We start from the raw sequence: 195,775 nt of genomic DNA, 5'->3' as shown, positions 1-195,775 counted from the left end.
TGCGACCAACGGATTAAAAGTCCGCTGCTCTACCAACTGAGCTAACGACCCGAAGAAGGCACGCATTATAGCGGCCCGGACGCCGTTCGCTAAGCGTTTTCTTGCGAATACAACACATCTTGCGCCATCAGCCGACTTCGTCGTGGCTTCGTCGTCAGCGCTTCGGCGGACGAACGGACGGGGTCGCGGCGGAGATCGCCAGGCTGCTCAGGACGAAGGCGGCGGCAAACGTGGCGGCAAACAGGGTCGACAGAGTACGCATGATGGCTCCCGGCGGTGGCGGATGAGAAATCCAGTTCCCGCATTGATACGACCAAGTATAGGTAGCGAAGGAGCGTATTTCATTGCTGTGCGGCAACGATGAGTTCGCAATGGAACACAAAGCGTCGAGGAAGCGGCCGCCGCGGCCGGCGCCTTGCAGGAACAGGCGGCGCAACTGGCGACGGTGGTGGCGCGGTTCCGCCTGGCCGACATGCCGCGCCGGCGCGGGCTGCTGCAAGCGGCATGATCGGAAACCGGCCGCTCATCGCGGCCGGAAAACAAAAACGCCAGCCCGAAGGCTGGCGTTTTCGTTGAATCTNTGCGACCAACGGATTAAAAGTCCGCTGCTCTACCAACTGAGCTAACGACCCGAAGAAGGCACGTATTATAGCGGGCCGATTTGATTTGCGCCAGAGGTAACGTAAATCGGGTGAGCGCTACGCCGCGACAGCGCCTAATGCGCTACCGTGGATTTCAGCACTTCCTCGGCCGTCGTCACGCCCTCGGCGACCTTGTAGGCGCCGGCGATGCGCAGCGGTTTCATGCCGTCGGCCACGCTTTGCTGGCGCAGCGCGGCCAGGTCGGTCCGTTCCTGCAGGAGCTGGGAGAACGCCTCGGTCACGGTGACGAGTTCGTACAGGCCGGTGCGGCCGCGGAAGCCCGTCTGGCGGCATTCCGGGCAGCCGATGGGGCGGTAGACGGTGGCCGGCTTCGGCAGGTTCCAGGCGCCGCCCAGCGCGCTCCAGACTTCGTCGGAGAGCTCGCCGTCCGGCGATTTGCAGTGCGGGCACAGCGTGCGCACGAGGCGCTGGGCCATGATGCCGATCAGGGTCGCTTCCAGCAGATAATAGGGCACGCCCAGTTCCAGGAGGCGCATGACGGCCGACGGCGCGTCGTTCGTGTGCAGCGTGGACAGCACGAGGTGGCCGGTCAGCGCGGCCTGGATCGCCATTTCGGCCGTCTCCAGGTCGCGGATCTCGCCGACCATGATGATGTCCGGATCCTGGCGCATCAGCGCGCGCACGCCGTCGGCGAACGACAGGTCGATGCCGGGCTGCACCTGCATCTGGTTGAACGAGGCCTCGACCATCTCGATCGGGTCTTCCACCGTGCACACATTGACCTCGCTCGTGGCGAGCGCTTTCAGGGTGGTGTACAGCGTCGTCGTCTTGCCCGAGCCGGTCGGGCCGGTGACGAGGATGATGCCGTGCGCGCGCCGCGTCAGCGCATCCCAGCGCGCCGCGTCGTCGGTCGGAAAACCCAGTTCCGGCAAGGTTTTCACGACGACTTCGGGGTCGAAGATACGCATCACGAGCTTCTCGCCGAACGCCGTCGGCATCGTCGACAGGCGCAGCTCGACTTCCTGGCCGTCGTTGGTGCGGGTCTTGATGCGGCCGTCCTGCGGGCGGCGCTTTTCGATCACGTCCATGCGGCCCAGCAGCTTGATGCGCGCCGTCATGGCGATCATCACGACCGCCGGCACCTGGTACACCTGGTGCAGCACGCCGTCGATGCGGAAGCGGACGACGCCTGCGTCGCGCTTGGGTTCCAGGTGGATGTCGGACGCGCGCTGCTCGAATGCGTAGCCCCACAGCCAGTCGACGATGTTGACGATGTGCTGGTCGTTGGCGTCGACCTGCTTGTTCGTCTTGCCCAGTTCGACGAGTTGTTCGAAGTTGTTGCGCAGCGCGAGGTCCTGGCCGCTGGACTTGTTCGCGTCGCGGATGGATTTCGCAAGGCTGAAGAATTGCGAGATGTATTGCGCGATGTCGAGCGGATTCGCGATCACGAGCTCGATGCGCCGGCGCGAGATGCGCGCGATCTCGTCCTGCCATTCGGTGCGGAACGGATCGGCCGTGGCGACGACCAGGGTGCCCGGCCCCAGTTCCACCGGCAGGATATTGAAGCGCGCCGCATAGCTGGCCGACATCACGTCGGCGACCTTCGTGAAGTCGATCTTGAGCGGGTCGATGCGGAAGAAGGGCAGGCCGACCTTGCCGGCGCACCATTCGCTGAGCACGTCCAGCGTCAGCAGTTTATGGGGCGGCTTCGCCGAGACGATCTTGCACTGCGCGACCGCCGTGAGCGGATGCATCGACCCGACCGCCGTTTTGAGGATGCTTTGCGCCTGGGCGAAATGCGGCTTGACGGTCGACTTCTCGACGATGCCGTCGTTCAGCAGCCACGAAAAAATTGTCTGCAGGTCGAGTGCTTTCGGTTTCTGCATGGTCAGAGGACGCTAGTTTTTGCCGGCCGCCGCGATGCCCTTGACCCACGACTTGGCCGGCAGCCTGGTCGCCGCCACGATCTGCGCGGCGCGCGCGGCGAGGCGGTCCGGATCGAGGTCGGGCTTCGTCTTGAAGCACAGTGCGACGACGTTGCCCTCGTGGACTTCAGGCAGGCAGATCACGTGGGCAAACGCGAAGCGCATCGCCTTGATGTTTTTCGCGAAGCTCGGGTGGTCGCCGAACAGGTTGACCGTCATGATGCCGCGGTCCGTCAGGCAGGCGTCGCAGGCCTGGTAGAACTCGGGCGTGTCGAGCACGGGGCCGCGCGCCGTCGCGTCGTACAGGTCGCATTGCAGCACGTCGAGCGCGCCGTGGTTGGCCTCGTCGAGCACGAAGTCCAGCGCGTCCATCTCGAGCACGCGCAGGCGCCCGTCTTCCGGCGGCAGCTTGAACATCGAGGCGCAGATCGCGACGACGGACGGATTCAGTTCGACGGCCGTCACCCGCGCCTGCGGGAACTGGCGGTAGCAGAATTTGGTCAAAGTCGCTGCGCCGAGGCCGAGTTGGGCGATGGCCTGCGGCGCGTCGATGAAGAGCATCCAGGCCATCATCTGCTGGGCGTATTCCAGTTCCGGCCAGTCCGGCTTGCGGATGCGCATGGCGCCTTGCACCCATTCGGTACCGAAATGTAGGAAGCGCACACCGTCCTGCTCGGACAGGGTGACGGGCGCAAACCTGGGCTTGCGGGCGGGGCGGCGCGACGATTCGGCCTGTTCGATGGATTTACGTTTGATGAGCATAGGATGAGCGAAGGGAACATCCTATTATCGGGGGCGGGAATCCACAGCGCAAGAAGCGCTGTGGATGGCAGCAGACGCTGCGGAGGAAGCCGACGGCTCGGGGAAGGGGGGCGGTCCCCCGCGCCGGAAGAAGTGTTACTGGTACTGGTCCGGCTCGACCGACACGCGCAGGCGCACACGGTTGCCAGGGTCGCGGTTCATGACGGTCGTGTAGCTGTGGCCGCGGTAATCGTAGGTCACGTCGTAGCCGTTGGTGCGCTCCTGGACGGAGTCGACGGTGCGGCAGCGCTGCACGGCCTGTTCCTGCACTTGCGGCGCGTAATTGCGGCCGTTGTTGTCGACGTTGTCGCCGACCATGCCGCCGGCGATCGCGCCGGCCGCGGCGGCCGCCACCCTGCCGTTGCCGCCGCCGACCTGGCTACCCAGCAGGGCGCCGGCGATGCCGCCGATGACCGTGCCGGCCTGGCTGCGCTGCTGCTGGACCGGGGCCTGGACATAGTCGGTACGGCATTCCTGGCGCGGCGTACGCACCTGCTCGATGCGCGGCTGGACGCGCACCACGCGGCCGAAGTCTTCGAAATCGCCAGCCTGGGCTTGAGCCAGCGGCAGGGCGCACACGCCCAAGGCGGAAAGAATCAGTTTGGCTTTCAAGTTCATGTCATACCTCGTTCTGGTGGTGCTGCGGATCTGTTGGCATATTGGTCAAAGGCGATTCGCCACACTTGAATCTTAGCGCTACTTGGTCTTCTATTACGATCCGTGTGGCAACAAAATGTAACAGCAGGTAGTCGCGTTAAACCGCGCGTTCAGAGGAGAAAAGCGTGGAAAAAGCGCCAACAATGGATGAAAAAACTCGTCTTTTTTTACAAATATGGCCGGCTCGTCCATATTCGGGTTGATTCGATTACCACAAAACGTTACCCTTAGGAGACTTAGGGTTTTATTGGCGCGTGGAAACGAGACCAGGAGAAAGCGAACAAGCCCGCCGCTTCCACAAACCACCGCGCGCTGGAGCAACAGAACCAGACTGGGTGACTTGAGGAAAAAATGAGTTTGTTGATGAGAGTACCGCCGAATCTTGTGCAGTCCATCCGCGCTTACCGTGCCCCGGAGCTGCAGAAGGAGGCGGTGCGCCTGGGTCATCACTTTCTCTATGCGCTGTGCACGAACGCGCTGACGAAGCAGCAGGTCTGCGCCCGCATCGGCGAGCAATTCTTTTTCCCCAAACCGTGCAGCAAGAATTTCGACGCGCTGCGCAACTGCCTCACCGAAGTCATTGCCGAGGCCGGACCGCAACCCGGTTTCATCGCCGTGCTGGACCAATTGCCGAATACGCAAAAATTCGACAAGGAAGCGCGCGAAACCCTGCTCGACGTATTCCGCGACGCGGCCGAATTCTGGGCCGAGAAAAAAGTCCCGTTCCGCGTGTTTTATTCGTTCGAAGAGCCCCAATCGCTCCAATCCGTGGGTTGGGTGGGCGCGCGCCCGTTCGAATAACAAGCGTTGTTGGCGCGGCCTGCCGCCATTCCCTTTCCTTGGGCCCACCCACCGGCTCGGGTTACAATGCGCGCTTATGAAAAATATCGTGATCCTTATTTCTGGCCGCGGCAGCAACATGGAAGCCATCGTGCGCGCACAGCAGGCCGAAGCCTGGCCGGCCCGCATCGCCGCCGTGATCAGCAATAAGCCGGACGCCAAGGGCCTCGCATTTGCGCAGGCGCACGGCATTCCGACCGCCGTCGTCCCCAACAAGGAATTTTCGACCCGCGACGCGTTCGACGCCGCCCTGCAGGACACGATCGACCGGTTCGCACCGGACCTCGTCGTGCTGGCCGGCTTCATGCGCATCCTGACGGCACCGTTCGTCGAGCACTACGCGGGCCGCATGCTGAACATCCATCCGTCGCTGCTGCCGCTGTTCCCCGGACTGCACACGCACCGGCAGGCGCTGGACGCGGGCGTGGAAGAGCACGGCGCGACCGTGCACTTCGTCACCGCCGAGCTGGACCACGGTCCGGCCGTGATCCAGGCCCGCATTCCCGTGCTGCCGGGCGACACGGAGGACAGCCTGGCCGAACGCCTGCTGGCCGAGGAACACGTCATTTATCCGCAAGCGGTGCGCCTGTTCATCGAAGACAGGCTCAGCATCGAAGGCGGCGAGGTCCGGATCGCCGCGACCCCCTGACTTTATTCAAGGAACACCATGAGATTGCCACCCGCGATACTCGGCAATGCTGAAGAGGTATTGCGCGAGATCCTGCGCTTTATGTCCCCCGCCGACGTCACCCTGTCGCGCTACTTCAAGGACCATCCCCGCCTCGGCGGCCGTGAACGCGGCGCCATTGCCGAATGTGTCTATTCCGTCCTGCGCAACAAGTCCTTCTTTACCGATTTCGCCGGTACGGGCGCCACGATGCGCCGCCTCACCGTGCTGGGCATGGCGGAAGCGATCGGCGCCGACTCGCTGGGCGGCCTGACGGAAGACGAAACGGCCCTGCTGACGCGGATCAACGAGATCGACCGCAGCCTGCTGCCGCCGAAGAAACTGGCCAACCTGCCCGACTGGCTGTACGACAAGTTCGTCGCCCAGTACGGCGAGGAAGAGACGCAGGCCCTGGCCGCCGTGCTGAACACGCCGGCGCCGCTGGACCTGCGCGTGAATTCGCTGAAGTCCGACCGCGACAAGGTCATCGCCGAACTGGCGACGGCGCCGATCATCGCCGAGCCGACCCCGTATTCCGCACTGGGCCTGCGCATCAGGAAAAAGCCGACGCTGCAGAACCTGCCGCTGTTCAAGGAAGGCGCGATCGAAGTGCAGGACGAGGGCAGCCAGGTGCTGGCCCAGTTGCTGGGTGCGCGCCGCGGCGAGATGGTCGTCGACTTTTGCGCCGGCGCCGGCGGCAAGACGCTGGCCATCGGCGCGATCATGCGCAGCACCGGCCGCCTGTATGCCTTCGACGTGTCGGAAAAGCGCCTGACGAAGCTGAAGCCGCGCCTGGCGCGCAGCGGGCTGTCGAACGTGCATCCGGTCGTCATCGCGCACGAGCGCGACGCCAAGGTGAAGCGCCTGGCCGGCAAGATCGACCGCGTGCTCGTCGACGCGCCGTGCTCGGGCATGGGCACCCTGCGCCGCAATCCGGACGTCAAATGGCGCCAGCAGCCCGAGGGCATCGTCGAGCTGACGGAAAAGCAGGCGTCGATCCTGGACGGCGCCGCGCGCCTCGTGAAATTCGGCGGCCGCCTCGTCTATGCGACCTGCAGCCTGCTGGACGAAGAAAACGAGGGCATCGTGCAGGGTTTCCTCGCATCGCATCCGGATTTCGAACTGGTGCCGGTGAACAAGGTCCTGGCTGAACAGCGCATTCCGCTGGAGATGGGCGACTACCTCAAAATGCTGCCGCACAAGCATGGCACCGACGGCTTCTTTGCCGCCGTGCTGGAGCGCAAGGCTGCGCCGCCCAAGGCCGTTGCGGAGGAATCCGACGACGCTGCCTCGGACTCCGTTTCGGAATAACCGGGGCCCATGCCGCTGACCAGCCTGATCGACGATCTGTTCGACGACCTGACCCGCCCCGGCATGCCGTGGCAGATCGGGGCGATCGTCGCCTGCATCCTGTTCGGCTGGCTCAGCGCGCAACTGGTGCGCATGTGGTGGCGCCGCCGCCGCGGCGAGGACGGCAGCCTGCTGCACACGGGCGTGGAAAGTTTTACGCGCGTCGTGGCGCCGCTGCTCGTCGTGGGCCTGCTGTACCTGGCACAGCTGCTGCTGACTAAAAGCCACTTCCACACGAATATCGTCAAAGTGGCGATCCCCGTGTTCTGGTCGCTTGCCGCGATCCGCCTCGTGTTCTACCTGCTGCGCCGCGTGTTCGCGCGCCGCGGTCAGCTGGGGCAGGCGCTCGTCACGTTCGAGAAGATCTTCGCGCTCGTCGCCTGGCTGGCCGTCGTGCTGTACATCACGGGGCTGTGGCCGGACATCTTCGATTTCCTCGACAGCTACAAGATCCAGTTCGGCCCCAAGAAATCGAGCAGCGTGACGTTGGCGGATATCCTGCAGGCCATCGCCTCCGTCGTCGTGGCGCTGGTGCTCGCGCTGTGGGCCGGCGCCGCGCTGGAAGAGCGCCTGATGGGCGTGCATGCCCTGCACAGCTCGCTGCGGGTGGCGCTGGCGCGCCTGAGCCGCGCATTGTTGATCGTCTCCGCGGTGCTGCTGAGCCTGAATCTGGTGGGCATTGACCTTACCGTGCTGTCCGTGTTCGGCGGCGCGCTGGGCGTCGGCCTCGGTCTCGGTATGCAAAGGATCGCCAGCAACTACGTGTCCGGCTTCATCATCCTGCTCGAGCGCAGCCTCTCGATCGGCGACATGATCTCGGTCAGCACGTTCACCGGCAAAGTCACCCAGATCAACACGCGCTACACGGTGCTGCAGGGGCTGGACGGCGTGGAGACCGTGCTGCCGAACGAATTATTGATTTCCGGCCCGGTGCAGAACCAGTCGCTGACGACGCGGCGCGTGCGCGCCTCGACCAAGGTCACGCTCGCGTACGGCTCGGACCTGGACCAGGCGATGCCGCTGCTGGTCGCGCAGGCGGTCGGCACGCCGCGCGTGCTGGAGGACCCGGCGCCCGGCATATCGCTGTCGCGCTTCGGGCCGGACGGCTACGAGCTCGACCTCGGGTTCTGGATCGCCGATCCGGAGAACGGGCAGGGCGGTGTCGTTTCGGAAATAAATAAGAAGATCTATTGCCTGGTGCAGTCCGGTACCGTCAAATTGGGCTTTCCGTCCGTTGATACCCGGCTCCTTGATTCCCATATAGCATCCGTTGTGGCGCGAATCACGCAGCCGGCGCAGAATTCTTAGACGGGCGCGCTTTGATTGCGTCAATACGTGCCGTGCGGCATAGGTTCCACGTTAAAATGCGTGTTTGCGTCATGCACCATTGCGTGACACTCTTGTCATAGCGACTGTTCCATAGAAAGAACGGCACGACCCTAGTCATCCTTAGTGGAGTATCGATGAATTTTCTCAGCAACATCCTGCACACCGGCCTGTCCTTCCTGGACGGCGGTCTGTTCGACCTGTCGGTCTGGCAGATGGTCGTGTACACGCTGATCGTGACGCACATCACGATCGCCGGCGTGACGATTTACCTGCACCGCCACCAGGCGCACCGCGCGCTGGAACTGCATCCGATCGCGAGCCACTTCTTCCGCTTCTGGCTGTGGCTGACCACCGGCCAGGTAACCAAGGAATGGGCTGCCGTGCACCGCAAGCACCACGCCAAGTGCGAGACGGTGGAAGATCCGCACAGCCCGGTGACGCGCGGTATCAAGGAAGTGTTGCTGCGCGGCGCGGAGCTGTACCGTGTCGAAACGAAGAACCAGGAAACCCTCGACAAATACGGCCACGGTTGCCCGAACGACTGGATCGAGAACAAGCTGTACACGCGCTACAGCTGGCTCGGCGTGTCGATGCTGCTGCCGCTGAACGTCGCGATGTTCGGCGTGCTCGGCATCACGATCTGGGCCGTGCAGATGCTGTGGATCCCGATCACGGCGGCCGGCATCATCAACGGCATCGGCCACTATTGGGGCTACCGCAATTACGACTGCAACGATGCGGCCAGGAACATCGTGCCTTGGGGCATCATCATCGGCGGCGAAGAGCTGCACAACAATCACCACACCTTCGCGACGTCGGCCAAGCTGTCGAGCAAGTGGTACGAGTTCGACATCGGCTGGGCCTATATCCGCGCGATGGAAATGGTTGGCCTGGCCAAGGTCAAGAAGACCATTCCCAAGCCGAGACTGCAGAAGAACAAGCTGGAAGCCGACTTCGACACCTTGCAGTCCGTCATCGCCAACCGTTACGACGTGATGGCGAAGTACGCCAAGTCCGTCAAGCACGCGTTCCGCGAGGAAGTCGAGCACCTGAAGCACAAGGCGGAGCTGGAATCGCGCTTCCTCAAGAGCTCGCGCAAGCTGATGCAGCGCGAACCGGCCAAGCTGCAGGCGCCGCAACAGGCCCAGCTGGTTGAGCTGTTCCAGCACAGCAAGGTCCTGGAAACGATGCACGAGATGCGCGTAGAACTGGGCGCGATCTGGGAACGCTCGCACTCGACCCGCGACCAGCTGCTGCACCAGCTGCAGGACTGGTGCGCCCGCGCCGAAGCGTCGGGTATCAAGTCGTTGCAAGAGTTTTCGATGCGCCTGCGCAGCTACGCGTAAGCATCAGGACGAGGCCGGCACGGCCGGGCCATCACGGACACCCCTCGCGCAGGGGTGTTTTCTTTTTGGCAGGCCGCGGCGGCCTTTGTGCTAGGTGGTGTGCCGTCCGGCCTCGGGCGGCGGGACATCGTCGGCGCCTTCCTGGGCCGTGGCGTGTTCGGCTTCCATGCTGTCGTCGATCGATTGGCGCTCTTCGAAGGCCAGCTCGGGCGGGTCGAGCATGTCCGCCAGCATGGCCGCGAGTTCGGGCGTGTCCCACGGGATGCCGCTGCGTTCCTTGACGTGGATATAGTGCCGAATTTCACTGTCCTGTTCGGGCGTGAGCGGCAGGCCGCGGAAGGTATTGGTGGGGAGGGATTCTTTCATCATGCTCTCGATTCATCCGATTCATCCCGTTGCTGCACGTCGTCGCGATGGCATGGGATGGCACTGCCGGCCATTCGACTGTACGCGCATCCGTCGCCGGCAAGCGCACGGCAGCGTGTCGCGACGGTCAGCGGCATGCGCCCTCGGATGGGTAGCCGCAGGCGATCAACGTGCCCACGTCCGGATTCGCCAGATAGTCCAGGTGCGCCGTCATCGGATTCTCGATCAATCCCAGCCAGGTCTTGTCGTTCGACACGAGCACGTCCGCCACGGCCACGTCCGGCGCCGCGTAACGGGCCGGCAGCAGCCGGTAGGACAGCAGGTCGTTCGGATCGGTCAACGCGACGACTGCCAGGCGCTGCAGGGCTTCCGTGCGGCGGTTGGGCTGGCGCCGGCGCAACTCGAGGAAGTGCTGCAGCGCATCCTGCACGGGAATCGCCCGCTGGCCGGCCGACTGCTCGGCCAGGCCGAGGATGGGCAACTGGTTGCCGGCCATGAACAGGAGGCCGAGCCGGCGCGCCGCCTGCTGGCCCAGCGCCCGGGTCTGCGGCTGCCACGATTCCAGCATGGCGCTCAAGGCGTCGAACAGCATCTTGCTGCCCAGGCTTTCCGCCACGATGACGAGGGGCGCCTCGCTGTCCGGATCGTTGTCGATCACGTGCGCCAGTGTCTCGATCATCGCATCGCGGATCGCGACGTGGCTCGCGCCTTCGTAGATGACGGCGTCGGACAGGCAATCGTTCAGCAGGTTGTCCTTGACGTAGCCGTTCAGCCAGGCGCGTTTGGGCTTGCATTCGCCGGCGCCCGTGCAATCGGTCGGCGCGCCCGTCATGTCGAAGTCGAGCCGGTGCTTCAGCCCGGCCGTCAGCGGCGACCACACGAGGGCGTGGAAGCGGACCGTGCCGCCCGCCAGCCGGCGCGTGCGCTCGACGACGGCGATGCGCGCGGGCGCGGCGAGCGTGACATCGGCGACGGCCGGCGCCGGCGCGTGGGCCTCGACGATCCCGGCGATGCGGTCGATCTGGCGCTCGGCCCAGGCGGTATCGTGGGTACACATGCCGTGGACGAGGATCACGTCGACGGGCCGCGCGCCGGCGATCGCGACGATGCCCGCGATGCCGGGAAAGGTCGCGCTGTCGCGTACGACGACGGGCGGGCGGTAGGGCGAGGCGCAGGCGGCGAGGAGGCCGAGGACGGGCAGGAGCGACAGTCGAAAGCGCCACATCATGCGTTTCTCCAGCGTGGGTAGACGCTCGACTATAGCGACGCGGGCGAGCAGATCAACTGACCCCAATCAATGGCTTAGAAAAACAAAAAGCCGCGCACTGTGAAGTGGGCGGCTTTTCTTGTGCAAAGAACCAGATTATTTGATCTTGGTTTCTTTGTAGACCACGTGCTTGCGAGCCTTCGGGTCGAATTTGGTGATTTCCATCTTCGCCGGCATCGTGCGCTTGTTCTTGGTCGTGGTGTAGAAGTGACCGGTACCTGCGGTCGATTCCAGTTTGATCTTGTCGCGGCCAGTTTTTGCCATGATGACTCCCTAATTAGATTTTCTCGCCGCGGGCGCGCATGTCGGCCAGCACAGCGTCGATGCCGAGCTTGTCGATGACGCGCAGGCCGGCGTTCGAAATACGCAGGGAGACCCAGCGGTTTTCGGATTCTACGAAGATGCGGCGGTTCTGCAGGTTCGGCAGAAAACGACGCTTGGTTTTGTTGTTGGCGTGGGAGACGTTGTTGCCAACCATCGGACCCTTGCCAGTAACTTGGCAAACACGTGCCATAGCGCACTCCTTGAATAAACTTCCACAATCGGAAAAACGAGAGTATAGCTTGAAAACCGTCGCGTAATCAACAACTTGCGGAAAAAAATTGTTTCTCGATTAATCGCAGAAATTTAACAATCGTGAATTTTCGCAATGTTTGCGTCGTAAGCCCCTGTTTTCACACCGTTATTCTCCGGTTGCCTGGGCTGCGGCCGTGCGTCCGATATGCGCCACGAGTGCGCGCAGCGCGGCCGCGATGGGCGCCGCGAAGCGGGGAATGTCCGCGATCCGTGCCGGATCGGTGCCGGAACCGATGACGGGAACGCGCAGGCAGGCATCGAGGACGAGGTCGGCCGACATCGTGCGCAGCGTTTCCTTCAGCGCCTCGTCGGCGTGGAACGATTGATACGACGGATTGAGCACGGCGACCGGCTTGTGCGCGAACGGCGCGTGGCCGACCACCCAGTCGAGCGTGTTCTTGATGGTGCCCGTGACGCCGTGCGCATACTCGGGGCTGGCGATGAGGAGGGCGTCGGCCGCCGTGATCGCTTCCTGCAGGGCGAGCACGCCGGACGGCACGTCGGTGCGCTCGGGATTGAACAGCGGGAAATCCTTGTGCTGCTCGAAGAGGTCGATGGCGACGCCGGCCGGGGCGAGCTCGCGGCAGGCGCGCAGCACGCCGGCACTCATCGAATGGGCGCGCTGGCTGCCGCAGAGGGCAAGGATGCGTAGGGTCATTTGCTCAACTGTCATGATCAAAACGCCATCCTAGCAGTTCCTGCGCTGGCGCCGAACTCGGCGCTTTCCGTACTGGCCTGATGTTCTTGATACAGGAATTTGCGCGAACTCTATAACTTGGATTATGGGTTGAGGAATAGTGACGTGCCTGCAGCACGGCAGTATGTGGCCAGCTCGGCGCGCTCCATTCCGTAAACCTCGGCTTCGAATACCGGAGACAACCATGAAAGCGCTTATCGTCATCGGTGATAAAACGAATCATGGCGGCACCGTCATCACTTGCTCGCAACTCTCCTCGACGGAGGGGAAGGGCTGGGCGCGGGTCGGTGACATGGTTTCGTGCCCGCGCTGCAAGGGAATCTTTCCCATCGCTCAGGGCGACAACGGGTTTCGTACGGAAGGCCGTGCGGTGGCCTACGACGGATGCAAAACCGCCTGTGGTGCCGTACTCATCTCCAGTCAGACGCTTAGCCGGACAGGACCGGTCGATACCGCTGCGCCGGCAGCCGTGGGCGGCGGCTCATCCGCTCATCTGATGGCAGGGTTTGGGCTCATTTCCAGTACGCTTGCCGGCTGCTACCAGGATGAACCCGTGGGCACCGGAAAGGAACGCTTCCAAGGCCGGTTCCAGCTGGTCGACGCCACTACGGGCGAGCCGGTGCGTAGCCAGGCTGTGCGTGTACGCTCGACTGGTGGTCAGTCTCTCAAGGGCACGACCGACAAAAACGGCTACACCGAATGGGTGGTGCGGGACGTGCGCGAAGCCTTGGCATTTGACTTGTTGCAGGACGGCGATGCATGACGGGACCGGCGAATGGCCCGCCTTCAGGCAAGCCGCCGCTGGCCGTCGGCGACATGTCCCCGGGGGGCTCTACGACCGTCGTGCGCATCAACAAGCCCAGGCTCGATTACGCCGACAAGAAGGTCCTCTGCTCCGCGATGTGCCAGTGCCAAACCCAGCCCAATATCGGGAAGGATGGCCGCTCGCTGAAGCAGGAGTGCGTGTCCAGCCGGCTGAAGGCGCTCGACACCGCGCTCGGACACACGAGTCCGTACAAGGCCGAGTACACCTACGACATGACGAAGCGTCCCCCCGAACCCTTCCTGGACAAGGTCATCGAGACCAAGGGGCGTGACCTGTGGCCCGGTTGGACGAAGACACTTTGGCCGAAAGACCCGACCCGGCCGCAGCCGTACAAGGCCGGCCGGGGCTACACCCGTCGGCCGGACGTGGTCATCGTCAAGGACCCGGCCAGACCGCCCACGCAGGACAATATCAAGCAGGTGGTCGAGATGAAGTTTCCAGGCGATACGTATGGAGCTGGGCAGCTCGTGGACTATAGACTCATCGCCGGCGACCAACAGAAGCTGGTGCCGCTGGAACTCTGGGACTGCGATTGCAACAAGACCGAGCCGGAGAAGTCGAAAATACCGGTCGAACAGCTCGGCCCCGCAGCGGCAATTCTTGGAATAATCTACACGGCGGTGACAAAACGACCGCCACCTGGCGGTGTGCCGGCATATTAAGGACAGAACATGACAGATTTGCCGTTCGACCCGCTCGAGCTGATGCGGACCCATCCAGAAGCCTTGAACGTGCCGGGGGGCATGCTGACCACGCATGGGCCGCAGGACTATATCGGTTGCGTGCCGGCCATCGCGGGAACGCTGTTCTTCGCCGACGCCCATTTGCCTGCCGTCCGCGAAACCATCAGCGCATGCTTCGACGAGTACCAGCGGGTCGTCAGGCCGGCGCTGACCTGGCTCTTCCGGGAAGAGCCGCCCGAGGGACCCAGCAAACAGGCCGTCTCGAGGGCCAAACCGCTCATGGCCATGCTCGCCCGGATGGACGAGGACGACTTGGTGAGCTTTCACTACACCAGCGGCAAACAGGCGCACGACGCCGGCCCGTGGGAGTTTCAAGTTTCGGGCGTACAGGCCTGGCGGGTCAAGATGGGCGGCTGGGGCCTCTGCGCCCTGCGGTTCAGCGTACCGCTCCTGTTCGTCGAGCAGCACTCCGGGGCCTTCGTGCAGCTGTTCATCGATTGCGCCCGCCGCCTGCGTGCGGCACACGGGTACGCCGGGCACAGCCTCGTGCTATCGGCCTTGCGCTTTCTCGAGAACCAGGCGTTCGAAGCATTCCTGGCGACGAAACTGCGTGGGTTCGAGGCCGGCAATCTGGTTGCGGGCGCGGCCAATGCGCACATGGGCATCAAGACTGTCAGCTGGCTCACCGCCATCAACCGTGATTACCTGGAGAAGATCGGCGGCGAGCCAGTGGTGCGGTCGGAGTTGCCCATGGACTGGTTCCGTCTGTTCGACTACGAGGCGGGTGTCGTCATCCAGGCCGGGCCGCGGCCCGAGGCGGCGCCGGTGGACGAGCCGCTGCCGGCGCGGCTGGTGCTTCCGGATATGCTCCTGCGGCCCGTCCGGATGCCGACTGTCCACCTGCAGTACGCATCGGCCGGGAGCGAGCCCCGCCTGATTGGCGAAGCCGCGGCGCAATGGCTGACACGACTCGACGTCCCGCCCGACCAACTGATGGCATACAAGGCCAAGCTGCTGGATGAGCCGAAGCTGGATTCGCGATAGCACAGCCATCCGGGCAGCTCCGGCAACGGCCCGAATCAGAGCTGCCCGTGCTCCGCAAACGAATGGACGAGCGGCCCGGCGACGATGAAATGGTCGAGCACGCGGATGTCCACGAGGCCCAATGCCTGCACCAGCGCCTGCGTCAGGCGCAAATCGGCGTCGCTCGGTTCCGGCAGGCCGGACGGGTGGTTGTGCGCCAGGATCACGCTGGCGGCGTTGCGCGTCAGGGCCTCGATGACGACTTCGCGCGGGTAGACGCTCGTCTGCGTGAGCGTGCCGCGGAACAGTTCGCGGTCGGCGATCAGGCGGTTCTTGACGTCCAGGAACAGCACGACGAAGGATTCGTGGCGCTGGCCGCCCAGTTTGATGCGCAGATAGCGCTTGACGAGGTCGGGCGAGCCGAACGCTTCCCCGGTCTGCAATTGTTCGGCGATGGCGCGGCGGGCCAGTTCCATCACGGCCTGCAGTTGCGCATATTTCGCCATGCCGAGGCCGTGGACCTCGGACACATCGTCCAGGCTGGCGCCGAACAGGCCGTGCAGCGAGCCGAAATGCTGCAGGATGTCGCGGCCCAGTTCCACCGCGCTCTTGCCGCGCACGCCCACGCGCAGCAGCAGCGCCAGCAGTTCCGGATCGGACAGCGCTTGCGCCCCTTCGCGCACCAGCCGTTCGCGCGGCCGGGTCTGTGCCGGCCAGTCTTCGATACCCATCCGAGCCCTCCATGGTGAGACCGTGCATTATTCGCGCGACGGGACAGCGCCGGCTTGGGCATGCGCAATAATAGATGCATGAACGACCTCCGCGCCTTCGACCTGAACCTGCTCGTCACGCTCGACGCCCTGCTGACGGAAGCAAACGTCACCCGTGCCGCCCAGCGCCTGCACCTGAGCCAGTCGGCCGTGTCCGGCCAGCTCGCGCGCCTGCGCCAGCTGTTCGACGATCCATTGCTGCTGCCCGCCGACAACGGCCGCGGGATGACGCCGACGGCCCGCGCGCTCGACCTCGCCGCGCCCGTGCGCGCGGCCCTCGACCAACTGGCCGGCATCGTGCGCGGGCAGCCGGCGTTCGATCCCGTGGCCGCGCAACGCACGTTCCAGATCGCCGCCAGCGACTTGTCGACGGCCGTGCTGGGCCTGCCGTTGGCCGGCCTGCTGGCGCAGTGCGCGGGGCCGGGCGTGCGGCTCGCGTTCCGCATGGCCGATGGCGCCCGGATCGCGGCGCAACTGCAGGAAGGGGAGGTCGACCTGTTGATCGGTTCGGAACGCATGGTCCCCGCGAACATGCGTGCGCGGCTGTTGTTCGACGAACACTTCGTCATGGTGCAGCGCAAGGGTCATCCGCGCGGCGCGGCGCCGCTCGATCTCGACGCCTATTGCGGACTGCGCCACGTGCTCGTCTCGACGAGCGGCGGCAGCCTGCACGGCTTCATGGACGAGCATTTGCAGGCGCTGGGCCGCGCACGCAACGTCGTGCTGTCCGTGCAGTCGTTCGCGCTCGTGCCGGGCCTGCTGTGCCAATCCGATCACGTCGCCACCGTGCCGTCGCGGCTGGCGGCGCTGCATGCCGGCGTGCTCGACAGCTTTGCGCTGCCGTTCGACGGCCAGGGTTTTGCGTTGTACGCGGCCTGGCATCCGCGCTTTCATACCGATCCCGCGCTCGCCTGGCTGCGCGACCAGGTCATCCGCGTCGCCGCGTGATCGGCGGCCCCGATGGGTCGTATCGCCGGATACGATTTCCGCCGGCGCGCGGCCGCTCCTACACTGCCTGACATCCCGACCGTCATCGAAAGGCAGATCATGAAAGACCAGCGCATCATCGTCATCGGCGGCACCTCCGGCATCGGCCTGGAGAGCGCGCGCCGCTTCGCGCAACTGGGCGCCAGCGTGACCGTGACGGGGCGCGACGCCGCCAAAGGCGCCGCCCTCGACGTGCCCGGCGTACGCTTCGCCCAGCTCGACGCCGCCCGGCGCGCGCAGTGCGACGCGTTCTTTGCCGACCACGGGCCGTTCGATCACCTGGTCGTGTGCGCGTCCGGCGCGGCCGGTGCGGGCGCCTTCCGCGACCTCGCGCTGGACGATCTGCAAGCCGGCTTCGACGGCAAGTTCTGGCCCCAGCTGAACGCCTTGCAGGCCAGCCTGTCCGGCATCGCGGCCGGCGGTTCCGCGACGCTGGTCGGCGCCATCTCCGCCCGCGCCCAGCAGCCGGGAACGGCGGGCCTTGCCGCCATCAACGGGGCGCTGGAGGCGATGCTGCCCATCCTGGCGTCGGAATTGCGCCCGCTGCGCGTCAATATGGTGGCGCCGGGCGTGATCGATACCCCATGGTGGCACCGCGTGCCTGACGCGCAGCGCAGCCGCCTGTTCGAGGAAATGGGCGCTGCCGTGCCCGCCGGCCGCGTCGGCACGGCGGCGGACGTGGCCGACGTCATCGTCATGCTGGCCGGCAATACTTTTATCACCGGCAGCGTGATCGACGTCGACGGCGGCTGGAAGCTGCGCCGCTGAGCCCAATGCCCGACCGTTTCCCGCCCACGACAGAAATCGAGCCGGCTGAGGCGGGAGCGGCACGGGTGGCTTACAATAGCGGTTTGCACGTCAACCGAACACGCAACAATGTCCTCCACTAACGCTCCCGTCGCTCCCGTCGTCACCGATTCGTCGTACCTGACCCTGCATTATCGTCTTGCCACCGCCGATGGGACGGACCTCGTCACGACCTTCGGCAGCACCCCGGCGACCTTGCTGCTGGGCCAGGGCCAGCTCGCCCCGTTCCTGGAGCAGCGCCTGCTCGGCCTCGCTGAAGGCACGCACACGACGTTCGACCTGACCGCGCTCGAGGCGTTCGGCGAGCGCAACCCGGAGCTGATCCAGGTCGTGACGAAGAAGACCCTGGACGAGAACTCGGAACCGGACGCCGATTATCAGGTCGGCGACCTGGTCGACTTCCGCGCGCCGGGCGGCGGCCGCTTCGCCGGCGTGCTGCGCGAAATGCGCGCGGACGACGCCGTGTTCGACTTCAACCATCCGCTCGCTGGCCAGGCGCTCAGGTTCGAAGTCCAGCTGATTTCCGTGCTCTAACCACAGCCTTCACACCGAACCATGGAAAACGAGATCCTGTTAGCCCAGCCGCGCGGCTTCTGCGCCGGCGTCGACCGTGCGATCGAGATCGTCGAGCGCGCCCTGCAGCAGTTCGGCGCGCCGATCTACGTGCGCCACGAGATCGTGCACAATGCCTACGTCGTCAACGACCTGCGCAACAAGGGCGCCATCTTCATCGAAGACCTGGATGACGTCCCGGCCGGCAACACGCTCGTGTTTTCCGCGCACGGCGTGTCGAAGGCGGTGCGCGAGGAAGCCGAGTCGCGCGGCCTGAAAGTCTATGACGCCACCTGCCCGCTGGTGACCAAGGTGCACGTGGAAGTGGCCAAGATGCGCAAGCAGGGCGCGGAAATCGTCATGATCGGCCACGCCGGCCACCCGGAAGTCGAGGGGACCATGGGCCAGGCGGAACAGGGCATGCACCTCGTCGAGACGGTCGACGACGTGGCAACGCTGAACGTCGCCAATCCCGACCTGCTGGCCTATGTCTCGCAGACCACGCTGTCGGTCGACGACACGCTCGACATCATCGCGGCGCTGAAGGCACGTTTTCCGAACATCATCGAGCCGAAAAAGGGCGATATCTGCTACGCGACGACGAACCGCCAGGAAGCCGTGAAGTTCATGGCGCCGCAGGTGGAAGTCGTGGTCGTCGTCGGCAGCCCGAACAGCTCGAACTCGAACCGCCTGCGCGAAGTGGCGGAAAAGAAGGGCACGCCGGCTTATATGGTCGACAACGCCGCCGGCATCGACCCGGCCTGGATCGCCGGCAAGAAGCGCATCGGCGTCACGGCCGGCGCTTCGGCGCCGGAAGTGCTCGTGCAGGCCGTGATCGAGCGCCTGAAGGACCTCGGGGCCGCCAGCGTGCGTGCGCTCGAAGGCGTCGAGGAACACGTCACGTTCCCGCTGCCCAAGGGCCTGGACGGCGGCAAGGCGTCCGCTTCGGCCTGATCTGCCATTCCCCGCCCGCGGCCGGCGCCGCGGGCCTGCCGAACAATTCCTTTGTCCGACCCATGAACGTATTCGACCTGCGCCCGCGCTCGCCCTCCGCTTTCGACGCCATTCCGCTGGAATTCTTCCAGGACTACCCGGAGCCGGGCGTCAACTTCATCGACGTGGGCTGCGTCTTCGACAATCCGCACCACTGGCAGCTCGCCATCGACGCGCTGACGGAGCGCACGGCCCACCTGGACGTCGACTTCCTGCTCGCGATGGATGCGCGCGGCTTCATGCTCGCGGGCGCGCTCGCGTACCAGCGCGGCCTCGGCTTCGCGATGGCGCGCAAACCCGGCAAGCTGCCGGGCGACGCGATCGGCATCGACTACCGCCGCGAATACGGCAGCGCGACGATCGAGATCCAGCCGGAGCGCATCAAGGGCCGGCGCGTGCTGATCGTTGACGACGTGCTCGCGACGGGCGGCACGATCGAGGCGGCGGCGACGCTGCTGCGCCGGATCGGCAAGGATGTCGTGGGCGCGGCGGCCCTGTTCGACGTGGCGTTCTTCAAGGACAAGCGTGCGCTGAGCATGCCGGTGGTGACGCTGCGCGACGTGTAAGCTTGGCTTGGCGCCGTCGGTCGTCGTCCCTGCGAAGGCGGGGACCCAAGGTTCGCGGCCTGGCGAGAAAAATTGGGTTCCCGCCTGCGCGGGAACGACGAGTACGCTTGCGCTGAGAGAAAATTATTGTTCGCTGCCCCGACCATTTTTCGATGTCGGTTTTTCCAAAACATCGCTATGATGACGCTCGGAATTATGTTGCTTGAATGGCGGCACTCGTACCACGGGTGCCGTTTTTGTTAGTTCGAAAGGAAACCACACAAGCATGGAAACTTTTGTCCAACAGATCCTGAACGGGCTGGTGCTGGGCAGCATGTATGCGCTCATCGCGCTCGGCTACACGATGGTGTACGGCGTGCTCAACCTGATCAACTTTGCCCACGGCGACGTGCTGATGATCGGCGCCATGGTCGGCCTGACGATCCTGAAACTCCTGGACAGCGCGTTCCCCGGCTTGCCCGGCGGCGTGCAGTTGGCCATCGCCATCGTCGGCGCCATTCCGGTCACGATGCTGGTCAATATCCTCATCGAACGCATCGCCTACCGCCGCCTGCGCAACGCGCCGCGCCTGGCGCCGCTGATCACCGCCATCGGCGTCTCGATCCTGCTGCAGACCTTTGCCATGATGATCTGGGGCCGCAGCCCGCTGCCGTTCCCGCAACTGCTGTCGTCCGATCCGATCACGGTCGCCGGCGCCGTCATCTCGCACACGCAGGTGCTGCTGCTCGTGCTGGCCGCCGCGGCCATGGTCGGCCTCGTCTTCCTCGTCGAAAAGACCCGCATGGGCCGCGCGATGCGCGCCGTCGCCGAGAATCCGCGCGTGGCCGGCCTGATGGGCGTCGATTCGAACCGCGTCATCGTCGCCACGTTCGCCATCGGCGCCGCGCTGGCCGCCGTCGCCGGCGTGATGTGGGGCGCGAATTATGCGTCGATCCAGTTCGCGATGGGCACCGTGCCGGGCATGAAGGCGTTCTCGGCGGCCGTGCTGGGCGGTATCGGCAATATCTATGGCGCCATGATCGGCGGGATCGTCCTCGGCATCATCGAAAGCCTGGGCGCCGGCTATATCGGCGACCTCACCGGCGGCTTCCTGGGCAGTAATTACCAGGACATCTTCGCGTTCATCGTGCTGATCCTCGTGCTGACCGTGCGGCCGTCCGGCATCATGGGCGAGCGCGTGGCCGACCGCGCGTAAGGAGGCGTCACATGGCTCTCCTGACCTTCGACACCGCGCACAAACCGCGGCAATCGTATGCCAGCATGGCGCTGCTGCTGGCCGTGATGCTCGTGTTCCCGTTCGTCGCCGCGCAGTTCGGCAACTCGTGGGTACGCATCATCGACATGGCGCTGCTGTACATCATGCTGGCGCTGGGCCTGAACATCGTGGTCGGTTTCGCCGGCCTGCTCGACCTGGGCTATATCGCGTTCTTCGCCGTCGGCGCCTACCTCACCGGCCTGCTGGCGTCGCCGCAGTTCGCCGCGCTGCTGGAATCCGTCGTGAACTACCACCCCGAGCTGCAGGACGCCATCGTCCGCACCTTCGGCGAGGACGTGCGCACGAACGGCATCCACCTGTCCGTCTGGTTCGTCGTCCCGCTGGCGGGGCTCGTGGCCGCGCTGTTCGGCGCGCTGCTGGGCGCGCCGACGCTCAAATTGCGCGGCGACTATCTCGCCATCGTCACGCTGGGCTTCGGCGAGATCATCCGGATCTTCATGAACAACCTGAACGATCCGATCAATTTCACCAACGGCCCGCAAGGCGTGAACCTGATCGATCCGGTCCGGATCTTCGGCCTGTCGCTGGCCGGCGAACCGGGGTCGCGCGCGACCGTGTACATCGCCGGTTTCGGCATCCCGTCCGTCAACGCGTACTACTTCCTGTTCCTGCTGCTGTGCATCGTGACGATCTTCATGACGAGCCGCATGCAGCACTCGCGCCTGGGCCGCGCCTGGGTCGCGATCCGCGAGGACGAGATCGCGGCGAAGGCGATGGGCATCAACACCCGCAACGTGAAGCTGCTTGCGTTCTCGATGGGCGCGTCGTTCGGCGGCGTCGCGGGCGCCATGTTCGCGGCCTTCCAGGGTTTTGTTTCTCCGGAATCGTTCTCGCTGACGGAATCGATCGCCGTGCTGGCGATGGTCGTGCTGGGCGGCATCGGCCACATCCCCGGCGTCGTGATGGGCGGCGTGCTGCTGGCCGCGTTGCCGGAAGTGCTGCGCCACGTCGTCGAGCCCGCGCAGCAGGCGTTGTTCGGCAAGGTCGTCATCGAGGCCGAAGTGCTGCGCCAGTTGCTGTACGGCCTGGCCATGGTGTTGATCATGCTGAACCGTCCGGCCGGGCTGTGGCCGTCGCCCATCAAGGAAGACCGTCCGGCTGCCGCCATCGCCAAGGAAGACAAGGAAAGGGAAAACGAGGAGCGCGAGGCATGAGCGAGACCCTGCTGAACATCTCCGGCGTCAATAAACGCTTCGGCGGCCTGCAGGCCCTGACGGACGTCGGCATCAAGATCGCCCGGGGCCAGATCTACGGCCTGATCGGACCGAACGGCGCCGGCAAGACCACGTTCTTCAACGTGATCACGGGCCTGTACCAGCCGGACACGGGCACGTTCGAGCTGGACGGCAAGCCGTATTCGCCGTCCGCGCCGCACGCCGTCGCCAAGGCCGGCATCGCGCGGACGTTCCAGAACATCCGGCTGTTCGGCGAAATGTCGGCGCTGGAAAACGTGATGGTCGGGCGCCACGTGCGCACGCACCAGGGCGTGTTCGGCGCCATCTTCCGCCACGGCGCCGCGCGCCGGGAAGAGGCCGCGATCCGCGCCCGCGCGCAGGAGCTGCTGGACTTCGTCGGCATCGGGCAATTTGCCCAGCGCACGGCGCGCTTCCTGTCGTATGGCGACCAGCGCCGCCTGGAGATCGCGCGCGCGCTGGCGACGGAGCCGAAGCTGCTTGCGCTGGACGAGCCCGCGGCCGGCATGAATGCGACGGAAAAGGTCGCGCTGCGCGAACTGCTGGTCAAGATCCAGGACGCGGGCGTCACGATCCTGCTGATCGAACACGACGTGAAACTCATGATGGGGCTGTGCGACCGCATCTCGGTGCTGGAATACGGCAAGCTGATCGCGGAAGGGCTGCCGGCCGAGATCCAGAAGAATCCTGCCGTCATCGAAGCCTATCTCGGAGGTGCTGCTTGAAGCCCGACAACGTTCTTAAAATTGCCGGCCTGAAGGTGGCGTATGGCGGCATCAAGGCCGTCAAAGGGATCGACCTGGAAGTCAACCGCGGTGAACTCGTCACGCTGATCGGCGCCAACGGCGCGGGCAAGACGACGACCCTGAAAGCGATCACGGGCACGCTGCCGCCGTGCAAGGTCGAAGGCACGGTCAGCTATCTCGGCCAGCCGTTGAACGCCAACAAATCGTTCAAGCTGGTCGAGCAGAAGCTCGCGATGGTGCCGGAAGGCCGTGGCGTGTTCACGCGCATGACCATCCACGAAAACCTGTTGATGGGCGCTTACACGCGCAACGACAAGGCCGGCATCGACGCCGACATCGAGAAGTGGTACGCGGTGTTCCCGCGCCTGAAAGAGCGTGCCGGCCAGCTGGCCGGCACGCTGTCCGGCGGCGAGCAGCAGATGCTGGCGATGGCGCGCGCGCTGATGTGCCATCCGACCCTGCTGCTGCTGGACGAGCCGTCGATGGGCCTGGCGCCGATCATGGTCGAAAAGATCTTCGAGGTGATCCGCGACGTGTCGGGGCAGGGCATCACGGTCCTGCTCGTGGAGCAGAACGCGAAGCTGGCGCTGCAGGCCGCGCACCGTGCCTACGTGATGGAATCCGGCGCGATCACGATGACGGGCAATGCGCAGGACATGTTGCACGATCCGCGGGTGCAGGCGGCGTATCTGGGCGAATAGTCGGACGATTACCGTCGTCCCCGCGGAGGCGGGGACTCGAGTTGTTCGCGTTTCGATAACGCATACAAATTAGGTTCCCGCCTGCGCGGGAATGACGTTTTCAAGGCTTTGAGGAAATAAAACGAACGGCCCGGCACCGCTTGCGCGGTCCGGGCCGTTTGGCTTCCTGCGAGGAGGAAGCTGCGCGGTGATTCTTGCCGCTTAGGCAGCGGCAGCCGAGTTGGCGGCAGCGCCAGCCTTGCGGGTGGCTTGCGTGAACTGCGACACGGCCGCGTTCAGGTTCGACTCGATCGCCTCGACGGCCTGCTTGGTCGTCTTGGTGAACTGTTCGTAGCCGGCGTTGGCGTTGCTGATGGCGGTTTTCAGGGCCGAGACATAGGTCTCCGAACCGGCCGGGGCGTTCTTGGTCACTTCGTCGACCAGCGAGATTACCTTGCGGTTGACTTCGGCGAACTGGCCTTCGGCGGCTTTCGAGAACTCGGCGCCGGTGTCGGCGGCGATCGATGCCACCTGGCGGCTGTAGGCCAGGGCCTTTTCAGCGGCCGGCTGGGCTTGCGAAGCCGACACGGCGAAGAATTCCTGGGCATCCTTGACAGCCAGCAGCTGGCGCGTGGTTGCCGACGAGTCCTCGAGCGCGGCCTTGACGGTGTTGATGTTCAGGTCCACCAGCTTTTCCACGCCTTCGAAGGTCTTGGAGGTCAGGGCCGAAAACAGGGCGAACTGGGATTCGAGGTTGGCTTTGGTCGCGTTCGAAAACTGCTCAGGGAATGCAAACATATGGTTCTCCAGTAATGGATCGTTATGTGAACTTTGCTTTTGAGGTGCCTTGGGACACCTGCTTAGGGACCAGTGAAGCGGTGATACAGGGAAAAACTCAGGCGGCTACTTGATATAACTCAAAGATTGTGCGCCGCAACATGAAGCCATTTTTCACGCTTTTCGATTATGCGTCAAGCACTTTTGATGCGTCGCACAATTGGACCGCAATCTCTTGAGTAAGATCAATGGTTTCAATCGTTTGCGCCATATGTGTTTGCGCGGTTACAACACTTTAGTGCTTTGCAGCAAGGGCTAACGGCACCGGTCGCCCATGCTAGACTTGTTGTCCGATCTGCTTTCCGACGATGTCCGATATGACCGCAACGCCAGCCAGTCCGGCCATGCAGCAGGCACGCTGGCTGTCGCCGATGCCGCTGTTCTTCGTGTTTCTCTGGAGCACCGGTTTCATCGCCGCGAAATACGGGTTGCCGTATGCGCCGCCGTTGTCCTTCCTCATCCTGCGCTGCCTGGGCGCCGTGGCGATCCTGCTGCCCGTCGTGCTGCTGACGGGAGCCGCGTGGCCGCGCGGGCGCGTGGGGCACGTGGCGCTGGCCGGACTGCTGCTGCAGGCCGGCTATCTGGGCGGCGTGTGGAGCGCCATCAAGCTCGGCATGCCGGCCGGGCTGTCCGCGCTGATCGTGGGCATGCAGCCGATCCTGACGGCCATCGCCGCGCCGCTGATCGGCGAACGGGTCCGGCCGCGTCAATGGCTGGGGCTGATGCTGGGCCTGTGCGGCGTGGGCCTCGTGGTGGCGGCGAAAATCCACCTGAACGGCCTGGCGCCCGCGGCGATCGCGCTGTGCGTGCTGGCCCTGCTGTCGATCACGGCGGGGACGATGTACCAGAAGCGCTTCTGTCCGCAATTCGACCTGCGCACCGGCACCGTGATCCAGTACGCGACGACGGCGCTGGCCCTGCTGCCGTTCGCCGTGCTGCTGGAAGGCTTCGGCCCGCGCATGGACGCGATCCACTGGACGCCGCAGTTCGCGGGCGCGCTGCTGTGGTCGATCCTGGCGCTGTCGATCGGCGCCATCTTCCTGCTGTTCCGCCTCATCAGCCGCAGCGACGCGACCCGCGTGACGAGCCTCTTGTACCTGACCCCGCCGACGACGGCCGTGATGGCCTGGCTGCTGTTCGGCGAACGGTTGAGCAGCCTCGGCGTGGCCGGCATGGCCGTCGCGGTGCTGGGCGTCGCATTCGTCGTCAAAAAATAAGGAGACTACATGATCACGACCGAACAACAACGCGCGGTGGACGCCGCCATCACGTCGCGGCGTTCGATCCGCGCCTTCCTGCCGGCCCCGGTCGCGCGCGAGGACGTGGAAGCCATCCTGGAAGTGGCGGCGCGCGCGCCGTCCGGCACGAACACGCAGCCGTGGAAGGTCCACGTGCTGACGGGCGCCGCGAAGGAACGCCTCTCCGGCCGCATCCTGGCCGCCTACGCCGACCCGTCCGAGGCCAGGGCGCACGTCGAGGAATACGCGTACTACCCGCGCGAGTGGGTGTCGCCGTTCGTCGACCGGCGCCGCAAGGTCGGCTGGGACCTGTATGCGCTGCTGGGCCTCACGCGCGAGAACAAGGCCGGCATGGCGGCCCAGCACGGCCGCAACTACCGCTTCTTCGACGCGCCCGTCGGCATGATCTTCACCATCGACCGCGTGATGGAGAAGGGCTCCTGGCTCGACTATGGCATGTTCCTGCAGAACATCATGGTCGCCGCGCGCGGACGCGGTCTCGACACCTGTCCGCAGGCCGCGTTCACGCAGTTCCACCGCATCATTGCCGAGGAGCTCGGATTGTCCGATAAAGAGATGATCGTGTGCGGCATGGCGCTCGGCTACGCCGACCCGGACAAGGTCGAGAACACGCTCGTGACGGAACGCGAACCGGTGTCGGCGTTCACCCGTTTCCTCGACTAGCAGGTTCGGGGTGCGCCGGCAAGCTATTGAAAAATCAAGAGATTTCTGCAACGCACCGTTTTTTCCGTTGTAGAAAAAAGCGAGCGCAGGTGGTACATTCGATTGGTGCGCTCTTGCGCTCCAATCGTCTTCCGCTACACTGCATTTAGTGCTCTTCTGTTCGCGTTCAAGGATTTTCAGATGCTCAAGCTCGCGCTGGCCGCCGCCATTGCCATGATGTTCGTGCTGGAACCCGCCGCAGCCGCGACCAGGCACAAGGGACACGCGGCCGCGGCCAAGCGGGTCAAGGCCAAGCGCACCGACCTGGCCAAGGTGATCGCGGCCGACAACCGCCAGCGCATGGTGCGCCGGATCGAGATGGTGCACGGCAAGCGCCGCGTCGTGTACCAGCGCATCCGCCGCGCCGCGCCCGCCGTGGCCGTGCTCAGCGCCGGCGAAATCGCCGGCCTGAACCGCACGCACGACCCGCTCGACCTGCGCTCCAACGTCGCTTACGTGATGGACCAGACGAGCTCGGAAGTGCTGTTCGAAAAGAACGCCGCCGTCGCGCTGCCCATCGCGTCCATCACCAAGCTGATGACGGGTCTGCTCGTCGTGCAGGCCCAGCAGGACCTGAACGAGGTGCTGACGATTACCGAGGCCGACGTCGACCGCCACAAGTTCACCAGCTCGCGCCTGCCCGTCGGCGCCCGCATGACGCGCGGGAACCTGCTGCACATCGCCCTGATGAGCTCGGAAAACCGCGCCGCCGCGGCGCTGGGCCGCAACTATCCGGGCGGTATCGATGCCTTCGTCGAGGCGATGAACGCGAAGGCGCGCGAACTCGGCATGAGCGATACGCATTATGTGGATTCGAGCGGCCTGTCGAGCCAGAACGTGTCGAGCGCGCGCGACCTGGCCAAGCTGGTCAAGGTGGCGCACGAGGAACCGCTGCTGCGCCAGTACACGACGGATCCGGGTTACGTCGTCCAGGCGGGCGGCCGGGCGCTGCAGTACCACAACACCAACTACCTCGTCGCCTCGCCCGACTGGAACATCGGCCTGCAGAAGACGGGCTTCATCAACGAAGCGGGGCGCTGCCTCGTGATGCAGGCCATGATTCAGGGCCGCAACGTGATCATGGTGTTCCTCGACTCGAAGGGCAAGCAGTCGCGCACGGCGGACGCCGGACGCATGCGCCGCTGGCTCGAAGCGCTCAAGCCGGCCGGCATTCCCGCCACGGCGGCTGCAGGCGTGCCCGTGACCGTGTCGGCGACGGTGCCGGCGACCGTGTCTGCCGCCTCCGCGGCGCCCGTGGTGCAGTAGCGGCTAGCGGCAACCGTGGTGCAGCCGCGGCACCTGTCGTGTAGTAGCGGGACCGTCGTGCAGTCACGGCACCCGTCGTGCAGTAACGGCTCCCGTGGTGAAGTAACGGCACCCGTCGTGCGGCAATGTTCGATACGTCGTTCCCGCGGAGGCGGGAACCCAAGTACGTCGCGATACGCCAGCGTAACTTAGGTTCCCGCCTGCGCGGGAACGACGGCTTTCAGCTTGCGCCGCCCACCCGGTCTTTCAGCTTGCGCCGCCCACCCGGTCTTTCAGCTGGCGCCGCCCACCCGGTCTATCAGCTGGCGCCGCCCACCCGGTGGCCCAGCGTCGCGGAAATCTGCGCCGCCGTGGTCACCAGGTCTTCCAGCCAATCGTCCTGCAACCGGTCCGCCGGCGCCGAGATCGACAACCCCGCCACCAGCTTGCCGCTGTCGTCGTGGATGCCGGCCGCCATGCAGCGCACGCCCAGTTCCAGTTCCTCGTTGTCGCGCGCGTAACCGCGTGCGCGCACGAGCGACAGTTCGCGCTCCAGGCGCGTGAGGTCCGTGATCGAATTCTTGTTGTGGCCCGCGAGGCCCGTGCGCGTGGCGTAGGCGCGGATCGCCTTCGGTTCGTCGATCGACAGGAACAGCTTGCCGGTCGACGTCAGGTGCAGGGGGCCGCGGCCGCCGATCGCGCGAACGACCTGCATCCCGGAGCGCTCGGAGAAGGCGCGGTCGATGTAGACGATCTCGTCGCCCTGGCGGACCGACAGGTTGACGGTCTGCTTGGTCTTGTTGTGCAGCGCGCGCATCAGGTCGACGGCGGCTTCGCGCACGGACAGCCGGCTCTTGACCACGTTGCCCAGTTCGAGCAGGCGCATGCCGAGGCGGTAGGTGCCCGGTTCCACGCGGTCGACGAAGCGCGTCACGACCATGTCGTTCAGGATGCGGTGCGCCGTGGACGGGTGCAGGCCCGAGATCTTCGACAACTCTTTCAGGCTGACGGGATCGGGAAAACTGGCAAGTACGTCGAGCAGCGCCACCATGCGCTCGATCACCTGGATGGAAGTCTTGGCCGGTTCTGGGGTTTCCATTTTCATGATGTGGTTGGTGCAGTGCGGTATATTTCTCTACTTTATACCATAATGTGAAAAGAATTGGTAATCCTGTCAGTTTGGTGTTGCGCGGGGGCGGAGCTGTATGCGCATAATGGCGTTTCTGTACAGATTGTCGAAGATACATGGATCAACCGAGCAGCGAGTTCAAGAGTAAGGGCGGCCTGGGCCGCATCGTGGGTGCCTTCCGCTATTCGATGGCGGGATTCCGCGCGGCGTGGGAGCACGAACACGCGTTCCGCCAGGAGGTGATGGTGGCCGTGCCGGCCGCCGTCGTCGCGCTGCTGCTGAAGATTTCCGCGTTCGAGAAGCTGGCGCTGATCGGCGTGCTGGGCCTCGTGCTGCTCGTGGAATTGATCAATGCGGCCATCGAGGCCGTCGTCGACCGCGTATCGCTGGAGCGCCATCCGCTGTCCAAGGCCGCCAAGGACCTGGGCAGCGCGGCGGTGGCGCTGGCGATCACGATGGCGGCCGCCACCTGGGCCGTCGTGCTGTACAACCGCTTTTTTTGACGTATCGGCACGCCGCGCCGGCGCGGCGGGCCAACTCTCAACCAAAGGAGATCATTATGACTTTACGCCTGGGCGACACGGCTCCGGATTTCGAACAGGATTCCACCATCGGCCGACTCCGTTTCCACGAGTGGGCGGGCGATTCGTGGGTCGTGCTGTTCTCGCACCCGGCCGACTTCACGCCGGTGTGCACGACCGAACTGGGCCTGACCGCGAAACTCAAGCCGGAATTCGACAAGCGCAACGTCAAGGCGATCGCGCTGTCCGTCGACCCGGCCGACCAGCACAAGGCATGGATCAAGGATATCGAGGAAACCCAGCAGACCGTCGTCGGCTTCCCGATCATCGCCGACGCCGATAAATCGGTCTCGCAACTGTACGACATGATCCACCCGAACCAGTCGGCCACGGCGACCGTGCGCTCGCTGTTCGTGATCGATCCGGCCAAGAAGATCCGCCTGACCATCACCTACCCGATGAGCACCGGCCGCAACTTCGACGAGGTGCTGCGCGTGATCGACGCCCTGCAACTGACCGACGGCTACACCGTGGCGACGCCGGGCAACTGGAAGGATGGCGACGACGTGATCATCCCGATGACCATTCAGGATCCGGAGCAGCTCAAGCAGAAATATCCGAAAGGTTTCAGCGCGCCGAAGCCGTATCTGCGTCTGACGCCGCAGCCGAACAAATAATCGGCGTACACGGCATGCATCGTGGGCGGAGGCCGCCCACCCTACGGCCCGGATGAAACCTGGGGACCGAATTCGCCGCCGCATTCGATCGTAAGTCACGGCCACGTAGGGTGGGCTCCCCGAGCCCACGCGTAACGCCGGGATCACGCACGGCCCGCATAAGCAAATAAGGAACGTGTCGTTTGTTTTACGGTTGAGGACCATTACCCTTGGAGCCAACCTGGGGGTAAAGCATGTCCATTACATACATTTTGTCGGGATTCGCCGTTGGCGTCCTGGTCGGCATGACCGGCGTCGGCGGCGGTTCGCTGATGACGCCGCTGCTGACGCTGATGTTCGGCGTCGCGCCGTCCGTCGCCGTCGGCACCGACCTCGCCTTCGCCTCGATCACCAAGAGCGCCGGCACCGTCACCCACCGTTCGCGCGGCACCGTCCACTGGGATATCGTCGGCCGCCTGTGCCTGGGCGCGCTGCCCGCGGCACTCGTCGCCACCCTGGCGCTGCAGTACTTCGGCCCGCTCAATGCCGCGATCGGCAAGATCATCCGCTATTCGATCGCCGTGTCCGTGCTGCTGACCGTCGTCGCCATCCTGTTCCGCGGCAAGATGCTTGCCTGGGTCAACGCGAGCCCGTCGCGCCAGCTGCAGGGGCGCGGCCTGGTCGCGGCCACGGTCGCGTCCGGGGCGCTGCTGGGCACGCTGGTGACGATCTCGTCGATCGGCGCGGGCGCCATCGGGGCCACGTTGCTCGTCATGCTGTATCCGCGCCTGACACCGGCCGAGGTCGCCGGTACCGACATCGCCTATGCCGTGCCGCTGACCGCCATCGCCGCGGTCGGCCATTGGTGGCTGGGGTCGATCAACTGGGCCCTGCTGCTGACCCTGCTGATCGGCTCGTTGCCAGGGATCACACTCGGTTCCTGGGCGGCCCGGGCCGTACCGGAAAAGGTATTACGGGGCGTGCTGGCGATGACGCTGGCGGGAGTGGCGGTCAAGCTGCTCCACTGAACGAAAGGCGCCGCAAGGCGCCTTTCCTGCTTCTGGGATCGCTAATACGGGAATCGTCTATGCAAATGAGGAATGTTTCGTTTGTAATATTCGATTCCAGTGCGATGATCTCGTTCCGTTAGAAGAAATTGTAATAAGGCGTGCGATGACCAATTTACTATCCCGTAACAGCGCCAACCGGGTGATTCCCGGTTTCGGACTGTCGCTCGGGTTCACGATTTTCTATCTGGCGCTGCTGGTGCTGATCCCGCTGTCGGCGATCTTCCTCAAGACGTTCACGATGAGCTGGGATGCATTCGTCGGCGCCGTCACGTCCGACCGCGTGATGGCGTCGTACCGGCTGAGCTTCGGCGCCGCGCTGATCGGCGCCGCGATCAACGTCGTGTTCGGCGGCATCGTCGCGTGGGTGCTCGTGCGCTACCAGTTCCCCGGCAAGCGCTTCGTCGACGCCCTGGTCGACCTGCCGTTCGCGCTGCCGACGGCGGTCGCCGGCATCACGCTGACGGCGCTGTATTCGTCCAACGGCTGGATCGGGCAATACCTGGAAAAGGCCGGCATCAAGGTCGCGTTCACGCCGCTGGGCGTCGTCATCGCGCTGACCTTCATCGGCCTGCCGTTCGTCGTGCGCACGGTGCAGCCGGTGCTGGAAGACGCCGAACGCGAGCTGGAAGAGGCCGCCGCCAGCCTGGGCGCCGGCCCGTGGCAGACGTTTGTCCGCGTCATCCTGCCGAGCATCGTGCCCGCGCTGCTGACGGGCTTCGCCCTCGCGTTCGCGCGCGCCACCGGCGAATACGGCTCCGTGATCTTCATCGCGGGGAATATGCCGATGGTGTCCGAGATCACGCCGCTGTTCATCATCACCAAGCTGGAGCAGTACGACTACACGGGCGCCACGGCCATCGCCGTCGTGATGCTGCTCGTCTCGTTCCTGCTGCTGCTGACGATCAACCTGCTGCAGGCCTGGGCGCGCAAGCGTGCGGGGAAGTGACATGAGTGCCGTCCTCGACAATCAACTGAAAGACAAGGCCGCCGCCGCACCGGCGCCGCGCAAGGCGACCAATGCGCTGGAGCCGTCCTGGGTGCGCTACGCGCTGATCTTCGTGGCGCTGGCCTTCCTCACGCTGTTCCTGTTCGTGCCGCTCGTCGCCGTGTTCACGGAAGCGCTCAGGAAAGGCTGGGACACGTACAAGGAAGCCGTCCTCGATCCGGACGCGCTGTCCGCCATCAAACTGACGTTCATCGCGGCCGGCATCGCGGTGCCGCTGAACCTCGTGTTCGGCGTGGCCGCGGCCTGGACCATCGCCAAGTTCGACTTTCCCGGCAAGAGCATCCTGCTGTCGCTGATCGACCTGCCGTTCTCCGTCTCGCCCGTGATCGCGGGCCTGATCTACGTGCTGCTGTTCGGTTCGCAGGGCTGGTTCGGCCCCTGGCTGATGGACCACGACATCAAGATCCTGTTCGCCGTGCCCGGCATCGTGCTGGCGACCGTCTTCGTCACGTTCCCGTTCGTCGCGCGCGAACTGATCCCGCTGATGCAGGCGCAGGGCAGCGAGGAGGAAGAGGCGGCCCTCGTGCTGGGCGCGTCCGGCTGGAAGACCTTCTTCAAGGTCACGCTCCCGAACATCAAATGGGGCCTGCTGTACGGCGTGATCCTGTGTAACGCCCGCGCGATGGGCGAGTTCGGCGCCGTGTCCGTCGTCTCCGGCCACATCCGCGGCGAAACGAACACGATGCCGCTGCAGGTCGAGATCCTCTACAACGAATACAACTTCACGGCCGCGTTCGCGATCGCGTCGCTGCTGGCGCTGCTGGCCCTCGTGACCCTGGCCGTGAAAACCTTTATCGAATGGCGCATGCACCGGGCCCACAAGGCCAGCGTGCAGGGTCACACCACGGAGCATTGAACATGACGATCGAAGTCCAACATATCCGCAAGCAGTTCGGCCAGTTCACGGCCCTGGACGACGTCTCGCTGAAGTTCGCCGACGGCGAGCTGACGGCGCTGCTCGGCCCGTCCGGTTGCGGCAAGACCACGCTGCTGCGCATCATCGCCGGCCTCGAATTCCCGGACGCGGGCCGCGTGCTGCTCGACGGCGACGATGCGTCGGCACGCCACGTGCGCGAGCGCCAGGTCGGCTTCGTGTTCCAGCATTACGCGCTGTTCAAGCACATGACGGTGTTCGAGAACGTCGCGTTCGGCCTGCGCGTAAAACCGCGCAAGGAGCGCCCGTCCGAAGCGCAGATCCGCGAAAAAGTGAAAAAGCTGCTGGAGCTCGTGCAGCTGGACTGGATCGCCGACCGCTACCCGCCGCAGCTCTCGGGCGGCCAGCGCCAGCGCATCGCCCTCGCGCGCGCGCTCGCCGTGGAGCCGCGCGTGCTGCTGCTGGACGAACCGTTCGGCGCGCTCGACGCCAAGGTGCGCAAGGAGTTGCGGCGCTGGCTGCGCCAGCTGCACGACGAATTGCACGTGACGTCGATCTTCGTCACCCACGACCAGGAAGAAGCGCTCGAAGTGGCGGACCAGGTCGTGCTGATGAACAAGGGCCACGTCGAGCAGCTGGGCACGCCGGCCGACGTCTACAACCACCCCGCGTCGCCATTCGTCTACGGCTTCCTGGGCAACGTCAACCTGTTCCACGGCCGCGTGCACGAAGGCGTGCTGGCCAGCGGCGACGCCACGTTCCACGCGCCCCAGTACGCCAACGTGCAGAACGGTGAAGGCATCGCCTACGTCCGTCCGCACGACCTCGACGTCGAGCGTTACGTGCCCGGCGGCGAGGGCGTCGCGGTGAAACTGCGCCGCGCGCACGCGATCGGCCCGCTGGCCCAGCTCGACCTGGAGCGCGCCGACAATGCCCAGATCATCGAGGCGGTGATTCCCAACGAGCGCTACCGCGAACTCGGCCTGCGCGACGGCGAGACGCTGCTCGTCAAACCCAGGCGCATGCACGTATTCGTCGACCAGGGAGACGGCATATGAATTTCCAGCAGTTGCGCTCGGTGCGCGAAGCCGCGCGCCGCAATTTCAACCTGACCGACGTGGCCAATGCCCTGTTCACGTCGCAGCCGGGCGTGTCGCGCCAGATCCGCGAACTGGAGGACGAGCTGGGCGTCGTCATCTTCGAGCGCAACGGCAAGCGCCTGACCGGTCTCACGGACCCGGGCAAGGGCATCCTCAGGATCGTCGAGCGCCTGCTCGTCGAGGCCGAGAACCTGCAGCAGGCCAGCAGCGAATACGCCGCGCAGGACAGCGGCACGCTCACGGTCGCCGTCACCCACACGCAGGCGCGCTACGCGCTGCCGCAGGTCGTGCAGGCGTTCCGTACGGCGTTCCCGGGCGTGCGCATCGCCCTGCAGCAGAGTGCGCCGGAACACATCGCCGAATGGGTGCTGTCGGGCCGCGCCGACATCGGCATCGCGACCGAGGGCCTGTCCGCGTTCCCCGGCCTCGTGTCATTCCCGTGCTATCGCTGGAGCCACCTCGTCGTCGTGCCGGACGGCCATGCGCTGCTGTCGCAGTCGCCGATCAAGCTGTCCGACCTCGCCGAACATCCGTTGATCACGTACGACGTGGGTTTTACCGGCCGCAGCCACATCGATGCTGCGTTCGCCGCCGCCGGCGTGAGTCCCGACATCATGCTGACGGCGATGGATTCCGACGTCATCAAGCAATACGTGTCGCTGGGGATGGGCGTCGGCATCGTCGCCTCGATGGCGTTCGACCACGGCCGCGACCGCGGCCTGCGCGCGATCGAATCGTCGCATCTGTTCGCGCCGAACGTGACGCGGCTGGCGGTGCGCCGCGGCGCCTATCTGCGCGCGTATGCCTACGATTTCATCGAGCGTTTCGCCCAGGGTTTTACCAAGTCGGATATCGAGAAGGCGCTGCATCCGGTGGCGGCGGAGTAAAAGTCCTCGCACACTCAATCAACGTCATCCCCGCGCAGGCGGGGACCCAATTTTTGCGTATCGGCTGCGCGAACGAACTTGGGTCCCTGCCTTCGCAGGGACGACGTTTACACGTTAACGATCAGATCGAACGTTCAGCGCTTCTCGCGCAGCGCGTCCGCGCACTCGCGCACGAGGGCCGGCCCGCGGTAGATGAGGCCGCTGTACAACTGCACGAGCCGGGCGCCGGCCGCGATCTTGGCCTTCGCGTCCGCACCGCTCAGGATGCCGCCCACGCCGATGATCGGCACGGCGTCGCCGACTTCGGCCTTCAGCGCACGGATCACGATGGTCGACTGTTCGAACACGGGCGCGCCCGACAGGCCGCCCGTTTCGGCCGCGTGGCGCATGCCTTCCACGTCGCGGCGGGCCAAGGTCGTGTTGGTGGCGATCACGCCGTCGATGCCGTGGCGGACGAGGGCGCCGCCGATGTTGCGGATCTGGTCGCCATCGACGTCCGGCGCGATCTTGAGCGCCAGCGGCACGTAGTGGCCATATTTGTCGGCCAGGCGCGACTGCTCTTCCTTGAGCTGGGACAGCAGGGCATCCAGTTCGGACGCGCCCTGCAACTGGCGCAGGTTCTTCGTATTCGGCGACGAAATATTCACGGTGACATAGCTGGCGTACGGATACACCTTGCGCAGGCAGGCCACGTAATCGTCGGCGGCGCGTTCGATGGGCGTGTCGGCGTTCTTGCCGATGTTCAGGCCCAGCACGCCTTGCCGTTCCTGGTAGAAGCGCGAGGCCTGGACGTTGGCGACGAAGGCGTCGACGCCGCCGTTGTTGAAGCCCATGCGGTTGATGATGCCGCGCGCGGCCGGCAGGCGGAACATGCGCGGCCGCGGGTTGCCCGGCTGGGCGCGCGGCGTCACGGTGCCGATCTCGATGGAGCCGAAGCCGAGGGCGGCCAGGCCGTCGATGTACGCGCCGTCCTTGTCCAGGCCGGCGGCCAGGCCGACCGGGTTCGGGAACGTGATGCCCATCACCGTGCGCGGATCCGGCTTCGGCTTCCTGACGATGCCCGTCAGCCCCAGGGCCGCCGCGCGGCGCAGGGCGGGCAGGGTGACGTTGTGGGCCGTTTCGGGATCGAGGGAGAACAGCAGGGGGCGGGCGAGGGCGTACAGGAGTTTGTCGGACATGATGGCCTAATTCGGAATTCGCGACATTTTACCTTGTGTGGAGGCAATGCCGCAGTTTCGCCGCCGCCCGGGGCCCTTCACCGTTCCAGCACACCCCACACGCCGTCGATACGTGCCTCCAGCGGCCGGAAATTGATCTTGTACGCCATCTTGGGGCTCTGTTCGATCCAGTAGCCCAGGTAGACGTAGGACAGCCCCAGTTCGCGCGCCTGGCCGATCTGCCACATCACGTTGTACGTGCCGAACGAGGCGCCGGGCACGTCCGGGTCGAAGAAGGTGTAGACCGACGACAGGCCGTCCGACAGCACGTCGATGATCGACACCATGCGCAGCGTTCCGTCGGGCTCGCGGAACTCCACGAGGCGCGTGTTGACGCGGCTCTGCAGCAGGAATTGCGCGTACTGGTCGCGGCTGTCCTGGTCCATGCCGCCGCCCACATGGCGCGTCGTCTGGTAGCGCAGGTACAGCGCATAGTGCTCGTCGGAGAACGACAGGTTGGCCACCATCGCCGTCAGGTCGTCGTGGCGCGTCCAGGCGCGCCGCTGGCTGCGGTTGGGCGTGAAGCGCTCGGCCGCCACGCGCACGGGGATGCAGGCCCGGCAGCCGTCGCAATACGGGCGGTACGTGAAGATGCCGCTGCGGCGGAAGCCGTTGCGCACGAGTTCCGAATACACGTCCGCATTGATCAGGTGCGACGGGGTGGCGACCTGCGAACGGGCCTGGCGTGCATCGAGGTAGCTGCAAGGATACGGTGCAGTCGTATAGAACTGCAGCGTGGAAAATGGCAGATCATTCAGGTGCGTCATGCAAAGCTCTCGGAACGACGTGTGTGGAACCCATTGTAGCCAAAGACGGCGGCGCGCACCGTTAGGTGGTCAACGGTGGCGCGACTTCCCAGCGTTCGATGGCGGGCTCGTCGATCGCCTGGCGCAGGTGACGCAGGAAATCCCGGCGCGGGATCGGGGCGGCTCCCAGCGAGGCCAGGTGGCCCGTCTCCTGCTGGCAGTCGACCATCGTCACGCCCTGGCTGCGCAAGAAGGCGACCAGGTAGGCCAGTGCCGCCTTCGACGCGTCGGGCACGCGCGCGAACATCGATTCGCCATAGAACATGCGGCCGATGCACACGCCATAGGCGCCGCCGACCAGTTCGCCGTCCAGCCAGACTTCGGACGAGTGCGCGTAACCCATGCGATGCAGGCCCGTGTAGCCGGCGATGATGTCTTCCGAGATCCATGTGCCGGGCCCGTCCTTGCGCGGCGCGGCGCAGGCGCGCATCACGGCCTCGAAGGCGCCGTCGAAGCGCACGACCCAGGGCCCGCCGGCCTGGCGGCTGCGCTCGATGCGGCGCAGCGTCTTCCTGAGGCTGTCGCTGACCTTGAAGCGGTCGGTGTACAGCACCATGCGCGGGTCGGTGCTCCACCAGAGGATGGGCTGGCCCTCGGAAAACCAGGGAAAGATGCCGTGCCGGTACGCCTGCAGCAGGCGTTGCGGCGAGAGGTCCGCCCCGGCCGCCAGCAGGCCCGGCGCGTCGGTCGTCAACGCTTCGGACACGTCGGGGAACGGCGTATGGGCCTCGAGCCAGGGAATCATGGTCAGGCGGTCAATCGGGTTGGACGGGGGCGCGCATTGGACCCACGATGTCGTGGGTGTGGAATCCGTAGGTGCCGCCTGCGCGGACCTTGTGCTGGTCGGCGAAGAACAGTTCGAGCGTGGTGCGGATGGTGGGGAAGGCCAGGTCGCTCCACGGGATCTCGTTTTCGCTGAACAATTGCACGTCCAGGCTTTCGATGCCCGGCGCGAAATCGAGGTCGACGAGGCGCGCCAGGTAGAACAGGTGGACCTGGTGCACGTGCACGACGTTCAGCAGCGTGAACAGATTGCCCAGCTCGACGTTGGCGCCGGCTTCTTCCTCGGTCTCGCGCGCGGCGGCGGCGCTGGTGGTCTCGCCGTTTTCCATGAAGCCGGCCGGCAGCGTCCAGTAGCCGTAGCGCGGCTCGATGGCGCGCTTGCACAGCAGGACTTTGAGCTCGCCGTCCTGTTCCCACACGGGGATCGAGCCGATCACCATCTTCGGGTTCTGGTAGTGGATGGTGCCGCAATTGGTGCACACGAAACGCGGACGGTTGTCGCCTTCGGGGATGGCCACCGTGACCGGGTGGGCGCACTCGGAGCAGAATTTCATAGGGAACGGATGAATTGAATTGCCTTTACTTTACCACCGTATTGGTGTCGGCTGTACCGCAATCCGCCAGCGGTTCGCACCATGGCGGAGGCAACTTATGCTGCGATATTGGGGAGTCGGAGAACCGTGATTGCCTAAAGTGCCGAAGGTGCGTATAATGCAAAGCATCAGACGCGGGGTGGAGCAGTCTGGCAGCTCGTCGGGCTCATAACCCGAAGGTCACAGGTTCAAATCCTGTCCCCGCAACCAGATTCCAAAACCGCTGATCCTGTTCCGGATCAGCGGTTTTTTCGTTTTGGGCCGCCCGGATTCGCCCATTCGACCCGGCTCAAGCATTCCCACTCTCCCCGCAACGCGCCCCGCCCAGCCCGGTCGAAGACAGGGACTGCGTTGAAAGCGGAGCTAACGATGATTACTGTGGAAGACATCAACGACGCGTGGGGCTGGACCGGCCTGAACGCGGTGGAGGTGCTGGGCGAGAACGCCTTCGGCAATCTGATCGTCCGCGACGAGGACGGCATGTACTGGCGCCTGTCCCCGCAAGACCTCAGGTGCGAGCCGGTTGCCGAAGACCGCGCCGCCCTCGATGCCCTGTCGTACAACCAGGAATTCCTCGACGGCTGGTACATGCCCGACCAGGTGCGCCTGGCCGAGACGACGCTGGGCCCCCTGACGGCCGGGCGCAAGTATTGTCTGAAGATACCCAGTGCGCTGGGCGGGCACTACGGGCGCGACAACCTGGCCATGGTGCCCTTGCACGAGCTGATCCGTTTCGCCGGCGAAGGCGCCCAGCAGTTCGACGGGCTGCCGCGCTGGGAAGGGCACGGTTAGAGGCGGGTTAGAAGCGGCGCAGCAGGCCGATCTGGAACAGGTCGCGGTCGTTCGTCTTGCGGAAGGTCTTGATGCGGTTGAAGTTGACGATGGCCCGCGTGCGCGCGGACAGCGCACGTTCGGCCTGGAAGCTGATCAGGAGATTCGTGGCCGTCCGATTGCCGTCGCGCCGGTTCGCGGCGACATAAGGCCCGAGGCCGGCGCTCATCGACAAACGCGGCGTCACCGGCTGCACGTACCACAGCTGCCCCGCGAGCCCGCGCCGGTCGACGCGCGCGCCATCGTCGCCTTCGAACAGGAATTTGTAGCCGATGCCCCACCGCTCGGCATACTGCCTGGCCTCCAGCACGCCGGCGTGGGCGCCGTGGGTGCCCGCCATATTCGTGATCGACGTGCCGAACGTGCCGCCGAGCCATAGCCGGCCGTCCGGCACGACGTCGGGCGCGGGCTCTGCGGCGCCGAACTGGCGTCCGATGCCCAGCACCAGCGCGTCCGACCGGTGCACGGTGTGCATGGCCACGTGGTTGTAGCCGAGCCGCACGTGCGTGCCGGACGGCCCGGGCACGGCCAGGCGCAGGCCGGCACTGAGCAGGACGCCGAGACGCGCGTCGTCGATTTGCGTATTGCCCGTCGGCGTCGCGATTTCCGTCGTGTTCATGCTCAGGTAGGGACCGGCACCGAGCTCTCCCGTCCACATGGGGGAAAAACGGTGCACGGCCAGCCATTGCAGCGCGAAGCCGTCGCGGTGGTTGTTGTCCGGATGGCCTTCGTTGTAATGGACGAAGTCGACGCGCATGGTCCAGCCGGACGGCAGGGCGAGGCCGAACACCTCGTCCTGCTGGCGCCCGGCGCGGACTTCGAACGTGCGCCCGCGCATCCAGCGGTAGCCGCTCGCGTTGCCGCCGTAGATGCGGCCGTTGCCGAATGCGACCGACAGATACGCGCCGTGATCGTCGGGGGCGATGGTGTCGGCGGTCGTGTCCGCCTGGGCGACGGCGGCGTGGACCATCAGCACTGCCGCCATGCACGTTTTCGCTTTCATTGCTATCTCCACTCGAGTCCGGCTAGGAGCAGTCTGGACAAGCGGAGCAGCGATGCCTTGTGGCGGCACAAGTCATCGATTGCGTGCGTCAGCCGGCAGGCTGGCCCAGGCTGGCCCAGAGATAGGCCGCGGCCATCGTGCGGTGCGGGCGATAAGTTGCCAGGAACGCTTCCGCCGCGCGCATGTCGGGACGTTCCGTGCCGCGCAGCCGGCCGATGGCGTTGCGCACGGCCACGTCGCCGTGCAGCGAGCAGTCCGCATAGCCCCAGCCGCGCAGCAAGCCATAGTTGACGGTCCACGGACCGATGCCCTTGACCGCAAGCAGGCGCTCGCTCACGTCGGCGGCGTCGCTCGCGCGCGCCAGCGACAGCGCGCCGTCGGCGACGAGGCGGGCGAAGCGCAGCAGGGTCTCGGCCTTTGCGCCGGAGAATTTGCGGCTGGTCAGTTGCTCGATGTCGAGGCGGGCGACATCGGCCGCCTCCGGATAGCACCACAGGCCGCCCGAATGGGCACGCCCGGCCAGGCCGATGAACGTGCGGCGCAGCGCGATCGCGAACGGCAGGTTGATCTGCTGGCCGATGATGGCCCACGTCAGCGCCTCGAACACGGTGGCGGACTGGATCACGCGCAGGCCCGGCTGGCGCGCGACGACGGGCCCGAACAGCGGATCGTCCCGCATCGCCCGTTCGAACGGCGCGGGATCGATGCGCAGGCCCAGCATGTTCACGAGGGCGTCGTGCACGGCATCGTCCGCGACCGTGCCGTCGCTGGCGACGACGCACTCGGCGCGATCCGCATGCAGCGTGATGTCGAGCACGGCCGGCACGCCGTCCAGCAGCACGCCCTTGCGGATGCGGCCCGTGTGCGTGTCGACGCTTTCGGCCAGCGCATCGGCGTCGCGGCCGTGGAAGGTGAAGGCGTCCGCGTGGCGGTAGCCGGCCGGCAGCGCGATCGCGGCGTGGCGGCTCATTTGTGCGCTGCCGGCTGCGGCGCCGCGCGGCCGACGCGCAGGTTGACGCCGGTGACGAACGCGGTGCCGACCAGCACGATGCCGGAGCCTACGATCGTGTACCAGCCGATCGCCTCGCCCAGGAACAGCGCGCCCCACAGGATGCCGAATACGGGGCTCAGGAACGTGACGGTGAGGGCGGACGTGGTGCCGACCTGTTCGATCAGGCGGAAGTACAGGATGTAGGCGATGCCGCTGCACAGCACGCCCAGTGCGATCACGGCGCCGACGATGCCGGCGGTCGGCGCGCCGGCGGGCGGGAACAGGGTCAGGGCGGGCAGCACCATCAGCGCGGACGTCCACATGGTGCCGTGCGCGTTGGCGAACGGCTCGACGCTTTTCGCGGTGCGCGCGTACAGGCTCGCGACGCTGTAGCTGAACGAGGCCAGCAGCGCGGCCGCGACGGCGATGCCGGCGCCGGGGCGGCTGGCCGCGTGGTCGAAGCCGACCAGCAGCGCGACGCCGGCGGTCCCCAGCACGAGCCCGAGCGCCGTGCGCGAGCGGATCGGCTGGCGGCCCCACACGGCGCCGAGCAGCGCGCCCCACATCGGCGCGGTGGCGTTCAGGACGGCCAGCACGGACGCTGGCAGCGTGCGCGCCGCGAACGCGAACAGCAGGAACGGGAAGGCCGAGTTGAAGAAACCGAGGATGAAGTAGTGCTTCCAGTGGGCGCGCAGGTCGAGGCGTTTTTTGAGGACGACGCCGACGGCGGCGAGGAACAGGGCCGCGAACAGCACGCGGAATTCGATCAGCACGGCGGGCCCCAGTGTCGGTGCGCTGATGCGCATGAACAGGAAGGAGCCGCCCCAGATGGCGGCAAGCAGGATGAGGCGAAGAAGGTTGGCAGTGTTCATGGTTCCTGGGTCGGTATCAGGTCGGGCCGGCGCCGGATGATAGGGCGCGCCGCTTGCCCCGCCTTCCTGTTTCTTGCGCCCGAATCGGGCGGCGGAGGCGGGGAATCGGTCATGATACAAAAAGCGCGCGAGTGCTGCTGGCGGCCGGCAGGCGGATGATATGTCGCGCCATCCGGTGCAACGCAAATGAACAGGGCCGCGAACGCGGCCCCGTCGATCACGCCAATCCGCTGCCGCTCAAGGCAGCAACGGCCGCTTGCCCGACCGCTTGCTCTTGATTTCGGCGGTCGCTTTTTCCACCGCCGCCAGCCGCTGCGGCAACGCCGGATGATTGGCGCTGTAGCCGTTCAACACGGTCGGCGGATACGCTTCGGCCAGACGCTTCCAGAACGCGGGCGCTTCCTCGATGTCGTAGCCGGCCCGTGCGGCCAGGTAGATGCCGAGGCGATCCGCGGCGGCGTCGGCGTCGGCCGGCATGGCCTTGATGCCGCCGCTGCCGATCAGCATCGACGTATCGGGCACGATGCTCTTGAGGTTGTCGATGATGCTGCCGATCGTCGCGCTGTTGCGCTGCATGGCCGGGTGGCCCAGCATGTTGTGGGCCATCGTCTTGGCCAGCACGAAGGCCAGTTCATCGTCGTCGTGCGTGAAGTTGATCATGCCGCGCGTGACGAGCACGCGCGAACCGTCGCCGTAGGCGTTGACGTTGTCCGCGTTGCCCAGTTCGATCGCGAAGGCGCACGCGCGCGTGACGGGGATCGTCAGCTGGCGCTCGCTCCGGCGCCGCTCGACCGTCATCGGCAGGCTCGCCTGCGACGCGATGATCTTGCCGAAGATGGCGCCGGCCTGGGACAGCGCGTGTTCGCCGGCCGGCAGCGGTTTGCCGCCGGCGGCGAGCAGGACGTCGCCCGTCTGCAGGCCCGCGCGCGCGGCGCCGCTGCCGGCGAGCACGCCCGTCACCTGGAGGCGTTCGTCCATGCCGAAGGCGACGTGGGCGGCTTCGTTGTAGTCGCCCGGGTAGGACCAGCGGTTCTTCGCCGTGAAGCCCAGCAGGTTGCGGGCCTGGCCCTTGCACAACTCGGCATTCTGGATCAGCAGCGGCGCGGCGACCTTGTACAGGCGGTGCTGCAGGTCCGCCATCTTCGTCAGCGTGTCGGCCGCGGCGGCCATTTGCGGCGTCAGGCCCGGGGCCTCCACGGGACGTTCGACGATGCGCGGTGTGCCCGACGGTTGACGCGGTGCCTGCGTGGCGCAGGCCGACAGCAGCAAGGCTGCGGTGATGCCCAGCGCGGCAGTCCTGATGCCCGCGGGGCGCTGACGATGAATGCCGGTCATGTGCTCCTCATTTTAATGTTTGCCGGTGGAGCCGAATCCTCCAGCGCCCCGGTCGCTCGTTGCGAAATCCTCCACGACGTTGAAGCCCACCTGCATGACAGGCACCACGATCAGCTGCGCCAGGCGGTCCATCGGTTGCAGGTTGAACGCGGTCTGGCCGCGATTCCAGGTCGAGACCATCAACGGGCCCTGGTAATCGGAGTCGATCAAGCCTACCAGATTACCCAGAACGATGCCGTTCTTATGGCCGAGTCCGCTACGCGGCAGGATCATCGCCGCATAGCCCGGATCGCCGATGTGGATGGCGAGGCCGGTCGGCACGAGCACGGTCTGGCCGGGCTCGATGGTCATGGGCGCCTCGATGCATGCGCGCAGGTCGAGGCCCGCGCTGCCGGCGGTGGCGTAGGCCGGCAGGAAGTCCTTCATGCGCGGGTCGAGGATTTTCAGGTCGATGTTCTTCATGGATGCTTCAGTGTGTCGGATGCTTTGGATGGTGCGGGATGATTCAGGCCAGCAGCGAACGCCGTTCCAGGCGCTTGGCGATCTCGGAGATGAGCTGGCGCGCCAGTTCCAGCTTGGTCGCGCGCGGGAGCACCGTGTGGCCGCTTTCGTCGAACAGCACGATCGCATTCTCATCCTGCCCGAACGTCTGCGGGCCGATATTGCCCACGAGCAGAGGAATGCCTTTTTTCTCGCGCTTGACGGCGCCGTATTCGATCAGGTTCTCGGATTCGGCCGCGAAGCCGACGCAGTACGGCCAGCCGTTCAGCGACGTGGTCGAGGCGACGGTCGCGAGGATGTCCGGGTTTTCCGCGAACTGCAGGTGCGGGGCGTCGCCGCTGCCGTCCTTCTTGATCTTGCGATCGCTGGCATTGTCGACGCGCCAGTCGGCGACGGCAGCCACGCCCACGAACACGTGCTGGCCGGCGACGGCCCCCACGACGGCGTCCAGCATCTGGCGTGCGCTCTGCACGTCGATGCGGCGCACGCCGTGCGGCGTCGGCAGCGCGGTCGGGCCGGAGACGAGCGTGACGTCGGCGCCGGCCTCGCGCGCGGCGCGCGCGATCGCATAGCCCATCTTGCCCGACGAGAGATTGGTGATGCCGCGCACGGGGTCGATCGCTTCATAGGTCGGGCCGGCCGTGATCAGCACGCGTTTGCCGGCGAGGAGCTTGGGCTGGAACGAGGCGACCAGTTCGGCCAGCAGCTCGTCCGGTTCCAGCATGCGGCCCATGCCCGTCTCGCCGCAGGCCTGCGAGCCGGCGGCCGGACCGAGGATGCACAGGCCGTCCTCGCGCAGCTGCGCGACGTTGCGCTGCGTGGGCGCCTTTTCCCACATCTCGACGTTCATCGCGGGCGCCACCAGCAGCGGCACCCGGTGCGGACGCGCGAGGCACAAGGTCGACAGCAGGTCGTCGGTGGCGCCGTGCGCAAGCTTGAACAGGAAGTCGGCCGAGCAGGGCGCGACGAGGATGGCGTCGGCATCGCGCGTGAGGTCGATGTGCGCCATGTTGTTGTGGACGCGGCCGTCCCACTGGTCCGTGAAGACGGGCCGGCCGGACAGGGCCTGCATCGTCACGGTGCCGATGAAGTGGGTGGCCGCTTCGGTCATCACGACCTGCACGTGCGCGCCTTCCTTGGCGAGGGCGCGGCACAGTTCCGCGGCCTTGTAGCAGGCCACGCCGCCGGACAGGCCGAGGACGATCTTCTTGCCCTTCAGGTCCATGCTCATGAATCCTCCGTTCTTGCTCAGTGCTTGTTCAGTGCTTGTTCACGCGGCGCAGTTCGTCCACGATGAATAAAAACGCGCCGATCGTGATGCCCGTATCGGCGATATTGAAGGCCGGGAAGTGGCCGAGGCCGCGCCAGTAGAAATCGAGGAAGTCGATCACGTGGCCGTACGCGATGCGGTCGATCAGGTTGCCCAGCGCGCCGCCCATGATCAGCGCGAGGGCCCAGCAGAACAGGCGCTGGCCCGCGTGCTTGCGCAGCAGGTAGATGATGAAGCAGACGGCGGCGATGGCGATGCCCGCGAACAGGTAGCGCTGCCAGCCGCCCTGGGTCGACAGGAAGCTGAACGCCGCGCCCGGGTTATACGCGAGCACCAGGTTGAAGAAGCCCGTGACCGGCTTCTCTTCGCCATGCATGAAGGTGCGCGTGATGGTGATCTTGCTGATCTGGTCGAGCAGGATGACGATGAAGGCGATGCCGAGCCACGGGATGAGACTCCCGCCGGAACGCGACGGGACGGCGGAGAATGTTGGTTTTTTTTTGCTGGCCATGTCGATGGTGGTGAAGTGAAAACCCGGGCCGCGCGGCCCGGGACGTCCGTGCGTCAGGCGAAGCGGCGGCTTTCGCCGCTGCCGAACAGATTGCTCGTGCAGCGGCCGCACAGGCCCGGATGGGCATGGTCGTGGCCCACGTCGCGGCGGTAGTGCCAGCAGCGCTCGCACTTGGCGGCGTCGGACGGCGTCACGGCGACGGCTTCCGCGTCCGCGTCACGCACCTGTTCGACGGCGGCCTGCGACGTGATGAACACGAACTTCAGGTCGTCGTCCAGGCTTGCCAGCGCGGCGTACTTGTCGCCGGCGGCCTTGATGGCCAGTTCCGCCTGCAGCGACGAGCCGATCGCGCCGGACGCGCGCACTTCTTCCAGCTGCTTGGTGACGTCGGCGCGGACGGCGCGCAGCAGCGCGTACTTGTCCAGCAGGGCGGCGGCGTCCGGGATCGCCGGGAATTGCCACAGCGTCTGCGTGAAGATCGTTTCGTCGCTGTCCTTGTAGGCCTGCTCGCCCGCGAACACGGCCCAGGCTTCCTCGGCGGTGAACGACAGGATCGGCGCCATGATGCGCAGCAGCGCGTGCGCGACGTGCCACAGCGCGGTCTGCGCGGAGCGGCGCGCGTGCGAGTTCACGCCGGTCGTGTACAGGCGGTCCTTGAGGATGTCGAGGTAGAAGCCGCCCAGGTCTTCCGAGCAGAAGTTCTGCAGGCGGGAGACGACCGGGTGGAATTCGTAGCGCTCGAAATGCCTGGCCACGTCGTCCTGCAGGCGCGCCGTCTCGGCCAGCGCGTAGCGGTCGATCTCGAGCAGCTCGGCCACCGGCACGGCGTTCGTGGCCGGGTCGAAGTCCGACGTGTTCGCGAGCAGGAAGCGCAGCGTGTTGCGGATGCGGCGATATGCCTCCGTCACGCGCTTCAGGATTTCTTCGCTGATCGCCAGCTCGCCCGTGTAATCGGTCGACGCGACCCACAGGCGCAGGATGTCGGCGCCCAGCGTGTCGGAGATTTTTTGCGGCGCCAGCGTGTTGCCCAGCGACTTCGACATCTTCTTGCCATGCTCGTCGACCGTGAAGCCGTGCGTCAGCAGCGCCTTGTACGGCGGGCGGCCGTTCAGCATCGACGACGTCAGCAGCGACGAGTGGAACCAGCCGCGGTGCTGGTCCGAACCTTCCAGGTACAGGTCGGCCGGGAAGTGCGACTGCTGCGCGTGCGAGCCGCGCAGCACGGTCTGGTGCGTCGTGCCGGAGTCGAACCACACGTCCAGCGTGTCGCGGTTCTTTTCGTACAGCGACGCGTCATCGCCCAGCAGGTCGCGCGGGTCGAGCTTGTGCCAGGCGTCGATGCCGCCCTGTTCGATCAGTTTGGCCACCTGTTCCAGCAGTTCCGGCGTGCGCGGGTGCAGGTCGCCCGTTTCCTTGTGCAGGAAGAAGGCCATCGGGACGCCCCACTGGCGCTGGCGCGACAGGGTCCAGTCCGGACGGTTGGCGATCATGCCCTGCAGGCGCGCCTGGCCCCAGTCGGGGAAGAACTGCGTGTCGGCGATGCCGGCCAGCGCGGATTCGCGCAGGGTCGGGCCGCCGTCCTTCGGCGTGACGTCCATGCCGGCGAACCACTGCGACGTTGCGCGGTAGACGATCGGCGTCTTGTGGCGCCAGCAGTGCATGTAGCTGTGGTCGAACATCTTGAGTTCGAACAGCGCGCCCGCTTCGGTGAGCGCGTTGCAGATCGGCTTGGACGCTTCCCAGATCGTCATGCCGCCGAACAGCGGCAGCGTGCTCGCAAAGCGGCCGTCGCCCATCACGGGTTTCAGGATCTCGTCGTCCTTCATGCCGTGCGCCTTGCACGACTGGAAGTCTTCCAGGCCGTAGGCCGGTGCCGAGTGGACGACGCCGGTGCCGCTGTCGGTGGTCACGTAGTCGGCCAGGTAGACGGGCGACGTGCGGTCGTAGAACGGATCGGCCGCGTGCAGCGGGTGCTTGAAGCGGATGCCGGCGAGCTGCTCGCCGGTCGCCGTCGCGACGATGTCGCCTTCGAGCTTGTAGCGCTGCAGGACGGCTTCGGCCAGGTCCTGCGCGACGATCAGCAGCACCGGCTTGCCGTTGCGCTCGGCCCTGACCAATGCGTACGTCACTTCCGGATGCACGTTCAACGCCTGGTTCGACGGGATGGTCCACGGCGTCGTCGTCCAGATCACGATGAAGCCGTCGCCGGCGGGCAGCTTGTCGAGGCCGAACGCCTGCGCCAGCTTCTCCGGTTCCGCGAACGGGAAGCCGACGTCGATCGCCGGGTCGCGCTTGTCCTGGTATTCGACTTCCGCTTCGGCCAGCGCCGAGCCGCAGTCGAAGCACCAGTTCACGGGCTTCAGGCCGCGGTAGACATAACCCTTGTCGAGCATCGTGCCGAGGGCGCGCAGTTCGTCGGCCTCGTTACTGAAGTTCATGGTCAGGTACGGATTATCCCACTCGCCCAGCACACCCAGGCGGATGAAGCCGGTGCGCTGGCGGTCGACCTGTTCGAGCGCATAGGCGCGCGCCTTTTGCAACACCTCGGCCGTCGGTAGGTTCTTGCCGTACAGTTTTTCGATCTGGATCTCGATCGGCATGCCGTGGCAGTCCCAGCCCGGCACATAGGGCGCGTCGTAGCCGGCCATGGTGCGCGATTTCACGACCATGTCCTTGAGGATCTTATTGACGGAGTGGCCCAGGTGGATGTCGCCGTTCGCGTACGGCGGACCGTCGTGCAGGATGAATTTCGGCCGGCCGGCGGCCGCCTTGCGGATGCGCTGGTAGAGCTTCTTGTCCTGCCACTGCTTGACCCAGCCCGGTTCGCGCTTGGCGAGGTCGCCGCGCATCGGGAAGGGGGTGTCGGTCATGTTGACCGGGTATTTGCTCTCCGGCTTCTTATTGCCTTGTTGGCCTGCTTTTTGGCCCTGCTTGGTATCGGACATGGTGGTTTCTAAAGTGGACTGCTGTTGTTCGTGATGACGGGACGGCGCGCGGCCGTCGGGACAGGCGGGCGGTAAGACCGCCGACGTCCCGGTCAAATTCGGTCGGTGGCCGTGAGGGCGCCGGCGCGTCGGGCGAACCAGGCGCGCGCCTGCTCGGCGTCGCGCTCGATGGCGGCCGTGAGCGTCGGCAGGTCGATGTATTTTTCCTCGTCGCGCAGCTTGGTGAGGAATTCCACGCGCACGAGCTTGCCGTAGCACGGCGTGTTCCAGTCGAACACGTGGACTTCCAGCAGCATGCGGCCCGCGTCCTCGACGGTCGGACGGACGCCCAGGCTGGCGACGGCCGGCAGCGGCCGATCGGCCAGGCCATGCACCTGCACGACGAAGATGCCGGCCAGCGCGGGACGGTGGGCGACGCGCAGGTTCAAGGTGGGAAAGCCCAGCGTGCGGCCCAGTTTCTGGCCATGGATCACGTGGCCGGACATCGAATACGGGTGGCCGAGCAGGGCGCGGGTGGCGTCGAAATCGCCGGCCGCGAGCGCCGCGCGCACGGCCGAGGACGAGATGCGGGTGGAGTCGTGCAGCACGGCCGGCAGGCTGTGCACTTCGAAGCCATAATGCTTGCCGGCCTCGGCCAGCAGGGCGACGTTGCCGGCGCGGCGGGCGCCATAGCAGAAGTCGTCGCCGACCATCAGCCATTTCACGTGCAGGCCGTCGACGAGCACGCGTTGCGTGAATTCATCCGGCGACATCGACGCGAAATGCTCGTTGAAGTGTTCGACGATGACGCGGTCGACACCGGCATTTTCCAGCGATTCGAGCTTGTCGCGCAGGTTGGCGATGCGCGCCGGGGCCTTGGACATATCGCCGCTGCGGCCGGCGAAATATTCGCGCGGATGGGGCTCGAACGTCATCACGGCGGCTTCCAGTCCGAGCTTGCGGGCGCTCGCGGTCACGTGGGACAACAGCGCTTGATGGCCGCGGTGGACACCGTCGAAGTTGCCGATCGTGAGTGCGCAAGGCGCGCGTGCCCTGTCGTTGGGAAGTCCGCGAAATACCTTCATTGGATGGTTCGTGCTTCTAGGCGAAATACCAGATTATACGGCAAAGGTCATGTTGCACAGCGCAATGCCTTGGTTGGTAGGGTGGGCACCGGTGCCCACGCGTAACGTTTGCATCACGCTGGCGTTCTCGCGGGCAGAGTGGTGTCCGCCCTGGAGACCACAAGAAAAAAGCGCAGCCGGCATGGAGCGGGCTGCGCTTTGTCGGACCGCCCGCAGGCGGTCGTCATGCAGGGAGCACGGTGGCTCAGCCGGAGATCGGCTTGTTGATCGCCATGATGAAGTAACGGGCCAGGTCCGCGGCGCCATCGGTACCGCCGACGGCCTTGAACGTGTTGATGGCCTGCTGCTTCTTGCCGGCGACGGCATACGCTTCGCCCAGGTGCAGCTTGACGTCTTCCGGATGCTTCAGGTCCTTGGCCTTGGAAGCCTCGATCAGCATCTTCAGGCCCTTGTCGGCCTGGCCCGACTGGACCAGTGCGTAACCGAGCGCGGCCAGGCCGTCGTTGTCGCCGTCCTTGATCAGCTGCGCTTCGGTGGCGGCCAGGGTCTTGTTCTGGTCGGCCAGGGTCTTCTCGGCCAGGTCCTTCAGGCGCTGGTGACGGGCGGCGTCCGGACCGGTGCCCAGTGCGCCTGCCTTGTAGCCTTTGTCGATGACCTTGAGCGCTTCGGCCGGCGCGCCGGCCTGCAGCACGAGCTGGGCCATTTCCATGAACTCGCTCGGCTTCTTCATCAGGTTGTTGGCCAGCTTCAGACGGTAGACGTCCACGGCCAGGCGGCCCGAGAAGCCCGGCTTGCCCTGCACGCGGTTCAGCAGGTCGGTCCAGTACCGGGCATTCGGATAGTTGGCCGCCAGCTTCTCGATGGTGTTGACGTAGCCGGCCTTGTCGTTCTTCTTGAGCTGGATGTTGGCCAGCATGCCCAACTGGTCTTCGCTCAGGCGGCCGCTTTTCTCGGCCGTGCGCAGTTCGTTTTCCAGTGCCTGGATATTGCCCTGCTTGTAATAGTTCTGCATCAGGTAGGCGCGCAGCTTGGGATCGTCGTGCTCCTTCAGCTGGCGTTCGATGGCGGCGTTTGCCTTGCCCAGGTCGCCGGCACGCATGTAGATGCCGATCAGGCCTTCCGAGAACTGGGCTTTTTCAGTGGCCGACAGCTTGCCCGAACCGATCAGGTATTCGAAGGCCTTGGCGGCGGTGTCGTAATCGCCGGCAGCCGACGCGGCACCGGCACGGGTGCGTTCGATCAGGTACGTTTCGTTTGCCGACTTGCCGCCGACCTTGTCGAGCTCGCGCAGCTTGGCCAGGGCTTCCTTGTTTCTGCCCGACTTCATCATCTGCTGGGCTTCCTGCAGGGGCTTGCCGATTTCTGGACGAAGGACTTCGGCCGCGTAGGCGGGAGCCAGGCCAACGACCGGAGCTGCGGCGGTGAATCCGAGTGCGGCCAGAACGAGGCCGAGGTGTGCGAGGCGGAATTTGGACATTAGCGAAATTCTTTCATTCAAAATAGACACGGCAGGGAAACCCTGCCGTGTTCATTATAGCCAAAGCGATTTACTGGAACTGTTCGTTACCGACCATACCGATCTTGGTCACGCCAAGACGCTGGGCCGATGCCATCACGCCAGCGACAACCTTGTACTCGACCAGCTTGTTCGGACGGAGGTGCACTTCCGGCTGATCAGCCTGGGCTGCCACATTGGCCAGCTTTGCTTCGAGGGTGGCACGATCCGGGACCGGGGTGTTATCCCAGAGGATCGTACCGTCGAAGTCCACGTCGATCGTGATCACTACCGGTTCCTTGGTCGGCGGCGGCGGATTGCCAACCGGCATGTTCAAGTTGACCGAATGGTTTTGTTTTGGAATGGTAATGATCATCATGATGATCAGCACCAGCATGACGTCGATCAGCGGCGTCATGTTCATTTCCATCATCGGTTCCGGATCTGCCGATTTAGCACCGGACGAACCAACGTTCATACCCATGGTGTTTCCTTTCAAATCTTGGGAACCAGCGCGATAACGGCGGAGCCGCGAGGCTCGCCGCTATCACGCTGGCGGGTTGTGTCCTGAAGGATCAGCCCTTATCAGGCGGTTCGGTGATGAAACCGACCTTCTGAATCCCGGCACGCTGGGCCGTGTAGAGCACCTTGCCGATGGCTTCGTAGCGGGTTTCTTGGTCGCCACGGATTTTCACTTCCGGCTGCGGCACTTTCACCGATTCTTTGGCCAGGAATTCGAACAGTTCGTCGGTGTTGTTCAGGTGCCGCTGGTTCCAGTACATCTCGCCATCTTTGTTGACGACGATGTTCACGTCTTCCGGCGTGGTCTTGGCAGCCTGGTTGGTCTCGACTGGCAGCTTAATCTTCTGCAGGTGGAGGACAACCGGGCTGGTGATCAGGAAGATGATCAGAAGAACCAGCATCACGTCCACGAGGGGCGTGGTGTTGATCTCTGACATCACTGCATCTTCATCTCCGCTATCGGAGCCAACACTCATGCTCATGGTTTAGCCAACCTTTTTAGCGGCAGCGCCGGCGGCACGTGCAGCTTCCGAAGTGTGCATCGCGCCCGAGATCAGGACCGAGTGCACGTCAGCGCCGAACGAGCGGACGTCTTCCATTGCCGACTTGTTGCGACGGACCAGCCAGTTGTAGCCCAGAACGGCCGGAACTGCGACGAACAGACCGAAGGCGGTCATGATCAGTGCTTCACCCACCGGACCTGCGACCTTGTCGATCGATGCGTTACCGGTCATACCGATGTTGGTCAGTGCGTTGTAGATACCCCAGACGGTACCGAACAGACCGATGAACGGTGCGGTCGAGCCGACGGTTGCCAGGAACGACAGGCCATCTTGCAGACGCGACTGGACTTTGTCCACGGCGCGCTGGATCTGCATGGTCACCCAGGTCGACAGGTCGATCTGCTCGAGCAGGGCGCCGTCGTGGTGCTGGGTTGCCTTGGTGCCGGTTTCAGCGATGAAGCGGAACGGCGAGCCGTCGGTCAGTTGCGACGAACCAGCGGCGATCGACGGTGCTTTCCAGAACTTCTGGTTGGTTTCCTTCGACTGCTTGAAGATCTTCATCTGGTCGATCAGCTTGGTGATCATGATGTACCAGGAACCCATCGACATGATGGCCAGGATGATCAGGGTGCCGCGCGAGACGACGCCGCCTTCCCAGACAGCCGAGATACCGAACGGGTTCTCGACTTCTTCTTTCTTGGCTTCGCCGCCAGCTGCCGGAGCCGGAGCCGCTGCCGGAGCAGCAGCATCCGCTGCCGGTGCTGCTGCGTCAGCCGCCGGTGCCGCTGCCGGGGCGCTCGCTGCCGCCGAAGCCGGAGCGTCGGCGAAGGCCGGAGCGGACACCAGTGCCGATGCCGCAGTGACCGAGAACAGGAGAGCCGCTACGGTAGCGGACAAACGGGTATTCTTAAACATGCTTCCTCCAAAAATTTAAAATGAACAGTTCGCTGAACTTAATGACAACGAAAATCATGCGTTGAGACGATACGCTGCCTCTGGTTATTCCAGCGTCCAGACGTACTGTACCGGCTGCCAGGACTCGATGGCCTGGCCGTTCTCAGTCGCCGGTTTAAACCGGCACTTGCCCAGTGCCACCTGAGCAGCCTTATCCAGGTCGCGGAAGCCGCTGGACTTCGTGACCTTGGAATCCTTCACGCCGCCATCCGAACCAATCAGGAACGAGATCGTCGACACACCCGTTTCTTCGTTACGCAGCGACGATTTCGGATACTCCGGCTTCGAGCACGTATTGAAGTCCGCGACTGCCGGGGTCCGGGCCGGACCGGCCGGCTTGGCGACCGGAGCCGGAGGTGCCGGCGGCGCCTTGATGATTTCCGTCGTCGCCGGTTTCGTCTGGGTCGCGTTAGCGATCACATTCTGCTGCGGCGGCGGGGTTTGTACTTGCACTTCCACCGGCGGGATGAACGGCGGAGGCGGCGCCTTCATTTCCGGCGGCGGCGGCGGGGGCGGCGTCTCCGGAGGTGGCGGCGGTTTTACGTCTTCAATGATCTTGGTCTCCACTGCCTCGGCCATCTTGCTGACCATTCGTTTGCCGAGACCAGTCACGATCCCGTAAGCAACGATCAGGTGCAAGACGATGACAATGGCGATACCAGTCAAATTCTTCCCGGGGTTCTTCTCATGCGAAAAATTCATCCTGCTTTCTCCAATACCAACCTTTTTTTGTTGCTACTAAACCCACAAAACACGACAAAAAGCTAAGAGCCGCATCCGGGACATCGGCGAATTATACCTACGAATTCTTTTTTGCACATACATTTTTACACCCTCAAAGAGAGGCTATTTGTCTGTGAAAACAGGCAAAGAAAGTGATCAAGAAAGTACCGGCGCAGGCATGCCGATGGAGGTGGAAGTTAGTTGTTTTGCAATGTCGAGTGGACCCCTTTCGTAATGTGTGGAAGATAAGGCCGCGAACGCCGGAATGCCGAATTTTCGATGCCGATTTTGCAGCTCAGCAAATTTCATAAGAAAGCATCATGGCGTTTCTGCCAACTATATCGAAATTCCATGCGCGAGGGCGTACTGTTGAAACGGTTTTCCCCCTAGATCAGAGGGCTCGGCCATAACAAGATCTTATGTGGTTACAGGCGATTGATATGGCTCACTAACCACGTCCAAGGTTAGTTGAACTACATCACAAGGGGAGAAGGGTGTCAACAGGATGGAAGAAAAAATGCCCGCGCCGAGTAGCGCGGGCCGGGATGTCAGTAACGTGCGCGCTTCTCGCGACGGCACTCCAGGCTGCTGACGACGCGCCCGGATGGGTCAACGGTCTCGAGGCGTACATCGAAGCCCCACAGACGTGCAACGTGCTTCAGAACCTCATGGGCCTGCTGGTTCAGCGGGCGGCGCTGGAACTGGCTATGACGCAGCGTCAGCGCCCGGTCGTCCCGCGTATTGACCTGCCAGACCTGGATGTTCGGCTCGCGGTTGCCGATATTATATTGATCGGCCAGTTGCTGGCGAACGTAACGGTATCCGGCTTCGTCGTGGATGGCTGAAATCGTCAGCTTGTCGCTGCGGTCGTCGTCCAGCACGGCGAAGAAGTGGAATTCCCGGATCAGCTTGGGCGACAGGTACTGGGCGATGAAGCTCTCATCCTTGAAATTGCGCATGGCAAAATCGAGCGTTTTGAGCCAGTCGCTGCCCGCGATGTCGGGGAACCAGGCGCGGTCCTCGTCCGTCGGCTCTTCGCAGATCCGCTTGATGTCCGTCATCATCGCGAAACCGAGCGCATACGGATTAATGCCGTTGTAATAGGGGCTCGTGGCCGGCGGCTGGTAGACGACGTTCGTATGGCTCTGCAGGAATTCCAGCATGAAGCCGTCGCCGACGATCCCTTCCTTATAGAGCTCCTGCAGGATCGTGTAGTGCCAGAAGGTCGCCCAGCCTTCGTTCATGACCTGGGTCTGGCGCTGCGGATAGAAATATTGCGAGATCTTGCGCGTGATCCGTACGAGTTCGCGCTGCCACGGTTCGAGCAGGGGTGCGTACTTCTCTATAAAGTAGAGCAGGTTTTCCTCGGGCTCGAGCGGGAAGCGCGGCGGCGGCTGGTCGCGGATCTGTTCCTCGCGCCGCGGCAGGGTACGCCACAGCTCGTTGACCTGCGACTGCATGTACTCCTCGCGCTCCTTCTGGCGCGCCGCTTCCTGTGCCACCGACAACTTGGCGGGCCGCTTGTAGCGGTCGACGCCGTAGTTCTGGATCGCATGGCAGGAATCGAGCAGCTCTTCGACGGCGTCGATGCCGTGGCGCTGTTCGCACTCGGCAATATAGTTCTTCGCGAAGACCATATAGTCGACGATGGCGTCGGCATCGGTCCAGGTCCGGAACAGATAATTGCCCTTGAAGAAGGAATTATGGCCATAGGCCGCGTGGGCAATCACGAGGGCCTGCATCGTCAGGCTGTTTTCCTCCATCAGGTAGGCGATGCAGGGATTCGAGTTGATGACGATTTCATAGGCGAGGCCCATCTGGCCCCGCTTATAGCTCTTTTCCGTCGTCAGGAAATGCTTGCCGAACGACCAGTGGTTGTACGAGACGGGCATGCCGACGGACGTGTACGCGTCCATCATTTGCTCGGCCGTGATGATTTCGAGCTGGTTGGGGTAGGTATCCAGGCCGAACTTCCTGGCCACCCGGCGGATTTCCTCGTGCGCCTGTTCGATCAGGTCGAACGTCCACTCGGACTGCTCGGGCAGGGCGCGCGGGTTGTTGGGATCTCTTGGCATGAGCGGGCCTCGCTACTTTGGCTGCTTCTTGAACAATTCGCGGAACACCGGATAGATGTCGGCCGGCGTCACGATCTTCTGCATGGCGAAGTTCTGGTGCGTGGCCGCCACCTCCGCGTACTGCTCCCACAGGTTCTGGGGCGGTCCGTCGGTGATCTCGACATACGTGTAATACTGGACCCTGGGCATGATCGCGCTGCTCAGGATCTGCCTGCACAGCACGGAATCGTTGTCCCAGTTGTCGCCGTCCGAGGCCTGAGCGACATAGCTGTTCCAGTCGCCGCTGCTGTAGCGCTCGCTGATGACCTTGTTCAGCAGGTGCAGCGCGGACGACACGACGGTGCCGCCCGACTCGCGCGAGTGGAAGAACTCGTTTTCGTCGACCTCGGCCGCCGCCGTGTGGTGGCGGATGAAGACGACGTCGATCCGTTCGTAGACCCGCTTGAGGAACAGGTACAGCAGGATGAAGAAACGCTTGGCGGTGTCCTTGCGGCTTTCGTCCATCGATCCCGACACGTCCATGATGCAGAACATGACGGCCGCCGTCGACGGCTTCGGGATCTTGATCCGGTTGCTGTAGCGCAAGTCGATTGGATCGATGAACGGAATTGCCAGCAGGCGCGTATGAAGGTGATGGATCTTGTGCTTGAGCTCGATCACCTGCGGGTCGTCGTCTTCCACACCCTGTTCCTGCAGTTCGCGCAACTGGTGTTCGAGGGCCGTCAGCTGCTTGCGGGACGGACCGCCCACCGCGATGCGCCGGCCGAGCGCGCCGCGCAGGGAGCGCAGCACGTGGATGTTCGACGGCGTGCCGGAAATGTTGTAGCCGGCGCGCTGGTTCTTGTATTCGACGACCTGGGTGAGCTGCGTCTTCACCATGTTCGGCAGCTCGAGGTCTTCGAAGAAATAGTTCATGAATTCTTCGCGGCTGAGCTCGAAGATGAAATCGTCTTCGGTCGTCTGCTCGCTGTTGCCGGCCTTGCCACGTCCGGCGCCGCCGCCACCGCTGCGGGGACGGTTGATCGTGTCGCCTTTCTGGTATTCCGTATTGCCGGGGTTGACGGTCTCCCAGACGCCGCCATGGGCGTGTCCGAAATGCGGTTCGCTCACGTCCTTGACGGGAATCGAAACCTTTTCGCCATTTTCGACGTCGGTGATCGAGCGACCCTTGATCGCCCGGCCCACCGCATCCTTGATTTGCGCCTTATAGCGACGCAAGAATCGTTCGCGGTTGACCGCAGACTTGTTCTTGCTTTGCAAGCGTCGGTCGATGAGGTAAGTCAAAACAGGCCTCCTGCTGAAAGTCGCGGCGGGCCGGATTCCTTCCCGGTCCCTGTATATTAACGCGCCGCGTCGTAACGTGGTTGGCGTCGCGGATTTCGGTGGCCGGCCTTGTCAGTCTGCCACCGCTCCTGCCGGCGGGCGCTCCGGCGCCCGCCCCACGCTCCTGGTTTTGCGATGGCCTTTTACGAGGACTTCCTGACACGCAGATACCATTCGCACAGCAAACGGACCTGCTTGGGCGTATAGCCTTTCTCGACCATACGGGCAACGAAGTCGGCGTGCTTGGTGGCATCTTCGGCACTGGCCTTCGCGTTGAACGAAATTACCGGCAGCAATTCCTCGGTATTCGAGAACATCTTCTTCTCGATCACCGAACGGAACTTCTCATAGCTGGTCCACGCAGGATTCTTGCCGCCGTTCGTCGCCCGGGCGCGCAGCGCGAAGTTGACGATTTCGTTGCGGAAATCCTTCGGGTTCGAGATGCCGGCCGGCTTCTCGATCTTCTCGAGCTCGGCGTTCAGCGTCTCGCGGTCGAAGCTTTCGCCCGTGTCCGGATCGCGGAATTCCTGGTCCTGGATCCAGAAGTCGGCAAACGTGACGTAGCGGTCGAAGATGTTCTGGCCGTACTCGGAATAGCTTTCCAGGTAGGCCGTCTGGATCTCCTTGCCGATGAAGTCGACGTAGCGGTTCGCCAGGTGTTCCTTGATGTACGACATGTAGCGCTGCTCGGTCTCGCCCGGGAACTGCTCGCGCTCGATCTGCTGCTCCAGCACGTACAGCAGGTGCACGGGGTTCGCCGCCACTTCGGTGTTGTCGAAGTTGAAGACCTTGGACAGGATCTTGAAGGCGAAGCGGGTCGACAGGCCGTTCATGCCTTCGTCCACGCCGGCATAGTCGACGTATTCGTGCAGCGACTTGGCCTTCGGATCGGTGTCCTTGAGGTTTTCGCCGTCGTACACGAGCATCTTCGAATAGACGCTCGAGTTCTCCGGATCCTTCAGGCGCGACAGGATCGCGAACTGGGCCATCATGCGCAGCGTGCCCGGCGCGCAGGGCGCCTTGTCGAGCGAGGAATTGCGCAGCAGCTTGTCGTAGATCTTGACCTCGTCCGACACCCGCAGGCAGTAAGGCACCTTGACGATATAGATACGGTCGAGGAATGCCTCGTTGTTGCGGTTGTTGCGGAAGGTCTTCCACTCCGATTCGTTCGAGTGCGCCAGGATGATGCCTTCGAACGGGATCGCGCCGAAGCCCTCGGTGCCCTTGTAATTGCCTTCCTGCGTTGCCGTCAGCAGCGGGTGCAGCACTTTGATGGGCGCCTTGAACATCTCGACGAATTCCATCAGGCCCTGGTTCGCCAGGCACAGGCCGCCGGAATAGCTGTAGGCGTCCGGGTCGTCCTGCGCGTAGTCCTCGAGCTTGCGGATGTCGACCTTGCCGACCAGCGAAGAGATGTCCTGGTTGTTTTCGTCGCCCGGCTCCGTCTTCGAGATCGCGATCTGCTTGAGGATCGACGGATAGCGTTTGACGACGCGGAACTTGTTGATGTCGCCGCCGTACTCGTGCAGCCGCTTGACGGCCCACGGGCTCGGGATCGCGCGCAGGAAACGGCGCGGGATGCCGTAGTCTTCTTCAAGGATGGCGCCATCCTCTTCTTCGTTGAACAGGCCGAGCGGCGATTCGTTCACCGGCGAGCCTTTCAGCGCAAAGAACGGCACTTGCTCCATCAGGTGCTTGAGTTTTTCCGCGATGGACGATTTACCGCCGCCGACCGGCCCGAGCAGATAAAGAATCTGCTTGCGCTCTTCCAGGCCCTGGGCCGCGTGGCGGAAATAGGAAACGACCTGTTCGATCACTTCCTCCATGCCGTAGAACTCGCGGAAAGCGGGATAAACCTTGATGACCTTGTTGGCGAAGATGCGCGACAGGCGCGGGTCGAGGCGGGTGTCGACCAGGGTGGGTTCGCCGATTGCGGCCAGCATGCGCTCGGGAGCGCTGGCGTAAGTCAGGGGATCTTTTTTGCAAAGCTGAAGGTACTCAGACAGGGAGTATTCCTCTTCCCGGGTACGCTCGTAGCGGGCTGCGTAGTTATCAAAAATGGTCATGTGAATGTCCTCTAATGTGCTAACACTGAATCACTGTCCGGCGACCGATGAAGGTGGTCGCCCAAGCCCCGTTCCGGCAGATGGGACATTGAAAAACCCGACGGTTTTTCGAGGTCCCCAAGCGTTCTTGTTGGGGTCGCCGTCTGAATTTTGGAGGTCAGAAGATCTGACACAAAACGAAGGGCGATGTTCTTTTTTTCATCCGGTTTCACCGGGACCTCGTGGAGCCCGCTGGCGTGGATCCGCGCTGGTGGCGAGGTCCCTCGCCGGATTGTTAGCGCCCGCTGAGAGCGTCTTCTTACGCTTATGAAATTTATTATCTGCCTATTAGTTCTCGAAGTCAAAACAGTGTCGCGCACTTGTGCGTGGCCTTCCTAAGTCGTTGAAACGAATAAGGAAATAACCAATTTAAATAGGATTGTGAACCAGGTCTTTACACCAATTTGGTAATATCGACATGATTTCCAAACGGGACTTTTGATCCCGGCGGCTACAATCGTGTTTATTAATTGGTAAGTAAATAGTGCACTATCTTGCTAAGCAGTGGCGCACGCGTATGGCGCAGCGATATAGCCCGAATTCTCCAGTGAAATGAGAGGCTTGCAACCATGCGCTACACTGGCGCCCGAATCCATTCCATCGATCCATCGGAGAATCCATGCTGAACGACCAGCTGCGCCACATGTTGCAGGCGATGCCGAAAGCAGAATTGCACATCCACATCGAAGGCTCGCTCGAGCCCGAGCTGATTTTTGAGCTGGCGCAAAGGAATGGCGTGTCGCTCCCGTATGCATCCGTTGAAATGTTGCGACAAGCGTACGCTTTCACCGATCTACAGTCTTTCCTGGACATTTATTACGCTGGTGCAAGTGTTCTGTTGAAAGAGCAGGATTTCTACGACATGACGATGGCGTACCTGCGCCGCGCCGCCGCCGACAACGTCCGCCATGCCGAAATCTTCTTCGATCCGCAGACCCACACGGCGCGCGGCATACCGTTCAAGACCGTCATCGACGGCATCTGGCGCGCCTGCCAGGACGGCCCCATCAGTGCCACGCTGATCATGTGTTTCCTGCGCCACCTGTCCGAGGAAGAAGCCATTGCCACGCTGGAAGAAGCGCTGCCGTTCCGTGACAAGATCATCGGCGTCGGCCTCGATTCGTCCGAGGTCGGCCATCCGCCCGAGAAATTCGCGCGCGTGTTCGAGCGCGCCCGCAATCTCGGCCTGCACCTCGTCGCGCACGCCGGCGAGGAAGGGCCGCCGGCCTATATCGAAAGCGCGCTGGACGTGCTGAACGTCGACCGCATCGACCACGGCGTGCGCTGTCTCGAGGACCCGGTCCTGGTCGAGCGCCTGGCGCGCGAACAGGTGGCGCTGACCGTGTGTCCGCTGTCGAACCTGAAGCTGCGCGTGTTCGACGTGATGGGCGACAGCAACCTGCGCCGCCTGCTCGACGCGGGCCTCGCCGCCACCGTGAATTCGGACGACCCGGCCTATTTCGGCGGTTACGTCAACGCGAACTACCTTGCGGCGTTCGACGCGTTGCCGCTCGACGCCGGCCACGCGCGCCGCCTGGCCAGGAACAGTTTCAGCGCGGCCTTCCTCGAGCCCGAGCGCAAGCGCGCGTATCTGGCCGAAGTCGACGCGTTCTTCGCCGCGGCGCAGGCCGCATAACCCAGTAATCAGGCACGAGGACCGACGACGATGCTGATGCACTCCCTGCGCATGACCGCGCGCGACTGGCGCGCCGGCGAGTTGCGCTTCCTGCTGGTGGCGCTCGTCGTCGCGGTGGCGGCCCTGGCGGCGGTCGGCTTCTTCGTCGACCGCATGCGCGCGGGCCTGAACCGCGACGCCCGCCAGCTGCTCGGCGCCGACCTCCTCGTGAACGCCGACCAGCCGCTGCGCCAGGACTGGCGCGACGAGGCGACCCGGCGCGGCCTGCTGCTGGCCGACACGGTGACGTTTCCCAGCATGGCGCAGGCGGGACAGGGCGACGCGTCGCAGGCGCTGCTCGCCTCCGTGAAGGCCGTGTCGGCGGACTATCCGCTGCGCGGCGCGATGCGCGTCACGACGAGCCCGACCGACGCCAGCGAAGCCCTCGGCGACATCACGCACGACACGCCCGCCCCCGGCACGGTATGGGTCGACGTCAACCTGCTGCCGCCGCTGCGGGTGAAGGTCGGCTCGACGATCCAGCTGGGCGACAAGACGTTCAAAATTGCGCGCCTGATCGCATCGGAGCCCGACCGCGGCGCGTCGTTCGCCAACTTCGCGCCGCGCGTGATGCTGGCGCTCGCCGACCTCAAGGCGACGGGACTCGTGGACGCCTACGCGCGCGTCACGTACCGCATGCAGGTCGCGGCGAAATCGCCGAACGACCAGGCCGCGGTCGCGGATTACGAGCGCTGGCTGCGCGCCCGGATCGCGGAGGCCAACGTGCGCGGCGTGCGCATCGAGACGCTGGAAAACGGCCGGCCCGAGATGCGCTCGACGATCGACCGCGCCGAGCGTTTCCTGTCGCTCGTCGGCCTGTTGTCGGCGATGCTGGCCGCGGTGGCCGTCGCGATGGCCGCGCGCCGCTTCATGCAGCGCCACCTGGACGCCTGTGCCATGCTGCGCTGCCTCGGCATGACGCAGAGCGAGGTCGGGCTCCTGTTCCTCATCGAATTCGCCATCGTCGGCCTCGCGGGCAGCGTGCTCGGGGTGCTCGTCGGTTTCGGCGCCCACTTCGTGCTGCTCGAGATGGTCAAGAATCTCATTCCGGCCGAGTTGCCGCCCGTGTCGCTGCTGCCCGCGCTGCAGGGTGTCGCCACCGGCATGCTGCTGCTCGTGGGCTTCGCGCTGCCGCCCGTGCTCCAGCTGCGCAACGTGCCGCACAACCGCGTGATCCGGCGCGAACAGGCGGCGCCGAAGCCGCTCGCGCTGGCCACGTACGGCCTCGGCACGGCCGTCTTCGTCGGCCTGCTGCTGTGGCAGGCCGGCGACCTGCAGCTCGCGCTGCTCACTGCCGGCGGCTTCGTCGGCGCGTTCGGCCTGTTCGCGCTCGTCGGCTGGGGCGCGCTGCGCGGCCTGCGTCATCTGCGCGGCGTGTTCCGCCACCAGGCCTGGCGCTTCGCGATCACGTCGCTGCAGCGGCGGCCCGGCGCGACGGTCGTGCAGATCGTCGCGCTGTCGCTCGGCCTGATGGCGCTGCTCGTGCTGACCGTCGTGCGCGGCGATCTGATGTCCGCGTGGCGCATGGCCACGCCGCCCGATGCGCCGAACCGCTTCATCATCAATATCCAGCCCGACCAGCGCGACGGCGTCGCGCGCACGATCCGCGCTGCCGGGGTGCGCGACGTGACCTTGTATCCGATGATCCGCGGCCGCCTCGTCGCGGTGAACGGCAGCGCCGTCACGGCCGGCACGTACACGGACGAGCGCGCGAAAAGCCTCGCGGAGCGCGAGTTCAACCTCTCGAGCACGCGCGACCTGCCGGCGTCGAACGAGATCGCGGCGGGCCGCTGGTATCACGACGCGCCGGGCGTGGCCGAGGCGTCCGTCGAGCAGGGCCTCGCGCGCACGCTGCGCCTGAAGCTGGGCGACACGATGCGCTTCGACATGGGCGGCCAGATCGTCGAGGCCAGGATCACGAGCCTGCGCAAGCTGGAATGGGGATCGATGCGCGCCAACTTCTTCGTCATCATCAACCCGGCCGCGATGGAGAACGCGCCGACGACGTACATGACGGCGTTCCACATGCCGGCGCGCGGCATCGGCCTGGCCAACGCGCTGACGCGCGCGTGGCCGAATCTCACGGTCATCGACGTCAGCGGCATCATCCGCCAGTTGCAGGAGGTGCTCGACCAGGTCGTCGTCGCGGTGGAATTCCTGTTCCTGTTCACGCTCGCATCGGGTGTGCTCGTGCTGTACGCCGCGCTGATGGGATCGCAGGGCGAGCGTACGCGCGAAGCGGGCCTGCTGCGCGCGCTGGGCGCGACGCGCGGCCAGCTGGCGCAGGCGCAGCGCATCGAGTTCGTGCTGGTCGGCAGCCTGTCCGGCCTGCTGGCGGCGTCGGGCGCGGCGGCACTGGGCTGGGCGCTGGCCAGGTACCAGTTCAAGTTTCCGTGGACGTTCGATCCGCAGGTGTGGGTGGCGGGGCTGGTCGTGGGGATCGTGTGCGCGCTGGCGGGCGGCTGGTTCGGCCTGCGCAATGTGTTGCGGCAGCCGCCGCTACAAACCCTTCGTGAAGCGTGACGTCCTCCGTGGGCACGGGGTGCCCACCCTACGATGACCGGATCGCAGTAGGGTGGGCACCCTGTGCCCACCATCATCGCAAGACGTGTTGCATATCGCTGACCCGCGGCAAACCGCCTTCCCACGTGTTGCTTCCGCTGCGCTATCATGGATGGATGTCACAACCCCACGCACCCCAAGATTCCCAGGACGCGCAGGAGCAGCAGGAAGAGACCCGCACCCTGTACGAAGTCATCGGCGGCGAAACCCGCCTGCGCGAACTGGTCGACCGTTTCTACGACCTCATGCAACTGGAGCCGGATTTCGCCGGCATCCACGCGATGCACCCCGTCCCCAACGACAGTTCGCGCGACAAGCTGTTCATGTTCCTGTCCGGCTGGATGGGCGGGCCGAACCTCTTCATCGAGCGCTACGGCCATCCGATGCTGCGCGCGCGCCACCTGCCGTTCGCGATCGGCACGTCCGAGCGCGACCAGTGGCTGCGCTGCATGGCGATGGCGCTGGAAGATCTCGGCTACGACTACGATCTGCGCCTCAAGTTGATGCAATCGTTCTACCAGACGGCCGACTGGATGCGAAATCGGGCACACTGAGCGCGCGCACTGACATGTCGACTCTCGAATTCATCGTGCTCGCGCTGGCGCTGCTGGCCGTGCTCGGCCTGCAGGTCGTCCTCTTGAGCCGTGCGCGGCGCGGTGGCGACGAACGCCATGCCTTCGAACGCCTGGAGCGCGAGCTGCGCCAGGAACTGCAGACCAGCGCCCAGGCGACGCGCCAGGAACTGGCAGCGCATCTCGCGCAGAACCAGGCCGCCACCGTGCAGCAGCTGGACGGCATGCGCCAGCAGATCCAGTTGAATTCGCAGGGCGGCCGCGAAGAACAGGCGCGCGCGCTGAAGCGCTTTTCCGACACGCTGAACGGCGCGCTGGCGAACCTGACGGAGTCGAACGCACAGCGCATGCTGGAGGTGCGCGCGACGCTCGAGGCCAAGATCCGCGACCTGCAGAACGACAACGCGCAGCGCCTCGAAGAGATGCGCCAGACCGTCGACGAAAAGCTGCACGCGACGCTCGAGACACGCCTGACGGAATCGTTCCGCCAAGTGTCCGACCGCCTGGAAAAAGTGCACCAGGGCCTGGGCGAGATGCAGCAGCTGGCCGTGGGCGTGGGCGACCTGAAACGCGTGCTCGTCAACGTGAAGACGCGCGGCACGTGGGGCGAAGTACAGCTGGAGATGCTGCTCGAGCAGGTGCTGACCGTCGACCAGTACGCCAAGAACGTCGAGACGGTGCGGGGCTCGAACGCGCGCGTGGAATTCGCGATCAAGCTGCCGGGCTCAATCGACGGCGGCCCGCCGCTGTGGCTGCCCATCGACGCCAAGTTCCCGAAAGAGCAATACGAACGCCTGCTGGAAGCGGCCGAGCAGGGCGATGCCGACGGCGTCGCGCGCTCAGGCGCGGAGCTGGAACGCGCCGTGCGCGGCGAGGCGAAGACCATCTGCGACAAATACCTCGCGCCGCCGGCGACGACGGATTTCGCCATCCTGTTCCTGCCCACCGAGGGCCTGTACGCGGAAGTGATGCGCCGTCCGGGCCTCGCCGACGACCTGCAGCGCACCTTGCGCGTGACGATCGCGGGGCCGTCGACGTTGGCGGCGCTGCTCAGCAGCCTGCAGATGGGCTTCCGCACGCTGGCGCTGGAAAAGCGCTCGTCCGAAGTGTGGCAGGTGCTGGGCGCCGTGAAGACGGAGTTCGGCAAGTTCGGCGACGTGCTGGCGCAGACCAAGTTGACGCTGGAGCGCGCCGCCAAGAACATCGAGAATGCCGAGGTGCGCAGCCGCCAGATGGCGCGCAAGCTCAAGTCGGTGGAGGCGTTGCCGACCGAGGCGGCGCAGTTGATGTTGGGTGGGACCGCAACCGATACGGACGAATGAACGTTGCCGTTGGGTGGGCACCCCGTGCCCACGCGTACGCTTGACCGGCCTCCTGCTCGGTTGATGACCGCCGGCGTACGATCGCCGGATCATGACCTATTATCGTCGTGCCCGGACGGGCAATACATTCTTCTTCACACTCGTTTCCTTCCACCGGCGCCCCATCCTGTGTGATCCGGCGATCCGGCTGTCGTTACGGCGTGCGATCGATGATGTGCGAAAAACGCGTCCGTTCTCGATCGACGCCCGGGTATCGATGCCTGATCATCTGCACTGTATCTGGACTCTGCCCGATGGCGACTCCGATTTTTCCACGCGCTGGTCGCTGATCAAACGTTCCGTCTCGCGTTTTTCGCCGGATGCCGCGCTTAATCCAAATCTGCGTGGTGCGTCCGCACGCAAGCATCGCGAATCGACGATCTGGCAACGACGGTTTGGGAACATCTGATCCGTGACGACGTCGATTTCGAGCGGCATCTCGACTACATCCATTACAACCCGGTGCGGCATCGATACGTTGCGCGTGCGGTCGATTGGCCGTATTCCACGATCCATCGGTATGTGCGCGACGGCGTATATCCGGCCGATTGGGCAGGTGGGGCGGATCCGGCGTGGGGCGATTTTGAATAATGTAGAGTGGGCATTTGAGGCCGGGGGGCTTCAAATGAAACGAGCCCACACGAACGTCGGCATGACGCAAACGTCCCGCGTGGGCACGGGGTGCCCACCCAACGAGGCGAAGCGAACGTTAAATCAGGCCTTCGAACAGCAGCACGTCCACCATGTCGCCCGCCTGCACGGTGCCTTGCTCATCATGCAGCACCACCATGCAATTCGCCTCCGACATCGACCGCAGGATGCCCGACCCCTGCGCGCCCGTGATGGCGACCGTCGGCTGGCCGTCGGCGCCGCGCTCGAGCAGCCCGCGCTGGTATTCCGTGCGGCCCGGCTTCTTGCGGATCGTGCCGGCCGAGCGCGCGCGCATCAGTTCGAGCGGCGCTTCGGCGCCCATCATGCGCAGCAGCGCGTCGCGGGCGAAGAAGTAGAACGAGACCATCACGGCCACCGGATTGCCCGGCAGGCCGAATAGAAAGGCGCTCCGGCCGTTCGATGCAATGCGGCCGAAGGCCAGCGGGCGGCCCGGGCGCATGCCGATCTTCCAGAACGTGACGTCGCCCAGCCGCGCCATGATCTGCTTCGTGTAGTCGGCCGCGCCCACCGACACGCCGCCCGACGTGATGATGGCGTCGGCGTTCTCGCAGGCGTCGCGCAGGGCCTGTTCCAGCGCCTGCGGATCGTCGCGCACGACGCCCATGTCGATCAGGTCGCAGCCCAGGCGCTGCAGCATGCCGTAGATCGTGTAGCGGTTGCTGTCGTAGACGCAGCCTGCGTCGAGCGGCTGGCCGATCGAACGCAGTTCGTCGCCGGTCGAGAAGAAGGCCACGCGCAGGCGGCGCTGCACGGGCACTTCGGCCACGCCCAGCGACGCGAGCAGCCCGAGGTCGGCCGGGCGCACGATCCTGCCGCGGCGGAGGGCCGCGCTGCCGGCCTTGAGGTCTTCGCCGGCCAGGCGGCGGTTGTCGCCCGTGCGGATGGTGCCGGGGGCGATGGTCATCGTGTCGCCGTCGGCCGTGACGAATTCCTGCGGGACGACGCTGTCGCAGCCGGCGGGCATCACGGCGCCCGTCATGATGCGCACGCATTCGCCCGGCTCCGGGCTGCCGGCGAACGCGCGGCCCGCGTAGGCGGTGCCGATCACGCGCAGGCGCGCGGGCGCGCCGGCGGGCAGGTCGGCGCCGCGCAGGGCATAGCCGTCCATCGCGGAGTTGTCGTGCGACGGCACGTCGATCGGCGAGGTGATGTCGGCCGCCAGCACGCGGCCCAGCGCGGCACGCAGCGCCACCATCTCGGTCGCGCGCACGGGCGCGACGAATTCGCGGATGATGCGCTGGGCGTCGCGCACGGGCAGGGCGTCCGGATCGTAGGCCGACAGGCAGCTGACGACGTCCGCCAGCCGCGGGACGGCGGACGGCGCAATGTCCAGCTGGCGCAGCTCGTCCAGCGTGTTGATGTTGCGGAAGGCGTCGGCGTCGTCGAACAGCACTTCCGCCACCTTGATCTGCGGGTACCAGCCGTCCATGCGCCGTCCGCCGCCGTCCAGGTAGGCCGACAGTACCGGTTCCAGGCTCGCCTTGAGCAGGCAGAACACGGGGTGCACCTGGCGCCGGCCGTTTTCCTCGGTGACGGCGACGGCGAGGTCGGCGTCGTTCGCGCGCAGGCCGTCCTCCAGGCGTGCGCCCAGGTCCGCGGGCAGGAACGGCGAGTCGCATGGCGCCGTGAGCAGGTAAGTGGTCGCGCAGCGGCGCAGCCCCGCCTGCAGGCCGGCCAGCGGGCCCGCGTAGTCGGGCGTGTCGTCCGGCCAGACGGGCACGCCGTAGCCGGCGTACGCGTCCTGATTGCGGTTGGCGTTGATGGCGACGGTCGCGACCTGGGGCGCGAGGCGCGCCAGCACGTGTGCCGCCATCGTCGTGCCGCCGAAGGGCTGCAGTCCCTTGTCGACGTGGCCCATGCGCGTGCCGCGGCCGCCGGCGAGAATCAGGCCGCTGATGGATTCCTTGTTCATGTTGTTATCCGCCGATGTAGGACATTTCGATTTTTTGTGCGCTCTCCGCCCGCGGGGACAGGCCCGCCGTGTTGACGGTGCGGGTCTCGGAATAGCGGTCGTCGCGCGCGCGCCAGAGCCGGGCGATGGCGGTTTGCATCTCCAGGTCCGTGCGTCCGCCGCGCAGCAGCTCGCGCAGGTCGTGGCCGCGCGTCGCGAACAGGCAGGTGTACAGCTTGCCCTCGGTCGACAGGCGGATGCGCGAGCAGTCGTGGCAAAAGGCTTGCGTCACGCTGGAGATCATGCCGACTTCGCCGCCGCCGTCCACGTAGCGCCAGCGTGCCGCCGTCTCGCCCGCGTAGTTGGCGCCGACGGGTTCGAGCGGCATCTCGGCCGCGATGCGGCGCACGACTTCACTCGACGGGACCACTTCCGCCATGTTCCAGCCGTTCGACGCACCCACGTCCATGTATTCGATGAAGCGCAGGATCGCAGGCGTGCCCTTGAAGTGGCGCGCCATCGGCAGGATCTGGTCGTCGTTCATGCCGCCCTTGACGACCATGTTGACCTTGATGGGTCCGAGGCCGGCGGCATGGGCGGCGGCGATGCCGTCCAGGACGTCCGACACGGCGAAGTCGACGTCGTTCATGCGCTTGAACACGGCGTCGTCGATGGCGTCGAGCGAGACCGTCACGCGGTCCAGGCCCGCATCCTTCAGCGTCTGCGCCTTGCGCGCGAGCAGCGAGCCGTTCGTCGTCAGCGTCAGGTCGAGCGGGCGGCCGGACGGCGTCTCGATGGCGCGCAACTGTTCGACCAGGCGCTCCAGGTTCTTGCGCAGCAGCGGTTCGCCGCCCGTCAGGCGGATCTTTTCGACGCCGTGGGCGACGAACAGCCGCGCCACCCGCGCGATTTCCTCGAAGTTCAGCAGGGCGGCGTGGGGCAGGTACGCGTAGTCCTTGTCGAAGACTTCCTTCGGCATGCAGTACACGCAGCGGAAATTGCAGCGGTCGGTGACCGAGATGCGCAGGTCGTGCAGGGGGCGCCCGAGGGCGTCGGCGAGCAGGCCGTTCGGTGTCTCCAGCGTGTCGGGGACGGCCAGCGCGGGCGCACGCGCATCGGCCATCATGATGATTTTTTCAGCCATGCCAATAAGATAGCAGAAGGCCGGCCAGGGCGCAGGCAAGGATGGTCTTGATGGTCCCCGTTCTGTAGCGCAATAACGCCACTGCGGCGGCGGCGGCGATGGCGATCGCATCCCAGCGCGGCGCGCCGTGCGCGACGAAGACGTGGGCGCCGAAGAACACGGCCAGGCTCGCGATGACGCCGACGACGGCCGCCGAGATCGCGGTGAGCGGCGCCGTCAGCCGCACGTCCCCGCGCGTGGACTCGACGAGCGGCCCGCCCGCCAGGATGAACACGAACGACGGCAGGAACGTGAAGAAGGTCACCACGCCGGCCGCCGCCGCGCCGGCCAGGAAGCGCGCGCCCGGACCGAACAGCGCATGGCTCCAGCCGCCGACGAAGCCGACGAAGGCGACGATCATGATCAGGGGGCCGGGCGTCGTTTCGCCCAGCGCGAGGCCGTCGATCATCTGGCCGGCGTCGAGCCAGTGATACTGCTCCACGGCGTGCTGCACGACATACGGCAACACGGCGTAGGCGCCGCCGAACGTCATCAGGGCCATCCGGCCGAAGAAGGCGCCCATGCGCGGCAGTTCGCCGTCGGGACCGAAGACGAGCGCCAGCGCGCTCCAGCCGGCGAGGCCGATGGCGCAACCGGCCGCGCCGACCGTCGCGAGGCGGCGCCAGCTGAAGCGTGCGTGGGCCGGTGTCGGGGTCGTGTCGTCGATCAGCGCCGGCGGGTGTGGGGTGCCGTCCGGCGCGGTCGCGTGCGCGCTGCCCAGGTCGAACAACGCGGGCCGCACGCGGCCGCCGGCCAGCCCGACCGCCGCCGCGCCCAGCACGATCAGCGGAAACGGCACGCCGAGGACATCGATGGCGATGAAGGCGGCCAGCGCGACGCCGACCAGCAATCCGTTGCGCAGCGTGCGGCTGCCGATGCGCCAGGCCGCCGCCAGCACGATGGCGACGACGGCAGGCTTGATGCCGTCCATGATGCCGGCGATGGCGGGCAAGTGGCCCCACGCCATGTAGATCCACGACAGCGCGATCAGCACCAGCAGCGATGGCAGCACGAACAGCACGCCGGCCGCGATCCCGCCCGGCACGCGGTGCAGCAGCCAGCCGATGTAGATCGCGAGTTGCGTCGCTTCCGGCCCCGGCAGCAGCATGCAGTAGTTCAGCGCGTGCAGGAAACGCCGCTCGGAAATCCAGCGCCGGCGCTCGACCAGTTCGGCGTGCATCATGGCGATCTGCCCGGCCGGGCCGCCGAAGCTGATGAACCCCAGTTTGAGCCAAAAGCGGAGGGCGGTGCGGAAGGGAAGGGCGGACAAGGTGGATGGGCAAGCGTTGATCGGGTTGCCCATCTTACACGCATCAAACGGATGAGCGATGGCTCACTTCGACGAGGATGCCGCCCGGTGCGTGCACATAGAACAGCGTCGCGCCGCGCTGGAACGAGACGGGCGGCAGGCCGGACACGCCCGCTGCCTGCAGCCGCGCGTGGGCGGCGTGCACGGCCGCTTCGGATTCGACGAGGAAGCCGATGTGGAACGTGTCCGGGAAGTCCTGGACGCCTTCGGCGCGGCGCCGGGTGAGGACGAGCGCGAACCCGCCGATGCCTTGCAGCAGGGCGAAGCCGTTGTTGCCGCGCGTTTCGCACAGGCGGAAGCCGAAATGCGTCGTGAAGAAGGCGGCGGTGGCCGCGACGTCGGGGACGGGAAGGTCGAGATGGTTGAGTTGCATGGCATGCTCCGATGAGTGGGCCCGGGCGAACGAACCCGTTGGGCGCAAGGGCGCCGGACGGTTCGTCGGGGGTACTCATGCGCGCACGCACGGAACAGAGCTTCGCGGCAAAGCTGGCGCGAAGGGATCGGGCTTACCAAAACCGATCCTGCCTTTTTCGACGTCGTGATCTTAGCAAAAAAAAAGGAAGCCGAAGCTTCCTTTTTTACGTCAAGGCCGTGTCGCGCTGCTTATTGACGCGTATCGACCTGGATCAGCGGCTCGTTGACCGGCGGCGGGGCCGATTTGCGCGTGCGGCGCGGACGTGCCTGCGGTTCCGCCTGCGCGGCCGCTTCCTGGGCGGCGCGCAGCTTTTCGGGATCCGTCGAGGCCAGCGTCAGGCCGGCTTGTTCCAGCAGCTCGTTGAGGTCGGCCGCCGGGGCCGGCGTCGCCGCGACCGGCGCTTGCGCAACGGCAGGCTGCACGGTCTCGACCGGAGCGGGCGCCGGAGCGGGTGCCGGAGCCGGAGCCGGTGCCGGAGCGGGTGCCGGAGCGGGTGCCGGCGCGGTTGCCGCAACCGGCTCCTCGGTCGGCTGTGCGGCGGCATCGAGCTCAGCCTTGCGGACGACGGCGGCGGTGACCGACTCGGTGGTCGGGAACGGCCACGGCGTCTGGACGGCCGCGCTGGCTTCAACGGCGGGCTCGGCCTGCACGGCCGTTTCGACCGGCGCCGCTTCTGCTGCTGCCGCGGCGGCGGCCTGCTCGGCCTTCGCCTTCTCGGCGTGCACACGGGCAGCTTCGGCCTGCTCGGCCGCAGCGTGCTCGGCGGCGGCTTTCACGGCCGCGGCCTTGACCGATTCCGTGGTCGGGAACGGCCACGGGCCCAGTGCGACGGCCTTGGCCGGCTTGGTCGTCTTCGCGGCCTTGGCTTCGGCCTGGACCTTGGCGGCTTCCTCGTCGGCCACCGGCGTGAAGGCTGGAGCGGCCTCGCCTTCGACGGCGTCGTGTTCGGCGCCTTCGATCTGGTCGCGGTCGCGACGGTTACGGTTGCGGCCACCACGACGGCGACGGCGGCGCGGTTCGTCGCCTTGTGCGTCGGTATCGAGTTCGTCGCTGTCAGGGCCGGCGGTCGCCACCGCGCCGGTCGCCACCGCGGCTGTCGCCGCCGGGGTGGTCGCCACCGGCTTGAGCGCTTCGGGGATCTCCGGCTCGCCGGCCAGCGTGATCGCCGCCTGGGCCGCCACGGCCTGGGCCGCGTTCAGCTCTTCGCTCTTCGCCTCGGCGACCGGGACGCGCTCGGCACGTTCGGTACGCTCACCACCCTCGCGCGGCGGGCGCGGCTGGCGCGGTGCGCGTTCCGGGCGCTCGCCGCGCTCCGGACGTTCGCCACGTTCCGCACGCTCGGCGCGCGGGGCTTGCGGCTGGCCGTCCGCCGTGGCGGCGGCCTGTTCGCGCGGCTCGCGGGCTTCGCGCGGTTGACGCGGCTGGCGCGGCGGACGTGCCGGCTTGCCTTCGGCCTCGACCGGCTTGGCGCCGTCCTCGGCGCCAGCGGATTTCAGCTCGCGGTCTTCGCGTTCGGGGCGGTTTTTACCGGTGCCGGTGCCGTTGCGGCCGCCGCGGGCGCGCTGGCCGCGGCCATTGCGGTCGCCGCGTTCGCCGGCGGCCGGGGCCGCTTCAGCGGGCTTGGCCGGGGCTGCCGGCGCGGGCGGCGGTGCGATCGGGGCCGGACGGCCGAAGAAGAAATTGCGCAGCTTGGCAAAGAAACCGTCATCCGCGGCCGGTGCGACCGGAACGGCGGCGACCGGAGCAGGGGCGGGCGCCGGCGCTTCGACCGGCTTGGCCGGCTGGCGCTCGACCAGCGGCGCCGGCTGGGCCGGGGTGATGGTCTTGACGACGGCTTCCTGGCGCGGCTTGGCTTCTTCCTTCTGGCGCTTGGCGAAGGCCATGTCCGTGTCGGCCGATTCGGCCATCGTGTAACTGGCGGCGTCGTCGTCCAGGCGCGGATCGTCGTGCTTGATGCGCTCGAGCTTGTAGTGCGGGGTTTCCAGGTGCTTGTTCGGGACCAGGATGACCGTGATGCGGTGGCGCGTCTCGATCTTGAGCACTTCGCCGCGCTTTTCGTTCAGCAGGAAGGCGGCGACGTCGACCGGGACCTGGACGTGGATCGCGGCCGAGTTCTCCTTCATCGCCTCTTCCTGGATGATGCGCAGGACTTGCAGTGCCGAGGATTCCGTATCGCGGATGTGGCCGGTGCCCGAGCAACGCGGGCATGTCACGTGCGAACCTTCCGACAGCGACGGACGCAGGCGCTGGCGCGACAGTTCCATCAGGCCGAAGCGCGAGATCTTGCCCATCTGGACGCGTGCACGGTCATGGTGCAGGGCATCCTTCAGGCGCTGTTCCACTTCGCGCTGGTTCTTGGCGACTTCCATGTCGATGAAGTCGATGACGATCAGGCCGCCCAGGTCGCGCAGGCGCAACTGGCGGGCCACTTCGTCGGCCGCTTCGCAGTTGGTGTTGAAGGCGGTGGTCTCGATGTCCGAACCGCGCGTCGCGCGCGCCGAGTTGACGTCGATGGAGACGAGGGCTTCCGTGTGGTCGATCACGATCGCGCCGCCCGACGGCAGCGGGACGGTACGCGAATACGCGGTCTCGATCTGGTGTTCGATCTGGAAACGGGAGAACAGCGGCACGTCGTCCGTGTAGCGCTTCACGCGGTGCGCCATGTCGGGCATCACGTGGCTCATGAACTGCTGGGCCTGGTCGAAGATCTCGTCGGTGTCGATCAGGACTTCGCCGATGTCAGGCTGGAAATAGTCGCGGATGGCGCGGATGACCAGCGAGGACTCCTGGTAGATCAGGAACGGACCCGGCGCCGACTTGCCGGCGCCTTCGATCGCGCGCCACAGCTGCATCAGGTAGTTCAGGTCCCACTGGAGTTCTTCCACATTGCGGCCGATGCCGGCCGTGCGGGCGATGACGGACATGCCCTGCGGCAGGTCCAGCTTGTCCATCGTCTCGCGCAGTTCCTGGCGCTCTTCGCCCTCGACGCGGCGCGACACGCCGCCGCCGCGCGGATTGTTCGGCATCAGGACCAGGTAGCGGCCGGCCAGCGAAATGAACGAGGTCAGGGCCGCGCCCTTGTTGCCGCGCTCTTCCTTTTCCACCTGGACCATGATTTCCTGGCCTTCGCGCAGGGCTTCCTTGATGGTGCAATTCCGGACGTCGACGCCGTCGCGGAAATAGGTGCGCGCAACTTCTTTGAAGGGGAGGAAACCGTGGCGCTCTTCGCCGTAGCTGACGAAGCAGGCCTCGAGGGAGGGTTCGATGCGGGTGATGACGCCTTTGTAGATATTCGATTTTCGCTGCTCACGGCCGGCGGTCTCGATATCGATGTCGATCAGTTTCTGGCCGTCGACAATCGCTACGCGCAGCTCCTCTTGCTGCGTAGCGTTAAACAACATACGTTTCATTTTTATAAACTCCGCGACCCATGGGCCGTTTCATGCCGTCTTGTACAGAGGTACAGGGCGGCGCAAGTACAGGGATGTACGCGGGAAGGGAGTGTTGGCGGTGGTATGCCCGAGGTGTGGCACGGCATTGCCGGCCACAGGGCGCAGTGGCGTCGAACGTAATTGCCGCGCGCACGACGTCTTGCTCGGCCCGGGCGGCCCGATCGGGGCGGCGCAGGGGCAGGCAAGCGGTGCGACGCAGCCAGACTTTCAGTCGGCATGCATACCCGGTTGCGAATCAGGCGAATATCAGCCTTGATCCCAAGCCGGGCCTGCTGCCTGTGGAACCCTGGAACAGCCGGGCAATGCGATGCTGCCGGGGTGCGCGATCCGGACCTTGAAGATTGCGATGCGCACTGCGCACCCGCATGACCTTCCCGGATCACTGTCTCCAACAACACTGCTACCGCTCACGACGGTTTCGAGGTTCTAACTTCGGGTCGGGCGAAACGGCAAGCGTTATCGACACCATCACCCGGCGAGCCGACCCTGGGGCCGGCTTGCCGGTACTTATCCTTACAATTCCAAACAATCCAATCCTGCATCCTGTGCGGCTACCCGGTTGCAACTGCGGTGCAACCCAGGTTCGCACAGGAATGTGCGTACACGTCTAGAAATCCCGAGAAATCCGCCGCTGCGCGTTCGCATTGTCGCTGCGATGCCGCGACCGCTGCCGCTTGCGACGATTCTTTGAGATTCCGTTTTTTTCCATCGAATTTGCATTTTGGCGGGGCCGATGGAGACGCCCCTGTGTAAAATATCGTTTTAATTCTTACACCAGCAGAGGTTTGACCGCCGCCTGTCGATTATATATTCAAAATGAAGGACTTAGAGAGAATTTCTGGGAAGACAGAGCGAATGACCTTGCAAAACGATGTTGTTCCCCCTTCATCACAGACAGATAGCCGCCCCGCTGCTACCGCCAAGTTTGTCACAATTACCGAGGAAGAAGCAGGTCAGCGCATCGATAATTACCTGCTGCGCGTCTGCAAGGGTGTCCCGAAAAGCCACATTTACCGCATCCTTCGCTCCGGCGAAGTGCGCGTGAACAAAGGTCGTATCGATCAGTTGTACCGTCTGGCGACGGGCGACATCGTCCGCATCCCGCCCGTGCGCATGGCCGAGAAGCCTCCTGGCGCCGCCCCCGTTCCCGGGGCCGAGTTCCGCATCGTCCACGAAGACACCCACCTGCTCGTGATCGACAAGCCGTCCGGCGTGGCCGTGCACGGCGGCTCGGGCGTGTCGTACGGTGTCATCGAACAATTGCGCGCATCCCGGCCGGATGCGAAATTCCTGGAACTGGTGCACCGCCTGGACCGCGAAACGTCCGGACTACTATTGCTCGCAAAGAAACGTTCCGCGCTGACCAGCTTGCACGAGCAAATGCGCGACGGCAAGACCGACAAGCGCTACCTGACCATGGTCGCAGGCGACTGGCGTAATCCGCGCCAGCACGTCAAGCTGCCGCTGCATAAATACACGACGCCGGACGGCGAGCGCCGCGTCGTCGTGCAGGCCGGCGGCCAGGAATCGCATACCGTGTTCAATTTGCTGCGCAAGTGGCCGGACTACGCGTTGCTCGAGGCGGAACTCAAGACGGGGCGCACGCACCAGATCCGCGTGCACCTGGCGTCCTCCGGCTTTCCGATCCTCGGTGATGAGAAATACGGCGATTTTGCACTCAACAAGCAGCTTCAGAAGGCAACCGACACGCGCGGCGCATTGCGCCGGATGTTCCTGCATGCATACCAGATCACGTTCCAGCATCCGGATACGGGCAAGCCGATGACCTTGAAGGCCCCGTTGCCGGCGGAATGCGACCGTTTCTTGGTAAGCTTGGGGCCAGCGCAGGAAGCCAAAGCACGCATCACCAATCGATAACGCGCCAACCGGGAACCCGGTCCCGCCAGCGGCAGATCCTGCCGGCGGGCCTGGGTTCTTGCAGGCGGAAATGAGGAGCCGGCGCCACGAGCGCCGCAAGACATGGCAAGAAAGCAATTCGATCTGATTGTCTTCGACTGGGACGGAACGCTGATGGACAGCACCGCCACCATCGTCAAATGTATACAGTCCGCCGCCAAGGACCTGGGCCTGGCGGTACCGAGCGACGCCGCGGCTTCGCACGTGATCGGCCTCGGCCTGGGCGAAGCCATGCAAGCCGTCATGCCGGACATCGATCCGGCCATGCACCCGCGCATGATCGAGCGCTATCGCTACCACTTTCTGACGAAGGACCATGAACTGGTCCTGTTCAAGGGGGTGCGGACGATGCTCGACGAACTGTCTCAAGAGGGCTATTTCCTGGCGGTTGCGACGGGCAAAAGCCGGGTCGGCCTGAACCGCGCCCTGAATGCGGCTGGCCTGCTTTCCGTGTTCGATGCGACCCGTTGCGCGGACGAGACATTTTCTAAACCGCACCCCGCAATGTTGCAAGAATTGACAAGGGAACTCGGCCAGGACATGCGGCGTACCGTTATGATCGGCGACACGACGCATGACTTGCTTATGGCAAACAATGCCGGCGCCTCCGGCATTGCCGTCGAATACGGCGCCCATCCGGTCCAGCAATTGCAGGCATGTCATCCCGTCTTTACGGCAAAGAACGTGCCTGAGCTGCATCAGTGGCTGGTCGAGAACGCATGAGCGATACCGAAGACGTCTATATTTGCGAATCGGCCACCGTCGAGGATGGTGGCGAGGGCATCCGTTTTCCGGTGCGCGCATTTGGCGAGGACGCGACAGGTTTCGTCGTGCGCTTTCGGGGCAGGGTCTACGCATACCTGAACCGCTGCGCCCATGTACCCATCGAACTCGACTGGTCGAAAGGCGAGTTTTTCGAGTCGAGCAAGCTTTACCTCATGTGCTCGACGCACGGTGCCATCTACGCACCCGAAAGCGGCGCTTGCGCGGGTGGACCTTGCCGCGGCGGCAAGCTGCGGCCGATCGTCGTGCGCGAGGCCGACGACCGCGTCTACTGGCAGCCGGACCAGCACATCCGCCCGCCGGCGCCAGGGCAGATAAACGGCGTGACCGACAGCCAAACGGGGTAACCATCACCAGGCATTTATGAGCGACAACATCAGGAACGACAATCCGAACGACAACCGAGCGGCCGCTCCGGCGACCTTCAACAATTGGGAACGCGAGACCCTGGAGCGGCTCGTGTTCGCCACCGTGCGCGAACAGCGTGCCGCCCGCCGCTGGGGCATCTTCTTTAAACTGTCCTTTCTCTTGCTGGCATTTTTCGCGATCTGGGCCTATTTCGATTTCAACTTCGGCAGTTCGGACATCGAGGCACTGGGCCGCCACACGGCGTTGATCGAGATCGACGGCGCGATCGACGACGAGGGCAGCGGCGCGGCCGACACGGTGATCCCGTCACTGAACAAGGCATTTTCCGATCCGGGTTCGGCGGCCGTCGTGCTGCGTATCAACAGCCCGGGCGGCAGCCCGGTGCAGGCCGGCATCATCGTCGATGAAATCCAGCGTCTGAAGAAGGGCTATCCGAACAAGCCTCTGTACGTGGTCGTGGACGAGATCTGCGCATCGGGCGGCTATTACATCGCAGCCGCAGCCGACAAGATTTATGTCAACAAGGCCAGCATCGTCGGGTCGGTCGGCGTCCTGATGGATGGTTTCGGCTTCACGGGCCTGATGGACAAGCTCGGCATCGAGCGCCGCCTGTTGACGGCCGGCGAGAACAAGGGCTTCCTCGATCCGTTCAGCCCGCAGTCCGACAAGCAGAAGCAGCATGCACTCGAGATGCTTAACGAGATCCACGAGCAATTCATTGCCGTCGTGCGTGCCGGCCGCGGCAAGCGCCTCAAGGAGACCCCGGACATCTTTTCCGGTCTCTACTGGACCGGCGCAAAGGCGGTCGAGATGGGTCTGGCGGATGGTTTCGGTACGGTCGACACTGTCGCGCGCGACGTCGTGAAGGCGGAAGACATCATCGATTACACGGCACACGAAGGTTTGCCGGAACGGGTGTTGAAGAAATTTGGCGCGTCGGTGGGCGCTGGTGCGGTGCACTCGATCTACCGGGGGCCCGTGCCCAGCTTGCGCTGAGCACGAGCGTCGAACAAGGCCCAGTCTCAATATTTGGCTTGAAACTTACGGGCCGTAGTCTATAGTTGGTGTGTAGCTGTTTCGGCGCGAACGACAAGGAAACCAGCCTGTTCCTGTCGTTGTCGGAACCGCTTCAGACCCGCATCCGTGCGGTTTCGAGAGAATTCAATTCCTCAAGCTGGAGTCCCAATCGGGAAGGAAACGACGGCATACGCCGTCGTTTTCATTTTTGGGTGCCGCCGGATCCAGTTGAAAACGATTGCATGTCAGGGCGCGAAGGCGGCGTCATGCCGGACGTGTCCTGACGGTGATGCGTGTCGTCGCCTTCGAGTGCCGGGCCGTTCGTATCCGGGGCGGCATGCCGAGCGGGCGACGTGGATGGAAAGTCGCCGGACGATGTGTCCGACGGCCGCGAGGCCGAACGCGGACCGCCATGCACGACGAACTTCCTGCTGAGCACGGTGTTCTTGTTGGCTTCCTGCGGCGTGTCGGCGATAACGCTATCAAGCGAACCCGGTTCGGGCTCATGAAAGCCACCGGCCTCGAGCCACGCCTGGAAGCGGCGTTGTGCCTGCTCATACCAAGCGGCGCGCATCGGTAGCTGGTGTTCGAAACAATGTACATGCGGGATGTCGCCACCGCGCGTCCAGCGCGCCAGCGCAAGCCGGGTTGGGAAAGTTGCGGCATATTCCTGGGCCACCTTCGTTCCGCTGCTTTTGGCTGCAAACGAAGACGGGGTGCTGTGGTTCTGCTTTTTTTCGATCTGCACTTTTGCCTCGTGGTTGGGGGTTTTCGATCTGATGTGCCAGATGGTGCGGCCCACCTTTAGTCCTACACTCAGTAACTGTAGGTCGATTCCTAATCAGGTTTCAGTGTATCAACGGGACACAGTCAATTCTTGAGATGTGTCAAACGAGTTCTTGCTTCGAGTTGAAACGCTGAGATTACTGAACTTTGACGCTTGCAATCCTTCTGCTACAGTCTCGCCCCATGAGTAAATTATCCCTCGACCGCGTTCTCCAATCGCAAGGCTTTGGTACGCGCAAGTATTGCCGGGCCTTGATCGAGGACGGCGACGTCACGATCAACGGCGACGTCTACGACAACTACAAGACCCTGGTGGAAACGGATGGCCTCGTCCTGACCGTCTTCGACGAGGAGTGGACGTATCGCGAGCACGTCTATATTGCCTTGTACAAACCGTCCGACTTCGAGTGTTCGCGCAAGCCCAGCCACCATCCCGGCGTCCTGACCTTGTTGCCGGAACAGTTTACCTGGCGCGACGTCCAGCCCGTCGGCCGGCTCGATCACGACACGACAGGCCTCTTGCTGATGTCGGATGACGGTCCGTTCATTCATGCGCAGTCTTCACCGAAGCGCCATATTCCCAAGGTTTACCAGGCCACGACCCAGGAACCTGTTACTCAGGCGCTTGTCGATCAGCTGTTGTCGGGAGTGCAATTGCACGACGAGCCGGCGCCGCTGGCCGCCCAGTCGTGCGTGCAGCGGGGCGATCATCAGCTGGAGATTGTGCTAGAGCAGGGGAAATATCACCAGGTCAAGCGCATGCTGGCGGCGGCCGGCAACCATTGCGCCGCCTTGCATCGTTCGCAGGTCGGTGGCTTGACGCTCGAGGCGCTCGGGTTGCAGGAAGGAGAGTGGTGTTATCTGGAGCAGGCGCAGTTGGCGCTGCTGGTGCCGGGCTGATATTAAAAACACACGACAGTGCGCTGTCGTGCGACATGTATAGGAGATTTCCGAGACACTCGTCATTCGAATCTTGTCAATATTTTATTGACTTGGATCAGTTTAATATCAACGATGACGATGCTCGCAACAAATCTCCGTTTCCTGCCACTGGTTCTTTTTCTTGCGTTTAGTCCAGCAATCGCCCAGCAGCCCGATCCGGGCCTGGCCGGATGTGCGCGCATTGCCGATACCGGAAAGCGCCTCGGCTGTTATGACGCGTTGGCGGGGCGGCCCCCGACGCCTGCGTCGAATACGCCTGTCGTCGTGCCTGCGACAGTCCGGCCTGCCCCAGCGTCCGCCCCGGCTGTCGCTGTTGCCGCTGCACCAACCGCCGCCGACACGCCACCGGTGCCCGCCGCAGTTGACGCATCACCCGAGACGATGCGGGATTTCAGCCTCGCCGATCATTGGGAGCTGGACCAGGAACACAAGCGTGGCGTCTTCAATTTCCGTCCGCACCAAGTGAATTACCTGATGCTGACCCGCACGGCGCATCCCAACAACGAGCCCTACCGGCCGTTCCGTCGTCTCGACGTCCTGACGAGCGACCTCGCGCATTCGGAACTCGTGTTCCAGCTGGGATTCAAGATGAAGCTCGTCGAAAACGCCTTCGACAAGCCCATCGATTTGTGGTTCGGCTATACCCAGAACAGCTTTTGGCAAGCCGGCAATCACGAGGCGTCCAGCCCGTTCCGCGAGACGAACTATCAGCCCGAGCTGATGGCCGTCACTCCACTGCATTTCAGTGTACTGGGAATGAACGCGCGCTTTCTTAATCTCGGTCTGGTGCACCAATCGAACGGTCAGGCCTCGACGTTGTCGCGCAGCTGGAATCGAGTCTATGCGCAGGTCGGGCTCGAGCGGGCCGGGTGGACCGTGGTCGGACGCGTGTGGAAACGCGTCAACGAAGCGGCCGCCAACGACGACAACCGCGACATCGTCGATTACTTGGGACGCGGCGACGTCGTCGTCACCTATCGCAGCAATGGCAACGATTACTCGGCCCTGTTGCGGCGCAATTTCTCGACCGACCGCGGTGCCGTCCAGCTCAGCTGGGCGTTTCCGCTGGCCGGACACATCAAGGGATACGCTCACCTGTTCTCGGGCTACGGGCAAAGCCTGATCGACTACAACTATTACCAGAACACGTTAGGGGTCGGCCTGCTCGGCACATTCTGAATCGGGACGGGATGCCCGCGCTGCACTACAATAGCGGCCCGATCCCGAGCGTTCCCGCCATGAAACTCGCCACCCTCAACGACGGCACGCGCGACGGCCAGCTGGCCGTCGTCGCGCGCGACCTCAAGACCGCCCACATCGCGGACGGCATCGCGCCCACCCTGCAGGCGGCGCTGGACGACTGGCATTTCATCGCGCCGCAACTGGCCGCGCTGTATGCGGACCTGAACGCGGGCCGTGCCCGCCGTCCATTCGATTTCGAGCCTGGCCGCTGCATGGCGCCGTTGCCGCGTGCCTGCCAGCTGGCCGTCGGCGCGGCTTATGGCGATCAGGTCGACGACGGGCCGCGGATGGCGCAGTGCGCCAGCGACGATCTGCTCGGTCCGACCGACGATATCGTGGTGGTCCACGAGGAATGGGGCATCGATTTCGGCGCGGGCGTGGCGGCGGTGACGGGCGATGTCGCCATGGGTGCCACGCCGGACGACGCCCATCAGCAGATCCGCCTGGTAATGCTGGCCAACGAGGTGTCGCTGCGTAACCTCGGATTGCCGCAATCCCGGCCGGCGACCGGTTTTTCGCCCGTCGCCGTGACGCCGGACGAGTTGGGTGACGCCTGGCGCGACGCCAAGGTGCACCTGCCGCTGCGCGCGAGCTGGAACGGACATCTGGTCGGTCAGCCGGACGCCGGCGCGGACATGACATTCAATTTTGCGCAGCTGATCGCGCATCTGGCAAAAACGCGCAACGTGCGGGCCGGCAGTATCGTCGGGTCGGGCGTCGTGACGAACCGTGACCCGTCGCGAGGGTATGCGTCCATCGCGGAGCAACGCAGCCGGGAAATGGCTGAGCATGGGCAGGCGGTGACCCAGTTCATGCGTTTCGGGGATATGGTCCGGATCGAGATGCTGGATGAGAAGGGCAGGTCGGTGTTCGGGGCGATCGAACAGAAGGTTGTGAGGTTGGAGCGGTGAACCGACGCCTGTCCGGTTGGGCCCGTTTCTTACGCGGCGACACAATTCGGCGGGTGGCTGCGCATGCGAAGCCGGCATACGTTTATTGCTTTTTTGGGCAAAGTCAGGATGAAAGGCTGGCGAGTTCATGAAAAGGTTTCTTCTAATTATCACGAAAAACCACGCAATGATTGCACTCCTCAGGCAAGATATCTAACAAAAAGATAACTGTCGTTTCCTTTGATCAGCGTTTTTCTACTTCGACGTCCTTACTGTGGCAGATATGCCTCCCGTAACGATATTGCATAGCACAATTTATGGTCGCGAGCGCAACAAAAAATTCCCAGTCTTCGTTGCCCTCAGTTAAAATGCTGGATTGGTCCACAAGCATTCACGCCTCCTTTCCTAACGTCCCATGTTCAAGTTCAACAAGAGTTTCGCGGCCGTGGCCTTGGCCGTCGCTTCCATTGCAGCTTCCGCGCAGGATACGAGCAAGTCCGATCTCTTCAATCAAGAGTCCTCTGCCACGTCTATGTCTGCAACGCCGACTATGGGCGATGCAGCAGGGCTGACAGGGACTGCGCGCAAGACCCGCATCACCAATGGCCAGGTCGGTGATCTGGGGGCGGGCGGGCGTGGTGGTAACGGTCTCACCGACCGTGTCGGCGCGGTTACCGACCGCGACGCGCAACGTCGCCAGATCGCAGGCCTGCAGCAGAAGACGCAAAACGACGCGGACAAAGAGCCGAGCGAATTCCAGAAATTCATTGCTGACAACACCGGTAAGCTGCTTCCGATTTTCGGTTCCGAGTTTTTTGCCAATACGCCGTCCACATTTGCGCCAATCTCCAATGCCCCGGTCCCGTCCGATTATCCCCTGGGTCCGGGCGACGAACTGATGATTCGCGGCTGGGGTACGATCGATATCGATTATCGCGCCACCATCGACCGTAATGGCACGATCTCGATTCCGACCATCGGCAACGTGCCGCTGGCTGGCGTGAAAGCCGGCGACGCGGAGAATGTCATTCGCGCCGCCGTCGGCCGCTTGTACAAAGGCGTCACCGTCAACGTAACTTTCGGTCAGTTGCGTGCGATTACCGTGTACATGGTGGGCCAGGCAAATCATCCGGGCACCTACACCGTGTCGAGCCTGTCGACGTTGGTGACCGCGCTGTTCGCCAGCGGCGGTCCGAACGCGAACGGCAGCATGCGTCACGTGCAGGTCAAGCGCAGCGGCAAAGTCGTTGCAGAACTCGACCTGTACGCCTTCATCGCCAAGGGCGACAAGTCTGCGGATATCAAACTGCAGGATGGCGACACGATCTATATCCCGCCCGCAGGCGGCTTCGTTGCGCTGGTGGGCAAGGTCAACAGCCCTGCAGTTTATGAATTGAAAAACAACGGCGAAACTATCGCGTCCTTGTTGGACTTCGCCGGTGGTCTGCCTGTCGTAGCGGATCCGCGTCGCGCATTCCTCGAGCGTATTGACTCGAACAAGAACCGTCCGCGCAGTGTGGAAGAGTTTGCGTTGAATAGCGAAGGATTGAAACATTTGTTGAAGAATGGCGATGTTCTCAATATTACGTCGATCACGCCGGACTTCTCTAATGCAGTGGTGCTCCGCGGTAACGTTGACCAACCGGTTCGTGCGCCGTTCAAATCAGGTATGCGCGTTAGCGATCTGATTCCGAGCCGCGAATACCTGATGACTCGTAATTCGATCAAGCGCCAGAATAATGTGGTCGCGATCGGTGACGACAAGAAAGATACCACCGAAAATGCCAGTGGCATTGCCGCACGTATTGGCGGGTTGATCGACGAGATCAACTGGGATTATGCCGTCGTCGAACGTGTAAATCGTTCTGACCTGAGTGTCCAGTTGATCCCGTTTAATCTGGGCAATATGTTCAATAATCCTAACGGCGCCGACAACCTGCAGCTACAGCCCGGCGACACGGTAACGATCTTCTCTCAGAACGATGTGGCTGTCCCGATGGATAAACGCCAAGTATTCGTTCGGGTCGAAGGCGAGGTTAGAGTTCCTGGTGTATACCAGATGACCGCCGGCGACACATTGCAGACCTTGGTTGCGAAAGCCGGAGGTCTAACTTCTAATGCTTATCTGTTTGGTACCGCGTTTTATCGTGAAGAGGTACGCAAAGAGCAGTTGGACAATCTGCAGCGTGCAGCCGATCGTCTCGAAGCGCAGATTCGGAGCGAGGAATCCACGCAAGCGTCCAATCTACGTGCGATGAGTACGACAGATGCCGCTGCAGCCAGTGCGCAACTCGAAGCCGAGCGCAGGATTGCTCAAGAACGCATTGCCCGCTTCCGCAAGCTTCAGCCATCCGGTCGTATCGCATTCGGCCTGAATCCGGATGACCGCTCGTTTGCCCATCTGCCTCAGGTCACACTACAGAATGGCGATCGCTTGGTCGTGCCTTCGAAGCCGGCCTTCGTTCACGTGTTCGGCGCGGTCAATGTCGAGGCTTCGCCGTTATGGAAACCGAATACTCGCGTCAGCGACTACCTGAAAATGGCCGGCATCGCTGTCGACGCTGACGTCGATAACGTATTTGTACTGCGCGTCGATGGCACCGTCGTGTCGACAGATTCGCAAGGTTGGTTCTTCGGCAAAATTGGGGGAGTTGAAGTGATGCCGGGCGACACCATCGTCGTGCCTGAAAAATTCGACCGCCAGACGGCCTGGAGCAAGTTTACGCAGGGTGCGCGCGAGTGGACGCAAATCTTGGCTAATTTCGGCTTGGGCGCCGCGGCAGTCAAGACGCTACGCGATTAAATGTCTCATCATTCATTATTGTCTTGAGAGCGGAATGAGTATCACTGAACAAAGTGCTGAGACGAACGTCCTGCATCAATCGAAAGAGTCGTCGAGCGACAGCAAAGTGACGGATGCTCCAGAGCTGAGTGTCGTCAAAGGCTTGATCGTGCTGGCGAGACACAAGAGGAAGCTGCTCGGCGTTCCATTTGCATGTGCATTGGCCGGAGCCGCCATCGCTTTCGCTTTGCCTAATATGTATCAGGCTAGCGCAAAATTACTGCCGCCCCAGCAGCAGCAATCGAGTGCAGCCGCGCTATTGTCGCAACTCGGTGGCGTGGCAGGGGCGGTCGCAGGCGGTGCGGGCATCAAGAGCCCTAATGACATATACATCGGCATGCTTCACAGCCGGACTGTTGCCGACGCGATTATTGCAAAGTATGACTTGAAGAAGGTCTACGGTTTTAGCTCTCAGGAGCGTATCCGAAATAAACTCGAGGAAAATACCGCAGTGGCAGCGGGCAAGGACGGGATGATCACAATTACCGTTGCTGACAAAGACAAGACACTGGTCGCGAAGTTGGCAAACTCTTATGTTGATGAGTTAGTCAAACTCACGAATACCTTAGCGGTTACCGAGGCATCCCAGCGCCGCATGTTTTACGAGCGCCAACTGGAGCGCGCTAAAGACAATCTTGCAACTGCTGAACAGGCATTGAAATCAGCACTGGATGCTCGTGGAGTGGTTAGCGTCGATGTCGAAAGTCGGGCGATGCTGGAAAATATCGTCCGGCTCAGGGCGGAAATTTCTGCTAAGCAGATCGAGTTGAGTTCGATGAATGCATTTGTGACAAGCGTCAACCCGGAATACCGTCGTGCGCAGGAGGAGCTCACTAGTTTGCGTGCAGAACTCTCAAAGTTCGAAAACGGACGCCCTGAAATTAATGAAGGTACTGCTCAAAAATCGGTTGGCTTAGAAAATATTAAACTCTTGCGTGACGTAAAGTATAACCAGATGCTTTACGAATTGTTGGCCAAGCAATATGAAGTGGCGCGTTTGGACGAGGCGAAAGAGAGTGTGGTGGTCCAGGTGCTCGATCCCGCTATCGAGCCCGAGCGAAAAGCGTCGCCCAAGCGCGTGTTGATTACAATCGTTTCTGCAATGGGCGGATTATTTTTGACTTTACTTTGGATTTTCGGGGTCGAAGCCGTGCGCAGCCTGAGAAAACTGCCAGGAGGTGCGGCCAAATGGGACGAACTGAAGAATTTGCTCAAAAATTAATTGCAATTTGGTGTGTGCGGGATTTTCAAGTGTTTCTGTCGGAAAAGATGAGGCAGAGAGAAAATCATGCCTCGTCCTGCTGACTCCTTAATAACTTGAAAGAAGAGTGGAATACAATATGTCGAATAATTTGAATATTATTGGACCTGGAAAGGTGATCTTGGGAGAGCGTACCCGAGTAGCGCCAGACGTCCAATTTATATTTCACGAACCGTCTCAAGTTGTCATCGGGGACTATTGTGTCATAGGCAGTGGCGTAAAATTCGTATGTAACGGAGGGGACGTCGCTGTCGGTGATTGGACAAGTATTCATGATCGCTCGTTGGTGTTGTCGACCGTTGGTGTCCAGATTGGTCAGCATGGCTGGTTCGGTCAACACTGCATTCTTGACGGTTCTGGAGGTCTTACCATTGGGAATGGCGTTCGCGTCGGTATGTATTCGCAGATTTGGTCTCATGTGGCGGCCGGCGAACAGATCGAAGGGTGTACCCTGTACGGCGAACGTCCGGTCGTGCTTGAGGATGACGTTTGGCTCGTAGGGTCTTGCATCGTGGCTTCTGGTGTAACGCTCGGGAAAAAGCTGGTTGCTTTGATTGCGTCCAACATCACAAAATCTTGGCCCGCGAACACCGTTTTAGCGGGCTCACCCGCAGCGCCCAAGTCCAATCTTTCGTTCTATCGAGAAATTTCGTTAGATGAGAAATGGACGTTGTTGAATGGCTGGTTAAATGAAATTTCGCAAACAAATGGTTTTGATATCCGCCGTGACGAGTTTACGACGGTATTGAGTCGCTCGAACGGTATGAACGTCGAGCGCATCGGATTTGCGATTGATCAGAATTCCGCACAGGACTTGCTGAAAGAGATTCCGCAGGCTACCGTTTGCGACATCACAAATAAAACATATTCGAAACGACTATCGGATATCGAGGCAATTGTGCTGAAGAATCTCGCTGGAAACAAAGCCCGTTTTATTAATCTGTCTGAATAACTTATGATTCCATTAGTCAAAGTTGCCATGCCGCCGAGAAACGTTTTGATGCCGGCATTGGAAGATATCTTGTATAGCGGGATGATCGCTGAAGGAGAAGCCGTTTATCGTTTTGAAGCGGCCTTCGGCAATCACTTTGGACTGAAAAACGTGCTGGCGCTCAGTAGCGGCACTGCGGCTTTGCATGCCGCCTTGAAGTTGTCGGGCGTCGGCCCTGACGCGGAAGTCATCAGTACACCTATGACCGCAGAGCCGACTAATACCTCGCCATTATATCTAGGGGCTAAGGTTGTGTGGGCCGACGTTGATCCTGCAAGCGGCAATCTGGACCCTCAATCGGTGCGCGACTGCATCACTCCAAGAACTAAGGCCATCATTTGCGTTCATTATGCCGGCTATCCGGCGCGCCTCGCGGAACTGCGAGCCGTTGCGGATGAATACGGTATTGCGCTCATTGAGGATTGCGCGCATGCATTGGGATCTACATACGACGGTAATACTATCGGTAACGTCGGAGATTTCGCGATCTTTTCCTTCCAGGCCATTAAGCATATGACTACGGTCGATGGCGGCGTGCTCGCCATTAAGGATGAGAAGCACATGACCGCTGCAAAAAAATTTCGTTGGTTCGGCATGCTCAAAGGAGTGCCTCGGACCGAAGTCGATATCGACAGCGTCGGTTATAAATATAATATGAATAATGTTAGCGCGACGATCGGTTTGACGCAATTGGACTATGTGGATCGTGTTATTGAACGTCACATCGAAAATGGTCGCTATTATGACAACGAACTAATCAGCGCTCCGGGAGTCGATTTTGCGGTTTGCGATGCACACGGCCAAAGCAGTTATTGGTTATATACATTGTTGACTGACAGTTCGGCCGACCTGGAAAAAGCGCTTGTTGGTGCCGGTATTTCCGCTTCAAAGCTGCATCGGCCTAATAATCTGCATAGTATTTTCAAATCGTCCCACGTGGCCTTGCCGGGCCTGGCTCAGTTCTATAGCCGTCTGTTGCATATTCCATGCGGCTGGTGGGTCGACGACGCCGTGCGCGAACAGATCGTTTCGATCATCAAAAAAGGTTGAGGTAAGCTGTGAAACAGATCCCACTTTTCGGTGTCGTACGTACCGAGCAGATGGAGGCGGTCATGCTCGACGTTCTGCGGTCAGGGCGGGTCGCAAATGGCGAATATGTCACGAAATTCGAACAGGGGCTGGCTGCCTTGACCGGGCATTCGCATATGGTATCGACTGTCGACATGACAAGCTCAATGCTGCTCGCCCTTCGTTTGGCCGACGTCGGCCCTGGCGACGAAGTATTGACCACGGCATTTGCATGCTTGGCGACTAATTCCGCCATTGCACAATGTGGCGCCATGCCGCGTTGGGTTGACGTCAAACCGTACAGCGTCGAAATTGACATAGAGGACGTTGTGCGTAAGATCGGGCCGGCTACAAAGGCTCTTATTTTGTATCATTTGGCGGGTTACCCGGGACCGGCGCGGGAGCTGTCAAAGCTCTGCAAGGAACGCGGTATCGCATTAATCGAAGACTGTGACAACGCTCTTTGCGCCCGACGTGACGATGAGAACGTCGGTCTAGCCGGTGATTTCGCGGTTTACTCGTTTTATCCTAACCGTCAGATCAATTGTACCGAAGGCGGTGCATTAGCCTGTCGACGCCATGAAGATGCGCAACGCGCGCGCCGCTTGCGCCGCTTCGGGATTGATGCCGCTGATTTTCGCACGGATACAGGCGAAATTAACCCAGCTTCTGACGTGTCCGAAATAGGTTGGGCAGTCACCATGAACAACCTTTGTGCGGCAATCGGCACGGTGCAACTAGACAGCGTGCAGGCACGTGTCGACAAAGCGCGCGTCAACGCCATCGCATTGCGCGACCGCCTGTCTCATATCAATGGTGTACAGCACGTCGTGCCGGCATCCAATGCGCTTCCTGCGTACTGGGTTTTCCTGGTATTTGTGGAACACCGTGACGCTCTGCTCAAGGAATTGAAAAAACAGGGCGTGTCTTGTTCATCCTTGCACCAACGAAATGACATCTATACAGGTTTTGGCGTACCTGAGCTCGTTGAATTGCCAAACACGTCTTGTTTGCAACAGCATATTCTGGCATTGCCATGTGGCTGGTGGCTGACGAATGAAGATATTGATCTTATTGGAGATGCATTCGAATCAGCGATCAAAGCGCTCACGTTACAATGATTGTTAGTCAATTGACCGGCCATAAAAAAGCTGCCGGTAACATGTTAGTGTTGTTTTTGGGGAAGTCAGCAGGCTTATTTGTTGGACTGCTTTTTCTACCTATGTATCATCGGTACCTGGGCTCCGAGCAGTTTGGTATCGTAGCAGTTGTGCTGTCCCTGCAGGCACTGCTCACCATGATGGATCTGGGCATGTCGACCATAGTAGGCCGGGAGGCGTCGACATCTGCGACGGAAAGCACCTACAGATTGGTGTTGTCGGCTGAGACGGGACTGACGGGATTTTATGTGTGCTTGGCCGTTGCCAGCCTCGTAGCACAAGAAGTTGGCCTTTTGGGAAACATTGACGCTAAGGGTGTTTTTGCCAGTGTGATACTGTTCTGGGCCCTAGTGTTGCAGAATCTGTATTTCTCGGTGCTGCTGGCGAAGCGCTCATACGCAATCGCAAGTTCGACGCAAATCGTCGGCTCACTGATCCGTGCATGCGTTTCTGCCTATGTACTTGCTTTTGTATCAGCCACGCTTGACTCTTTTCTGTGCACTCAAGCTTTTTTTGCCATTATGCATGCCATGCTGACGCGCTATTACTGTAAAAAAGTATTGGTGCATCCAGGCATGTCGGACCATACCAAACCTGCGCCAAGTGAGGTGGCAAGTCTGATTCGTCATGGACTTGATCTAGTTGTATTTTCGGCAGCGGGTGCCGCTGTAACACAACTCGATAAACCGATTGTCTCGGCATTGGCCTCGGCGAATGATGTGGCGCCATATTTTCTGGCGATGACGGTGTGTATGGTGCCGATTTCATTATTGGCAAGTCCGATTAGTCAATTTTTTCAACCTCGCGTATTGGCGGAGGTTATCGATAATAAACATTTCGAGGCAGCGACAACAACTCGTCATTTTGTTTACGTAATTCTAACTGCAACTATCGCTCCGGCGATTGTATTATGGATTTGGCGATTGCCTCTGATTGAATTATGGCTGCGTCATGATCCAATCGCTGCAACGGTTGCGGACTACGTTGCGATTCTTTTACCGGGTTATGTGATCGGTTCGCTGGGATTTGTACCCTATGCGCTGCTAGTCGCGGCCAGGGAGTATCGATTTCAAGCATTGTCCTCAGTCGCGCTTACTGTGCTTACTCTCTGCGTAGCCGCGCTGGCAGCCAGCAAAGGAAACATTAAGGCGGTATGTTGGACATATGCTGCTTATCATTCGTTATCTACGACAGTATCGTGGATACGTGCAGCGATATCATCGACAGTCGGACCGGCTGCGAAAGTTTCACTGAAAATTGCTGCCAAGGTGCTGGTCGTAATAGCGATCGGCGGTTACGTCATAAATCAGCTTACGTAATAGTGTTAGAAGGGTAATTAAGTATGTTTGACAATAAAGTCCTGATGATTACCGGTGGGACGGGGTCGTTTGGCAATACTGTCCTGAACCGTTTCTTGAATACGGATGTGAAGGAAATTATTGTATTCAGCCGCGACGAGAAGAAGCAGGAAGATATGCGCATCGCGCTAAATAATCCAAAAGTCAAATTCTACATTGGCGATGTGCGTAATTACGACAGCATTAATCGCGCAATGGAAGGTGTGGACTTCGTGTTTCATGCAGCGGCATTAAAGCAAGTGCCATCGTGCGAGTTTTATCCGATGGAGGCTGTGCGGACCAATGTTCTCGGCACCGAGAACGTGATTAATGCCGCGATCGATAACAATGTCAGGCGCGTGGTCGTGCTGAGTACGGACAAAGCCGTGTACCCCATTAATGCAATGGGCATTTCGAAAGCAATGGCCGAAAAGGTAATGATCGCCCGTTCCCGCACTATCCGCGAGGGCGGCACCGTGTTGTGCGCGACCCGTTACGGAAATGTTATGGCTTCGCGAGGGTCGGTAATTCCACTTTTTGTCGAGAAAATCAAGGGAGGCACTCCGTTGACGGTGACCGATCCCAAAATGACGCGCTTCCTGATGTCGTTGGAGGACTCCGTTGATTTGGTGTTGCATGCGTTCGAGCACGGTCAGCAGGGAGATCTTTTTGTTCAGAAGGCCCCGGCTTCGACCATCGGCGACCTTGGACATGCTTTGAAGGAGCTCTTTGATCGCGACGTGCCATTCAAGATTATCGGTACGCGCCATGGTGAGAAACTTTATGAATCGCTCGTGTCGCGCGAAGAGATGGCGAAGGCTCATGACATGGGTAAGTATTACCGTATCCCCGCCGATAACCGTGATCTGAACTACGATAAATTTATTCTCGAAGGTCAGCCGGAAGCGAATGATGTTGACGATTACACTTCGCACAACACCGAGCAGCTTTCGATTCCAAAGATTCGCGAACTTCTAATGACGCTGCAGTACATTCGTGATGAATTAAAAGGTTGGTCCTGATTCGATGCGGCCCGATTTGTCGCTTTATTAGTATTGGCGAAAATATGCATAAAAGCGTGATTCCTATCGTTATTCTGCATCGAAACGAGTTCAAAAGTCTGTTTTCGATGCTCGATTCGATTAACGTGACGACAAAAATTCCATATCGGATTTTCGTGGTGGACAATGCGTCGAGTGTCGCCGATCGTGAGACGCATTTTCAGCGCCTCTCCCGTACGCCACATCTGACGCTTATCAGGTCTCGCAGAAACAATTGGGTTTTGGGCTTCAACGCGGCGTTGCATCATGCGGATTGGCCGAAAGATGCGCCATATTATGTTTTTTCGGACGCCGATATCGTACTTCCTGCGCAAGTCAAAGGAGCCGAGTGTTGGCTGAGTTATCTGGTTCAGCAGATGGGGCATCATGCCTGTATAGGTAAGTTGGGTATGTCTCTGCGCACCGACGATATCGACAATCCGGTGTTGAAGGAATCTGTCAACCGCCAAAAGCAGCGTTTCCTGGGAAATCCACGTATTGGCAGCAATATCATCGCTCCGGTCGACACTACGCTCGCGATTTATCGCACCGACTTCTTCCTCGGGCGAGCGTTCAGGTTTAGTGTCGGACATGCAAGTCTGACGCGTCCGCACTATTACACATGTCGTACGGACCCGGAAGTGGAGGCCGTGCATTTGGGCTGGTATCAGAATTCGAGCTTGCCCATCGATGGCGTGTTGTTGTCCGAGAAGATCCGTTGTTTTGCCAAATTCGGCGGATATATAGAACCTGATGTACTCCAGCGTTGTCGCAGTGTCGATCGTATTTTCTATAAGATAGTGCGTCCCCTGTCTCTTTTGTTTTGGGGCAGTAATGTCATATTTTCGAATCTGCGTTATCTGATTTCGAAGTTTCCGAGAAATGTTAACGTATTACAGGCAGCGTGCAGGTAACGATATGGCTTTAGTTTCAATTGTTATTCCGACTAAGAACCGCGCTCAGTATGCTCGTTGGACTATCAACGCTTGTGTGACGCTGGGAGACCAGTGCGAGGTCGTAGTCGCGGATAGTGCTGCCGACGACAGCCTGCTCAACACTTTGCGGGAGTGTGGTCTTTTTGACAAAATCGTCTACGTTCGTACGAGTCCTGATTTTTCCGTCGTCGATAATTTTAACGAAGCGATTCGTCATGCCAGCGGTCAATTTGTAACCTGTGTCGGCGATGACGATATCGTCACCTCTGCCGTCATGGATGTCGCGAATTATGCGCTGAAGGCCGGTGTTGAAGCAGTCACATTCTCGTTTCCTTTGACCTATTGGTGGCCCGATTTCGTGCACCGTCGTCGTGGCACCTTCGATGCGGCGACCATCGGGGCGAGCGCGTTTGCCGGTGCCATTAAACAGCTTGATCCGCGGCGCGAACTGAAGCGGGCTGCAGCGAAGCTTGGTACTGGGCCGCAAAATATGCCTCGTATTTATGCCGGTCTGATCAGACGCTCTCTGCTGGAAAGGATCGAACATAAATATGGAGCACTGTTTGGTGGTGTCAGCCCTGACGTCTATAGTTCCACCTTGTTGGCGTGTGAATGCCGAACGTTGATTCATGTGGACTACCCGGTGATTGTGCCTGGCCTGTCTGGCGGTAGTACTTCCGGCACAAGTTCCAATGGAACCCATCTCGGAAAGCTGAGAGAAAACAGTCATATTGCTCCGTTTCGCAATTTGATCTGGGATGAGCGCGTTCCGGAATACTATTCGGTTCCGACGGTTTGGTCGTTCTCTATGTTGAAAGCACTTGAGCGAACCGACAAGGTCGGTCTGGCGAATTTTTTCAATCTCTATCTTAAATGTGCACTTTATACACGGGGCTACGGAAAAGACATCAGAGTTCCTTTTAAAGCCTATATTCGCCGACGTAACTTTGGAATGATTGTCGATGTTGCGAAGTCGGCTTTAGCAGAAGCGGGCTATGTGTTCGGGGCCGTTTGGCGTCGCATCAGCGAGCGTATGTCGGGTTCGCAATTTCTCCGCTATGATTCTTTCGAAAACTCCAAAGAGGCTGCCGATCGGATCGAGAAAATCATTGCGGAGCGCCCATTCGCCGGCGCGGAAAGCGTGACTCGTATGTCCGCGGTTGACTCGAACGTTTGATCCATGGAAATCGTATCGGTCATTCTGTATCCCGTAATCCTGTTGTTGCCTTTTGCATTTTACGTGCTGGCACCTTGGGCTTGGGAGCGGCACAAGTTCCTTTTCTACCTCTCGGGATATCTACCTGTCGCGATCCTTGCAGCAATGCGCGGTAATGTAGGAACTGATACCGAAAACTACCGTCAGGCGTTCGATATATTCAACTTGACGGATTATAATCCGTTGTCGGTCGATCCGATTTTTGGCGTTCTGTTCGCGGTTACCAAAGTAATCGGACTTGGGTTTAATGGTTTCGCTTTTATCCATGCCTCGCTTTGTCTGCTACTTTATTCATTTGGTGCGTCCAAAATCGATCGTACGCTCCCGTTGTTCGGATTGCTGCTACTGCCAATCCTGTTCATCGACGCCACCTTCAATGGCTTGCGCTATGGACTTGCGTTTGCAATTGCAACGGTAGCAATGCATTATTTCGTAAATTCTTCCTCAAGATTTCGTGTGGGCTATTTGTTGCCGCCTATTTCAGCGCACAGCAGTCTGCTCGTACTGATTTTTCTCGCACCCAGTGTTATCGTTTTCGCGTTGCCTTTCTTGTTGCTGCTTAACGTTCAGGACCTGCTCTACTTTTCGTATTTTGCTGGGAAGTCCGAATCGTACTCGGACTTTGCTCGCCCCGGTGTTTTTTCGGGCGTCATGCCGTTGTTCCAGTTCATGATGCTGTTATTGATAAGTAGAATCAACCGCATTCCTTTTCGACTCGGCGTCAATTTGAGAACACTTGGCTTACTGGTTTTCGCCGCCGGCCTCGTTACCAGTGCGGTATCGTATGCCGGCTTGCGCGTCCTGCAATTGGGTGTGTTTATCATGACGATTTTTGTCGCACAAAATTTGACAACGTATAGACAGCGCACTATTACGACGTTGTTGATATTAACCGGATTGCTTAGCGTCGCCAATTTTCTGCGCCAGGTTTTTCTCGTCGGATCGGAGGGTGGTGTTGTGTTCTACCCTTACGAGTTTTTTTAAGAAATTTCAACCTTATAAAATTCATCCTGTGGACCGCGCCGCTTATTTAAATAAACAAATCGACGTCGAGCGTCATATCGTTTTCTCGATCGTTAGCCATGGGCAACTCCGGTTGATCAAGAACCTGCTGTGCGATCTCCGTAGGCTTAATTTCTTGAATCTCACAATCATTCTTACGATCAATATTCCCGAGGATGAGAGTTGTCTTGTTGAATTCACCGATTTGTCTCTTGTTACCATTAGGAATTCTCAGGCAAAGGGTTTTGGTGAAAACCATAATCAAGCTTTCGAAAAGGTGAACTGCGCATACTTCGTCATCGTCAATCCAGATATTCGGCTGCAGGACTTTTCGATGGACCTCATGTTTGCGCCTTTCGTAAGTCCGACGGTCGGCGCTGTGGCGCCGAAGGTATTGGCGCCGGGTGGCGGCACGGAGGACAGCGTCAGGCGTTATCCGACAATTGGCAGGCTACTGAAGCGCGTGGTATTGCGTCGACGAGAAGCGGACTATGCTATTCCGGATCAACTGTTGCAAGTTGACTGGGCTGCTGGAATGTTTGTCGTATTTCGCAGCAGAGCATTCGAGGCAGTTGGCGGCTTCGATACCCGTTATTTCATGTATATGGAAGATGCTGACGTGTGCCGACGCCTGAAGCTGAACGGTTGGCAAACGATCTTGCAACCTGCGACGTCCGTAATCCACGACGCCCAACGTGCAAGCCGGAAGAGCTTGCGACACCTTCGTTGGCACTTGGCTAGTGCGATTCGATTCCTCTGTTTTTCGCCTAAGCAGACTTCGTCCGCTGAACGCCCCGAAAGCGTATCCGTTTGATTGTTGCGGCTTGTATATCATACGCAATTATGCGCTGATATTTCAGCTTGTGTTGGCCGCTTGACCGATGAATTTTCAATACTTCGATTAAACATTTGATTAAGATATTAAAAAAATCTCTGCAAGTCAGCTGGGTTGCCCTGGGTGCGGCGAATTCTTTCGGTGCCACCCCAACTTTGCAGGGACAGTCGGGATATATCAACATGCCAAGCGCTTTTGTCGAGGCTGACGGTACCGTCAGCGTCGGGCTTGGTCATGATAAGCCATACGACAGCTTTTGGGTTACCGCGACGCTTTTGCCGTACCTGCAGATAACGGGCCGCTATGTTGGTATCAGCAATATTGCGGGATTCACCAATGTCGCCGGCGGCTATGGCAGTAATTACGGTCGCTACAAGGATAAGGTCATCGATGGCAAACTGATGCTTTGGCAGGAAGGCCGGTATTTGCCGTCGGTCGCTGTTGGTAAAACTGATATATTTGGAACGGAATTATTTGCGGGCAAGTACGTTGTCGCGACTAAAACGTTCGGTGCCGCGCGCAATGTCGAGGCCACCATCGGGCTGGGGAAGAATCGTCCAAGGGGTGCGTTTGCGGGCATTCGCTGGGCACCCGTTGCTGTACCTGGCTGGGCATTTGTTGGCGAGTATGACGCCACCGATTATAAAAACGACTTTCGAGCCAGTGAGTCAGGCGCCGACAGGCATAAAAAGGGGCCGGCGATCGCCGTGGAATATCGTTGGGGTTGGTTGGGCGCCCAAATCGCCCGCCAACGCGATCACTTCAGTGCGAACGCCTACCTCAGCATTCCGTTCGACCAACGCGAGTTCATCCCAAAACTGTATGAGCCGGCCCCGTTCGATCCCAAGAAGGCGCCTCCACAAGTCGGCGTCGACGAGTGGCAACTGCATGCCAGCCATGGCGCTGAATTGGTGCAGGCACTTGTCAAGCAGGATTTCAAGAATGTCCGCGTGACGTTCGAAGATAATACGCTCAAGCTGTCGCTGACCAATAGCCGCATCTCGAACATGGGCCGTGCGGTGGGCCGTGCCGTGCGCACAGCGCTCGCGTTTGCGCCGCGAGGTACGCGCGCGATCCAGGTGACATACACAAAGCTGGAGCAGTCCGTAGTAACTTATGAGTTTATCGACCTTCAACGGCTTACAGATTACTTCACCGGACTGGTCAATCGCGAGGACTTTCTGCAGACGGTTAATGTGCGCTACGCGCGGCCCAGCGATCAGATCGGCGAAGAACAGCAAGGCTTACTGGCAGCAATTGGAGACGAGGGTAGCCTGCATGTCCAGGTTGGTCAGGATGGCAACACGGTGCAGTTGGTCTCGGAGGATCGCGAGGCCAACCGGTTCAAAGTCATCCCCAAGGTATCATTCTTCTTCAATGATCCGAGCGGAGCGTTGCGCTACGAATTGTGGGCCGCAGCCAATTATGACCGACGCCTGGCGGAGGGCTTGTACCTGAACAGCGACCTCAAGCTGGACTTGTTTGAGAACGTCTCGGGTGTCACGCAGCCGTCCAACAGTCTGTTGCCGCATGTGCGCACTGACATTGCCGACTATAAGCGTGGTGGCCGCTTCAAGCTTAATCGTCTCATGCTTAATCAGTACATGATGCCAGCTGAGCGTGTCTATGCACGCGTGTCCGGGGGGCTATACGAGGAAATGTACCGAGGTGTCGGGGGGCAAATACTGTACCTGCCCAAGGACAGCCGCTGGGCGGCAGACATGTCCATCGACGCCCTGCAGCAGCGTGGTGTGAAGGGATGGTTCGACAAGCGCGACTACCAGACTGTGACCGGCTTCACGGCCTTGCATTACAAGCTTCCATACGATGTCACGGCGACGGCGCGAGCAGGTCGCTTCCTTGCAAAGGATAATGGTGTGCGCCTTGAGTTCAAGCGTCGCTTCCCATCCGGTGTGGAGATCGGTATTTGGTACACCAGGACCAACGGTCGCGATATCACCAATCCAGGCACACCGTCGAATCCCTACAACGACAAGGGCGTCTTCTTGTCGGTGCCGCTGAATGTCATGCTGCCACTTGACTCCCAGGCCTCGGCCAGCATCGGCCTCTCGCCCTGGACCCGCGACGTCGGCCAGATGGTCGCAAGCCCGGGCGACCTGTACGACCTCGTCGAGCAGCCGCGCCGCGACCTGAACACGTTCGACGGCCTCGGCAATTTCGCCGAGCGGCGCGACGAGCAGAACCTGCCCGCCGTGCATCCGCCCGTCGACGCCATGCCGAACCCGTGGCCTCTGTTCCGCATGCGCGTCGAGCAGTCCGTCAAGACGACGCCGACGCTGCCGCAATGGGCCAATGGTGCCGTGCTCGGCGGCGGCGCCATCCTCGCCGGTGCCTTGCTCGACAAGCCGGTCGACCGCTTCATGAAGAAGCATGAGGGATCGAGCGTCGCGCGTGCCTGGAACAATGTCGGCAAGGCGACGCCCGTCGTACTGGCTGGTGCGGCCGCGAGCGCGGTCGCGTTCGGCGATGCGCGCATGCAAAACATTGGTATCATCTCGCTGGAATCGATCGCCGGTGCCGCGGCCTTGTCGATCGCGACCAAGCATGTCGTCGGGCGGGCGCGGCCGAATGAAGGGCTGGGACAGTGGAGCAGGGCGACGGATCGTTCGAACGCATCGTTCCCGTCCAACCACGCCACCGTCGCGTTCGCTGCGGTGACGCCGTTCGCCCAGGAATACGATGCGCCGTGGCTGTATGGCCTGGCCGCCGCCGGTTCGTTGGGACGTACCGCAGGGCGCGAGCACTGGGTGTCCGACGTCGTCGCCGGCGGCGTGCTCGGCATGGCAGTCGGCGGCTGGTTGTGGCAGGCCCAGCGCACGGATACGCGTTCGAATTTTGCGGTGACGCCGGGTGAGAAATCAGTCGGCGTGGCTTGGTTCGGAACTTATTGATATTTGAAATCGGGATCGTGCGGCGCCGCCGGATTCTCGGGTCGGCCGGACAGGCACGGTCCGGCCGGTCCGTGCGTTTCCCGTCAACTGGAGAATGAATAGATGATTTTGACGACAGGCGGCGCCGGCTTTATCGGCAGTAATTTCGTGCTGGACTGGTGCGCCCTGGCCGACGAGCCGGTCATCAACCTCGACAAGCTGACCTATGCCGGCAACCTCGAGAACCTGGCGAGCCTGCGCGACAATCCGAGGCACGTCTTCGTGCACGGCGATATCGGCGACGTCGATCTCGTGCGTCGCCTGCTGCGTGAACACCAGCCGCGCGCCGTCGTGAACTTTGCGGCCGAGAGCCATGTGGACCGCAGCATCCACGGCCCGGGCGAATTCATCGAAACGAACATCGTCGGCACCTTCCACCTGCTCGAAGCCGTGCGCGAATACTGGGGTGCGCTGCCGGACGATCGCAAGGCCGCGTTCCGCTTCCTGCACGTGTCCACGGACGAAGTCTACGGCTCCCTCGGCAAGGACGACCCCGCTTTCCGCGAAACGAACCGCTACGAGCCGAACAGCCCGTATTCCGCCAGCAAGGCGGCCAGCGACCACCTCGTGCGCGCCTACCATCACACGTACGGTTTGCCGGTGCTGACCACCAATTGCTCCAACAACTATGGTCCGTATCACTTCCCGGAAAAGCTGATCCCGCTGTGCATCCACAATGCGCTGGCAGGCAAGCCGCTGCCGATCTATGGCGATGGCCAGCAGATCCGCGACTGGCTGTACGTGAAAGACCATTGTTCGGCCATCCGCCGCGTGCTCGAGGCGGGCCAGTTGGGCGAAGTCTACAACGTCGGCGGCTGGAACGAGAAGGCGAACCTCGACGTCGTGCGCACCCTGTGCGCGATCCTCGACGAATTGAGCCCGCGTGCGGACGGCCAGTCGTACGCGACCCAGATCACGTTCGTGACGGATCGTCCCGGCCATGACCGCCGCTATGCGATCGACGCAAGCAAGCTCGAGCGTGAATTGGGCTGGAAGCCGGCCGAGACCTTCGAGACGGGCATCCGCAAGACGGTGCAGTGGTATCTCGACAACCAGGAATGGGTCCAGCACGTGACGAGTGGCAGCTACCGCGCCTGGGTCGGCCAACAATACGGAGCCTGAATGAAGATTCTCCTGACCGGCAAGAACGGCCAGCTCGGCTTCGAACTGCAGCGCGCGCTGGCGCCGCTCGGCGAGGTCGTCGCCGTCGGCACGCAGGATTGCAACCTGGCGGACGCCGACGCGCTGCGCGCACTCGTGCGCCGCGTGGCGCCGGACGTGATCGTCAACCCGGCGGCCTACACGGCCGTCGACAAGGCCGAGTCCGACGAAGCGACGGCCCGTGCCGTCAACGCCGTCGCTCCCGCCATCCTGGGCGAGGAGGGCGCGAAGCTCGGCGCGCTCATGATCCATTATTCGACCGACTACGTGTTCGACGGCACGAAGCAGGGCGCCTACACGGAAAGCGACGCGCCGGCGCCGCAGAGCGTCTACGGCCGTACCAAGCTCGAAGGCGAGCAGGGTCTGGCGGCCGCCAATCCACGCCACCTGATCCTGCGCACGAGCTGGGTCGTGGGTGCGCACGGCGGCAATTTTGCCAAGACGATGCTGCGCCTGGCCGGCGAACGCGAGAAGCTCACGGTCGTCGCGGACCAGTTCGGCGCGCCGACCCCGGCCGCGCTGCTGGCCGACGTCAGCGCCCACCTCGTGCGCGAGCATGCGCGCGCGGGCGGCCCCGGCTTCCCCTACGGTACGTACCACGTGGCGGCCGGCGGCGAGACGAGCTGGCACGGCTATGCGCAATTCGTGATCGGCGAAGCGCTGGCGGCCGGCAAGGCCCTGAAGGCGACCGTCGATGCGGTCGCGCCGCTTGCCACCGAGCAGTATCCGACCCCTGCCAAGCGGCCCCTCAATTCGCGGCTCGACACGGCCCGCTTCCGCACGACGTTCGGGCTGCGCCTGCCGCCCTGGCAGGACGGCGTGCGCCACGTGCTCCAGCAAATTTTCTAAGAGACAGCCATGGCAAACAATCGCAAAGGCATCATCCTCGCCGGCGGCTCGGGAACCCGGTTGTACCCTGTCACCCAGGCCGTCAGCAAGCAGTTGATGCCGGTGTACGACAAGCCGATGATCTACTATCCGCTCAGCACGCTGATGCTGAGCGGCATCCGCGACGTGCTCATCATCAGCACGCCGCAGGACACCCCCCGCTTTGCCGAGTTGCTTGGCGACGGCAGCCGCTGGGGCATGAACATCCAGTATGCCGTCCAGCCCTCGCCCGATGGCCTGGCCCAGGCCTTCATCATCGGCAAGGATTTCGTCGGGAACGATCCGAGTGCGCTCGTCCTCGGCGACAATATTTTTTACGGCCATGACCTGGTCCGGCAACTGCATAGCGCCAACGAGCGCACGGACAGCGCCACCGTCTTCGCCTACCACGTGCACGATCCGGAACGCTATGGCGTCGTCGAGTTCGATGCGAATCAACGCGCACTGAGCATCGAAGAAAAGCCAAAAGCGCCCAAATCGTCGTACGCAGTGACCGGGCTGTATTTCTACGACAACGACGTCTGCAATGTGGCGGCCGACATCAAGCCGTCGGCACGCGGCGAACTGGAGATCACGGACGTCAACCGCTGCTATCTCGAACGCGGCAAGCTGAACGTCGAGATCATGGGCCGCGGCTTCGCCTGGCTCGACACCGGCACGCACGACAGCCTGCTCGATGCAGCGAGCTTCATCGCGACACTGCAGAAACGGCAGGGATTGCAGGTGGCGTGCCCGGAAGAGATCGCGTATCGCCAGGGCTGGATCAATGCGGCCAACCTGCAGAAACTTGCGGCGCCGCTGGCCAAGAACGGCTACGGCAGCTACCTTTTAAACCTGTTGAAATAATCCGAGTGCTATGCCTTTTACCGTTACCCCGACCGCTATTCCCGATGTGCTGGTGCTGGCACCAAAAGTCTTCGGCGACGCGCGCGGCTTCTTTTACGAAAGCTTCAATGCGCGCGATTTTGCGCAAGCCACCGGCGTCGATGTCCAGTTCGTGCAGGACAATCACAGCAAGTCGGCCAAGGGCGTCTTGCGCGGGTTGCATTACCAGATCCAGCACGCGCAGGGCAAGCTCGTGCGGGTGGTGCAGGGCAGTGTATTCGATGTGGCCGTCGACCTGCGCAAGTCGTCGCCGACCTTCGGACGGTGGGTGGGGGTTGAGTTGAGCGCGGAAAATTGTCTGCAACTGTGGGTTCCGCCCGGCTTCGCACATGGATTCGTGGTGCTGAGCGAATCGGCCGAGTTCCTCTACAAGACTACGGATTACTGGTATCCGGAGCATGAGCGCAGCTTGTCGTGGAACGATCCGGCCATCGGCATCGAGTGGCCCATCGATGCGCCGCCGCAGCTCGCAGCCAAGGACCAGGCCGGTAAGCTCCTCGCACAGGCCGAGGTGTTCGACTGATCGCCTGACCGCATTAACAAAAGAAAACGGCCGCTGATGATGCGGCCGTTTTCTTTGCAACTGTCTGCAACGGAACGCGCAAGCGTTCCGAGCGCGATCAGTGGTGCGTCGTGGTCGAGTGATCGGTGGTCGAGCCGTTGTCCGAAGCGGCGACAGCCACGGCGGCAACTGCTGCGCCGATCGCTACCACGGTGCCGACCGACAGACCGGCGATTGCGGTGGTAGCGGCGAAGCCGGTACCTGCAGCGGCGGTGCCCGCAGTGCCTGCGGCGGTGCCAGTGGCGGTGCCGGTGCTAGTCGCGGTGCCTGCGGTTTGGCCTGCGGTGGCGCCGGCTTCCTGGGCGAATGCCTGAGCCGACAGCATGCTCAGAATAGCGGTCGTGACGAGGAGTTTCTTCATTTCGTATCCTTTGTTCAATTAACGGGGCACCTGCACAGCGCAATGTTCCTAGCCAATTATATAGCAATTAAACATTGCTCTGATTCATCAAATGCCAACTTAAACTCAGCTCAGCCTAAAATGTGATCTTTTTTCGACATAAGCAATTTGCAATTTTGACAGATAGCGCACGACATTCCTACCAATTTTACCGGTTTTTGTTGCGTGTTCACATATGCATCGCGTCGAGAGAATGCGTCAGGAAGTGATATGCAGCCTGTTTCCCCTCCTTCTTCTTTCCTAGCCGCGCGGCAACATCTGGAATAATGCCAGCCTGAACAATCTAGCCGTCGTCAGGACGGCGGACACCGGAGCGCAGGAATGGCAGAAGACAGCGACGCAGAACGGACCGAACCAGCGTCAGAGAAACGGCTGAGGCAGGCGCGCGAAGACGGCGACATTCCCCGCTCGCGCGAAGTGGCCACGTTCACCGTGCTGATGACGGCGGGCGCCGGGCTGTGGATGCTGGGCGGCGGTATCGTCAACACGCTGTCGACCGTGCTGGAGCGCGGGCTGTCGCTCGACCGCGAGCAGATCTACGACCCCAACGTCCTCATCGAGCGCATCGCGGCGGACGTCGGCGGCGTGCTGCTGGCCTGCCTGCCGCTGGCGGGCGCCGTCATGCTGATGATGCTGGCGTCGCCCATGCTGATCGGCGGCTGGAATTTCAGCGCCAAGGCGTTTACGCCGAATTTCGGCAAGCTCAATCCGATGCGCGGCCTGGGCAATATGGTGTCGACGAATGCCCTCGTCGAGCTGCTGAAGGCCGTCGCCAAGACCTTGCTGGTCGGCGCGGTGGCGTGGTTCGTCGTGCTGAGCCAGAAGGATGCGGTGATCGGCCTCGTCACCGAACCGTTCGGCACGGCCGCGCCTCACCTGGGCGGCCTGCTCGCCAAGGCGTTCCTGACGATGGTCGGCGCACTTGGCGCCATCGCCATCCTCGACGGCCCGTACCAGATGTGGCATTACGCCGACAAGCTCAAGATGACGCGCCAGGAAGTCATCCAGGAATCGAAGGAATCGGACGGCAATCCCCAGATCAAGGGCAAGATCCGCCAATTGCAGCGCCAGATGGCGCAGAAACGCATGATGGCCAACGTCCCGACCGCCGACGTCGTCGTCACCAACCCGACCCACTTCGCCGTCGCGCTGAAGTATGGGGAAGGGCAGCGGGGCGCGCCGCGCGTCGTCGCCAAGGGTACCGACGAAGTCGCGGCCCGGATCCGCGAGATCGCCAAGGAAAACAAGGTCGCCATGCTGGAAGCCCCGGCGCTGGCGCGTGCGTTGTACAAGCACACCGATATCGACGACGAGATCCCGGAAGCGCTGTACTCGGCCGTGGCCGAAGTGCTGGCCTATGTCTACCAGCTGCGTGCCTACACCAAGGGTACCCTCGACCAGTATCCGGACCGTCCGACCAGGCTGCCGGTGCCGCCCGAGATGGACCCGTTCAACCCGGCGTCGCAAAAAGCCGGCAAGCCGCATTGACCGCAATGCCAGCATATTGCAGATATTCGCGTGGGCGCGTGCGCCCACCCCACGAAATACGCGGGTTTTTCCCGTCTACTTGCTGCATAGTTTCCGTCAGGCATCAGCAATAATGTCGTATCCCGGCCGGCTTGCCGCGCCTACGCATCGACACTGAATGACGGAGCATCAATGAACGGTTTCAAACTGCCGGCCTGGCTGAAGAAGATCGGTTCCCGCGGCAACGCGCTGGCCGCGCCGATCCTGATCATCCTGCTGCTGGCAATGATGATCCTGCCGCTGCCGGCATTCGCGCTCGACCTGTTCTTCAGCTTCAACATCGCGATGTCCGTGATCGTGCTGCTGACCGCGCTGTACACGATCAAGCCGCTCGATTTCATGGCCTTCCCGGCCGTGCTGCTGGTGACCACGATGCTGCGCCTGTCGCTGAACGTGGCGTCGACCCGCGTCGTGCTGACCGAGGGCCATACGGGCGGCGCCGCGGCGGGCAAGGTGATCGAAGCGTTTGGCCACTTCCTGATCGGCGGCAACTACACGGTCGGTCTCGTCGTCTTCATCATTCTCACCATCATCAACTTCACCGTCGTCACCAAGGGCGCGGGTCGTATTGCCGAGGTGGGCGCACGTTTCGCCCTGGACGCGATGCCGGGCAAGCAGATGGCGATCGACGCCGACCTGAACGCCGGCCTGATCGGCGAACAGGACGCCAAGGCCCGCCGTTCCGAAGTGGCGCAGGAAGCCGAGTTCTACGGCGCGATGGACGGTGCGTCGAAATACGTGCGCGGCGACGCGGTGGCCGGCATCCTGGTCACCGTGATCAACGTCGTCGGCGGCCTGATCGTGGGCATGGTCCAGCACGACATGGGGTTTGCGGACGCCATCAAGAACTACACGCTGCTGGCCATCGGTGACGGCCTCGTCGCGCAGATCCCGTCGCTGATCATCTCGATCGCGGCCGGTATGGTCGTCTCGCGCGTGGCCAGCGACAAGGATGTCGGCAGCCAGGTCGTCAGCCAGCTGTTCGCGAAACCGGAAGTGCTGTACATCACGGGCGGCATCCTGGGCGGCATGGGCCTGATCCCGGGCATGCCGAACCTCGTGTTCCTGCTGCTGGGCAGCTCGCTGTTCGGCGGCGCCTACCTGCTCGAAAAGCGTCGTAAAAACATGCCCCAGGAAGAATTGCAGGGCGCACCCGGTGGCGCGGGGCCGGCGGGTACGCCGGGCGGCGCCGGGGCCGCTACCACGCCGGCCGAGCAGGAAGAAGCGAGCTGGCAGGACGTCCTGCCGGTCGATACCCTCGGCCTGGAAGTGGGCTACCGCCTGATCCCGCTCGTCGACAAGGGGCAGAATGGCGAACTGCTGAAGCGCATCAAGGGCATCCGCAAGAAATTCGCACAGGAAGTCGGTTTCCTGGCGCCGCCCGTGCACATCCGCGACAACCTGGAGCTGAAGCCGTCGGCCTACCGCATCACCCTCAAGGGCGTGGAAGTGGGCAGCGGCGAGGCGATGAACGGCCAGTACCTGGCGATCAACCCGGGCATGGCGAGCGGCACGCTGCCGGGCCTCGTGACGACCGATCCCGCGTTCGGCCTGCCGGCCATCTGGATCGACGCCGGTCTCAAGGACGATGCGCAGAGCATGGGCTATACCGTCGTCGACGCCGGCACCGTCATCGCCACCCACCTGAACCACCTGATCACGACGCATGCGTCGGAACTGCTGGGCCGGATGGAAGTGCAGGCGCTGCTCGATCACCTGGCCAAGGACGCGCCCAAGCTGGTCGAGGACCTGGTGCCCAAGGTCGTGTCCCTGTCGACCCTGCAGAAAGTGTTGCAGAACCTGCTGCAGGAAGGCGTGCACATCCGCGACATGCGCACGATCATCGAGACGCTGTCCGAGCATGGCGGCGCGACCAATGATCCGAACGACCTGACGTCGCTGGTGCGCGTCGCACTGGGCCGTGCGATCGTGCAGCAATTGTTCCCGGGCACCAACGAACTGTCCGTGATGACCCTGGACAACCGTCTCGAACGCCTGCTCGTGCAGGCCCTGAACGCCGGCGGCGACGGCACGGGCATCGAGCCCGGCCTGGCCGACACCATCGTCCAGCAGGCCGCCAACGCGGCACAGCAGCAGGAAGCGATGGGGCTGACACCCGTGCTGCTCGTGCCGGGGCCGCTGCGCACCTTGCTGTCGCGCTTCCTGCGCCGGGCGCTGCCGCAGTTGAAGGTGTTGTCGCATTCCGAGATTCCGGAATCGAAGACGATCCGGGTGACGAGCCTCGTTGGTGCGGCTTGATACCGTCATCGGGCGATGAGGTCGATGACAGGCAGCTGCGGTAACGCTTGTTCAATTAATTGCCGAAAAGCAGCGGTGACGATTTGATCGCGCTGGCATATGTTATGGAGAGATTGCCTATCAGAAAGGTGCAAAACAAAGCTTTTGACCCACGCAACATACTGCTGGTTGTTGCGCCGCAACGGACCGACGCACTCTACGCTAAAAGTCAATTTGCAATATTGATTCGTGATAACATCATGCGTTCGAAAATCAGGGCCTCGCCCTGAATAGTACCGCGCCGCCCATCGTTTTGGGCGTCGAATCGGTAACACATCTTCATTTGCAAACACGCGCCGGGATCGTACGTACGCGCGTGAGGGAAACAGGACAATGTCGGAAATTCAGTTCTTTCAGCTCGCGTTGATCGCTTTCGCTGCAAGTCTCTTGGTCAGTATGCTCATCGTCCTGTCGCAAAAATGGCATGGCGGCCTGTCGCACGACCATGACCTGGATGGTGTGCAAAAAGTGCATACGACGGCAGTTCCTCGCATCGGAGGGCTGGGTGTCATCACCGGCATTCTGCTGGGGTGCATGGCATTTCGAAGCTTCTACCAGACGGGCCAAACATCGTCCATCAGCGCGGACATGCTGCTGTTGCTCGTCGCGAGCCTGCCTGCCTTCGTGGCCGGCCTGATCGAAGACTTCACGAAGCGGGTGTCGGTACGGATGCGTTTGACGGCAACCGCGTTGAGTGCTCTGGCTGCCAGCGCTTTATTGGGTGCGACCCTGAGCGACCTGGACCTCTGGGGCGTGGATGCACTGCTCGCCTTCGTGCCGTTCGCGCTCCTCGTGACAGCCGTCGTCGTGGCCGGCGGTTCGAATGCGATCAACATCATCGACGGATTCAATGGCCTGTCCAGCAGCACGATCGTCATCATGGCCGCCGGACTGGCTGCGGTTGCACTGCGGTGCGGCGACAACCTCGTGGCGAATCTGGGCGTACTGTGCATCGGCGCCACGCTCGGCTTCATGGCTTTGAACTATCCGCGCGGTAAACTCTTCCTGGGCGACGGCGGTGCTTATTTCCTCGGTTTCTGGGTCTCCGAAATGGCGGTGCTGCTGCTGGTACGTAACGCCAGCGTGAATGCATGGCAAGTGCTGTCCATCTGTGCGTATCCTGTCATCGAAGTGCTGTTCAGCATTTATCGTCGACGCTTCATCCAGAAAGTCAGCCCGGGCGCGCCGGACGCGCTGCACCTGCATACCCTCGTGTATCGCCGGATCGTGTTCAGATATGTTGACAAAAATTCCAGCAATCCTTGGAAGCGCAATGCCGCGGTAGCATGCATCATTCCTCCTGTCGTCGCTGTTTGCGTGGCGGTGAGCGTGGCGGTGGGGACCTCGATTGCGATGAGCATCCTGACCGTACTGGCCCAGGTAGTGATCTACGTCGCAGTGTATGGACGTCTGGTGCGTGGACGTTGGACTGCGGGCGAGGCGGCCAGGATGGGTGCCGATGTCACCGCGAACGCCAAGTTGCGGTGAAGCGTTTCAGAGCCAGGATATAAAAAAACGGACCCTCAGCGGGTCCGTTTTTGCATCCACCAGTGTTCGAACCATATCGCGAACTGAAGCAAGAGGCCGGTGACAAACAGGAAGTCGGAACATATGCCTGTGCGGGCTGCTGCCGCAATCACACCTGCCACGATGAAAAACGTCCGCAAAGTAGGAAGACTACGATCAAGCGACGCGCAGAAATGCACGAGCAAGGCTTCCATATTGGCAGCGGAATGACGCTTCGGTAGTCTCAGTTTCATCTGCTGGCCTTTCTATGTCGACCATCTCATCGTTTTTTAAATACAGTCTAGCATGAGCGTGGACGCCGGTCGTTACAATTGAATAGATTTGCCGTTATTTAAATTACCAGAGCCTTCAGAAATTTTGCGTTTCCTTACATTGTTTGCACAATTCGCTACATTGATCATGTCGAAATGACAACCAGTCGCGCAATTCTCGGCCGTACATGTGACAGGATGGCAGCGATCGCGGGCTGTGACCAGAATTATTCTTCGGAAATAATGTCCCGGCGTTTTGAGTTTGATTGAATAGGCGGATTTTCCCCCGCCTTTTCCTCCAATCGTTTCCTCCTGGCATCGTCAATAATCCTCTCCGTGAATGGGCCATTGTGCCCGCATGACCGGACAGCGAACCACCTTGAGCCACAGCCAGGAAGAGCGGAGAACAACGATGAACGTGAAGAAATTTACAGCGGCGACTTCCCGTGAAGCCCTGCGCAAAGTGCGCGAGGCATTGGGGCCGGACGCGGTCATCCTGTCGAACCGCCCGGTCGATGGCGTGGTCGAGATCCTGGCGCTGGACAACGACGACGTCGCGTCGCTGGCCTCGCCGGCGCCGGAATCCGAGATGGCGGCGCCGCGTCCGAACCTGCACATGCAGGAACCCTCGTTCGATGACTTCGAACCCGCACCGGCACCGGCACCGGCGCCGCGCCCGGCCGCACGCCCCGCGCGCGCTTTCCAGGAAGCCCCGCAGGCCCGTTCCTTCCAGGAAGCCCCGGCCCCGCGCCAATCGCTGAATTCGCTGTACGACCTGGACGAGCCGGCCGCGCCTGCCGTGCCGCCGACGTATGCCAACCGCCGCGCCCCGCAACCGGAAACGCCGGCCTTCGACATGGCTGCGATGACCGCGATGATGTCGGCCGCGATCGCCCAGGCGAAAGAGTCCGCCGCCGCCGAAATGAGCGGCATGATGAACGAAATCCGCGCCATGCGCGGCATGATGGAAACGCAACTGGCCGAACTGTCGTGGGGCAGCACCCAGCAGCGCGAGCCGCAGAAGGCCGCCGTGCTGCGCGAGATGCTGGCCGCCGGTTTTTCGGCGAGCCTGTCACGCTACCTGATCGACAAGCTGCCGGCCGGCAAGGATGCTGCCGAGTCGCTGCGCTGGATCAAGACTGTCCTGTCGCGCAACATCACGACGATGGCCGACGAGGATGCCATCCTCGACCGCGGCGGCGTGTTCGCGCTGGTCGGCCCGACCGGCGTCGGCAAGACGACCACCACCGCCAAGCTGGCGGCCCGCTGCGTGATGCGCCACGGTCCGGAAAAGCTGGCGCTGATCACGACGGACGCCTACCGTATCGGCGGCCACGAACAACTGCGCATCTACGGCAAGATCCTGGGCGTGATGGTGCACTCGGTGAAGGACGAGGCCGACCTGCGCATCGCCCTCAAGGAACTGCGCAACAAGCACACCGTGCTGATCGACACGATCGGCATGTCGCAGCGCGACCAGATGGTCACCGAACAGGTCGCCATGCTGACGGAGTCCGGCGCCGACGTGAAGCGCCTGCTGTGCCTGAACGCGACGTCGACCAACGAGACCCTCAACGAAGTCGTGCGCGCCTACCAGGGCACCGGCCTGGCCGGCTGCATCATGACCAAGCTGGACGAGGCCGCGTCGATCGGCAACGTGCTGGACGTGCTCGTGCGCCAGAAGCTGAACCTGTATTACATCTCCACCGGCCAGCGCGTGCCGGAAGACCTGCACCTGGCCGACCGCGCGATGCTCGTCGACCGCGCCTTCCGCAACAAGCGCGACGCCGCCGCGCAATTGCTTGACGCCGACCTGCCGCTGATGATGGCCGGCCTCGGCAACCTGAACAACGACCGTTCGCTGCGCGAGGTGTACGTTGGCTAGTTTCGACTTCGACCAGGCGGAGGGCCTGCGCCGGATGCTGGCGGGCCCCAAGCCGCGCATCGTGACCTTTCTTTCCGCCACGCCCGAGGACGACAAGGGCGCCATGCTCGTCAACCTGGGCGCCTCGCTGGCCCAGTCCGGCAACGACGTGATGATCGTGGACGCCTGCACGCGCGACTACGGCGTGGCCCAGCGCCTCGGCGTCGACCGCGGCCCCAGCCTGCTGCACGTGGCACGCCAGGAATGCGCGCTGAACCAGGTGATCCATGCGGTGCCGCAGGGGTTTTCGGTAGTCAAGATGGCGTATAAAAACGTCGTCACCGCGCAGGCGGTGACCCAGGTGTCTTCGAACAGCCGGGTACGCCAGCAAGATTGGGCTCCCGCCTTCGCGGGAGCGACGGGAGGTGCGGCTGACGAGATGCGGCGCCTCGCCAAAACCTTCGACGTCCTCGTCCAGCAATCGTCCGGCAGCATCATCATGGTCGACGGCGAGCTTTCCGAAGACGGCATGTTCCCCGTGCCGATCATGGCCACGTCCGAGATCGTCGTGCAGGTGTCGACGAGCGCGGCGTCGATCACGAACGCGTATGCGCTGATCAAGCGACTGTCGCAGCAGCTCGGCCGCCGTCCGTTCGGTATTCTTGTCACCGGCGCTACCGAAGCCGAGGCGAAGGTGGTATACGATAATATGTCATCTGCGGCAACTCGTTACTTGGCGGTAACGCTGAGCTCCATGGGCTCCGTGCCGGCGGACGAGTACCTGCACCGCGCCGCGCGCCTCGGGCGCGCCGTGGTCGACGCATTCCCGCTGGCCGGCGCTTCGGTGGCTTTCCGCCGCCTGGCGGGGCGCTTCGCGCGCACCGGCATGCAGCAGGGACGGGCCGCCTGAGCGGCGAAGAATAATTAATTACTGGAACCATGTACACGGTCAAAGGGAAAGCGGACAAGAACTCCTTGCTGACGGAGCACATGCCGCTGGTGAAGCGTCTCGCCCACCAGATGAAGGCCAAGCTCCCGCCGTCCGTCGAAGTCGATGACCTGGTACAGGCAGGCATGATCGGCCTGCTCGATGCGATCAACCGCTACGAGGAGAACCACGGCGCGCAGTTCGAGACCTATGCGGTGCTGCGCATCCGCGGCGCCATGCTGGACGAGCTGCGCAGCAGCGACTGGATGCCGCGCTCCACGCGCGCCAATATGCGCAAGGTCGAGCAGGCCATGGCTACGCTGCAGCAGCAGCTGGGCCGTCCGCCCAGCGAATCCGAGGTGGCGAAGTCGCTCAAGCTGTCGCTGGCCGATTATCAGGACCTGCTGGGCGATTCCGGCGGCCACCAGCTCGTGTACTACGAGGATTTCCATGACGAAGAGGGCAGCGACAGTTTCCTCGACCGCTATGCCGTGGACGACGACGACCCGCTCAAGAGCCTGCTCGACACGGACTTCCGCCAGACCGTCATCGACGCCATCGACGCGCTGCCGCCGCGCGAGAAGATGCTGATGGGCCTGTACTACGAAGAAGAACTCAACCTCAAGGAAATCGGCGCCGTGATGGGCGTGTCGGAATCGCGCGTGTCGCAGCTGCACACCCAGGCCGTGGCGCGCCTGCGTACCTATCTGCGGGAGCGTTCGTGGACCTGACCAGCCTGCTAGGCCTCGCACTGGCGCTCGCCGGGGTCTTCATCGGGCACACGCTCGACGGCGGCAAATTCTCCTCGCTGATCCAGCCGGCCGCGTTCGCCATCGTCGTGGTCGGCACGTTCGGCGCCGTGCTGCTGCAGACCAAATCGCAGGCGTTCGTGCGCGGCGTGCGCATGCTGCGCTGGGTGTTCATCACGCCGCCCGACCGCCGCCAGGCGCTCGCACGCGAGATCAACCTGTGGAGCCTGTCGGCACGGCGCGACGGGCTGCTGTCGCTCGAACAGTACGTCGCGAAGGCCGATCCGTTCATCCAGAAGGGCCTGCGCCTCGTCGTCGACGGCATCCAGCCGGACAAGCTGCGCAGCCTGCTCGACACGGAAATCAACACCTACGAATTCCGCGAACGCCAGGCCGCGCGCATCTGGGAATCGGCGGCCGGCTATGCGCCGACGGTCGGCATCCTCGGCGCCGTGCTGGGCCTGATCCACGTGATGGAAAACCTGTCCGACCCGTCGCGCCTTGGCGCCGGTATCGCCGTCGCGTTCGTCTCGACCGTGTACGGCGTCGGCCTCGCGAACCTGTTCTTTTACCCGGTCGGCAACAAGATCAAGGGCATCGTCGCCGAGCGCGTGGCCCAGTACGAAATCCTGACCGACGTCTTCCACGACATCGCCACCGGCGACTACACGCGTGTGATCGAAGAGCGCGTGGCGTGCCTGCTGGCGCAGCACTGACTTCGCTGCCATGGCGCGCCGCAAACGGTACGAACAGGACACCGAGAACCACGAGCGCTGGCTGATTTCCTACGCCGACTTCATCACCCTGCTGTTCGCGTTCTTCGTCGTCATGTATGCGGTGTCCGTGGTCAATATCGGCAAGTACACGGTGTTGTCGGAAGCGCTGGGCGATGCGTTCGGCGGCCGCGGCGCCGCGAACCGGACGAATACCATGGTCGAGGTCGACGCGCTGCCCCTGTCCAACATCCTCGCGCACAAGCGGGCGGAAGAGGCCAAGCGCGACCGCGCACGCCTCGACCTGCTGGCGAAGAAGCTGGACAGCATCCTGAAACCCCTCGTCAACAGCGGCAAGGTGCGCGTGACGCAGACCGCGCGCGGCGTCACGCTGGAGATCAATGCCAGCGTGCTGTTCGACGAAGGCGACGCCGCGCTGACGCCCCCGGCCCAGGAGACCCTGCGCACCGTCGCCGACCTGCTCAAGGACGATCCGCACGGGATCGAAGTCGAAGGCTTCACGGACAATACGCCGATCGGCAACCCGGCGTTCGCGTCGAACTGGGAATTGTCCGCGGTGCGCGCCACCACCGTCGTGCGCCTGTTCGCGGCGAACGGCGTGGCCGAGGAACGGCTGGCGGCCGTGGGGCGCGGCGCCAACCGGCCGATCGCATCGAACCTCGACCCCATCGGGCGGGCGCGCAACCGGCGCGTGGCCGTCACCATTCTCTCCGGCGCCGGCGCCTGACGCCGCGCCCGCGCGGTACAATCGTTCCCGCCCGACAGCAATGTCGAACGAACGAGGAGACCGGATGAATTTGCATGCGAGCCTGAGCGTCGACGCGAGGCATGACAAGGTATGGATCACCTTCAGGGCGGAGAACCGCGGCGAGCGCCGGGTGTGGCTGCCGCGCGCGCTGGATGCCGACGTGCGGCCCGCCGGCCGCCTGTTCGACGTGCGCGCGCATCCGGGCGGCGCGGTCGTCGCCTATGTCGGCGCCGGCGCCGCGCAGGGGGCATCCGGGTGGTTCGAACTGCCGCCGCACTCCGCCCACACGCACACCATCGACATCACGGCCGACTACGCCTTCCGTCCGGGCGACCACACCTACGAGCTGCGCTACGCCGGCCTGGCACTGGCCGACATCCACCAGCCCGACGCCACGACGCCGCTCGTCACCGAGCCCGTGATGTTCCGCCACGTCGCGCCTTAATTGCGCCGCACGGTCCGGTAGGGATTGTTTTCGCTGAAGTATTCGTGCGAATCGGCGTTGTCGATGGCACGGTCGGGATTGCTGCCCGCCAGCGCGGCCGCCGCGGCCTGGCCATACACCCAGTCGCCGGTTCCGGCCACGACGGTGAAATGGCTCATCTCGTGCACCAGCGTGCCGCCCCTGGAATCGGTGCCCGTCAGCGGCGCCGTCCAGAAGGCCTTGCAGACGTGGATCGTGTACGGCTCGTTCGGATAGACATAGGCGTACCACGGCTGGGTGCACGCGCAGTCGACCGTGGTCAAACGGGTGGCGAAGGCGTCGCGGATGGCCGCGACGTGGCGGGCGACGGTCGTCGCGCGGGCATTGTCCACCGGGCCGAACCAGTTCGTGTAGCGCACCGCCAGCGCCTGGCCCTGCAGGTAGGCGTCGGCATCCTGCGCCATCGCCAGGCCGGCCTGGACGGCGCCGGCGATGCCGTCCTGTTGCGCGTTCGAACAGTGTGAATAGGCGAGGCCGCTGCCGGCAGGAACAACCGCGGGTGGCGGTTCCGGCATCCCGCGCGGCAGGCGGCCATCGATCCAGACGGCGGCCGCCTGCGGCGACGCCTCGGCACGGCCTTGCGGCCGCAACGCGTCCGGCCGGCTGGCCACCTGCAGGCGCTCGGCGCGGTAGCGCACGCTGTACGCGCCCGTGATGTCCATGCGGTACAGCGCGGACAGTTCCACGCGCACGCTGCGCGCCGCGCCCGGCCTGAGCGCGACGAGATCGGCGGGCGCCGGCGCCGCGCGCTTCGCCTGGATGCCCAGGTAGGTGACGGGCAAGCCGTCGCGCGTGACGTCGAACAGCGGCGCCTGCACGCCGGCGAACGGCGTCTGCCAGGTCGGCACGTAGAGCGTCGTGGTCGACGTATTGCGGAGCGTCACCGTCACGACGACGTCGTCGCCGTGCGTCAGGCTTTGCCGCACCGGCGTGACGTCGACGGCGATGCCGCCCGGCGCCGCCGCCTGGCAGTCCGCCATCAGCAGCAGGGCGGCGAGCGTGCCGCCGGTCCAGCGCGCGTTACCGTTCATATGTGCCTCCAGAGGCGGTGCAAACCCTCGTTGTAGCGCGGCTTCCGGTCGTTGGTATTGCTATGACGCAATATTTGTCGTTGCGATACCTTCGTGATGACGGTCAAGTTGCTACATTGACGCAACATTTCGATGAGCAACGTAAGTATTGCTCGATCAATATTTAATAACTTGTTATCATATATTGATTCCCGGGATATATAAGTTGCCATAGGGAATCTCTTCCATTCACGCCGACACGGCATTGCCGACGGCGCCATTCGCTTCATCACATGAATATCGAGCACGACAGCCACGCCTCCTGCATGAGCGGACTTCGCACGACCGGCACCGGCGCCGCCATGGCGGCATGAGGCGGCGCGCGCGCAGGATGCCGTCCGCCGTGCGGCTGTCCGTCCTCACGGCGCTGCTGGCCGTGTTCATGGCCTGGCTCGCGCTGGGCCATGGCGCGCTGCTGCCGTGGGATCCGCGCTGGTACCTGACGGCGCACACGGCAATGGAAGTGTTTTCGGTGGTCGTGGCGATGCTCGTGTTTTCCACGGGCTGGCACGGCATCGGGCGCGAGATGCCGATCCGCGTGGCGCTGCTGTCGCCGACCGCGCTGGTGGTCGGCCTGCTCGACTTCGGCCACCTGATGTCGGTGCAGGGCATGCCCGGCGTCGCGGGGCCGGGCAGCGTCGGACGCGGCATCGAATTCTGGCTGCTGGCGCGCACCGTCAGTGCGTGCGCGCTGCTCATCGCCGCGTTTGCCCCGCGCGAGCGGGTCGTCGGGCGCCGCGTGCGCGGCTGGGCGCTGGCGGCGGCGCTGGGCATTGCCGCGCTCGGATTCTGGGTGGCCGTGGACAATCCGCTGGCGCTGCCGCCGACCTTCGTGCCGGGGCAGGGCCTGACGCCGTTCAAGATCGATGTCGAAGTCGTGCTGATCGCCCTGAATGCCGTCGCCGCGCTGTTCCTGCTGCGGCGCGCGCTGCTCACCCGCCTGCGCACCGACCGCTACCTGGCCGCGACGGCGGCCGTGATGGCGCTGGGCGGCGTCAGCTTCACGCTGTACGCGCGTCCGGACGACGTCATGAACATGGCCGGCCACGTGTACAAGGTGATCGCCTACCTGTGCCTGCACCGCGCGATCTGGGTGGCCGCCGTGCAGGCGCCCTACCTGCGCCTGCAGCGTTCGGAACGTTCGCTGGCCGAGAGCGAGGCCAGCTTCCGCAGCCTGATGGAATGCGCGCCGGACGCCATCCTGCTGGTCGGCGCGGAAGGGCGCATCACGATGATGAATGCGCGCGCGGAAAACCTGTTCGGGGTGGCGCGCGAGGCGGCCGCCGGCCTGCCGCTGGACATCCTGGTGCCGGCCGCCGCCGGCGACGCCGAGGTGGATTGCCGCAGCCGCGCCGGCGCCGCCTTCCCGGCCGAGGTGCGCCGCGCCGGCATGCCGAGCGGCCAGCAGGTGGCCATCGTGCGCGACGTGTCGGAGCGGCGCCGGCTCGAACGTGCCCTCGTCGAACAGCTCACCCACGACGCCCTGACGGGCCTGCCGAACCGCAACCGGATCCTCGAGACGCTGGACGAGGCGATCGCCGGCGCGCGCCAGGACGGCCGTATCCTGGCCGTGCTCGTGTTCGACCTGCACGAATTCCGCAAGATCAACAGCGGCTACGGCTACGGCGGCGGCGACGACGTGCTGCGCGAATGCGTCGTCCGCCTGTCGGGCCTGCTGGCGGGCGGCGACATGCTGGCGCGCCAGGGCGGCAACGAATTCATCGTCGTGCAGAAGCAATCGGGCCCGGAGGCCGCCGCGGCGCTGGCCGGACGGCTGCTGGACGCCATGCGCGAACCGTTCCCGATCGGCGGGCAGCACGTGTTCCTGGCCGCCAGCGTCGGCATCGCACTGCTGCCGGATGGGGGCTGCGGCGCGCACGAACTGCTGCAGATGGCGCAGGTGGCGATGGCCGCCGCGCGCGCCGACGGTCCGGCGCGCCACTGCTTCCACACGGACGCGATGGCGCAGGCGATCCGCGAGCGGGTCGACCTGGAAGCGCTGCTGCGCCATGCCATCGAGCGCAACCAGTTCGCGCTGCAATACCAGCCGCGCGTCGACCTGGCCAGCGGCGCCGTGCTCGGCGTGGAGGCCCTCGTGCGCTGGCGCCATCCGGTGCTCGGCCTCGTGGCGCCGGCGCGCTTCATTCCGCTGGCCGAGGAGACGGGCCTGATCGACGACCTCGACATGTGGGTGCTGGACGAGGCCTGCGCGCGCGCGGCCGCGTGGCGCGCGCAAGGGTTGCCGCCGCTGCAGGTGTCCGTCAACCTGTCGGCGCGCCAGTTCCAGCAGGCCGGCCTGGCCCAGCGGGTCCGGGCCGCGCTGGAACGCAGCAACCTGCCGCCGGCCTGCCTGGAGATCGAGATCACGGAAAGCACGGTGATGCGCGACACCGGCGAAGCGACGAGCGTGCTGCGCTCGCTGAAGGCGCTCGGCGTGGCGCTGTCGATCGACGACTTCGGCACCGGCTATTCGTCGCTCAGCTATCTCAAGCGCTTTCCGATCGACGTGCTCAAGATCGACCGTTCGTTCGTGAGCGACGTGACGGCCGACCCGAACGACGCCGCAATCGCGCGCGCCATCATCGCGCTGGCGCATACGCTGAACCTGGAGGCGGTGGCGGAAGGTGTCGAGACGGCCGAGCAGGTGGCCTTTTTACGCGAGAACGGGTGCGACGAAATCCAGGGCTATTATTTCAGCCCGCCCGTGTGGCCGGAGCAGATCGAGCAGATGTTGACCGAACGGACGTTGGACCTGCCCGTATCGACGTAGGGCGGAATCAGCCGACCGCAAACCGCCGCGACGGCCCCGTCGACATGGTCTGGCCGCCCGGCCCGTAGACGCCGGCCGCATTGCCGGCGGGGCCGCGCAATTCGTTCAGCGCCGCCTGGGCCTGGCCCAGCTGGCGGTTGACGAGCATGCCGTTGACGCGGTTGAGTTCCTTCGCTGCGCGGGTCAGGTCCAGCAGGCGGTTCCACTCGGCGCGCTGCTCGTCGTTGCCGCCCACGGCCAGCCAGGGCTCCATCCCGGCTTCGCCCGCTGGAAAGCCGGCGGCGGCGAGGGCCTTGTGGCGTACGCGCGACAGGGTCGCGGCGCGCTGCGCCAGTTGCAGCTTGTTGGGGGTGATGGTCGAGAGGCCATCCGCATCCGCACTGATCAGGAGCTGTTGCTCCGTCTTCATCAGTTCCACGATGGAACCGATCACTTGCTGTTCGTCGCGCAGGGTTGCGCCAGGGGATGCAATGGCCATGGGTTATCTACTGTTTGCGGGAATGCAGCAGATCGCGCACTGTATCCAACAGGCCGTCCGCCACTTTCTCCGAATTCACTTGAAAATGGCCATCCGCGATGGCCGCCTTGATGCGTTCAACCTTCTTGCTGTCGAACACTTGATTGGTGCCGCCGGCCGCGAGCGCCTGGCCTTGCGAGGACAGGCGTACGGTGTCGGTCGCTGCGGGCGAGACCGTCTTCGCGGCGGCCGCGTCGCTGCTCTTCGCGGTCGTGGCCGTGTTGTTGGCCTGCACGCCCGCGTTGTTCTTGAGTGTATCGTTGATTTTCACAGCATCATCCTTCTCAGGTCGGAGCCGAAAGCCCGGGATCTGCCTAAGTAACGGCGCTGTTGCCGAAAACTTTAGGGGACATCAAACAAAGTGCGGGCGCATGCCACACTTTTCAAAGTCCCCTCGACGATCCGTGATGTCAGTGTCTCCCGTGCTGCCTTAAAACGCCACCTCGACCATGCCGCCGGCCCGCGCCGTGCCGCTGACGACCGCGCCGCCCGGCGTGCGCACCTGCACGATCTGGCCGTCGCCGGCGTTGCCGATGGCCTTGCCTTCGGCCGATACTGAAAATCCATTGCCGTTAGAGACCAGGCGTACGGCCTGTCCCTGCTGCACGACGGGCCTGCTGCGCAGCGTGTCCAGGCGCAGCGGCGTGCCGGCCGCCAGCGACACCGTCGGCGTGCGGCCGAGCGCCTGCGCCATGTCCGTGATGATGCCGTTCGGCATGGAGGCGATGTCGCCTTTCACCAACACCAGCTGGCTTTGCTCGATCGGCTGGCCCTGCGCCAGCGGCAGCGCCGCGGCGACATAGTCCGCCTGCACGTTCACCTGCGCCTGCACGAAGAGCGTCCAGTTCGACGGCGCCGTGCAGCGCACGCCCACCGTCGTCTTGCCCCAGGCGCGTGCGCCCGGCTGCAGGAAGGCTTCCGGCGCCGGGCAGGCGGCGAGGGCGGTACGGGCGTCGATCGCGCCCACCTTCACCGTCACGGTGCCGGGCAGGCCCGCCGTCTGGGTGTGCAGGAATTGCTCGACGACGGTGCGCAGGGCATTGATGTTCTGGCGGCCGGCGGGCGTCGTCTGCGCGGAGGCCAGTGAGGCGGCGCCGACGAGCAGGGCGGTAAGGAGCGTGCGTTTCATGGATTGAGCGGTACGGGTTTTTGCGACGCTGCCATCTTAGGTCCGGCGCGCCGCCGTCGAACCGCCGAATAGCCGGGTTTTGGGTCTCTTTATTGCCCGATTGGAAGAGTCCACCGGTCCGTATGATCCATGCTGTCCACCACCAGATACCTGGAAAAAACGGAGCCACCATGATCGGCAAACTCGACGATTACCTGCGTTTCAATGAAACCGCGCTCAGCCTGCGCTCGCAGCGCCAGGAATTGCTCGCGTCGAACATCGCCAACGCGGACACGCCGAATTTCAAGGCGCGCGACATCGATTTTTCCAGCGCCCTGCAGGGCGCGCTGGCGCGTGCGACGAACAACGCGCCGCTGGCGACGACGTCCGGCGCGCATTATCCGAACGCCAGGGCAGCGGCCGACGGCAAGACGCTGGGGGACGGCGCCACGCCCGTGCTGTACCGCACCGTGACGCAGGGTGCCGTCGACGGCAACACGGTCGACATGGACACGGAACGCACCCAGTTCGCCGACAACGCGCTGCGCTACGAAGCCGGCATCACGATGCTCAACCAGCAGATCCGCAACATGCTCGCGGCCATCCAGGGAGGCCAGTAATCATGTCCTTATTTAATGTCTTCAACGTGGCCGGCTCGGCCATGAGCGCCCAGGCCCAGCGCCTGAACACGACGGCCAGCAACCTCGCCAACGCCGACAGCGCGACGAGCGCCACGGGCGAGGCCTACCGCGCCAAGCAGGTCGTGTTCGAAGCCGTCCCGATGGACCAGGGCACGGGCGTCAAGGTGCGCGAAGTGGTCGAGGACGCATCCCCGCTGAAGCAGGTGTACGACCCCAAGAATCCCCTCGCCGACGACAAGGGCTATGTCTCGATGCCCAACGTGAACGTAGTCGACGAAATGGTCAACATGCTGTCGGCCTCGCGCTCCTACCAGACGAATGTCGAGACCATGAACGCGGCCAAGACCATGCTGCTCAAGACACTGACCCTCGGCCAGTAATCCGGACTATCACCCTCTACTCACACTGACACGCTCCCATGGCGACCGTAACCGACACCACCAGCACGCCCATCACCGACCTGATGTCGACGATGAACGCGAAAAAGCCGACCAGCACGGACGGCGTTTCCGCCGACACCGACAAGTTCATGACCCTGCTGGTGACCCAGCTGCAGAACCAGGACCCGCTGAACCCGATGGACAACGCCCAGATGACGAGCCAGCTCGCGCAGCTGCAGACCGTGACCGGCGTGAACAAGCTGAACACGACCCTGGAATCGCTGCAGTCCAGCTACAAGAGCACGGAATCCATGCAGGCGACGAACCTCATCGGCCGCGGCGTGCTCGTCGACGGCAACAACGTCACCCTGGCGGGCAGCAAGGGCGTTCTCGGCGTGAACCTGGCCAGCGACGCCGACGACGTCAAGGTCGTCATCAGCGACGCGAAGGGCAACGAGGTCGAGACGATGGACCTGGGCGCGCAGAAGGCCGGCGTCACGCCGCTCGCGTGGGACGGCGTGCCCGATGCGACCAAGCTGGACAGCAGCGGCAAGCCGATCACGCTGGCCGACGGCAATTACACGTTCAAGGTCGTGGCGATGCGCGGCGGCGCCGCCCTGACCGACGCCGGCGGCCTGTCGCTCGACAGCGTCGCCAGCGTCACCACCAACAGTACCGATGGCGTCAAGGTGAACCTGTCCGGCAAGGGCGCGCTCACGCTGGCCGACATCAGGCAAGTCCTGTAAGCGCCGCTTACACAACGATCGAACGAATAACAGGAGCACAACATGTCCTTCCAACAAGGCCTGAGCGGCTTGAACAGCGCGGCGAAATCGCTGGACGTCATCGGCAACAACATCGCCAACTCGAGCACCGTGGGCTTCAAGGGTTCGACCACGGAATTCGCCGACGTGTATGCGCGCTCGCTGAACGGCGCCGGCGCCACCCAGGCGGGTATCGGCGTGAGCGTGGCGGGCATCGCCCAGCAGTTCACCCAGGGTAATATCGAGACGACCGCCAACCCGCTCGACATCGCCATCAACGGCGGCGGCTTCTTCCGTACCGAGATCGGCGGCGCCGTCCAGTACACCCGCAACGGCCAGTTTTCGCTCGACAAGAACGGCTACGTCGTGACGCCGCAGGGCGCCAACGTGACGGGCTACGGCGTCGCCGCGAACGGCCAGATCCTGGCCAGCACGCCGACCCCGCTGAAGATCAGCACGGCCGACATGAAGCCGGTCGCCACGACCAAGGTCGACACGTCGATCAACCTCGACTCGCGCGAGACCATCCCGACCAACTTCCCGTTCAACGCCAACGACGCGACCACGTACAACAAGCAGGTCCCGGTCAGCGTCTACGACACCCTGGGCAACGAGCACACGATGTCGATGTACTACGTGAAGACCGGCTCGGGCACGTGGGACGTGTACGCCGGCGCCGACGGCACCGAGATCACCAACGTCAACGTGGCCAAGGCCGGCGCCAGCGATCCGACGGCGATGACCGCGCGCGACGACTGGACCGCCGCCACGAAGGCGTCGCCGCAGGACCCGGCCGCCGTCGCCAAGGCGCTGTCCGACTACGCCGCCGCGGTCTCCGCCGCCGTCGGCACCGCCGCCGGCACGGCCGGCGCCACCGCGGCCACCGTCACCGCCATCCAGACGGCCGCCACCGATGCGGGCAACACGGTCGGCTATACCCCGGACGAGGTCGACAAGGACGTCGCCGCCGCCGTGTCGGTGCCGTCGATCCCGGTCGGCACGCTCAAGTTCGACTCGAACGGCGCGTTGTCGGCCGCGCTGATGTCGCCGCAGACCTTGCCGCTGAACGTGTCGTTCCCCGTCTACCCGGCGACGGGCGCCAAGGAAACGCTGTCGATCAAGGTCGGCTTCAACGGCAGCACGCAGTACGGCGCCGACACGAGCGAAAAACTGACCACCCAGGACGGCTACACGGCCGGCCACCTGCAGCGCTTCTCGGCCGCGGCCGACGGCACGCTGCTGGGCCAGTACAGCAACGGCCAGACCAAGCCGCTGGGCCAGATCGTGCTCGCCAACTTCACGAACTCGGGCGGCCTGGAACCGATCGGCAACAACTCCTGGGTCGAAACGTCGGCCTCGGGCACGCCGCTGCTGGGCACGGCGGGCACGGGCAGCTTCGGCGTGCTGCAGGCGTCCGCGACGGAAAGTTCGAACGTCGACCTGACGGCCGAGCTGGTCAACATGATCACGGCCCAGCGCGTCTACCAGGCCAACGCCCAGACCATCAAGACGCAGGACTCGGTGCTGCAGACGCTGGTGAACCTGCGCTGATGCACGCAAAACTCGGGTTCCCGCCTTCGCGGGAACGACGGCGCATGTTGGAGAGCAAAAGCATGCACGTCGCCCCTGCGCAGGCAGGGGCCCAAGTTCGCGTGCACGCGTGCAGAAATTGGGTTCCCGCGTACGCGGGAACGACGGAATCTTGATATTCGTTGTCGGGAAAAAGTAAATGGACCGCCTGATCTACACGGCCGCCACCGGCGCCAAGCACATCCTGGAGCAGCAGGCCACCACGTCGAACAACCTGGCCAACCTGAGCACGACGGGTTTCCGCGCGCAGCTGGATACGTTCCGCGCCGTGCCCGTCGTGAGCGAAGGCTTGCCGACGCGCGCGTTCGTTGTCGACAACACCATCGGCGCGGACTTCACGGCCGGTCCGATGCAGGTGACGGGGCGCGATCTCGACGTGGCCATCAAGGGCCCGGGCTGGATCGCCGTGCAGATGCAGGACGGCACCGAAGCCTATACGCGCAACGGCTCGCTGCAGATCAGCCCGAACGGCATCCTGCAGACGGCCAACGGCCAGACGGTGATGGGCGAGGGCGGTCCGATCGCGATTCCGCCGAACACGACCGTGTCCGTCGGCAAGGACGGCTCCATCTCGTCGCTGACGACGGACACCGTGCCCGCCACGTCCACCGTCGTCGGCCGTCTCAAGCTCGTCAATCCGGACCAGAAACAGCTCGTGCGCGGCGACGACGGCTTCTTCCGGATGCAGGACGGTTCCAGTGCCCAGGCCGACCCGGCCTTGACGGTGACGAGCGGCACGCTGGAAGGCAGCAACGTCTCGGCCGTCGACTCGATGGTGAACATGATCTCTTTGGCACGTTCTCTCGAGACCCAAATGAGCCTGTTGAAGAACGCGGAGAATAACGCGGCGAAAGCGACGCAGATCCTCGCTTTGACTTGATTTCTCCTGGGACATAATTTCATGGTGGGCGACGGGTTTGCCGTCGCCATAGGAGAACACCATGATCCGCTCGCTGTACATCGCCAAGACCGGCCTCGAAGCCCAGCAGACCAACCTCGACGTCATCACCAACAACCTCGCCAACGTCAGCACGAACGGCTTCAAGAAGTCGCGTGCGGTGTTCGAGGACTTGTTGTATCAAAACGTGCGCCAGCCCGGCGCGCAATCCTCGCAGCAGACCCAGCTGCCGTCGGGCCTGCAGATCGGTACCGGTGTGCGCACCGTCGCCACCGAGCGCATCCACACGCAGGGCAATCCCCAGCAGACCGGCAACTCGAAGGACGTGATGATCAACGGCTCGGGCTTCTTCCAGGTCCTGATGCCGGACGGTACGACGGCCTACACGCGTGACGGTTCGTTCCAGACCGATTCCAACGGCCAGCTCGTCACCTCCAGCGGCTATGTGCTGCAGCCGCCCATCACCGTGCCCAGCAATGCGCTGTCGATGACCGTCGGCCGCGACGGCACCGTCTCCGTCACGACGCCGGGCACCGTCGCGCCCACGCAGATCGGCTCGATCCAGGTGTCGAACTTCGTCAACCCGGCCGGCCTGGAATCGCTCGGCGAGAACCTGTATGCCGAGACGGGCGCGTCCGGCACCGCGCAGGCCACCACGCCGGGCACGAACGGCGCCGGCGTGCTGATGCAGGGCTATGTCGAGACGTCCAACGTGAACGTCGTCGAAGAGATGGTCAACATGATCCAGACGCAGCGCGCGTACGAGATCAACAGCAAGGCCATCACCACGTCCGACCAGATGCTGCAGAAGATTTCCCAGTTATGAAAATGGTAAGTAAAACTTGGGTCCCCGCCTGCGCGGGGACGACGTTCGCCGCTAGGATTTCCGCCTGCGCGGGGATGACGATTCTGCTGGCGCTGGCCGGTTGCGCATCCACGCCGACGTCGATCGTCAAGGGGCCGACCACGGTGCGGCCGATGCTGGCCGACGCCGGCACGCCGACGGAAGGCGCGATCTACAACGCGAACACGTTCCGTCCCATGTTCGAGGACCGGCGCGCGCGCCACATCGGCGACATCCTCACGATCAGCATCGTCGAGAAGACGGCCGCCAACAAGAGCGGCGCCAGCACGGGCAACAAGTCGGGCAGCGTCAACCTCGGCGTGCCGGGTCCGCTGCAGGGCCGCCTGGGCGCCAGCCTCGCCACGAGCAGCGGCACCAAGTACGCCGATGGCGACACGCAGACCGCGTCGAATGCCTTCACGGGCACGATCGGCGTGACGGTGTCGGAAGTCCTGCAGAACGGGAACCTGATCGTCGTCGGCGAAAAGCAGATCGCCATGGACAAGGGCGTCGAGTTCATCCGCTTCTCGGGCATGGTGAATCCTGACACGATCCAGCCGGGCAACATCGTGCAGTCGACCCTGGTCGCCGACGCCCGCGTCGAGTACCGCACCAACAGCCAGATCGACCGCGCCGAGATGACCTCGATGATGTCGCGCTTCTTCCAGTCATTGCTGCCATTTTAAGGACTCGGGGTCAGAGCCCGGTTAAACATGAACCTGAAAACCATCGCACTCTGCGCAGCACTGCTCGGTCCCCTGATGGCCACGACCGCCCATGCCGAGCGCCTGAAAGACCTCGCCAGCATCGGCGGCGTCCGCCAGAACCAGTTGTCCGGCTACGGTCTCGTCGTCGGTCTCGACGGCACGGGCGACCAGACCACGCAGACGCCGTTCACCGTGCAGTCGATCATGGCGATGCTGCAGCAGAAGGGCGTCAGCCTGCCGGCCGGCACCCAGCTGCAGCTGAAGAACGTGGCGGCCGTGATGGTCACGAGCTCGCTGCCGGCGTTCGCGCAGCCGGGCCAGACGATCGACGTGACCGTCTCGTCGATGGGCAACGCGAAGAGCCTGCGCGGCGGCACCTTGCTGATGACGCCGCTGCAGGGCGCGGACGGCCAGGTGTATGCGATGGCCCAGGGTAATGTGCTCGTCGGCGGCGCGGGTGCGTCGGGCGGCGGTGCGCAGGTGCAGGTGAATCAATTGTCCGTCGGTCGCATCTCGTCGGGCGGCACGGTCGAACGGGCCGTCGCGTCGAATCTCGGCGCCGACAACCAGGTCAAGCTGGAACTCAACACGACGGATTTCGCCACCGCCAGCCGCGTCGTGGAAGCCGTCAACGACAAGTTCGGCCCGGGCATCGCCACGGCGCTGGACGGCCGCGTGATCCGCGTGCGCGTGCCGTCGTCGAGCGACCAGCGCGTCAGCTTCCTCGGCATCCTGGAAGGCCTGGACGTCAGGCCGGCCGAGGCCGCCGCGAAAATCATCCTCAACGCGCGCACGGGTTCCGTCGTCATGAACCGCGCCGTCACGCTCGAGCCCTGCGCGATCGCGCACGGCAACCTGTCCGTCAGCATCGGTGCCGACATGCAGGTCAGCCAGCCGCCCGCGGGTTCGCTCGGCAGCACCGTCGTCACGAAGAATCCGCAGGTGTCCGTCAAGAAGGATACCGGCAAGGTCATCATGCTGAACGGCGGCGTGTCGCTGGCCGAAGTCGTCAAGGCCATGAACGCGATCGGCGCCACGCCGCAGGACCTGCTCGCGATCCTGCAGGCGCTCAAGGCGGCCGGTTCGCTGCGCGCCGAGCTCGAGATCATCTAACCGATAAACAGCGAGGCCACCATGCTCGGTTCCACTTCTGACCTGTCCGGCAAGTTCGCGCTCGACACCAACAGCCTCGGCGACCTCAAGCAGTCGGCGAAAGCCGGTTCGCCGGAGGCGCTCAAGGGCGCGGCCACGCAGTTCGAATCGATGTTCATCGGCATGATGATGAAGAGCATGCGCGACGCCACGCCGCAGGACGGCATGATGGACAGCCAGGAGTCGAAGACGTTCACGGGCATGCTGGACCAGCAGATGAGCCAGAAGCTGGCCAAGCGCGGCATCGGCCTGGCCGACGTGCTCGTGCGCCAGCTGACCGTGCAGCAGAAGGGCCAGCAGCTGATGCAGGACATGAACAAGCAGGCGCTGGGCATCGGCGGCGAGCAGCAGACGGGCAGCGCGGCAAGCAGCGCGGCACTGCGCATGCACGGCGACCTCGACACGATGCCGACCGACGGCGCGGCCGCCACGAGCGCTTCCGGCGTCACCGGCAGCGCGCGCGGCACGGACAACGCGAACAAGCCGGCGCACGTGCGCGCGTTCCAGGAAAAGCTGGCCGATGCCGCCGAGGAAGCGGAACAGACGACGGGCGTGCCCGCCAAGTTCATGCTGGGCCAGGCCGCGCTCGAGACTGGCTGGGGCAAGCGTGTGATCCGCAACGGCGACGGCACGTCGAGCAACAACCTGTTCGGCATCAAGGCCGGCCCGGGCTGGAAGGGCAAGGTCGCGACGGCCGTCACGACGGAATATATCCACGGCAAGGCGCACAGCCGGGTCGAGAAGTTCCGCGCCTACGATTCCTGCGCCGACGCGTTCAAGGACTACGCGAAGTTGCTGAGCAATAACCCGCGCTACGAAAAAGTGCTGGCGCACGGCGGCGACGCGTCCGCGTTCGCGCACGGCCTGCAGCGCGCCGGCTATGCGACCGACCCGCAGTACGCCGCCAAGCTGTCGCGCATCATCAAGCATTCGCTGGCGTGATGGGGTATTGACAGGACAACAAGAATAAAGTTTTGGCGGAACTTGCCGTCAATGACATAGCAGAAAGAAAACCATCATGTCCCTCCTCAGCATCGGCAAAACCGGTTTGTACGCGGCCCAGGCGGCCCTTGCAACGGCCGGCAACAACATCACCAACGCCAACGTCGCGGGCTACAGCCGCGAGGTGGTGGTGCAGTCGACGTCGATCTCGATGGGGGGCGCCAACGGCTATATCGGCACGGGCACGCAGGTCGCCCAGGTCAAGCGCTATTCGGACGACTTCCTGAACGCGCAGGTGCGCACGGCCCAGGCGTCGAGCAGCGGACTGGACGCCTACCAGGCCCAGGTCCAGCAGATCGACAACCTGCTGGCCGACACCACGTCCGGCCTGTCGCCGGCGCTGCAGGATTTCTTTTCGTCCGTGCAGAACCTGACCGGCGACGGCGCCGGCGTATCGTCGCGCGGTTCGTTCCTGTCGTCGGCCGACACGCTGGCCGCCCGGTTCCAGAGCATGACCGGCCGCATGGACGAGATCCGCAAGGGCGTCAATACCCAGATCACGGCCAGCGTCACGTCGATCAACACCTACGCCAAGCAGATCGCCCAGCTGAACGACCAGATCGGCAAGCTGACGGATGCCGCCGGCCTGAATCCGCCGAACGACCTGCTGGACAAGCGCGACCAGCTGATCATGGACCTGAACAAGCAGATCAAGGCGACTGTCGTGCCGGGCGATAACAACAGCCTGACCGTCTCGATCGGCAACGGCCAGCCGCTCGTCGTCGGCACGAACTCCTTCCAGCTGGCGGCGACGAATTCGCCGACCGACCAGACCCGTACCACGGTGGGCTACATCACCCAGGGCAAGATCACGCCGATGGCCGAGAGCGCGCTCACGGGCGGCGAACTGGGCGCCGCGCTGCAGTTCCGCACCCAGTCGCTGGACCTGGCGCAGAACTCGATGGGCCGCGTCGCGATCGCGCTGGCCACGACGATCAACGACCAGAACCATCTCGGCCTGGACGGCAACGGCAACCCGGGCGGCGACATCTTCACCGTCGCGCCGGCCGAGGTGACCAAGAACGTCAACAACAACCAGACGAGCACCACGGCCATCGCGGCCACGGTCGTCGACGCCACGCAGCTCACGACGAGCGACTACAAGGTCGACTTCGACGGCACCAACTTCAACGTGTACCGCCTGTCGGACAACAAGAAGACGGTGATCTCGCCGTTCCCGCAGAGCCAGCCGCAGGTCATCGACGGCCTCGCGTTCGACGTCTCGGGCGCAGCCGATACCGGCGACAACTTCCTCGTGCGCCCGACCCTGAACGCCGCCGCCAACTTCAAGCTGGCGCTGACGGACGGCGCGCAGATCGCGGCCGCCGCGCCGATCGCGACGAGCGTCCCGCTGACCAACAGCGGCTCGGGCAAGATCAGCGCGGGGTCGGTCGACAAGAACTACCTGGCCGCGCCGCTGGGCGCGTCCGTCTCGATCGCCTTCGACAAGGCATCGGGCACGCTGACCGGCTTTCCGGCCGACGTCGACGTGACGGTGAACGGCGCGACGACGACGTACCCGGCCGGCACCAACCCGCCGTTCCAGGACGGCGCCAGCTACACGGTGGCGGGGATGAGCTTCACGCTGAACGGCGCCCCGGCCGACGGCGACACCTTCACGATCGCGCCCAACACGGGCCTGGGCGACACCCGCAACGCCAGCCTGATGGGCGACCTGCAGTCGACCAACGTCATGGACGGCGGCAAGGCGACGTTCCAGTCGGCCTATGCCACGCTGGTCAGCACCATCGGCAACAAGACGCGCGAAGTGCAGGCCAACGCCGAAGCCGCGGCGGCCCAGCTGACGCAGGCGCAATCGGCCGCCAACAACGTCTCGGGCGTCAACCTGGACGAGGAGGCGGCCAACCTCCTCAAATACCAGCAGGCCTACCAGGCATCGGGCAAGGTGATGCAGATCGCCGACACGATTTTCAATGCCTTGCTGCAAATCGGCAGCTGAAGCGGAGCCACGCCATGACCCTACGTATCAGCACCAACGCGATCTTCCAGGCCGGGACCACGCAGATCAACACGCTGCAGAGCCAGATGGCGAAGACGCAGATGCAGCTGTCGACGAACAAGCGCATGCTGACGGCCGCCGACGATCCGATCGGTTCGGCCAAGGCGCTGGAACTGACCCAGTCGCAATCGATGAACACGCAGTTCGGCACCAACCGCACGAACGCCAGTTCGTCGCTGTCGATGGTCGACAAGACGCTGCAGGACGTCACGGGCCAGATCACGGACATCCAGTCCCTGATCATCACCGCCGGCAACGCCGGTTATTCGGACAGCGACCGCGCCGCGCTGGCCACCGAGCTGGAAGGACGCATGGCCGACCTGCTCGGCTCGGCGAACACGACGGACGGCACCGGCACCTATCTGTTTTCCGGCTACAAGACCACCACGCAGCCGTTCACGCAAACCCCGACCGGCGCCACCTACCAGGGCGACCAGGGCCAGCGCACCCTGCAGGTGGGATCGGCGCGCAAGATGGCCATCAGCGAAAGCGGCAGCGCCGTCTTCGAAGCCAATCTCACCGGCAACGGCACGTTCGTCACCCAGGCCACGACCGGCAACACCGGCTCGGGCATCATCGCCCCCGGCGCCGTGACGGACACCGGCCAGCTGACGGGCCACGACTATTCGATCGCCTTCACGGTCACGGGCTCGCCGGCCGCGACGACGTACACGGTGACCGACAACACGACGGGCACCGCCCTGCAGAGCGACCAGCCGTACACGGCGGGTGCCGCGATCGCCTTCGACGGCATCTCGTTCGACATCAAGGGCGCCCCGGCCGACGGCGACTCGTTCGGCGTCCAGCCGAGCCAGAAGCAGTCGGTGTTCACGACGATCACGAACCTGATCCAGACCCTGCGTTCCCCCGCCAGCGGCGACGCGGGCAAGGCCGCGCTGACCAACAACCTGAACACGGCCAGCCTGAACATGAAGAACGCGCTGGACAACGTGCTGACCGTGCAGGCGTCGGTGGGTTCGCGCATGAAGGAAGTGGATTCGCTGGACAGCACGGGCAGCGACCTCGACATCCAGTACCAGACCTCGCTGAGCGGGTTGCAGGACCTGGACATGGTCAAGGCGATTTCGCTGTACACCCAGCAGCAGCAGACGTTGCAGGCGGCCCAGGTGTCGTTCAAGACGATGTCGGGGCTGTCGCTGTTCAACTACATCTCCTGATCCGCGCGGTCGTCGGGTGGGCGGCGTCCGCCCACGCGGACGTTTGCGCGCCGCCTGCCGCCGCGTGGGCTCGGGGAGCCCACCCTACGAACGTCCCGGATGCCGTAGGGTGGGCACCCCGTGCCCGCCAGGCGCACGCATTACCGCGGTGGTGTCGGTATCTGCTGTGAGCCCGGCCGCTGCGCGCCGACGCGCGGAATCTTGCGGCCCGCCTCGATCCCCTGGTTGAACAGGTTCTGCAACGGCGTGCCGAGGTAGGGCAAGGTCAGGCTGATGACGAGGAACCCGGCGCCCAGGGTGATCGGGAAGCCGATGCCGAACAGGTTCAGTTGCGGCGCCGCGCGCGTCAGGATCGCCAGCGCGATGTTGGTGATGAGCATGGCGGCGATGATCGGCATCGCGATCTGCAGGCCGGCCGAGAACACGCGGCTGCCCCAGCGCACCATTTCCAGCGGCGCGGACAGCGACATCGGGGTGGCCGAGATCGGCAGCGTGAAAAAGCTTTCCGCCAGCGCCTCGATCAGCGCGAGGTGGGCGTTCATGGCGAGGAAGGCCATCGTCGCGACGAGCGCGAGGAACTGGCTGATGGCCGACGAGCGGCCGGCCGAGCTGGGATCGAAGAAGGTCGCGAACGAAAAGCCCATCGACGAGCTGGCGACCTCGCCGGCGAATTCGACGGCGGCGAACACGAGGCGCATGGCAAAGCCCATCGCCAGGCCGATCAGGAGTTCCTGCGCGACGATCAAGAGGCCCGCCCACGACCCCGGATCGACGGCCGGCACGGCCGGCAGGGTGGGCGCGATGATCGCCGCCAGCAGCACGCCGAGCGTCGTCTTGATGATGATCGGCACGGCCGTGTTGCCGAACACGGGCGCCACCGCGACCAGCCCGAGGATGCGCGTCAGCGGCCACAGGAGGCCGCCGATCCACGCATAGAGTTGGGTCGTGGTGAACGAAATCATCGGGGATGCGGGACGCGCACTGGCGCCATCACCCGATCATCTGCGGAATCCCGCTGAACAGGTTGCGCATGTAGTCGGTCATGACCGTGATCATCCACGGCCCGGCCAGCACGAGCGCGACGAACACGCCGATCAGCTTGGGGATGAAGGACAGGGTCTGCTCGTTGATCTGCGTGGCGGCCTGGAAGATGCTGACGACGAGGCCGATGACGAGCGCCACGAGCAGCAGCGGCGCCGACACCATCAGCGTGACTTCCATGGCCGTGCGGCCCATCGCGATGACGCTTTCCGGGGTCATGTCTTCTCCTCCTAGTAAAAACTCTGGGACAAGGAGCCCAGCAGCAACTGCCAGCCGTCGACGAGCACGAACAGCATCAGCTTGAACGGCAGCGAGATCACGGCCGGCGACATCATCATCATCCCCATCGACATCAGCACGGACGCGACGACCATGTCGATGATGAGGAACGGGATGAAGATGGCGAAGCCGATCTGGAACGCGGTCTTGAGTTCGCTCGTGATGAAGGCGGGGATCAGCACGCGCAGCGGCACGTCTTCCGGGCCCTGCAGCGCGGGCGTGCGCGAGATCTTGACGAACAGGGCGAGGTCGGACTGGCGCGTCTGCTTGAGCATGAAGCCCTTGATCGGCGCCGCCGCCTTGTCCATCGCCTCGCCCATCTGGATGCGGTTTTCCTGCAGCGGCACGTACGCTTCCGTGTAGATGCGGTCGAACGTCGGGCCCATCACGAACAGGGTCATGAACAGCGCGAGGCCGACCATCACCTGGTTCGGCGGCGCCGTCTGCGTGCCGAGCGCCTGGCGCAGCAGGGAGAGGACGATGATGATGCGCGTAAAACTCGTCATCATCAGGAGGGCGGCCGGGATGAAGGTCAGCGCCGTCATCAGGAGCAGCGTCTGCACCGGCAGGGAATACGCGGTGCCGCCGCCCGGGGCCGGGCTCGTCGTGAAAGCGGGGATGGCGGGCGCGGCGACCGCCGCCGCCAGCGGCAGGGCCAGCAGACCCGTCGCCAGCAGGAGTCGTTGAGTGTGTGTCACTTGCGTTTGTCGATCGTCTGTTTGAGCCAGTCGGCGAAGCTGTGCGCCGCGGGAGCCTCAGTTGCGTGCCGGGCGAGCGTGGCGTTGGCGGAGCCGGTATCGCCATTCTGCCCGTCCTGGCGCGGCATCGTCGCCAGCGCGTTGATGCGGCCGGGCGATGCGCCCACCACGATCCATTCATTGCCGACTTCGACCACCATGATGCGCTCGCGGCCGCCGAGGTTCAGCGACCCGACGACCCGCAGGTTGGCGTTGCCGCCGCCGACCTTGGGGCCGTAGCGCTTGAGGAACCAGGCGAGGGCGCCCAGCACGGCCAGCACGAGGATCAGCGCGAACAGCGTCTGCAGCAGGCTGCCCGTGGACGAGCCGGAGGGCATCGTGACGGGGGGGACGGCGACGCCCGGCGTAGCGACGCCCGGCGTAGCGACGCCCGGCGTGGCGACGCCCGGCGTGGCTGGGCGGGGTGCGGCAACGTCGGGCGCGGCGACGGCCGGTGCGGCCGGGCTGGCGGGTGCGGCCGCGGTATCGGGTTGGACGGCGGACGGCTGCGGCGTGGCGGTGTTGGATTGGACGGCGGGCGGCTGCGGGGCGGCCGACGGTGCGCCGGTGCCGGCCACGGCCCGTGGGTGCGTCGTGGCGGGCGCTGCGGAAGCGGCGCCTTGCTGGCCGGCCTGATGCGCCGGTGCGGCGGATGCGGCGGATGCGGTGTGTGCGGTGGGTGCGGCGGTTGCCGCGGCCGCGCTGGCGTCGTCCGCCGCGCGCGTCTCCTGTCCGGCCGCCGTGGCCGCCACCGCCGACGAACCGGACGCCTGCCCCGGCTGGGCCGCGCAGGCGGTCAGCGGGAGGGCGAGGGCCAGGAGGGTCAGCAGGCGCGCCGTCATTTGTTGAGCTTGCGGATGCGCTCGGACGGGGTGATGATGTCGGTGAGGCGGATACCGAACTTGTCGTTCACGACCACCACCTCGCCCTGGGCGATCAGGCAGCCATTGACGAGCACGTCCATCGGTTCGCCCGCCAGGCCGTCCAGTTCGACCACCGACCCCTGCGCCAGTTGCAGCAGGTTCTTGATGGCGATCTTGGTGCGGCCCAGTTCCACCGTCAGCTGGACGGGGATGTCGAGGATGAAGTCGATGTCGTTCGGCGTCTCCGGACGCGGGCCCTTGTTCGAGAAATCCTTGAACACGGCGGCCGAGGCCGCCTGCTGCTGGTTGGCCAGCGCAGCAGCTTCCGCGGCGGCCTGCTCGGCAATCGCGGCGCCCCAATCGTCGTCGAGGCTGTCTTGGTCGTCTTGGGTGTCGGACATGTTTCTCTCCTGTGTTGCCTGGTGCCGCGGTTGATCCGCCGGCGTATCGTATGAGGTGGTTTACTTGTTGAAGGTTTCGCTGTTCGCCAGCAGTTTTTCGACCTTCAGCGAATATTGTCCGTTGTACACGCCATAGCTGCAGTCCATGACGGGCACGCCGTCCACGGTAGCCTGGATCGTTTCCGGGACCGAGATCGGGATCACGTCGCCGACCTTCATGTTCAGGATTTCGTCGAAATTCGCCTTGCCGTGGCCCAGCACGGCCACCAGTTCCACTTCCGCCACCTGGATCTGCTGCGTCAGCAGGCGGATCCAGCGCTTGTCGACTTCCAGCGCTTCGCCCTGGATGCTCGACGTCAGCGCGTCGCGGATCGGTTCGATCATCGAATAGGGCATGCAGAAGTGGATCTGGCCCGACACCGAACCGAGCTCGATGGTGAACGTGGACGATACCACGACTTCGTTCGGGGTGGCGATGTTCGCGAACTGCGTGTTCATCTCCGAGCGGATGTATTCGAATTCGATCGGATACACCGGTTCCCACGACTTGGCGTATGCCTCGAACACGATGTCGAGGATGCGCATGATGATACGCTGCTCGGTCTGCGTGAAGTCGCGGCCTTCCACGCGCGTGTGGAAGCGGCCGTCGCCGCCGAAGAGGTTGTCCACGAGCAGGAACACGAGGCCCGGATCGAACACCATCAGCGCCGTGCCGCGCAGCGGCTTCATGTGGATCAGGTTCAGGTTCGTCGGCACGACGAGGTTGCGGATGAACTCGCTGTACTTCGACACGCGCACGGACCCCACCGACACCTCGGCGGACCGGCGCAGGAAGTTGAACAGGCCGACCCGCAGATACCTGGCGAAACGCTCGTTGATGATCTCGAGCGTCGGCATGCGGCCGCGGACGATCCGCTCCTGCGTTGCCAGGTTGTACGTGCGGACTCCCGAGGTGTCTTCAGGCGCCGCGACGTCGTCCTGATCGCCGTTGACCCCTTTTAGGAGGGCATCGACTTCTTCCTGTGAGAGAAAATTATCGGCCATGATGCGGCTTTACCGTAATGACTTCTGCTTTACTGGATGATAAAGGAAGTGAACAAAACGTCGGACACTTCCTGTTCGTCGCCATGTTCGACGAACGGTGCGTTGACCGCCGCGAGGATCTCGCCGGCCAACTGCTGCTTGCCTTCCACCGTGCTGATCTCGGACGCCTTCTTGCCCGACAACAGCAGCAGCACGCGGCTGCGCACCTTGGCCATGTTGGCCTTGATGAGCTCGACCTGCTCCGGGCTGTTGACCTGCAGGGTGAACGCCACCTGCAGGTACTGGTCGCCGTGCTCCGGCTGCAGATTCACCGTGAAGGGCTCGATGGCGACGTATTCCGGCGGTGCTTCATCCTTCTTTTTCTTGCTGTCCGCATGGTCTTTCTTGGCCGTCCCGGTTGCCGCTTCGCTGCTGCTGCCGTGCAGGAAGTACCAGCCGGCGCCGGCGCCAAGCGCCAGCACGAGCACGGCCGCGCCGATCATGATGAACAGCTTGCCTTTGCCGCTGGCCGCCGGTATGGCCGCATCCGCTTTCGGATCGGCTTTGATTTTTGGATTCGCTTTCAAGGGTATTCGGTCCCGCTGTTGGATCGTGCCGTCATTATGTCATTATCGGGAAAAATTGAGCAGCGGCAACGGTCGAAAAGAAGGAGGAACCTGGGCTATCTCGTTGTTTCTTGACGGATTGTTGGGTGGGCACCCCGTGCCCACGCGTGACGTATGCATGATTCGAACGTCCGCGTGGGCACGAGTGCCCACCCCATTGTCCTGTCGCCGATGCTGCCGGAATCGTTTACGCGAACGTATCGACCACGCCGCGGTCGCCGAGCATCGCCGTGCGCGTGGCCGGCCGGACCGTGGCTTCGCCCACGACCGTGCCCGTATCGTCGGCGCCGTTGCGGCGGCCATTGCCGCTGCCGTTGCCGCGTCCGAAGCCGCTCGACGCCATCGCCTGCTGCTGCGCCTGGCCGCCGTCCGACATGCCCGCGTTGACGGTGGCATTGCCCAGCGCGATGCCGCTCTCGCCCATCATCTCCTGCAGGCGGGGGAGGGCGTTTTCCAGCGCCTGGCGCACTTCCAGCTGGTTCGACGAGAACGTCACGTCGGCCTGGCCGTTGGAGACGGACAGCACGACCTGCAGCGGGCCCAGGTCCGGCGGGTTCAGCGTGAGTGACGCGGTCTGGTCTTCGCCGTCCAGCATGTAGACGACTTTCTGGCCGACCTGGTCGTTCCACGCATCCGTGCCCACGTGCGCCGTCAGGTGGTCGCTGGCGGCGGCCGCGGCTTCGGCGGCTTCCAGCGTGGCCGGCTGCAACTGCGCGGCCGCGGCGGCGGTGGCCGTCGGGACCTGTTCCTTTTGCGCGAGCAGGGCGGCGTCGCGCGCCTGCTGCAGGGTGAAGTCGGCGGCGTCCAGCTGCGGCTTGGCATCCGGCTTGGCGCTGACCGCCGTGCCGCGCAGGTCGGCCGCGGCCGTCGCGGCCTTGTCGGTGCCGAGGTCGGCGCCGGCGGCGGCCAGGGCCGGGTTCTTGATCGACGTGGCCGAGAACGTCTTGACGCCGGCCGCGTCCGTGCCGGCCTCTTTCGCCACCGACTTCATCGCGGCCTGCAGCGCGGCCAGCTGGCCGGCGTCCGTGCGCTTGCCCTTGCCGGTGAGCGCGTCGAAGGCCTGGGCGGTGGTCGTCTTGCCGGTGTCCACGCCCGGCTTGTGCAGGCTGGCCATCAGCGCGAGCATGGCGCTGGCCGGGTCGCCGGCCTTGGCGCCGTTGTCATCCTTGTCGTCCTTGTTGTCGTCGGACTTGTCGGCGACATCGTCGTTCGCATCGCTCGCGCCGGCCTTGTCCGCCGGCTTGGCGGCTGCCTGCGGCGCGGGGTCGTGCTCCGCGGGCTTGTCGGCCTCGGCCGGCTTGGCCGCGTCCTGTTTCGGGGCCGGAGCAGGCGCCGGAGCCGGCATGAACGCGAGCGCGGCGCTGTTGCGTTCCATCTCGCCGGACAGCATGGCGCTGAACTGGCTGCCGTCGCTGCCGCCCGAGCTGCCGTTGCGCTGGTTGACGGTGTTGACGCTGTTGACGCCATTGGTCGAGTTGAGCTGTTGGGTCATGGAGGTCGTGGTCATGTCGCTTGTCGCTTCGGTTGGTGTGGCGCCGGTCAGCGCTTGTGGCGGGCCGTCCGGGCCGCGTGGTCGTCCATCATCTTCTGGTCGCGCTTGCTTTCCAGCGCAAGGGCTTCAAGAGCCGCGCGCTCGTTCAGGGTCCGATAGGACAGGCGCTTGCGCTCGCTTTCCTGCCATCCCTTCTTTTCCATGTCGGCCTTGACGCGCGCGTGCTTGAGCACTTCGCGCTGGCCGTCGATCGCCTGTTCCAGCTTGCCGAGGAAGGCGACGAAATTCTGGTACGCGAACGGTGTGATGCCCGCCATCTGCGCCGCGTCGAGCTTGTTCGCGTAGTCGTCGCGGTAGCCGTGCAGCATCTGCAGCTTCTGCTCCCCGTCCTCGACGGCCTTCAGCGCGGCGCCGAGGCGCTTTGCGCAGGCGTCGGACTCGCGCTGGGCGAGGTCGATCAGGGTGTCGAGTGCGGATGCATTGGCCATGGTACGTCAAGTATACCGATGGGCCGCCCGGCCAATCAGCCGAACAGCGAGGTCAATTCCCCCAAGCTCTGCAGCATGCCGACGTTGTCGTGGATTTCCTGGCACAGGAAGGCTTCGATCCGTTCGTGCAAGGCGATGGCCTTGTCCAGCACCGGGTCCGTGCCCGGCGCATAGGCGCCCACGCTGATCAGGTCGCGCGAGCGCTCGTAGCGCGAATACAGCTGCTTCAGGGTGCGCGCGGCCTGCTGGTGCTCGCGCGACGTGATGCCGTGCATGGCACGCGAGATCGACTGCTCGATGTCGATCGCCGGATAGTGGCCCGCCTCGGCCAGTTTGCGGTTCAGCACGATGTGGCCGTCCAGGATACCGCGCGCCGCGTCGGCGATCGGGTCCTGCTGGTCGTCGCCCTCGGACAGCACGGTGTAGAACGCCGTGATCGAGCCGCCGCCGGCCTGGCCGTTGCCGGCGCGCTCCACCAGCACCGGCAGTTTTGCGAACACGGACGGCGGATAGCCCTTGGTCGCGGGCGGTTCGCCGATGGCGAGGGCGATCTCGCGCTGGGCCATCGCGTAACGCGTGAGCGAATCCATGATCAGGAGGACGTTGCGGCCCTCGTCGCGGAAGTGCTCGGCGATGGCGGTGGCGTAGGCGGCGCCCTGCAGGCGCATCAGCGGCGGCGAATCGGCCGGCGCGGCCACGACGGCCGAGCGGGCCAGGCCTTCTTCGCCGAGGATCTGTTCGATGAACTCCTTGACTTCGCGGCCCCGTTCGCCGATCAGGCCCACGACGATCACGTCGGCCGTCGTGTAGCGCGCGATCATCCCCAGCAGCACGGACTTGCCGACGCCGGTGCCGGCGAACAGGCCGAGACGCTGGCCGCGGCCCACGGTCAGCATCGAGTTGATGGCGCGCACGCCCACGTCCAGCGTGTCCGAGATCGGCGCGCGGTCGAGCGGGTTGATGGGGCGCGCGTTCAGCGGGCCCATGTCTTCGGTCACGACGGGGCCCTTGCCGTCCAGCGGGCGGCCGGCGCCGTCGACGACGCGGCCCAGCAAACCCCAGCCGACGGGCAGGTGGCGCGCGCGGTCCATCGGACGGCGGCGCGGATGCGGCACGCTGCCGGGCTTCGGCACGCTGGCTTCGACCGGGAACACGCGCGAACCGGGTACGACGCCTTCGACGTCCGACTGCGGCATCAGGAACAGGCGGTCGCCTTCGAAGCCGACGACCTCCGCTTCGATGCGCGCGCCCGACGCGACCGGGATCATGCACGCGCTGCCGACCGCCAGCTTCAGGCCGACGCACTCCATCACGAGGCCGGCCACGCGCGTGACGCGGCCCGAGACCTGCATCGGCTCGACGAAATCGAGCACGCTGCCGCAATCCTTCAGGTAGGACTTCCAGCGGCCCGTGTGCGCGTTCGTGGCCATTACGCCAGCCAGTCCAGGTTCTTGCCGAGCGCGTGCGTCAGGCGCTGCCAGCGCGCCCCGATCTGGGCGTCGATCTGGTTGCTGGCCGTGTCCACGCGGCAGCCGCCGCGCGCGATGCCGTCGTCCTCGACGATGCGCCAGCCGCTCTTGTCCAGGTCCTGGCCGATGCCGCTCTTGACGATCAGCGCGTCTTCCGGATGCAGCATCAGGAGGGCCGGCTGCTGCAGGTTCGGCAGGTAGTCGATGGCTTCGCGCACGACCGGGAGAATCAGGTCCGGCTTGACGTCGAACGCCGTGCGCACCATGCCGCGCGCCAGGTGCAGCGCGAGTTCCAGCACGTCGTTCGAGATGGCGTCGTCGGCCTGCGTGACGGCGTCGCCGAACGTCGTCGCCAGCTGGCGCAGGTGTTCGAGTTCCTCGGCCGCCTCGGCACGGCCCAGCGCCAGGCCTTCTTCGTAGCCGGCCGCATGGCCTTCGGCCTGGCCCGCGTCGAGGCCCTCGGCATAGCCTTCGTCACGTGCGGCGGCGCGGATCGCCTCGATCTCTTCCACGGTCGGCATCGGGACGGCCGGTTGCGGCGGCGGTTCGTACGCGCGCGCGGCAGCGGCCGCCGCGGCGACCTTTTCCGCTTCGGCGGCGCGCTGCGCCAGGGTGCTGGGCCGCTCGTCGCCGAACGACGTCATTTCCCAGCGTTGATATGCCGACTGGAATTCTTTCGAGATTGCCATCAGACGAACGAGTCCTCACCTTTGCCACCCAGTACGATCTGGCCTTCGTCGGCGAGGCGCCGGACGATTTGCAGGATCTGCTTCTGCTGGGTTTCCACTTCCGACAGGCGCACGGGACCTTTCGATTCCAGGTCTTCGCGCATCATTTCCGCCGCACGCTGCGACATGTTCTTGAAGATTTTATCGCGCAAATCCTGCGACGCGCCTTTCAGCGCGATGATCAGCATTTCCGACTGCACTTCGCGCAACAGCAACTGGATGCCGCGGTCGTCGATGTCGATGATGTTGTCGAACACGAACATCTCGTCCATGATCTTCTGCGCCATGTCGTTGTCGTAGTTCTTGATGTTTTCCATGACCGAGCTTTCCTGCTCGCCGCTCATGAAGTTCAGGATCTCGGCCGCCGTGCGCACGCCGCCCAGCGACGACTTCTTGATGTTCTCGTTGCCCGACAGGAGCTTGGTCAGCACGTCGTTCAGTTCGCGCAGGGCGGCCGGCTGCACGCCGTCCAGGGTGGCGATACGCAGCACGACGTCGTTGCGCAGGCGGTCCGTGAAGTGCGCCAGCACCTCGCAGGCCTGGTCGCGCTCGAGGTGGACGAGGATCGTGGCGATGATCTGCGGGTGTTCGTTGCGGATCAGTTCGGCGACGGACGGCGAGTCCATCCACTTCAGGCTTTCGATGCCGGACGCGTCCTTGCCGCCCAGGATGCGGTTCAGCAGCACGGCCGCCTTGTCGTCGCCCAGCGCCTTGGTCAAGACCTGGCGGATGTATTCGTCGGAGTCGAGGCCGACGGTCGACTGCAGGTCGACGCGCTCGCGGAATTCGCCCAGTACCGACAGGACTTCCTCGTGCTGGACGGCCTTCATCTGCGCCATCGCGGCACCCAGCTTGAGCACTTCGCGCGGGCCGAGGTACTTCATCACCTCGGCCGCTTCCGATTCGCCGAGGGCCAGCATCAGGATGGCCGCCTTGGTCGTGCTTTCCTTGTCCTTGTCGCTCATTATTCAGTTCCCAGCCATTCTTTGATCACGTTGGCCACGATGCGCGGATCGTGCTGCGCCAGGTCTTTTGCCATTTCCAGGTTGGTCTTGTAGACCTGGACCTTCTGGTGTTCTTCCGCTTCACGCATGATGCGGGCTTCCTCGTCCGGATCCGGATCCGGTTCCGGTTCCGGCTCTTCCGGTTCCGGCTCGGGCGGGATCGCCACGGCTTCGTCGAACTTCTTGATCGCCGGCTTGAGCAGCGGCCGCACGAAGCGGAACCACAGGAAGGCCAGCACCATGGCGATGAAGGCGTAACGCGCGATGTCCTTCGCCAGCGGCAGGTTGGCCGGGTCCTTGTACCATTCCGGCGCCTGCTCGTCCGGCTTGTCGACGCCCTCGAACGGGGCGTTGGTCACGTTCAGCGTGTCGCCGCGCGCCTGGCTGTAGCCCATGGCCTGCTTGACCAGTTCGTTGATCTGCGCGACTTCGGCGGCGGACAGCGGCTTGACGACCACCTTGCCCGTCTTCGGGTCGATGGTGCGGCGGTAGTTCACCACCACGCCCACGGTCAGGCGCTTGATGCCGCCCATCGGCTTCTGCTCGTAGCGCAAGGTCTTGTCGACTTCGTAATTCGTCGTCGAATCCTTGCGGCTCGGACCGGTCGTCGTCGTTTGCGCCTGGGCCGGCGCGTTGCCGTCGATCGGGGCCGTGGCCACGCCCGGCGGCTGGTTCGACAGCGCGCCCGGGATGCCGGACGGGTTGGTGCTGCCCGGCCCGGTCTGCTCGGACGTCTGCTGGCTGCGGATCGCCTGCGGTTCCGGCGGCGAGTTCGGCTTGTACAGCTCGGCCGCGGTGTCGGTCTGGGAAAAGTCGACGTCGGCCGTCGCCTCGGCGCGCACATTGGTCGGGCCGACGAGCGGGGCGATGATCGACTCGACCTGCTTGACGATGTTCTGCTGCAGCGCTTCGACGTATTTCAACTGGTTCGGATCGAGCTGCTTGCCGTTCTTGCCGGCGCTGTCCGACAGCAGGGTGCCGTTCTGGTCGACGACGGTCACGTTCGCCGGCGTCAGTTCCGGGATCGACGATGCGACCAGGTGCACGATGGCGCTGACCTGGGCCGGATCGAGCGAGCGGCCCGGCTGCAGGTTCAGCAGCACGGATGCCGTCGGCTTCTGCTGGTCGCGCACGAACACGGACGGTTTCGGCAGCGCCAGGTGCACGCGCGCCGTGCTGACGGCGGCCAGCGACTGGATCGAATTGGCCAGTTCGCCTTCCAGCGAGCGCTGGTAGTTGACCTGTTCGACGAATTGCGACGTGCCCAGCTTCTGGTTCTCGAGCAGCTCGAAGCCGACGTTGCCGGCGCGCGGCAGGCCTTGCGCCGCCAGCTTCAGGCGCAGGTCGTGGATGCGGTCGGCCGGCACGAGGATCGCGCTGCCGCTGTCCGAGAACTTGTACTTGACCCCCATCTGGTCGAGCGCGGCGGTGATCGCGCCGCCGTCCTTGTCGGTGTAGTTGGAGAACAGCACGCGGTAGTCCGGCGCCGACGTCCACAGCCACAGCGCGGCGACGACGGCCAGCACGCCGGCGATGACGCCACCGATGACGACGCGTTTGCCGATCGTCGTCTGCCAGAACTTGGGCTGTTGTTCGGCCGGTGGGGCGATATCGCTGTCGAGGAGTTCTTCCGCTGTCGTTGCCATGGTGGGGGTGAGGGATTGGGTTTATGAACGCCATTATGAAGCCGTGGGGCAACACTCAAACCCCGGAATAAGGCCATGTTTACGGCGCTGCTCGAAGGCAATAGTTGTCGCCGCGCTGATATTCTGACAGCCTGAATCGACATGCGCAGGAGAACGGACATGAACATCGGCGGCATCGACAGCAGCCGGATCGAAGCGATGATGGCGCAGCTGAAGGCGGCGGCGCAGAAGCCGGCCGCGTCCACGTCCGCCGCGGACGCGCTGGGCGGCGGCCTCGGCATCGGCGGCCTCGGCAAGACCTCGGGCACGGATGCGGCCGAGTCATCGTCGAAGGTCAGCTTCTCCGATGCATTGAAGGGGGCGCTGCAAAACGTCAGCGACACCCAGAACCAGGCCGACGACATGGGCAAGCGCTTCGCCGCGGGCGACGATTCCGTCAGCCTGTCCGATACGATGATCGCGATGCAGAAAGCCAACATCAGCTTCCAGTCCACCGTACAGGTGCGCAACAAGCTGGTGTCGGCTTATCACGACATCATGAATATGCAGGTGTAAGCCTAACCCTTGGCTCGTCGCCCCCCGCGCAGGCGTGGATGAATGCTTGACCCGTCGTTCCCGCGCAGGCGGGAACGACGGTGATTGCGCAGAGACGACGGATATCGCGCGCGAAAGCCGGTTATTGCGCGGGATACGGCGGCGACTCAGTGCGCCGCACGCCGCGGCGGCCCGGTCACGTCCACCCGTCCCTTCATCACCGGGTGCAAGGTGCAGAGATAGTCGAACGACGTTCCCGCCGGCACCACCCAGCGCCACGACTTGCCGGGCGCCAGGTCGCCCGAGCTCACCCTGGCCGCGGCCGCCGTCACGTTGTGGACGAACATGTCGTGGTTTTCCCAGACGATCGTATCTCCCGCCTTGACCTGGACGACCTGCGGCGAAAACTTCATGCCGTCGATGACGACATGGTGTTCCGCCGCGCCGGCAGCGATCGGCAGCCAGCACAATGCGGCGGCGAGGCGTTGCCTGAATTTCACTTGAGTTCAGCCTGGATGTGCTTCGCGTGCTCCAGGTGCGCCACGAAGGCCGGGCGGACCTTGACGAGCAGGGCTTTCAGCTCGGCATTGGAAGCGTTCGGGATCAGCGTCTTGTCGAGGGCGTCGAGCACGGTCTGGTGATACGTCACCTCGTTGTCGACATAGGCCTTGTCGAAGGCCTTGCCGGACAGGCCCGCGAGACGGGTGCGCGTCGCCGCGCCGCCCGACGTCAGGCTCTTGCTGGTGTCGTTGTCCTCGGGCGTCACGTGCAGCTTCTGCACCAGCGCCGTGGCCTGCTGGTTGACGCCCGAATGGTCGGCCACCATGCGCTCGGCAAAGGCGCGCACGTCCTTGTTCTTCGTTTTCGTCTCGGCCTGCTTGCCGGCGTCGATGTCGACCGCATTGGCGGCGACGACGATCGCGGCGATCTGCGCATCGTTCGGCCCGGCGGCGTGGGCGGGCGCGGCCAGGGCAAGGGCGAACAGCGAAGACAGCAGCAGCGGGGTGGATTTGTTCATGGCAGCATCCTTGGATTGGGTTGGAAAGGTGGAACAACCCATTGGATGCACGTCATTGCCCCCGCGTTCCCGCCATCCGTCAGCAGCCCCATTCCGCGTCCAGCCGGCGCCGCACGGCGTCGACGATCCGGTCGCAGCGCGCGCCGTCGAAGCCGAATGCGTCCTCGATCGCGAAATCGATCTCGCGCGCGAGCGCCTCGCGCAGCATGGCGCGGGCCCGGAAATAACGGCTGCGCACGGTGGCCTCGGGAATGTCCAGCGTGGCCGCCGTTTCCTCGACGCTCAGCTCTTCCACCGCGCGCAGCACGAACACCGTGCGGAAGACGGCGGGCAGCTTGTCGATGCCCGTTTCGATCAGGCGCCGTGTCTGGGCGCGCAGCGCGGCCAGTTCCGGCTGCTCGCGTTCGCCCTGGCTGGCGTCGGCGTAGTGCGGTCCGGCGGCATCGTCCGCGCCGAAATCCGCGCCCAGTTCGATGACCTCGGCCAGCCGCCCGGTCTTGCGCTGGCGCATCAGGGCGGCGTTGACGACGATCCGCGTCAGCCAGGTGCCGAGCGCGGCCTCGCCGCGGAATGCCGGCAGCGCGCGAAACGCTTGCAGGTAGGCATCCTGGAGCGCGTCCTCGGCTTCCGCATCGTCGCGCAGGACGCTGCGCGCCACGCGGTACAGCCGGCGGTTGTAGCGCCGCATGAGGAGGGAAAACGCGTCGCGGTCGCCGGCGCGGATGCGGCGCAGCAGCGCGTCGTCGTCGAGGGAAGAGGAGTTCGGTGTGGCGGCCTGCATGGGAGTCCTTCGTGTCGTATGCCTGACGATTGGATGCAGGGCCGCGGCCCGGCGTTCCCGCCGTCAGGATACGTCAGGCCGCTCCGTCACGCCAGGCCGGACAGGCGCGCGTTGCGCTCGCGTTCGAGCTTGGTGATGTAGCGCTGCACGGCGGCCAGGTTGGCGCGCGAGATGTCGACGAACTGGCAGCCGAGGCGGCGGCTCGTCTTGTTGTTCAGCAGCGTCATGTCCATCGAATTGCGGACTTGCAGCGAGCAGGTGACGGGGCCGATTTCCGGCAGGTCGATGCGGCAGTTGGCGTAGGTTTCGCCGATGGTCGTGCCGAGCTGCATCTTGTTGTCGTAGATCGCGATGCCGCCGCAGCTGATGTCGGCCAGCGGGAACACGGCGGCGTCGCCGCCCAGCTCGGCCGGCAGGGGAATCGTCGCCCGCACCGGGTTCGTCACCGGCGTCGGCATGCGGTAGAACTCGCGCCGCTGCAGGCGGATCAGGCTGGCCGGGATGGCGCAGCGCAGCGCCGAGCCCCCTTCGAATTCCACTTCGCTGAGGTTGTCCAGGCCGAACACGATGCGGATCTTGTCCAGCGACGTGTCGCAGCGCACCGTGCCGGCGGCCACGATGCGCTTGTTCTGCTCGGGGCTGACCGAGCGGTCGATGATGAGGGTGCCGGCGTCCGGATCGACGTGCAGCAGCGACGTGACGCAGACGTCGGCCTCGCCCTTGATCAGCATCCGGATCAGCTGGTTCTTTTCGGCGATCTGGCGCAGCAGGGCCACGATTTCCCTGGACGACTCGACTTCGTAGTCGTGCCAGGCTTCTAATTCGGCGTCAGTGATTGCTTGCATCTGTGTCAACCGGAGTGCTTTCTTGGGGTGGGAGGAGCGATATCGTGTCCGGTGCCGGCGGTGGTGTTTGGCCGGAAACTTGCGCGGATTCAATATAATAGAGCCAGGCCAATAGTTCGGCAATGGCGCGGTACAGGGCGGGCGGAATTTGGCGGTCGAGATCGACTTCCATCAGCAACGCCACCAGTTCTTTCGACTCGTGCACGAACACGCCGGCCTCTTTCGCGCGGCCGATGATCTGCTCGGCGACGAGTCCCATTCCCTTGGCGACGACTTTCGGCGCCGGGTCGCCGGCGCCATAGGCCAGCGCGACGGCGCTCTGGCGCCGCCGTGCGTTGGTATTCGCGTCCTTATCCTTGTCCATCGCCCGGTTCGCCTTTCGGTGCGGCGTCGTGGATCGCCAGCGTGGACAGCGGCGTCCCGGCCGCGTCCAGCGCCTGCGCCAGGCGCGCCTGGTACGCGTCCAGCAGGCCCTTGGTAGCGGCGTCCGGCGCGTCGAGGCGGATGTGCAACTGGTCGCCGGACAGCACGACGCGCGCGCCCACCTCGCCCAGCGCGCCGAAGCGCAGGCGCAGGTTGCTCTGCCATGTGGCGGCCCCTTCGCCATCGCCGCGGTCCTGGCGGCCGGCGGCCTCACGCTCGACGTCCCAGTGCATGTCGCGGCCCGGCCATAGCTGACCCTGCCACGCGACGCGTCCCTGTTCGTGTGCGTTCAGCTGCAGGTTGATGAACTGGGCCGTGTTCGGGTCGGTCGGCGGCGGCATGCCGCGCGCCTGCGGCTCCGCCGCCAGGTCGGTGCGGGGGCGGGCGCCTTCGGCCCATTCGGCCACGTGCGATTCGTAGAACAGGCCGCTTTTAGCGAGCCCATCCTGCAGCGCCCTGGCGATGGCGTCCGCGTCGCCCGACGGCGCACCCAGCAGCGGCGTGCGGCCGACGGCGGCGCTCGCCTGCGCATCGGCTTTCTGGGCGGCCGCGATGACGTCGCCCAGCGCCTTGCCGGCCGGGCTGATCGACGCGTTGGCGGTATCGAACGCGCCGCCGGGGAGTTGCGCGAGGCCGCGCGCGCCGGCCAGCAGAGCGGCCGTGCGCGTCAGTGCGGCGGCATCCTTGCCTTCCAGATAAGCGAGCGGTGCGGATTGCAGGCTGGCGCCTTCCGGCGGCGGGCCGGCCTCGGCGAAGGCCGGGGCGCCCTGGCCCGTCTGGAGCTGGAAGGTGGGGCGGGGCGTGAGCGCCACGAGGGTCAGGGGCACTTGCGTGCCGACCTCGGCGCCGGCGGGCAGCGGCATGCGCGCCGCCATGTCGTTGATGCGTACGACGAAGCTGCCGTCGGGCAGTTTCGTCATCACGTCGGCCGCCAGGGATTGCCCGACGAGGCCGGCGAGGGCGCGCGTAAAGGCTTGCTGGCGCGGGTCGCCGACCGGAAGGGTGGGACGGGCAGGCGCGACCGGGGTCAGCGAGACGGTATCGCGCGGCAGCATCGTTCAGGTCGGCGGGACGATCGTCCCGCTCAGATGCCGTAGGCGCGCGCGACGCGGCGTTCGACGGTCTTGTTGCCGATCATGGCCTGCAGCTTCGCCATCCACGGCTGGGTCAGGTCGCGGATCTTGCGGTCGGAATCGAGCATCTTGCGGATGGCGTTCACCTTGCGCATGCGTTCCTGGCCGGCCAGCGGGCTGTCGCCGTTGGCCTTGAGCTGGCGCACGCAGGCGGCGCACTGATGCTCGAGCTGGAGCAGGCGATCCCAGTCGCTCGCGGTGGCGGCGGCCAGCATCTGGTCGGTGATGCCCACCATGGCTTCGTACAGGGACGCGATTTCGGAATTGGTCATCATGGTCGCGTTCCCCGTTTATGCGCTCACCAGCGTCGCGGCCTTCGGCATGGCCGTGGGCGCCGGGACCGGCTGCTGCTGGACCTTCTCGCCGATCGCCACCCAGGCTTCGCGCAGGTCGGCCAGCAGGCGGTGCACCTCGTCGACGATGGCGACGTCGTTCTTGACGTTCGCGTGCAGCAGGCGGCGGCTCATGTAGTCGTACAGGGCGTCCAGGTTGGCGGCGATCTCGCCCCCGGCGCTCTTGTCGAGCGAGGCGCGCAGGCCGTTGTCGATGATCGAGATGGCCTTCGAGATGGCCGATCCCTTGGCGGCGATATTGCCGGCGGCGATGTTCGTCTTGGCGCTCAGCAGCGCGACGAGGGCGCCGTCGTACAGCATCACGATCAGCGTGTGCGGCGAGGCCGAGGCGATGCCGGTTTCGAGGCCCACGTTGGCGTAAGCGTTGACGCCGCGTTTCATGGTTCCAAACATCTTGTTTCTCCAATAAATCCAGTTATCGGTTGGCCGCGATGGCGGCCAGCTGCTGGGTCAGGTAACTTTGGGTGCTTTGCATCGACGAAATCATCGTGTCGAGCGAGGTAAATTGGGCGCGGTACATGGCTTCCACCTGGGTCAGGTGCTGGCTGAACCGGTCGCGCTGGTCGGCCACGTTCTTGATGCTGGCGTTCAGGCCGTCGGTCTTGCTGGCCAGCAGGCTGTCCTTGCCGGTAAAGCTCGTGGCCAGGTTCGTGAGCGCATAGGCATAGCCTTGCGAGAACGACACGGTGCCGCGGTCGCCCGCGACGCCGCTCTTGATCGTCAGCTGGATGCCGGCGGCCTTCGAACCGTCGGCCGCGGTCAGCACCTGGCCGTTGCCGGTCGCCGCGACGCCGCCGATGGTGCCTTCGACGTCGGTGCCCACGGCCGGCGCGGCGCCGCCGAAGATGTCGCTGACCTGGGTGCCGGTGACGCTGGCGATCGCGATGTTCGACGCCGCCCCGAACTTGCTCGACGAGATCGACAGGTGCCCGGTCGCGTCGAGCGATGTTTCGACGCTGTCGCCCGCCGAGGAAAACGTGCTGTTGCCGTTGATGGCGGCGCGCAGCATCGACGACAGCTGGTCGTTCGTGTACGTGCCGGCCGGGATCTGGATGTTCTGGACCTTGCTGTCGGTGACCGGATCGGTCTGGTTCAGCGTGAAGGTCCAGGTCGTGTTCGACGCGATCGTCGTCGAGCCGGACAGCGCGTTGGCGCTCGTCAGCGTGCCCTGCGTCGCCATGTGCGAGATGTTGATGGCGTATTCGCCCGGCTGGGTGGCGGTGCCCGACTTGTTGTACGTGACGCCGCCGTCGCTGGCCGAGCCGGCCGCCGCGAACAGGCCGGCGATGTCGTTGAAGTTGCTGGAGATCGCCGTGCCCAGCTTGGTCGAATCGACCGTCAGGCTGCCATCCTGCGCGAACGTGATGCCGACCTGGGTCAGGTTCGTCATATTGCTGTCCAGGCCCGCGACCGACGTGCTGAGCGCGCGCCGCAGCTGGGTCTGGACCGCGCGCACGGCCGAGTCGCCCTGCAGCACGCCGCCCGTCTTGGTCGTGGCGTCGTACGCGGTCAGTTTCGAGATCGTCGAGTTCAGGTCGTTGTAGGCCTTCACGAAACCATTGATCGCGGTCGACACGGTGCTCGTGTCCTGGGCGACCGTCAAGGTCGTGCTGCCCGTCGTGTTCAGGTCCATGGTGACGCCCTGCACGACGTCGTCCACCGTCGTGTCGGCGCTGGTGACGGCGATGCCGTTCATGGTCAGCTTGGTATCCTGCGCGCCGCTCGTCTGCGTGAGGTTTTGCGTGCCGTTCGGGTCGTAGCCCAGCAGGCTGGCGATGCCGGCGTTGACGGGGCCGCCGTCGGCACCGTCGGCGCTGATCTTCATCGACGACTTGGCGCCGGTCTTGTTCGACGTGACGACGAGGTGGTACGGACTGTCGCTGCCGTCCGACACGATGGTGGCCGTGACGCCGATATTGGCCTTGTTGATGGCGTCGCGGATGCCCTGCAGGGTCTGGTCCTTGGTATCGAGCGTGACGGTGCCGCTGGCCTGGCTGCCGTCCTGCACGAAGCCGGCGCCGAGGTAGCTGCCGGCGCTGCCCGCCGTCAGGCCGGCCGCGGCCGGGCTGTTGCCGCCGATGACGATCTGGCTGCCGTCCGCCGAGCTGAGCGTCACGCCGGCCGTCACGGTGGTGTCCGACCCCGTGTTGGCGGCGGTGCTCGCCAGGCCGATGCCGCCGGTGACGGTGCCGCTGACCGCTTCCTTGACGTTGATGTTGGAGCCGTCCGCCGCGAAGAACTGCAGGTCGCCGCCCGCGGCCGAGCCGGTCGTGGTGATGTTGGCGGCCGCCAGCGCGTCCTTGACGCCGGTGGTGCCGAGCGCGGTATCGAGCGACGCGGCCGTCACGGTCGTGGTGCCGTCCGACGACGCCAGGCTGACGCCGCCCACCGACAGGGCATAGCTGCCGCCGCTCGCGACGGTGACGTCGCCGAAGCCGCTGAACAAGGTGGCCGACGTCGTCGTCGTGCCGGCCTTGGCGGTGACGCCGGTGGTGTCGGTTTCGTCATTGATCACCTGCGCCAGGTCGCGCGCGCTGCGCGTCGTGCCGTTGGTGCTGATCGCGGTGCCGTTGATGGTCAGCGAGCCGCTCGCGATGCCGGACGCGGCCGTACCGGCGCCCAGTGCGTTGCCGGCCGTGCCGAACGTGCCGCCGCTGACGTTGCCGAACTGGAACGTCAGCGTGGTCTTGCTGCCGTCGCCGATCTGCGTGCTGGTGCTGGCCTGGCCGCCCGTCATCAGGCTCTGCGCCTGGGCCAGCTGGGTCACGTTGATCTTGTACTTGCCGGCCACCGCGCTCGAGCCGGCGCTGGCGGTCATGAGATCCGCGTTGCTGGACTTGGCGGTCAGCGCGCTGAACGTATTGGTCGAGTTCAGGGACGTGAGGGCACTCTGGAATGCGCCGACGGCCGAGCTGACCTGGCCGTATGCCGTCAGCTTGCCCTGGTACACCCCGGTCTTCATGTCGTAGTTGGAAAGCGGCTGCGACTCGGCCGCCATCAGCTTGCTGACGAGACCGTTGACGTCGAGACCGGATCCAATACCAGGTGAGCTGATTCCCACTTGTTTCTCCCGTGAAAGCGATAATGTAAGTCATTATCGACAGAAGCAAACCGTACTTGAGAGCAGGAAATGTGCGTTATTTCCGCTCCCAGCCTTATGGGCGGGAAAAACGCGGGTGAGGGAGGCGAAACGGGGCATCAAGCGCAGGTCATCGACCCGCGCTTGACGAAAAAGCAAACATCGGACGGTCAGGCCGTCTGATTGATGAGCAGGCCTTGCATCTTGTCGATCGACTTGTCGAGCGATTTGGCGATCTGCAGCGCTTCCTTGGAAGGAATCTGCCGTACGACTTCCTTGGTGCTCTGGTCGATGACCTTGACGACGATGTCCTTGCTGTCTTCATCGATCGAGAACTGCAGGCTCTGCGACGAGCCCAGCATCGCCTCGTTCATCTTGTCGACGGCGGCCGACACGTCCTCGTGCGACGGCTTGTCCCCGTCGGCGGTCTTGCTCTTGCCGCTCGNCTCTTGCCGCTCGCGTCCGCCTTCCCCGCCGGTGCCGCCGGCTGGGTCGGGCGTTCGTCCACGCGGGGAGAGGCGGGCGAACCCACTGGTTGAATGTTCATGATGATTCCCTAGCAAAAATTCCCCGGCTGAATTACTCCAGCCGAGGAATCACTTTACACCGCTATCGGGGGCTTATTACATTACTAATTAGCCACGCAGCAGCGACAGGACACCGTTCGGCAGCGAGTTCGCCTGGGCCAGCATCGACGTACCGGCCTGCTGCAGGATCTGGCCGCGGGTCATGTTCGCGGTTTCCGAAGCGAAGTCGGTGTCGACGATGCGGCTCTTCGATGCCGACAGGTTCTGGTTGGTCGACTGCAGGTTCGAGATCGTCGAGTCGAAACGCGACTGCAGTGCGCCCAGCTGCGAACGCTGGTCGTCGACCTTGGCCAGGGCGGCGTCGGCGATCTTGATGGCTTTCTGGGCGCCGTCGAAGGTGCTGACGTCGATGTCGGCGACCGCTTTCAGGTCCGAAGAACCCGTCATGCCCCAGCCGGTGGCGTCATTGGTCGAGAAGCTTGCCGACGAGTCCAGCGTGATCGTGCCCTTGGCGACGCCGTCGGCGGCTGCGCCAATCGTAAAGGGGGCGTTCGCCACGGTACCAGTGGTCGTGTAGGAGTCCAAAGTCGCGGAGGCGGCGACGTCGGTCGAGTTGTTGGTCAGCTTGATGTCGCTGCCGTTGGCGTTCGTCAGCTTCACGCCACCGCCCGTGGCGTCGTAGGACGCGGTCACGCCCGTCTTGGCGGTCTGCGCATTGAAGGCGCTGATTGCGGCGGCGTAGGCGTCGGCGTCACCGGCGGAACCAACCTGGAACGACACGTTGACCGGGCTCTTGGTCGGATCGTTATCCGAGACGACGGCGAACGTGAACGACACGGCGCTGCCGCCCGACAGGTCGGCCTTCAGCAGGGTGTTCGTCTGGGCCGAGGCGGTCACGCCCGTCGAGCCGTTCACGTCGTTGATCTTCTGAACGGCCGTCTTCGCCGAAATGTCGGCACCGAGGGTGACCGTTGCCGAACCCGACGAGCCGTTGATGACCAGGTCGCCGCCGGCGACCGCGCCGGTGGCGGCGGTCGCCAGGCCGTCCTTGACTTCCGTGTTGTTGCCGTAGGTCGACGTGGTGAAGTTCGAGCCGGTCATGGAGATCAGCTGGTTGGCGTTGGCGCCGACCTGGAAGTTCGCGGTGCCCATCGTACCGTCCAGCAGGTTCTGGCCGTTGAACTGGGTGGTGGTGGCGACGCGGTTCAGTTCCGACGTCAGCTGCGACACTTCGGTCTGCAGTGCCTTGCGGTCGCTGGACGAGTTCGATGCGTTCGAGGATTGCACCGCGAGTTCGCGGATACGCTGCAGCATGTCGCCCGAGCTGGACAGGGCGCCTTCGGCCGTCTGGGCCATCGACACGCCGTCGTTCGCGTTGCGGACTGCCTGGTCCATGCCCTTGATCTGCGAATTCATGCGGTCGGAAATCGCGAGGCCGGCGGCGTCGTCTTTGGCGCTGTTGATGCGCATGCCCGACGACAGGCGCTGGATCGAGGTGTTGAGCGAGTTTTGCGAAGCTGCGAGGTTACGCTGGGCGTTCAGGGATGCAACGTTGGTATTGATAACGGACGACATGGTGTCTCTCCAGACTGGTCTTACGGGGCGTGGCGACGTGCCACTCGTTTTACTTTGGTCTGTCACGCTGTTCCGTGACATTCAAACCGCTGTTGAAGCTGGTAACGGTGCTCTACGGAAAAAGTTTAGAGGGGTAGAGCGAAAAAAACCGAAATTTTTGTGTCATCGTGCGGGGCGGGCTTGTCTTGGCGGCGCTGAATTCGGGAACTTTAGGGCGAAAAAAATTATTTTTTTGGTGCCGGACAATAAAAAGCCGCCGACGCGTGGGCGTGGCGGCGTTCGCGTGGCGCCCGTTACTCGGCCACCACCACGCGGTTCTTCCCCGTTTGCTTGGCCTGGTACATGGCCCGGTCCGCGCGCGACATCAGGCTGGCCTGGTCCTCGTTCGGATGGCGCAGGGCCACGCCGCACGAGAACGTGATCAGCATCTTCTCGTTTTCGTGCAGGAAGAAATGCTTGGTCAGTTCGCGCTGCACCCGCACCATCGCGGCCGAGGCCGCCTCGACATTCGTTTCCGGCAACAGGATGAGGAACTCCTCGCCGCCGAAGCGGGCGATCACGTCCATCGAGCGCAATGTATCGCGGACAATCTTCACGAGGTGGCGCAGGGCGTTGTCGCCGGCCAGGTGGCCATAGGTGTCGTTGAGCTTCTTGAAATTGTCCAGGTCGAGCAGGGCCACGCACAGCGGCGTGCCGCGGCGGTCGGCGCGCGCGCTCTCGCGCTCGAACACGTCGTCCAGGCCGCGGCGGTTGAGGCTGCCCGTCAGCTGGTCTTCGCGCACCAGCTCGCTCATATGTTGCAGCTTCGCTTCCAGATCCTTGATGCGCGCCTCCGCTTCCTGCACTTCCTGGTGCGCGGCCACCATGCGGTCGCGCGATGCCATCGCCTCGGCCTGCACGAGCCTGGTCTCGCGCAGCACTTCTTCCAGCACCTCGTTGAGTTCTTCGATGTTGCCGGCGTGACGGATGCGCTCGGAAAAGCCGCCGATCTTTTCGTGGAAGTCGCCGGTCGACGCCGCCACCGAACCGAGCCGGTCGATGAACGTCATCATCATGTTCTTGACGGTCGCCTTGACGTCCGCGATGCCGTGTTTCAGCTGGCCCTGCTTGTAGATGACATCCTTGAGGCTGCGCGTCGCGTCTTCCAGCGCGCGGTGGTCGAGCGGGCCGGCGATGAGGTCCTGCACGGCGGCGATCTGGCCGCGCATCCAGCTGTCGTCGTCCAGCAGTTCGGACACGTTCTCCAGCAACAGCTTGAACAGGCGCAGCAGCAGCTCCTGCTGTTCGGCCGTGTCACCGCTCTTGAGTTCGATCTGGTAGCACAGGTCCTTCAAACGCCCGGCGATTTCCTGCAGCGCATCCTCGCCGTGGGCGGCCTTGACGGCGGCGCCCAGCGATTCCGCCTCGCCGGACAGGTTCGGCGTGCCCGCCAGCAGTGATGCGACGGCGAACGTCAGCGTGCGGCTGAGCAGGTCGCGCAGCAGCTTCGCTTCGCCGTTCTCGGCGCCCAGCGCAAGGGCGGGGTGGGTATGGCGGCGCAGGTGTTTCTCGGCCAGTTGCGAAAGCAGGCGCGCATAGCCGTCCCAGTCGCGCTGCTTGACGGCGCGGTTGAAGCGGACGCCGAACTCGGCCAGTTCGCCCGGGGTGTCGGCCAGCCGGTGCGCAAAGGCGGACAGGACGTTCTCCGCGCCCGGATCGGATGGCGGCGGCAGGACGTCGACGCCGGCGATCTCGTTATAGATCTCGCGGTAGGCGTCCGGCGTCGGCGCGATGCGCCGCGTGGCGAGCCGGCGGAACGCTTCGCGTGCGATTTCCGCTGGATTCTGGCCGGGATCCCCCGGCGGGCGTTGTGAGCTGGACATTTTGGACGTTGCAATATGGAATTCTTATTGTCACCATGGTATGCCGCTGACAAAAAATCAAACCGTTGAACAAGCGCGCAATTACCACGCAGTCTCACGGACTGTAATGACAGCGGCAGGTGGGCGGCCCTCCGCCCACGCGCAACGTTCGCGATGTGTTGGCGTAACGCGTGGGCACGTGCCCACCGGACAGTTTAATCGATCAGCTGATTGCGAATCGCGTAATGCGTGAGTTCGGCACTGGTCTTGAGTTTCATCTTGGCCAGCAGGCGCGAGCGGTATTCGCTGACCGTCTTCACCGACAGCGAGAGTTCGCGCGCGATCTCGCTGACGGTCTTGCCGGAGGCGATCATGGTGAGGGTCTGGTATTCGCGGTCGGACAGTCCTTCGTGCGCCGGCGCGTCGTGGTTTTCGCCGAGCTGGGCCGCCAGCACCTGGGCCAGTTGCGCGCTGACGTAGCGCTGGCCGTCCGCCACCTGGCGGATCGCGTTGACGAGTTCCTTCGGCGCGCTCTGCTTCGTCAGGTAGCCGGCGGCGCCCGCCTTCAGCGAGCGGATCGCGTACTGGTCTTCGCGGTGCATGGACAGCATCAGCACGGCCAGTTCCGGCTTCTCGCTCTTGATCTGCTTGAGCACTTCGATGCCGTTGCGGTCGGGCAGGGAGATGTCGAGCAGCAGCACGTTGCAGCGCGACTTGCGGAACAGCTTGACGGCGTCGAGACCGGTCTCGGCTTCGCCCGCCACGACGATGTCGCGCTGTTCGGCGAGGATCTGCTTCAGGCCTTCACGCACGATGGCGTGGTCGTCTGCAATAAAAACGCGGATGCTGGCTTTTTCTGTCATGCTCGGGTGGATTCGCTGCGTCCGGCCGCGGCGGCGGCCAGACTGATCTTGACGACGACCATCGTGCCACCTCCGGGCGCCTGCGACAAGGCGAGCGTGCCGCCCAGCGCGCGGGCGCGTTCGCTCATGCCGCGCAGGCCGAACGATTGCGGCTTGAGACGGTCGGCGGGCGTGATGCCGCGGCCATTATCGCAGATGCTGAGCGTCAGGTGCTGGCGCAGGCGGCGTAGGCTCACCGTCACGCGCGTGGCGCCGGCGTGCTTGGCGATATTCGTCAGCGCCTCCTGGACGATGCGGAACAGCGCGACCGCCTGGTCCGGGTCGAGGTCGATGTCCTTGTCGGCGCTGCGGAACACGCAGGCGATGCCCATCTGCTTTTCGAATTCGCGCGCCTGCCACTCGAGGGCGGCGACGAGCCCCAGGTCGAGCGTGCCGGGACGCAGGTCCAGCGAGATGCGATGCACGGCCTCGATCGTGCGGTCGACGAGGTCGTCCAGGTAATCGGCCTTGTCGCGCAGGGCGGGATCGTCGGGCAGGCGCGCGGACAGCATGGCGAGGGCCATCTTGATCGCCGTGAGGTTGCCGCCCAGGTCGTCGTGGATCTCGCGCGCGATGCGGGCCCGCTCCTGTTCCTTGACCTGCTGGATGTGGTCCGTCAGTTCGGCAAGGCGCGCGCGCGAACGCCGGGTTTCTTCCTGCTCCAGCTTGCTCGCGGTGATGTTGGTCATGATGCCGTCCCACTGCACGCCGCCGTCCATCAGCGGCAGCGGCGTCGCGCGCAGGCTGATCCATTTGACGTCGTTCCAGCCGCGGGCGCAGATGCGGCCTTCCCAGTTCCACGCGGCCAGCGTCGCCTTCGACGCCGCCATCGCCTCGCGCCAGCCTGCGCGGTCGTCGGGCAGGATCAGCCGCACGAAGCATTCCGGGTCCTGTTGCAGTTCGGACGCCGACACGCCCAGCAGCGCCGTGCAACCCTCGCTCAGGTGCGGGTAGGCCATGGTGCCGTCGGCGCGCAGCACGAACTGGTAGACGAGGCCGGGGGCGGGAGACTGCGCGGGCGGGGCCGCCTGCGTTTGCGCGGCGCGGGGGCTGCGGCTGCGGGTGTCTGGACTCATGTTCATATCGTTTGTCGGTTAGCGCCGGCGCGCGCGCCACTGGACCACGAAGCGGCGCAGCACCCGCATGGTGCGGCTGGCATGGCGGCCTTGCGCGTCGGCCCGGTGCGGATGCAGCCGCCGCAGCACGCGCCTGAGGCCGATCCGCAGTCCGCGCAGCGCGCGGCCGGCCAGGTGGTAGGCGTGGCTCGTGCGCAGGTAATCCAGGCAACGGGCCCTGGCCACCATGAACCAGCCGTGGCAGCGCGCGAACCATCCGACCGCGAGCAAGGTCGGCAACGTCAGCACGTACAGCCGGGCCACCACGGCCGCGCCACCGATCTTGGCCAGCACGATGGTCGCGATGCCGGACAGCGCGTGGCCATGGGCGATGGCGACGACCGCCAGGACCTTGACGGGCAGCAGCAGCAGGCCGGGGAGCACGAAGGCGCACAGGGCACCGTACGGCGGCAGCGTGCGCACGCGGACCTCCAGCGCCGCCAGCGCGGGCCAGCGCGCGAGGGCACGCGTCAGGCGCATGCCGGTATCCCAGCACCATTCCTCGACGAGCAGCACCACGGCCGCCAGATACACCAGTGGCGCGAACATCCGGCTGCGTGGAAGGGCGCGTGTCATGACCTCATGATACGGGAAACCGGCGCGGGACCGGCACGCCGCATGCGCGTGCGTGTTGTCGAAGGCGCTACAATACACGCATGAACAAGGCATTTGTAAAAGAGTCGGACAACGACGACGATGACGACGAGGCCCTGGCGCTGGCCCGGGCGATTCCCGCCGGGTCCAAGAACTACATCACGCCGGCCGGCCACCAGGCCATCAAGGACGAGCTGCTGCAGCTGATCGACGTCGACCGGCCGGAAGTCGTGCGCGTCGTGCACTGGGCCGCGTCCAACGGCGACCGCTCGGAGAACGGCGACTACATCTACGGCAAGCGCCGCCTGCGCGAGATCGACCGGCGCATCCGCTTCCTCACCAAGCGCCTGGATTCGGCCTTCGTCGTGGACCCGTCCGTCCATCACGGCAACGACCAGGTGTTCTTCGGCGCCACCGTCACCTACGTCAACAAGGCGGGCGAGGAACATACCGTCACCATCGTCGGCATCGACGAACTCGACCCGCTCAAGGGCAAGATCAGCTGGGTCTCGCCGGTGGCGCGTGCACTGACCAAGGCGCGCGAAGGCGACACCGTCGCGCTGCATACGCCGCAAGGCAATGACGAACTGGACATCCTGAGCGTCGAGTACCCGGCACCGGTCGCGGACTGACGGTGCCGCTCGCATGCCATGCGGCGCGGGATTGCCGCCGCTGATAAGATGCCCGGTTTCACCCTGTCCATCCCATGACCCGCTCTCTCGATGCCGCGCACGCCGCCGCGCACGCTGCCGATCCATTGGCCGCCCTGCGCGCAGCCACCGCCACGCGCCACGCGGCGCTCGACAGCGGCCTGCCCATCGGCGCCCCCGACGCCTCGCTGGACGACTACACGGCCCACCTGGCCCTGCTGCGCGCCTGGCTCGGTCCGCTGCACGCGTGGCTGGCCGGCTTTGCGGACGGCCCGGCTTTCGATCATGGCGCGTGGCTCGGCCTGATCGAGACCGATCTGGCCGAGGCGGGCGTACCGGTGCATGGCGCCAGGGACACGCTCACGGACGCGTGGCCAGCAGGGGCCAGCCCCGCCTACCGCTGGGGCGTGCACTACGTGATCGAAGGCTCGCAACTGGGCGGCGCCGTGCTGTACGGACGCTTGCGCGCGCGCCTGGCGCCGCACCGGCTGCGCTACCTGAAGGGCGACGCCGGCGGCCCCGGCCCCCGCTGGCGTGCCTTCATGCAGGCGCTGCGCGCCAATGTGCGCACGCCGGCCGAGATCGCGGACGCCTGCGCCGGCGCGTGCGCGGCATTCGACCGCATTCTCGAATTGCGGGCCGATCCGCATTCGGAAATCGTCTGAGCGGACCGTGCGCCCAATCGATGGTGTCGGGTATCGGCACGGGCATAAATAGAAAATAGAACATAGCCGATCAAAAACACCATCAGGTATCGGATCAATAAACCATTGTGGTGAAAAGTCGATGGTCGCATGCTCGGCCCCGTTGTTCAATTTGCGTATCCGCTTTTCTATTTTCCTAAACCAAGAATTCCGTCGTGCCATCCACCGCGCACTGCCGCAGCCCTGCGCAGAGCGTTCCAGTGCTGCGGGCAACCGCATAAATATGGGTGATCTTGCCGACGCCGATTTTGTGCGGCGCCAATGAAACGCAGTGCGGCGCATTTCGTTTCTGCGTTTAAATACTTTTCCAAAAATAATATATGAGAGGAAACGAATCCGTTATTTCATTGGGAATCGAGAATTTGAGGTTGCATAAAAATCCTCACAATCAAATAACGCATCATCATTTCGTCCGAAAAGACCACACGAGGAAATGATGAGGCAATTATACGAATACCACCCTGTCGTCGGCTATCGCTACATCCCCCGCCTGCGGGTGCGGATTCCGCATGAAGGCGGGGGATATCTCATGCAGGTCAACGAACAGGGGTTCCGCGCCGATCGGCCCTTCGTGCGGGCGCGCACGCCCGGGCACCGGCGGGTACTCGTGTTCGGCGATTCGTTCACGGCCGGCGACGCCGTGCCCAACCGCCAGCGCTATACGGATCTGCTGGAAACGCGGCTGCCCGACGCCGGCACGCCGCCCGTCGAGTTCTACAATTTCGGCCTGTCGTCGACGGGCACCGACCAGCAATATCTCATCTGGCGCGAATTCGCCCGCGACATCGAGCACGACCTCGTCGTGATCGCCGTCTTCGTCGAGAACATCCGGCGCGTCGCCGCGCAATTCCGTCCGCACCGCGACGAACATGGCATCGAGCGCATCTACGCCAAGCCGTACTTCCGGCTGGAGAACGACGCCTTGCGGCTGTGCCACGTGCCGCCGCGGCGCGAACCGTACGAGGAACACGAACTCGACGCCGCCCAGGCCGCGGCGGTGGACCAGGGCGGGCGCTTCCTCCTGCTGCGCAAGATGATCACCAGGCTTGGCATGCGCGACATGGTCCAGCACCTCACTCAATACCAGCCGCTGCCGCATTACGATTCGCCCGCCACGCCGGCCTGGCGCCTGATGCGCGCGATCCTGACGCAATGGGTGCGCGCGCTCGACCGGCCCGTGGTGCTGATGCCGCTGCCGTTGCCGCAGCATCTCGACGAGACCTGCGATGCCGCGCCGTACCAGGCCCGCTTTGCCGAACTGGCCGCCGAACTCGGCTGCCGCCTGCACGATCCGCTGCCCGACCTGCTGCGCATCGCGCCCGCGACGCGGCGCCGCCTGCGCTGGGAAACAGACATCCATTTCACGCCGGCCGGCCACGATGCCCTCGCGCGCTCGCTCGAACCCGTCGTCGCCGCGCTGCTGGGCGCGCAACTGGCCCGCGCGAGCTGAGGGGGCGCCATGGCCAAGACCATCCTGGGCATCGCCGGCTATTACCATGACGCGGCGGCGGCGCTGGTGCAGGGCGGCGCGATCGTCGCGGCCGCGCAAGAGGAGCGCTTCACGCGCCGCAAGCACGATCCGTCGTTTCCCGCCAACGCCATCAATTACTGTCTCGAGGAAGGCTTCGTCGACGCCGCCGACCTCGATGCGATCGTCTTCTACGACAATCCGCTGCTGACGTTCGACCGCGTCGTGCAGAACGCCTGCGCCGGCGCCGTCCGCGGCGATGCGCCCGGCGCGCGCGCCCTGTTCGCGCAGGCGGCGGGGGCCGTGCTGGGCGATAAGATCTGGGTGAACGAGCACGTCCGGCAGACGCTCGGCACGCCGGGCCGCGCCGGCCGCGTGCTGTTCGCCGAGCACCATATGGCGCACGCCGCCAGCGCCTTCTACCCGTCGCCGTTCGACAGCGCCGCCGTGCTGACCATCGACGGCGTGGGCGAATGGGCCACGACGACGCTCGGCGTCGGCCACGGCCGCAAGCTCGAGCTGTTCGCCGAGATCGACTACCCGCATTCGCTCGGCCTGCTGTACAGCGCCTTCACGAGCTTCTGCGGCTTCAAGGTCAATTCCGGCGAGTACAAGCTGATGGGCCTCGCGCCTTACGGCCGTCCGCGTTACGCCGGGCGCATCCGCGACCACCTGATCGACGTCCGCACCGACGGTTCGTACCGGCTGGATATGGCGTTCTTCGGCTGGCTGGACGGGATGGCGATGCCGGGCCCGCGCTTCGCCGACCTGTTCGACGGCCCGGCGCGCCAGCCCGAAACGCCCATCACGCGGCGCGAGATGGACCTCGCGGCCAGCATCCAGCAGGTGACCGAGGAGATCGTGCTCAAGACGGCGCGCCACCTGCGCCGCCTGAGCGGAGAAAGCCGGCTCGTGCTGGCCGGCGGCGTGGCGCTGAACTGCGTCGCCAACGGCAAGCTGGCCGCGGCCGGCATCTTCGACGGTATCTGGATCCAGCCGGCCGCCGGGGACGCCGGCGGCGCGCTCGGCGCGGCCCTGCTGGCGCATCACATGGCGTTCGAGGCCCCGCGCCGGCGCGCGCCCGGCGCCGGCGACGCCCAGCGCGGCAGCTATCTCGGACCACGCTATTCGAGCGAGGAAATTCTCGCCTTCCTCGACCGCAAGGGCTATCCGTACCGGCGCATTCCCGAGCGCGGCGAGCGCCTGGCCCTCGTGGCCGAGCAGCTTGCGGCCGGCAGGATCGTCGGCTGGCTGTCGGGACGGATGGAGTTCGGGCCGCGCGCGCTGGGCGCGCGTTCGATCCTCGGCGATCCGCGCAACCCGCGCACGCAGGCCACCATGAACCTCAAGATCAAGTTCCGCGAATCGTTCCGCCCATTCGCACCGGCCGTGCTGCGCGAGCGCTGCGTCGAGTACTTCGATCTTGACGGCGACAGTCCCTACATGCTGATGGTGGCGCCGGTGAACGACATGCGCCGGCTGCCGATGGATACAGGGGCGTTCGAGGCCGGCGACGACGACATGATGGCCGTCATCAACCAGCCCCGCAGCGACGTCCCGGCCATCACGCACGTCGACTACTCGGCGCGGATCCAGACCGTGGATCGCGACGGCCATCCGGAATTCCGCGCGCTGCTCGAAGCGTTCGAACGGCTGACCGGCTGCCCGCTGCTCGTGAACACGTCGTTCAACGTGCGCGGCGAGCCGATCGTGTGCAGTCCGCAGGATGCCTACCGCTGCTTCATGCGCACGGAGATGGATCTGCTGGTGCTGGAAGACGTCGTGTTGTGGCGCCGCGAACAGCCGCCGCTGGCGGATGACGAAGACTGGAGGAAGACCTATGAGCTCGATTGACGACGCGGCCGTGCGCGATCTTGCGGCGCCGCTGTTCGACGCCCTGACCGCCGGCTGCGTGCCCGGCCAGGTGCCGTTCCCGCTGGGCCCGAACCCGCGCCTGGCCAGCTATTACACGCAGCGCACGCGCACGACGATGGGCCTCGGCGATTTCCTGGCGCCGTCGTGCCTCGATGCCGACGAGTTCGGCGCGCGCCTCGCCGCGCACTGGCGCGCGCACGGGCATCCCGAGCTGGCAGCGCTCGCGCCGCGCGTGGCCGAGGCGGCGCGGGCGCTGCACGAACTGCACGTCGCGGCGCGACCGCGGGCGGCGCTGTCGCCCTATGTCTACCAGATGTTCTAGGTAGCGCATGGGCAATCTCGAGGTGGATATGGCCGTCGTGGCGAGCGCGCCGCTTCCGGCCGGACCTCGGCCGGCGGCGCCTCTCCCGGCCGGCTTCGTCGTCGTGCCGGCGACCACGCTGCCAAGCGGCGTCACCGTGCCTGCGTTCGCGGTGGCGCGCTGGCTGGCGGCGCGCGGACCGGACGGGCAGCTCCTGCTGAGCGCGACGGCGCCGCCGTGGGTGCGCATCGGCTATCACGCGGCGCGCGAAGCCTGCGCACGGGCCGGGGTCAGGCTGCTGACCGAATCGCAGGCGCTGGCCATCGCGCACGATCTCGCGGCCCAGGCCGCCAATTGGAGCGGCGGCGCCGTCGGGGCGGGCCGGCTGTTCCAGGGATTGCACCTGGGCCGGTTCGACGCGCCCCAGCCGGCCTGCGCGGCGTCGCCCGATCCGCGCGAGCGGCGCTGGCACGTGTTGTCGACCGGCGAGCGCATCCATGATGTTGCGGGCAATGCGTTCAGCTGGGTCTTCGACGATGTCCAGGGCGACATCGACGGCATCGTCGCGCACGGTTTCGCGCCCGATTCGCCCACCCTGGCGACGCCGCCGGGCGCACCGATGCAGCAGGGCCTCGGCTGGTGGCCGCGCGCCGGGCGCAGCTGGTGGGGCAGGGCGCTTGCGCGGGGCGGCAGCTGGTCGTCGCAGGAAGGGGCGGGGGTGTTTACCGTCGTCGACGAACGGCCGCAGGCGCGGCAGGCGTATGTCGGGTTCCGGTGTACGCTGGCGTTGTAAGGCTAAGACTAAGGCGCCGCCGCGGACGCGTCACGCCCGCTCGCGCTCCACGCGGTTGACGCCGGCCACCCGCCGCAGGTTCCGGATCAGATGCGCCAGGTGCACGCGATCCTTGATCTGGATCGTGAAGCGCAACTGGGTCATCATGTGTTCGTCGTCCTCGTCCATGCCGACATACGTGATGTTGGCATCGGACTCGCCGATCTCGGCGGCGACGCGGGCCAGGATGCCCTTTTCGTTGTTGATCAAGAGGCGGATGCGGCAGTCGAAGCGGCGATTCAGTTCGGTGCCCCACTGGGCCGGAATCCAGCGGTCCGGTTCCTTCAGGCGCAGGCGGTTGGCCTGCGAGCAGTCGGCCGTGTGCACGACGAGGCCCTGGTCGCGGCGCAGCTGGCCGATGATGTGGTCGCCCGGGATCGGCAGGCAGCACGGCGCCAGCTGGACCGCGACGCCTTCGCTGCCGTAGATCGTGACGGGGTCCAGTTCGCTGCCGTTGCTCGGCTGGGCCGGGACGGTGGCGACGTCGCCGCCCAGCAGGCTCACGATGTGGCGCGCCACGAGGGCCGGCATGCGCTTGCCGATGCCGATGTCGGCGTACACCTCGTCCATCGACTTGGCCGAGGATTCGGCCAGCAGCCGGTCGACGGTCGACGGCGCCAGCTCGGCCTTGATGCTCAGCTGGGCCAGCGCCTGGCGCAGCAGTTCCTGGCCGAGTTCGACGGATTCGTTCAGGTTGATGGTGCGCAGGTGGTGGCGGATCGCCGAGCGCGCCTTGCCCGTGCGTACAAACGACAGCCACGTGGGGCTGGGGCGCGAATCGGGGTCGGTCTCGATCTCGACGATGTCGCCGTTGCGCAGTTCCGTGCGCAGCGACGCGGGCTCGTGGTTGATCTTGACGGACACCGTGTGGTCGCCGATGCCGGTGTGGATGCTGTAGGCGAAGTCGAGCGGCGTGGCCCCGCGCGGCAGGGCGATGATCTTCGACTTCGGCGTGAACACGTAGACGGAGTCCGGGAACAGGTCGACCTTCACGTGCTCGAGGAATTCGGCGGAATCGCCCGTCTGCTGCTGGATGTCGAGCAGCGACTGCAGCCATGCGTGCGTGCGCTGCTGCAGGTCGGTCATGTTCTGGTCGCCCGTCTTGTACAGCCAGTGCGCCGCCACGCCGGATTCCGCCGTGCGGTGCATCTCCTGTGTGCGGATCTGGAATTCGACCGGGGTGCCGTACGGGCCGATCAGGGTGGTGTGCAGCGACTGGTAGCCGTTGATCTTGCGGATCGCGATGTAGTCCTTGAACTTGCCGGGCATGGGCTTGTACAGCGCATGCAGCGAGCCGAGCGCCACATAGCAGTTCGGGACGGTGTCGACGACGACGCGGAAACCGTACACGTCCAGCACCTGCGAGAACGACAGGTGCTTGCTGCGCATCTTTTTATAGATGCCGTACAGGGTCTTCTCGCGGCCGTAGACTTCGGCCGGCAGGCCGGCCGCGGCTAGCTGGTTCTTGACCGCGTCGAGGATCTTCTTGACCACTTCGCGGCGGTTGCCGCGCGCCGACTTGATCGCCTTCGACAGCGTGCGGTAGCGCAGCGGATACAGGTGCGAGAACGACAGGTCCTGCAGCTCGCGGTAGATGTCGTTCAGGCCGAGGCGATGCGCGATCGGCACGTAGACTTCCATCGTCTCGCCCGCGATGCGGCGCTTCTTGGCCGGGACCATCACGCCGAGCGTGCGCATATTGTGCAGGCGGTCGGCCAGCTTGATGAGGATGACGCGCACGTCCGACGCCATCGCCAGCAGCATCTTGCGGAAGTTTTCCGCCTGCGCCTCGACGACGCTCTGGAATTCGATTTTCTCCAGCTTCGACAGGCCGTCGACGAGGTCGGCGACCTGCGGGCCGAAGCGTTCCAGCAGCTCTTCCTTCTTGACGTCCTGGTCCTCGATCACGTCGTGCAGCAGCGCGGCCATGATGGCCTGGGCGTCCAGCTTCCAGTCGGCGCAGATTTCGGCGACGGCGATCGGGTGCGAGATATAGGGCTCGCCCGACTTGCGGACCTGGCCGAGGTGCATCTCGTCCGAGAAGCGGTAGGCTTCCTTGACGCGCTTGAGTTCGACGGGAGTGAGGTATTCGGCCAGCTTGGTGGCCAGATGGGTGATCGACGCGACGCCGGGCGCGGGGACCGGTTCGGTTTCCTGCGGTTTGTTGGCGGGCCGGCCGGGCCGGCTCGCCTTGGTGGTGTTGGTGCCCGAGTGGACGGAATCCGGTGAGGACAGGTTCATACGAAAAGACAATCAGCCGCAGTATGGAAACAGCATAACAGAATCACGGGCTGATTCATGGACCACCGTCGGCTCATATAAGCTCAGGCACCGCCCGAATTACATCGGGACTTTTTTCAGCATTTCCAGGCCAACCTTGCCGGCAGCGATTTCACGCAGCGCGACGACGGTTGGCTTGTCCTTGGCTTCGACTTTCGGGGTATGGCCTTGCAGCAGTTGGCGCGCGCGGTAGGTCGCGGCCAGGGTCAGCTGGAAACGGTTCGGAATGTTTTTCAGGCAGTCTTCGATGGTGATGCGGGCCATGGTAACTCCACAGATGAAATTGTTTCAGTGATAATTCTGTCACGCAAACGGCAGGTGGGCACGGGATGCCCACCCTACGAATCGCGGTAGGGTGGGCACACCGTGCCCACCAATGGTCAAGTTTGCGGTAGCTGCGCGTGGATTCCCAGTTGGGCAAACAGCGAGGCGTTGCGGGCTGCCTGTTGGGCGAAGCGCGAACGTGTCGCCCTGACAATCGCCTGCAGCTCGGACAGGGCGACGTTGAACTCTTCGTTGATGATAGCATACTCGAACTCGGGAGCGTGAGCGATCTCGCCCCCCGCGGCCAGCAGGCGCCGCGTGATGATGTGCGGCTCGTCGGTGCCGCGCTTGTGCAGGCGCTCTTCCAGCGCCGCGATCGACGGCGGCAGGATGAAGATGCCGGCCGCATCCGGGAACTGCTTCTTCACCTGGCGCGCACCCTGCCAGTCGATTTCCAGCAGGATGTCGATGCCCGTCTTCATTTCCTGTTCCACGGTCAGGCGGCTCGTGCCGTAGTAATTCCCATGCACTTCGGCCCATTCCAGGAATTCGCCGCGGTCGGCGCGGGCGACGAAATCCTCGGCGCTGGTGAAGTGGTATTCGCGGCCGTCCTCTTCGCCCGGGCGCGGCGGGCGCGTCGTGGTCGAGATCGACAGCTTGATGCCCGGTTCCAGCGCCAGCAGCGCATTGACCAGGGTCGACTTGCCGGCGCCGGACGGAGCGGCGACGACGAACAGGCTGCCTGAGAAAGCGGAGGTGAGCATGGTGGGTTCCTTTGTTACGTGTGATTCTTGATATATCGGTGATTCTAAATCCGCGTGGGCAGTGTTTCGGGCTAGATGCCCGAAACACGAAGTGCCCACCCTACGAATGTTGCGGTAGGGTGGGCACCCCGTGCCCACGCGTGACGCATGCGCGCCCTGCGGCGTGCCCGCGATTATTCGAGATTCTGTACCTGCTCGCGCATCTGTTCAATGAGCAGCTTGAGCTCCATCGACGCATCCGCAAGCTCCTTGACGGAAGCCTTGGCGCCCAGCGTATTCGCCTCGCGATTCAGTTCCTGCATCATGAAGTCGAGGCGCTTGCCGACCTGGCCGCCTTTCTTGAGGATGTGGCGGGTCTCGGTCAGGTGCGCCGTCAGGCGCGACAATTCTTCCGAGACGTCGATGCGGATGCCGTACAGCGTGACTTCCTGGCGGATCCGTTCGAATACTTCCTGGCGCGTGAGGACTTGCGGATTGCCGTGGCCGGCGAGGCCCAGGGCGTCCTGCATGCGCTCGATGGCCTTTTGCTGGAACTGGGCGATGACTTGCGGGATCAGCGGCGTGATGCGCTTGACGATGGCTTCCATCGCCTCGATGCGCGCGACCAGCATGGCTTCCAGCGCGGCGCCTTCGCGCTTGCGGCTGTCGACGAAGGCGGCAATCGTTTTCGCGGCGAGGGCGGCGACGTCGGCCTGGAGCGATTCCTGGCCGATCTGCGCTTCCTCGATCACGCCCGGCCAGCGCAGCAGTTCGGCCACCGTCATCAGGGGCGCGGATACGAAGTGGCGCGTGACCTCGGTCTGCAGCCGGGCGAGGTCGGCCAGCAGCGTGTGGTTGAGGGCCTGCGAGCCCGTCGTGGCCTTGCGGCCGAACGACAGACGGACCTCGACCTTGCCGCGCGTGATGGCTGCCATGATGGCGGAGCGCAGGTCCGGTTCAAGCGCGCGCAAATCGTCGTTGATGCGGAACTGCAGGTCGAGGAAGCGCGAATTGACGCTCTTGATCTCGATCGTCAGCGTGCCGGCAGCGCCTTCGCTTGTGGCGACCGCATAACCTGTCATGCTAGAAATGCTCAATGGAGTCCCCGATTTCCGGAATCTGCGCGACCCGCCCGGCGGCGCGGTGCGGGTGGCGCCGCGCGCTGTGGTTTTGCGAGATTCCCTTATTCTTTACAAAGCGGTGATTTATCCACACAATCCCCGTGTTTAGCAAGGAATACTTTCCCAAATGGCTGCCCAGAATAATGCTCCCTTGCCCGATGGCCTGGAAATTGGCGGATATCGCATTGTAAAGAAAATTGCGTCCGGCGGGTTCAGTATTGTTTATCTGGCATATGACGGCGACGGCAACGCCGTCGCGATCAAGGAATACCTGCCCAGCGCCCTGGCGCTGCGCCCGCCGGGCGCGCTCGCGCCCGTGATCGCCAAGACCAATCTGCCCGTCTTCCGCATCGGCCTGAAATGCTTTTTCGAGGAAGGGCGGGCGCTGGCGCGCATCGTCCATCCGAACGTCGTGCGTGTGTTAAATTTTTTCCGTGCCAACGACACGGTCTATATGGTGATGGCCTACGAAGCCGGCCACTCGCTGCAGGAATATGCCGCGCGGATCAATGCCAAGGGCAGCCGCGCCGGCGAACCGTTCATCCGGCAGGTCTTCAACGGCGTCTGCGCCGGGCTGCGCGAGGTCCACGCCAACAAGCTGCTGCACCTGGACCTGAAGCCGGCCAACATCTACCTCCGCACCGACGGCTCGCCCCTGCTGCTCGACTTCGGCGCGGCGCGCCAGACCATCCATACCGATTCGCCCACCCTGGCGCCCATGTACACGCCCGGCTTCGCCGCGCCCGAGCTGTATGCGAAAGGGGCCGCGCTCGGGCCGTGGACGGACATCTACAGCATCGGCGCGGCCATGTTCGCCTGCATGGCGGGCGCGCCGCCGCAGCCGGCCGACCAGCGCCGCGTGGCCGACACGATGATCGACCAGATCGCGCGGCTCGAAGGCGCGTACACGCCGGGCCTGGTGGCGATGGTGAGCGCCTGCCTCGCGCTCGATCCGCTGGCGCGGCCGCAGAGCGTGTTCGCGGTGCAGAAGGCGCTGCAGGCCGGGCTCCCCGCGGCGCGCACCGGGGCGCAGCAGGCGGCGACGGAGGCCGCCCCGGAATCCGGCTGGCGCGGCCTCGTGGGACGCATCGGCTTCGGCCGCGGCGGACGTAACTGAGGAACCGATATGCAATTCTCCGTCTACCAGCAAAGCCACATCGGCGGCCGCAAACTCAACCAGGACCGCATGGGCTATCTGTACACGCGCGAAGCGCTGCTGCTCGTGCTGGCGGACGGCATGGGCGGCCATCTGCGCGGCGAGGTTGCGGCCACGATCGCCCTGCAAAGCATCGCCGCGCGCTTCAAGGCGCAGGCCACGCCGTACGTGCGCAAGCCCGAACGCTTCCTCGAAGAGGCCTTGCAGCAGGCCCACGACGACATCCTGCGCTACACCCGCGAGCACGCCATGCCGGATTCCCCGCGCACGACGATCGTCGCCTGCCTGGTGCAGCACAACAGCGCCGTGTGGGCCCATTGCGGCGATTCGCGCCTGTACTGGCTGCGCCGCGGGCAGGTCCTCGGGCGCACGCGCGACCATTCGCACATCGAGTACCTGATCGCGAAAGGGCAGGCCGACGCGAGCGAGCGTGCCACGCACCCGGACCGCAACAAGCTGTACAACTGCCTGGGCGCGTCGACGCCGCCGAAGGTCGAGCTGACGCGCGGCGCGAGCCTGGAGTCGGGCGACATCCTGCTGCTGTGCTCAGACGGCCTGTGGTCGGTCCTGCCCGACACCGAGATCGCGCACCGCCTGTCCGCGCACGGCGTCGTGCAGGCCGTGCCGGAGATGGTCGCGATGGCCACTGCCATCGCCGGCAGCCGCGGCGACAACACGACGGCCCTCGCCATCCAGTGGCAGGGCGCGGGCACGCCGGCCCTTGCCGCCGATCCGGGCGTCGTCTCCACGCAGATGCTGCCCGAGGGCGAAGTCACGAGCCGCATCGATTCCCCGGCCGCCGCGCCCGGCCCCGACGATCCGTTCGACGAGGACGACATCGAAAAGGCGATCGCCGAGATCCGCGACGCGATCGAGAAGTCGTCGCAGATACTGAAATAAACCCGAACAACCACTCACAAGAAGGACATCCATGACCGAAACCCTCCGCCCCAGCGGCCGTGCCGTCGACCAGCTGCGCGCCATCCGCATCACCCGCCAGTACACGAAGCACGCCGAAGGTTCCGTGCTGATCGAGTGCGGCGACACGAAGGTGATCTGCACCGCCAGCATCGAAGAAAAAGTGCCGGGCTTTTTAAAGGGGAAGGGGCAGGGCTGGCTGACGGCGGAATACGGCATGCTGCCGCGCTCCACGCACACGCGCATGGACCGCGAGGCGGCGCGCGGCAAGCAGTCCGGCCGCACGCAGGAAATCCAGCGCCTGATCGGCCGCTCGCTGCGCGCCGCGTTCGACCTGGAAGCTTTCGGCGAACGCACCCTGCACCTGGACTGCGACGTGATCCAGGCCGACGGCGGCACGCGCACGGCGTCGATCACGGGCGCGATGGTGGCGGCCCATGACGCGTTTTCGCGGCTGGTGGCGGCGGGACTGATCCCGGCCGTGCCGGTGAAGCACTTCGTGGCCGCGATCTCGGTGGGCGTGGTGGCCGGCGTGCCCGTGCTGGACCTGGACTACATCGAGGATTCCGGCTGCGACACGGACATGAACGTCGTGATGACGGATGCCGGGCACTTCGTCGAGGTGCAGGGCACGGCCGAAGGCGAGGCCTTCGACCGGACGGGCATGAACCGCTTGCTCGACCTGGCGGAGCAGGGGATCCGCGAGCTGGTCGGCCTGCAGAAGCGGGCGCTCGGCTTGACAGCATGAATACCGTCGCCCCTGCGAAGGCAGGGGCCCCATTTTGTATGCGTTGCCGTGCTGCCGGCAAACTTGGGTCCCCGCCTGCGCGGGGATGACGTATCGGCGCTACGAGAGCAACCCCGTCAACCAGCTCGGGTGAAACGGCAGCCCGCACAACCCGGCCACGCCATAGAACACGCCGACCACCGTCGGCACCAGCGCCGCCAGGTACAGCCAGCGCTGCCGGGTCAAGGTGGTCACGGCCAGCAGCGACAAGGCCAGCGCCAGCGCCGCGTCGGACAGGTCGAACTGGTCGTCGCGGTAATTCAGCGCGTCGTACGTCGCCTGGTCCTGCCTGGCCTGCGCCACCACCTCGTCCTTCTTTTTCGCCTGGCCGCTCTCCAGTTTTTCCAGCTCCGCGATCGCGGCGGCGTAGCCTGCCTGCTCGCCGGCCGGGCGCGCCGCCGCGGCCAGGCGCAGCTGCAGCAAGGTCGTATGCGCCTGTTCCTGGCGCAGGTTGCGGGCCTGGTAGAACGCCCAGTGGTCGATCTTGTCGGCCTGCGCCTGCTGCATCGCCTGCACGATGTTGTCGTCCTTGATCTTGCAGACGCCCATGAACGACGCCAGCAGCGCGACGGTCAGCGCGACCTTGCGATCCAGCCTGGAGTCGCCGGTGATGTCCAATCCTTCCATGTCACTCCTTCGTGTTGCCGGTGCCCGGCAGTTTCAGCCGGCCCGTGTGATAGTCGTATTCGTACAATTCGCCGTAGCGGCCCCATTCGATCGCCACTTCCAGCATGCGCTTGGCCTGGTCCGCTTCCAGCGTGTCTTCCAGAAGGTCGATGAACGGATCTTCCGGCAGCGCGCCGCCCGGCTCGTCCTCCAGCTGGCGCCGGATGCGCGCGGCCAGCGGCACGTTCTTCGACAGCTGCTGGCCGAACAGGGTCTGGCGCAGCGCCTGGTCGGCCTGGGCATAGCGCAGGCCAAGGCCGGTCAGGGCGATGTCGCCGCGCTCGACGTGCGCGAGGCCCAGCAGGCCCAGTGCCTCGTAGGTCGGGAACAGTTCCTCGTCCGGCAGCTCGGTGTCTTCCGACAGCTGCGGCAGGTCGGCGCGGCCGTCGTACGGCGCGCCGGCCAGCAGGTCCAGCACGCTCTCCATGCGGCCCACGTCCGTGTCCGGCACGCGGTAGTCGATGGCGGCCGGGCGCGCGGCGCCCAGCGCCGGCGCGGCGGCGGGACGCATCGTCATCAGGCCGTAGACTTCGTCGACGAGGGCGCGCACCTCCGGCGTGTCGGCGTTGCGCGGGCGCGGCAGGTCGATGCGGATCTCGTGGCGCACGCGGCCCGGATCGCTGGACAGGATGATGATGCGGTCGGCCATCATGACGGCTTCCTCGATGTTGTGCGAGACGATCAGGATGCCGCGCGTGGGAATCCGCTTGCCGTCCCACAGGTCGAGGATGTCGCCCCGCAGCGTCTCGCCCGTCAGCACGTCGAGGGCGGAAAAGGCTTCGTCCATCAGCAGCACGTCCGGGTGCGTGACGAGCGCGCGCGCGATGCCCACGCGCTGGCGCATGCCGCCCGAGAGCTCGCGCGGCAGCGCGCTGCCGAAGCCGGAGAGGCCGATCAGGTCGAGCATCGCGTCGGCCCGCTCGCGCCGCGCGGCGGGCGCGACGCCCTGCGCTTCCAGGCCGAGTTCCACGTTCTGCTGCACCGTCAGCCACGGGAACAGGGCGAAGGACTGGAACACCATCGCCACGCCGGACAGCGGCCCGCGGATGGGCCGTCCGCGGTATTCGACCTTGCCCGCGTCGGCCGGCACGAGGCCCGCGACGATGCGCAGCAGCGTCGATTTGCCGGAGCCGGATTTGCCGAGCAGCGCGACGATCTCGCCGTCGGCCAGCGTGAAGTCGACGCCTTCGAGCACGGTGCGCGGGGCGCCGTCGGCGCTGCGGAAGGCCTTTTTCACGCCATTCAGTTCAACCAGTTTTTCCATGGTGGTTCCAATGAGTTCGGTGGGCACGGGGTGCCCACCCTACGGTCGGTATTCGGTAGGGTGGGCACCCTGTGCCCACCATGCGCATCACCTGCTGCGGTCCTCGGCCAGCAAATACAGCCGGCGCCAGAAGAAGCGGTTCAACAACATGACGAACACGCACATCACGCCGATGCCGAGGGCGATGCGGTGGAAGTCGCCGGCGTCCGTCATCTGCTTGATGTAGCTGCCCAGGCCATCGGCCACGAGCGAGGTCTTGCCCCATGTGACGTACTCCGCCACGATGCTCGCGTTCCACGAGCCGCCGCTCGCGGTGATCGCGCCGGTCACGAAACTCGGGAACACGGCCGGCAGGTACACGCGCTTCCATTTCAGCCAGCCCGTCAGGCCCAGGTTGTCGGCCGCGAGGCGCAGCTCGTTCGGCAGGGTCGATGCGCCCGCGACCACGTTGAACAGGATGTACCACTGCGTGCCGAACACCATCAATGGACTGAGCCAGATATTCGGGTTCAGGCGCAGGTGCACCAGCGCGTAGACGACGATCGGGAACATCAGGTTGACGGGGAACGCGGCCAGGAATTGCGCGAGCGCCTGCACGGCCTGGGCGTAGCGCGGGCGCAGGCCGATCCACACGGCGACCGGCACCCACACGAGCGAGGCGAGGCCGATCAGGAGCATCACCCGCACGAGCGTGATGCAGCCGAGGCCCACGACGCGCAGCGCCTCGCCCCAGCCGACCTGCGCGTGGATGAACAGCAGGAAGCGCCACGCGCCCAGCAGCGCGAGCACGAGGACGATCCGGTCGATCGCGCGCGTGGACAGCGTGAAGCGCGACGGGCGCGGCGCCGCGTCGACGACGTCGCGCGTGCCGAACCAGCCGAGCGTGCGGGCGAGCATCGCCCACATGCGGTCGGTGAGGGCGCGGATCCACACGCTGCGGCGGCCCCAGTCCAGCACCCATGATTGCTGGGCGTATTCGCCCTGCGATTCCTCGAAGCGGAATTTGTCGGCCCACGCCAGCAGCGGGCGGAAGAACAGCTGGTCGTACAGCAGGATGCCGGCGAACATGGCGGCGATGGCCCAGGCGATGGCGGCGCCCTGTTTCTGTTCGATGGCGACCGCGATGTAGGCGCCGATGCCGGGCAGCTTGATGTCCTGGCCCGCCACCGAGATCGCCTCGGCCGCGACGAGGAAGAACCAGCCGCCGGACATCGACATCATCATGTTCCACAGCAGCGCCGGCATCGCGTACGGCAGTTCCAGGCGCCAGAAGCGCTGCCACGGCGACAGCCGGAACACGCGCGCCGCTTCCGCCAGTTCGGGCGGGATCGTCTTCATCGACTGGTACAGGCTGAACGCCATGTTCCAGGCCTGCGACGTGAAAATCGCGAACACGGCGGCGCATTCCACGCCCAGCAGGTTGCCGGGGAAGAGGGCGATGAACGGCGCGATGGCGATAGCCTGGAAGCCCAGGATCGGCACCGACTGCAGCACGTCCAGCAGCGGCACCATGATCTTTTCAGCGCTCTTCCAGCGCGTGGCGACGACCGCGAACGTGAACGTGAACAGCAGCGCGGCGCCGAGGGCGCTGAACATGCGCAGGATTGTGCGCAGCAGGTAGTACGGCAGGAAGGCCGGGTCGAGCGAGATCGGCGTCGGCTGGCCCAGCACGAACGGGCGCGCCATCTGCATGGCGCCATAGGCGGCCAGCGCCAGCACGACGAGGACGAGCGGCAGCAGCGCCCAGTCCCAGCGGTTCGGGGTGGTCGTGAGGAACGAGCGGCCGGTGCGGCCCGGGGTGAACAGTTCGAACATGTCTCGTCTCCGTCAGTATTGCCCGTGCAGGCGCAGGCCGACCACATTCACCGGTCCGCGCGCGCCGTCGTAGGCCGGGTTGGCGATGTGCTGCCAGTCCAGCGACAGGGCGGCGTACCGGCTTAGCCCGATTTTGTAGTACGTTTCGACGATCTGCTCCGGATGATAATCCAGCCGGCCGTCGCCGATGAACGCGCCCACGCCGCCGGCCGCCAGGTAGTCGCGGTGGGCCTGCGCCAGGCCGTTGGCGACGGCGGCGATGCCCAGCGTGTCGCCGGTGCGGTGCCATGCCGCGCCCTGCAAGGTCGCGCCGATGGAGACCGAACGTTCGATCTCGGCGAACGCATACGTTTCCGACTGCCCGTCGTTGCGGCTGGCGCGCACGAACACTGCGGCATTCGCGCCGACCGCCTGGTCCAGGCTTACGCCGAAGCCCGTCTTGCCGCGCTCGCGCCGCACGCTGCCCACATCGGGCACCGCGCCCGGCGCGCTCGCCGCCAGCGCGTCGCGGAACGATCCCATGCGCGCGCGGTCGCGGAACGCCAGCAGGCGCACCGCGCCCGCCTGCCCCAGCCAGGTGTGGCGATGCTCCAGCTCGACCTGGTCGCCATGGTGCCGGGAGATGCGCTTGTCGAGCGCGAGCCCGTTCGATTCGGCGGGCAGCATGAAGCGCCCCGCGCGCACGGCCCAGTCGCTATCGTCGTATTCGAGCGCCGCGCCCCACGTATAGCCGCGCGCGTCGGCGGCGAAGTCCCAGGCGCCGTGCGCGACGAGGGCCCAGTTGAGGAACTGGCTGCGGGCGTCGTGGGCCTGGCTGTTGGCGTCGAAGATGTCGGACGCGGCCAGGTTGCCGGCCGTCAGGACGACGCGGCGGCTTGCCACGCTGCCCGCCAGCTGGTTCATGTCGGATTCGACCGCCTGCATGTCGCCGCCCAGGTTCCAGGTCTGGCGCAGGAACAGCCGGGCACGATAGAACGTCGGGCTCGTGCCGCTCGTCTTCTGCTGCTCGCCATTGGTCATGCCGCCCAGGCCGTGCAGGCCGGACATGGCCTTGCCCTGCACGACTTCCGGATCGAAGTACAGTTCGGCGCCCTGCCACGGACGCATGCCGAAGGCGGCCGTGGCGCTGAACGAATAGGCCGTCTCGCGCCACGGGGCGAGGCTGGCGGGGCCGGTGTAGGCGGCGCCGAACGCGGGTTTGGCTTGCCACACGTACGTGGCCTGGACGTGCGCGTTCCAGGCCTCCGCCGTGGGGAGGTCGTCGGCACGTACACCGGGCGCCGCGGCCAGCAGCCAGGCGGCACAGTACAACATCGAACAACGAAACATCGGTATCTCCGTCGGTGAACGGCATACCTTTCATTCGCGCTTGGTGACGCCGTGCGCGTCCCTCGTTAGAAGGCGTGCAGCACGATTCGTTTGTCGTGGAATGCGATGTCCCGGATGCAAAGGGACGCGGATACCATCATTCGCCCGGGGCGAGATGACGGCAGGAGGAAGGACCTGCGTTATCTTGCCGGGGCCGGACCGGCCTCGGGCCGGCAACAACTGCCACTCGAACAAGTGCCCATGAAAGGGACTCCATGAAATGAAAACGGTCGGATTCTACGTGGCCGTCCTTTCTAGCGTCAAGGAAATATCCTGCGCTTTGGAGCGCTATCCTGGGCACTGAATATTGCACCGCAATGACATGCGCAACGGCAGGGCGGCGCCGCTCGCGCGCGCGAACGAAACGGCTGGGCGGACGTGGAGGCCGCTGCGAATGATAGCGGCGTATTTGTCTTTACGATATTACCGTTTGTTAATGTGAGTGACATTACCTGATCGTAATTTTTACGCTCCCGCCGCTCGCCTATACTGCATCGCAGCGCCATTTCCATGCCAATCCGGCAGCGCGTCCATTTCCGACACTGCCCCCAAACATGCACGACCTCGCCGACATTGCAGACTGGCTGCAAACCCACGCCATTCACCACGAGACGCCCGTCCACGACACGTTGCCGGACCCGGTGTTCCGCGTGAACGGCGAGGCTGCCGTGTCGTTCAGCACCAACAATTACCTGGCGCTGGCGAACCATCCCCGTCTCGTGGAGGCCGCGAAGGCGGGCCTGGAACGCTACGGCGTCGGCAATTGCGAATCGCGGCTGTTGGGCGGCGACCTGCCCGTGTACCGCGCGCTGGAGCGCCGGCTGGGTGAACTCAAGCACAAGACCGACGCCGTGCTGTTCGTCACCGGCTACATGACGAACATCGGCGTGCTGTCCACGCTCGTCAAGGTCGGCCTGCTGGCGCGCATCCACGGCTATCGCGCCAAGAAGCGCCGCAAGTACGCGTATTTCACGGACGAGTACAACCACATCAGCATCCGCGAAGGCATCCTGATGTCGGGCGCCGACAAGCACACGTACCGCCATGCCGACATGGACCACCTGGAGTCGCTGCTGAAAGCGGCCGATGGCGTCAGCCCGATCATCGTCAGCGACGGCGTGTTCAGCATGGAAGGCACGATCGCGCCGCTGCCCGAGCTGACGCAACTCGCCGAGAAATACGGCGCGATCCTGTACGTCGACGACGCCCACGCCACCGGCATCCTGGGCGAAAACGGCGGCGGCACGTCGGAGCACTACGGCTGCTACAGCCCCACCATCATGCAGATGGGGACCCTGTCCAAGGCGCTGGGCGCCATCGGCGGCTTCGTGGCGCTGGAGCGCGAGATGGCCGACGTGCTGCGCCTGACGAGTTCCGCCTACGGCTTCACCTGTCCGCCGCCGCCGGACCAGGCCAACGCCCTGCTGGCCGCGCTGGACCTGCTGCGGGAAGAGCCGGACCGGCGCGTGCGCCTGTGGGACAACCAGCGCTACTTCGTCGAGCGCATGCGCCCGTTGGGCTACACGCTCACGTCGACGCAGACGCCGATCGTGCCGGTGCTTGTCAAGGACGCCGAGCGCTGCCAGCGGTTCCAGCGCGCGCTGCGCGCCGAGGGCATCCACGTCGACGCGATCCAGTTCCCGGCCGTTCCCGTGGGCCAGGCGCGCCTGCGCTTCATGCTCAACGCGGGGCATACGCGCGCCCAGATCGACCACGTCGTGGCCGTGATGGCGCGCCTGGCCTCCATGCTATAGTCAACCCGAGAAAGACCAAGAGCCGAACCATGCCGAACTGCCTCGTGATCGAAGACGACACCGAAACGCGCGACTACCTTTGCAGCGGATTGCGCGCGGCCGGCTATGCCGTGCAGGCGGAGACGAACGGCGAGGCGGGCAACCGCCGCCTGCAGGAGACGCGCTGGGACGTCGTCGTGCTCGACCGCATGCTGCCCGGCCAGGTCGACGGCCTCGGCATCCTCGAACAGATGCGCGCCCGCGGCGACGGCACGCCGGTGCTGATCCTGTCCGCCCTGAACAGCGTCGACGAGCGCGTGCGCGGCCTGCGCGCCGGCAGCGACGACTATCTCACCAAGCCCTTCGTCATGTCGGAGCTGCTGGCCCGGGTGGAAAACCTCAGCCGGCGCAACGCCTGGTCGCGCGACGCCACCGTGCTGCAGGTGGCCGACCTGCAGCTCGACGTGCGCACGATGCGCGTGACGCGGCAGGGCACGACGATCACCCTGCAGCCGCGCGAATTCCGCCTGCTCGAATACCTCATGCGCCACGAAGGCCAGATCGTCACCCGCACGATGCTGCTGGAAGGCGTGTGGGAATACCATTTCGATCCGCAGACGAACGTGATCGACGTCCAGATCAGCCGCCTGCGCAGCAAGATCGACAAGGATTTCACCCCGGCCCTGATCCACACGGTGCGCGGCGCCGGCTATGTGCTGAGCGCCGCCCCGACGTATGGTCCGTCCTCGCGCTAGACCGGGCCCCGGCGCGGGCGTCGGCCTGCGCGGCTCCATCGCGTTCCGGCTGGCGGTCGGCTACGGCCTGCTGCTGGCCGCGTCGATGGCCACGCTGTCGGGCATCGTCTATTTCGGCACGGTGGGCGTGTTCGAGCGCTCGATCGACAGCAAGATCATGAGCGTGGAGGAGCGCCTGGCCGACGCCTGGACCAGCGACGGCCGCCGCGGCCTCGTACGCGAGATCGACGCCCAGCTGCACGACCTGATCGACACCGATACGGAGGTGGTGGGCGTCGTCGACACCCAGGGCCGCGTCCTGGCCGGCAACCTGGGGCGCTGGTACGGCGACCTGCCGGCGTCCGGCGAGCTCGGATTCGGACAGATGCAGCGCAACGGCGCGCCCGTTTCCGTGCGCCTCATCGCGACGCGGCTCGACGACGGCAGCCGGCTCATCGTCGGCCGCGACCTGATCGAACTCGACGCCATCCGCAGCGTCGTCGAGCGCGCGCTCCTCGTCAGCGCCGCCGTGTCGATCGTGCTCGCGTTCTTCGGCGCCCAGATCTTCCGTTCGCGCCTGGAAGCGCGCATCGGGCGCATCCGCCGCACGACGGCGCGCATCGCGGCCGGCGAACTGTCCAGCCGCATCGTCGTGATGGGCAACGACGAATTCGCGCGCCTGGGCGACGACATCAACCGCATGCTCGACCGCATCGAAGCCCTGATGGAGGGCGTGCGCCACGTGTCGAACTCGATCGCGCACGACCTGCGCACGCCGCTGTCGCGCGTGCGCTCGCGCCTCGACCGCGCGCTGCAGGCGTCGGCCGATCCGCACGCGCTCGTGGCGGACGCGCGCCTGGCCATCGAGGACATCGACAGCGTGATCTCGCTGTTCGACAAGCTGCTGCAGATCGCCGCGCTGGAATCCGGCGTGCGCGCGGGCACCTTCGAAAAGCTCGACCTGGCCGCCATCGCGCACGACATGGCGGAATTGTACGAAGCGGCCGCCGAAGAGCAGGGCGTGCTGCTGCGCTTCGCCGGCCGGCCGACGATCATCCGCGGCGACCGCGACCTGCTGGCCAGCGCCCTCGCGAGCCTGATCGACAACGCCATCAAGTACGGCCGCAGCGGCGGCCGGGTCGACGTCGGGGTCGACACGGTGGACGGCGCGCCGGTACTGACGGTCCGCGATTACGGCTCGGGCGTGCCGGCCGACGACATGGACAAGATCACGCGGCGCTTCTACCGCGTGGACCAGAGCCGCCACCTGCCGGGCAACGGCCTGGGCCTGTCGATCGTCACCGCCATCACCCAGCTGCACGAGGGCACGCTCGCGCTGCGCCGCGCCGACCCCGGGTTCGAAGCGCGCATGGTGTTCCCGCACGCCTAGCGCGTCCGGCCTGCTGCGCGTATGGCGGGATGAGCGGTAAAATACGCAGTTCTTCGTCCAGACCGAGACAGCAATGACCCAACGCCTCATCCTTGCCTCCAACAACGCGGGCAAGCTCAAGGAATTCGCCGAATTACTCGGCCCGATCGGTTTCGAACTGCATCCGCAGGGCGAATTCGGCGTCCCCGAAGCGGAAGAGCCGTTCGGCACCTTCGTCGAGAACGCCCTGCAGAAGGCCCGCCACGCCGCGCGCCTGACCGGCCTGCCGGCCCTCGCCGACGATTCCGGCGTGTGCGTGAACGCCCTCGGCGGCGCGCCCGGCGTGTATTCCGCGCGCTTTGCGGGCGAGCCGAAATCGGACGTGCGCAACAACGCCAGACTGGTCGCCGACCTCGCGGCCCACGCCGACAAATCGGCGTACTACTACTGCGTGCTCGTGTACGTGCGCCACGCGGACGACCCGCAACCCGTGATCGCGGACGGCGTGTGGCGCGGGCAGGTCATCGACACGCCGCGTGGCGCCAACGGCTTCGGCTACGATCCGTACTTCCTGGTGCCGGATTTCGGCCGCACGGCCGCCGAACTGGCGCCGGCGGAAAAGAACGCCGTGTCGCACCGCGGCCAGGCGCTGCGCGCGCTCGTCGACAAGCTCGGGAAGCTGGCATGATTCCGATCAAGCCCGCCGGCTCGGCGGCCGTGCCCACCACGCCCGCCGCCACGCCCCGCGACGCGGCGACTGCAGCCCTGCAATACCTGCAACCGGGGGCGCTGAACCTGGCGGCGCTGCCGCCGCTGTCGCTGTACATCCACTGGCCGTGGTGCGTGCGCAAATGCCCGTACTGCGACTTCAATTCGCACGAGTCGAAAGACCCGATCCCGGAACAGGCCTACCTGGACGCGCTGCGCGCCGACCTGGAACAGTCGCTGCCGCTGATCTGGGGCCGCAAGATCCACACGGTGTTCATCGGCGGCGGCACGCCCAGCCTGATGTCGGCGGCGGGGCTGGAGCGGCTGATGTCGGACCTGCGCACCTTGCTGCCGCTCGATCTCGATGCCGAGATCACGATGGAGGCGAATCCCGGCACGTTCGAAGCCGACAAATTCAAATCGTTCCGCGCCAGCGGCATCAACCGCCTGTCGATCGGCATCCAGAGCTTCGACAGCCGGCATCTGCAGGCGCTGGGCCGCATCCACGACGCCGGCGAGGCGATCAAGGCCGTGGAGATCGCGCAGGCGAATTTCGACAATTTCAACCTCGACCTGATGTACGCGCTGCCGGGCCAGACGCTTTCCGAGGCGCAGGCCGACATCGACATGGCGCTGGGATTCGCGCCGCCGCACCTGTCGCTGTACCACCTGACGATGGAACCGAACACGGTGTTCGCCAAGTATCCGCCGGTGGTGCCGGACGACGACGCGACCGCCGACATCCAGGACATGATCGCCGCGCGCACGGCCGCCGCCGGCTACGACCATTACGAAGTCTCGGCCTATGCGCGGCCGGGCCACCGCGCGCGCCATAACCTGAACTACTGGCAGTTCGGCGATTACCTCGGCATCGGCGCCGGCGCCCATTCGAAGCTGTCGTTCCCGCACCGCGTGCTGCGCCAGGCCCGCTACAAGCAGCCGGCATCGTTCATGGAAGCGGCGGCGAAGGGCAATGCCGTGGCCGAGGAACACGAGATCGTGCGCGCCGACATGGGTTTCGAATTCATGCTCAACGGACTGCGGCTGACGGAAGGCTTCGACCCGAACCTGTTCGGCGAGCGTACCGGCATGCCGCTCAACGCCATCGAAAAGGCGTTGAACGAGGCCGAGGCGAAGGGACTCATCTATCGCGACTTCCGCGTGATCCGGCCGACGGAACTGGGTCAGCGCTTCCTCAACGATCTGCAGGAAATCTTCCTGGCCGAAGGGTAAAGCCATGCAACGCTATCTTGCCGCAAGCACGTACATTGACGTCGACACGCCCGCCATTCAAGCCGCCGCGCGCCGGCTGGCCGAGGGGGCCGCGTCCGAGGTGGACGTCGTGCGTGCCTGCTTCGAATTCGTGCGCGACGAGATCCGCCACAGCGTCGATTTCGAGCTGAATCCGGTGACGTGCAAGGCGTCCGACGTCCTGCGCCACCAGACGGGCTACTGCTACGCGAAGAGCCATCTGCTGGCCGCGCTGCTGCGCGCGAACGGCATCCCGGCCGGGCTGTGCTACCAGCGCCTGTCAGTCGGCGACGGCGGCGCGCCGTACTGCCTGCACGGCCTGAACGCCGTGTATCTGCAGGACTTCGGCTGGCATCGCATCGATGCGCGGGGTAACAAGCCTGGCGTCGACGCGCGCTTCGCGCCGCCGGCGGAGCGGCTGGCGTTCGCGATCCGCGAACGCGACGAGCGCATGCTGCCGGAGATCTGGGCCGAGCCGCTGCCGGTCGTCGTCGCTGCGCTCGAATGCTACGATACGTGGGACCAGGTGCTGGCCAACCTGCCGGATGTCGAGCTCCTGGATTGACCGCCGCATCCACCCTGAAGAAAGGACAAGCATGTTCAGTCACATCGTGATCGGTTCGAACGACCTCGAACGTTCCAGGCGTTTCTACGACGCCGTGCTCGGTACGCTCGGCGTTGGCGCGCCGTTCCCCAATGTTGCCCCGACCGGCCACCAGCGCCTGTTCTACCGCCACAACGGCGGTACGCTCGGCATCACCGAACCCATCGACGGCGCGGAAGCCACGTGCGCGAACGGCGCCACGATCGGCTTCAAATGCGATTCAGCCGAGCAAGTCCAGGCGTTCCACGATACGGCGGTCGCCCACGGCGGCAAGTCGATCGAAGCGCCGCCGGGCCTGCGCGCGGGCAGCCTGGGCCCGATGTACCTGGCCTATGTGCGCGATCCGGACGGCCACAAGCTCTGCGCCATGTACCGCCCGGCATAGCCGCGCCGGGGGGCGGTGACGAAACGTGTCGGGTATCCTGACGACCATGTGTTAAAGTAGCTGTCTTGCATGTGTTTCAATGAAAGGCAGCTGGTCGATGCCTGTCCCCGCAACGCCGCGCATCCTGGTCGTGGATGACGAAGAAGCCATCCTCTATGTGTTCGAGCGCTACCTGAGCGTCGCCGGCTATCGCGTGGCCGTCGCCAACAACGGCTTCGACGCCGTCAGTGCCGCCGAAGCCGCCGAAGCCGATCCTTTCGACCTGCTCATCACGGATTTCCGCATGCCCGGCATGAACGGCATCGAGGTGATCCACGCGCTGCGCCGCCTGCGGCCCGGCCTGCCGGCGCTCGTCATCTCCGGCAATCCCATCGAGGCTGGCGTGATGCCCGATGGCGTGCGGTTCCTGTCGAAACCGGTGTCGATGGCCGACCTCCTCGGTATCATTCCGTCCCTCATCGGACGCGGTATCGACTGAATATATCGAAACGGCAGTACTCCGGTCCGGCACGGCTCGCGCACAATGGATGCCATGAAGCATCCTGACCACACCGTCTTTCCCACGCGCCGCCTCGTCGCCGAAGGGCTCGGCACCGCCTTGCTGCTGGCCGTCGTCGTCGGCTCCGCGATCATGGGCGACCGGCTCGCGGGCGGCAATGCGGCCATCGCGCTGCTCGTCAATTCGATCGCGTCCGGCTGCGGCCTCGTCGTGCTGATCCTGATGTTCGGCGGCGTCTCGGGCGCGCACCTGAATCCCGTCGTCACGCTGTCCGAAGTCTGGCAACGCAACCTGCCGGCCGGTCTCGCGCTGCCGTATGTCGCGGCGCAGACGGGCGGGGCGTTCGCCGGCGTGGCCATCGCGCACCTGATGTTCGGCGAACCGGCGTTCGTCGCCGCGACGCACGCGCGGACCGGCGCCGCGCTGTGGTGGAGCGAGGGCGTGGCCACGTTCGGCCTGATGGCGACCATCATCAGCTGCGCGCGCACGCGTCCCAGCGTCACGCCGTATGCGGCGGCGCTGTTCATCGTCGCGGGGTACTGGTTCACGGCGTCGTCGTCGTTCGCCAATCCCGCCCTCACGCTGGCGCGCGCGGCCACCGGCACGTGCGCGGGCATCCGCCTCGCGGACGTGCCGGGCTATGTGCTGGCCCAGCTGGCCGGCGCGGCGGCGGCGACGGTCGTCTTCGACTGGCTGTATCCCCGCGCGCCGGCAGGCGCCGCGGTGGCCGGCACGGTGGCGGCCGGCGAATTCGCGCCCGCCGACTGACTCATCCGCGCGGTTCTATCCGCGCTATCTCATCCGCGCTGTTTTCATCCGCGCTGTTTTCATCCGCGCTGCCCGGCCGCCAGCGCCGTCAGCGTGCGCGCCAGGCCGCTCACCACGCGCGCCATGCCGCCGAAGATGACCTGCTCGGGCGGTTCGTCGTCGGCGGCCGCGGCCGGCGTGTCCTGGGCCTGGCGATACGGAAAGCGCGTGAACGACGTATCCGTGAGCACGAGGGCCGGCATGCCGGCGCCGGGATGGTGCCACGCGGCGCGGTCGAGCAGGGTCACGCCCTGCATGTAGGCCGGCGTCGCCAGGCCGTGCGGCGGCACGCCCGCGATGCTCTGGAAGGCCGACAGCGCATCCTGCACCTTGCGCGACGATGCCAGGCTGCCGACGTAGGCGATGAAGCTGGCGGGACGCTCGACCGGCGCGTCCGTCAGCATGCGCGCGAGGTCGTCCAGGCTCGCGTCCTGCGCCAGCGCGGGTGCGGGCGCGGCCGGCCTGGGCGCCAGGAAGAAGACGAAGCGGATTTCGGTGCCGCGGCTGGGATGCACATCGGCCAGCAGCCGCGCCAGCTCCAGCACCGCGGCCGCGCCACCGGCCGCGCCCGGGTCGCCATCCATGCGGGCGCCGACGATGAAGGTGCGTGCCGCCTTCGCACCGGGCGCCACGTTGGCCAGTACCGCCTCGACGTCGTGCCGCTGGCCGCCGCTGCCGCGGTCGCGCACGGCATAGCCAGCGATCCGCAGCACGCTGTCGATGTAGGCGGCCGACGCGGCCCGCCGCGCGGCCGGGTCCTGCGTGCCGGCCGTGAGCGCCGTCACGTGCGCGCGCAGGCGCATGGCCAGCGGCGGCGCCGGCATGGCGGAGCCCGGATTCACCGTGACCAGCGCCAGCAGCACGAGCAGGACGATGGCGACGACGGATTTCCAATGTGCACGAAAAAAATGTCGCATGGCGTGGGGCGCGGCGCATGGGGCGACCGTACCGGACAGGCCGGGCTCGGCGCGCGGTTGCGGTCCTGGCGGACGCCGTCCGGCGACGGCTGCCGGGGCCGCCCGTGCTTGCATGAAAAAACCGGGGCCGGCCTGCGATTTCATGATACCGAAATCGCGGCCGGCCCCGGTCGGGACCGTTCTCAATGGCGCGCGGAAATCATTCCGCTTCGAATCAGCGCGCGGCCGTCGCCGGCCCCGGCTCGCTCCAGCCGCCGCCCAGCACGCGGTACAGCGTGACCTGGTTCTGCAGGCGCTGCAGGTTGGCCTGGATGGCCTGCTGCTGCGCGGTGAACAGCGAGCGCTGGGCATCCAGCAGGTCGAGGTAGCTGGCGGTGCCGTTGCGGTAGCGCAGGTCGGACAGGTTGAAGCGGTCCGTCTCGGCGGCCGCCACGGCCTGCTGGGCACGCAACTGTTCGCTGTACGTGGCCTGGCCGGCCAGTGCGTCCGCCACTTCGCGGAACGCCGTCTGGATCGATTTTTCGTACTGCGCGACGGCGATGTCGCGCTGGGCACGGGCGCCCTCGACGCCGGCGCGGGTGCGGCCGAAGTCGAACAGCGGCATGATCGCCTGCGGTGCGAACGTCCAGCCGAACGTGCCGCTCTTGAACAGGCCCGACAGCTGGCTGCTGGCGGTGCCGGCGCTGCCCGTCAGCGTGATGCGCGGGAAGTAATTCGCGCGCGCCGCGCCGATGTTGGCGTTGGCGGCCATCAGCTGCTGCTCGGCGGCGCGGATGTCCGGACGCACGGCCAGCAGGTCGGACGGCATCCCGGCCGGCAGGTCCGGCAGGTTCGTCGTCGCGAGCGTGGCGCCGGCCGGCAGGTTGTCCGGAATCGGCTGGCCGATCAGCAGGGTGAGCAGGTTCAGGTCCTGCGCGCGCTGGCGCTGGGCCTGGGCCAGGGTCGTGCGCGCCGTCTCGACGAGCGACACGGCCTGCTGCAGGTCGAGCTTGGACGAGACGCCGTTGTCGAAGCGCAGCTGCGTCAGGCGCAGCGATTCCTCGCGCGTCTTGAGGGTCTGCTGCACGAGGGCCAGCAATTCCTCGTCGGCGAGATACGTCAGGTACGTGTTGGCGACCTGGGCGATCAGGCTGATCTGCGCCGTCTTGCGCGCTTCCTCGGTGGCGAGGAATTGCGCCAGCGCGGCGTCGGACAGGTTCTTCACGCGGCTGAAGAAATCCAGCTCGAACGCGGACACGGACAGGCCGGCCTGGTAGACGCTTTCGATCGGCTGGTCCTTGCCGGTGGTCTGGCGCTGGCCCGTGATGCCCGCGTTCACGGCCGGGAACTGGTTCGAGCGCTGGATCTGGTACTGCGCGCGCGCCGCCTCGATGTTCAGGACCGAAACGCGCAGGTCGCGGTTGTTGGCCAGTGCCAGCGAGATCAGCTGCTGAAGGCGCGGATCGGTGAAGAAGCGCTGCCACGTGATGGCGGCCGGCGCTTCGTTCGCGACCGCGTTGCCGCTGTTGACGGTGCCTTCCACGGTCGGGAAGGCGCCCGCCACCGGCGCTTGCGGCCGCTCATACTTCGGCGCCAGGTTCACGCAGCCGGCCAGCACGAGGGCGAGCGCGAGGGGAGTGAGTCGTTTCATGGTGTTCATCAGATTTTCGAGTCGATGACAGTGGCGTCTTCTTCGTGCGCGTACTTCTTGCGCTGGCGTTCGCTGCCCTTGAAGAACCCGCGGATGACGACGAAGAACACGGGCACGAAGAACACGCCCAGTGCCGTCGCCGTCAGCATGCCGCCCATCACGCCGGTACCGATGGCGCGCTGCGATGCCGCGCCGGCGCCGCTGGCGACCACCAGCGGCAGCACGCCGAGGATGAACGCGAGCGACGTCATGATGATCGGACGGAAGCGCAGGTGCGCCGCCTGCAGCGCCGCTTCGAACGGCGACTTGCCCTGCGCCTGCAGGTCCTTCGCGAATTCCACGATCAGGATCGCGTTCTTCGCGGCCAGGCCGATGATGGTGATCAGGCCGACCTTGAAGTACACGTCGTTGTTCAGTCCGCGCAGCGATGCCGCCATCAGCGAGCCGAGCACGCCCAGCGGCACGACGAGCAGCACGGCGACCGGGATCGACCAGCTTTCATACAGTGCGGCGAGGGCCAGGAATACGGCCAGCAGCGCGAAGCCGATCAGCACGAACACGGTGGAGCCGGCGAGGATCTCTTCGCGCGACTGGCCGGTCCATTCGTACGCGAAGCCGGCCGGCAGCTTGGCGGCCAGCGCCTGCATCTCGTCCAGCGCCTGGCCGGTCGAATAGCCCGGGGCGGCGTCGCCCGTGATGCTCATCGCCGAATAGCCGTTGTAGCGCGTCGTCTGCATCGGACCCGTGATCCACTGGGTCGTCGCGAACGCGGACAGCGGCACCGGCTGGCCCTTCGTGTTCAGGGCGTTGATGTGCAGCAGGTCTTCCGGCTGCATGCGCTGCGGCGCGTCGGCCTGCACGATCACGCGCTGCAGGCGGCCGGCGTTCGGGAAGTCGTTCACGTAGGCGGAACCGAGCGACGTCGACAGCGCCGTGTTGATGGCGCCGAACGTCACGCCGAGGGCCTGCGCCTTGTCGCGGTCGATGTTCAGCTTCAGTTGCGGCGCGTCTTCCAGGCCTTCCGGACGGATGCCCGTCAGCACCTTGCTCTGCATCGCCATGCCCAGCAGCTGGTTACGCGCCTGGAGCAGGGCGGCATGGCCGAGGCCGCCGCGGTCCTGCAGGCGGAACGAGAAGCCCGTGCCGCGGCCCAGTTCCGGGATCGGCGGCGGACTCACCACGAAGATGAACGAGTCGCGCAGGGCCATCATGTGACCCGTGATGCGGCCGGCGAGGCCTTGCGCATCCTGGCCCTTGCCCTTGCGCTCGTCCCACGGTTTCAGCGGGATGAACGCGAGGCCCATGTTCTGGCCCTGGCCGGTGAACGAGAAGCCCGTCACGGCGACCATGTCGGCCACTTCCGGCTGCTTGAGCACATAGTCTTCCATCGCGTGCAGGACGACGTTGGTGCGCTCGGCGGTGGCGCCCGGCGGCAGCTGGATGTTGGCGATGATGTAGCCCTGGTCCTCGTTCGGCAGGAACGAGTTCGGCAGGCGCGCGAACATCAGGCCGACGATGGCGACCAGCAGGACGAACACGACCAGCGCGCGGCCGGTGCGCTTGAGGATCTTGCCGACGAAGCCTTCATAGCGCTTGGCGCCCGTCGTGAACGTGCGGTTGAACCAGCCGAAGAAGCCTTTCTTCTCCATGTGGTGGCCCGCTTCGACGGGCTTCAGCAGGTGCGCGCACAGCGCCGGCGTGAGCGACAGCGCCATGAATGCCGAGAAGCCGATCGACGACACCATCACGATCGAGAACTGGCGGTAGATGTTGCCGACGGCGCCCTGGAAGAACGCCAGCGGCACGAACACGGACATCAGCACGACGGTCACGCCGATGATGGCGCCCGAGATCTGGCCCATCGCCTTGCGCGTCGCCTGGAGCGGCGGCAGGCCTTCCTCGGACATGATGCGCTCGACGTTTTCCACCACCACGATCGCATCGTCGACGACGATACCGATCACGAGCACCATGCCGAACATGGTCAGCACGTTGATCGAGAAGCCCATCGCGAGCAGCGTCGCGAAGGAGCCCAGCAGGGCGACCGGCACGACGATGGTCGGGATGATCGTGTAGCGGATGTTCTGCAGGAACACGAACATCACGATGAACACGAGGATCACGGCCTCGATCAGCGTTTCCACCACCTGCTGGATCGAGATCTGGATGAACTTGGTGCTGTCGTAAGGAATCGAGTACTTCATGCCTTTCGGGAAGTACTTCTGCAACTGCTCCATGCGTTGCTTGATCAGCTTCGCGGTTTCCAGCGCATTACCGGTCGGCGACAGCTGCACGCCGATACCGGTCGACGGCTTGCCGTTCAGGCGCGTCGACGTGGAATAGGCCTGGCCGCCGATCTCGATGCGGGCGACGTCCTTGAGGCGCACGGTGGAGCCGTCCGGATTCGCGCGCAGCACGATGTTGCCGAACTGCTCGACGGTGGCCAGCTGGCCCGTGACGACGACGGTCGCCGTGATCTGCTGGCCCTTGGCCACCGGCAGGTCGCCGATCGTGCCGGACGCCACCTGGGCGTTCTGCTGGCGGATCGCCGTGTTGACGTCGTCCGGCGACAGGTTGAAGCCGACCAGCTTGGCCGGATCGATCCAGATCCGCATCGCCTTCTCGGTGCCGAACAGCTGGGCCTGGCCGACGCCCTTGATCCGCTGGATCTCGGGCAGCACGTTGCGCGACGCGTAGTCGCCCAGCGCGACGGTGTCCCAGGTCGGGTCGTCCGACGACAGGATCGTGAACAGCAGGAAGTTCGAGCGCGCCTTGTCGACGCGCACACCCTGCTGGGTCACCGCGGCCGGCAGGCGCGGGGTCGCGCGCGCCAGGCGGTTCTGGACGTCGACCTGGGCCAGGTTGGGATTGGTGCCGGTCTCGAAGCTGATCGTGATGGAGCCGGTGCCGTTGGCCTGGCTGGTCGACTCCATGTAGATCATGCCTTCGGCACCGTTCATCTCGCGTTCGATGACGGAGATGACGGAGTCTTCCAGCGTCTGGGCCGAAGCGCCGGGATAGGCGACGCTGACGACGATCGACGGCGGCGCCACGGTCGGATACTGCGCGATCGGCAGCTGCTTGATGGCGACGCCGCCAAGCACCATGATGAACAGCGCGATCACCCAGGCGAAAATGGGGCGGTCAATAAAAAAACGTGCCATTGTGGTTCCTGTTATCTAGCCTTGCCTTGCTCACTGGCGGGTGGCGGCCGGGCCGGCCGCGGCCTGCGCACCGCCCGCGGCCTGCGCACCGCCCGCGGCCGGTGCTGCCGGCGCTGCCGGCGCGCCGACCGGCGTCCACGCGACCGGCTGCACCGGCGTGCCCGGCGGCAGCATCTGCAGCTTCTGGAAGCCGTCCACCATCACCTTTTCGCCTTCCTTGAGGCCATCCGTGACGACCCAGTCGTCGCCGTTCTGCGAACCGATCTTGACGGTGCGCGGCGTCGGCTTGTTGTCCGCGCCGACCACCAGGACGGTATCGCCGTTCGGACCGCCGCGGGTGACGGCCTGCTGCGGCACGAGGATGCCGGACGGCAGCTCGGCCTGGGCGAGGCGCACGCGCACGTACTGGCCCGGCAGCAGGGCATTGTCCGGGTTCGCGACCTGGGCGCGCAGCGTGACCTGGCCGCTCGTCGGGTCGACGGTGATGTCGGAAAACAGCAGCTTGCCCTTTTGCGCCATCACGGTGCCGTCATCCAACACGACGGTCACGGGGACGGCCGAGCCGATGCCCTTGGCACCGGCATCCTTGCGCAGGCGCTGCAGTTCGGCAGCGGACTGGGTGATGTTCAGGTACACGTTGTCGGTCTGCTGGATCAGCGCCATCTGCGTCGCCTCGGCGGCGGAGACGAGGGCGCCTTCCGTCACGAGCGCGCGGCCGATGCGGCCCGAGATCGGGGCGTAGACGTTCGCGTAGTCGTAATTGATCCTGGCGATGCGGACCTGGGCCTTGGCCGAATTGACGTCCGCCTCGGCCTGCTTCTGGGCAGCGACGGCGTTTGTGAATTCCTGCTTGCTGACGGCCTGGGCTTCGACGAGCGGCTTGTAGCGCTCGACGGTGGCGGCGGTCGACGTCAGGTTCGCCTGGGCGCGGCCGAGCGAGGCCTGGGCGGCGCTCAGCTGGGCCTGGTAAGGCTCGGGATCGATCTGGAACAGCGACTGGCCCTGCTTGACCATGCTGCCCTCGGTGAACAGGCGCTTGAGGACGACGCCGTTGACGCGGGCGCGCACCTCGGCCGTGCGGATCGCCTCGACGCGGGCCGGCAGCTCGGTCTCGAGCGCGACCTGCTGGAACTTGGTGGTGATGACGCCGACCTGCGGGGGCGGCATCTTGGCGCCGGCGGCGCCGGGACCGGCTTCGGGCTTATCCTTGGAGCCGCAGGCCGACAGCATGGCCACGGCGACCAGGGTGCATGCGGCGATCCTGGACAGGGTGAGGGACGAGTGGGCAGAGCGCATTCAATGCTTCCTTCTTGTGGAAAAAAGGACAAAACCGATCCGCGGTGCTGTTTACAGGGGCGCGATCGACCGTCGCAGTTCAAAAAACGCAACACGCGGCAGGTCGTTCGGCGCTTCCTCTTGCACGGCTTCGGGTTTATCGCTGGCTTTTGGGAAAACCCCGATATACTATCACGAGTGTATGTTTAATGTTTCTTACCTATAAAAACGGAGAGTACAACGGATGGCCCGCAGGACCAAGGAAGAGGCGGCTGCGACCCGTGACGGCATTTTGGATGCTGCTGAAAAATTGTTCGTGGAACAAGGTGTTTCGCGCACGACGTTGCAGCATATCGCAACCGCGGCCGGTGTGACGCGCGGAGCAATTTATTGGCATTTTGACGACAAGGGTGCGCTGTTCAACGCGATGATGGAACGCGCGATCCTGCCGCTGGAAGCGGAGATGCAGGTGCTGGACCAGGCCGAGTCGGACGACCCGCTCGTCGACCTGCGCAATCACATGCTGGCCGTGCTGGACCGGACCGTCAATGACCCGAGCGCGCGCCGCGTGTTCGAGATCGCGACGCTGAAGGTGGAATTCGTCGGCGAGATGAACGCGGTGCGCCAGCGCCGCAAGGACAATATGGCCAACTGGATGACGCGCGCCGAACGGCGCATCCGCCTGGCCGCCGACAAGGGCCTGCTGGCCCGCCACGTCGATGCGAGCCGCGTGGCGCTGGCGTTGTGGATCATGATCGACGGGTTGATCCGCAACTGGATGTTCGATCCGCAGGATTTCGATTTGCTGGCGCTGGGGCGGTGCGTGATCGATCCGTATCTGGATGGGTTGCGGAGGGGGGACGCTTAGGCTTCTTTTATGTCGTCAGCGGCCTAACTTACAAGGATGTTATCAACCGCGCGCCGCATTCCGTCACGTCCCCGTCGTACGCATACGGCTTACCTTCGTGTCGTGCGCCTGCTCCGTCAGGTTTGATCGCAAAGTTACCCTTGCACTGGGGACAGTGCGTCATGTCATCTTGAAGTGTCGCCACCTTCCCCATCACGGTTGTGCCAGAGGATGCACTGATGACCTGGCCGCCGTGATCGGTTTTATCGTTGAGGCGAATTACCCCGCGTCCTCGATGTTTCATTATTGCCCCGTTCGTTTTTGAGTAAAGATCGCGATTCAAACGTCACTGGCCTGCGATGGTGGTGCCGGCTTTACCTGAAGGCATAAAGTACGAACCTTCCGGTGCTCCAGGCACCTTAACCCGAAACTTGAGACCGGAGAGGAGCTTATCCCATAGTGCAACGGCTTCATCATCGCTGACCGAAGCAATCTTAGCGGCACCGACGGTATTGTGTTCCACCTTGGTGTACATCTGCACATTGAATTCGGATGGGTTTGCCACGTCTTTCGGCGTGCCAACTAAGGCCCATTCGAAATCATGCGTGCCGTCCTTGCGTTTGATTAGCGACTCTTCACCATGCCAATGATTTACATCGCGTTTTCCTTCACGAAAAACTGTGCGACTGGGGTAGTGAATTCCTTGATCCTCTTGTGCCTTGCGAATACGTGCTAGTAAGGATAGCTTGGCCCTTTGATTTTTTTCGAATTCTGCTGACGAATAATCTCCATAGGCATCTTTGTTCGAGCTCACTGAGAACGTTATGTCTGGTAGGCTAGGTAGATATATTCCTGCGTTGACTACTTCCTGCCGACCGTACAAGTTGTCAGTAATGAAGCCATGTTGAATGCAAAAGCCGGGATCGTTTGGTATCTGATCAGCAGAGCGGAGGCGGATGCTTTTTGCAAGTGCCGCCTGCCTTGCTGCAGCGGCTTCCTCGGTTCCGCCATTAAGCGAATCCCCTAAAATGAATGTGAATTCTCCCTTGTTTACATACGTTGTAAAAAAGTGTAGGCCAAATTCTTTTGCGGCTTCGCTTTCGTAATATCGTAATTGCCAACTTCCTTCGATTGGCCCTTCGCGATCATAAGTGATTTCCGCAGTCCTGTCGTTTTGTTTCAGCTTTGCGATATCCATGGCTACACGGCTTTTGATTTCCTGCACACCTCCATTCATTACCTCCACGTCATCTGGAATTGAAATGCGTCCTATCGTTAATTCGGCTTCTTGCGGAACTTCCAGCGCGTAGCGACCAAAGCAAACTAATTTGGTTTTTGTGAAAAGTGCTTGAAGGCGTGAACTCAACATGGTGGAATCGGTCACGATGTTGTCCTTATATGAATGGCTTCGCGAGCAAGCTTGTAGCGACAGGAGTATGAGAGCAGCAGAAAGACGCCTAATCAGTCGGGTTGAAGTGTACACTCTTCACTCCCATTTTGCCGTTTTTGAAATCTGAATTATTGAATACAGCATGGATGCTAAAACGAGGGGGTCAGAATAACTTTCTTGGTGCTCGTAACCTGAACCTTTTTTATTGCCATGAACAAAAAGGGTGCCAGTGATAAGCCGCGCCGAACGTTGCGAAGGGACTGTTTCGTCCCCTGTATCAGCGGCTGCTTGCAATTTTAATGTTAAAATTCTATCATCGGCTTGGACGGTTAAAGTATCCTTTGCATTGTCGGTCAATAATTTCCAGCTTTCGGGAGAAGGAAGCTGATTCGTACGTGTGCTATTGCCTCCACTTGTAATATTCTCAATCTTAAAAATGAGGTCGCCATAGCTTTTGTGCTCGCTGGAGGCGCAAAAACTGGCATAACAGTTTGTCGGATGGAACGTGGTTTCAATTGATTGTAGAAATTTGGACGCGTTTTTAATACGAAAATAAGTGTTGGCAAGTCCTCCACCTTTTTTCTCGGTTACGTTGCCGGGATTAACCCAAGATGGATTGATTAGGCGCCACCAGACTTTGCTGGGTTGTAGGTAAATACTCTCTAAGGCACTTGTGTTGCCATTCGGCCAACTGCAAAGCGTCGTGCCGCTATTGTCCACTATCTTTAACCAATTTTGGCCATATGCTCTGCCAGGCATCATTTCTAGGGGAGCGGGGGCATTGGCAAGAATCGCAGTAGCATGCTCGCCATCGATGGCAAGAATGCTGGCCTCAATCCCAGCAAGAGGGTGCAATACTCCCGTTTTCTCCTGAAAACCAAAGCGCATACGTTTGTAAGCGCTGGCAGCGCCCATGGTAGGCATGACATTATGATACATCCCAAGAACCGTGACATTCTTGTCATTGAGCATATTGCCGTAGTCCGGATGGAGAAGAGCTCGCCCGACTAACCCTCCCATGCTATGAGTGACAATGATGACCTCATTACACTTGAAACCGCGCTGCTGATAACCCCGCACCAAGCCGCGAATACGTTCTGCGATAACTACCGCAGATTTGCTATTGCTTTGAACGAAGTTATAGCCCATTGCGTGTACTGGATACCAACATTTAGCGATTTTCTTGATATCATCCTCGGTAATTGCGTTACCAGAAGATGCCCCAAACGCTTTCGGATCCTGCATGAGTAATTGAGTGATTTTTCGGTGTTCGACGGCAAGCAGCGGTTTGCCCGTAATCGGATTAATTGGATTGACTTGCCAGAAAGGATGGATTTTCCCATCGTACATCATGTTGTTTAAAAATGCTTCAGCCGTTTTGAGCATCTCGCCATATGCCCCTGTGAAGAGTACTTCGCTCCAGCCGCGCCAACGCGCTATTTGCGCTGGACTTTCGCGTTTCGTCTGGTTTGCGCGAGGGGCGCTTGTCAGGATCACACGACTTCCCATTAATGGTGGAATTGGTTCGAGGCTGTCTGGCACATTCTGATGACGTGCGTCTGCAGCGATTGTTTCCTTGCCTTCGGGGTCAAAACGCCCTTTGTTATCAGTATAGTGGTAATACTCGACTTCGGTCTCATTTGGGTCGAATATTAATTGGCGCTGCGCCGGCGTCGCATCTTTAAGCCACCCAATTCCTGTGCCAGACAACACGGCGGCCTTACCTGATGCACTCATGAGATCATCAGGGCGCCACGCACGGTTGTCTTCACGCTTTAACTCGTCCTGCCGTGCTTTGCTCATGCGGAGGTTGCTGCCCATCACGCCCGGCAGGAAGATGATGGGAATGACTTTGCCAGGAGGTACTGTAACGTCATGCCGCACTGTATCTGACGTCTCGGTCATGTACACTGTATATTCAGCCCAGCCACCGACACCTTGAGTAAATTTCCCTTGATGGTTGCCGCGTTCATTGAGGCTCGGGTTATCGCTCATGGCAGTTCACCTTTCCATCGGATCGTATAACTATCCATTTCTGACGCTTTTTGTACCCCCGTGCTGCCGCTTGAGACTGATTTTCCGCTGATTACCGTCCCGTCGTCCCTGATCAGTTCATAAAAGATGTTTTCCGCTGGTTTACGATCGATCTGCAAGAAATTAACCTCCTGATCAAAGGGATAACCAGTCGTTTTCTCATTGAAGGATTGTGAAACGCTTTGGGGAGGAAAAGTTTCTAGATTGCCGTGAAAGAGAACAGGCGACGAAGTGAAGAACTGCGTTTGATCGCTAATCTCGAGAATATGATTGGCACCGTGCAACCTCACTCCTTTCTTGCCGCGAATGTTGACCCAATCAGATTCGCTCAAGAGCGCAAGTACCTTGTTGGCGATGACTTCCACGTCATTTTCTTGCGCCTGTATGGTTACTTTGCCGCCAGCGGCGATCAGTTTCATCCCGGCCTTGTGCACGAATAGCCTGAAGGACTTGCCGACGCTGGCGAACAGTCCCTCAACGCTGGCAATTGACAAGCTTTTGCCGCTGGTGATAGCGGTATGGCGGCTGCTGGCGATGTGGGTGGATTGTGCAGAGCTGAGTTCGATACCTACCGGGCTAGAAAGAACAAGATGGGGATCGGACAATTCCGGAAACTCTGCCTTGCCGCCGCCCCGGATACTCTGGTTCTGGGATTTGAGATCGTTGACCGCGTCCGCTTGTTGATGCTCCGGTTTCTCCTGGGCGCCGTAATGCTGCGCCATCCCGACCAATTGCTCTTGCAGCTCTGTCGCTGTCAACAGCCGGTGAATCGTCTCGCCCATATCCTTGATGTGGGAAGCGGCATTCGGCCGCGTTCCCGTGGTGATGAGCATACCTTGCCCAGCACGTGCGACGCCGTAGGCATTTGTGGCCAACTCCCACCCTTCACCGCGAGGGTCTTTCCGGCCGGACGTGTCCTCGATGCGAGTAATATGGCCCAGCGACAACTGGCTACACTGATGATCGCTTTTCAACTGCGCCTGAATTTTGCCGGCCGTGTCGTCAAGGATCAGGTGATTGCCACGCCTGCCACTGGCGCCTCCCTGCAATTCCCGACTCCGCAGCCCGGACAAGGCCTGCTGTCCCGGCAACTTCCACGGCGGCATATGCGTGTAGTTATAAAGCGCCCCGAGAATGACAGGA

The 195,775-nt window shown here is 64.3% G+C and carries 184 protein-coding genes, 3 tRNA genes and 1 pseudogene (1 of these 188 cut by a window edge); 98 read left to right on the top strand and 90 right to left on the bottom strand.

Annotated elements, in window-relative coordinates:
* The 5 genes from ASC93_RS31705 to ASC93_RS15710 all read right to left on the bottom strand — a co-directional run.
* Nucleotides 1-51, bottom strand: a tRNA-Lys gene (locus ASC93_RS31705); it reaches 55 nt to the left of the window's first position.
* Nucleotides 52-561: 510 nt separating this feature from the next.
* Nucleotides 562-630: transfer RNA gene (locus ASC93_RS15725), tRNA-Lys, on the bottom strand.
* A gap of 85 nt (nt 631-715) precedes the next feature.
* Entirely contained in the window at nt 716-2,488 is a 1,773-nt protein-coding gene (locus tag ASC93_RS15720; protein WP_056443870.1) for a GspE/PulE family protein, read from the bottom strand.
* A 12-nt stretch (nt 2,489-2,500) separates the two neighbouring features.
* Nucleotides 2,501-3,289: a hypothetical protein gene (locus ASC93_RS15715; RefSeq protein WP_056443867.1), complete on the bottom strand. Its 789-nt coding sequence runs from the start codon at nt 3,287-3,289 to the stop codon at nt 2,501-2,503.
* A gap of 135 nt (nt 3,290-3,424) precedes the next feature.
* A complete protein-coding gene (locus tag ASC93_RS15710; RefSeq protein WP_056443864.1) occupies nt 3,425-3,946 on the bottom strand; it encodes a glycine zipper 2TM domain-containing protein in 522 nt (173 codons plus the stop codon).
* A gap of 390 nt (nt 3,947-4,336) precedes the next feature.
* Between ASC93_RS15710 and ASC93_RS15705 the strand changes: the two genes are divergently transcribed.
* The 5 genes from ASC93_RS15705 (at nt 4,337) to ASC93_RS15685 (ending at nt 9,517) form a co-directional block, all read left to right on the top strand.
* Nucleotides 4,337-4,786 (top strand): barstar family protein, encoded by a 450-nt coding sequence (locus ASC93_RS15705; RefSeq protein ID WP_056443862.1) that lies wholly within the window; start codon nt 4,337-4,339, stop codon nt 4,784-4,786.
* A gap of 76 nt (nt 4,787-4,862) precedes the next feature.
* Nucleotides 4,863-5,474 carry a phosphoribosylglycinamide formyltransferase gene (gene purN / locus ASC93_RS15700; protein ID WP_056443858.1) on the top strand — a complete coding sequence of 204 codons (612 nt, stop codon included), beginning with the start codon at nt 4,863-4,865 and terminating at the stop codon, nt 5,472-5,474.
* Between the two features lie 18 nt (nt 5,475-5,492).
* Nucleotides 5,493-6,803 carry an RsmB/NOP family class I SAM-dependent RNA methyltransferase gene (locus ASC93_RS15695; protein ID WP_056443856.1) on the top strand — a complete coding sequence of 437 codons (1,311 nt, stop codon included), beginning with the start codon at nt 5,493-5,495 and terminating at the stop codon, nt 6,801-6,803.
* A gap of 9 nt (nt 6,804-6,812) precedes the next feature.
* A complete protein-coding gene (locus ASC93_RS15690; protein ID WP_056443853.1) occupies nt 6,813-8,150 on the top strand; it encodes a mechanosensitive ion channel family protein in 1,338 nt (445 codons plus the stop codon).
* Nucleotides 8,151-8,305: 155 nt separating this feature from the next.
* Nucleotides 8,306-9,517 carry a fatty acid desaturase gene (locus ASC93_RS15685; RefSeq protein ID WP_056443850.1) on the top strand — a complete coding sequence of 404 codons (1,212 nt, stop codon included), beginning with the start codon at nt 8,306-8,308 and terminating at the stop codon, nt 9,515-9,517.
* 90 nt (nt 9,518-9,607) lie between these two features.
* On the opposite strand, the gene ASC93_RS15680 is transcribed toward ASC93_RS15685, so the two are convergent.
* From ASC93_RS15680 to ASC93_RS15660, 5 genes are all read right to left on the bottom strand, one after another.
* Nucleotides 9,608-9,883 carry a hypothetical protein gene (locus ASC93_RS15680; RefSeq protein ID WP_056443847.1) on the bottom strand — a complete coding sequence of 92 codons (276 nt, stop codon included), beginning with the start codon at nt 9,881-9,883 and terminating at the stop codon, nt 9,608-9,610.
* A 127-nt stretch (nt 9,884-10,010) separates the two neighbouring features.
* The gene (locus tag ASC93_RS15675; RefSeq protein WP_056443844.1) at nt 10,011-11,111 is read right to left on the bottom strand and encodes a hypothetical protein; all 1,101 of its coding nucleotides are present in this window, start codon (nt 11,109-11,111) and stop codon (nt 10,011-10,013) included.
* A 135-nt stretch (nt 11,112-11,246) separates the two neighbouring features.
* Complete coding sequence (gene rpmG, locus ASC93_RS15670; RefSeq protein ID WP_029755886.1) at nt 11,247-11,414, bottom strand: 50S ribosomal protein L33; 168 nt, start codon at nt 11,412-11,414, stop codon at nt 11,247-11,249.
* 13 nt (nt 11,415-11,427) lie between these two features.
* On the bottom strand, nt 11,428-11,664 hold the full coding sequence (gene rpmB, locus ASC93_RS15665; protein ID WP_025511730.1) for a 50S ribosomal protein L28: 237 nt from the start codon (nt 11,662-11,664) through the stop codon (nt 11,428-11,430).
* Between the two features lie 168 nt (nt 11,665-11,832).
* Nucleotides 11,833-12,384, bottom strand: coding sequence for an NADPH-dependent FMN reductase (locus ASC93_RS15660; RefSeq protein WP_229412743.1), 552 nt, complete (start codon nt 12,382-12,384; stop codon nt 11,833-11,835).
* Between the two features lie 223 nt (nt 12,385-12,607).
* Between ASC93_RS15660 and ASC93_RS15655 the strand changes: the two genes are divergently transcribed.
* The 3 genes from ASC93_RS15655 to ASC93_RS15645 are packed head-to-tail and all read left to right on the top strand — an operon-like array spanning nt 12,608 to nt 14,976.
* Nucleotides 12,608-13,186 carry a PAAR domain-containing protein gene (locus ASC93_RS15655; protein WP_056443841.1) on the top strand — a complete coding sequence of 193 codons (579 nt, stop codon included), beginning with the start codon at nt 12,608-12,610 and terminating at the stop codon, nt 13,184-13,186.
* Nucleotides 13,183-13,911: a VRR-NUC domain-containing protein gene (locus ASC93_RS15650; RefSeq protein ID WP_056443839.1), complete on the top strand. Its 729-nt coding sequence runs from the start codon at nt 13,183-13,185 to the stop codon at nt 13,909-13,911. Before ASC93_RS15655 ends, ASC93_RS15650 begins: the two co-directional genes overlap by 4 nt.
* Before the next feature lie 9 nt (nt 13,912-13,920).
* A complete protein-coding gene (locus tag ASC93_RS15645) occupies nt 13,921-14,976 on the top strand; it encodes a type VI immunity family protein (RefSeq protein WP_056443835.1) in 1,056 nt (351 codons plus the stop codon).
* 35 nt (nt 14,977-15,011) lie between these two features.
* Here the strand turns inward: ASC93_RS15645 and radC are convergent, their stop codons facing one another.
* Complete coding sequence (gene radC, locus ASC93_RS15640; RefSeq protein ID WP_056443833.1) at nt 15,012-15,686, bottom strand: DNA repair protein RadC; 675 nt, start codon at nt 15,684-15,686, stop codon at nt 15,012-15,014.
* A 78-nt stretch (nt 15,687-15,764) separates the two neighbouring features.
* On the opposite strand from radC, the gene ASC93_RS15635 reads away from it, so the two are divergent.
* The 9 genes from ASC93_RS15635 (at nt 15,765) to ASC93_RS15595 (ending at nt 23,546) form a co-directional block, all read left to right on the top strand.
* Complete coding sequence (locus ASC93_RS15635) at nt 15,765-16,673, top strand: LysR family transcriptional regulator (RefSeq protein WP_056443830.1); 909 nt, start codon at nt 15,765-15,767, stop codon at nt 16,671-16,673.
* A 99-nt stretch (nt 16,674-16,772) separates the two neighbouring features.
* Nucleotides 16,773-17,480 carry an SDR family oxidoreductase gene (locus tag ASC93_RS15630; RefSeq protein WP_056443826.1) on the top strand — a complete coding sequence of 236 codons (708 nt, stop codon included), beginning with the start codon at nt 16,773-16,775 and terminating at the stop codon, nt 17,478-17,480.
* Nucleotides 17,481-17,588: 108 nt separating this feature from the next.
* Nucleotides 17,589-18,053 carry a peptidylprolyl isomerase gene (locus ASC93_RS15625; protein WP_056443822.1) on the top strand — a complete coding sequence of 155 codons (465 nt, stop codon included), beginning with the start codon at nt 17,589-17,591 and terminating at the stop codon, nt 18,051-18,053.
* A gap of 21 nt (nt 18,054-18,074) precedes the next feature.
* A complete protein-coding gene (ispH, locus tag ASC93_RS15620; RefSeq protein ID WP_056443819.1) occupies nt 18,075-19,025 on the top strand; it encodes a 4-hydroxy-3-methylbut-2-enyl diphosphate reductase in 951 nt (316 codons plus the stop codon).
* 62 nt (nt 19,026-19,087) lie between these two features.
* Complete coding sequence (locus tag ASC93_RS15615; protein WP_056443816.1) at nt 19,088-19,630, top strand: adenine phosphoribosyltransferase; 543 nt, start codon at nt 19,088-19,090, stop codon at nt 19,628-19,630.
* 265 nt (nt 19,631-19,895) lie between these two features.
* Nucleotides 19,896-20,825, top strand: a complete 930-nt coding sequence (locus ASC93_RS15610) for a branched-chain amino acid ABC transporter permease (protein ID WP_056443813.1) — start codon at nt 19,896-19,898, stop codon at nt 20,823-20,825.
* 11 nt (nt 20,826-20,836) lie between these two features.
* Entirely contained in the window at nt 20,837-22,060 is a 1,224-nt protein-coding gene (locus ASC93_RS15605) for an ABC transporter ATP-binding protein (RefSeq protein WP_056443810.1), read from the top strand.
* The gene (locus tag ASC93_RS15600; protein WP_056443807.1) at nt 22,057-22,824 is read left to right on the top strand and encodes an ABC transporter ATP-binding protein; all 768 of its coding nucleotides are present in this window, start codon (nt 22,057-22,059) and stop codon (nt 22,822-22,824) included. Before ASC93_RS15605 ends, ASC93_RS15600 begins: the two co-directional genes overlap by 4 nt.
* Nucleotides 22,821-23,546: an ABC transporter ATP-binding protein gene (locus ASC93_RS15595; RefSeq protein ID WP_056443804.1), complete on the top strand. Its 726-nt coding sequence runs from the start codon at nt 22,821-22,823 to the stop codon at nt 23,544-23,546. The genes ASC93_RS15600 and ASC93_RS15595 overlap by 4 nt, the downstream gene beginning before the upstream one ends.
* A 201-nt stretch (nt 23,547-23,747) precedes the next feature.
* Here ASC93_RS15595 and phaP read toward each other — a convergent pair whose 3' ends face one another.
* Nucleotides 23,748-24,323, bottom strand: coding sequence for a TIGR01841 family phasin (phaP, locus tag ASC93_RS15590; RefSeq protein ID WP_056443801.1), 576 nt, complete (start codon nt 24,321-24,323; stop codon nt 23,748-23,750).
* 356 nt (nt 24,324-24,679) lie between these two features.
* On the opposite strand from phaP, the gene ASC93_RS15585 reads away from it, so the two are divergent.
* The 3 genes from ASC93_RS15585 to ASC93_RS15575 all read left to right on the top strand — a co-directional run bounded on the left by ASC93_RS15585 (nt 24,680) and on the right by ASC93_RS15575 (nt 27,589).
* Complete coding sequence (locus tag ASC93_RS15585) at nt 24,680-25,579, top strand: DMT family transporter (protein WP_056443799.1); 900 nt, start codon at nt 24,680-24,682, stop codon at nt 25,577-25,579.
* Nucleotides 25,580-25,588: 9 nt separating this feature from the next.
* Nucleotides 25,589-26,284: a nitroreductase gene (locus tag ASC93_RS15580; protein ID WP_056443795.1), complete on the top strand. Its 696-nt coding sequence runs from the start codon at nt 25,589-25,591 to the stop codon at nt 26,282-26,284.
* A 180-nt stretch (nt 26,285-26,464) separates the two neighbouring features.
* Nucleotides 26,465-27,589, top strand: a complete 1,125-nt coding sequence (locus tag ASC93_RS15575) for a serine hydrolase (protein ID WP_082548065.1) — start codon at nt 26,465-26,467, stop codon at nt 27,587-27,589.
* Between the two features lie 298 nt (nt 27,590-27,887).
* On the opposite strand, the gene ASC93_RS15570 is transcribed toward ASC93_RS15575, so the two are convergent.
* Entirely contained in the window at nt 27,888-28,673 is a 786-nt protein-coding gene (locus ASC93_RS15570) for an IclR family transcriptional regulator (RefSeq protein ID WP_056443792.1), read from the bottom strand.
* A 140-nt stretch (nt 28,674-28,813) separates the two neighbouring features.
* Here ASC93_RS15570 and ASC93_RS15565 point away from each other — a divergent pair, with 140 nt between their 5' ends.
* The 7 genes from ASC93_RS15565 to ASC93_RS15535 all read left to right on the top strand — a co-directional run bounded on the left by ASC93_RS15565 (nt 28,814) and on the right by ASC93_RS15535 (nt 34,811).
* The gene (locus tag ASC93_RS15565; RefSeq protein WP_056443789.1) at nt 28,814-29,200 is read left to right on the top strand and encodes a diacylglycerol kinase; all 387 of its coding nucleotides are present in this window, start codon (nt 28,814-28,816) and stop codon (nt 29,198-29,200) included.
* Nucleotides 29,201-29,256: 56 nt separating this feature from the next.
* Nucleotides 29,257-29,895, top strand: coding sequence for a peroxiredoxin (locus ASC93_RS15560; RefSeq protein ID WP_056443786.1), 639 nt, complete (start codon nt 29,257-29,259; stop codon nt 29,893-29,895).
* 233 nt (nt 29,896-30,128) lie between these two features.
* The gene (locus tag ASC93_RS15555; protein WP_056443783.1) at nt 30,129-30,902 is read left to right on the top strand and encodes a sulfite exporter TauE/SafE family protein; all 774 of its coding nucleotides are present in this window, start codon (nt 30,129-30,131) and stop codon (nt 30,900-30,902) included.
* A 145-nt stretch (nt 30,903-31,047) separates the two neighbouring features.
* Complete coding sequence (gene cysT / locus ASC93_RS15550; RefSeq protein WP_056443780.1) at nt 31,048-31,890, top strand: sulfate ABC transporter permease subunit CysT; 843 nt, start codon at nt 31,048-31,050, stop codon at nt 31,888-31,890.
* A gap of 1 nt (nt 31,891) precedes the next feature.
* Nucleotides 31,892-32,806 (top strand): sulfate ABC transporter permease subunit CysW, encoded by a 915-nt coding sequence (cysW, locus tag ASC93_RS15545; protein WP_056443777.1) that lies wholly within the window; start codon nt 31,892-31,894, stop codon nt 32,804-32,806.
* Between the two features lie 2 nt (nt 32,807-32,808).
* A complete protein-coding gene (locus tag ASC93_RS15540; protein WP_056443775.1) occupies nt 32,809-33,882 on the top strand; it encodes a sulfate/molybdate ABC transporter ATP-binding protein in 1,074 nt (357 codons plus the stop codon).
* Nucleotides 33,879-34,811, top strand: a complete 933-nt coding sequence (locus tag ASC93_RS15535) for a CysB family HTH-type transcriptional regulator (protein ID WP_056443773.1) — start codon at nt 33,879-33,881, stop codon at nt 34,809-34,811. Before ASC93_RS15540 ends, ASC93_RS15535 begins: the two co-directional genes overlap by 4 nt.
* A 134-nt stretch (nt 34,812-34,945) precedes the next feature.
* Here the strand turns inward: ASC93_RS15535 and ASC93_RS15530 are convergent, their stop codons facing one another.
* The 4 genes from ASC93_RS15530 to ASC93_RS15515 form a co-directional block, all read right to left on the bottom strand.
* Nucleotides 34,946-35,989 (bottom strand): quinone-dependent dihydroorotate dehydrogenase, encoded by a 1,044-nt coding sequence (locus ASC93_RS15530; RefSeq protein WP_056443765.1) that lies wholly within the window; start codon nt 35,987-35,989, stop codon nt 34,946-34,948.
* Nucleotides 35,990-36,066: 77 nt separating this feature from the next.
* Entirely contained in the window at nt 36,067-36,795 is a 729-nt protein-coding gene (locus ASC93_RS15525; protein WP_056443760.1) for an arginyltransferase, read from the bottom strand.
* Nucleotides 36,796-36,856: 61 nt separating this feature from the next.
* Entirely contained in the window at nt 36,857-37,579 is a 723-nt protein-coding gene (gene aat, locus ASC93_RS15520; RefSeq protein WP_056443759.1) for a leucyl/phenylalanyl-tRNA--protein transferase, read from the bottom strand.
* A gap of 10 nt (nt 37,580-37,589) precedes the next feature.
* Nucleotides 37,590-38,171, bottom strand: a complete 582-nt coding sequence (locus tag ASC93_RS15515; protein ID WP_056443755.1) for an NUDIX hydrolase — start codon at nt 38,169-38,171, stop codon at nt 37,590-37,592.
* 172 nt (nt 38,172-38,343) lie between these two features.
* Here ASC93_RS15515 and ASC93_RS15510 point away from each other — a divergent pair.
* Nucleotides 38,344-38,420 (top strand) — tRNA-Met (locus tag ASC93_RS15510).
* 159 nt (nt 38,421-38,579) lie between these two features.
* Nucleotides 38,580-39,002, top strand: coding sequence for a T6SS immunity protein Tdi1 domain-containing protein (locus tag ASC93_RS15505; RefSeq protein ID WP_056443752.1), 423 nt, complete (start codon nt 38,580-38,582; stop codon nt 39,000-39,002).
* A gap of 7 nt (nt 39,003-39,009) precedes the next feature.
* Here the strand turns inward: ASC93_RS15505 and ASC93_RS15500 are convergent, their stop codons facing one another.
* The 17 genes from ASC93_RS15500 to ASC93_RS15420 form a co-directional block, all read right to left on the bottom strand.
* Nucleotides 39,010-40,044: a hypothetical protein gene (locus ASC93_RS15500; protein WP_157201945.1), complete on the bottom strand. Its 1,035-nt coding sequence runs from the start codon at nt 40,042-40,044 to the stop codon at nt 39,010-39,012.
* 88 nt (nt 40,045-40,132) lie between these two features.
* Nucleotides 40,133-41,014: a DNA-3-methyladenine glycosylase gene (locus ASC93_RS15495; RefSeq protein ID WP_056443747.1), complete on the bottom strand. Its 882-nt coding sequence runs from the start codon at nt 41,012-41,014 to the stop codon at nt 40,133-40,135.
* Nucleotides 41,011-41,907, bottom strand: a complete 897-nt coding sequence (locus ASC93_RS15490) for a DMT family transporter (protein ID WP_056443744.1) — start codon at nt 41,905-41,907, stop codon at nt 41,011-41,013. Before ASC93_RS15490 ends, ASC93_RS15495 begins: the two co-directional genes overlap by 4 nt.
* Nucleotides 41,908-42,144: 237 nt before the next feature.
* On the bottom strand, nt 42,145-43,242 hold the full coding sequence (locus tag ASC93_RS15485; RefSeq protein ID WP_056443741.1) for a M48 family metallopeptidase: 1,098 nt from the start codon (nt 43,240-43,242) through the stop codon (nt 42,145-42,147).
* A gap of 12 nt (nt 43,243-43,254) precedes the next feature.
* The gene (dut, locus tag ASC93_RS15480; RefSeq protein WP_056443735.1) at nt 43,255-43,704 is read right to left on the bottom strand and encodes a dUTP diphosphatase; all 450 of its coding nucleotides are present in this window, start codon (nt 43,702-43,704) and stop codon (nt 43,255-43,257) included.
* Nucleotides 43,705-43,747: 43 nt separating this feature from the next.
* Nucleotides 43,748-44,968 carry a bifunctional phosphopantothenoylcysteine decarboxylase/phosphopantothenate--cysteine ligase CoaBC gene (gene coaBC, locus ASC93_RS15475; protein WP_056443996.1) on the bottom strand — a complete coding sequence of 407 codons (1,221 nt, stop codon included), beginning with the start codon at nt 44,966-44,968 and terminating at the stop codon, nt 43,748-43,750.
* Between the two features lie 34 nt (nt 44,969-45,002).
* Nucleotides 45,003-45,524, bottom strand: a complete 522-nt coding sequence (lspA, locus tag ASC93_RS15470; protein WP_056443731.1) for a signal peptidase II — start codon at nt 45,522-45,524, stop codon at nt 45,003-45,005.
* Nucleotides 45,525-45,577: 53 nt separating this feature from the next.
* The gene (ileS, locus tag ASC93_RS15465) at nt 45,578-48,469 is read right to left on the bottom strand and encodes an isoleucine--tRNA ligase (RefSeq protein ID WP_056443729.1); all 2,892 of its coding nucleotides are present in this window, start codon (nt 48,467-48,469) and stop codon (nt 45,578-45,580) included.
* 92 nt (nt 48,470-48,561) lie between these two features.
* Nucleotides 48,562-49,533, bottom strand: a complete 972-nt coding sequence (locus tag ASC93_RS15460; protein WP_056443727.1) for a bifunctional riboflavin kinase/FAD synthetase — start codon at nt 49,531-49,533, stop codon at nt 48,562-48,564.
* A gap of 244 nt (nt 49,534-49,777) precedes the next feature.
* Nucleotides 49,778-51,010 carry a lipopolysaccharide assembly protein LapB gene (locus tag ASC93_RS15455; protein WP_056443725.1) on the bottom strand — a complete coding sequence of 411 codons (1,233 nt, stop codon included), beginning with the start codon at nt 51,008-51,010 and terminating at the stop codon, nt 49,778-49,780.
* Between the two features lie 70 nt (nt 51,011-51,080).
* A complete protein-coding gene (locus tag ASC93_RS15450; RefSeq protein WP_200958343.1) occupies nt 51,081-51,512 on the bottom strand; it encodes a biopolymer transporter ExbD in 432 nt (143 codons plus the stop codon).
* 91 nt (nt 51,513-51,603) lie between these two features.
* Nucleotides 51,604-52,032: a biopolymer transporter ExbD gene (locus ASC93_RS15445; RefSeq protein ID WP_056443722.1), complete on the bottom strand. Its 429-nt coding sequence runs from the start codon at nt 52,030-52,032 to the stop codon at nt 51,604-51,606.
* Between the two features lie 3 nt (nt 52,033-52,035).
* A complete protein-coding gene (locus ASC93_RS15440) occupies nt 52,036-52,968 on the bottom strand; it encodes a MotA/TolQ/ExbB proton channel family protein (RefSeq protein WP_082548064.1) in 933 nt (310 codons plus the stop codon).
* Nucleotides 52,969-53,052: 84 nt separating this feature from the next.
* Entirely contained in the window at nt 53,053-53,709 is a 657-nt protein-coding gene (locus ASC93_RS15435) for an energy transducer TonB (protein WP_056443718.1), read from the bottom strand.
* Between the two features lie 569 nt (nt 53,710-54,278).
* Nucleotides 54,279-55,805 (bottom strand): SpoVR family protein, encoded by a 1,527-nt coding sequence (locus ASC93_RS15430; protein ID WP_056443715.1) that lies wholly within the window; start codon nt 55,803-55,805, stop codon nt 54,279-54,281.
* A 12-nt stretch (nt 55,806-55,817) separates the two neighbouring features.
* Nucleotides 55,818-57,089: a YeaH/YhbH family protein gene (locus ASC93_RS15425; protein WP_056443712.1), complete on the bottom strand. Its 1,272-nt coding sequence runs from the start codon at nt 57,087-57,089 to the stop codon at nt 55,818-55,820.
* Between the two features lie 182 nt (nt 57,090-57,271).
* Complete coding sequence (locus ASC93_RS15420; RefSeq protein WP_056443711.1) at nt 57,272-59,194, bottom strand: PrkA family serine protein kinase; 1,923 nt, start codon at nt 59,192-59,194, stop codon at nt 57,272-57,274.
* Between the two features lie 658 nt (nt 59,195-59,852).
* Here ASC93_RS15420 and ASC93_RS15415 point away from each other — a divergent pair.
* The 5 genes from ASC93_RS15415 to ASC93_RS29965 all read left to right on the top strand — a co-directional run bounded on the left by ASC93_RS15415 (nt 59,853) and on the right by ASC93_RS29965 (nt 65,812).
* Complete coding sequence (locus tag ASC93_RS15415) at nt 59,853-60,869, top strand: adenosine deaminase (protein WP_056443709.1); 1,017 nt, start codon at nt 59,853-59,855, stop codon at nt 60,867-60,869.
* A 30-nt stretch (nt 60,870-60,899) separates the two neighbouring features.
* Entirely contained in the window at nt 60,900-63,431 is a 2,532-nt protein-coding gene (locus ASC93_RS15410; protein WP_056443707.1) for an ABC transporter permease, read from the top strand.
* A gap of 155 nt (nt 63,432-63,586) precedes the next feature.
* On the top strand, nt 63,587-64,024 hold the full coding sequence (locus tag ASC93_RS15405; RefSeq protein WP_056443704.1) for a group II truncated hemoglobin: 438 nt from the start codon (nt 63,587-63,589) through the stop codon (nt 64,022-64,024).
* 14 nt (nt 64,025-64,038) lie between these two features.
* A complete protein-coding gene (locus tag ASC93_RS15400) occupies nt 64,039-65,364 on the top strand; it encodes a DNA recombination protein RmuC (protein ID WP_056443701.1) in 1,326 nt (441 codons plus the stop codon).
* 91 nt (nt 65,365-65,455) lie between these two features.
* Entirely contained in the window at nt 65,456-65,812 is a 357-nt protein-coding gene (locus ASC93_RS29965; RefSeq protein WP_229412742.1) for a transposase, read from the top strand.
* A gap of 300 nt (nt 65,813-66,112) precedes the next feature.
* Here ASC93_RS29965 and glp read toward each other — a convergent pair whose 3' ends face one another.
* The 5 genes from glp to ASC93_RS15375 form a co-directional block, all read right to left on the bottom strand.
* Nucleotides 66,113-67,987, bottom strand: coding sequence for a gephyrin-like molybdotransferase Glp (glp, locus tag ASC93_RS15395; protein WP_056443699.1), 1,875 nt, complete (start codon nt 67,985-67,987; stop codon nt 66,113-66,115).
* A 4-nt stretch (nt 67,988-67,991) separates the two neighbouring features.
* The gene (gene moaA / locus ASC93_RS15390) at nt 67,992-69,110 is read right to left on the bottom strand and encodes a GTP 3',8-cyclase MoaA (RefSeq protein WP_056443693.1); all 1,119 of its coding nucleotides are present in this window, start codon (nt 69,108-69,110) and stop codon (nt 67,992-67,994) included.
* Entirely contained in the window at nt 69,103-70,452 is a 1,350-nt protein-coding gene (gene chrA / locus ASC93_RS15385) for a chromate efflux transporter (RefSeq protein WP_056443685.1), read from the bottom strand. Before chrA ends, moaA begins: the two co-directional genes overlap by 8 nt.
* A 10-nt stretch (nt 70,453-70,462) precedes the next feature.
* Complete coding sequence (locus ASC93_RS15380) at nt 70,463-70,831, bottom strand: VOC family protein (RefSeq protein ID WP_056443682.1); 369 nt, start codon at nt 70,829-70,831, stop codon at nt 70,463-70,465.
* Between the two features lie 230 nt (nt 70,832-71,061).
* The gene (locus ASC93_RS15375) at nt 71,062-74,283 is read right to left on the bottom strand and encodes an Rne/Rng family ribonuclease (protein ID WP_056443678.1); all 3,222 of its coding nucleotides are present in this window, start codon (nt 74,281-74,283) and stop codon (nt 71,062-71,064) included.
* An 897-nt stretch (nt 74,284-75,180) separates the two neighbouring features.
* Between ASC93_RS15375 and ASC93_RS15370 the strand changes: the two genes are divergently transcribed.
* The 4 genes from ASC93_RS15370 (at nt 75,181) to ASC93_RS15355 (ending at nt 78,390) form a co-directional block, all read left to right on the top strand.
* Complete coding sequence (locus tag ASC93_RS15370; protein ID WP_056443676.1) at nt 75,181-76,203, top strand: RluA family pseudouridine synthase; 1,023 nt, start codon at nt 75,181-75,183, stop codon at nt 76,201-76,203.
* A gap of 102 nt (nt 76,204-76,305) precedes the next feature.
* Nucleotides 76,306-76,965, top strand: a complete 660-nt coding sequence (locus ASC93_RS15365; RefSeq protein WP_056443673.1) for an HAD-IIIA family hydrolase — start codon at nt 76,306-76,308, stop codon at nt 76,963-76,965.
* The gene (locus tag ASC93_RS15360) at nt 76,962-77,372 is read left to right on the top strand and encodes a Rieske 2Fe-2S domain-containing protein (RefSeq protein WP_056443669.1); all 411 of its coding nucleotides are present in this window, start codon (nt 76,962-76,964) and stop codon (nt 77,370-77,372) included. The genes ASC93_RS15365 and ASC93_RS15360 overlap by 4 nt, the downstream gene beginning before the upstream one ends.
* 16 nt (nt 77,373-77,388) lie before the next feature.
* Nucleotides 77,389-78,390: a S49 family peptidase gene (locus ASC93_RS15355; RefSeq protein WP_056443668.1), complete on the top strand. Its 1,002-nt coding sequence runs from the start codon at nt 77,389-77,391 to the stop codon at nt 78,388-78,390.
* Between the two features lie 223 nt (nt 78,391-78,613).
* On the opposite strand, the gene ASC93_RS30825 is transcribed toward ASC93_RS15355, so the two are convergent.
* The gene (locus ASC93_RS30825; RefSeq protein WP_157201944.1) at nt 78,614-79,213 is read right to left on the bottom strand and encodes a hypothetical protein; all 600 of its coding nucleotides are present in this window, start codon (nt 79,211-79,213) and stop codon (nt 78,614-78,616) included.
* 167 nt (nt 79,214-79,380) lie between these two features.
* Between ASC93_RS30825 and ASC93_RS15350 the strand changes: the two genes are divergently transcribed.
* The 19 genes from ASC93_RS15350 to rfbC all read left to right on the top strand — a co-directional run bounded on the left by ASC93_RS15350 (nt 79,381) and on the right by rfbC (nt 102,366).
* Nucleotides 79,381-80,097, top strand: coding sequence for a pseudouridine synthase (locus ASC93_RS15350; protein ID WP_056443991.1), 717 nt, complete (start codon nt 79,381-79,383; stop codon nt 80,095-80,097).
* Between the two features lie 114 nt (nt 80,098-80,211).
* A complete protein-coding gene (locus tag ASC93_RS15345; protein WP_056443667.1) occupies nt 80,212-81,318 on the top strand; it encodes a phospholipase A in 1,107 nt (368 codons plus the stop codon).
* Nucleotides 81,319-81,377: 59 nt separating this feature from the next.
* Nucleotides 81,378-82,292, top strand: coding sequence for a fumarylacetoacetate hydrolase family protein (locus ASC93_RS15340; RefSeq protein WP_056443988.1), 915 nt, complete (start codon nt 81,378-81,380; stop codon nt 82,290-82,292).
* Nucleotides 82,293-82,686: 394 nt separating this feature from the next.
* Nucleotides 82,687-85,074 carry an SLBB domain-containing protein gene (locus ASC93_RS15335; RefSeq protein ID WP_229412741.1) on the top strand — a complete coding sequence of 796 codons (2,388 nt, stop codon included), beginning with the start codon at nt 82,687-82,689 and terminating at the stop codon, nt 85,072-85,074.
* A 34-nt stretch (nt 85,075-85,108) separates the two neighbouring features.
* Nucleotides 85,109-86,335, top strand: a complete 1,227-nt coding sequence (locus ASC93_RS15330) for a GNVR domain-containing protein (protein WP_082548062.1) — start codon at nt 85,109-85,111, stop codon at nt 86,333-86,335.
* 118 nt (nt 86,336-86,453) lie between these two features.
* Nucleotides 86,454-87,326 carry a hypothetical protein gene (locus tag ASC93_RS30820; protein ID WP_157201943.1) on the top strand — a complete coding sequence of 291 codons (873 nt, stop codon included), beginning with the start codon at nt 86,454-86,456 and terminating at the stop codon, nt 87,324-87,326.
* Between the two features lie 3 nt (nt 87,327-87,329).
* Nucleotides 87,330-88,415 (top strand): DegT/DnrJ/EryC1/StrS aminotransferase family protein, encoded by a 1,086-nt coding sequence (locus tag ASC93_RS15325; RefSeq protein ID WP_056443666.1) that lies wholly within the window; start codon nt 87,330-87,332, stop codon nt 88,413-88,415.
* A 50-nt stretch (nt 88,416-88,465) separates the two neighbouring features.
* Nucleotides 88,466-89,554: a DegT/DnrJ/EryC1/StrS aminotransferase family protein gene (locus ASC93_RS29960; protein ID WP_082548061.1), complete on the top strand. Its 1,089-nt coding sequence runs from the start codon at nt 88,466-88,468 to the stop codon at nt 89,552-89,554.
* A gap of 11 nt (nt 89,555-89,565) precedes the next feature.
* The gene (locus tag ASC93_RS29955) at nt 89,566-90,912 is read left to right on the top strand and encodes a lipopolysaccharide biosynthesis protein (RefSeq protein ID WP_162251890.1); all 1,347 of its coding nucleotides are present in this window, start codon (nt 89,566-89,568) and stop codon (nt 90,910-90,912) included.
* Between the two features lie 23 nt (nt 90,913-90,935).
* Nucleotides 90,936-91,952: a polysaccharide biosynthesis protein gene (locus ASC93_RS15320; protein ID WP_056443656.1), complete on the top strand. Its 1,017-nt coding sequence runs from the start codon at nt 90,936-90,938 to the stop codon at nt 91,950-91,952.
* A 44-nt stretch (nt 91,953-91,996) separates the two neighbouring features.
* Complete coding sequence (locus ASC93_RS30815; protein WP_157201941.1) at nt 91,997-92,884, top strand: glycosyltransferase family 2 protein; 888 nt, start codon at nt 91,997-91,999, stop codon at nt 92,882-92,884.
* Between the two features lie 4 nt (nt 92,885-92,888).
* Nucleotides 92,889-94,082 carry a glycosyltransferase family 2 protein gene (locus ASC93_RS29950; RefSeq protein WP_162251888.1) on the top strand — a complete coding sequence of 398 codons (1,194 nt, stop codon included), beginning with the start codon at nt 92,889-92,891 and terminating at the stop codon, nt 94,080-94,082.
* Between the two features lie 3 nt (nt 94,083-94,085).
* Entirely contained in the window at nt 94,086-95,105 is a 1,020-nt protein-coding gene (locus tag ASC93_RS15305) for an EpsG family protein (protein ID WP_056443648.1), read from the top strand.
* Entirely contained in the window at nt 95,077-95,937 is an 861-nt protein-coding gene (locus ASC93_RS15300) for a glycosyltransferase (protein WP_162251887.1), read from the top strand. Before ASC93_RS15305 ends, ASC93_RS15300 begins: the two co-directional genes overlap by 29 nt.
* A gap of 95 nt (nt 95,938-96,032) precedes the next feature.
* Nucleotides 96,033-98,870 (top strand): YjbH domain-containing protein, encoded by a 2,838-nt coding sequence (locus tag ASC93_RS15295; RefSeq protein ID WP_267874944.1) that lies wholly within the window; start codon nt 96,033-96,035, stop codon nt 98,868-98,870.
* A 102-nt stretch (nt 98,871-98,972) separates the two neighbouring features.
* Entirely contained in the window at nt 98,973-100,031 is a 1,059-nt protein-coding gene (rfbB, locus tag ASC93_RS15290; protein WP_056443647.1) for a dTDP-glucose 4,6-dehydratase, read from the top strand.
* The gene (rfbD, locus tag ASC93_RS15285; RefSeq protein WP_056443644.1) at nt 100,032-100,919 is read left to right on the top strand and encodes a dTDP-4-dehydrorhamnose reductase; all 888 of its coding nucleotides are present in this window, start codon (nt 100,032-100,034) and stop codon (nt 100,917-100,919) included. It abuts the gene before it with no gap.
* A gap of 9 nt (nt 100,920-100,928) precedes the next feature.
* Nucleotides 100,929-101,804: a glucose-1-phosphate thymidylyltransferase RfbA gene (rfbA, locus tag ASC93_RS15280; protein ID WP_056443641.1), complete on the top strand. Its 876-nt coding sequence runs from the start codon at nt 100,929-100,931 to the stop codon at nt 101,802-101,804.
* 10 nt (nt 101,805-101,814) lie between these two features.
* A complete protein-coding gene (rfbC, locus tag ASC93_RS15275) occupies nt 101,815-102,366 on the top strand; it encodes a dTDP-4-dehydrorhamnose 3,5-epimerase (protein WP_056443638.1) in 552 nt (183 codons plus the stop codon).
* 97 nt (nt 102,367-102,463) lie between these two features.
* On the opposite strand, the gene ASC93_RS15270 is transcribed toward rfbC, so the two are convergent.
* Nucleotides 102,464-102,766: a hypothetical protein gene (locus tag ASC93_RS15270; RefSeq protein ID WP_056443636.1), complete on the bottom strand. Its 303-nt coding sequence runs from the start codon at nt 102,764-102,766 to the stop codon at nt 102,464-102,466.
* Between the two features lie 360 nt (nt 102,767-103,126).
* On the opposite strand from ASC93_RS15270, the gene flhB reads away from it, so the two are divergent.
* From flhB to ASC93_RS15255, 3 genes are all read left to right on the top strand, one after another.
* On the top strand, nt 103,127-104,293 hold the full coding sequence (gene flhB / locus ASC93_RS15265) for a flagellar biosynthesis protein FlhB (protein ID WP_056443632.1): 1,167 nt from the start codon (nt 103,127-103,129) through the stop codon (nt 104,291-104,293).
* 171 nt (nt 104,294-104,464) lie between these two features.
* Complete coding sequence (gene flhA, locus ASC93_RS15260) at nt 104,465-106,591, top strand: flagellar biosynthesis protein FlhA (protein WP_056443629.1); 2,127 nt, start codon at nt 104,465-104,467, stop codon at nt 106,589-106,591.
* 372 nt (nt 106,592-106,963) lie between these two features.
* Complete coding sequence (locus ASC93_RS15255) at nt 106,964-108,118, top strand: glycosyltransferase (RefSeq protein WP_056443624.1); 1,155 nt, start codon at nt 106,964-106,966, stop codon at nt 108,116-108,118.
* A 35-nt stretch (nt 108,119-108,153) separates the two neighbouring features.
* On the opposite strand, the gene ASC93_RS15250 is transcribed toward ASC93_RS15255, so the two are convergent.
* On the bottom strand, nt 108,154-108,390 hold the full coding sequence (locus ASC93_RS15250) for a hypothetical protein (RefSeq protein ID WP_157201940.1): 237 nt from the start codon (nt 108,388-108,390) through the stop codon (nt 108,154-108,156).
* 430 nt (nt 108,391-108,820) lie between these two features.
* Between ASC93_RS15250 and flhF the strand changes: the two genes are divergently transcribed.
* From flhF to ASC93_RS15220, 6 genes are all read left to right on the top strand, one after another.
* Entirely contained in the window at nt 108,821-110,293 is a 1,473-nt protein-coding gene (flhF, locus tag ASC93_RS15245; RefSeq protein ID WP_056443618.1) for a flagellar biosynthesis protein FlhF, read from the top strand.
* A complete protein-coding gene (locus tag ASC93_RS15240; RefSeq protein WP_056443614.1) occupies nt 110,286-111,182 on the top strand; it encodes a hypothetical protein in 897 nt (298 codons plus the stop codon). The genes flhF and ASC93_RS15240 overlap by 8 nt, the downstream gene beginning before the upstream one ends.
* A 29-nt stretch (nt 111,183-111,211) precedes the next feature.
* Entirely contained in the window at nt 111,212-111,931 is a 720-nt protein-coding gene (locus tag ASC93_RS15235; RefSeq protein WP_056443611.1) for an RNA polymerase sigma factor FliA, read from the top strand.
* Complete coding sequence (locus tag ASC93_RS15230; protein ID WP_056443608.1) at nt 111,922-112,665, top strand: flagellar motor protein; 744 nt, start codon at nt 111,922-111,924, stop codon at nt 112,663-112,665. Before ASC93_RS15235 ends, ASC93_RS15230 begins: the two co-directional genes overlap by 10 nt.
* A gap of 10 nt (nt 112,666-112,675) precedes the next feature.
* Nucleotides 112,676-113,410, top strand: a complete 735-nt coding sequence (gene motD, locus ASC93_RS15225) for a flagellar motor protein MotD (RefSeq protein WP_056443605.1) — start codon at nt 112,676-112,678, stop codon at nt 113,408-113,410.
* Between the two features lie 64 nt (nt 113,411-113,474).
* Complete coding sequence (locus tag ASC93_RS15220; protein WP_056443601.1) at nt 113,475-113,876, top strand: hypothetical protein; 402 nt, start codon at nt 113,475-113,477, stop codon at nt 113,874-113,876.
* Here the strand turns inward: ASC93_RS15220 and ASC93_RS15215 are convergent.
* Entirely contained in the window at nt 113,873-114,946 is a 1,074-nt protein-coding gene (locus ASC93_RS15215) for a M35 family metallo-endopeptidase (RefSeq protein WP_056443598.1), read from the bottom strand. The genes ASC93_RS15220 and ASC93_RS15215 overlap by 4 nt on opposite strands.
* 382 nt (nt 114,947-115,328) lie before the next feature.
* On the opposite strand from ASC93_RS15215, the gene ASC93_RS15210 reads away from it, so the two are divergent.
* Complete coding sequence (locus ASC93_RS15210) at nt 115,329-117,755, top strand: EAL domain-containing protein (RefSeq protein ID WP_162251885.1); 2,427 nt, start codon at nt 115,329-115,331, stop codon at nt 117,753-117,755.
* 7 nt (nt 117,756-117,762) lie between these two features.
* Here the strand turns inward: ASC93_RS15210 and ASC93_RS15205 are convergent, their stop codons facing one another.
* From ASC93_RS15205 to flgA, 3 genes are all read right to left on the bottom strand, one after another.
* The gene (locus ASC93_RS15205) at nt 117,763-118,233 is read right to left on the bottom strand and encodes a flagella synthesis protein FlgN (protein ID WP_056443592.1); all 471 of its coding nucleotides are present in this window, start codon (nt 118,231-118,233) and stop codon (nt 117,763-117,765) included.
* A gap of 7 nt (nt 118,234-118,240) precedes the next feature.
* Nucleotides 118,241-118,543: a flagellar biosynthesis anti-sigma factor FlgM gene (flgM, locus tag ASC93_RS15200; RefSeq protein WP_056443589.1), complete on the bottom strand. Its 303-nt coding sequence runs from the start codon at nt 118,541-118,543 to the stop codon at nt 118,241-118,243.
* Nucleotides 118,544-118,702: 159 nt separating this feature from the next.
* Nucleotides 118,703-119,401: a flagellar basal body P-ring formation chaperone FlgA gene (gene flgA, locus ASC93_RS15195; RefSeq protein WP_056443586.1), complete on the bottom strand. Its 699-nt coding sequence runs from the start codon at nt 119,399-119,401 to the stop codon at nt 118,703-118,705.
* Between the two features lie 170 nt (nt 119,402-119,571).
* Between flgA and flgB the strand changes: the two genes are divergently transcribed.
* The 11 genes from flgB to flgL all read left to right on the top strand — a co-directional run bounded on the left by flgB (nt 119,572) and on the right by flgL (nt 130,556).
* A complete protein-coding gene (gene flgB / locus ASC93_RS15190; protein ID WP_056443583.1) occupies nt 119,572-120,000 on the top strand; it encodes a flagellar basal body rod protein FlgB in 429 nt (142 codons plus the stop codon).
* 2 nt (nt 120,001-120,002) lie between these two features.
* Entirely contained in the window at nt 120,003-120,401 is a 399-nt protein-coding gene (gene flgC, locus ASC93_RS15185) for a flagellar basal body rod protein FlgC (protein ID WP_056443580.1), read from the top strand.
* Nucleotides 120,402-120,439: 38 nt separating this feature from the next.
* Nucleotides 120,440-121,147, top strand: coding sequence for a flagellar hook assembly protein FlgD (locus tag ASC93_RS15180; RefSeq protein WP_056443575.1), 708 nt, complete (start codon nt 120,440-120,442; stop codon nt 121,145-121,147).
* Nucleotides 121,148-121,189: 42 nt separating this feature from the next.
* Nucleotides 121,190-122,716: a flagellar hook protein FlgE gene (locus ASC93_RS15175; protein WP_056443573.1), complete on the top strand. Its 1,527-nt coding sequence runs from the start codon at nt 121,190-121,192 to the stop codon at nt 122,714-122,716.
* A gap of 178 nt (nt 122,717-122,894) precedes the next feature.
* A complete protein-coding gene (gene flgF, locus ASC93_RS15170; RefSeq protein WP_056443571.1) occupies nt 122,895-123,635 on the top strand; it encodes a flagellar basal-body rod protein FlgF in 741 nt (246 codons plus the stop codon).
* A 61-nt stretch (nt 123,636-123,696) separates the two neighbouring features.
* Nucleotides 123,697-124,479, top strand: a complete 783-nt coding sequence (gene flgG, locus ASC93_RS15165) for a flagellar basal-body rod protein FlgG (protein ID WP_056443568.1) — start codon at nt 123,697-123,699, stop codon at nt 124,477-124,479.
* Nucleotides 124,480-124,553: 74 nt separating this feature from the next.
* Complete coding sequence (locus ASC93_RS15160; RefSeq protein WP_056443565.1) at nt 124,554-125,183, top strand: flagellar basal body L-ring protein FlgH; 630 nt, start codon at nt 124,554-124,556, stop codon at nt 125,181-125,183.
* 75 nt (nt 125,184-125,258) lie between these two features.
* A complete protein-coding gene (locus ASC93_RS15155; protein ID WP_307189009.1) occupies nt 125,259-126,317 on the top strand; it encodes a flagellar basal body P-ring protein FlgI in 1,059 nt (352 codons plus the stop codon).
* A 21-nt stretch (nt 126,318-126,338) separates the two neighbouring features.
* Nucleotides 126,339-127,298: a flagellar assembly peptidoglycan hydrolase FlgJ gene (flgJ, locus tag ASC93_RS15150; protein WP_056443559.1), complete on the top strand. Its 960-nt coding sequence runs from the start codon at nt 126,339-126,341 to the stop codon at nt 127,296-127,298.
* Nucleotides 127,299-127,374: 76 nt separating this feature from the next.
* Nucleotides 127,375-129,318 carry a flagellar hook-associated protein FlgK gene (gene flgK, locus ASC93_RS15145; protein ID WP_056443556.1) on the top strand — a complete coding sequence of 648 codons (1,944 nt, stop codon included), beginning with the start codon at nt 127,375-127,377 and terminating at the stop codon, nt 129,316-129,318.
* A gap of 14 nt (nt 129,319-129,332) precedes the next feature.
* On the top strand, nt 129,333-130,556 hold the full coding sequence (flgL, locus tag ASC93_RS15140) for a flagellar hook-associated protein FlgL (RefSeq protein ID WP_056443551.1): 1,224 nt from the start codon (nt 129,333-129,335) through the stop codon (nt 130,554-130,556).
* Nucleotides 130,557-130,696: 140 nt separating this feature from the next.
* Here flgL and fliR read toward each other — a convergent pair whose 3' ends face one another.
* The 13 genes from fliR to fliF form a co-directional block, all read right to left on the bottom strand.
* The gene (gene fliR, locus ASC93_RS15135) at nt 130,697-131,518 is read right to left on the bottom strand and encodes a flagellar biosynthetic protein FliR (protein ID WP_056443548.1); all 822 of its coding nucleotides are present in this window, start codon (nt 131,516-131,518) and stop codon (nt 130,697-130,699) included.
* A gap of 28 nt (nt 131,519-131,546) precedes the next feature.
* On the bottom strand, nt 131,547-131,816 hold the full coding sequence (gene fliQ / locus ASC93_RS15130) for a flagellar biosynthesis protein FliQ (protein WP_056443545.1): 270 nt from the start codon (nt 131,814-131,816) through the stop codon (nt 131,547-131,549).
* Nucleotides 131,817-131,827: 11 nt separating this feature from the next.
* Complete coding sequence (gene fliP, locus ASC93_RS15125) at nt 131,828-132,574, bottom strand: flagellar type III secretion system pore protein FliP (protein ID WP_157201938.1); 747 nt, start codon at nt 132,572-132,574, stop codon at nt 131,828-131,830.
* Complete coding sequence (fliO, locus tag ASC93_RS15120) at nt 132,571-133,455, bottom strand: flagellar biosynthetic protein FliO (protein WP_157201937.1); 885 nt, start codon at nt 133,453-133,455, stop codon at nt 132,571-132,573. The genes fliP and fliO overlap by 4 nt, the downstream gene beginning before the upstream one ends.
* Entirely contained in the window at nt 133,452-133,877 is a 426-nt protein-coding gene (gene fliN, locus ASC93_RS15115) for a flagellar motor switch protein FliN (protein ID WP_056443540.1), read from the bottom strand. Before fliN ends, fliO begins: the two co-directional genes overlap by 4 nt.
* A 60-nt stretch (nt 133,878-133,937) precedes the next feature.
* Nucleotides 133,938-134,921 (bottom strand): flagellar motor switch protein FliM, encoded by a 984-nt coding sequence (fliM, locus tag ASC93_RS15110; protein WP_056443538.1) that lies wholly within the window; start codon nt 134,919-134,921, stop codon nt 133,938-133,940.
* Nucleotides 134,922-134,950: 29 nt separating this feature from the next.
* On the bottom strand, nt 134,951-135,487 hold the full coding sequence (gene fliL / locus ASC93_RS15105; RefSeq protein ID WP_229412739.1) for a flagellar basal body-associated protein FliL: 537 nt from the start codon (nt 135,485-135,487) through the stop codon (nt 134,951-134,953).
* 226 nt (nt 135,488-135,713) lie between these two features.
* Nucleotides 135,714-137,033, bottom strand: a complete 1,320-nt coding sequence (locus tag ASC93_RS15100; protein WP_056443535.1) for a flagellar hook-length control protein FliK — start codon at nt 137,031-137,033, stop codon at nt 135,714-135,716.
* Nucleotides 137,034-137,065: 32 nt separating this feature from the next.
* Complete coding sequence (gene fliJ, locus ASC93_RS15095) at nt 137,066-137,506, bottom strand: flagellar export protein FliJ (RefSeq protein ID WP_056443533.1); 441 nt, start codon at nt 137,504-137,506, stop codon at nt 137,066-137,068.
* 35 nt (nt 137,507-137,541) lie between these two features.
* On the bottom strand, nt 137,542-138,936 hold the full coding sequence (gene fliI, locus ASC93_RS15090) for a flagellar protein export ATPase FliI (protein ID WP_056443530.1): 1,395 nt from the start codon (nt 138,934-138,936) through the stop codon (nt 137,542-137,544).
* Nucleotides 138,936-139,664: a flagellar assembly protein FliH gene (gene fliH / locus ASC93_RS15085; RefSeq protein ID WP_056443526.1), complete on the bottom strand. Its 729-nt coding sequence runs from the start codon at nt 139,662-139,664 to the stop codon at nt 138,936-138,938. The genes fliI and fliH overlap by 1 nt, the downstream gene beginning before the upstream one ends.
* Complete coding sequence (fliG, locus tag ASC93_RS15080; RefSeq protein WP_056443523.1) at nt 139,664-140,668, bottom strand: flagellar motor switch protein FliG; 1,005 nt, start codon at nt 140,666-140,668, stop codon at nt 139,664-139,666. Before fliG ends, fliH begins: the two co-directional genes overlap by 1 nt.
* Complete coding sequence (gene fliF / locus ASC93_RS15075) at nt 140,668-142,353, bottom strand: flagellar basal-body MS-ring/collar protein FliF (RefSeq protein ID WP_056443520.1); 1,686 nt, start codon at nt 142,351-142,353, stop codon at nt 140,668-140,670. Before fliF ends, fliG begins: the two co-directional genes overlap by 1 nt.
* Before the next feature lie 159 nt (nt 142,354-142,512).
* Here fliF and fliE point away from each other — a divergent pair, with 159 nt between their 5' ends.
* Entirely contained in the window at nt 142,513-142,908 is a 396-nt protein-coding gene (gene fliE / locus ASC93_RS15070) for a flagellar hook-basal body complex protein FliE (RefSeq protein WP_056443518.1), read from the top strand.
* Nucleotides 142,909-143,054: 146 nt separating this feature from the next.
* Here the strand turns inward: fliE and ASC93_RS15065 are convergent, their stop codons facing one another.
* The 15 genes and pseudogenes from ASC93_RS15065 to ASC93_RS14995 form a co-directional block, all read right to left on the bottom strand.
* Nucleotides 143,055-143,387, bottom strand: coding sequence for a cupredoxin family copper-binding protein (locus ASC93_RS15065; RefSeq protein ID WP_056443516.1), 333 nt, complete (start codon nt 143,385-143,387; stop codon nt 143,055-143,057).
* Nucleotides 143,384-143,905, bottom strand: a complete 522-nt coding sequence (locus ASC93_RS15060) for a DUF4142 domain-containing protein (protein WP_056443514.1) — start codon at nt 143,903-143,905, stop codon at nt 143,384-143,386. Before ASC93_RS15060 ends, ASC93_RS15065 begins: the two co-directional genes overlap by 4 nt.
* A gap of 79 nt (nt 143,906-143,984) precedes the next feature.
* Nucleotides 143,985-144,686 carry an RNA polymerase sigma factor gene (locus ASC93_RS15055; RefSeq protein ID WP_056443512.1) on the bottom strand — a complete coding sequence of 234 codons (702 nt, stop codon included), beginning with the start codon at nt 144,684-144,686 and terminating at the stop codon, nt 143,985-143,987.
* Nucleotides 144,687-144,772: 86 nt separating this feature from the next.
* Entirely contained in the window at nt 144,773-145,531 is a 759-nt protein-coding gene (locus ASC93_RS15050; protein WP_056443509.1) for a flagellar brake protein, read from the bottom strand.
* The gene (locus ASC93_RS15045; RefSeq protein WP_056443506.1) at nt 145,515-145,895 is read right to left on the bottom strand and encodes an EscU/YscU/HrcU family type III secretion system export apparatus switch protein; all 381 of its coding nucleotides are present in this window, start codon (nt 145,893-145,895) and stop codon (nt 145,515-145,517) included. The genes ASC93_RS15050 and ASC93_RS15045 overlap by 17 nt, the downstream gene beginning before the upstream one ends.
* Entirely contained in the window at nt 145,882-147,009 is a 1,128-nt protein-coding gene (locus ASC93_RS15040) for a flagellar hook-length control protein FliK (protein ID WP_056443503.1), read from the bottom strand. Before ASC93_RS15040 ends, ASC93_RS15045 begins: the two co-directional genes overlap by 14 nt.
* 29 nt (nt 147,010-147,038) lie before the next feature.
* Complete coding sequence (locus tag ASC93_RS15035; protein WP_056443499.1) at nt 147,039-147,362, bottom strand: flagellar protein FliT; 324 nt, start codon at nt 147,360-147,362, stop codon at nt 147,039-147,041.
* A 15-nt stretch (nt 147,363-147,377) separates the two neighbouring features.
* Entirely contained in the window at nt 147,378-147,833 is a 456-nt protein-coding gene (fliS, locus tag ASC93_RS15030; RefSeq protein WP_056443495.1) for a flagellar export chaperone FliS, read from the bottom strand.
* 22 nt (nt 147,834-147,855) lie between these two features.
* Nucleotides 147,856-150,501: a flagellar filament capping protein FliD gene (gene fliD / locus ASC93_RS15025; protein ID WP_056443492.1), complete on the bottom strand. Its 2,646-nt coding sequence runs from the start codon at nt 150,499-150,501 to the stop codon at nt 147,856-147,858.
* A 188-nt stretch (nt 150,502-150,689) separates the two neighbouring features.
* A pseudogene (locus ASC93_RS32830) lies at nt 150,690-150,964 on the bottom strand (flagellar protein FlaG); the annotation flags it as partial.
* A 190-nt stretch (nt 150,965-151,154) separates the two neighbouring features.
* The gene (locus tag ASC93_RS15015) at nt 151,155-152,621 is read right to left on the bottom strand and encodes a flagellin (RefSeq protein WP_056443488.1); all 1,467 of its coding nucleotides are present in this window, start codon (nt 152,619-152,621) and stop codon (nt 151,155-151,157) included.
* A 293-nt stretch (nt 152,622-152,914) separates the two neighbouring features.
* Nucleotides 152,915-154,483: a GGDEF domain-containing protein gene (locus ASC93_RS15010; RefSeq protein WP_056443485.1), complete on the bottom strand. Its 1,569-nt coding sequence runs from the start codon at nt 154,481-154,483 to the stop codon at nt 152,915-152,917.
* A gap of 194 nt (nt 154,484-154,677) precedes the next feature.
* Entirely contained in the window at nt 154,678-155,325 is a 648-nt protein-coding gene (locus ASC93_RS15005; protein ID WP_056443482.1) for a response regulator transcription factor, read from the bottom strand.
* Complete coding sequence (locus tag ASC93_RS15000) at nt 155,322-156,440, bottom strand: sensor histidine kinase (protein WP_056443968.1); 1,119 nt, start codon at nt 156,438-156,440, stop codon at nt 155,322-155,324. The genes ASC93_RS15005 and ASC93_RS15000 overlap by 4 nt, the downstream gene beginning before the upstream one ends.
* 18 nt (nt 156,441-156,458) lie before the next feature.
* The gene (locus ASC93_RS14995; RefSeq protein WP_229412738.1) at nt 156,459-157,028 is read right to left on the bottom strand and encodes a hypothetical protein; all 570 of its coding nucleotides are present in this window, start codon (nt 157,026-157,028) and stop codon (nt 156,459-156,461) included.
* 107 nt (nt 157,029-157,135) lie between these two features.
* Between ASC93_RS14995 and greB the strand changes: the two genes are divergently transcribed.
* From greB to ASC93_RS14965, 6 genes are all read left to right on the top strand, one after another.
* Nucleotides 157,136-157,705 carry a transcription elongation factor GreB gene (greB, locus tag ASC93_RS14990; RefSeq protein WP_056443475.1) on the top strand — a complete coding sequence of 190 codons (570 nt, stop codon included), beginning with the start codon at nt 157,136-157,138 and terminating at the stop codon, nt 157,703-157,705.
* A 74-nt stretch (nt 157,706-157,779) separates the two neighbouring features.
* Entirely contained in the window at nt 157,780-158,388 is a 609-nt protein-coding gene (locus ASC93_RS14985) for a biliverdin-producing heme oxygenase (protein WP_056443472.1), read from the top strand.
* A 475-nt stretch (nt 158,389-158,863) separates the two neighbouring features.
* On the top strand, nt 158,864-159,877 hold the full coding sequence (locus tag ASC93_RS14980; RefSeq protein WP_200958342.1) for an SGNH/GDSL hydrolase family protein: 1,014 nt from the start codon (nt 158,864-158,866) through the stop codon (nt 159,875-159,877).
* A gap of 9 nt (nt 159,878-159,886) precedes the next feature.
* A complete protein-coding gene (locus ASC93_RS14975) occupies nt 159,887-161,749 on the top strand; it encodes a carbamoyltransferase (protein ID WP_056443468.1) in 1,863 nt (620 codons plus the stop codon).
* Nucleotides 161,736-162,092: a hypothetical protein gene (locus tag ASC93_RS14970; protein WP_056443465.1), complete on the top strand. Its 357-nt coding sequence runs from the start codon at nt 161,736-161,738 to the stop codon at nt 162,090-162,092. The genes ASC93_RS14975 and ASC93_RS14970 overlap by 14 nt, the downstream gene beginning before the upstream one ends.
* 7 nt (nt 162,093-162,099) lie before the next feature.
* Nucleotides 162,100-162,864, top strand: coding sequence for a hypothetical protein (locus ASC93_RS14965; RefSeq protein WP_157201935.1), 765 nt, complete (start codon nt 162,100-162,102; stop codon nt 162,862-162,864).
* 30 nt (nt 162,865-162,894) lie between these two features.
* On the opposite strand, the gene ASC93_RS14960 is transcribed toward ASC93_RS14965, so the two are convergent.
* The 4 genes from ASC93_RS14960 to ASC93_RS14945 all read right to left on the bottom strand — a co-directional run bounded on the left by ASC93_RS14960 (nt 162,895) and on the right by ASC93_RS14945 (nt 167,272).
* Nucleotides 162,895-165,144, bottom strand: coding sequence for a bifunctional (p)ppGpp synthetase/guanosine-3',5'-bis(diphosphate) 3'-pyrophosphohydrolase (locus ASC93_RS14960; protein ID WP_056443459.1), 2,250 nt, complete (start codon nt 165,142-165,144; stop codon nt 162,895-162,897).
* Between the two features lie 99 nt (nt 165,145-165,243).
* The gene (rpoZ, locus tag ASC93_RS14955) at nt 165,244-165,447 is read right to left on the bottom strand and encodes a DNA-directed RNA polymerase subunit omega (RefSeq protein ID WP_056443456.1); all 204 of its coding nucleotides are present in this window, start codon (nt 165,445-165,447) and stop codon (nt 165,244-165,246) included.
* A gap of 116 nt (nt 165,448-165,563) precedes the next feature.
* Complete coding sequence (gene gmk, locus ASC93_RS14950; RefSeq protein ID WP_056443451.1) at nt 165,564-166,211, bottom strand: guanylate kinase; 648 nt, start codon at nt 166,209-166,211, stop codon at nt 165,564-165,566.
* Between the two features lie 173 nt (nt 166,212-166,384).
* A complete protein-coding gene (locus ASC93_RS14945) occupies nt 166,385-167,272 on the bottom strand; it encodes a YicC/YloC family endoribonuclease (RefSeq protein WP_056443449.1) in 888 nt (295 codons plus the stop codon).
* 166 nt (nt 167,273-167,438) lie between these two features.
* Here ASC93_RS14945 and ASC93_RS14940 point away from each other — a divergent pair, with 166 nt between their 5' ends.
* The 3 genes from ASC93_RS14940 to rph are packed head-to-tail and all read left to right on the top strand — an operon-like array spanning nt 167,439 to nt 170,133.
* Nucleotides 167,439-168,428, top strand: coding sequence for a serine/threonine-protein kinase (locus ASC93_RS14940; protein WP_056443446.1), 990 nt, complete (start codon nt 167,439-167,441; stop codon nt 168,426-168,428).
* Nucleotides 168,429-168,437: 9 nt separating this feature from the next.
* Complete coding sequence (locus tag ASC93_RS14935) at nt 168,438-169,367, top strand: PP2C family serine/threonine-protein phosphatase (RefSeq protein ID WP_056443442.1); 930 nt, start codon at nt 168,438-168,440, stop codon at nt 169,365-169,367.
* Nucleotides 169,368-169,398: 31 nt separating this feature from the next.
* Nucleotides 169,399-170,133, top strand: coding sequence for a ribonuclease PH (gene rph, locus ASC93_RS14930; RefSeq protein WP_056443436.1), 735 nt, complete (start codon nt 169,399-169,401; stop codon nt 170,131-170,133).
* 99 nt (nt 170,134-170,232) lie between these two features.
* Here the strand turns inward: rph and ASC93_RS14925 are convergent, their stop codons facing one another.
* The 4 genes from ASC93_RS14925 to ASC93_RS14910 form a co-directional block, all read right to left on the bottom strand.
* Nucleotides 170,233-170,799, bottom strand: a complete 567-nt coding sequence (locus ASC93_RS14925; RefSeq protein WP_056443433.1) for a DUF4337 domain-containing protein — start codon at nt 170,797-170,799, stop codon at nt 170,233-170,235.
* A gap of 1 nt (nt 170,800) precedes the next feature.
* Complete coding sequence (locus tag ASC93_RS14920; protein WP_056443430.1) at nt 170,801-172,102, bottom strand: nitrate/sulfonate/bicarbonate ABC transporter ATP-binding protein; 1,302 nt, start codon at nt 172,100-172,102, stop codon at nt 170,801-170,803.
* 87 nt (nt 172,103-172,189) lie between these two features.
* Entirely contained in the window at nt 172,190-173,917 is a 1,728-nt protein-coding gene (locus ASC93_RS14915) for an ABC transporter permease subunit (RefSeq protein ID WP_056443427.1), read from the bottom strand.
* Nucleotides 173,918-173,929: 12 nt separating this feature from the next.
* Nucleotides 173,930-175,246 carry a carbohydrate porin gene (locus ASC93_RS14910; RefSeq protein WP_157201934.1) on the bottom strand — a complete coding sequence of 439 codons (1,317 nt, stop codon included), beginning with the start codon at nt 175,244-175,246 and terminating at the stop codon, nt 173,930-173,932.
* Nucleotides 175,247-175,839: 593 nt separating this feature from the next.
* Between ASC93_RS14910 and ASC93_RS14905 the strand changes: the two genes are divergently transcribed.
* The 9 genes from ASC93_RS14905 to ASC93_RS14865 all read left to right on the top strand — a co-directional run bounded on the left by ASC93_RS14905 (nt 175,840) and on the right by ASC93_RS14865 (nt 183,336).
* Nucleotides 175,840-177,039, top strand: a complete 1,200-nt coding sequence (locus ASC93_RS14905) for a pyridoxal phosphate-dependent aminotransferase family protein (protein ID WP_056443424.1) — start codon at nt 175,840-175,842, stop codon at nt 177,037-177,039.
* A gap of 29 nt (nt 177,040-177,068) precedes the next feature.
* Nucleotides 177,069-177,773, top strand: coding sequence for a response regulator transcription factor (locus ASC93_RS14900; protein ID WP_056443422.1), 705 nt, complete (start codon nt 177,069-177,071; stop codon nt 177,771-177,773).
* A complete protein-coding gene (locus ASC93_RS14895) occupies nt 177,754-179,142 on the top strand; it encodes a HAMP domain-containing sensor histidine kinase (RefSeq protein ID WP_056443420.1) in 1,389 nt (462 codons plus the stop codon). Before ASC93_RS14900 ends, ASC93_RS14895 begins: the two co-directional genes overlap by 20 nt.
* A gap of 73 nt (nt 179,143-179,215) precedes the next feature.
* Entirely contained in the window at nt 179,216-179,809 is a 594-nt protein-coding gene (rdgB, locus tag ASC93_RS14890; RefSeq protein ID WP_056443417.1) for an RdgB/HAM1 family non-canonical purine NTP pyrophosphatase, read from the top strand.
* A complete protein-coding gene (gene hemW, locus ASC93_RS14885) occupies nt 179,806-181,062 on the top strand; it encodes a radical SAM family heme chaperone HemW (protein ID WP_056443414.1) in 1,257 nt (418 codons plus the stop codon). The genes rdgB and hemW overlap by 4 nt, the downstream gene beginning before the upstream one ends.
* A gap of 4 nt (nt 181,063-181,066) precedes the next feature.
* Nucleotides 181,067-181,645, top strand: coding sequence for a transglutaminase family protein (locus tag ASC93_RS14880; RefSeq protein ID WP_056443411.1), 579 nt, complete (start codon nt 181,067-181,069; stop codon nt 181,643-181,645).
* A gap of 31 nt (nt 181,646-181,676) precedes the next feature.
* Nucleotides 181,677-182,069, top strand: coding sequence for a VOC family protein (locus ASC93_RS14875; RefSeq protein WP_056443408.1), 393 nt, complete (start codon nt 181,677-181,679; stop codon nt 182,067-182,069).
* Nucleotides 182,070-182,166: 97 nt separating this feature from the next.
* The gene (locus ASC93_RS14870; RefSeq protein ID WP_056443405.1) at nt 182,167-182,547 is read left to right on the top strand and encodes a response regulator; all 381 of its coding nucleotides are present in this window, start codon (nt 182,167-182,169) and stop codon (nt 182,545-182,547) included.
* 54 nt (nt 182,548-182,601) lie between these two features.
* A complete protein-coding gene (locus ASC93_RS14865) occupies nt 182,602-183,336 on the top strand; it encodes an MIP/aquaporin family protein (RefSeq protein ID WP_056443965.1) in 735 nt (244 codons plus the stop codon).
* Nucleotides 183,337-183,395: 59 nt separating this feature from the next.
* Here the strand turns inward: ASC93_RS14865 and ASC93_RS14860 are convergent, their stop codons facing one another.
* The 4 genes from ASC93_RS14860 to ASC93_RS14845 all read right to left on the bottom strand — a co-directional run bounded on the left by ASC93_RS14860 (nt 183,396) and on the right by ASC93_RS14845 (nt 190,382).
* The gene (locus tag ASC93_RS14860) at nt 183,396-184,292 is read right to left on the bottom strand and encodes a hypothetical protein (RefSeq protein ID WP_056443402.1); all 897 of its coding nucleotides are present in this window, start codon (nt 184,290-184,292) and stop codon (nt 183,396-183,398) included.
* Between the two features lie 214 nt (nt 184,293-184,506).
* Complete coding sequence (locus ASC93_RS14855) at nt 184,507-185,922, bottom strand: efflux transporter outer membrane subunit (RefSeq protein WP_157201933.1); 1,416 nt, start codon at nt 185,920-185,922, stop codon at nt 184,507-184,509.
* Between the two features lie 8 nt (nt 185,923-185,930).
* A complete protein-coding gene (locus ASC93_RS14850; protein WP_056443397.1) occupies nt 185,931-189,086 on the bottom strand; it encodes an efflux RND transporter permease subunit in 3,156 nt (1,051 codons plus the stop codon).
* Between the two features lie 30 nt (nt 189,087-189,116).
* Complete coding sequence (locus ASC93_RS14845) at nt 189,117-190,382, bottom strand: efflux RND transporter periplasmic adaptor subunit (RefSeq protein WP_056443394.1); 1,266 nt, start codon at nt 190,380-190,382, stop codon at nt 189,117-189,119.
* A gap of 223 nt (nt 190,383-190,605) precedes the next feature.
* Between ASC93_RS14845 and ASC93_RS14840 the strand changes: the two genes are divergently transcribed.
* Nucleotides 190,606-191,229 carry a TetR family transcriptional regulator gene (locus ASC93_RS14840; protein WP_056443391.1) on the top strand — a complete coding sequence of 208 codons (624 nt, stop codon included), beginning with the start codon at nt 190,606-190,608 and terminating at the stop codon, nt 191,227-191,229.
* Nucleotides 191,230-191,257: 28 nt separating this feature from the next.
* Here the strand turns inward: ASC93_RS14840 and ASC93_RS29940 are convergent, their stop codons facing one another.
* From ASC93_RS29940 to ASC93_RS32170, 4 genes are all read right to left on the bottom strand, one after another.
* Nucleotides 191,258-191,512, bottom strand: coding sequence for a PAAR domain-containing protein (locus tag ASC93_RS29940; RefSeq protein WP_082548054.1), 255 nt, complete (start codon nt 191,510-191,512; stop codon nt 191,258-191,260).
* 42 nt (nt 191,513-191,554) lie between these two features.
* Complete coding sequence (locus ASC93_RS31445; protein ID WP_229412736.1) at nt 191,555-192,592, bottom strand: T6SS immunity protein Tli4 family protein; 1,038 nt, start codon at nt 192,590-192,592, stop codon at nt 191,555-191,557.
* 102 nt (nt 192,593-192,694) lie between these two features.
* Nucleotides 192,695-194,593 (bottom strand): triacylglycerol lipase, encoded by a 1,899-nt coding sequence (locus tag ASC93_RS29930; RefSeq protein ID WP_082548053.1) that lies wholly within the window; start codon nt 194,591-194,593, stop codon nt 192,695-192,697.
* Nucleotides 194,590-195,775: type VI secretion system Vgr family protein (locus ASC93_RS32170; RefSeq protein ID WP_229412735.1), on the bottom strand; the 1,186-nt coding region annotated here is incomplete at its 5' end. The genes ASC93_RS29930 and ASC93_RS32170, both read right to left, overlap by 4 nt.

Origin of the sequence: Massilia sp. Root335 (assembly GCF_001425685.1) — a bacterium.
Classification (GTDB): Bacteria; Pseudomonadota; Gammaproteobacteria; order Burkholderiales; family Burkholderiaceae_D; genus Telluria; species Telluria luteola.
This window is presented reverse-complemented; position numbering and strand designations above follow the sequence as displayed.

Bases quoted from the DNA above. Each gene is read 5' to 3' on its own strand.
- ASC93_RS14840 (WP_056443391.1), top strand. From the start codon at position 190,606: ATGGCCCGCAGGACCAAGGAAGAGGCGGCTGCGACCCGTGACGGCATT.
- fliH (WP_056443526.1), bottom strand. From the start codon at position 139,664: ATGGCAATCTCGAAAGAATTCCAGTCGGCATATCAACGCTGGGAAATG.
- rpoZ (WP_056443456.1), bottom strand. From the start codon at position 165,447: ATGGCCCGCATCACCATCGAAGACTGCCTGAAAAACATTCCGAACCGT.
- ASC93_RS29950 (WP_162251888.1), top strand. From the start codon at position 92,889: ATGGCTTTAGTTTCAATTGTTATTCCGACTAAGAACCGCGCTCAGTAT.
- ASC93_RS30820 (WP_157201943.1), top strand. From the start codon at position 86,454: ATGTCGAATAATTTGAATATTATTGGACCTGGAAAGGTGATCTTGGGA.
- ASC93_RS15255 (WP_056443624.1), top strand. From the start codon at position 106,964: ATGTCGGAAATTCAGTTCTTTCAGCTCGCGTTGATCGCTTTCGCTGCA.
- ASC93_RS15685 (WP_056443850.1), top strand. From the start codon at position 8,306: ATGAATTTTCTCAGCAACATCCTGCACACCGGCCTGTCCTTCCTGGAC.
- ASC93_RS15100 (WP_056443535.1), bottom strand. From the start codon at position 137,033: ATGACCACGACCTCCATGACCCAACAGCTCAACTCGACCAATGGCGTC.
- ASC93_RS14960 (WP_056443459.1), bottom strand. From the start codon at position 165,144: ATGAACCTGTCCTCACCGGATTCCGTCCACTCGGGCACCAACACCACC.
- cysT (WP_056443780.1), top strand. From the start codon at position 31,048: ATGACCAATTTACTATCCCGTAACAGCGCCAACCGGGTGATTCCCGGT.
- ASC93_RS14965 (WP_157201935.1), top strand. From the start codon at position 162,100: ATGGGCAATCTCGAGGTGGATATGGCCGTCGTGGCGAGCGCGCCGCTT.
- ASC93_RS15435 (WP_056443718.1), bottom strand. From the start codon at position 53,709: ATGAATTTTTCGCATGAGAAGAACCCCGGGAAGAATTTGACTGGTATC.
- ASC93_RS14970 (WP_056443465.1), top strand. From the start codon at position 161,736: ATGAGCTCGATTGACGACGCGGCCGTGCGCGATCTTGCGGCGCCGCTG.
- ASC93_RS15530 (WP_056443765.1), bottom strand. From the start codon at position 35,989: ATGTCCGACAAACTCCTGTACGCCCTCGCCCGCCCCCTGCTGTTCTCC.
- ASC93_RS15270 (WP_056443636.1), bottom strand. From the start codon at position 102,766: ATGAAGAAACTCCTCGTCACGACCGCTATTCTGAGCATGCTGTCGGCT.
- ASC93_RS14995 (WP_229412738.1), bottom strand. From the start codon at position 157,028: ATGTTCGCGCCACTGGTGTATCTGGCGGCCGTGGTGCTGCTCGTCGAG.
- ASC93_RS15005 (WP_056443482.1), bottom strand. From the start codon at position 155,325: ATGACAGAAAAAGCCAGCATCCGCGTTTTTATTGCAGACGACCACGCC.
- ASC93_RS14870 (WP_056443405.1), top strand. From the start codon at position 182,167: ATGCCTGTCCCCGCAACGCCGCGCATCCTGGTCGTGGATGACGAAGAA.
- fliI (WP_056443530.1), bottom strand. From the start codon at position 138,936: ATGGCCACGAACGCGCACACGGGCCGCTGGAAGTCCTACCTGAAGGAT.
- flhF (WP_056443618.1), top strand. From the start codon at position 108,821: ATGAACGTGAAGAAATTTACAGCGGCGACTTCCCGTGAAGCCCTGCGC.
- ASC93_RS15485 (WP_056443741.1), bottom strand. From the start codon at position 43,242: ATGACCGGCATTCATCGTCAGCGCCCCGCGGGCATCAGGACTGCCGCG.
- ASC93_RS15610 (WP_056443813.1), top strand. From the start codon at position 19,896: ATGGAAACTTTTGTCCAACAGATCCTGAACGGGCTGGTGCTGGGCAGC.
- ASC93_RS14855 (WP_157201933.1), bottom strand. From the start codon at position 185,922: ATGAAACGACTCACTCCCCTCGCGCTCGCCCTCGTGCTGGCCGGCTGC.
- ASC93_RS15570 (WP_056443792.1), bottom strand. From the start codon at position 28,673: ATGAAAATGGAAACCCCAGAACCGGCCAAGACTTCCATCCAGGTGATC.
- ASC93_RS14915 (WP_056443427.1), bottom strand. From the start codon at position 173,917: ATGTTCGAACTGTTCACCCCGGGCCGCACCGGCCGCTCGTTCCTCACG.
- ASC93_RS14910 (WP_157201934.1), bottom strand. From the start codon at position 175,246: ATGTTTCGTTGTTCGATGTTGTACTGTGCCGCCTGGCTGCTGGCCGCG.
- ASC93_RS15365 (WP_056443673.1), top strand. From the start codon at position 76,306: ATGGCAAGAAAGCAATTCGATCTGATTGTCTTCGACTGGGACGGAACG.
- ASC93_RS15680 (WP_056443847.1), bottom strand. From the start codon at position 9,883: ATGAAAGAATCCCTCCCCACCAATACCTTCCGCGGCCTGCCGCTCACG.
- ASC93_RS15505 (WP_056443752.1), top strand. From the start codon at position 38,580: ATGATTACTGTGGAAGACATCAACGACGCGTGGGGCTGGACCGGCCTG.
- ASC93_RS15305 (WP_056443648.1), top strand. From the start codon at position 94,086: ATGGAAATCGTATCGGTCATTCTGTATCCCGTAATCCTGTTGTTGCCT.
- fliM (WP_056443538.1), bottom strand. From the start codon at position 134,921: ATGGCCGATAATTTTCTCTCACAGGAAGAAGTCGATGCCCTCCTAAAA.
- ASC93_RS15060 (WP_056443514.1), bottom strand. From the start codon at position 143,905: ATGAACAAATCCACCCCGCTGCTGCTGTCTTCGCTGTTCGCCCTTGCC.
- rfbB (WP_056443647.1), top strand. From the start codon at position 98,973: ATGATTTTGACGACAGGCGGCGCCGGCTTTATCGGCAGTAATTTCGTG.
- ASC93_RS15440 (WP_082548064.1), bottom strand. From the start codon at position 52,968: ATGTTTAAGAATACCCGTTTGTCCGCTACCGTAGCGGCTCTCCTGTTC.
- flgF (WP_056443571.1), top strand. From the start codon at position 122,895: ATGGACCGCCTGATCTACACGGCCGCCACCGGCGCCAAGCACATCCTG.
- ASC93_RS15515 (WP_056443755.1), bottom strand. From the start codon at position 38,171: ATGAAATTCTGCTCCGAGTGCGCCCACCCGGTCACGGTGGCCATCCCC.
- cysW (WP_056443777.1), top strand. From the start codon at position 31,892: ATGAGTGCCGTCCTCGACAATCAACTGAAAGACAAGGCCGCCGCCGCA.
- dut (WP_056443735.1), bottom strand. From the start codon at position 43,704: ATGAAGAACATCGACCTGAAAATCCTCGACCCGCGCATGAAGGACTTC.
- ASC93_RS15360 (WP_056443669.1), top strand. From the start codon at position 76,962: ATGAGCGATACCGAAGACGTCTATATTTGCGAATCGGCCACCGTCGAG.
- ASC93_RS14895 (WP_056443420.1), top strand. From the start codon at position 177,754: ATGGTCCGTCCTCGCGCTAGACCGGGCCCCGGCGCGGGCGTCGGCCTG.
- ASC93_RS15675 (WP_056443844.1), bottom strand. From the start codon at position 11,111: ATGATGTGGCGCTTTCGACTGTCGCTCCTGCCCGTCCTCGGCCTCCTC.
- ASC93_RS15215 (WP_056443598.1), bottom strand. From the start codon at position 114,946: ATGAACGGTAACGCGCGCTGGACCGGCGGCACGCTCGCCGCCCTGCTG.
- ASC93_RS15325 (WP_056443666.1), top strand. From the start codon at position 87,330: ATGATTCCATTAGTCAAAGTTGCCATGCCGCCGAGAAACGTTTTGATG.
- ASC93_RS15370 (WP_056443676.1), top strand. From the start codon at position 75,181: ATGACCTTGCAAAACGATGTTGTTCCCCCTTCATCACAGACAGATAGC.
- ASC93_RS15015 (WP_056443488.1), bottom strand. From the start codon at position 152,621: ATGTCGTCCGTTATCAATACCAACGTTGCATCCCTGAACGCCCAGCGT.
- fliF (WP_056443520.1), bottom strand. From the start codon at position 142,353: ATGGCAACGACAGCGGAAGAACTCCTCGACAGCGATATCGCCCCACCG.
- coaBC (WP_056443996.1), bottom strand. From the start codon at position 44,968: ATGGACCTGAAGGGCAAGAAGATCGTCCTCGGCCTGTCCGGCGGCGTG.
- ASC93_RS15375 (WP_056443678.1), bottom strand. From the start codon at position 74,283: ATGAAACGTATGTTGTTTAACGCTACGCAGCAAGAGGAGCTGCGCGTA.
- ASC93_RS15445 (WP_056443722.1), bottom strand. From the start codon at position 52,032: ATGAGCATGAGTGTTGGCTCCGATAGCGGAGATGAAGATGCAGTGATG.
- ASC93_RS14860 (WP_056443402.1), bottom strand. From the start codon at position 184,292: ATGCGACATTTTTTTCGTGCACATTGGAAATCCGTCGTCGCCATCGTC.
- ASC93_RS15010 (WP_056443485.1), bottom strand. From the start codon at position 154,483: ATGTCCAGCTCACAACGCCCGCCGGGGGATCCCGGCCAGAATCCAGCG.
- ASC93_RS15345 (WP_056443667.1), top strand. From the start codon at position 80,212: ATGACGATGCTCGCAACAAATCTCCGTTTCCTGCCACTGGTTCTTTTT.
- ASC93_RS15250 (WP_157201940.1), bottom strand. From the start codon at position 108,390: ATGAAACTGAGACTACCGAAGCGTCATTCCGCTGCCAATATGGAAGCC.
- ASC93_RS14935 (WP_056443442.1), top strand. From the start codon at position 168,438: ATGCAATTCTCCGTCTACCAGCAAAGCCACATCGGCGGCCGCAAACTC.
- rph (WP_056443436.1), top strand. From the start codon at position 169,399: ATGACCGAAACCCTCCGCCCCAGCGGCCGTGCCGTCGACCAGCTGCGC.
- ASC93_RS14875 (WP_056443408.1), top strand. From the start codon at position 181,677: ATGTTCAGTCACATCGTGATCGGTTCGAACGACCTCGAACGTTCCAGG.
- ASC93_RS15500 (WP_157201945.1), bottom strand. From the start codon at position 40,044: ATGAAAGCGAAAACGTGCATGGCGGCAGTGCTGATGGTCCACGCCGCC.
- rpmG (WP_029755886.1), bottom strand. From the start codon at position 11,414: ATGGCAAAAACTGGCCGCGACAAGATCAAACTGGAATCGACCGCAGGT.
- hemW (WP_056443414.1), top strand. From the start codon at position 179,806: ATGATTCCGATCAAGCCCGCCGGCTCGGCGGCCGTGCCCACCACGCCC.
- ASC93_RS14920 (WP_056443430.1), bottom strand. From the start codon at position 172,102: ATGGAAAAACTGGTTGAACTGAATGGCGTGAAAAAGGCCTTCCGCAGC.
- ASC93_RS15565 (WP_056443789.1), top strand. From the start codon at position 28,814: ATGGATCAACCGAGCAGCGAGTTCAAGAGTAAGGGCGGCCTGGGCCGC.
- ASC93_RS14880 (WP_056443411.1), top strand. From the start codon at position 181,067: ATGCAACGCTATCTTGCCGCAAGCACGTACATTGACGTCGACACGCCC.
- ASC93_RS15600 (WP_056443807.1), top strand. From the start codon at position 22,057: ATGAGCGAGACCCTGCTGAACATCTCCGGCGTCAATAAACGCTTCGGC.
- ASC93_RS15220 (WP_056443601.1), top strand. From the start codon at position 113,475: ATGAATTTGCATGCGAGCCTGAGCGTCGACGCGAGGCATGACAAGGTA.
- ASC93_RS15320 (WP_056443656.1), top strand. From the start codon at position 90,936: ATGTTTGACAATAAAGTCCTGATGATTACCGGTGGGACGGGGTCGTTT.
- flgK (WP_056443556.1), top strand. From the start codon at position 127,375: ATGTCCCTCCTCAGCATCGGCAAAACCGGTTTGTACGCGGCCCAGGCG.
- ASC93_RS14905 (WP_056443424.1), top strand. From the start codon at position 175,840: ATGCACGACCTCGCCGACATTGCAGACTGGCTGCAAACCCACGCCATT.
- rpmB (WP_025511730.1), bottom strand. From the start codon at position 11,664: ATGGCACGTGTTTGCCAAGTTACTGGCAAGGGTCCGATGGTTGGCAAC.
- ASC93_RS15000 (WP_056443968.1), bottom strand. From the start codon at position 156,440: ATGAGTCCAGACACCCGCAGCCGCAGCCCCCGCGCCGCGCAAACGCAG.
- flgA (WP_056443586.1), bottom strand. From the start codon at position 119,401: ATGAAACGCACGCTCCTTACCGCCCTGCTCGTCGGCGCCGCCTCACTG.
- ileS (WP_056443729.1), bottom strand. From the start codon at position 48,469: ATGTCCGATACCAAGCAGGGCCAAAAAGCAGGCCAACAAGGCAATAAG.
- ASC93_RS15040 (WP_056443503.1), bottom strand. From the start codon at position 147,009: ATGCTGCCGCGCGATACCGTCTCGCTGACCCCGGTCGCGCCTGCCCGT.
- ASC93_RS15555 (WP_056443783.1), top strand. From the start codon at position 30,129: ATGTCCATTACATACATTTTGTCGGGATTCGCCGTTGGCGTCCTGGTC.
- ASC93_RS15235 (WP_056443611.1), top strand. From the start codon at position 111,212: ATGTACACGGTCAAAGGGAAAGCGGACAAGAACTCCTTGCTGACGGAG.
- ASC93_RS15420 (WP_056443711.1), bottom strand. From the start codon at position 59,194: ATGACCATTTTTGATAACTACGCAGCCCGCTACGAGCGTACCCGGGAA.
- lspA (WP_056443731.1), bottom strand. From the start codon at position 45,524: ATGGCCAGCAAAAAAAAACCAACATTCTCCGCCGTCCCGTCGCGTTCC.
- ASC93_RS15655 (WP_056443841.1), top strand. From the start codon at position 12,608: ATGAAAGCGCTTATCGTCATCGGTGATAAAACGAATCATGGCGGCACC.
- ASC93_RS15605 (WP_056443810.1), top strand. From the start codon at position 20,837: ATGGCTCTCCTGACCTTCGACACCGCGCACAAACCGCGGCAATCGTAT.
- ASC93_RS15180 (WP_056443575.1), top strand. From the start codon at position 120,440: ATGGCGACCGTAACCGACACCACCAGCACGCCCATCACCGACCTGATG.
- fliG (WP_056443523.1), bottom strand. From the start codon at position 140,668: ATGAGCGACAAGGACAAGGAAAGCACGACCAAGGCGGCCATCCTGATG.
- ASC93_RS15525 (WP_056443760.1), bottom strand. From the start codon at position 36,795: ATGACGCACCTGAATGATCTGCCATTTTCCACGCTGCAGTTCTATACG.
- radC (WP_056443833.1), bottom strand. From the start codon at position 15,686: ATGGGTATCGAAGACTGGCCGGCACAGACCCGGCCGCGCGAACGGCTG.
- moaA (WP_056443693.1), bottom strand. From the start codon at position 69,110: ATGGCTGAAAAAATCATCATGATGGCCGATGCGCGTGCGCCCGCGCTG.
- ASC93_RS15720 (WP_056443870.1), bottom strand. From the start codon at position 2,488: ATGCAGAAACCGAAAGCACTCGACCTGCAGACAATTTTTTCGTGGCTG.
- flgL (WP_056443551.1), top strand. From the start codon at position 129,333: ATGACCCTACGTATCAGCACCAACGCGATCTTCCAGGCCGGGACCACG.
- ASC93_RS29930 (WP_082548053.1), bottom strand. From the start codon at position 194,593: ATGAGCGATAACCCGAGCCTCAATGAACGCGGCAACCATCAAGGGAAA.
- ASC93_RS15645 (WP_056443835.1), top strand. From the start codon at position 13,921: ATGACAGATTTGCCGTTCGACCCGCTCGAGCTGATGCGGACCCATCCA.
- ASC93_RS15155 (WP_307189009.1), top strand. From the start codon at position 125,259: ATGGCCACGACCGCCCATGCCGAGCGCCTGAAAGACCTCGCCAGCATC.
- ASC93_RS15690 (WP_056443853.1), top strand. From the start codon at position 6,813: ATGCCGCTGACCAGCCTGATCGACGATCTGTTCGACGACCTGACCCGC.
- motD (WP_056443605.1), top strand. From the start codon at position 112,676: ATGGCGCGCCGCAAACGGTACGAACAGGACACCGAGAACCACGAGCGC.
- ASC93_RS15205 (WP_056443592.1), bottom strand. From the start codon at position 118,233: ATGGCCATTGCATCCCCTGGCGCAACCCTGCGCGACGAACAGCAAGTG.
- ASC93_RS14975 (WP_056443468.1), top strand. From the start codon at position 159,887: ATGGCCAAGACCATCCTGGGCATCGCCGGCTATTACCATGACGCGGCG.
- ASC93_RS15495 (WP_056443747.1), bottom strand. From the start codon at position 41,014: ATGAGCCGCCACGCCGCGATCGCGCTGCCGGCCGGCTACCGCCACGCG.
- ASC93_RS15355 (WP_056443668.1), top strand. From the start codon at position 77,389: ATGAGCGACAACATCAGGAACGACAATCCGAACGACAACCGAGCGGCC.
- ASC93_RS15585 (WP_056443799.1), top strand. From the start codon at position 24,680: ATGACCGCAACGCCAGCCAGTCCGGCCATGCAGCAGGCACGCTGGCTG.
- ASC93_RS15035 (WP_056443499.1), bottom strand. From the start codon at position 147,362: ATGATGACCAATTCCGAAATCGCGTCCCTGTACGAAGCCATGGTGGGC.
- ASC93_RS15380 (WP_056443682.1), bottom strand. From the start codon at position 70,831: ATGCAACTCAACCATCTCGACCTTCCCGTCCCCGACGTCGCGGCCACC.
- ASC93_RS15695 (WP_056443856.1), top strand. From the start codon at position 5,493: ATGAGATTGCCACCCGCGATACTCGGCAATGCTGAAGAGGTATTGCGC.
- ASC93_RS15625 (WP_056443822.1), top strand. From the start codon at position 17,589: ATGTCCTCCACTAACGCTCCCGTCGCTCCCGTCGTCACCGATTCGTCG.
- rdgB (WP_056443417.1), top strand. From the start codon at position 179,216: ATGACCCAACGCCTCATCCTTGCCTCCAACAACGCGGGCAAGCTCAAG.
- ispH (WP_056443819.1), top strand. From the start codon at position 18,075: ATGGAAAACGAGATCCTGTTAGCCCAGCCGCGCGGCTTCTGCGCCGGC.
- ASC93_RS14985 (WP_056443472.1), top strand. From the start codon at position 157,780: ATGACCCGCTCTCTCGATGCCGCGCACGCCGCCGCGCACGCTGCCGAT.
- flgG (WP_056443568.1), top strand. From the start codon at position 123,697: ATGATCCGCTCGCTGTACATCGCCAAGACCGGCCTCGAAGCCCAGCAG.
- ASC93_RS15490 (WP_056443744.1), bottom strand. From the start codon at position 41,907: ATGAACACTGCCAACCTTCTTCGCCTCATCCTGCTTGCCGCCATCTGG.
- fliN (WP_056443540.1), bottom strand. From the start codon at position 133,877: ATGTCCGACACCCAAGACGACCAAGACAGCCTCGACGACGATTGGGGC.
- ASC93_RS15460 (WP_056443727.1), bottom strand. From the start codon at position 49,533: ATGAAGGTATTTCGCGGACTTCCCAACGACAGGGCACGCGCGCCTTGC.
- ASC93_RS15400 (WP_056443701.1), top strand. From the start codon at position 64,039: ATGTCGACTCTCGAATTCATCGTGCTCGCGCTGGCGCTGCTGGCCGTG.
- ASC93_RS15615 (WP_056443816.1), top strand. From the start codon at position 19,088: ATGAACGTATTCGACCTGCGCCCGCGCTCGCCCTCCGCTTTCGACGCC.
- ASC93_RS29960 (WP_082548061.1), top strand. From the start codon at position 88,466: ATGGAGGCGGTCATGCTCGACGTTCTGCGGTCAGGGCGGGTCGCAAAT.
- fliO (WP_157201937.1), bottom strand. From the start codon at position 133,455: ATGACGGCGCGCCTGCTGACCCTCCTGGCCCTCGCCCTCCCGCTGACC.
- ASC93_RS14865 (WP_056443965.1), top strand. From the start codon at position 182,602: ATGAAGCATCCTGACCACACCGTCTTTCCCACGCGCCGCCTCGTCGCC.
- purN (WP_056443858.1), top strand. From the start codon at position 4,863: ATGAAAAATATCGTGATCCTTATTTCTGGCCGCGGCAGCAACATGGAA.
- ASC93_RS29940 (WP_082548054.1), bottom strand. From the start codon at position 191,512: ATGAAACATCGAGGACGCGGGGTAATTCGCCTCAACGATAAAACCGAT.
- ASC93_RS15340 (WP_056443988.1), top strand. From the start codon at position 81,378: ATGAAACTCGCCACCCTCAACGACGGCACGCGCGACGGCCAGCTGGCC.
- ASC93_RS14925 (WP_056443433.1), bottom strand. From the start codon at position 170,799: ATGGAAGGATTGGACATCACCGGCGACTCCAGGCTGGATCGCAAGGTC.
- ASC93_RS15650 (WP_056443839.1), top strand. From the start codon at position 13,183: ATGACGGGACCGGCGAATGGCCCGCCTTCAGGCAAGCCGCCGCTGGCC.
- ASC93_RS15580 (WP_056443795.1), top strand. From the start codon at position 25,589: ATGATCACGACCGAACAACAACGCGCGGTGGACGCCGCCATCACGTCG.
- ASC93_RS15660 (WP_229412743.1), bottom strand. From the start codon at position 12,384: ATGACCCTACGCATCCTTGCCCTCTGCGGCAGCCAGCGCGCCCATTCG.
- glp (WP_056443699.1), bottom strand. From the start codon at position 67,987: ATGAACAAGGAATCCATCAGCGGCCTGATTCTCGCCGGCGGCCGCGGC.
- rfbC (WP_056443638.1), top strand. From the start codon at position 101,815: ATGCCTTTTACCGTTACCCCGACCGCTATTCCCGATGTGCTGGTGCTG.
- ASC93_RS29965 (WP_229412742.1), top strand. From the start codon at position 65,456: ATGACCTATTATCGTCGTGCCCGGACGGGCAATACATTCTTCTTCACA.
- fliJ (WP_056443533.1), bottom strand. From the start codon at position 137,506: ATGGCCAATGCATCCGCACTCGACACCCTGATCGACCTCGCCCAGCGC.
- fliE (WP_056443518.1), top strand. From the start codon at position 142,513: ATGAACATCGGCGGCATCGACAGCAGCCGGATCGAAGCGATGATGGCG.
- fliQ (WP_056443545.1), bottom strand. From the start codon at position 131,816: ATGACCCCGGAAAGCGTCATCGCGATGGGCCGCACGGCCATGGAAGTC.
- ASC93_RS14940 (WP_056443446.1), top strand. From the start codon at position 167,439: ATGGCTGCCCAGAATAATGCTCCCTTGCCCGATGGCCTGGAAATTGGC.
- ASC93_RS15335 (WP_229412741.1), top strand. From the start codon at position 82,687: ATGTTCAAGTTCAACAAGAGTTTCGCGGCCGTGGCCTTGGCCGTCGCT.
- ASC93_RS30815 (WP_157201941.1), top strand. From the start codon at position 91,997: ATGCATAAAAGCGTGATTCCTATCGTTATTCTGCATCGAAACGAGTTC.
- greB (WP_056443475.1), top strand. From the start codon at position 157,136: ATGAACAAGGCATTTGTAAAAGAGTCGGACAACGACGACGATGACGAC.
- ASC93_RS15405 (WP_056443704.1), top strand. From the start codon at position 63,587: ATGTCACAACCCCACGCACCCCAAGATTCCCAGGACGCGCAGGAGCAG.
- ASC93_RS15160 (WP_056443565.1), top strand. From the start codon at position 124,554: ATGACGATTCTGCTGGCGCTGGCCGGTTGCGCATCCACGCCGACGTCG.
- rfbA (WP_056443641.1), top strand. From the start codon at position 100,929: ATGGCAAACAATCGCAAAGGCATCATCCTCGCCGGCGGCTCGGGAACC.
- rfbD (WP_056443644.1), top strand. From the start codon at position 100,032: ATGAAGATTCTCCTGACCGGCAAGAACGGCCAGCTCGGCTTCGAACTG.
- flhB (WP_056443632.1), top strand. From the start codon at position 103,127: ATGGCAGAAGACAGCGACGCAGAACGGACCGAACCAGCGTCAGAGAAA.
- chrA (WP_056443685.1), bottom strand. From the start codon at position 70,452: ATGGGCAACCCGATCAACGCTTGCCCATCCACCTTGTCCGCCCTTCCC.
- flhA (WP_056443629.1), top strand. From the start codon at position 104,465: ATGAACGGTTTCAAACTGCCGGCCTGGCTGAAGAAGATCGGTTCCCGC.
- ASC93_RS15350 (WP_056443991.1), top strand. From the start codon at position 79,381: ATGAGTAAATTATCCCTCGACCGCGTTCTCCAATCGCAAGGCTTTGGT.
- gmk (WP_056443451.1), bottom strand. From the start codon at position 166,211: ATGCTCACCTCCGCTTTCTCAGGCAGCCTGTTCGTCGTCGCCGCTCCG.
- phaP (WP_056443801.1), bottom strand. From the start codon at position 24,323: ATGTTTGCATTCCCTGAGCAGTTTTCGAACGCGACCAAAGCCAACCTC.
- flgJ (WP_056443559.1), top strand. From the start codon at position 126,339: ATGCTCGGTTCCACTTCTGACCTGTCCGGCAAGTTCGCGCTCGACACC.
- ASC93_RS15715 (WP_056443867.1), bottom strand. From the start codon at position 3,289: ATGCTCATCAAACGTAAATCCATCGAACAGGCCGAATCGTCGCGCCGC.
- aat (WP_056443759.1), bottom strand. From the start codon at position 37,579: ATGATTCCCTGGCTCGAGGCCCATACGCCGTTCCCCGACGTGTCCGAA.
- flgC (WP_056443580.1), top strand. From the start codon at position 120,003: ATGTCCTTATTTAATGTCTTCAACGTGGCCGGCTCGGCCATGAGCGCC.
- ASC93_RS15635 (WP_056443830.1), top strand. From the start codon at position 15,765: ATGAACGACCTCCGCGCCTTCGACCTGAACCTGCTCGTCACGCTCGAC.
- ASC93_RS15330 (WP_082548062.1), top strand. From the start codon at position 85,109: ATGAGTATCACTGAACAAAGTGCTGAGACGAACGTCCTGCATCAATCG.
- ASC93_RS15430 (WP_056443715.1), bottom strand. From the start codon at position 55,805: ATGCCAAGAGATCCCAACAACCCGCGCGCCCTGCCCGAGCAGTCCGAG.
- ASC93_RS15560 (WP_056443786.1), top strand. From the start codon at position 29,257: ATGACTTTACGCCTGGGCGACACGGCTCCGGATTTCGAACAGGATTCC.
- ASC93_RS15540 (WP_056443775.1), top strand. From the start codon at position 32,809: ATGACGATCGAAGTCCAACATATCCGCAAGCAGTTCGGCCAGTTCACG.
- ASC93_RS15410 (WP_056443707.1), top strand. From the start codon at position 60,900: ATGCTGATGCACTCCCTGCGCATGACCGCGCGCGACTGGCGCGCCGGC.
- ASC93_RS14945 (WP_056443449.1), bottom strand. From the start codon at position 167,272: ATGACAGGTTATGCGGTCGCCACAAGCGAAGGCGCTGCCGGCACGCTG.
- ASC93_RS15705 (WP_056443862.1), top strand. From the start codon at position 4,337: ATGAGTTTGTTGATGAGAGTACCGCCGAATCTTGTGCAGTCCATCCGC.
- ASC93_RS15535 (WP_056443773.1), top strand. From the start codon at position 33,879: ATGAATTTCCAGCAGTTGCGCTCGGTGCGCGAAGCCGCGCGCCGCAAT.
- ASC93_RS14900 (WP_056443422.1), top strand. From the start codon at position 177,069: ATGCCGAACTGCCTCGTGATCGAAGACGACACCGAAACGCGCGACTAC.
- ASC93_RS15175 (WP_056443573.1), top strand. From the start codon at position 121,190: ATGTCCTTCCAACAAGGCCTGAGCGGCTTGAACAGCGCGGCGAAATCG.
- ASC93_RS15055 (WP_056443512.1), bottom strand. From the start codon at position 144,686: ATGCAGGCCGCCACACCGAACTCCTCTTCCCTCGACGACGACGCGCTG.
- ASC93_RS15630 (WP_056443826.1), top strand. From the start codon at position 16,773: ATGAAAGACCAGCGCATCATCGTCATCGGCGGCACCTCCGGCATCGGC.
- ASC93_RS15575 (WP_082548065.1), top strand. From the start codon at position 26,465: ATGCTCAAGCTCGCGCTGGCCGCCGCCATTGCCATGATGTTCGTGCTG.
- ASC93_RS15045 (WP_056443506.1), bottom strand. From the start codon at position 145,895: ATGGACAAGGATAAGGACGCGAATACCAACGCACGGCGGCGCCAGAGC.
- fliR (WP_056443548.1), bottom strand. From the start codon at position 131,518: ATGATTTCGTTCACCACGACCCAACTCTATGCGTGGATCGGCGGCCTC.
- ASC93_RS15050 (WP_056443509.1), bottom strand. From the start codon at position 145,531: ATGCAAGCAATCACTGACGCCGAATTAGAAGCCTGGCACGACTACGAA.
- flgB (WP_056443583.1), top strand. From the start codon at position 119,572: ATGATCGGCAAACTCGACGATTACCTGCGTTTCAATGAAACCGCGCTC.
- ASC93_RS14845 (WP_056443394.1), bottom strand. From the start codon at position 190,382: ATGCGCTCTGCCCACTCGTCCCTCACCCTGTCCAGGATCGCCGCATGC.
- ASC93_RS14980 (WP_200958342.1), top strand. From the start codon at position 158,864: ATGAGGCAATTATACGAATACCACCCTGTCGTCGGCTATCGCTACATC.
- ASC93_RS14850 (WP_056443397.1), bottom strand. From the start codon at position 189,086: ATGGCACGTTTTTTTATTGACCGCCCCATTTTCGCCTGGGTGATCGCG.
- ASC93_RS15710 (WP_056443864.1), bottom strand. From the start codon at position 3,946: ATGAACTTGAAAGCCAAACTGATTCTTTCCGCCTTGGGCGTGTGCGCC.
- ASC93_RS15450 (WP_200958343.1), bottom strand. From the start codon at position 51,512: ATGGGTATGAACGTTGGTTCGTCCGGTGCTAAATCGGCAGATCCGGAA.
- fliS (WP_056443495.1), bottom strand. From the start codon at position 147,833: ATGTTTGGAACCATGAAACGCGGCGTCAACGCTTACGCCAACGTGGGC.
- ASC93_RS15455 (WP_056443725.1), bottom strand. From the start codon at position 51,010: ATGTCCAAATTCCGCCTCGCACACCTCGGCCTCGTTCTGGCCGCACTC.
- ASC93_RS15415 (WP_056443709.1), top strand. From the start codon at position 59,853: ATGCTGAACGACCAGCTGCGCCACATGTTGCAGGCGATGCCGAAAGCA.